The sequence below is a fragment of the Pseudoalteromonas sp. J2K-J031 genome, from assembly GCF_058197095.2.
Window position 1 is genome coordinate 2,498,187 of record NZ_CM200279.1, and the last position, 230,686, is coordinate 2,728,872.

206 protein-coding genes and 1 tRNA gene (1 of these 207 running past the window's edge) are annotated in these 230,686 nt (G+C 39.5%); 64 read left to right on the plus strand and 143 right to left on the minus strand.

The annotated features are described in order from the left end of the window. The 18 genes from tilS to rpsB form a co-directional block, all read right to left on the minus strand. Positions 1–1,016, minus strand: partial view of a tRNA lysidine(34) synthetase TilS gene (gene tilS, locus AC3KZC_RS11280; RefSeq protein WP_490578021.1) — the 5' portion only. 271 nt of this gene lie to the left of the window's left edge; the window shows 1,016 of its 1,287 coding nt (coding positions 1–1,016); it begins with the start codon at positions 1,014–1,016; its stop codon lies beyond the left edge, outside the window. A 32-nt stretch (positions 1,017–1,048) separates the two neighbouring features. After that, on the minus strand, positions 1,049–2,005 hold the full coding sequence (accA, locus tag AC3KZC_RS11285; RefSeq protein ID WP_490578020.1) for an acetyl-CoA carboxylase carboxyl transferase subunit alpha: 957 nt from the start codon (positions 2,003–2,005) through the stop codon (positions 1,049–1,051). 16 nt (positions 2,006–2,021) lie between these two features. Next, complete coding sequence (gene dnaE, locus AC3KZC_RS11290; protein WP_490578019.1) at positions 2,022–5,513, minus strand: DNA polymerase III subunit alpha; 3,492 nt, start codon at positions 5,511–5,513, stop codon at positions 2,022–2,024. 58 nt (positions 5,514–5,571) lie between these two features. Continuing rightward, a complete protein-coding gene (gene rnhB, locus AC3KZC_RS11295; RefSeq protein ID WP_490578018.1) occupies positions 5,572–6,156 on the minus strand; it encodes a ribonuclease HII in 585 nt (194 codons plus the stop codon). Continuing rightward, positions 6,146–7,294 carry a lipid-A-disaccharide synthase gene (gene lpxB / locus AC3KZC_RS11300; RefSeq protein WP_490578017.1) on the minus strand — a complete coding sequence of 383 codons (1,149 nt, stop codon included), beginning with the start codon at positions 7,292–7,294 and terminating at the stop codon, positions 6,146–6,148. The genes rnhB and lpxB overlap by 11 nt, the downstream gene beginning before the upstream one ends. A 2-nt stretch (positions 7,295–7,296) precedes the next feature. Further along, positions 7,297–8,067, minus strand: a complete 771-nt coding sequence (gene lpxA / locus AC3KZC_RS11305; RefSeq protein WP_490578016.1) for an acyl-ACP--UDP-N-acetylglucosamine O-acyltransferase — start codon at positions 8,065–8,067, stop codon at positions 7,297–7,299. Positions 8,068–8,069: 2 nt separating this feature from the next. Then, positions 8,070–8,522, minus strand: coding sequence for a 3-hydroxyacyl-ACP dehydratase FabZ (gene fabZ, locus AC3KZC_RS11310; RefSeq protein WP_490578015.1), 453 nt, complete (start codon positions 8,520–8,522; stop codon positions 8,070–8,072). A gap of 17 nt (positions 8,523–8,539) precedes the next feature. After that, positions 8,540–9,580 (minus strand): UDP-3-O-(3-hydroxymyristoyl)glucosamine N-acyltransferase, encoded by a 1,041-nt coding sequence (gene lpxD, locus AC3KZC_RS11315; RefSeq protein WP_490578014.1) that lies wholly within the window; start codon positions 9,578–9,580, stop codon positions 8,540–8,542. After that, complete coding sequence (locus tag AC3KZC_RS11320; RefSeq protein WP_490578013.1) at positions 9,580–10,101, minus strand: OmpH/Skp family outer membrane protein; 522 nt, start codon at positions 10,099–10,101, stop codon at positions 9,580–9,582. The genes lpxD and AC3KZC_RS11320 overlap by 1 nt, the downstream gene beginning before the upstream one ends. 12 nt (positions 10,102–10,113) lie before the next feature. Continuing rightward, positions 10,114–12,582 (minus strand): outer membrane protein assembly factor BamA, encoded by a 2,469-nt coding sequence (gene bamA, locus AC3KZC_RS11325; protein ID WP_490578012.1) that lies wholly within the window; start codon positions 12,580–12,582, stop codon positions 10,114–10,116. An 18-nt stretch (positions 12,583–12,600) separates the two neighbouring features. Then, positions 12,601–13,953, minus strand: coding sequence for a sigma E protease regulator RseP (gene rseP, locus AC3KZC_RS11330; protein ID WP_490578011.1), 1,353 nt, complete (start codon positions 13,951–13,953; stop codon positions 12,601–12,603). Continuing rightward, on the minus strand, positions 13,953–15,155 hold the full coding sequence (ispC, locus tag AC3KZC_RS11335) for a 1-deoxy-D-xylulose-5-phosphate reductoisomerase (protein ID WP_490578010.1): 1,203 nt from the start codon (positions 15,153–15,155) through the stop codon (positions 13,953–13,955). The genes rseP and ispC overlap by 1 nt, the downstream gene beginning before the upstream one ends. Beyond that, entirely contained in the window at positions 15,152–16,018 is an 867-nt protein-coding gene (locus tag AC3KZC_RS11340) for a phosphatidate cytidylyltransferase (protein ID WP_490578009.1), read from the minus strand. The genes ispC and AC3KZC_RS11340 overlap by 4 nt, the downstream gene beginning before the upstream one ends. A 20-nt stretch (positions 16,019–16,038) precedes the next feature. After that, positions 16,039–16,803 (minus strand): undecaprenyl pyrophosphate synthase, encoded by a 765-nt coding sequence (gene uppS / locus AC3KZC_RS11345; RefSeq protein ID WP_490578042.1) that lies wholly within the window; start codon positions 16,801–16,803, stop codon positions 16,039–16,041. A 77-nt stretch (positions 16,804–16,880) separates the two neighbouring features. Beyond that, positions 16,881–17,438 (minus strand): ribosome recycling factor, encoded by a 558-nt coding sequence (frr, locus tag AC3KZC_RS11350; RefSeq protein ID WP_490578008.1) that lies wholly within the window; start codon positions 17,436–17,438, stop codon positions 16,881–16,883. Between the two features lie 32 nt (positions 17,439–17,470). Then, positions 17,471–18,208 carry a UMP kinase gene (gene pyrH / locus AC3KZC_RS11355; RefSeq protein ID WP_009837279.1) on the minus strand — a complete coding sequence of 246 codons (738 nt, stop codon included), beginning with the start codon at positions 18,206–18,208 and terminating at the stop codon, positions 17,471–17,473. 145 nt (positions 18,209–18,353) lie between these two features. Beyond that, positions 18,354–19,205, minus strand: coding sequence for a translation elongation factor Ts (gene tsf, locus AC3KZC_RS11360; protein WP_490578007.1), 852 nt, complete (start codon positions 19,203–19,205; stop codon positions 18,354–18,356). 108 nt (positions 19,206–19,313) lie between these two features. Continuing rightward, complete coding sequence (rpsB, locus tag AC3KZC_RS11365) at positions 19,314–20,042, minus strand: 30S ribosomal protein S2 (RefSeq protein WP_490578006.1); 729 nt, start codon at positions 20,040–20,042, stop codon at positions 19,314–19,316. 281 nt (positions 20,043–20,323) lie between these two features. Between rpsB and map the strand changes: the two genes are divergently transcribed. The 3 genes from map to dapD are packed head-to-tail and all read left to right on the plus strand — an operon-like array spanning position 20,324 to position 24,609. After that, positions 20,324–21,112 carry a type I methionyl aminopeptidase gene (gene map / locus AC3KZC_RS11370; protein WP_490578005.1) on the plus strand — a complete coding sequence of 263 codons (789 nt, stop codon included), beginning with the start codon at positions 20,324–20,326 and terminating at the stop codon, positions 21,110–21,112. Between the two features lie 20 nt (positions 21,113–21,132). Then, on the plus strand, positions 21,133–23,754 hold the full coding sequence (glnD, locus tag AC3KZC_RS11375; RefSeq protein ID WP_490578004.1) for a [protein-PII] uridylyltransferase: 2,622 nt from the start codon (positions 21,133–21,135) through the stop codon (positions 23,752–23,754). Positions 23,755–23,781: 27 nt separating this feature from the next. Beyond that, positions 23,782–24,609, plus strand: coding sequence for a 2,3,4,5-tetrahydropyridine-2,6-dicarboxylate N-succinyltransferase (gene dapD / locus AC3KZC_RS11380; RefSeq protein WP_490578003.1), 828 nt, complete (start codon positions 23,782–23,784; stop codon positions 24,607–24,609). 75 nt (positions 24,610–24,684) lie between these two features. Here dapD and AC3KZC_RS11385 read toward each other — a convergent pair whose 3' ends face one another. From AC3KZC_RS11385 to AC3KZC_RS11395, 3 genes are all read right to left on the minus strand, one after another. Continuing rightward, on the minus strand, positions 24,685–25,293 hold the full coding sequence (locus AC3KZC_RS11385) for a transglycosylase SLT domain-containing protein (protein WP_490578002.1): 609 nt from the start codon (positions 25,291–25,293) through the stop codon (positions 24,685–24,687). A 107-nt stretch (positions 25,294–25,400) separates the two neighbouring features. Then, the gene (gene gshA, locus AC3KZC_RS11390; RefSeq protein WP_490578001.1) at positions 25,401–26,972 is read right to left on the minus strand and encodes a glutamate--cysteine ligase; all 1,572 of its coding nucleotides are present in this window, start codon (positions 26,970–26,972) and stop codon (positions 25,401–25,403) included. Positions 26,973–27,038: 66 nt separating this feature from the next. Continuing rightward, on the minus strand, positions 27,039–28,007 hold the full coding sequence (locus tag AC3KZC_RS11395) for an NADP-dependent oxidoreductase (protein ID WP_490578000.1): 969 nt from the start codon (positions 28,005–28,007) through the stop codon (positions 27,039–27,041). Positions 28,008–28,214: 207 nt separating this feature from the next. Between AC3KZC_RS11395 and AC3KZC_RS11400 the strand changes: the two genes are divergently transcribed. Then, positions 28,215–28,643, plus strand: coding sequence for a DUF4124 domain-containing protein (locus tag AC3KZC_RS11400; protein WP_490577999.1), 429 nt, complete (start codon positions 28,215–28,217; stop codon positions 28,641–28,643). 54 nt (positions 28,644–28,697) lie between these two features. On the opposite strand, the gene clpB is transcribed toward AC3KZC_RS11400, so the two are convergent. The 3 genes from clpB to rluD form a co-directional block, all read right to left on the minus strand. Further along, the gene (clpB, locus tag AC3KZC_RS11405) at positions 28,698–31,277 is read right to left on the minus strand and encodes an ATP-dependent chaperone ClpB (RefSeq protein WP_490577998.1); all 2,580 of its coding nucleotides are present in this window, start codon (positions 31,275–31,277) and stop codon (positions 28,698–28,700) included. Between the two features lie 99 nt (positions 31,278–31,376). Beyond that, complete coding sequence (gene pgeF, locus AC3KZC_RS11410) at positions 31,377–32,105, minus strand: peptidoglycan editing factor PgeF (RefSeq protein WP_490577997.1); 729 nt, start codon at positions 32,103–32,105, stop codon at positions 31,377–31,379. Beyond that, entirely contained in the window at positions 32,105–33,082 is a 978-nt protein-coding gene (gene rluD / locus AC3KZC_RS11415) for a 23S rRNA pseudouridine(1911/1915/1917) synthase RluD (protein ID WP_490577996.1), read from the minus strand. Before rluD ends, pgeF begins: the two co-directional genes overlap by 1 nt. A gap of 124 nt (positions 33,083–33,206) precedes the next feature. Here rluD and AC3KZC_RS11420 point away from each other — a divergent pair, with 124 nt between their 5' ends. Then, positions 33,207–33,959, plus strand: a complete 753-nt coding sequence (locus AC3KZC_RS11420) for an outer membrane protein assembly factor BamD (RefSeq protein WP_490577995.1) — start codon at positions 33,207–33,209, stop codon at positions 33,957–33,959. Positions 33,960–34,003: 44 nt separating this feature from the next. Here AC3KZC_RS11420 and glnB read toward each other — a convergent pair whose 3' ends face one another. Then, a complete protein-coding gene (gene glnB / locus AC3KZC_RS11425) occupies positions 34,004–34,342 on the minus strand; it encodes a nitrogen regulatory protein P-II (protein ID WP_009837293.1) in 339 nt (112 codons plus the stop codon). A 173-nt stretch (positions 34,343–34,515) separates the two neighbouring features. On the opposite strand from glnB, the gene AC3KZC_RS11430 reads away from it, so the two are divergent. Both AC3KZC_RS11430 and AC3KZC_RS11435 read left to right on the plus strand, forming a co-directional pair. After that, complete coding sequence (locus AC3KZC_RS11430) at positions 34,516–35,037, plus strand: GspH/FimT family pseudopilin (protein WP_490577994.1); 522 nt, start codon at positions 34,516–34,518, stop codon at positions 35,035–35,037. 47 nt (positions 35,038–35,084) lie between these two features. Then, entirely contained in the window at positions 35,085–35,600 is a 516-nt protein-coding gene (locus tag AC3KZC_RS11435) for a GspH/FimT family pseudopilin (protein WP_490577993.1), read from the plus strand. Between the two features lie 21 nt (positions 35,601–35,621). Here AC3KZC_RS11435 and AC3KZC_RS11440 read toward each other — a convergent pair whose 3' ends face one another. The 13 genes from AC3KZC_RS11440 to murJ form a co-directional block, all read right to left on the minus strand. Then, positions 35,622–36,017 (minus strand): type IV pilin protein, encoded by a 396-nt coding sequence (locus tag AC3KZC_RS11440; protein ID WP_490577992.1) that lies wholly within the window; start codon positions 36,015–36,017, stop codon positions 35,622–35,624. Positions 36,018–36,027: 10 nt separating this feature from the next. After that, the gene (locus AC3KZC_RS11445; protein WP_490577991.1) at positions 36,028–39,114 is read right to left on the minus strand and encodes a pilus assembly protein; all 3,087 of its coding nucleotides are present in this window, start codon (positions 39,112–39,114) and stop codon (positions 36,028–36,030) included. Continuing rightward, positions 39,114–39,608 carry a pilus assembly protein PilX gene (locus AC3KZC_RS11450; protein WP_490577990.1) on the minus strand — a complete coding sequence of 165 codons (495 nt, stop codon included), beginning with the start codon at positions 39,606–39,608 and terminating at the stop codon, positions 39,114–39,116. The genes AC3KZC_RS11445 and AC3KZC_RS11450 overlap by 1 nt, the downstream gene beginning before the upstream one ends. Then, entirely contained in the window at positions 39,596–40,579 is a 984-nt protein-coding gene (locus AC3KZC_RS11455) for a PilW family protein (protein WP_490577989.1), read from the minus strand. Before AC3KZC_RS11455 ends, AC3KZC_RS11450 begins: the two co-directional genes overlap by 13 nt. Next, on the minus strand, positions 40,579–41,124 hold the full coding sequence (gene pilV / locus AC3KZC_RS11460) for a type IV pilus modification protein PilV (protein ID WP_490577988.1): 546 nt from the start codon (positions 41,122–41,124) through the stop codon (positions 40,579–40,581). The genes AC3KZC_RS11455 and pilV overlap by 1 nt, the downstream gene beginning before the upstream one ends. Before the next feature lie 112 nt (positions 41,125–41,236). Then, the gene (locus AC3KZC_RS11465) at positions 41,237–41,947 is read right to left on the minus strand and encodes a LytR/AlgR family response regulator transcription factor (protein WP_490577987.1); all 711 of its coding nucleotides are present in this window, start codon (positions 41,945–41,947) and stop codon (positions 41,237–41,239) included. A 1-nt stretch (position 41,948) separates the two neighbouring features. Next, positions 41,949–42,965, minus strand: coding sequence for a sensor histidine kinase (locus tag AC3KZC_RS11470; RefSeq protein WP_490577986.1), 1,017 nt, complete (start codon positions 42,963–42,965; stop codon positions 41,949–41,951). A 26-nt stretch (positions 42,966–42,991) separates the two neighbouring features. Continuing rightward, positions 42,992–43,921, minus strand: coding sequence for a 4-hydroxy-3-methylbut-2-enyl diphosphate reductase (gene ispH, locus AC3KZC_RS11475; RefSeq protein ID WP_490577985.1), 930 nt, complete (start codon positions 43,919–43,921; stop codon positions 42,992–42,994). Beyond that, positions 43,921–44,361, minus strand: coding sequence for an FKBP-type peptidyl-prolyl cis-trans isomerase (gene fkpB, locus AC3KZC_RS11480; protein ID WP_490577984.1), 441 nt, complete (start codon positions 44,359–44,361; stop codon positions 43,921–43,923). Before fkpB ends, ispH begins: the two co-directional genes overlap by 1 nt. Continuing rightward, positions 44,354–44,851, minus strand: coding sequence for a signal peptidase II (gene lspA / locus AC3KZC_RS11485; RefSeq protein ID WP_490577983.1), 498 nt, complete (start codon positions 44,849–44,851; stop codon positions 44,354–44,356). The genes fkpB and lspA overlap by 8 nt, the downstream gene beginning before the upstream one ends. 9 nt (positions 44,852–44,860) lie before the next feature. Further along, the gene (gene ileS / locus AC3KZC_RS11490; RefSeq protein WP_490577982.1) at positions 44,861–47,689 is read right to left on the minus strand and encodes an isoleucine--tRNA ligase; all 2,829 of its coding nucleotides are present in this window, start codon (positions 47,687–47,689) and stop codon (positions 44,861–44,863) included. A gap of 30 nt (positions 47,690–47,719) precedes the next feature. Further along, positions 47,720–48,640 carry a bifunctional riboflavin kinase/FAD synthetase gene (ribF, locus tag AC3KZC_RS11495; protein ID WP_490577981.1) on the minus strand — a complete coding sequence of 307 codons (921 nt, stop codon included), beginning with the start codon at positions 48,638–48,640 and terminating at the stop codon, positions 47,720–47,722. A gap of 66 nt (positions 48,641–48,706) precedes the next feature. Next, positions 48,707–50,242: a murein biosynthesis integral membrane protein MurJ gene (murJ, locus tag AC3KZC_RS11500; RefSeq protein WP_490577980.1), complete on the minus strand. Its 1,536-nt coding sequence runs from the start codon at positions 50,240–50,242 to the stop codon at positions 48,707–48,709. 335 nt (positions 50,243–50,577) lie between these two features. On the opposite strand from murJ, the gene rpsT reads away from it, so the two are divergent. Next, positions 50,578–50,838 (plus strand): 30S ribosomal protein S20, encoded by a 261-nt coding sequence (gene rpsT, locus AC3KZC_RS11505; protein WP_009837310.1) that lies wholly within the window; start codon positions 50,578–50,580, stop codon positions 50,836–50,838. A 134-nt stretch (positions 50,839–50,972) separates the two neighbouring features. Here rpsT and AC3KZC_RS11510 read toward each other — a convergent pair whose 3' ends face one another. Continuing rightward, positions 50,973–51,356 (minus strand): response regulator, encoded by a 384-nt coding sequence (locus AC3KZC_RS11510; protein ID WP_490577979.1) that lies wholly within the window; start codon positions 51,354–51,356, stop codon positions 50,973–50,975. A 141-nt stretch (positions 51,357–51,497) separates the two neighbouring features. Here AC3KZC_RS11510 and AC3KZC_RS11515 point away from each other — a divergent pair, with 141 nt between their 5' ends. From AC3KZC_RS11515 to smrA, 3 genes are all read left to right on the plus strand, one after another. Next, the gene (locus AC3KZC_RS11515) at positions 51,498–51,938 is read left to right on the plus strand and encodes a hypothetical protein (protein WP_490577978.1); all 441 of its coding nucleotides are present in this window, start codon (positions 51,498–51,500) and stop codon (positions 51,936–51,938) included. Positions 51,939–52,032: 94 nt separating this feature from the next. Next, the gene (locus AC3KZC_RS11520) at positions 52,033–52,272 is read left to right on the plus strand and encodes a hypothetical protein (protein ID WP_490577977.1); all 240 of its coding nucleotides are present in this window, start codon (positions 52,033–52,035) and stop codon (positions 52,270–52,272) included. Between the two features lie 103 nt (positions 52,273–52,375). Further along, complete coding sequence (smrA, locus tag AC3KZC_RS11525) at positions 52,376–52,957, plus strand: DNA endonuclease SmrA (protein WP_490577976.1); 582 nt, start codon at positions 52,376–52,378, stop codon at positions 52,955–52,957. A 14-nt stretch (positions 52,958–52,971) separates the two neighbouring features. Here the strand turns inward: smrA and AC3KZC_RS11530 are convergent, their stop codons facing one another. Together AC3KZC_RS11530 and AC3KZC_RS11535 are read right to left on the minus strand one after the other, a co-directional pair. Continuing rightward, positions 52,972–53,109, minus strand: coding sequence for a hypothetical protein (locus tag AC3KZC_RS11530; RefSeq protein ID WP_490577975.1), 138 nt, complete (start codon positions 53,107–53,109; stop codon positions 52,972–52,974). A 122-nt stretch (positions 53,110–53,231) separates the two neighbouring features. Next, on the minus strand, positions 53,232–54,149 hold the full coding sequence (locus AC3KZC_RS11535) for a 2-hydroxyacid dehydrogenase (protein WP_490577974.1): 918 nt from the start codon (positions 54,147–54,149) through the stop codon (positions 53,232–53,234). A 103-nt stretch (positions 54,150–54,252) separates the two neighbouring features. On the opposite strand from AC3KZC_RS11535, the gene AC3KZC_RS11540 reads away from it, so the two are divergent. Beyond that, entirely contained in the window at positions 54,253–55,041 is a 789-nt protein-coding gene (locus tag AC3KZC_RS11540) for a UDP-2,3-diacylglucosamine diphosphatase (RefSeq protein ID WP_490577973.1), read from the plus strand. Positions 55,042–55,145: 104 nt separating this feature from the next. Then, positions 55,146–56,870, plus strand: a complete 1,725-nt coding sequence (gene olsF, locus AC3KZC_RS11545; RefSeq protein ID WP_490577972.1) for a bifunctional ornithine lipid synthase OlsF — start codon at positions 55,146–55,148, stop codon at positions 56,868–56,870. A 55-nt stretch (positions 56,871–56,925) separates the two neighbouring features. Here the strand turns inward: olsF and dapE are convergent, their stop codons facing one another. Further along, a complete protein-coding gene (gene dapE, locus AC3KZC_RS11550; RefSeq protein ID WP_490577971.1) occupies positions 56,926–58,098 on the minus strand; it encodes a succinyl-diaminopimelate desuccinylase in 1,173 nt (390 codons plus the stop codon). Positions 58,099–58,372: 274 nt separating this feature from the next. Here dapE and AC3KZC_RS11555 point away from each other — a divergent pair, with 274 nt between their 5' ends. Further along, the gene (locus AC3KZC_RS11555; protein ID WP_490577970.1) at positions 58,373–59,026 is read left to right on the plus strand and encodes an OmpW/AlkL family protein; all 654 of its coding nucleotides are present in this window, start codon (positions 58,373–58,375) and stop codon (positions 59,024–59,026) included. A gap of 33 nt (positions 59,027–59,059) precedes the next feature. Here AC3KZC_RS11555 and AC3KZC_RS11560 read toward each other — a convergent pair whose 3' ends face one another. Next, the gene (locus AC3KZC_RS11560) at positions 59,060–59,596 is read right to left on the minus strand and encodes a thioesterase family protein (RefSeq protein ID WP_490577969.1); all 537 of its coding nucleotides are present in this window, start codon (positions 59,594–59,596) and stop codon (positions 59,060–59,062) included. 141 nt (positions 59,597–59,737) lie between these two features. Here AC3KZC_RS11560 and AC3KZC_RS11565 point away from each other — a divergent pair, with 141 nt between their 5' ends. Continuing rightward, positions 59,738–60,226 (plus strand): hypothetical protein, encoded by a 489-nt coding sequence (locus AC3KZC_RS11565; protein WP_490577968.1) that lies wholly within the window; start codon positions 59,738–59,740, stop codon positions 60,224–60,226. A gap of 51 nt (positions 60,227–60,277) precedes the next feature. Here the strand turns inward: AC3KZC_RS11565 and tyrR are convergent, their stop codons facing one another. The 3 genes from tyrR to bcsE form a co-directional block, all read right to left on the minus strand. After that, a complete protein-coding gene (gene tyrR, locus AC3KZC_RS11570; RefSeq protein ID WP_490577967.1) occupies positions 60,278–61,834 on the minus strand; it encodes a transcriptional regulator TyrR in 1,557 nt (518 codons plus the stop codon). A gap of 151 nt (positions 61,835–61,985) precedes the next feature. Next, positions 61,986–63,647, minus strand: coding sequence for a cellulose biosynthesis protein BcsG (bcsG, locus tag AC3KZC_RS11575; RefSeq protein WP_490577966.1), 1,662 nt, complete (start codon positions 63,645–63,647; stop codon positions 61,986–61,988). Between the two features lie 184 nt (positions 63,648–63,831). Beyond that, the gene (gene bcsE / locus AC3KZC_RS11580) at positions 63,832–65,466 is read right to left on the minus strand and encodes a cellulose biosynthesis protein BcsE (protein ID WP_490577965.1); all 1,635 of its coding nucleotides are present in this window, start codon (positions 65,464–65,466) and stop codon (positions 63,832–63,834) included. Positions 65,467–65,603: 137 nt separating this feature from the next. On the opposite strand from bcsE, the gene AC3KZC_RS11585 reads away from it, so the two are divergent. From AC3KZC_RS11585 to AC3KZC_RS11610, 6 genes are read left to right on the plus strand one after another with little or no spacing between them, the layout of a single operon-like run. Continuing rightward, a complete protein-coding gene (locus tag AC3KZC_RS11585; protein ID WP_490577964.1) occupies positions 65,604–65,834 on the plus strand; it encodes a hypothetical protein in 231 nt (76 codons plus the stop codon). Next, complete coding sequence (gene bcsQ, locus AC3KZC_RS11590; RefSeq protein WP_490577963.1) at positions 65,831–66,532, plus strand: cellulose biosynthesis protein BcsQ; 702 nt, start codon at positions 65,831–65,833, stop codon at positions 66,530–66,532. The genes AC3KZC_RS11585 and bcsQ overlap by 4 nt, the downstream gene beginning before the upstream one ends. 44 nt (positions 66,533–66,576) lie before the next feature. Next, positions 66,577–69,195: a UDP-forming cellulose synthase catalytic subunit gene (bcsA, locus tag AC3KZC_RS11595; RefSeq protein ID WP_490577962.1), complete on the plus strand. Its 2,619-nt coding sequence runs from the start codon at positions 66,577–66,579 to the stop codon at positions 69,193–69,195. 55 nt (positions 69,196–69,250) lie between these two features. Then, on the plus strand, positions 69,251–71,464 hold the full coding sequence (gene bcsB / locus AC3KZC_RS11600) for a cellulose biosynthesis cyclic di-GMP-binding regulatory protein BcsB (protein ID WP_518525891.1): 2,214 nt from the start codon (positions 69,251–69,253) through the stop codon (positions 71,462–71,464). A 2-nt stretch (positions 71,465–71,466) separates the two neighbouring features. Then, complete coding sequence (gene bcsZ, locus AC3KZC_RS11605) at positions 71,467–72,600, plus strand: cellulose synthase complex periplasmic endoglucanase BcsZ (RefSeq protein WP_490577960.1); 1,134 nt, start codon at positions 71,467–71,469, stop codon at positions 72,598–72,600. Continuing rightward, the gene (locus AC3KZC_RS11610; RefSeq protein WP_490577959.1) at positions 72,591–76,406 is read left to right on the plus strand and encodes a cellulose synthase subunit BcsC-related outer membrane protein; all 3,816 of its coding nucleotides are present in this window, start codon (positions 72,591–72,593) and stop codon (positions 76,404–76,406) included. The genes bcsZ and AC3KZC_RS11610 overlap by 10 nt, the downstream gene beginning before the upstream one ends. Here AC3KZC_RS11610 and AC3KZC_RS11615 read toward each other — a convergent pair. Beyond that, the gene (locus tag AC3KZC_RS11615; RefSeq protein ID WP_490577958.1) at positions 76,391–78,184 is read right to left on the minus strand and encodes an ABCB family ABC transporter ATP-binding protein/permease; all 1,794 of its coding nucleotides are present in this window, start codon (positions 78,182–78,184) and stop codon (positions 76,391–76,393) included. The two genes, AC3KZC_RS11610 and AC3KZC_RS11615, sit on opposite strands and share 16 nt — an antisense overlap. A 205-nt stretch (positions 78,185–78,389) precedes the next feature. On the opposite strand from AC3KZC_RS11615, the gene AC3KZC_RS11620 reads away from it, so the two are divergent. The 12 genes from AC3KZC_RS11620 to AC3KZC_RS11675 all read left to right on the plus strand — a co-directional run bounded on the left by AC3KZC_RS11620 (position 78,390) and on the right by AC3KZC_RS11675 (position 93,863). After that, positions 78,390–79,178 carry a DUF4922 domain-containing protein gene (locus AC3KZC_RS11620; RefSeq protein ID WP_490577957.1) on the plus strand — a complete coding sequence of 263 codons (789 nt, stop codon included), beginning with the start codon at positions 78,390–78,392 and terminating at the stop codon, positions 79,176–79,178. Positions 79,179–79,445: 267 nt separating this feature from the next. Beyond that, positions 79,446–80,873: a peptide MFS transporter gene (locus AC3KZC_RS11625; protein WP_490577956.1), complete on the plus strand. Its 1,428-nt coding sequence runs from the start codon at positions 79,446–79,448 to the stop codon at positions 80,871–80,873. A gap of 150 nt (positions 80,874–81,023) precedes the next feature. Next, on the plus strand, positions 81,024–83,783 hold the full coding sequence (locus AC3KZC_RS11630) for a metallophosphoesterase (RefSeq protein ID WP_490577955.1): 2,760 nt from the start codon (positions 81,024–81,026) through the stop codon (positions 83,781–83,783). A gap of 310 nt (positions 83,784–84,093) precedes the next feature. Next, a complete protein-coding gene (gene hppD, locus AC3KZC_RS11635) occupies positions 84,094–85,140 on the plus strand; it encodes a 4-hydroxyphenylpyruvate dioxygenase (RefSeq protein ID WP_490577954.1) in 1,047 nt (348 codons plus the stop codon). A 139-nt stretch (positions 85,141–85,279) separates the two neighbouring features. After that, positions 85,280–86,590, plus strand: a complete 1,311-nt coding sequence (gene fahA / locus AC3KZC_RS11640) for a fumarylacetoacetase (protein ID WP_490577953.1) — start codon at positions 85,280–85,282, stop codon at positions 86,588–86,590. A 117-nt stretch (positions 86,591–86,707) separates the two neighbouring features. Continuing rightward, on the plus strand, positions 86,708–87,979 hold the full coding sequence (locus AC3KZC_RS11645; protein WP_490577952.1) for a peptidoglycan DD-metalloendopeptidase family protein: 1,272 nt from the start codon (positions 86,708–86,710) through the stop codon (positions 87,977–87,979). Further along, a complete protein-coding gene (locus tag AC3KZC_RS11650) occupies positions 87,969–88,355 on the plus strand; it encodes a bactofilin family protein (RefSeq protein WP_490577951.1) in 387 nt (128 codons plus the stop codon). The genes AC3KZC_RS11645 and AC3KZC_RS11650 overlap by 11 nt, the downstream gene beginning before the upstream one ends. 83 nt (positions 88,356–88,438) lie before the next feature. After that, a complete protein-coding gene (locus tag AC3KZC_RS11655) occupies positions 88,439–89,089 on the plus strand; it encodes a peptidylprolyl isomerase (RefSeq protein ID WP_490577950.1) in 651 nt (216 codons plus the stop codon). Positions 89,090–89,234: 145 nt separating this feature from the next. Continuing rightward, on the plus strand, positions 89,235–90,419 hold the full coding sequence (locus tag AC3KZC_RS11660; RefSeq protein ID WP_490577949.1) for a multidrug effflux MFS transporter: 1,185 nt from the start codon (positions 89,235–89,237) through the stop codon (positions 90,417–90,419). Between the two features lie 331 nt (positions 90,420–90,750). Next, the gene (locus tag AC3KZC_RS11665; protein ID WP_490577948.1) at positions 90,751–92,586 is read left to right on the plus strand and encodes a S8 family serine peptidase; all 1,836 of its coding nucleotides are present in this window, start codon (positions 90,751–90,753) and stop codon (positions 92,584–92,586) included. 125 nt (positions 92,587–92,711) lie between these two features. After that, positions 92,712–93,341, plus strand: a complete 630-nt coding sequence (locus tag AC3KZC_RS11670; protein WP_490577947.1) for a LysE family translocator — start codon at positions 92,712–92,714, stop codon at positions 93,339–93,341. A 60-nt stretch (positions 93,342–93,401) separates the two neighbouring features. Further along, positions 93,402–93,863, plus strand: coding sequence for a methylglyoxal synthase (locus AC3KZC_RS11675; RefSeq protein WP_490577946.1), 462 nt, complete (start codon positions 93,402–93,404; stop codon positions 93,861–93,863). A gap of 89 nt (positions 93,864–93,952) precedes the next feature. Here AC3KZC_RS11675 and AC3KZC_RS11680 read toward each other — a convergent pair whose 3' ends face one another. Continuing rightward, positions 93,953–96,730 (minus strand): insulinase family protein, encoded by a 2,778-nt coding sequence (locus AC3KZC_RS11680; protein ID WP_490577945.1) that lies wholly within the window; start codon positions 96,728–96,730, stop codon positions 93,953–93,955. 428 nt (positions 96,731–97,158) lie between these two features. Beyond that, positions 97,159–97,641, minus strand: a complete 483-nt coding sequence (gene sixA, locus AC3KZC_RS11685) for a phosphohistidine phosphatase SixA (RefSeq protein WP_490577944.1) — start codon at positions 97,639–97,641, stop codon at positions 97,159–97,161. A 189-nt stretch (positions 97,642–97,830) separates the two neighbouring features. Between sixA and AC3KZC_RS11690 the strand changes: the two genes are divergently transcribed. Together AC3KZC_RS11690 and AC3KZC_RS11695 are read left to right on the plus strand one after the other, a co-directional pair. Continuing rightward, on the plus strand, positions 97,831–100,536 hold the full coding sequence (locus AC3KZC_RS11690; RefSeq protein ID WP_490577943.1) for an insulinase family protein: 2,706 nt from the start codon (positions 97,831–97,833) through the stop codon (positions 100,534–100,536). A 72-nt stretch (positions 100,537–100,608) separates the two neighbouring features. Continuing rightward, entirely contained in the window at positions 100,609–102,846 is a 2,238-nt protein-coding gene (locus AC3KZC_RS11695; protein WP_490577942.1) for a sensor domain-containing protein, read from the plus strand. Between the two features lie 12 nt (positions 102,847–102,858). Here the strand turns inward: AC3KZC_RS11695 and AC3KZC_RS11700 are convergent, their stop codons facing one another. The 3 genes from AC3KZC_RS11700 to fadI form a co-directional block, all read right to left on the minus strand. Next, positions 102,859–103,053, minus strand: coding sequence for a hypothetical protein (locus AC3KZC_RS11700; RefSeq protein ID WP_490577941.1), 195 nt, complete (start codon positions 103,051–103,053; stop codon positions 102,859–102,861). A 118-nt stretch (positions 103,054–103,171) separates the two neighbouring features. Next, a complete protein-coding gene (gene fadJ, locus AC3KZC_RS11705) occupies positions 103,172–105,274 on the minus strand; it encodes a fatty acid oxidation complex subunit alpha FadJ (protein ID WP_490577940.1) in 2,103 nt (700 codons plus the stop codon). After that, entirely contained in the window at positions 105,274–106,581 is a 1,308-nt protein-coding gene (gene fadI, locus AC3KZC_RS11710) for an acetyl-CoA C-acyltransferase FadI (protein ID WP_490577939.1), read from the minus strand. The genes fadJ and fadI overlap by 1 nt, the downstream gene beginning before the upstream one ends. A 788-nt stretch (positions 106,582–107,369) precedes the next feature. Between fadI and AC3KZC_RS11715 the strand changes: the two genes are divergently transcribed. The 9 genes from AC3KZC_RS11715 to AC3KZC_RS11755 all read left to right on the plus strand — a co-directional run bounded on the left by AC3KZC_RS11715 (position 107,370) and on the right by AC3KZC_RS11755 (position 116,640). After that, entirely contained in the window at positions 107,370–108,326 is a 957-nt protein-coding gene (locus tag AC3KZC_RS11715; RefSeq protein ID WP_490577938.1) for an AAA family ATPase, read from the plus strand. 3 nt (positions 108,327–108,329) lie between these two features. Further along, positions 108,330–109,277: a DUF58 domain-containing protein gene (locus AC3KZC_RS11720; RefSeq protein ID WP_490577937.1), complete on the plus strand. Its 948-nt coding sequence runs from the start codon at positions 108,330–108,332 to the stop codon at positions 109,275–109,277. A gap of 2 nt (positions 109,278–109,279) precedes the next feature. Continuing rightward, positions 109,280–109,738, plus strand: coding sequence for a DUF4381 domain-containing protein (locus AC3KZC_RS11725; protein ID WP_490577936.1), 459 nt, complete (start codon positions 109,280–109,282; stop codon positions 109,736–109,738). Continuing rightward, complete coding sequence (locus AC3KZC_RS11730; RefSeq protein WP_490577935.1) at positions 109,731–110,717, plus strand: vWA domain-containing protein; 987 nt, start codon at positions 109,731–109,733, stop codon at positions 110,715–110,717. Before AC3KZC_RS11725 ends, AC3KZC_RS11730 begins: the two co-directional genes overlap by 8 nt. Further along, positions 110,714–112,630, plus strand: coding sequence for a vWA domain-containing protein (locus AC3KZC_RS11735; protein WP_490577934.1), 1,917 nt, complete (start codon positions 110,714–110,716; stop codon positions 112,628–112,630). Before AC3KZC_RS11730 ends, AC3KZC_RS11735 begins: the two co-directional genes overlap by 4 nt. Further along, positions 112,624–114,240, plus strand: coding sequence for a BatD family protein (locus AC3KZC_RS11740; protein ID WP_490577933.1), 1,617 nt, complete (start codon positions 112,624–112,626; stop codon positions 114,238–114,240). The genes AC3KZC_RS11735 and AC3KZC_RS11740 overlap by 7 nt, the downstream gene beginning before the upstream one ends. A 140-nt stretch (positions 114,241–114,380) precedes the next feature. Then, a complete protein-coding gene (locus AC3KZC_RS11745) occupies positions 114,381–114,893 on the plus strand; it encodes a sigma-70 family RNA polymerase sigma factor (RefSeq protein ID WP_490577932.1) in 513 nt (170 codons plus the stop codon). 1 nt (position 114,894) lies between these two features. Then, complete coding sequence (locus tag AC3KZC_RS11750; protein WP_490577931.1) at positions 114,895–115,602, plus strand: DUF3379 family protein; 708 nt, start codon at positions 114,895–114,897, stop codon at positions 115,600–115,602. Between the two features lie 189 nt (positions 115,603–115,791). Then, positions 115,792–116,640, plus strand: coding sequence for a Tim44 domain-containing protein (locus AC3KZC_RS11755; RefSeq protein ID WP_490577930.1), 849 nt, complete (start codon positions 115,792–115,794; stop codon positions 116,638–116,640). 447 nt (positions 116,641–117,087) lie between these two features. Here AC3KZC_RS11755 and putP read toward each other — a convergent pair whose 3' ends face one another. Beyond that, entirely contained in the window at positions 117,088–118,578 is a 1,491-nt protein-coding gene (gene putP / locus AC3KZC_RS11760; RefSeq protein ID WP_490577929.1) for a sodium/proline symporter PutP, read from the minus strand. A 287-nt stretch (positions 118,579–118,865) separates the two neighbouring features. Between putP and AC3KZC_RS11765 the strand changes: the two genes are divergently transcribed. Beyond that, on the plus strand, positions 118,866–120,095 hold the full coding sequence (locus tag AC3KZC_RS11765; RefSeq protein WP_490577928.1) for an EAL and HDOD domain-containing protein: 1,230 nt from the start codon (positions 118,866–118,868) through the stop codon (positions 120,093–120,095). Positions 120,096–120,144: 49 nt separating this feature from the next. On the opposite strand, the gene AC3KZC_RS11770 is transcribed toward AC3KZC_RS11765, so the two are convergent. The 10 genes from AC3KZC_RS11770 to ccmA are packed head-to-tail and all read right to left on the minus strand — an operon-like array spanning position 120,145 to position 127,878. After that, entirely contained in the window at positions 120,145–120,876 is a 732-nt protein-coding gene (locus AC3KZC_RS11770; protein WP_490577927.1) for an MlaA family lipoprotein, read from the minus strand. A gap of 7 nt (positions 120,877–120,883) precedes the next feature. Then, positions 120,884–122,143 carry a c-type cytochrome biogenesis protein CcmI gene (ccmI, locus tag AC3KZC_RS11775; RefSeq protein WP_490577926.1) on the minus strand — a complete coding sequence of 420 codons (1,260 nt, stop codon included), beginning with the start codon at positions 122,141–122,143 and terminating at the stop codon, positions 120,884–120,886. Then, the gene (locus AC3KZC_RS11780) at positions 122,143–122,604 is read right to left on the minus strand and encodes a cytochrome c-type biogenesis protein (protein ID WP_490577925.1); all 462 of its coding nucleotides are present in this window, start codon (positions 122,602–122,604) and stop codon (positions 122,143–122,145) included. The genes ccmI and AC3KZC_RS11780 overlap by 1 nt, the downstream gene beginning before the upstream one ends. Further along, positions 122,601–123,173 (minus strand): redoxin family protein, encoded by a 573-nt coding sequence (locus AC3KZC_RS11785; RefSeq protein ID WP_490577924.1) that lies wholly within the window; start codon positions 123,171–123,173, stop codon positions 122,601–122,603. Before AC3KZC_RS11785 ends, AC3KZC_RS11780 begins: the two co-directional genes overlap by 4 nt. Next, positions 123,163–125,148, minus strand: coding sequence for a heme lyase CcmF/NrfE family subunit (locus AC3KZC_RS11790; protein WP_490577923.1), 1,986 nt, complete (start codon positions 125,146–125,148; stop codon positions 123,163–123,165). The genes AC3KZC_RS11785 and AC3KZC_RS11790 overlap by 11 nt, the downstream gene beginning before the upstream one ends. A gap of 2 nt (positions 125,149–125,150) precedes the next feature. Then, positions 125,151–125,630 (minus strand): cytochrome c maturation protein CcmE, encoded by a 480-nt coding sequence (ccmE, locus tag AC3KZC_RS11795; protein ID WP_490577922.1) that lies wholly within the window; start codon positions 125,628–125,630, stop codon positions 125,151–125,153. Further along, positions 125,627–125,830, minus strand: a complete 204-nt coding sequence (gene ccmD, locus AC3KZC_RS11800) for a heme exporter protein CcmD (RefSeq protein ID WP_490577921.1) — start codon at positions 125,828–125,830, stop codon at positions 125,627–125,629. The genes ccmE and ccmD overlap by 4 nt, the downstream gene beginning before the upstream one ends. Next, on the minus strand, positions 125,820–126,569 hold the full coding sequence (locus AC3KZC_RS11805; RefSeq protein ID WP_490577920.1) for a heme ABC transporter permease: 750 nt from the start codon (positions 126,567–126,569) through the stop codon (positions 125,820–125,822). Before AC3KZC_RS11805 ends, ccmD begins: the two co-directional genes overlap by 11 nt. 2 nt (positions 126,570–126,571) lie before the next feature. Then, positions 126,572–127,258 carry a heme exporter protein CcmB gene (gene ccmB, locus AC3KZC_RS11810; protein WP_490577919.1) on the minus strand — a complete coding sequence of 229 codons (687 nt, stop codon included), beginning with the start codon at positions 127,256–127,258 and terminating at the stop codon, positions 126,572–126,574. Beyond that, positions 127,258–127,878: a cytochrome c biogenesis heme-transporting ATPase CcmA gene (gene ccmA, locus AC3KZC_RS11815; RefSeq protein ID WP_490577918.1), complete on the minus strand. Its 621-nt coding sequence runs from the start codon at positions 127,876–127,878 to the stop codon at positions 127,258–127,260. Before ccmA ends, ccmB begins: the two co-directional genes overlap by 1 nt. A gap of 109 nt (positions 127,879–127,987) precedes the next feature. Between ccmA and AC3KZC_RS11820 the strand changes: the two genes are divergently transcribed. Both AC3KZC_RS11820 and AC3KZC_RS11825 read left to right on the plus strand, forming a co-directional pair. Beyond that, on the plus strand, positions 127,988–129,841 hold the full coding sequence (locus tag AC3KZC_RS11820; RefSeq protein ID WP_490577917.1) for a hypothetical protein: 1,854 nt from the start codon (positions 127,988–127,990) through the stop codon (positions 129,839–129,841). A 4-nt stretch (positions 129,842–129,845) separates the two neighbouring features. Next, positions 129,846–130,142, plus strand: a complete 297-nt coding sequence (locus AC3KZC_RS11825; protein WP_490577916.1) for an EscU/YscU/HrcU family type III secretion system export apparatus switch protein — start codon at positions 129,846–129,848, stop codon at positions 130,140–130,142. On the opposite strand, the gene AC3KZC_RS11830 is transcribed toward AC3KZC_RS11825, so the two are convergent. From AC3KZC_RS11830 to AC3KZC_RS11995, 34 genes are all read right to left on the minus strand, one after another. Beyond that, entirely contained in the window at positions 130,139–130,537 is a 399-nt protein-coding gene (locus tag AC3KZC_RS11830) for a DUF2802 domain-containing protein (RefSeq protein ID WP_490577915.1), read from the minus strand. The two genes, AC3KZC_RS11825 and AC3KZC_RS11830, sit on opposite strands and share 4 nt — an antisense overlap. 30 nt (positions 130,538–130,567) lie before the next feature. Beyond that, positions 130,568–131,059: a chemotaxis protein CheW gene (locus tag AC3KZC_RS11835; RefSeq protein ID WP_490577914.1), complete on the minus strand. Its 492-nt coding sequence runs from the start codon at positions 131,057–131,059 to the stop codon at positions 130,568–130,570. A gap of 29 nt (positions 131,060–131,088) precedes the next feature. Next, complete coding sequence (locus AC3KZC_RS11840) at positions 131,089–131,820, minus strand: chemotaxis protein CheW (RefSeq protein WP_490577913.1); 732 nt, start codon at positions 131,818–131,820, stop codon at positions 131,089–131,091. After that, positions 131,817–132,602 carry a ParA family protein gene (locus tag AC3KZC_RS11845; RefSeq protein ID WP_490577912.1) on the minus strand — a complete coding sequence of 262 codons (786 nt, stop codon included), beginning with the start codon at positions 132,600–132,602 and terminating at the stop codon, positions 131,817–131,819. The genes AC3KZC_RS11840 and AC3KZC_RS11845 overlap by 4 nt, the downstream gene beginning before the upstream one ends. A gap of 12 nt (positions 132,603–132,614) precedes the next feature. After that, a complete protein-coding gene (locus AC3KZC_RS11850) occupies positions 132,615–133,580 on the minus strand; it encodes a flagellar motor protein MotB (RefSeq protein WP_490577911.1) in 966 nt (321 codons plus the stop codon). A gap of 6 nt (positions 133,581–133,586) precedes the next feature. Further along, positions 133,587–134,354: a flagellar motor protein gene (locus AC3KZC_RS11855; RefSeq protein ID WP_490577910.1), complete on the minus strand. Its 768-nt coding sequence runs from the start codon at positions 134,352–134,354 to the stop codon at positions 133,587–133,589. After that, positions 134,347–135,474, minus strand: coding sequence for a protein-glutamate methylesterase/protein-glutamine glutaminase (locus tag AC3KZC_RS11860; RefSeq protein WP_490577909.1), 1,128 nt, complete (start codon positions 135,472–135,474; stop codon positions 134,347–134,349). Before AC3KZC_RS11860 ends, AC3KZC_RS11855 begins: the two co-directional genes overlap by 8 nt. Before the next feature lie 20 nt (positions 135,475–135,494). Then, positions 135,495–137,690: a chemotaxis protein CheA gene (locus AC3KZC_RS11865; protein WP_490577908.1), complete on the minus strand. Its 2,196-nt coding sequence runs from the start codon at positions 137,688–137,690 to the stop codon at positions 135,495–135,497. 16 nt (positions 137,691–137,706) lie between these two features. After that, on the minus strand, positions 137,707–138,477 hold the full coding sequence (locus AC3KZC_RS11870; protein ID WP_490577907.1) for a protein phosphatase CheZ: 771 nt from the start codon (positions 138,475–138,477) through the stop codon (positions 137,707–137,709). A gap of 17 nt (positions 138,478–138,494) precedes the next feature. Next, the gene (cheY, locus tag AC3KZC_RS11875) at positions 138,495–138,878 is read right to left on the minus strand and encodes a chemotaxis response regulator CheY (protein WP_040643650.1); all 384 of its coding nucleotides are present in this window, start codon (positions 138,876–138,878) and stop codon (positions 138,495–138,497) included. A 45-nt stretch (positions 138,879–138,923) separates the two neighbouring features. Beyond that, complete coding sequence (locus tag AC3KZC_RS11880; protein WP_490578041.1) at positions 138,924–139,607, minus strand: RNA polymerase sigma factor FliA; 684 nt, start codon at positions 139,605–139,607, stop codon at positions 138,924–138,926. Between the two features lie 46 nt (positions 139,608–139,653). Beyond that, on the minus strand, positions 139,654–140,511 hold the full coding sequence (locus tag AC3KZC_RS11885; RefSeq protein ID WP_009837396.1) for a MinD/ParA family ATP-binding protein: 858 nt from the start codon (positions 140,509–140,511) through the stop codon (positions 139,654–139,656). Next, on the minus strand, positions 140,504–141,919 hold the full coding sequence (gene flhF, locus AC3KZC_RS11890; RefSeq protein WP_490577906.1) for a flagellar biosynthesis GTPase FlhF: 1,416 nt from the start codon (positions 141,917–141,919) through the stop codon (positions 140,504–140,506). The genes AC3KZC_RS11885 and flhF overlap by 8 nt, the downstream gene beginning before the upstream one ends. Before the next feature lie 19 nt (positions 141,920–141,938). Then, entirely contained in the window at positions 141,939–144,050 is a 2,112-nt protein-coding gene (gene flhA, locus AC3KZC_RS11895) for a flagellar biosynthesis protein FlhA (protein WP_490577905.1), read from the minus strand. 90 nt (positions 144,051–144,140) lie between these two features. Then, positions 144,141–145,271, minus strand: a complete 1,131-nt coding sequence (gene flhB / locus AC3KZC_RS11900; RefSeq protein WP_490577904.1) for a flagellar biosynthesis protein FlhB — start codon at positions 145,269–145,271, stop codon at positions 144,141–144,143. A 16-nt stretch (positions 145,272–145,287) separates the two neighbouring features. Continuing rightward, entirely contained in the window at positions 145,288–146,067 is a 780-nt protein-coding gene (fliR, locus tag AC3KZC_RS11905) for a flagellar biosynthetic protein FliR (RefSeq protein WP_490577903.1), read from the minus strand. 2 nt (positions 146,068–146,069) lie between these two features. Continuing rightward, on the minus strand, positions 146,070–146,339 hold the full coding sequence (gene fliQ, locus AC3KZC_RS11910) for a flagellar biosynthesis protein FliQ (protein ID WP_490577902.1): 270 nt from the start codon (positions 146,337–146,339) through the stop codon (positions 146,070–146,072). A 2-nt stretch (positions 146,340–146,341) separates the two neighbouring features. Beyond that, entirely contained in the window at positions 146,342–147,085 is a 744-nt protein-coding gene (gene fliP / locus AC3KZC_RS11915) for a flagellar type III secretion system pore protein FliP (RefSeq protein WP_490577901.1), read from the minus strand. A 1-nt stretch (position 147,086) separates the two neighbouring features. After that, positions 147,087–147,467 (minus strand): flagellar biosynthetic protein FliO, encoded by a 381-nt coding sequence (fliO, locus tag AC3KZC_RS11920; RefSeq protein ID WP_490577900.1) that lies wholly within the window; start codon positions 147,465–147,467, stop codon positions 147,087–147,089. Then, positions 147,464–147,853, minus strand: coding sequence for a flagellar motor switch protein FliN (gene fliN / locus AC3KZC_RS11925; RefSeq protein WP_490577899.1), 390 nt, complete (start codon positions 147,851–147,853; stop codon positions 147,464–147,466). The genes fliO and fliN overlap by 4 nt, the downstream gene beginning before the upstream one ends. A 39-nt stretch (positions 147,854–147,892) precedes the next feature. Then, positions 147,893–148,987 (minus strand): flagellar motor switch protein FliM, encoded by a 1,095-nt coding sequence (fliM, locus tag AC3KZC_RS11930; protein WP_490577898.1) that lies wholly within the window; start codon positions 148,985–148,987, stop codon positions 147,893–147,895. A gap of 12 nt (positions 148,988–148,999) precedes the next feature. Continuing rightward, positions 149,000–149,536, minus strand: coding sequence for a flagellar basal body-associated protein FliL (gene fliL, locus AC3KZC_RS11935; RefSeq protein WP_490577897.1), 537 nt, complete (start codon positions 149,534–149,536; stop codon positions 149,000–149,002). A gap of 65 nt (positions 149,537–149,601) precedes the next feature. After that, the gene (locus AC3KZC_RS11940; protein ID WP_490577896.1) at positions 149,602–152,052 is read right to left on the minus strand and encodes a flagellar hook-length control protein FliK; all 2,451 of its coding nucleotides are present in this window, start codon (positions 152,050–152,052) and stop codon (positions 149,602–149,604) included. A gap of 82 nt (positions 152,053–152,134) precedes the next feature. Beyond that, positions 152,135–152,587: a flagellar export protein FliJ gene (gene fliJ / locus AC3KZC_RS11945; RefSeq protein ID WP_490577895.1), complete on the minus strand. Its 453-nt coding sequence runs from the start codon at positions 152,585–152,587 to the stop codon at positions 152,135–152,137. Between the two features lie 12 nt (positions 152,588–152,599). Next, positions 152,600–153,928 carry a flagellar protein export ATPase FliI gene (fliI, locus tag AC3KZC_RS11950; RefSeq protein ID WP_490577894.1) on the minus strand — a complete coding sequence of 443 codons (1,329 nt, stop codon included), beginning with the start codon at positions 153,926–153,928 and terminating at the stop codon, positions 152,600–152,602. A 2-nt stretch (positions 153,929–153,930) separates the two neighbouring features. Continuing rightward, positions 153,931–154,767, minus strand: a complete 837-nt coding sequence (fliH, locus tag AC3KZC_RS11955; RefSeq protein ID WP_490577893.1) for a flagellar assembly protein FliH — start codon at positions 154,765–154,767, stop codon at positions 153,931–153,933. A 40-nt stretch (positions 154,768–154,807) separates the two neighbouring features. Further along, complete coding sequence (fliG, locus tag AC3KZC_RS11960; protein ID WP_490577892.1) at positions 154,808–155,839, minus strand: flagellar motor switch protein FliG; 1,032 nt, start codon at positions 155,837–155,839, stop codon at positions 154,808–154,810. After that, positions 155,832–157,556, minus strand: a complete 1,725-nt coding sequence (fliF, locus tag AC3KZC_RS11965; protein WP_490577891.1) for a flagellar basal-body MS-ring/collar protein FliF — start codon at positions 157,554–157,556, stop codon at positions 155,832–155,834. The genes fliG and fliF overlap by 8 nt, the downstream gene beginning before the upstream one ends. An 18-nt stretch (positions 157,557–157,574) precedes the next feature. Then, positions 157,575–157,898, minus strand: coding sequence for a flagellar hook-basal body complex protein FliE (fliE, locus tag AC3KZC_RS11970; protein ID WP_490577890.1), 324 nt, complete (start codon positions 157,896–157,898; stop codon positions 157,575–157,577). 188 nt (positions 157,899–158,086) lie between these two features. Then, complete coding sequence (locus tag AC3KZC_RS11975; protein WP_490577889.1) at positions 158,087–159,439, minus strand: sigma-54-dependent transcriptional regulator; 1,353 nt, start codon at positions 159,437–159,439, stop codon at positions 158,087–158,089. Continuing rightward, the gene (locus AC3KZC_RS11980; protein WP_490577888.1) at positions 159,436–160,545 is read right to left on the minus strand and encodes a sensor histidine kinase; all 1,110 of its coding nucleotides are present in this window, start codon (positions 160,543–160,545) and stop codon (positions 159,436–159,438) included. The genes AC3KZC_RS11975 and AC3KZC_RS11980 overlap by 4 nt, the downstream gene beginning before the upstream one ends. A 181-nt stretch (positions 160,546–160,726) precedes the next feature. Beyond that, positions 160,727–162,184, minus strand: coding sequence for a sigma-54 dependent transcriptional regulator (locus AC3KZC_RS11985; protein WP_490577887.1), 1,458 nt, complete (start codon positions 162,182–162,184; stop codon positions 160,727–160,729). Between the two features lie 197 nt (positions 162,185–162,381). Beyond that, entirely contained in the window at positions 162,382–163,137 is a 756-nt protein-coding gene (locus tag AC3KZC_RS11990) for a flagellin (protein WP_490577886.1), read from the minus strand. Between the two features lie 51 nt (positions 163,138–163,188). Next, on the minus strand, positions 163,189–165,006 hold the full coding sequence (locus AC3KZC_RS11995; protein WP_490577885.1) for a flagellinolysin: 1,818 nt from the start codon (positions 165,004–165,006) through the stop codon (positions 163,189–163,191). A gap of 205 nt (positions 165,007–165,211) precedes the next feature. On the opposite strand from AC3KZC_RS11995, the gene fliS reads away from it, so the two are divergent. Continuing rightward, positions 165,212–165,631, plus strand: coding sequence for a flagellar export chaperone FliS (fliS, locus tag AC3KZC_RS12000; RefSeq protein ID WP_490577884.1), 420 nt, complete (start codon positions 165,212–165,214; stop codon positions 165,629–165,631). Beyond that, positions 165,631–165,939: a hypothetical protein gene (locus AC3KZC_RS12005; protein WP_490577883.1), complete on the plus strand. Its 309-nt coding sequence runs from the start codon at positions 165,631–165,633 to the stop codon at positions 165,937–165,939. Before fliS ends, AC3KZC_RS12005 begins: the two co-directional genes overlap by 1 nt. An 8-nt stretch (positions 165,940–165,947) precedes the next feature. On the opposite strand, the gene AC3KZC_RS12010 is transcribed toward AC3KZC_RS12005, so the two are convergent. The 30 genes from AC3KZC_RS12010 to AC3KZC_RS12155 all read right to left on the minus strand — a co-directional run bounded on the left by AC3KZC_RS12010 (position 165,948) and on the right by AC3KZC_RS12155 (position 199,461). Beyond that, positions 165,948–166,889 carry a hypothetical protein gene (locus AC3KZC_RS12010; RefSeq protein WP_490577882.1) on the minus strand — a complete coding sequence of 314 codons (942 nt, stop codon included), beginning with the start codon at positions 166,887–166,889 and terminating at the stop codon, positions 165,948–165,950. A 17-nt stretch (positions 166,890–166,906) separates the two neighbouring features. Further along, complete coding sequence (locus AC3KZC_RS12015) at positions 166,907–167,719, minus strand: SDR family oxidoreductase (RefSeq protein ID WP_490577881.1); 813 nt, start codon at positions 167,717–167,719, stop codon at positions 166,907–166,909. Next, a complete protein-coding gene (locus AC3KZC_RS12020) occupies positions 167,706–168,422 on the minus strand; it encodes an acylneuraminate cytidylyltransferase family protein (protein ID WP_490577880.1) in 717 nt (238 codons plus the stop codon). Before AC3KZC_RS12020 ends, AC3KZC_RS12015 begins: the two co-directional genes overlap by 14 nt. Further along, positions 168,419–169,426, minus strand: coding sequence for a Gfo/Idh/MocA family protein (locus tag AC3KZC_RS12025; RefSeq protein ID WP_490577879.1), 1,008 nt, complete (start codon positions 169,424–169,426; stop codon positions 168,419–168,421). Before AC3KZC_RS12025 ends, AC3KZC_RS12020 begins: the two co-directional genes overlap by 4 nt. An 8-nt stretch (positions 169,427–169,434) precedes the next feature. After that, on the minus strand, positions 169,435–170,481 hold the full coding sequence (locus AC3KZC_RS12030; RefSeq protein ID WP_490577878.1) for a nucleotidyltransferase family protein: 1,047 nt from the start codon (positions 170,479–170,481) through the stop codon (positions 169,435–169,437). A gap of 9 nt (positions 170,482–170,490) precedes the next feature. After that, the gene (locus AC3KZC_RS12035) at positions 170,491–171,150 is read right to left on the minus strand and encodes a class I SAM-dependent methyltransferase (RefSeq protein WP_490577877.1); all 660 of its coding nucleotides are present in this window, start codon (positions 171,148–171,150) and stop codon (positions 170,491–170,493) included. A gap of 61 nt (positions 171,151–171,211) precedes the next feature. Further along, positions 171,212–172,174: a GNAT family N-acetyltransferase gene (locus AC3KZC_RS12040; protein ID WP_490577876.1), complete on the minus strand. Its 963-nt coding sequence runs from the start codon at positions 172,172–172,174 to the stop codon at positions 171,212–171,214. Positions 172,175–172,189: 15 nt separating this feature from the next. Then, the gene (neuB, locus tag AC3KZC_RS12045) at positions 172,190–173,212 is read right to left on the minus strand and encodes an N-acetylneuraminate synthase (RefSeq protein WP_490577875.1); all 1,023 of its coding nucleotides are present in this window, start codon (positions 173,210–173,212) and stop codon (positions 172,190–172,192) included. A 1-nt stretch (position 173,213) separates the two neighbouring features. Then, positions 173,214–174,368, minus strand: coding sequence for a UDP-N-acetylglucosamine 2-epimerase (neuC, locus tag AC3KZC_RS12050; protein WP_490577874.1), 1,155 nt, complete (start codon positions 174,366–174,368; stop codon positions 173,214–173,216). Next, a complete protein-coding gene (locus AC3KZC_RS12055) occupies positions 174,362–175,525 on the minus strand; it encodes a LegC family aminotransferase (protein ID WP_518525892.1) in 1,164 nt (387 codons plus the stop codon). The genes neuC and AC3KZC_RS12055 overlap by 7 nt, the downstream gene beginning before the upstream one ends. After that, a complete protein-coding gene (locus AC3KZC_RS12060) occupies positions 175,522–176,499 on the minus strand; it encodes an NAD-dependent 4,6-dehydratase LegB (RefSeq protein ID WP_490578536.1) in 978 nt (325 codons plus the stop codon). The genes AC3KZC_RS12055 and AC3KZC_RS12060 overlap by 4 nt, the downstream gene beginning before the upstream one ends. Positions 176,500–176,511: 12 nt before the next feature. Next, on the minus strand, positions 176,512–177,861 hold the full coding sequence (locus tag AC3KZC_RS12065) for an NAD(P)-binding protein (protein WP_490578535.1): 1,350 nt from the start codon (positions 177,859–177,861) through the stop codon (positions 176,512–176,514). Between the two features lie 95 nt (positions 177,862–177,956). Then, complete coding sequence (locus AC3KZC_RS12070; protein ID WP_490578534.1) at positions 177,957–179,990, minus strand: motility associated factor glycosyltransferase family protein; 2,034 nt, start codon at positions 179,988–179,990, stop codon at positions 177,957–177,959. Between the two features lie 73 nt (positions 179,991–180,063). Then, positions 180,064–181,749: a flagellar filament capping protein FliD gene (fliD, locus tag AC3KZC_RS12075; RefSeq protein ID WP_490578533.1), complete on the minus strand. Its 1,686-nt coding sequence runs from the start codon at positions 181,747–181,749 to the stop codon at positions 180,064–180,066. A 15-nt stretch (positions 181,750–181,764) separates the two neighbouring features. After that, the gene (locus AC3KZC_RS12080) at positions 181,765–182,166 is read right to left on the minus strand and encodes a flagellar protein FlaG (RefSeq protein ID WP_490578532.1); all 402 of its coding nucleotides are present in this window, start codon (positions 182,164–182,166) and stop codon (positions 181,765–181,767) included. An 82-nt stretch (positions 182,167–182,248) separates the two neighbouring features. After that, entirely contained in the window at positions 182,249–184,009 is a 1,761-nt protein-coding gene (locus AC3KZC_RS12085; protein WP_490578531.1) for a flagellin N-terminal helical domain-containing protein, read from the minus strand. Between the two features lie 325 nt (positions 184,010–184,334). After that, entirely contained in the window at positions 184,335–186,098 is a 1,764-nt protein-coding gene (locus tag AC3KZC_RS12090) for a flagellin (protein ID WP_490578530.1), read from the minus strand. Between the two features lie 61 nt (positions 186,099–186,159). After that, a complete protein-coding gene (flgL, locus tag AC3KZC_RS12095) occupies positions 186,160–187,719 on the minus strand; it encodes a flagellar hook-associated protein FlgL (RefSeq protein ID WP_490578529.1) in 1,560 nt (519 codons plus the stop codon). A gap of 9 nt (positions 187,720–187,728) precedes the next feature. After that, positions 187,729–189,774, minus strand: a complete 2,046-nt coding sequence (gene flgK, locus AC3KZC_RS12100; RefSeq protein WP_490578528.1) for a flagellar hook-associated protein FlgK — start codon at positions 189,772–189,774, stop codon at positions 187,729–187,731. A 6-nt stretch (positions 189,775–189,780) separates the two neighbouring features. Further along, positions 189,781–190,824 (minus strand): flagellar assembly peptidoglycan hydrolase FlgJ, encoded by a 1,044-nt coding sequence (gene flgJ, locus AC3KZC_RS12105; protein WP_490578527.1) that lies wholly within the window; start codon positions 190,822–190,824, stop codon positions 189,781–189,783. Between the two features lie 218 nt (positions 190,825–191,042). Beyond that, positions 191,043–192,137: a flagellar basal body P-ring protein FlgI gene (locus AC3KZC_RS12110; protein WP_490578526.1), complete on the minus strand. Its 1,095-nt coding sequence runs from the start codon at positions 192,135–192,137 to the stop codon at positions 191,043–191,045. 11 nt (positions 192,138–192,148) lie between these two features. Further along, entirely contained in the window at positions 192,149–192,832 is a 684-nt protein-coding gene (gene flgH, locus AC3KZC_RS12115) for a flagellar basal body L-ring protein FlgH (RefSeq protein WP_490578525.1), read from the minus strand. A 16-nt stretch (positions 192,833–192,848) separates the two neighbouring features. Next, the gene (gene flgG, locus AC3KZC_RS12120) at positions 192,849–193,637 is read right to left on the minus strand and encodes a flagellar basal-body rod protein FlgG (protein WP_490578524.1); all 789 of its coding nucleotides are present in this window, start codon (positions 193,635–193,637) and stop codon (positions 192,849–192,851) included. 20 nt (positions 193,638–193,657) lie between these two features. Further along, positions 193,658–194,425, minus strand: a complete 768-nt coding sequence (locus tag AC3KZC_RS12125) for a flagellar basal-body rod protein FlgF (RefSeq protein ID WP_490578523.1) — start codon at positions 194,423–194,425, stop codon at positions 193,658–193,660. Between the two features lie 99 nt (positions 194,426–194,524). Continuing rightward, positions 194,525–196,003: a flagellar hook protein FlgE gene (gene flgE, locus AC3KZC_RS12130; RefSeq protein ID WP_490578522.1), complete on the minus strand. Its 1,479-nt coding sequence runs from the start codon at positions 196,001–196,003 to the stop codon at positions 194,525–194,527. Positions 196,004–196,018: 15 nt separating this feature from the next. Beyond that, positions 196,019–196,741: a flagellar hook assembly protein FlgD gene (locus AC3KZC_RS12135; protein ID WP_490578521.1), complete on the minus strand. Its 723-nt coding sequence runs from the start codon at positions 196,739–196,741 to the stop codon at positions 196,019–196,021. Between the two features lie 12 nt (positions 196,742–196,753). Continuing rightward, the gene (flgC, locus tag AC3KZC_RS12140) at positions 196,754–197,176 is read right to left on the minus strand and encodes a flagellar basal body rod protein FlgC (protein WP_490578520.1); all 423 of its coding nucleotides are present in this window, start codon (positions 197,174–197,176) and stop codon (positions 196,754–196,756) included. A 2-nt stretch (positions 197,177–197,178) separates the two neighbouring features. Next, positions 197,179–197,583 carry a flagellar basal body rod protein FlgB gene (gene flgB / locus AC3KZC_RS12145; protein WP_490578519.1) on the minus strand — a complete coding sequence of 135 codons (405 nt, stop codon included), beginning with the start codon at positions 197,581–197,583 and terminating at the stop codon, positions 197,179–197,181. 92 nt (positions 197,584–197,675) lie between these two features. Next, complete coding sequence (locus AC3KZC_RS12150) at positions 197,676–198,509, minus strand: CheR family methyltransferase (protein WP_490578518.1); 834 nt, start codon at positions 198,507–198,509, stop codon at positions 197,676–197,678. A 19-nt stretch (positions 198,510–198,528) separates the two neighbouring features. Continuing rightward, positions 198,529–199,461, minus strand: coding sequence for a chemotaxis protein CheV (locus AC3KZC_RS12155; RefSeq protein WP_490578517.1), 933 nt, complete (start codon positions 199,459–199,461; stop codon positions 198,529–198,531). A gap of 133 nt (positions 199,462–199,594) precedes the next feature. On the opposite strand from AC3KZC_RS12155, the gene flgA reads away from it, so the two are divergent. From flgA to flgN, 3 genes are all read left to right on the plus strand, one after another. Continuing rightward, the gene (flgA, locus tag AC3KZC_RS12160) at positions 199,595–200,302 is read left to right on the plus strand and encodes a flagellar basal body P-ring formation chaperone FlgA (protein WP_490578516.1); all 708 of its coding nucleotides are present in this window, start codon (positions 199,595–199,597) and stop codon (positions 200,300–200,302) included. Between the two features lie 167 nt (positions 200,303–200,469). Continuing rightward, on the plus strand, positions 200,470–200,790 hold the full coding sequence (gene flgM, locus AC3KZC_RS12165; RefSeq protein WP_490578515.1) for a flagellar biosynthesis anti-sigma factor FlgM: 321 nt from the start codon (positions 200,470–200,472) through the stop codon (positions 200,788–200,790). Next, a complete protein-coding gene (gene flgN / locus AC3KZC_RS12170; RefSeq protein ID WP_490578514.1) occupies positions 200,783–201,223 on the plus strand; it encodes a flagellar export chaperone FlgN in 441 nt (146 codons plus the stop codon). The genes flgM and flgN overlap by 8 nt, the downstream gene beginning before the upstream one ends. A 56-nt stretch (positions 201,224–201,279) precedes the next feature. On the opposite strand, the gene AC3KZC_RS12175 is transcribed toward flgN, so the two are convergent. Further along, positions 201,280–201,735 (minus strand): LPP20 family lipoprotein, encoded by a 456-nt coding sequence (locus AC3KZC_RS12175; protein ID WP_490578540.1) that lies wholly within the window; start codon positions 201,733–201,735, stop codon positions 201,280–201,282. Positions 201,736–201,860: 125 nt separating this feature from the next. Between AC3KZC_RS12175 and AC3KZC_RS12180 the strand changes: the two genes are divergently transcribed. From AC3KZC_RS12180 to AC3KZC_RS12220, 9 genes are all read left to right on the plus strand, one after another. Continuing rightward, the gene (locus tag AC3KZC_RS12180; protein WP_490578513.1) at positions 201,861–203,039 is read left to right on the plus strand and encodes a flagella assembly protein FlgT; all 1,179 of its coding nucleotides are present in this window, start codon (positions 201,861–201,863) and stop codon (positions 203,037–203,039) included. Positions 203,040–203,223: 184 nt separating this feature from the next. Next, entirely contained in the window at positions 203,224–203,955 is a 732-nt protein-coding gene (locus tag AC3KZC_RS12185) for a glutathione peroxidase (RefSeq protein ID WP_490578512.1), read from the plus strand. A gap of 308 nt (positions 203,956–204,263) precedes the next feature. Continuing rightward, entirely contained in the window at positions 204,264–205,409 is a 1,146-nt protein-coding gene (locus AC3KZC_RS12190; protein WP_490578511.1) for a site-specific integrase, read from the plus strand. A gap of 84 nt (positions 205,410–205,493) precedes the next feature. Beyond that, the gene (locus AC3KZC_RS12195; RefSeq protein ID WP_490578510.1) at positions 205,494–206,390 is read left to right on the plus strand and encodes a hypothetical protein; all 897 of its coding nucleotides are present in this window, start codon (positions 205,494–205,496) and stop codon (positions 206,388–206,390) included. 84 nt (positions 206,391–206,474) lie between these two features. Next, the gene (locus AC3KZC_RS12200; RefSeq protein WP_490578509.1) at positions 206,475–206,720 is read left to right on the plus strand and encodes a helix-turn-helix transcriptional regulator; all 246 of its coding nucleotides are present in this window, start codon (positions 206,475–206,477) and stop codon (positions 206,718–206,720) included. Next, positions 206,713–207,006 carry a hypothetical protein gene (locus AC3KZC_RS12205; RefSeq protein ID WP_490578508.1) on the plus strand — a complete coding sequence of 98 codons (294 nt, stop codon included), beginning with the start codon at positions 206,713–206,715 and terminating at the stop codon, positions 207,004–207,006. Before AC3KZC_RS12200 ends, AC3KZC_RS12205 begins: the two co-directional genes overlap by 8 nt. Positions 207,007–207,010: 4 nt before the next feature. Then, on the plus strand, positions 207,011–208,732 hold the full coding sequence (locus AC3KZC_RS12210) for a replication endonuclease (protein WP_490578507.1): 1,722 nt from the start codon (positions 207,011–207,013) through the stop codon (positions 208,730–208,732). Between the two features lie 442 nt (positions 208,733–209,174). Further along, positions 209,175–211,166, plus strand: coding sequence for an STM2767 family DEAD/DEAH box helicase (locus tag AC3KZC_RS12215; RefSeq protein WP_490578506.1), 1,992 nt, complete (start codon positions 209,175–209,177; stop codon positions 211,164–211,166). Further along, a complete protein-coding gene (locus AC3KZC_RS12220) occupies positions 211,163–211,795 on the plus strand; it encodes an STM2766 family helicase-associated protein (protein WP_490578505.1) in 633 nt (210 codons plus the stop codon). The genes AC3KZC_RS12215 and AC3KZC_RS12220 overlap by 4 nt, the downstream gene beginning before the upstream one ends. Positions 211,796–211,942: 147 nt before the next feature. Here AC3KZC_RS12220 and AC3KZC_RS12225 read toward each other — a convergent pair. Further along, positions 211,943–212,017: transfer RNA gene (locus AC3KZC_RS12225), tRNA-Arg, on the minus strand. 268 nt (positions 212,018–212,285) lie between these two features. Between AC3KZC_RS12225 and AC3KZC_RS12230 the strand changes: the two genes are divergently transcribed. Both AC3KZC_RS12230 and AC3KZC_RS12235 read left to right on the plus strand, forming a co-directional pair. After that, positions 212,286–212,834 (plus strand): hypothetical protein, encoded by a 549-nt coding sequence (locus AC3KZC_RS12230; protein ID WP_490578504.1) that lies wholly within the window; start codon positions 212,286–212,288, stop codon positions 212,832–212,834. Between the two features lie 97 nt (positions 212,835–212,931). Continuing rightward, on the plus strand, positions 212,932–213,612 hold the full coding sequence (locus tag AC3KZC_RS12235) for a FlgO family outer membrane protein (RefSeq protein WP_490578503.1): 681 nt from the start codon (positions 212,932–212,934) through the stop codon (positions 213,610–213,612). A gap of 94 nt (positions 213,613–213,706) precedes the next feature. On the opposite strand, the gene AC3KZC_RS12240 is transcribed toward AC3KZC_RS12235, so the two are convergent. The 5 genes from AC3KZC_RS12240 to AC3KZC_RS12260 all read right to left on the minus strand — a co-directional run bounded on the left by AC3KZC_RS12240 (position 213,707) and on the right by AC3KZC_RS12260 (position 220,310). After that, entirely contained in the window at positions 213,707–214,207 is a 501-nt protein-coding gene (locus AC3KZC_RS12240) for a hypothetical protein (protein ID WP_490578502.1), read from the minus strand. A gap of 16 nt (positions 214,208–214,223) precedes the next feature. Continuing rightward, positions 214,224–217,820 (minus strand): SPOR domain-containing protein, encoded by a 3,597-nt coding sequence (locus AC3KZC_RS12245; RefSeq protein ID WP_490578501.1) that lies wholly within the window; start codon positions 217,818–217,820, stop codon positions 214,224–214,226. A gap of 181 nt (positions 217,821–218,001) precedes the next feature. Beyond that, positions 218,002–218,784, minus strand: a complete 783-nt coding sequence (locus AC3KZC_RS12250) for a hypothetical protein (protein ID WP_490578500.1) — start codon at positions 218,782–218,784, stop codon at positions 218,002–218,004. Positions 218,785–218,955: 171 nt separating this feature from the next. Further along, the gene (locus tag AC3KZC_RS12255) at positions 218,956–219,633 is read right to left on the minus strand and encodes a hypothetical protein (protein WP_490578499.1); all 678 of its coding nucleotides are present in this window, start codon (positions 219,631–219,633) and stop codon (positions 218,956–218,958) included. A 14-nt stretch (positions 219,634–219,647) separates the two neighbouring features. Continuing rightward, positions 219,648–220,310, minus strand: coding sequence for a hypothetical protein (locus AC3KZC_RS12260; RefSeq protein ID WP_490578498.1), 663 nt, complete (start codon positions 220,308–220,310; stop codon positions 219,648–219,650). 292 nt (positions 220,311–220,602) lie between these two features. Between AC3KZC_RS12260 and AC3KZC_RS12265 the strand changes: the two genes are divergently transcribed. Then, positions 220,603–221,568, plus strand: coding sequence for a hypothetical protein (locus AC3KZC_RS12265; RefSeq protein ID WP_490578497.1), 966 nt, complete (start codon positions 220,603–220,605; stop codon positions 221,566–221,568). Between the two features lie 231 nt (positions 221,569–221,799). Here the strand turns inward: AC3KZC_RS12265 and AC3KZC_RS12270 are convergent, their stop codons facing one another. From AC3KZC_RS12270 to rppH, 9 genes are all read right to left on the minus strand, one after another. Beyond that, positions 221,800–222,507 (minus strand): FlgO family outer membrane protein, encoded by a 708-nt coding sequence (locus AC3KZC_RS12270; protein WP_490578496.1) that lies wholly within the window; start codon positions 222,505–222,507, stop codon positions 221,800–221,802. A 9-nt stretch (positions 222,508–222,516) separates the two neighbouring features. Continuing rightward, a complete protein-coding gene (locus tag AC3KZC_RS12275) occupies positions 222,517–223,125 on the minus strand; it encodes a FlgO family outer membrane protein (RefSeq protein WP_490578495.1) in 609 nt (202 codons plus the stop codon). A gap of 84 nt (positions 223,126–223,209) precedes the next feature. Then, on the minus strand, positions 223,210–223,884 hold the full coding sequence (locus tag AC3KZC_RS12280) for a FlgO family outer membrane protein (protein WP_490578494.1): 675 nt from the start codon (positions 223,882–223,884) through the stop codon (positions 223,210–223,212). 234 nt (positions 223,885–224,118) lie between these two features. Continuing rightward, positions 224,119–225,009, minus strand: coding sequence for a UTP--glucose-1-phosphate uridylyltransferase GalU (gene galU / locus AC3KZC_RS12285; RefSeq protein WP_490578539.1), 891 nt, complete (start codon positions 225,007–225,009; stop codon positions 224,119–224,121). A 28-nt stretch (positions 225,010–225,037) separates the two neighbouring features. Further along, on the minus strand, positions 225,038–225,871 hold the full coding sequence (locus AC3KZC_RS12290; protein WP_490578493.1) for a thymidylate synthase: 834 nt from the start codon (positions 225,869–225,871) through the stop codon (positions 225,038–225,040). 19 nt (positions 225,872–225,890) lie between these two features. After that, a complete protein-coding gene (gene lgt, locus AC3KZC_RS12295) occupies positions 225,891–226,688 on the minus strand; it encodes a prolipoprotein diacylglyceryl transferase (RefSeq protein ID WP_490578492.1) in 798 nt (265 codons plus the stop codon). Between the two features lie 12 nt (positions 226,689–226,700). Then, entirely contained in the window at positions 226,701–227,504 is an 804-nt protein-coding gene (locus AC3KZC_RS12300; protein WP_490578491.1) for a sulfite exporter TauE/SafE family protein, read from the minus strand. 73 nt (positions 227,505–227,577) lie between these two features. Then, positions 227,578–229,866, minus strand: a complete 2,289-nt coding sequence (ptsP, locus tag AC3KZC_RS12305) for a phosphoenolpyruvate--protein phosphotransferase (RefSeq protein ID WP_490578490.1) — start codon at positions 229,864–229,866, stop codon at positions 227,578–227,580. Positions 229,867–229,928: 62 nt separating this feature from the next. Further along, positions 229,929–230,447 carry an RNA pyrophosphohydrolase gene (gene rppH, locus AC3KZC_RS12310; protein WP_490578489.1) on the minus strand — a complete coding sequence of 173 codons (519 nt, stop codon included), beginning with the start codon at positions 230,445–230,447 and terminating at the stop codon, positions 229,929–229,931. Positions 230,448–230,686 lie beyond the last annotated feature (239 nt).

A 230,686-nucleotide genomic window follows, 5' to 3' on the forward strand; every position in this document is an offset into this window, starting at 1 on the left:
GTTCGGCCATCTGTTAGTAAGACCGATGTACTCAAAAGTAAACTGTCTTCTGGCATACTTTGATCTTTAACAACATAAAGTAACTGGTTGTACTGACGCAAGGTGCCAGCACTGAGGGGAATGACCAAGTTGGCATCGGCCTTTTGGCTTTGTAATTGATTAACCAACTCAGTTAGCACGGCATAAGAAGGCATTAAACAACCATGTAAATCAAGCCAATAACGCAGCACATTACGCCTGCGAATATCGCTTAACGCTAATAGTTTGGGGATCTGTAATTGTTCATCCAACGCAACAGACTGATGATCTAACTCTGCAATTTCATTAATTAATGTTTGTTGCTCTCGCAGTAATGAAGCACTTCTAGCAACACATTGGTTAAAACCAATAAAACGTTGATTAAGTTCAGGTAAAATCTGATGACGCAAATAATTACGATCGTATTTCACATCAGCATTCGATTCATCTTCAATATGAGTCAGATGAAATTGCTGGCAAAATTTTTCGATAGCTACACGCGCTATATCAAGCAATGGTCGCACCAAGATGCGCCCTTTAAACTCGCTCGAGTGTGACATTGCACTTAAGCCACTCAACCCCGAACCACGCTTTAATTGTAAAAAGAAAGTTTCAACTTGATCGTCTTGGTGCTGGCCTAACAAAATCACATCTTGCGGTTGAGTTGCATTAACAAGGGCTTGATAACGAAATTCGCGAGCAACCGCCTCTAACGATTGCCGATTTTTTTTATCAATCGTCACGTTGATAGCATTAAAAGGGATAGCTAACTCTACGCACAATTGCTGACAGAAATCTTGCCATTCCTTTGCATTTGGGCTTATGCCATGATTAACATGCACCGCCTGCACTTCCACATCAGGATTGAGTGTTTTGTAAGCTGCGACAAGATAAAGCAATACAACCGAGTCAACCCCGCCCGACAGCGCCACTGTCAATGATTTTGCATTAGGCGGGAGGTGTTTGGCAAACTGATGATAAAGCGGATGCTGATGCATACAAAAAAGCCGCTTAACGCGGCCCTTTTAACTTAACAGTAGCCAAAGGACATTAACCTTTGGTAACGTTGGTCTAGCATTTCCTCTACTGATAACTCTTGCAGTTCTGCTAAATCGCGCTTGATTTGCGCTTTTAACGATTTAGCAATCGCATCGTAGTTACGGTGTGCACCACCTAATGGCTCTTGTACAATCGAATTAATTAAATCTAATTCTTTAACGCGATCGGCTGTTACACCCATAGCTTCTGCAGCAAGCGGTGCTTTATCAGCACTTTTCCATAGAATAGAGGCACAGCCTTCCGGTGAAATAACCGAATACGTACTGTATTGCAGCATGTTTACACGGTCGCCCACACCAATAGCTAATGCACCACCTGAACCACCTTCACCGATAACGGTACAGATAGTCGGTACTTTTAACGCAGCCATTACTTTTAAGTTACGTGCAATAGCTTCACTTTGACCGCGCTCTTCGGCGCCAACACCTGGGTATGCACCCGGTGTATCAATAAATGTAATGATTGGCATTTTAAAACGCTCTGCCATTTCCATTAAACGTAATGCTTTGCGGTAACCTTCTGGTTTTGGCATACCAAAGTTGCGCTTAATTTTTTCAGCGGTATCACGGCCTTTTTGTTGACCAATGACCATTACTGGTTGGCCATCTAAACGCGCTATACCACCTAAAATTGCAGGATCATTTGCATATGCTCGATCACCACACAACTCATCAAATTCAGTGAAAATACGTTCGATATAATCACGCGTATAAGGACGTAGTGGGTGACGGGCTAATTTGGAAATTTGCCAAGCACCTAAGCCAGAAAAAATCTTTTCAGTCAGTTCAACGCTTTTTTCTTTTAAGCGATTCACTTCTTCTTCAAGACCAAGATCTAACGAACCACTACGGCCCACATTTTTCAGTTCTTCAATTTTTGCTTCTAGTTCTGCAACTGGAAGCTCAAAGTCCAGATAATTGAGACTCATGCTCTAAACTACCTAATTAGTTAAATTCTAAATCGATACTCTGCGCCACCAAGCGAGATAGATTTGCAAGCAAATCATCACTAGGCGTAACACACCATTCTGTTCCTAACGATAACTCTGCCACAATGTCAGGTCGTTCGTATTTTACTTTTATTGGACAAGTACCATATTTATATGGTTCTAGAACGTTTTGCAACTTATCAAAGAAGTTTACATTCACATCCTGCATCTTCACTTTCATTATTATGCTGCGAATACGCTTTTCGCGTACAGCTTCGATGGTCGATACGTCCCTGGCGGTCATTGTAATGCCACCAGAGAAGTTATCAAAGCTGACCTGTCCTGATATTACCAATATATTGTTGTTTTGCAGCAATTCTTGGTAAATTTCGAACTGTTCGGGGAAGAATCGTACATCCATTCGTGCACTTTTATCATCCAAGGTGATCAATCCCCAACGCTTGCCTTTTTTATTCACCAATACTCGCGTACTAATGACTAAACCAGCAACCGTTGCAGAGACATCACGTTCGGTTGGCTGTACATCAACGAGTCGACCTGCAGTGTAATGCTTTAATTCTTTACGATACTGATTAATCGGATGACCTGTCAGATACAACCCTAAGGTTTCTCTTTCACCATCAAGCCATTCATTATCAGTAAAATAAGGGGCAGATACAAATACATGTTCAACATCATTTGATTCTTCGGCCAATAAACCAAACAAATCACTTTGACCTAATGCCTCAGCTTTATGATGCTGTTCAGCTGATTTCATTGCATCTTTTAGAGTCGCAATTAAAATCGAGCGCGCACCTTGTACTTTTTTAGGCCCTAAATTATCAAGCGCTCCGGCCATAATCAGCTTTTCAGCTACTCTGCGGTTTACTCGCTTAAGGTCTACTCGAGCACAAAAATCGAATAAATCTCTAAAAGCACCACCGCTTTGCCTTGCCTCTAAAATAGCATCAACAGGCGCTTCCCCCACACCTTTAATGGCACCAATCCCATAAACAATCGCACCATCTAGGTTTACGGTAAACTTATACTCGCCAAAATTAACATCGGGTGGCAATAAAGTGAGTTTCATATTCTCACATTCATCGACCAAAGTAACAATTTTGTCGGTATTATCCATATCCGCAGACATTACCGCTGCCATAAACTCAGCTGGGAAATGGGTTTTCATCCACAACGTTTGATACGATACCAGGGCATAGGCAGCAGAGTGAGATTTGTTAAAACCATAACCAGCAAACTTCTCTACCAAGTCGAAGATTTTCATCGACAACTCGCCATCAACATTATTACCTATGGCACCAGACTCAAAGGTAGAGCGTTGTTTTGCCATTTCTTCAGGTTTTTTCTTACCCATAGCACGGCGCAATAAATCAGCGCCACCTAAGCTATAACCTGCAAGGACCTGCGCAATTTGCATAACCTGCTCTTGGTATAAAATAATACCGTAAGTTGGTTCCAATATTGGTGCAAGGCTCTCGTGCTGGTATTGAGCATCTGGATACGATACTTCTTCTCGGCCATGTTTTCGGTCAATAAAGTTATCAACCATGCCCGATTGCAATGGACCCGGGCGGAACAAGGCAACCAAAGCAATCATATCTTCAAAGCAGTCTGGTTTGAGGCGACGAACGAGGTCTTTCATACCGCGAGATTCAAGCTGAAATACCGCAGTAGTTTCAGCACGAAGCAGTAACTCAAAACTTTTAGGATCATCAAGCGGTATAAGCGTAATATCAATCGACTCTTTACCCTCGCGCGCCAAACGCGTATTTGCCATTTGCACAGCCCACTGCAAAATCGTCAGTGTTCTTAAACCTAAAAAATCAAATTTTACTAAACCGGCGGTTTCTACGTCATTTTTGTCAAACTGAGTAACCGGAAACTTACCCTCATCATCACAATAAATTGCAGCAAAATCGGTAATTGTGGAGGGCGAAATAACCACACCACCGGCATGTTTACCAGCATTTCGTGTACACCCTTCTAAAATACGACACTTATCAATCAGCTCTTTAACTTCATCATCAGTCTCGTAGATTTCAGGTAAACGAGGTTCCACTTCAAACGCTTTAGCCAAGGTCATACCTGGATCACCCGGAATGAGCTTTGAAATTTTATCAACAAAACCATAAGGATGACCCAATACACGACCGACATCTCGAATTACCGCTTTGGCCGCCATAGTACCAAAAGTAATGATCTGCGATACTGCATCACGGCCATAAAGAGCCGATACGTGGTCGATTACCTCATCACGACGATCCATACAAAAGTCGATATCAAAGTCAGGCATGGAAACCCGCTCTGGATTTAAGAATCGCTCGAAAAGTAAGTCAAACTGTAACGGATCTAAGTCTGTGATTTTAAGTGCATACGCAACCAACGAACCTGCACCCGAACCACGTCCTGGCCCGACCGGAATATCGTTATCTTTACTCCACTGAATAAACTCCATTACGATGAGGAAGTAACCTGGGAATCCCATTTGGTTGATTACATCGAGTTCAATCTTTAAACGCTCGTCGTATTCTTTACGCTGCTCGACCCGCTTAAGCGGATCGGGAAAGAGAATTTGTAATCGCTCTTCAAGGCCATCTTCCGATACTTTAACCAAGAAATCTTCTATCGTAAGCTTACCGGTTGGGTAATCGGGTAAAAAATAGGTTCCTAACTGAATGGTAACATTACAGCGCTTAGCGATTTCAACTGAGTTGGCCAAAGCTTCTGGAATATCACTAAATACTTCGCACATTTGTGCTTCGGTTTTAAAATACTGCTGCTCTGAATAGCGTTTTGGTCGGCGATTATCGTCAAGGGTATAGCCATCGTGAATAGCAACGCGAATTTCGTGTGGTTCAAAGTCTTCTTTATGTAAAAACACCACTTCATTGGTGGCAACCACGGGAATACCGGTTTGATACGAATGTGCCACCGCTAAATGAAGGTACTCTTCTTCTTGTGGGCGTTCAGTACGGACTAATTCAAGAAAATAATGATCAGCAAACTCACGTTGATAAAACCCAGATACACTGTCGATTAGGCTCTGATTGCCTTTTAATAAAGCCTTACCTAAATCACCATCTTTTGCGCCTGACAGTAAAATTAGACCTTCTTTGAGCTCAACCAACCAGTCACGATCAACCATTGGACGATGCATCACATGACCACGTAAATATGCTTTTGAAATAAGTAACGTTAAATTTTTATAACCTTGATTATTTTTTGCAATAACCGTCAAGCGGCACATTTCATCTGGAAAATCAGGGCTTAATAACCAAATATCAGCAGCAACAATCGGCTTGATCCCAGCATAATGACAGCCTTCATAAAAACGCACTAAACCACATAGATTCATTTGATCTGAAATGGCTAAGGCTGGCATCGCATAGTCGGCTGCCTTGGCAACGATTTTTTTAGTCTTTGCAAGCCCATCGACCATCGAAAAATCACTGTGTACGCGCAGATGAACAAAACTCGGTTGTGGCATTCTATCCTCATTGTTTGCACCCAGTTTTAAGCTGGATGCAAAGTATCACTACAATAAATTAAGTCAGTAGAATCTTAACAGGCTTAAAACTTTTGCGATGGTGCTTTGTCACACCATGTTGTTGAAGTGCTTCAAGATGCGTTTTAGTTGGATACCCTTTATGACCAGCAAAACCATATTCAGGAAACTGAGCATCGAGGGCTATCATTTCATCATCACGCGCAACTTTCGCTAAAATTGAAGCCGCACTGATCTCAGCCACTAAACTATCACCTTTAACCACAGCTTGGGCGGGAATGGTCAGTTTAGGCAAACGATTACCATCCACAAAAACAAACTCCGCTGGAATAGATAACCCTTCAACCGCACGGGTCATAGCAAGCATGGTTGCCTGCAAAATATTGAGCTCATCGATTTCAGCAACACTTGCGCGTGCAATGCAATAACAGAGTGCTTTTTCTTTAATTTCAATTGCTAAGGCTTGGCGCTTTTTATCAGTAAGTTTTTTAGAGTCAGCAAGCCCAACAATTGGCTTGGCGGGATCTAAAATAACAGCAGCAGTCACCACATCACCGACAAGAGGGCCACGGCCTACTTCATCAACTCCAGCAATAAACTGATAGTCTGGATACTTAATTTGCATGTAATAACTCCAATACTGCCTTTGCCGCGTTATCGCTGGCATCACATCGAATGTGTTGATGAATGTCAGTAAATTTTGCAATTAACTGGCTGTTGTCACCCGTTAACAAAGGATAAAGTGCTTGTGTAATCGCATCAGGCGTACATTGTTGTTGCAAAAGCTCAGGCACCAGAGGCGCATCCGCTAATAAATTCGGCAACGAAAAATACTTGATGGTAAATTTGAAGAAAGTGTTATACACCCAATAAGACATTGCTTTTAGTTTATAACCGACCACCATTGGTTTTTTATATAACATGGTTTCAAGTGTCGCCGTACCTGATGCCAATAACACCGCTGTCGCACTTTTTATCGCCAAATCGGCTTGAGCATCAAGTAAGGTGAGCTTTAAATCAGGCGCCACTTTAGCTGCAATGGCTTGAAACTGTTCTTTGCGCGCGTCATTCACTAACGGCACAACCACTTTAAGATTTGGTATTTTGGCTGCCAATAAATTTGCAGCTTCTAAATAACACTCACTCAGTAAACCAACTTCTGAGCTGCGACTTCCGGGCAATAATGCTAAAACAATATCACTTTCGCTAAAACCAAGCTTATCACGAGCTTCTTGCTGATTATGTTGCACCGCAATGTCATCAGCCAAAGTGTGGCCGACAAACGTACAAGGCACATTATGTTGATCATAAAACGCTTTTTCAAAAGGCAATAAAGAGAGCACTAAATTAGTGGCTGCGGCAATTTTGAAAATACGCTTTGGTCGCCAAGCCCACACTGAAGGGCTGACATATTGAACCGTGATAATGCCCGCATTTTTAAGCGCCAATTCAACGCGTAAATTAAAATCTGGCGCATCAATGCCAATAAATACATCTGGAGGGTTAGCAATAAAATGAGCAATAATGTGTTTTTTTATCTGCAATAAACGCGGTAAACGGCCAAGGACTTCAAACAACCCCATCACCGCCAGCTCTTCCATGTCGAAAATACTGCGACAACCAAGGGCTTTCATTTTTGGGCCCGCAATACCTTCAAAAATCACATTTGGATGGCGTTTTTGCAATGCAGTCATCAAACCTGCACCTAAAATATCGCCGGAGTGTTCCCCGGCGATAATTCCTACTCGTAGCGGTCTATCCATACTTAACGCAGGATCCCACGCTCTGAACGACCCACAAAGTCAATCATAGTTTGTACGGCAGGAAAAACGGCGGCATCTTCAGCCATCGCTGCAAGCGCATCTTCTAATGATAATGATTTACGGTATAAGGTTTTATAAGCACGGCGCACAGCCATAATTTCTTCAGAAGAAAATCCCCGACGTTTCATACCTTCGGTATTAATTGCCACAGGGCCTGCTGGCGTACCAATGGTTGTTACAAATGGCGGCACATCTTTATTTACACCTGAATACATGCCAACAAATGCATGATCACCAATTTTACAAAATTGATGTACACCTGAATTACCCGCTAAAATAACCCAGTCGCCAACATGTACATGACCTGCAACCGAAGCACTATTAGCAAAAATAACATTACTACCAATCATGGCATCGTGTGCAACATGGGTATAAGCCATAAACAAATTGTTACTACCAATTTGTGTCAGTCCTTGATCTTGAATGGTTCCACGATGAATTGTGGCACATTCACGAATCACATTGTTATCCCCAATCACTAAGCGTGTTGGTTCATTTTTGTATTTTTTGTCTTGGCAACCTTCACCCACAGAGGCAAATTGGAAAATATGGTTACCAGAGCCAATCACCGAGGGGCCTTTAATCACCACATGAGATTCGATGATATTGTTATCACCAATTACCACATCATTACCAATGTAAGTCCAAGGACCAATTGATACATTTTCACCAATTTGAGCACCTGGCTCGATAATCGCAGATGGATGGATCACTATTAAAACTCTCTTCTAGCACACATTAATTCAGCAGAACACACCACTTTGCCGTCTACTTTTGCTTCGCCATAAAACTTCCAAATATTACTACGCTCTTTAATAAACTCAACATGCAGGTGCATAGTATCGCCAGGATATACCGGCTTTTTAAAGCGCGCATTATCGATAGCAGCAAATAAGTATAGTTCATTTTCGCTGGTGTTTTTGGCTGTTTTAAACCCAAGCAAACCTGTTGCTTGCGCAAGTGCTTCTAAAATTAAAACCCCAGGAAAAATAGGCTGGTTTGGAAAGTGACCAGTAAAAATCGGCTCATTAATCGTGACATTTTTGATTGCATGCAACGATTTTCCGGCCTCGTAATCCACCACTTTATCAACCAATAGCATAGGATAGCGATGGGGTAATAACTTCATAATCTCGAGAATATCAAAGCTGTTTAATTCATTAGCCAAAACGCAGTTCCTTAACGTTATTTATCATCAGCATGCATCGAAGCATTAAATGCTTCAAGCTGCTTAATTTTTTGATTCATGTCACCTAAGTGACGAAATTGAGCGATTTGTTTACGCCACTCTTTATTGCTGCTGTGTGGTAAACCAGATGAGTAAACGCCAGGCTCAGTCACTGATTTTGTGACCATAGTCATTCCTGTGAAAATAACCCCATCACACACATCAATATGGCCGTTAATACCACATAAACCAGCAATTTGGCAGTATTTACCAATTGTAGTACTTCCCGCAATCACACTGCATGCAGCAATTGCAGTGCCTTCACCAATAATTACGTTATGTGCCAAGTGCACCATATTATCAATAATGACATTAGAATGTATTTCAGTGTTTTCAATCGCACCGCGGTCTATAGCCGTATTAGCGCCAATCTCGACCTGATCACCAATAATTACAGAGCCAACCTGTGGAATTTTAACCCACTGACCACGCTCATTCGCAAAGCCAAACCCATCCGAACCAATCACTGCGCCTGAATGAAATACACAGTTTTGACCTATCACAACATCGTGATAAATCGAGACATTAGCCCAAATTTTTGTGCCTGATCCAATGTGTGCGCCACGGCCAATAAAACTACCCGCACCAATTTGTACATGCTCGCCCACGATAACGCCCGCCTCAATCACCACATTGGCACCAATATGAGCAAGAGGACTGATACTAGCGCTTGGCTCTATCACTGCTGAAGGATGAATGCCTGAGCATGCTGAAGCTGGTGTGGTATCCATATGCTGAGCTAATTTAGCATAAGCCACATAAGGATTAGCGACCACAAGTTTGGTACCTTGGAAGTAGTCGCAATCTTCTTGGGTTAAAATAACAGCAGCAGCCTGAGTTGTCTCAAGTTGTTTGCGGTATTTTTTTTGCGAAAGGAAGCTAATTTCATTCGATTGCGCTTTATCTAAACTAGCGATGCGGGTGATAGTCACCGTCGCATCGCCAATCAGTTGCGCGCCCAAATGTTCAGCTATTTGTGCTAACGAAAAACTTTGCATTATTTTATTTTACTAACTCTTTCAATCACTTTTTCAGATAAGTCAGGTACTTTATCCGCATCGATATAAATAACGGTGTCTTTACGTTTTACTTCATCAAACTTTCCAGCCTTCGCTTCTTGCTCAATTGCTTGCATTACAAGCGCTTGCACTTTGGCTAACTCTTGGTTTTGACGCAATTTCATTTCTTGCTCAAGTGGACGAGCTTGATCAGCAAAATCTTGCTGCATTTTTTGAATTTTTTCTTTTAATGTATCTTGTTGAGCTTTGCTCATTGTTGCGCTTTCGCGCTTGAACTTCTCAGCTTCAAAACGAATGTCGCCTTGTAATTTTTCAACCGCTTGGCGACGCTCTTCAAACTCATTTTGTAAGGTTTGCTCAAGCACTGCCATTTGTGGCAATTGGGTAAAGATTTGCTGCATGTCTACGATGGCAATCTTATGGGCAAAAGCCATCGACGAAGCACCCATTAATAAGGTTGCTAAAATAGACATCGCGGTTGTTTTAATTGTTTTAGTCACAAATATACTCCTTTAGAAAGTGTTTGCTATGTTGAAGCTAATGGTTTTAGTTTTATCGTCTTCTTCTTTTTTCAACGGATAAGCAAAACTAATTAACATTGGCCCCATAGGTGAAATCCACTGGATTGATAAACCTGATGATACTCGGAAACGACCTGCATCTGAGTAATCATCAAGTTTTGCTTTTTCATCTGGTGATAAATTCGAAAATTTACTCACATCAAATTCGGTATCCCATACGTTTGCGGCATCGACAAACAAACTCGTACGTACAGAACCACTATTGTCGTCATCTAAAAATGGCGTTGGCACAATCATTTCCATACCCGCAGTAATTTTAGCATTACCACCAATACGTCCAGCGGCCTGAATTTGGTCAAACGCTGCACTGCCACCTACACCGCTTGATGAGCCATCACTACCTGGCGTACCTGGTAATAATTGCGGGCTACGAAGAATCGCACGAGGCAAAATAGTGTTTCGGTCAAATCCACGTAGCTCTTGTTCTGTTATACGAGAGTATTCTTGTACCGGTAACACTTGGTCATAACCATTGGTTTTGCCATAGCCATTACCATAACCAAATGCTGCTCGTGATAAAAACGCCCATTTATGATCGTTGCTGATAGGCCAATAGAACTTGGTATCAAAATCAACTTTAAAATACGTGAGATCCGAGTTAGGTGTTGTGACTTTTAAACTCAACAATTGGCTTGAACCATCGGTTGGGAATAAACCACGGTTACGAGTATCTCGCTGCCACGCGGCACTTAGTTCAAACTTTGTAAAATCAAAGCCTGCATCTGGGTCTTCTGGATCTAAGAACGTTTCACGCATAATACGGGTTTGTTCATATTCAGCTAATTCAGAAAGCTCTTCGTTGCTCCAAGTAATGCCAAAATTTAAACGGTTATTGGCAATAATTGGGAAACCAATATTGGTACCAATACCGTAAGACTTACTTTTATAATCAATTAACGAGAACTTACTAGCATCGTAGTTACGATAAAAAATGCTACTACCATGACTGACACCATCAGGCGTAAAGTACGGATCAGTAAACGATAAATTGATTTGTTCAGAGCCCGTAGAAGTATTAACGTTAAATGCTACTTGGTTACCACTACCTAAAAAGTTAGATTCACTGATACCAAAGTTAAACTGCACACCGTAATAAGAACCGTACGCAAGGCCCGCGTTGAAGCTACCGGCCGATTGTTCCTTAACGTTAAAATCAACATCAACTTGGTCTTCAACACCCGGAACAGGCACGATGTTAAAATCAACCTTCTCCATGTACATCAAACGCTGAATCTGTAATTTTGAACGCTCAAGTGACTGATTTGATAACCAAGCACCTTCAAGCTGCGCCATTTCACGACGTACAACATGATCAGCCGTATTTTCGTTGCCAGATACATTAATACGACGTACATAAATACGCTTACCCGGGTCAACCGACAGTGTGAGCTTTACTTCTTTGGTCGCTTCATCAACTTCTGGAATAGTTCGCACTACGGCATTGGCATAACCAAAACGCGCTAAGTAATTTTTAATAAACTCTTCAGATGATGTCACGACAGAGCCGTTATAAAGCTCCCCCGTTCTAAGTGGGATAACCGCACGAATAAGGTCTTCACGGTCCAGCAAATCACCGATGAAATCAAACTCTTTAACCGTATATTGCTCACCCTCCGTCATGTTTACTGTGACATAAACAGATTCTTTTTCTGGGCTTACTGATACTTGTGTTGAATCGATATTGAATTTTAAATAACCACGGTCAAGGTAATAACTGCGGATTTTTTCCAAGTCACCTTGAATGGTTTGTTTTTGATAACGATCATTGGCCATGAAGTCCCACCAAGGTAAATCTTGTTGAGATTCAACTTGCAGCATTAACTCTTCATCAGAGAAAAGCTCGTTACCCACTAAGTTAATTTGTCGAATCGAAGCGGCTTCGCCTTCTTTGAATTCTAATTTTAACTTAACTCGGTTACGTGGCAATTTGGTGATCGTGATATCGATATCGGCATTGTATTTACCAATACCGTGGAAAAACTCGATAAGGCCCTTTTCAACACCATCCACTATGGTGCGGTCAAGTGGCTCACCTACAACAATGTTCTGGCGCTCTAAACTTTCGTTTAGCTGCTCATCTTTAATATCTTTATTACCTTCAAACTCAATGGCGCTGATGGTAGGACGTTCTTTTACTTTAAAGATGATTTTTTCACCATCACGGTACGCGCTGATAGTGTCAAAATGACCAGACTTATATAGAGCTTTGATCGTTTTAGAAATCGTGTAGTTATCGACGTTATCGCCAATATTAATTGGTATATGAGTTAAAGCGGCACCGAGTGCTACACGTTGAAGGCCTTCAACTTTTAAATCTTGTACGATAAAGGATTCTTGGCCACAGGCAAAAAAGCTTGCCCCTAATAAACCCGTTACAGCCAAATGTTTTTTTATAGCCATGTTATTATCTTATGTCCTTTACAACCGCATAAAATCATTAAACAGCGCGATGCTGGTCAACAATAATAGGATCAGCGCGCCGATCCTAAAACCTAATTCTTGTGTCTTTTCAGAGACTGGTTTTTTTGTGATAAGTTCAATTAGGTAATACATTAAATGCCCGCCATCTAAAATTGGCAAGGGTAATAAGTTAAAAACACCTAAATTGACACTGATCAGAGCTAAAAAGCTCAAAAATGCAACTAAGCCATAGCTAACGCTTGTTCCAGCGCCAACAGCAATCCCAATTGGGCCACTTAAGTTCTGAACTGATACCTGTCCTGTCACCAGATTTGCGATCATTTCAAAGCTTAACGCTATCATTTGCCATGTTTTGGTTATTCCTTGCTCAACAGCAGCAATAGGACCAAATTGTCTGGAGCTAATATACCCTTGCGGCCACGCTTCGACCAGCGGTAAAACACCTAAATGTCCTTGGCTAAAACCATCTGCTGTGGGTTTATTTTGTGGAATAACGTTTATATTTTGCGGTACACCATTTCTCATTATGGTAAAAAGCAAACTTTTATCTGCAGAGTTCTTAATTATCTCAACCAATTGCTGCCAAGTTTCTATTTTCTGTCCATCAACTAAATGCACGGTGTCGCCAACAATTAAACCCGCTGTATCAGCTGCAGAATTTTTAACTATTTGTGCTAATTGAAGGGTCACCTTAGGAGTAAATGGTGTTACACCAATAGAATGAAGCGGAGAAACAGCATTTGCCTCAAGTGTCCAACCCGATAAATTAAGGTTTTTTACACTCATTTCACCTTGTTGATCAGTGACAGTCACCGCAACATTGCTTTCGCCCATATTTTGCATCAATGCAAATGTGGCTTCACGCCAATCAAAAATAGCTTCGTCACCAATTTTAATGATGGTCTGCTGTGCATTGAGTCCAGCCTGATACGCACGACTGCCTTGTTCAATAGATCCAATCACAGGGGTGATACTTTTAACCCCAATCATGAACATCACGGCAAGTACTGCAATCGCAAAAATGAAGTTTGCCATTGGCCCTGCTGCAACAATCGCAATTTTGGCGTAAATTGATTTAGCATTAAATGACAAATGACGCTGCGCCTCTGGCACGTCTTCAATGCGTTCATCAAGCATTTTAACGTAGCCACCCAATGGGATCGCAGCTATCACAAATTCAGTGCCACGTTTATCATGCCACCGCACAAGCACCTTGCCAAAACCAATCGAAAAACGCTGCACAAACACGCCATTTCGACGTGCTACCCAAAAATGCCCATATTCATGAACCGTGACTAGAATTCCCAGCGCAACAATAAATGAGCCCAAATTCCACAAGATTTCAAGCATCAGTTAAACCCTTTAGCAATCAATTGTTGGGCACTTTGACGCGCTTTAGCATCAATAGTCATGATTTCCTCAAAACTTTCAGGCTCACTGCACTGCAACTCAGATAGTACGGCTGCATTAATTGTATAAATATCCGTGAAACGAATTTGTTTCGCTAAAAATGCTGCGACCGCAATTTCATTAGCCGCATTCAGACTCGTTGTAGCAGCTTGACCTTGAGCACACGCATCAATAGCCAGTTTTAAATTAGGGTAACGGGAAAAATCGGGCTTACAAAAGCTAAATTGTGCCAGTTTACTAAAATCAAGAGGTGCAACGCCTGCATCCATTCGATATGGATAGGCAAGCGCATGAGCTATGGGGGTACGCATGTCAGGATTGCCCATTTGGGCTATTACTGAACCATCTTGATATTGCACCATCGAATGAATAATACTTTGTGGGTGAATGATGACTTCAATATCGTCAGCCTCACAATTAAACATCCACTTAGCCTCTATAAATTCTAAGCCCTTGTTCATCATGGTCGCAGAATCAACTGATATTTTTTGCCCCATCGACCAATTAGGGTGTGAAACGGCCTCTTCTACCGTTACATCAACTAACGTATCGAGTGCTCGAGTCAAAAATGGACCACCCGAACCTGTAAGTAATATTTTACTGACACCTTGCTCAGCTAGCGTTTTTGTATAACATGGAGTCTGTGCATCAAGGGGTAATGCCTGAAAAATCGCGTTATGTTCAGAATCGATAGGAAGTAAAACTGCATTGTGCTGTTTCACTTTATCAATAAATAAGCGACCCGACATAACGAGCGCCTCTTTATTGGCTAGCAGTATTTTTTTACCTTGCTCGACCGCAGCAAGTGTCGGAGCAAGGCCTGCGGCACCGACAATCGCAGCCATTACCACATCCACTTCCAAAGCTGAAGCAACGTCACATAACGCTTGTGGGCCAAATAGAACCTGAGTTTGACTGCCATGAGCATTTAATAGTTCTTGTAACTGCCCGGCTGTTTGCTCATCGGCCATTACAGCATAATTAGGCTTAAAAGTGACACATTGCTGATACATCAACTGATAGTTATGGTGTGCCGTTAATGCAAAAACATCAATTGTCGAATTACGACTTACTACATCTAGGGTACTTATACCAATTGAACCCGTTGAACCTAATACACACAGACGCTGCGTTGGGGTCATAAATGGAAAGCCCATGCATAACAAGCAACAAAAATTGGGGCTGCTGCAGTTAAGCTGTCAATACGATCTAAAATACCACCGTGACCTGGTAAACAAGAGCCTGAATCTTTAAGTCCAGCTTCACGCTTAAACATACTCTCTAGTAAGTCACCAATTGCAGAAAATAAGGCAATAAAAACCGTTAGAAAACCATATACCAACCACTTGCCAGCGGGTACATCGGCAAAATAACAAAAACACATGGTAAATAAAACACTTGCAACTAAACCACCCGCTAAGCCTTCAATTGTTTTATTTGGGCTAACGTGAGGCATAAGCTTGTGCTTACCGAAATTTTTACCTGTAAAAAACGCCCCAATATCGGCACTCCAAACAATACCCAACACGGCCATGATTAGCATTGAGCCATGCAAAGTGGACTCTTGATATTCAGCACTGCGTAATGTATTGAGTGCAAGCCACAACGGCACTAACGTCAAGACACCAGCAATAGCACGCATCACAATGCCTTTATTCCATGCTTTAGCTGCGCGAGGATAGCTCCACACTAAGCAGGTAGCCACTAACCACCAAGCAACTGAAATTGTAAAAACATAATTTACATCACTGGCTAGATGATGATTTTGCCACAGCTGTTCAATAGGCCAGACAAAATTTAAACCACTTAATAACACAGCCATAAAAGCAACATAGGCTAAACGCAGCGCGTTTTTTTTCAGGCCCATAAAAGCGGACCATTCCCATGCACCAAGTAATACAATACCGGCAGCAATATAACTAAATAAAGCCAATGGTGTGTAAAACACGAGAGCCAAAGCGGCAGGAGCTAACACCAATGAGGTGAGAATACGTTGTTTTAGCAAACTTTATACCTTTAACTGTGTCACTTTACTTGCGATAATAATTGTTTTATTTGTTCGCCAGTACACCCAAAGCGACGTTCACGACTGACATAACATGCAATTGCATCGGCAAATGCTTCATCATCAAAATCAGGCCACAGTGTCTCAGTAAAATACAATTCAGCATAAGCAGCTTGCCATAATAAGAAATTACTAATTCGTAAATCACCACCAGTGCGAATTAATAAATCAAGTGGGGCTTGTTCTGCCATAGAAATATTTGCCGATAGCATATCCTCGGTGATATCACTACTTTGTAAGTTACCTTGTTCGACTTCTGCAGCTAATTTTTTTGCAGCTTGCATGATGTCCCAACGGCCACCATAATTGGCGGCAATGTTTAAACATAATCCCTGATTATCTTTTGTTAACGCTTGGGCTTCAACCACTCTTTGCTGTAACTTGGTAGAAAAACGAGCAAGATCACCAATTATTTGTAATTTTACATTATTCTTGTGGAGTTTTTTTACTTCTTTGGTTAAAACCAATAAAAATAACTCCATCAATGTACTTACTTCTTCTTCTGGCCGACGCCAGTTTTCACTGCTAAAAGCAAACAAAGTAAGCGAACTGATCCCGAGCCGACTACAAAATTGGACTGAACGACGAACCGCATCAACCCCTCTTTTATGTCCAAATACGCGAGGTTTACCTCTTTGTTGAGCCCAACGCCCATTACCATCCATAATTATAGCAATGTGTTTAGGTAATGATTGTTGACCAACCGTGTCAGAACTTAAAATCATTGAGCTTTGTACTTCCTCATAAAAAAACGCCATCTAGTATATCCTAGACGGCGTTTCTTGACTAACAGTTTAGCTGTTTAGATTTCCATCAATTCAGCTTCTTTAACGGCTAGTTTAGCATCTAAATCTTTAATGAACTTGTCTGTAAGCTTCTGAATTTCATCATCACTTTTACGTTGTTCATCTTCAGAAATCGCTTTATCTTTTAATAATGCTTTAACATCAGCATTCGCATCACGACGGATATTACGAATAGCCACACGGCCTGCTTCTGCTTCTGAGCGTACAACCTTGATTAGGTCTTTACGACGCTCTTCCGTTAACGGAGGAAGTGGTACACGAATTATCATACCTGCTGACATTGGGTTTAAGCCCAAGTCTGACGCTAAAATAGCTTTTTCTACCGCTTGACCTAATGATTTGTCAAACACAGAAATAGATAATGTACGTGCATCTTCAACACTCACGTTTGCCACTTGGTTTAATGGTGTTTCGGCTCCGTAATACATTACTTTTAAGCCATCTAATAAACTTGGGTGAGCACGACCAGTACGAACTTTTGATAATTGGCTAACTAGTGCTTCAACACTTTTTTGCATGCGTGTTGCAGCATTTTTTTGAATATCGTTAATCACAATGAATCTTCCTAATCTATTTTTATACTGATTTATTCTGGCGAATTTGAAGTAATAAGAGTACCTTCATCTTCACCCATAATGACACGTTTTAACGCGCCTGGTTTATTCATATTAAATACGCTGATTGGCATATTATGATCGCGAGCTAAAGTAAAAGCAGCTAAGTCCATTACTTTTAACTCTTTTTCAATAATTTCACTGTGCGTAAGGGTGCGGTATAACGTTGCATCTGGGTTTTTCACCGGATCATCGCTATACACACCATCGACTTTAGTGGCCTTAATAACAGTATCCGCTTCAATCTCAATACCGCGTAAACACGCAGCAGAATCGGTAGTAAAGAAAGGATTACCTGTACCCGCAGCAAAAATCACCACACGACCTGATTTTAACAAGCTAATTGCTTCAGCCCAGTTATATGCATCACACACGCCATTAAGTGGGATAGCTGACATTAAACGCGCGTTGACAAAAGCACGGTGCAACGCATCACGCATTGCCAAACCATTCATTACAGTTGCCAGCATGCCCATGTGATCACCGACCACTCGATTCATACCCGCTTCAGCCAAAGAACCACCACGCAAAAAGTTACCGCCACCGATAACCAAACCCACTTCTATGTCTAATTCTACTAGCTCTTTAATTTCTTGAGCCATGCGATCAAGTACTTTTGGATCAATTCCAAAACCCTCATCGCCCATTAAGGCTTCACCACTTAATTTAAGCAGAACACGTCTAAAAATAGGCTTACGATTTGTATTCATAGTCTTCCTGGCCAGATTGAAAATTGAATTTACAGATAAAAAATAACCGCGCTAACTTCTAGCGAAATTACTGCGCGGTTATTCTAAATAATTTTGTGCAGTGAAGCAAAAAAAACTAAGTTTGCTTTGCTTCTAAGCAAGGTGATTAAGCACCTTTTGCAGCTGCGATTTGTGCAGCAACTTCAGCAGCAAAATCTTCTGCTTTTTTCTCGATGCCTTCACCAACTTCTAAACGTACGAAGCCAGAAAGTGTCGCGCTTTTCTCTTTAAGGAAATCGCCAACAGATTTTTTAGGATCCATGATGAATGCTTGACCAGTAAGAGAAACCTCACCAGTAAACTTCTTCATGCGGCCTTCAACCATTTTTTCTGCGATTTCAGCTGGTTTGCCTTCGTTAATTGCGATGTCGATTTGAACTAAACGCTCTTTTTCAACAACATCAGCAGGTACGTCAGCAGGATTTAAGAACTCTGGACGTGAAGCAGCAACGTGCATTGCAACGTGCTTAAGCGTTTCTTCATCCGCTTCGCCGGCAACAACAACACCGATACGCTCACCGTGACGATATTCTGATAAATTAACACCAGTAATATATTGAACGCGACGTACGTTGATGTTTTCACCAATTTTTGTCACTAAAGTAACACGGTCTTCTTCGAATTGAGCTTGTAACTCTTCGATTGTTGTTACAGCAGCGATTGCAGCATCAGCCACTTTGTTAGCAAATGCTAAGAAGCTTGCATCTTTTGCTACGAAGTCAGTTTGACAGTTAACTTCAACTAACGCAGCAACACCGTCAGCTTGCTTGATGATGATTGTACCTTCAGCAGCAATGTTGCCTGCTTTTTTAGCCGCTTTAGCAGCTCCGCTCTTACGCATGTTTTCAATCGCTAGCTCGATATCACCATTCGTTTCAGTTAGCGCTTTTTTACAATCCATCATGCCAGCGCCAGTGCGCTCACGTAATTCTTTAACTAGGGCAGCAGTTACAGCCATTAGTAAATCCTCAAATTCGAGTCTGTTTGAAATAAGCGGGAGCATTGCTCCCGCTAGGTAAAAATATCAAGCCTTCTTGAACATTACATGAAGACTTAATGACAGCTATTATTCAGCTTCTACGAAATCGTCTTTTTCAGCTTGAACAACTAGGTTGCTTTCGCGACCTTCGATGATGTTTTGAGCAACAGCACCTGTGTATAACTGAATAGCACGGATCGCATCGTCATTACCTGGAACGATGAAATCAACACCGTCTGGGTTTGAGTTAGTATCAACGATAGATACTACTGGGATACCTAGATTGTTTGCTTCACGGATAGCGATGTGCTCATGGTCAGCATCGATAACGAAAAGTGCGTCTGGTAAACCGCCCATATCTTTGATACCACCAAGGCTTTTCTCAAGCTTGTCCATTTCACGAGAAAGCATTAATGCTTCTTTTTTGGTTAGCTTTTCGAAAGTACCGTCTTGGCTTTGAATTTCAAGCTCTTTTAAACGCTTGATTGACTGACGAACTGTTTTCCAGTTAGTAAGCATACCACCTAACCAACGGTGATTTACGTAATACTGGTCAGAACGCTGTGCGGCTTCTTTAACTGCTTCGCTAGCTGCGCGCTTAGTACCTACGAAAAGGATTTTACCTTTGTTTGATGCAACGTTACGTAAAAACGTAAGTGCTTCGTTGAACATAGGAACTGTGTGCTCAAGGTTGATGATGTGTACACGGTTACGAGCGCCGAAAATGAAAGGCTTCATTTTTGGATTCCAGTAACGTGCTTGGTGACCAAAGTGAACACCAGCTTGAAGCATGTCGCGCATTGAAACGTTTGCCATTTTAAATTTCCTTTAAAAGTTTAGGGTTAGGCCTCCACACATCCCATAACACCAACATTTAAATCATTTTTGTGATATAAACGCACCCAAGTGTATGTGTCGATGTGTGTGTGTGTTAATAAAATTAATTAAGTGTCGTCTAAATTACAGTAAAATCAAAAAATGAGATTTTATTTGTAAAAAGACGGCGCGCTTTATACCATATCCAGAGAAATAACTCAAATGTTACGAACAAATTTCGGGCATTTTTTATACCTGACTAAGATCAGATTGGAGTCTAAATGAGTGCAGTGATCAAAACCGCAGCCGAAATTGAAAAAATGCGTATTGCAGGCCGCTTAGCAGCAGAAGTCCTTGAAATGATAGAGCCTTTCGTTAAAGCAGGCGTCACAACTGAAGAGCTAGACAAAATTTGTCATGACTACATTGTTGGGCAGCAAGAGGCAATCCCTGCCCCACTTAATTATCATGGTTTTCCTAAATCAATTTGTACTTCGGTCAATCACGTTATTTGTCATGGTATTCCAAATGACAAGCCTTTAAATGATGGTGATATTATTAATATTGATATTACTGTAATTAAAGATGGTTATCATGGCGATACCTCTAAAATGTTTTTTGTTGGTGAGCCCAATATCCAAGGAAAACAGTTAGCCGAAGTCACACAACAAAGCTTATATTTAGCCATCAAAATGGTAAAACCCGGTGTGCGCTTAGGTGACATTGGCGCGGCAATTCAACAATATGCTGAAAGTTTTAACTACTCGATTGTTCGTGAGTACTGCGGCCATGGCATTGGTGCAGAATTTCACGAAGAGCCACAAGTGATGCACTACGGAAGACCGGGTACTGGCGAAGTGCTAAAAGCGGGTATGTGCTTAACCATCGAGCCAATGGTTAATGCGGGAAAACAACAATGTAAATTACTCAACGATGGCTGGACTGTCGTCACTAAAGATCGTAGTTTATCTGCTCAATGGGAGCACACCCTGTTGGTTACAGACACTGGCGTCGAAATTCTGACCCATCGTACCGAAGAGACGATTGATAAAATCATCGTTCACAGCTAACTAGAGGAAGTCTTTGTTTAATGCCAGTCCCTGAGTCAATCATAACGCAGCTCAATAACGCCAGAGAGCTTGATGAATTTAAACAATGTACTGGCGTTTTTTACGACTGGCTTAATCAAGAGTTTGCCCACCAACCTGTTGAGCGGCTTGTGAAAGCGCGCTCAAGCTTTATAGATCAATTACTTTGTTTGGTCTTAAAGCGGTTCTCCCTCGATAAACAAGCCGGTTTATTACTGATAGCGATTGGTGGCTATGGTCGAGGCGAGCTTCACCCCTTTTCTGATATTGATTTTTTACTCTTAGTTGAAACAGAACCTAGCGCAGAATTGTGTGAAAAAATCGGTCAGTTTGTTACTTTTTTATGGGATCTTAACTTAGACATCGGTCACAGTGTTCGCACTCTTGCGCAAACATTAGAGCAAACTAAAACAGATGTAACCTTTGCCACTAGTTTACTCGAGTGTCGCCTTCTTTTCGGGGCACCGGCACAATTTGATGCCATGCAAGATGCCTTGATCACATCTGCTCAATGGCGATCGGATGAATTTTTTATCGCAAAAACCAATGAACAAGCATTACGTCACAATAAATGTAATGGTACAGCGTACAATCTCGAGCCTAACTTAAAAGAAAACCCCGGTGGCCTCAGAGACATTCAGACCATTATTTGGGTCGCTAAAAAACACTTTCATGCGCATACCTTACAAGAATTGGTTAATCACGGTTACCTCACACATGAAGAGCACCAAGAGCTACTCGAGTGTTTGCAAAACCTGTGGAATATTCGATTTGCGCTGCATCTTGCTGCGGGTCGCAAAGAAAATCGCTTATTGTTTGACCACCAGCCTCTTGCGGCCGAATTATTAGGTTTTGGCTCTGATGGCCGCGCGTCGGTCGAGCGTATGATGAAGCGTTTATTTCGCATCATGAGCCGAGTACGCGAGCTCAACCAAATGCTGCTCAGCTATTTTGAGCAATCTATTTTACCCGATACGATTTCACAAACACCTGAAGCGCTCACTGAGGATTTTAACCAAATTGGCAATCAAATCATGGTAAAAGATCCTTCGGTTTTCTTTCGTCGTGAAAAAATATTTGAATTGTTTGAGCTCATTGCTGAACACACGCATCTGACCCACATTCACCCAAGTACCATTCGTACCATACGCCAAGTAAGGCGACGTTTACTCGGTGATTTACAAGATTATGCCGCCTGCAGAAAAGCCTTTTTAGCCATTATTCGCCACCCAAAAGGAATGGGCCGTGCATTCACATTAATGCACAAACACGGCATTTTAGCGGCCTATTTACCGCAATGGCGTAACATATTTGGCCAAATGCAATTTGATTTATTTCATGCGTATACCGTCGATGAGCATACGCATAAACTAGTGCAAAATATTTTTGATTTTTTCCAACCGGATTGCGCTGCACGCTTTCCACTTTGTCGCGACATTGTTACACGCATGGAAAAACCAGAATTACTCTATTTAGCAGGAATTTTCCATGATATTGCCAAAGGCCGTGGCGGTGATCATTCTGAACTTGGTGCTGTTGACGCCATTGCGTTTGCTAAATTACATGAGTTTTCAAATTTCGATGCCCGCTTAATTGCTTGGTTAGTCGAAAATCATTTATTGATGTCTGTCACTGCACAGCGCAAAGATATTAACGATCCTAATGTGATCAGTGAATTTGCCACACGTATCAAAAATGAAAAACAACTCGATTACCTTTATTGTTTAACCGTTGCGGATATTCGTGCAACTAATGACAACCTTTGGAATGATTGGAAAAATACTTTATTACGCGAACTCTATTTATCAACTCAGCGAGCACTTCGCTTAGGCCTTGAAAACCCAATGGATTTGCGCGATCAAATTCGCGATAAAAAAATCCAAGTTAAGCAAAAACTCATTGCTTCAGGCTTTACAGAACCTCAAATTGATTTGTTATGGAGCCGGTTTAAAGCAGATTATTTTACTCGTTTTAGCTCCCAACAAATTACTTGGCACAGTGAACATTTGCTCAATGCCAAAGATGCCACTCAGCCACTTATTATGGTGTCTGAAGAGCCTATGCATGGCGGTACACAAGTCTTTGTTTATAGCCAAGATGAAGTGAATTTATTTGCCCGCTTAGTCAATGCTTTAGGTTCAAAAAAAGCCCATATTCACTTTGCCCAAGTGATGTCGACCAAAGATGGCTATGCGATTGATAACTTTGTCGTTTTAGAAAAAGATGGTGAGGCTATTAGCAGTTCTGGACGGATTAATTCAATCCGCCGAAGCATCGAGCAAGCGATTAAAGAAAGTGGTAAAAAAATCCGCTTCAAAAAGAATCGCACTCGCCGTTTTAAAGGCTTTAATATTAAACCGCAGGTTATTGTCCGCCCTCATGGCCGAAAAGACCGAACGCTCATTGAAATACAGGCCGTCGACATTCCTGGTTTACTCACTAAAATTGCCGAAGTGTTTCACTCAATGGCGCTCAATATTCATGCCGCACGGATCACCACCGTTGGCGAACGTGCTGAAGATTTTTTTGTTGTTTCTAATAGTCAATTTTTAGCATTAACAGACAAAGAGCAGATTAATATTCAAAATGCATTGATCAAACGGCTTAATTCCGACAGTGATTAAGCGAACACACTAATTTAAGGATCCTAGATGTCTAATTTAAAACTTCTTATCGAACAAGCGTGGGAAAATCGTGATCAGATCACGCCAGCCACAGTTGCCCCTCAAGTAAAAGATGCCATTATCGAAGCTCTTGATTTACTTGATAGCGGTGCTGCACGTGTAGCCGAGAAAATCTCAGATGAATGGGTTGTGCATCAATGGCTCAAAAAAGCAGTATTACTTTCTTTTAGGATCCGTGATAACCAAGCCATGCACGATGGTGTAAATCAATTTTACGATAAAGTACCGCTTAAGTTTAATGACTATACCCCTGAGCAGTTCAAAGAAGGTGGCATGCGCGTTGTACCAAATGCTGTTGCGCGTAAGGGCAGTTTTATAGGCAAGAATGTGGTTTTGATGCCTTCGTATGTCAATATCGGTGCCTATGTTGATGACGGTACCATGGTCGATACCTGGGCCACTGTAGGCTCGTGCGCACAGATTGGTAAGAATGTTCATCTTTCAGGCGGTGTTGGCATTGGGGGCGTTTTAGAGCCATTACAAGCCAATCCAACGATTATTGAAGACAACTGTTTTATTGGGGCACGTTCAGAAATCGTTGAAGGTGTGATTGTTGAACAAGGTGCCGTCATTTCAATGGGTGTCTATATCAGCCAAAGCACTCGTATTTATGACCGTGAAACGGGGGAAACTCATTACGGCCGAGTCCCTGCGGGAGCCGTTGTTGTGCCTGGCTCTATCCCTTCATCAGATGGCACTCACAGTTTATATGCGGCAATTATTGTAAAAAAAGTTGACCAACAAACTCGCGAAAAAGTAGGCATTAATGCATTACTACGTTCAATAGAGATTTAAACCATATACAAAAAGGCTAACTTAATGTGTTTAAAGTTAGCCTTGTTATTAAGAGCATTTTAAATTGCATTGCGTTCATGTAAACAGCCGCATCAACCAGCCTTTATCTAATTCAGCTTCACATTTTTTTAACTGCACTGAATAATTACTCGCACGGTGTTTTACCTTTGTCGCGGTATTCATTAACCATTTCTTTTTTTTATAAGTACCCCGTTTGTACCCACCCCAACCTTCATGATAATTAAGATATTGGGCATACGCATCCCATTTACTTACCTGATTAACTTTATGGGTTTTGTAAACAAACCACCCCATAAAATCAATTGCATCTGCGAAGTCATCTCGATCTGCACCTGAATTATCAGACTCTTTTATATAATCTTGCCATGTCGGGGTTTTCGCTTGAGAGTAACCATAAGCAGAACTTTTACGGCCAAGGGGGATAAAACCAAGAAAATAATCCATCGGAGGTTGCGCATCGTGTTTGAATGAACTTTCTTGAAACATCATGCTCATCAACACTTGTTTAGGAGCTCCCCACTTTTGCTGTGAATCTTTGGCAGCAAAATACCAATCGCGTTTTTCAGTAAAAATATCGCAAATATCATGAGGATTTTCAGGCGGTGCCGACGCACATCCACCTAAAAGCAAAATAGACGAAAATAATAAAATATTTTTCTTCATAATTTGAACTTTTATTTTCTCTACGAGTCTGATTACTTGAATGCAGTAGTTAGCATTGTTTTCATCCCTGAAGAATCCCTTTACGCAGCTCAATGAGCTGCGTTTTTTTATGCAAAATAATTTGCTAAAAAGGTATCGAAATTAACCGTATCAGCTTGCTCGATTGCATGCTGTTGTTGCAATGACTGTTTTGCTTGCTCAATAAACTCTTCTTCCGAAAACGTATTATATGCTTGCGCTGCAAACTGAGCTTTATAAGTTTGAGCTAATGAAAAAGCATACACACCATTATCTAAACCCGACGCTTTTAGCTTTTGCATGTACTGACCAGAAAAAGTCAGTTCAGGCTGGGAGATCCATTCACTAAACGTGGCTATTGTGCGTGAATATTCGTTAGTCTGGTAGGCTGTATCAAGGTAATTTGCCACTAAAGCAAGGTCACCAAACAAATTTTCTCCCCAAGTTTGTAACTTAATGGCCCGCCCCTTGTGAGATAACGAAAGCTCAGGATCTCGCCCATTATTAACTACCGCACTTAAGTTAGCAGATACTTCCGCTTGCTCTGCAAGTTGCATCTCAGCCGACGGTTCAAGCGCACAATACGTTAAAAACACATCAAGAAAACGCATTTGTTCAATGCTAATACCCACTGGTGAAAATGGGTTGACGTCTAATGCGCGCACTTCAATATATTCAATACCACCACGGGCAAGTGCTTGACTTGGTTTTTCACCAGGTAAGGTATTTCGCTTTGGTCGAATTGGAGAGTAAAACTCGTTCTCTATCTGTAAAATATTGTGGTTTAGCTGCTTGCGTCGACCATCAGGATACGTACCGATTGAATGGTACAAATTAGATGGCGTGGTAATTGCGTTTTTAATGCCAGCAATATAGTCATCTAAATTATTATAAGTAACATTTAAGGCTGATTGAGCACTATTGGTGTAACCCAAATCGCCTAAACGCAATGCAGTGCCATAGGGTAAATACAGGCTGCCTTTTCCAAACGCCTCAAAAGGAAGCTTTGTTTCACGGCCTTGCAAAAATGAATTACACAGTGCTGGTGATGCGCCAAACAAATAACTAATAAGCCATAAATTACGCTTAAAGTTACGAATAACCCCTAAGTAACTGGCTGAAATAAAATCTTGTAGATCGTCTGAGTTATGGTGTATTTCTTGTAATTTCAACCAAAACGTTTCAGGGAACGAGATATTAAAGTGAACACCCGCTATAGCTTGCATCATGCTGCCGTAACGATTTTTCAAACCTTCTCGATATAAAGTTTTCATTTGACCCGTATTTGAAGAACCATACTGCGCTAATGCAATATCATCTTGATGCTTAATAAAGCAAGGCATACTAATTGGCCATAAAATTTCATCATCAAGTTTAGATAACGTAAATTTGTGAATATCCTCCAACTGCTTGAGTGTCAATGACGCATCAGCCTGTGCTGGTGTTATAAACTCTAATAATGCTTCCGAAAAATCAGTAGTAATATATTTATGGGTAAGTGCACTGCCTAATTCGGTTGAGTGCGGTTTTGAGGACAAACGCCCTTGCTCTGTGATCCTGAGCGTCTCACGTTCAATGCCTCGGATTATGCCCACGACAGCGGACAAGTTTTGAGGCAAACTAAGAGCTTGCAAAGTTGAAGTTAATTGCTGATTTGTCAAAATATATCCTCAAAGCGAAACCGCTTTTATAGCCATCAAGATACTATGGGGGCTAGATTAAAATACTCAAGCTGCGAACTCAGCTAATAAAATAACTTTTCCAACTGTTTGCCCTGTTGCGACACGCTGATGAGCGGCTGAAACCTCACTCATAGGGAACACACTGTCAATGACGAGTTCAAGTTGATTGTTTTGATACCATTGAACTAACTGCTTTAAATCATCTAAGTTATTCTCTACCAACATGCCTGAGCAGTGAAGCCCTAATTGGGATGCAGTTGTAACAATTTGTGGCGCAGTTAGAGTGGGCACTGTCACCATTTTAGCTCCTTCTTTTAGCGCTGTTAATGCAGCTAAACCACGTTCGCCACCCGCAATATCAAAAAAAGCATCTGCTTGGTTTGATGCGTAAAAGACGTCATAACTTACGGCATTAATCGCTAAATGGCCAAATAATGCCTCAGTAGGATCACCCGTTACGGCTGTGACTTTAAACCCTAAGTTTCGTGCAATTTGTATCGCTAAATGACCAACACCACCACGCGCAGCATTAATATAAACATGATGTTCGTGCGTTAAGTGCTTAGTTAATAAGCGGATCCCTTGCAGCGCAGTTAGGCCTGCCAAACAAAGACCTGATAACATTGAAACTTCTTTCGTTTGCGTCACTTTAATTATGTCAGCTGTATTAACTAAACAATATTCTTGGTAACACCCAGGGTTGAGGGCAAAACCCACCATGCCAATGACTTTATCACCTTGACTAAATTCAATAACATCAGGTCCACAGGCTATAACTTCTCCGCATAAGTCGTAACCTAATACCAAGGGGAAGTTATCTTTATTTTGTGCTGCGGCAAAACCGATACCATTACGGGTCTTCACATCAATTGGATTAACTGCTGCGCTAATAGTTCTAATTAAAACCTGTTGAGATGTGGGAGCGACTATCTCGTGTTCAACTTGCGTGAATTCATTTTCAGAACCAAATTGGTTGATGACAAATGCATGATTGATCTGTTTTTTTGGGTGCATAGCGTGTTCTCGAACAGTTAAAACCCACTGATTTTATACTGATATTTAGATCAAAAGATTGCGTATTATTATGCGTCTGAAGGTTTTTTTTGTCGATGATGTTTGTATTATTTTTCAATTTTGCCAACAATTCTCAACAAATAACGCTGTTAAATCATTCAGCTTGATTTAAACTAATTTGATATCGAAAGAAAAGGGAAATGTTAAATGGTGAATCATTTTTCAATAAAATACCTAGCGATGGCTATTTTATTGAGTGCAAGCTTACATGTTAGTGCCAAAACGCTACGTGTTTATACTTGGACTGATGACAAAGGAATTGTGCATTATTCACAAATGATGCCCGAGCAGGTTGGCTATCAAGAGTTTGAAATGAAGGAACCCGCACATAACACGGTGCCGACAAATGACATCTTGTTTGATGAAGCTAAGCCGACTTTAACCGAAGAACTAGATAAGCGCTCAGAAGATTACTGCAAAAAAGCCCGTCATAATCTAAACGTATTAGACAACTTTGAAAAAATTACCGCTATAGACGAGAATGGCCAAGAAAAAGCCCTATCAAACGAAGATAAACTTGAACACATCGAACTGGCAAAAAAACGCATTAAAATGTTTTGTGAAGCCACATTGTAAAAAAGGGTTTGAATACCAGCATTCAACCCCTTCTACATTTATATTTTTAAATTATTAAGCATCAACCGAAATTTTAAATACCCCATCCACCAGCGAGATAACAAAACAGCTTCCAGCTGCATACTCACCTTCTAGTAATGTTTGAGCTAATGGGTTCTCAATATAATGTTGAATTGCCCGCTTGAGTGGCCGCGCACCAAATACAGGGTCAAATCCAGCCAAAGCCAACTGGCTCAGTGCTTCATCGGTTAATCGCATACTATAACCATTATCAACTAAACGCTGTTTTAGTTTAGCCAGCTGAATATCAGCAATGTATTTAATGTGCTCGGTCGAAAGTGGGTGAAAGACCACAGTATCATCAATTCGGTTGATAAACTCAGGCCTAAATTGCGTGGTGAGCACGTCCATTAGCATGGCTTTTAAACGTTCATAATCGCTGTTAACTGCATGCTCTTGAATGACATCAGAACCTAAATTAGATGTCATAATGATCACCGTATTTTTGAAATCAACCGTCCGCCCTTGCCCATCCGTTAAACGGCCATCATCAAGTACTTGCAATAAGATATTAAATACATCTGGATGTGCTTTTTCGACTTCATCGAGCAAAATAACACTGTAGGGTTTACGACGCACAGCTTCGGTTAAATAGCCCCCTTCTTCATAACCAACATAACCCGGTGGTGCACCCACCAACCGCGCCACAGAATGCTTTTCCATAAATTCAGACATATCGATACGTACCATTGCATCTTCAGTATCAAATAAGAAAGTGGCTAAAGCTTTGGTTAATTCGGTTTTTCCAACCCCTGTCGGGCCTAAAAATAAAAAAGAGCCAATTGGTCGATTTGGATCTGAAAGCCCTGCCCGTGAGCGGCGAATTGCATTGGCCACAGCGGTGACAGCTTCATCTTGACCAATCACTTGGGTGTGAAGGTTCTCTTCCATTTTCAGTAACTTACTGCGCTCACCTTGCAGCATTTTGGTAACGGGGATACCAGTCCAACGCGATAAAATTTCTGCAATTTCATTTTCGCCAACTTTATTTCGCAACAAGCGCATATCTTGCATTTCAACTTGCGAGGCTAAATCAAGTTTACGTTCTAACGCAGGAATGCGCCCATATTGTAGCTCTGACATACGTTGTAAATCGCTCGCTCGGCGCGCTATTTCTAAATCTAACCGTGCTTGTTCTAATTCAGTTTTAATGACTTGAGTACCTTGAAGTGAAGCTTTTTCAGCACTCCACACCTCATCGAGCTCATTGTATTGTTTATCTAATATTAATATTTGCTGTTTAATATCTTGCTGGCGCTGCACACTCGCTTCATCTTTTTCTTTGGCAAGTGCATTATCTTCAAGTTTTAATTGAATGATTTTACGTTCTAGTTTATCGAGTACTTCCGGTTTTGAATCGATTTGCATCCGCAAAGACGAACCCGCTTCATCAATTAAATCAATTGCTTTATCTGGAAGCTGGCGATCACTAATATAACGATGCGATAAGGTTGCCGCTGCAACTATGGCAGGATCGGTAATTTCAACACTGTGATGTAATTCGTAACGCTCTTTTAAACCACGTAAAATTGCAATTGTGTCTTCAACGGTTGGTTCTTCAACCAACACTTTTTGAAAGCGACGCTCAAGTGCCGCATCTTTTTCGATGTATTGACGATATTCGTCAAGGGTGGTTGCCCCCACGCAATGGAGCTCACCGCGCGATAACGCAGGTTTAAGCATATTTCCCGCATCCATGGCACCATCACTTTTTCCTGCGCCAACAATAGTGTGTATTTCATCAATAAATAAAATAACGCGGCCTTCCTCTTTGGCCAGTTCATTTAGTACTGCTTTGAGTCGCTCTTCAAATTCACCGCGATATTTAGCACCTGCAACTAAAGCCCCTAAATCGAGTGATAGAACACGTTTATCTTTTAGGCCTTCTGGTACTTCACCATTAATAATTCGTTGTGCTAATCCTTCGGCAATAGCAGTTTTACCTACACCAGGTTCACCAATTAGTACTGGATTGTTTTTAGTGCGACGTTGTAGTACTTGAATGGTGCGACGAATTTCATCATCGCGACCTATCACCGGATCAAGCTTACCGAGCTCTGCACGTTCAGTTAAATCAACCGTATATTTTTCAAGTGATTGACGCGAATCTTCAGCATTTGCATCTTCCACTTTTTGGCCACCACGGATGGCCTGAATAGCCGTTTCAACTTTAGAGGCATTTAATGCAAAGGCTTTAAAAATGTCGCCCAATGGGCCTTTATCTTCACACGCAGCTAAAATAAAAATCTCACTAGAGATAAATTTATCTTTACGCTTTTGCGCATATTTATCGCATAAATTCAAAAGGTTAACCATATTTGGTGACAACTGAACATCACCACCAATACCCTCTACCTTAAATAGTTTTTCCATGGCTTGCGACACTTTGCCATTCATCTCTGAGGAGTTCACACCCGCTTGAGCTAACAATGCTCGTACACTAGAACCTGTTTGCTGCAACAGGGCATACATCAAATGTACAGGCTCGATGAATTGATGATCTCGCCCTAATGCTAAAGATTGTGCATCGGATAATGCAGCTTGGAATTTACTTGTGAGTCTATCTAATCGCATCGCATTTAACCTTGAAAAACTAATTGACTACTTACTAAATGGGTGCGCTGCGGGCAATGTTCAAGGTGCAGAATAAAAGATTATTGATTTAGATCAGCTTTAGCTTAACCAAATAATATGGGCCATTCGCCCTGTGTGAGGAGTGCGGCGATATGAAAAAAATAAATCTGGATTTTGGTATGTACACAATTGCTCAGAAAACACTGCGTTAATACCTAATTGATTAAGCTGACTCGTGGCAATGGCAAAAATATCGGCCCAATATTGTCCGTTAGTTTTTACTTTAAATAATGATGCTGTTCCTAAAGATGCAAAGGCATCAACTACATCGCTTCCAACTTCAAACGCATCAGGTCCTATTGCGGGACCTAAATACGCTAAAATATCCGTAGTGGCGCAATCAAATTGTGCAACCGTATTAGCAATAATACCACTTGCTAAACCACGCCATCCTCCATGCACTACCGCAATTTGGCTGCCTTGCTTATCACATAAAAAAATAGGTAAGCAATCGGCTGTCATAATGGCCATCGGCTGATTTTTGCATTTGGTATAAAATGCATCCGCATCTGGTGTGCGCCCTTGTATTGGATAATCAGAATCGACCACAACAACGGTATTACTGTGTGTTTGATTCAGCCAAAGAGCTGGAGCTGGTAGGTGTCGATTTAAGAGTTGGCGATTATATTGAACGTGACTAACATCGTCGCCGACATGAAAACCCAGATTGAGCGCATCAAATGGAGGCTGAGAAATGCCTCCATCTCGTGTTGTTGAAAACCCATTGACCTGCGAAGGCGCAGACCAATTAGGGTAAACAAGTTCCATTAATAATCTTCGCGACCATGAAGCGCTGTATCAGCACGTAATACTTCGGTCAGATATTGCATATCATCCGGAATAGGCGCGTGCCAAGTCATCATCTCACCCGTAATTGGGTGTTCAATGGTTAACATCACTGCGTGTAATGCTTGACGGCGAAATTTTTGCAAACACTCAAATAACTCTGGTGTTGCTTTTTTCGGAGGTCTTGGACGGCCATTATACGATTGATCACCAACCAGTGGATGCGAGAGATATGACATATGCACACGAATTTGGTGAGTACGGCCAGTTTCTAAACGTAATCTTAAACGTGTGTGACTTCTGAACTTTTCAGCTACACGAAAATGCGTTACCGCAGGTTTACCTGTAATTGTTACATCCATATGAGTTCGCTTTGTTGCATGACGCCCAATAGGCTTATCTATCATGCCACCCGCTGTCATAGTTCCAGTACAAATTGCTTCATATTCACGAGTAAAATTGTAGCGGGCTTGTAAATTCGCAACTAAACGTGTTTGTGCCGGAATTGTTTTCGCAACCACCATCAAACCTGTTGTGTCTTTATCAAGACGATGCACGATACCTGCGCGAGGCACGTTGGCTATTTCAGGACTATGGTGCAATAGCGCATTCAAAACTGTGCCATCAGCATTACCTGCACCTGGGTGCACTACTAACCCAGCGGGTTTGTTAATTACTAAAATATCGTCATCTTCATAGACAATATTTAAAGCAATATTTTGGGCTTCATATTCACGTTGTGGCTCAATCGTTGCACTTATTACAACTTGCTCCTCACCAAACAACTTTTCTTTCGGAATATTTTTAACTTCCCCGTTAATTTGCACCATATCATCTAAAATCCAAGTTTTTATCCTAGATCGAGAATATTCAGGGAACAATTCAGCGAGAATTTGGTCTAGACGTTTGCCACCAAGTTCTAAAGGAACTTCAGCGGATAAAGATATTTGCTCAGCCATTTAACATGTTTACCTAATTTACCAGTGCAAGCTCGTGCTGACTGGGGTAGAATCGCTTAATTAGGTATAGTTTACTCGGTTTTACCGACTTGGCCTAGCTCAAGACAACAAAGGTAGTTAATAAATGATAAATATAAAAGGGAAACGTGTTTTTAGCGCAGCTTTAATTCTTCTAATGCTAAGTGCATGTTCATCAAAACCTGAACAAGAACAAATTGAACGAGTGCCAAACAAGTCAGCCCAAGCTTTATATGACGATGCAAAACAAACTTTGGATTCTGGTTTATATATTCGCGCAATTGAATTACTCAGTGCAATCGATTCACGCTATCCGTTTGGTCCAATGTCAAAACAAGTTCAAATGGACTTAGTTTATGCACATTACCAGTCAAACAATACTGACAAATCAATTGCAACGATTGACCGTTTTATTCGTTTAAATCCAAACCATAAAGATCTTGATTACATGTATTACATGCGCGGTTTGAATAACATAAAAGCCGATGAAAATGCATTCCAAGAATATTTTGGTGTCGATAGATCCGATCGCGACCCAATTAAAACACGCCAAGCTTACAAAGACTTAGACACATTAATCAAAAAATATCCGACGAGTAGTTACGCTGATGAAGCCAAAAAACGTCAAGTTTGGTTATTGAACAAAATGGCTCGTTACGAAGTAAAAGTAGCGAATTATTATTATGATCGTCAGGCTTATTTAGCCGCTGCAAACCGAGGTAAATATGTGGTTGAGCACTTTGGCCAAAGCAGTTATGTCAAAGAAGCCTTAGAACTCATGGTAAAGAGCTATGATAAGTTAGGCCTGACTGATCTTCGAGATCATTCAAAACAAATTTTACAAGTAAACAAAAACTAAAAAAGGCGCATTAAGCGCCTTTTTTAATGTTTCAGTAATACAAATTAAATTGCAGCTTCATCTTCTTCACCGGTACGAATGCGCACTACACGCTCGATATCAGTGACAAATATCTTGCCGTCACCAATTTTTCCTGTTTGCGCTGTTTTAATGATGACATCAATTGCACGGTCGACATCTTCATCAGCCAGTACGATGTCTAATTTCACTTTTGGCAAAAAATCCACCATATATTCAGCACCACGATAAAGCTCTGTATGCCCTTTTTGACGGCCAAACCCTTTTACTTCACAAACTGTCATTCCTGTAATATCAATTTCAGATAACGCTTCACGGACATCATCTAATTTAAAAGGTTTGATTATGGCTTCGATTTTTTTCATTGTTGCGCCCAAATTAGAACTTAATTGCTTCGATTTTAGACAATCAAGCTACTTGGCGCAATTACTGATTTTTAAGCCTTCAATTCAAATGTAAAAAATCAGTAAAAATACTGATAAAATAAGGCTTAGCAGGACAAAAAATAAACGTTATACTTAGAAAAAAGGAGACTCACATGTTGTATAAAAATCGAGGTTTTACTCTTTTAGAGCTAATGGTGGGCATTGCAATTCTTGGTATTATTTCTGCCATTGCGATGTTTAATGCAAGCTCCATGCTTGCCAGTGACAGGGCCAGTAGTTTTGTTGATGAGTTTACCCGAAACCTTAAATTTGCAAGGGCAAAAGCTTCTTCTGTCGACCAAGTTGTGACTATGTGCCCACTAAATAATAATGTTTGTAGTTCAAACTGGCAGTTAGATAAAGTTACTGTTTTTGTTGACGTAAATAATAACCAAAAGCTCGACCTGCCTGATGACACGATTTTACGAACTATGAGCACAGTCAAATCGCAAGATAAATTCAGCCAGATTTTAGGGACTGGGGCTATAAGCTACAATGGCCAAGGGCGCACATCAGGTGCACACCGTTTTGTTTACTGCCCTAAGGATCAAGTCGATAGTAATAGTGCTTTTGAAGTTACCGCAACAGGAAAAACCTACAACTTAGGTAAAACTAGTTATACTTGCGGAACATAAATATTGAGCTAAATTAGAAATAAAAGGATCATTAAAAGGCTTCAAGGATGAAGTTCATACAATCGGGATTTACCTTACTAGAATTAATGGTGAGCATCACTATTTTATCAATTCTTACTTCTATTGCGAACGCATCTTATGGACCAATGCTCGCAAAAAACCGCCAAGACAACAAACTATCCATCCTTAAAACAAACTTAGCGTACGCTCGAAACTCTGCGGTTAGCTACAATCAAGCAATGACTCTTTGTCCAATGAAAGGAGCACAATGCACCAATAGCTGGCATGACAAAATTTATTTATTCACCGATGCAAATGCTAACCAATTTTTAGATGATACCGACACCATTATATTCATGATAGAGGCAGTTCCAGATTCAGACTCTCTTACATACCCTCGCCATGCAATTACCTATCGCCCTGATGGCAGTATTGCAGGTTTTCAATCCGGTAGTTTTATTTATTGCCTTAAAGAATATCCAGAAATTATGGGCAAGAGGCTAACGATAAGCCAAGCTGGGCGCTATAGAATTAGGGATGTGAAATGCCAAAATGATCGATAAACATCACTTTGGCTTTTATTATTACCAGCATGGTCCTGCGCCAGTAAAGGTTTTTTCAGATGTATCAGCGATGGTAAAACTAGTGCATGTAGTATCTTGTAAAGCAATCCCCGAAATTGGGGTTGCCTTTACAGTAAACTTCGAGTTCGAATTGGTAGTCTTTATTTCTAAGCTATACAACCCTGTTTCTGTCGTTGTCGATTGAACACCAATATCAGCCAAAATAGCTGTATATTGATGATTATCCACATAGTATTGCTCAAGTTTATTGGCTATATCGAGTAACGCTGTTATTGCCTCTGTGCGTGCAGAGCGCTTCACATGCTCACTATAATTAGGTATTGCTATTGCTAGTAATATACCCACTATTGTGACAGCAATCATCACCTCGATTAATGTAAATCCTTTGTGTTTCATATTAATTGCCTTAAAAGTCTGCTTCTCGATAAATATAAGTTCTGTGGGTTTTTAAACCAACAAAATCACCACTTAAATCAATTCTACCATCACCATTCTCGTCTATAGGTACTAGGTTATTTGAGATAGCCTTAGCTTTAATAACACCACTACCTTCTTGACCACTCCCCACACCAATTAACAAAAATTGGCTGCTATCATCCTTACCTTTGTCAAAAATAAGCTGAGGTGTTGATGGCACTTTATTACCAACATTAAATTTTAAATTATCATAAATTTTAGCACCATAATGTAAATGAAATGCATAAAGTGCACCTGAACCACCATTGATGTCGCATTGCATTACATTAGTATCCCTTGCAGGTGTAAAGGACGTATAATAAGCAACTCCGCCAATTACCGCAGGTTTAGCTAAGGCTTTCTCAGCTGTTCCAAGTGCATAGCGCCAACCAACAAAGTTCTTCGCATACTCCGCTTCTAAGGTTCTAAAATCGTCAACTGTTTTATTTTCAAATGATTTGGCTTTAATGTCCATAAGTTGGTCAACAGTCACTATCTTGGGCTTAGAGCTTGAAGTAAATGATTGTGTTAAAACCTTTTCATCTCGGATCATAAAAAGCTGATCATCAACACTGGTATTTTTTGGGTTTGTACGATTACCGCTACCAATTAAGATGGCTTCATAAGGTGTTTGCCTGCGTGATAGTTGTTTTGATATTGAGTCGTTATTATCGATAGTAGTTTCTGTTACTTTGCTAAAGTAAGTTCGCGCAACTTCAGGTTGATAAAAGAATTTTCGGTCTGATGCACCTGAACCACCTAAAGCAGCAATCTGAATGACAGTCCAAGGTTCTGCGCCATTTGGTGAGTCACTAGGCATATCGATACGCCAAACATTACCGCCTGTATCTGCTGTGTACATTCTATCTACCATACCGTCGTAATCAGAATCGAGTAATGCTATATCTGAAGGTATGCTATTTTTTAATCCATTAAAGTTCACAGTGCCTGCACTTGGAGTAAAACTCGCAACTAATTCTCCAGTTTGCGCATCCGCAATATAAACACCTAAGCCTTTGCTGTCATTTGCATTTGGATCTGTGTCTTTTGTAACATCATAACCGGCACCAAATACTAATAACGGCTTGTTTTTATAACCCGCCACATTAATAAAGGTCACTTTAGGCTGTGACCATGTTTGCCCAAGCAAACTATAACCTGATTTTGATGGGTTTATAGGAGATGACCAAAGTAACTTTGGTTTATCAGCAACACTAATATCTAAAGCATAATAGGATGAGCCTCCGCGGCGCATGCCGACAAAAGCCCACACTTTATCACCCGATTCGATAATGCCGTTATCATTCGCATCATCAATATAAATCGTTGGCGTTAAATCCATGCCATATACTTTACCCTCACCAACATTCGGAATAACGTTGTCTTTCAAAACGGGTAAAATTGAAAAAAGTTCAGATGGAATAAACGCCCACTCTTCACTAATAGCATCCGATGTACCACTATCTTTAAACATATGGACAAAGCCAGCATTGGTGCCAACTAATAATCGAATATCGCCATCACCATAATTTATCGCAACAGGGCGTGAATGCAGTGGATCACCAAAAATCGCGGGCCTTAAGTCAGTTTTGCTGTTATCTAAATCTTCATCATTAATATCGATACCTGCACTCCAATTGACTAAATCTGCCAACTTTTGGTCGGTGTACCCACTAAATACAGGGCTCGCTTTTAAAGATGCTTTCACATTATCAAAATTAAATGTCGGCATACTGTTACCCGTACTTGCAGTACCAACATCTGTATATACTTTTCGTGACCTCATTGCAGAAAGCTGTGCAGATACGCCTCCTTTTCCAACCACATTACCATCAGCAGCTTCATTTTCTTTTAACCAAAATGTCGAGGCCGTTTTTTTAATATTCCCATCTTCATCAATAGCGGCATCATTATTTTTATCAACCAACTTTTCACCGGACATTTTCAATTTTTTGATATTGCCATCCCAGCGTGGGCCAGTATTGGGGTAAAACATCGCAAAATATACTGAATCAAGCGTTTGGGTACGGTCACTTTGACTGCTAGCAACCGAAGGTGAGGTAAAGGTATCGTTAATTTGACGGATTTTAGTAATGGTCTTTTTTAACGCTTCTGTTAATTGCGCGGCAGTACTGGCCAGAAGGTATTCACCACCACCATCTGATGCTGTTTGTTTTAATAATGCTTTACCATTAGAACTCATACCTGTACCAAAACCAATGGTAAAAGTACGGGCTATATCAGTGACGCCTGAAGTTGCAGGGTACAAATCCACATTGAGCATATATTTCGCTAAAGAGTTTAAATAACTGCCTGATTTTTCAGCTGGATTGCTACCATATTTGCTTTTATATAAATACGTTATCGCATCATCTGCCCCCTCATCATTCGTAGGATCACCATCGGTCATAATAATCATATTGATACTGTTATCACAGCGAAGAACATCTACACCATTTTCTTTTTTTGGTTTAAAAGGAGAGTCATAATTATCACCATTATCTATCGATTTATCGCGGGCATTTACGACTTTTGCATAGGCAAGGTCCTGTCCTGTTAAATAAAGATAAGACTCGTAAAACGTTTCCGTCACAGGTGTTGAGCCTGATGCAGATATTTGGTCTATTTTACTTTGAATTGTGGAATGCGATGTACCCATACCGGATAAAACATACCCACCACGACTGCCATTGAAGCGCATTAAACCGTATTCAATATCAGGATTACTTTGGATTAGTCCTTTGATTGCGGCTTTAGCTACACTTAAGCGACTGTCGGAACATTCAATTTCATTACCATCATTCGTGCATCGTGCACCATTAACAACTGACCAATTCATACTACCTGAGGTATCAAATACAATCATCACCCTGGGCTTTTCGGTGGTTTGCACATTATGATTCACATAAAGTTCAATATCCGTCGCAACTACTTTAGGTGCTTGCAATGACAAGTATGAGAATGCTAAAAGTTTTAACGATAAATTGAAGTACTTCACGGTATTTCTCTCAAACATACTATTTACTAAATTTTTCATTACTGTCCCTGCCCTGCACCACCAAGTTCTTGCAAAATACCTGAGTGAACCACTACAAGGTGCTTCTTCTGGGCACCATATTTCATTTGTGCTTGGATCCTAAGTGCATTGCATTTAATGCCATTAGTAACCGCATATTGTGGTGGGCAATCAAGCTCCGTAGGGCCTGTGTTTTCATTAAATAAAACCACTTTAGATTCAGGATTCGCATTTTCATCGGTAATATCTTGTGATACACCAATCCCGCCAAACTGCCCGTTTAGCCATAATAATTTACTTGCGCCTTTTTCATTCATCGCACCGCGTAGTGATAAGTCAGAATCACCTTTTATAATCATTTCCGCAGTTTCACTTTCTTGCGCCGCATTAACCATTTTTAAGTCTAATGAACTGGAACTCATTAAACTCACAGCAATCCCCGTCATTGCAATAATCATGACTAATGCCGCCACCAGCACGACACCTTCTTGTTTATGTTGGGTTACCATTGCCATCTGTCATTGCCTCCATTATCCAAACGTACTGTTGAAACAAACAACATGCGACGATATTGATCATTAAAAGTAAGTGTTCGCGCATTTTGCCCGGTACCGCCTAAGGTATAAGCTCGACTCTCAACTTTCATGTCTCTGTCTATATCCATCGACCGCACTAAAATGAACATTTGCACCGTTAAAATAACACCACTTTGTTGCTCCCAATCTGAAGCACCCATCTGTGTTACCGTTTTGTAAGTATCAACGCGATTGTCGCCATTAAAATCCATACCATATAAAAAGCGAATATTTTCAACTCCTTCCATAATAGTTTCGGTCGTTATTCCATTGGCTGTTAAACGTTTCCTCATTAAGGTAGGTACCGTTAATGTACGACCATTAACGATATAACTATCATCGGCAACATAATAAGCATGGTGGTTATAAGCCCAAAGCGACGACCCTGAGGGAGTGGCAACAATGGCGCCAGTGCCACTTATGACAGAAATAGCGTTAGGGTTTACAACAAAATAATATTGATTTGAACCGGTAGGTTGGCCTGTTGAATCATTACCAGCCACCCCTTTTAATTGGATCACATCACTGTTACTAACACTGTTTGATATACAACCAAGAACAGCGGCCCCATTCGTTTGCTCACCATAAACAAACCGAAAATTGGATGATGAGGCAACAGGAAAGCTCGCATTATTTTCACCTGCACTGCAATCTGGAGAGGGTAAAGCGGGCGCTAATACGTTCGCTTCATTCGGGGACTGTGAAAATGTCCCCCAAAAGCCAGCCAACTCGATATCACGACGCAAAATATCCATCGCTAATCGGCCAGACTCCTGTAAATCACCTATTTCTAAAGTATCTTTAGTGGTTGTTTTCATCGCCACATAGGTAACCATGACACCCGCGAGAATAAACGCCCCAACAAAGAGCGAAATCATTAATTCAACTATGGTAAATCCTCGTTGTTTCATTACCCATTCCTCACATTTATATAGGTATCAATGACCACCATACGACGATTTTCTGAGCTACCGCAACTAATCGCTTTATTAGCATCAGACTGAGTCATTTGTTGCCGGCCTTGCCAGCTGACGACAACTTGTAAATTTATTTCATTTGCGCCAGGAGATGAGGGGTCAATGCAAACACTTGCATTAGCCAGTGCACCGGTACGCTCTTTAGCTTTAATTGCCTTTTTCCACTCTTCAATATCATAAAGAGCAAGCTGCGTGGCATTGCATAAATTACTTAAACAAGAAGCAATAGAACCAGGCTTACTTTCACTACTAAAATTAACTTTATAGTCATTAACCAGGGTGGGGCTATCATTGGAGCGAATACGCTGCACAATGTCATTGGCAAGTGCGAGTGCCGCTGCGCGTTGCACTGAGTCATAACTCGCTTGTTTTGCTTTTGCTTGCAGTGCAACAGTGCCGAGCAAGCCAACAGTTAACACAATAAACGCGATTAAAACTTCTAGAAGAGTAAAACCAGTTTGACGTTGAGGATAAATCATAATCTGTACACAATTAGAATAATCTAACGATAAGAATATTCTGATTGAGGATCAACACAACCAAGGAAGGAGTAAGCGGTCAAAAATTCCCGATAAAAGGTCGTTAATGAATTTATTGGCTTTGAAAGAGTAGCTTTATCTTTTTACTTTCGCGGCGGCTGACTTCTAAACGCTTTTCAAGTCCCGCCAATACCACAAACACGCCATGTTCGCTCTGAAATAAACTTTCTAGCTTATGGATGTTAATTAACACCTTGCGATGAATTCGCACCAGTTGTTGAGGATATTTAAGCTCTAATTGCTTTAACGACGTATCGAGCAAAACTTCACCACCAGCATGATATGCTTTTGAAAACTTGTCGTCGGCCTCAATATACAATACCTCTGAAACGAGTAACTGGCGGGTATTTGAGCCCAGTTGATATTGAATACACGCCTCTTTTTGGCTCTCAATTTGTGCTCGATTTACTTTGCCTAATGAAGCAATGACTTTAGCCAAAGCTTCGGCTTCTAAAGGTTTAACTAAATAACCCGTAGGCACTGTTTGGATTGCAGCAAGCGCATGATTAGTATGAGCGGTTATAAATACCAATGCTGGTGGGATTGTAAATAAATTCAGTTGCTCGGCCAATTCGAGACCGTTCATCAAAGGCATTTCTATGTCTAAAAACACCACTTGCGGTAAATGTATTTTTGCCTGTGAGAGTGCTTCTACGCCATTTTGAGCTTCTGCAACCACGATAAAATTTGGATGATTTTCGTGTAATAAACGCTTTAATCTCAACCGAGCTAGCGGCTCATCATCAACAATTAATACCCTCACTTTATGCTCCTAGCGGTAAGACTAATTTCACTCGATACACACCACCGCGCTGATGAAACGTAAGCGATGCTTTATTTGCAAACGCCAAACTTAAGCGCTTTTGAATATTGGCAACCGCAACACCATTATTTTCACGAACACACTCTGCATATTCAGCAATCGGATTAATAATCATGATTGTGACAGACTGTGAGGTAACATACATTTCAATGCGGATCACACCAGTACTTGAGAGTGGTTCAATCCCATGATTAACCGCATTTTCAAGCAATGGTTGAATGGTTAAGCTTGGTAGCTGTATTTCTGGAATGTCATTGGGTATTTGCCACTCAAGTGATAAACGCTCACCTAGCCGCCATTGTTCTATTTGTAGATACTGCTGTGCTAATACAATTTCTTGCGCTAGGCTCACAGACTTACCTGCATGCATAGCCGCTCGAGCAAGCGCAGCGAGTGCTAGAATGGTTTTCTCAGCCTCTTTGGCATCATGGTGCACTAACTCAGCAGCTGTATTTAAACTATTGAACAAAAAATGCGGTCTAATTCGCGCTTGTAGGGCATCAAGCTCAGCTCGATCAAAAGCAGAAACCGCTTGGTGATGCTCTAAATGCATAACACTAAATTGTACAAACAATAATGCCAAAATAGTCGCTATTAATAGGTTTTTACTTAAAACTTCATAAAAAGAAACTGCTTGCAACATATCAAGCTGTAGTAGAAATAAAGTTGCCAATAAAGTCACCCCATTAACGACAACTAAGATAATAATAACTTGTGGGATCAGCGTACTTTTTTTTATGAAAGGTTTAATAATTGACAGTAGAAAAAGGCTCAAAAGAGCAACAACATGAACAAAAAGACTCACCAAACCAAATCGAAGCCAAGGATCTCCCGCTGATAATGGTGAAAATGATAAAATGATTGCTAAAAATTGACCAACCACTAAGGTGGCCAGTGTAATACGATCGTTAATGAGGCTTGGTAACAAGTAGCCTTGAAACTGAGCATAATAAGTCATGTTCACGCCTCATTACGATAATATCGTTATCTTAGTTCAACAGGCACGGCAAATACGACGTTTTCTATTTCACCTGGGTTTTCAACCACATGATCTGCACCCCATTCTTTTAGTTGAGCAACAACTTGCTTAACTAAAATCTCAGGCGCTGATGCCCCTGCAGTCACACCAATGGTATCACTTGGTTTAAACCATGCTTGATCCATTGAACTGGCATCATCGATTAAATAAGCCGTTGTGCCCATTTTATCAGCAAGCTCACGTAAACGATTTGAATTTGAACTATTTTTTGCGCCAACAACAAGCAATACATCAGCTTTTTCAGCCAATTCACGCACTGCATCCTGACGATTTTGAGTGGCGTAGCAAATATCATCTTTGCGAGGACCATCAATTTGAGGAAACTTAGCACGAAGCGCATCAATGACATCTGCAGTATCATCAACCGACAATGTCGTTTGGCTACAGTAAAAAAGATTAGCAGGGTCTTTAACAGCTAAATTAGCGACATCTTCAACTGTTTCAACTAAATAAATCCCCCCTTTTTTACTGTCGTATTGGCCCATAGTGCCTTCAACTTCAGGATGGCCTTGATGACCAATTAAAATACATTCAGTGCCACGACGACTTGCGCGTGTCACTTCCATATGTACTTTGGTCACTAACGGGCATGTCGCATCAAAGACTCGAAGCGCTCGGCGTTTTGCTTCAGCCCTAACCGCCTGAGACACTCCATGCGCACTGAAAATAACAATGTTGTCATCAGGAACTTGATCTAGCTCATCAACAAATACAGCGCCGCGTTTTTTCAAACTATCCACAACGTATTTGTTATGTACCACTTCATGGCGAACATAAATCGGTGCAGTAAAAATATCTAATGCACGTTCAACAATGCTAATAGCGCGGTCTACACCAGCACAAAAACCACGAGGATTGGCCAATAAAACTTTCATTAATTGGCCACCGAAATAATTTCAACATCAAACGTTAAATGCTGACCTGCTAAAGGGTGATTAAAATCAACCGTTACAGAATCACCAGCAACCTCACGAATAAGTCCAGGAAGCTCAGTACCATCTTGTTGTGTGAAAGCAATAATAGCGCCCACTTGAGCAGGTACATCAACACCAAATTTACTACGATCTAGATGATAAATATTATCAGGGTTAGGCTGACCAAAGGCATCTTCAGGTGCAAGTTCAAACGATTTATTGTCACCTGCTTTCAAACCTAACAAACATTTTTCAAAATTAGCAGTAAGACTACCATCGCCCATCACTAGTTTTGCTGGCTTGTTATGAACCTTACTTGAATCAGCAGCAGAGCCATCAGACAACTTAATTGAAAAGTGAAATACAACTTCTGATTGTGAACCAATTACTGCATCAACCATGCTTTAACTCCTCTGACTTTTGATCTCGAAAAGCATCTAAAAGTAATAACCCGGCCCCGATACAAATCGCACTATCGGCAATGTTAAATGCAGGGAAGTGCCAGTCACCATAGTAAAAGTGAATAAAATCAACTACATAACCATAAGCCAAACGGTCATATAAATTACCTAAAGCACCAGCAAGCACTAAAGAATAAGCACCACATAACACTAAATTTTTAGCCGGTAATTTTTTTAGCCACCAAGTTAATAAAATACTAATACTGATAGCGATAATACTGAAAAACCAACGCTGCCAACCACCCGCCTCACTTAAAAAGCTAAATGCGGCACCATAATTATGTACATATGTCAGATTAAACACAGGCAAAAGCTCTATCGACTGATAGAGCTCCATTTGTGTGCTAACGACATATTTCGATACTTGGTCAACAAGCAATAATACAACTGTTAACCACAACCAAACTAAACCACTTTTGTTATTTAGCACACCTTGCTCCTAAGCAAATTGACGTTGTTCACCATCGCCATCTACGTTAGTAACACAGCGACCACAAATGTCTGGGTGTTGCGCATTGCTGCCAACATCGTCGGTATAATGCCAACAACGCTCACATTTTTTGCCTGCGGTTGCACACACACTAATCGCTAAGCCATCAATTTCAGTTGCTTGTGTATCTGCACCTGCTAATGCACTCGATGAAATTGACACTTTTGAGCACAATAAAACAAAACGAAGTTCAGAAGCGACTCTATTTAAATGCGCAGCCAGTTCACCATCAGCATAAAGTGTCACTTCTGCTTGCAACGCAGCACCGATTAATTCAGCTTTACGAGCGCTCTCAAGCTCTTTGTTAACTTGGTCACGTACCGTTAAAATTAATTGCCAGAATGTATTGGTTGCTTCAGCATTTTCAGCTTTAACTAGACCTTGATACCACTCACCCGTGAAAACAAACTGCTCGCGCTCACCTGGCAATACTTGCCAAATTTCTTGGGCAGTAAAGCTCATAATTGGTGCCATCCAACGCGTCATAGCTTCAGCAATATGAAATAACGCCGTTTGACATGAACGGCGAGCTAAACCATCCGCTTTAGCTGTATATTGACGGTCTTTAATGACATCTAGATAGAACGAGCCAAGCTCAACGGTACAGAAGTTCATTAGCTTTTGCGTTACAACCAACATTTGGTAGTCATCGTACGCGGCAATGATTTCATCTTGAATAACCGCTGCACGGTCTAAAATCCAACGATCAAGTTCAACCATGTCTTCAACTGCTACTAAATCAGTCGCAGGATTAAAGCCATTTAAGTTCGATAACAAATAACGACTGGTATTACGGATACGGCGGTAACGGTCTGCTGCACGGTTAAAGATTTCATCAGAAACTGTCATCTCAGCCGTATAATCTGTAGAAGCCACCCATAAACGTAAAATATCAGCACCCAATTTATTCATCACATCTTGTGGTGAAATTACATTGCCTAATGATTTAGACATTTTGCGGCCGTTTTCATCAACCGTAAAACCATGGGTAAGCACTTGACGATAAGGTGCATGACCATTAATCGCTACAGAAGTCATCATCGATGACATAAACCATCCACGATGTTGATCTGACCCTTCAAGGTATAAATCAGCAGGTCCGACTAAATCTTCACGTGCATCAACGACACACGCATGAGTCACGCCTGAGTCAAACCATACATCTAAAGTATCTTGAACTTTGACGTATGTTTGTGAATCTTGTTCGCTTAGCAACTCTGTAATTTCAAGGTCATACCAAGCTTGAATACCTTTTTCCTCGATACGAGATGCAACTTGCTCAATTAGGTTGGCCGTATCAGGGTGTAAATCACCAGTATCTTTATCTACAAACAACGCAATTGGTACACCCCAGGTACGTTGGCGTGAAATACACCAATCTGGACGGGCTGCAACCATGTTTTCAATACGGCTTTCACCCCACTCAGGTAACCATTGGGTCTTTTTAATTTCACGCAATGAATCTTCACGCAAATTAGCTTGATCCATGCTGACAAACCATTGTGGCGTAGCCCGGAAAATAATCGGTGTTTTATGACGCCAACAATGCGGATAGCTATGAGTTAATGCTTGATGATGCATGAGAGTACCCTTTTCTTTAAGTACTTCAATAACACTTGCATTCGCTTTAAACACATGTTGACCAGCAAAAAGTGGCGTGTCTGGTAGATAAACACCATTTGCACCCACAGGGTTGGCGACCTCTAAATCATATAGTTTACCAACCACGAAATCTTCTTGACCGTGACCTGGCGCAGTATGAACAGCACCCGTACCTGAGTCGATAGTAACGTGTTCAGCCAAAATAACTGGCACAGTAAAATCATAAAAAGGATGTTGAACTTGAAGATGTTCAAGTTGAGCACCTTGGCAATAACCAAGTGCATGATATTGAGTAAAGCCATAGCGATCCATTGCATCTTTTACTAAATCAGAAGCAATGACTAAACGTTGCTTACCTGCGTCAGTTTCAACTTGAACTAAGCTGTATTCAACATTTGCATGAAGCGCAACTGCGCGGTTTGCAGGTAATGTCCATGGTGTCGTTGTCCAAATAACGACTTTAGCATCGCCTTCACCTTGGTGATCAGCAAGTAAAGAAAACTTTTCAGCAAGTAATGCTTGGTCAATAAAGCTAAAGCTCACATCAATAGCTGGCGATTGTTTATCTTGATATTCCACTTCCGCTTCAGCAAGTGCTGAACCACAATCTGTACACCAATGTACAGGTTTAGAACCTTTGTGAAAATGGCCATTTTTGATGATACGACCTAAAGCACGCACTGCATTTGCTTCAAAATCAAAATTCATTGTTAGGTATGGGCGATCCCAATCACCAAGCACACCTAAACGGATAAAGTCCGTTTTTTGGCCATCGACTTGTTGATTAGCATATTCACGACATTTTTCACGAAACTCAGCTGCCGTTACTTTTTGTCCTGGCTTACCAATTTTCTTTTCAACTTGTAATTCAATCGGTAAACCATGGCAATCCCAACCAGGTACAAATGGTGCATCAAAGTCAGAAAGGGTTTTAGCCTTGATAATAATATCTTTTAAAATTTTATTAACTGAGTGACCTAAATGAATATTACCATTAGCGTATGGCGGGCCATCGTGCAGAATAAACGTTTTTTTACCTTTTTTCGCTTTACGAATTTGGCCATATAAATCCTGTTCATACCATGTTTTGAGCATGCTTGGTTCGCGATTGGCAAGATTGCCGCGCATTGGAAACTCGGTTTCCGGTAGATTCAAAGTATGTTTGTAGTCGCTCATTAATCCTACTTTCCGTATCGGCTACTAAAATTAAATAAAACACTGCTTAGCTATTTTCACATCTGCTTGAATTTGTGAAATAAGGTCAGCTAAGGTGTCAAATTTTTGCTCATCGCGTAGTTTTTTTACTATTTCTACGCTAATAAATTTTCCGTACAAATCATCTGAAAAATCAAATAAATGTACTTCTAACAATGTGGTTTTTCCATTGAGTGTCGGTTTACAGCCGATATTAGCTACGCCCCGTAGTATTCCGTTGGTGGTTGCAACACTCACTGCAAACACCCCATGTAATGGACTTACTTGTCTTTTTAACGCGATGTTGGCTGTCGGAAAACCAAGCTCTCTGCCTTTTTTCCAACCATGGATCACTCGCCCTGAAATAGTATAAGGATGACCCAACATCTGTTGTGCCGCCGTAAAATCAGCATTTACAAGCGATTTTCGAATGGCTGTGCTGCTGACGCGACAATTTTCTTGACGATAACTTGCTGTATTTTGTACAGATATTGCAAGCTTTTCGCCCAATTGCTGCAACAAGCTAAAATCACCACTGCGATTATTACCAAACTTAAAGTCATCACCAACTGTCAGTGCTTTAACCCCAAGTTTTTGATGCAAGATAACGTCAACAAAATATTCTGGCGCTAATTTAGCAAAAGCTGCATTAAATTGAATACAAATAACGCGCTCAATACCAATTTTTTTTAATAAAGTCAGTTTATCTCGTAAACGAGTCAAACGAGCTGGAGCATGATTTTTGGCAAAAAACTCTTGGGGCTGAGGTTCAAATAACATGACGGTACTTGGTAAACCAAGGCGCTTTGCGTCCGAAATTAAGCCGTTGAGTACTGCAACATGCCCCAAATGTACGCCATCAAAATTACCAATTGTGAGTACACAACCTCGATGTCGGTCTCTAATGTTATGAACGCCTCTCACTAGCTCCATCGAGTTAATAACCTTTCTATTTTTAAGCCAAATGCACACTAAGTGGCGATTATAATCTTTTTTTTGTTAGGATTCAGCACCCATGACATTTTTTATCATATGAGGCCTCAGACCCAGTAACAGTAGCATTAAAAAATAACTCGTTGCTGCCAATATCAAAAGCCCAGTCAAAACCAAAATTTGATCTACCAAAGTGCTTTGCTGCCATGCAAATAAACCTTCAACATAATAAACAATACCCGCCATTACACATGCCGATACCAAGCACTTTAAGCTAAAAATAATGCTAAAACGAGAAATATGATAAACACCTTGTTTAGAAAGAAAGTAATATAATAACAATGCATTACACGTTGCTGAAAGAGAGGTTGCCAAGGCCAAACCAATATATCCCATAAAAGGCGCAAGCATTAAATTAAAAACCATATTCAATACCAGAGCAATAATACCTACCTTCACCGGTGTTTTTGTATTTTGCTGTGCATAAAAACCTGGAGCTAATACTTTTATCAACATAAAACTCACCAGACCAACAGCATAAGCAGTTACGCCATGTGATACTTTTTCTATATTATCAACACCTTCAGCCATAAACGCACCATGACCAAATAAAACAGTAATAATAATTGGGCTAATGACAATCAAACCAAATAAAGCAGGTAATCCAAGCCAAATAACAAACCGCACCCCCCAATCCAGAGTCGCTTGAAAACGATGACCTTGTTGTTCAACATGCAGTTTAGATAAAGCTGGTAGGATCACAGTCGCAATACCAATTCCAAACAATCCGAGTGGAAACTCGATTAACCGATCAGAATAATATAACCAAGCGATAGAGCCTGTCGTCAACAAGGAAGCTATAACCGTATCGAGTAATAAATTAATTTGACTGACTGACACCCCAAATATCGCAGGTAACATTAGTTTTCTGACTTTTTTAACATTCTCATCTTGCCAAGCCCACTGAGGCTTTGCTAATAATCGCGCCTTATACAAAAATGGAATTTGAAATAATAACTGCACTATTCCACCAATAAATACACCTATGGCAAGCGCAAAGCCTGGTGAACTAAATTGGTCATGAAGTAATAGTGCACAGGCAATCAAGCTAATATTGAGTAAAACAGGGGTAAAAGCAGCAACAGCAAAACGATTATAAACATTAAGTACCGCACCAGAGAGTGCCACTAAGCTGATAAAAAACAAATAAGGAAAGGTTAATTTAAGCATCACTGCCGCAAGTTCGAATTTTTCACCACCGGGACCATCATCAAGCCACTCAATAAACCAACCAGTGCCAAAAACAGCAACCACAACCGGCGAGCCAATCACCCCTAAGGCAGTAATAATAAGCAAGATAACACCTAAGGTACCACTCGCTTTGCCAATAAACTCTCTGACACTATCATCGCCATGTTGAGATTTTATTTCGCTTAATACAGGCACAAACGCTTGTGCGAACGCACCTTCCGCAAATAGGCGACGCAAAAAATTAGGAATACGATTGGCAAATAAAAAGACATCCGCAGCGGCACTTGCCCCGAGTAAATTCGCAACAACAGAATCTCTTACTAAACCAAGGACTCTTGATATCATAGTCATCGCACTGACTATCATTCCTGACCTAAATAACCCTTTACCCACGCCCCACCTTCAGATTACCGAAAAACAACATGCCATTATGCCACAAAACCTACAACTGCCAACGACACAACATTATCAGCAAGCAGTTTATTTTTTTCTGATAATAACAGACAATTAAGACTAGTACTGATACTGACTACTTTGTTACAATAGCGACATTAACTGCTAGAGCGGCCAAAAGGATGTTCGTTAAGAAGTGGTTTTTATGAAAAGATAATTGACATTATCACGAAATAAAGGCATATTCCTCGGCCTTTAAATTAAGCTTTATTTAAGATTGTTAGGAGCAAACCTTGGCTAACATCAAGTCTGCAAAGAAACGCGCTTTAACTAGCGAAAAACGCCGTCAACACAACGCAAGTCGTCGTTCAATGATGCGTACTTTTTTCAAAAAAGTAATTGCCGCTATTGAAGCTGGCAACAAAGAAGCTGCACAAGCAGCTTTTACAGTGGCTGTACCTGTATTAGATCGTTACGCAACTAAAGGTCTAATTCACAAAAACAAAGCTGCTCGTCACAAGAGCCGTTTAGCTGCAAAAATCAAAGCACTTTAATTTGTTTTGATTACAAAAAAACCGGCATTTGCCGGTTTTTTTATAACTAAAATTCAATAATACTTTTTTAACGGCTACTTCCCTATTAGGCATCATATTCACTCACTTAAAAAGTATGCTTAACACCTAAAAAATTATGATAGCTTTAAATCAGGTGCAAATTTTTTCAAAATAGCAGCTATTTTTTTCGGTGAAAAAGGCTTAACGACAAACCCTTTTGCCCCCTTGTCGATTGCGTCTTTAACATTCTCAACGGTCGAGTGAGCAGAAACCATCACCACATTACTACTTGGTGATATATCATTTAGCTTTTCAATAATTTCTTTACCATTTCCATCAGGTAGCTCGATATCTAAAAAAATAATCGAATATTTATTATCCTGAGTTAATTGCAAACACTGCCCTGCAGTTGATGCTTGATCTATGTTATCAATCCCTAAATGCACTAATGTTTGCTGGAGAAAGTTTCGTACCGTACCAACATCATCAACAATTAATACAGAGAAATCTGCATCCATAATTCATCCTATTAATTTAATTCTTATAATTACGCTGCGGTTGCTGCTTAAGCTATATGAGCTATTATAGACGCTAACCAATAGCTTGTGTGCTAAATTATCAGTTTACATGCCATTCATAGTCTAATTAAAAAAACCATTATGTCCATAAAGATTAAACAACAAAAAATATTATCTGCGGATGAACTAAAAAAACGACAGCGTGCAAAAAAAGCAAAAGCGCACACAATGCACGCTAAAGCAGCACCATTAAAAGACACCGACAGCCCTGTACAAAAAAAGCCTATATCACTGATACGTTTAGCAACATTCGCAATCATAACTGGTATCATTTTAATTTCTCCCAAGCCCAGCTTAATTACTTACGAGAAGTCAGGCCTTGTTGCTCAAAGCATATATTGGCCTGATTTTTATTTCATTGAAGAGCGAATACTTGATAGCCATATAAATGTATCGATAGATAATGAAGAAGAAAATATCTTTTTTTGTCACACTAATACTGATATTTCGGGTTGCCAAAAATACAGAATTATCGAAAAAAGAGGAATGTTAGCCGTATTCATTCATGTGATTAATGATTAGAAAAACTAATGAGTAAATTTTAATTATTCTCATTTGTCTACTGCATAATTTATCACCATAATAGCGCTCAAAATATCATACCGGAAAAGGAATAATGGAGCTTCTAGCTACACAATCAATCAACTTAATAGGTTTAGCACTTTGCATTGGCGCTTTTTTTATTAATAACGTCATATGGCTACGCATAGCTGCATTAGGTGGTTGCATTATCCTTTTCATATGTCATCGATTTGAAGCATTACCCACAGGCAATATTTCTAATATCACCCTAGTACTGATCAATGCTTTTTATTTATTTAAAGTATATACACATGGTCAACTAGACCTAGACTAAACACAATAAGTTACTTCTATGAGGTTTTCCTAGTAATCACAGTAAAAACCTCGTCTCACCTTCGCATAATGGTTATACTGAGCAAAAAGTTTAGAGGTGCGTTATGACCATTTCTGATGACGCTTTATTTAACGAATTCTTGCAAGATGTAGTACCTATTAGTAATAGCCCTTTCATCAGAGCAAAAAAATTACTCACACCATCGGATGCGCAACTTGAGAAACAAAAAGCTGCATTAGCCGACAATGATTTACATCAAAATTCTTTAACGCAAGAACCGATCGTATTTGTCGATCCCTACGATGTTTTATCTTACAAAAAAACAGGTGTACAAGCTGGGGTCTTTAAAAATCTTCGCTTGGGGAAATATCAACTTGATGCCAGTTTAGAACTTCAAACCGTCAAACTTAATCGTGCAAAAGATACTTTAATCAGTTTCTTACATGAATGCCAACAACGTAATATTCGCACCATTTTAATTCGACATGGTATAGGACTTTACAATAAACCTCATGCTGCTGTACTTAAAAGTTACTGTGCAAAATGGTTAACTGACATGCCAATAGTTCTTGCCTATTACAGCGCGCAAAAACAGCATGGTGGGGTTAGCGCAACTTATGTATTACTGACAAAAAATGATGAAAAGAAGCAAGAAAATCGAGAAGCGCACTTTAAAAAGAGATAAAGCCCTGTAGGGCTTTATTTTGTTTGAATGGTGTCTACACAAGAATCAACACTTTGTGCAGACGCTTGGTTAAACCAAGCAGAAATAGCTAACACCGCAACAACCAAAGCAACAGAACTTAGTTTAACTCCACGGTTTGCAGAACGCTGCATAACTCCCCCAATTAAATTTATTATTAGTTATTATTGGAATCTTTATTATTGTTATTCGCACATTTATTGTACGAACAGTAGTCTATCTAACTTTCTAATTTTTAACAATACATTTACAGCAATTAGTAACCATTTCTTCGATTAATACAATTAATGAGTGTTTTTCCAGATTGACTGCGTCGGTAATTATCTGCAATTTGCGCAACCACAGTATTGATATCAGTCAAAGCCGAAGCATGCGGAGTGATTGTTATTTGCTTGCAACCCCAAAATGAATGATCTTCTGGTAAAGGCTCAACAGTAAAAACATCCAATACTGCATGGGCTAACTGTTCGGTTTCAAGTGCCTTGAGCAAATCGTCCTCCACTAAATGCTTTCCTCGACCGACATTAATTAACACACTGTTTTTAGGCATCACATCAAACAAAGTATGATTTAAAATTCCATGTGTTTCCGCAGTTAAAGGCAATAAGCAAATTAAATAATCCGATTGGCTTGCCATCTTTATTAAACCGTCTTCACCATAATAATTCGCTATATCAGTGTATTTTTTTTCACTTTTACTCCATGCACTCACATTAAAATTATTTTGTAGCAAAACGTCTGCAACTTTACGCCCTAATTGACCAAAGCCTAAAATACCGACGTTTCGCCCCTGATGAGCGCGCTTTGGATACCAATGTACAGCTTGTTGCTGCTGCAAATACTGAGACACGCGTAATTTATGGGATAAAATATGACCGAGTACATATTCCGCCATATCCTGTGCGAGCATCGAATCGACAATACGAGCAATTGGGACATCGGGTACTGCATCACTCAAAAGGCCATCAACTCCAGCACCAAAAGATGATATTGCTTTAAGGTTGGGCAGCTGTTGCCAAATATCCTCTGGTGGTAACCAAGCTAGCACAAATGTTACTGCGTCAAAATCTCGCACATGAGGCCATACCTCAATGATTTCATTAGGTAATAAATCAGATAACTTCTGCTCCAGTTTAGCTGTATCGCGATTAGGGATCACAATTAATAAGCTCATATTTGGTTCCTGTCATTAAAGCATCATGGATTGATCATTGCTTTGTCACCAATATTTTTTACTGTTACATCATACTGAGTTTGACTAACAAGGTACCCGTGTCATGGATAAAACACTCAAAGTAAAAAGTCTTTTTATCTCTGATTTACACTTAGGCTATAAAGATTGCAAAGCAAATTATTTGTTAGACATGTTAAAACATATCCAACCTGAAGTCCTCTATCTGGTCGGTGATATTATTGATTTTCAATCCCTTAAAAACAAACTCTATTGGCCAAGCGCGCACTATGAGGTGTTACAACAATTTATCGTAATGCAACAGCAAGGCTGCAAAGTGATTTACATCCCAGGTAATCATGATGCCTTGGTACGACGTTATGCCAATCATTTTTTTGCTGGGGTCGAAATAAAACAGCAGGTAATTTTTCAAAGCCTTTCGGGTAAACAATTTTTAGTTTGTCACGGCGATATCTTTGATGCCGATGTGTGCCTTGGAAAATGGCAAGCCCGCCTTGGGGATATGCTGTACGATTTGTTGTTATTCTTAAATCGTTGGTATAACAAAGCTCGCCGAATATTAGGGCTAGAATATTTTTCGCTTGCAGCGTATATCAAATCAAAAATTAGTGGCGCGACTTTAGCTATTAGTCGCTACCAAGATGCAGCATTAAAATACGCCAAAAAACACAACCTCGACGGGGTCATTTGCGGCCATATTCACAGCGCCGAAATCGTTTATAAACATCAAATGATTTACATCAACGATGGCGACTGGATAGAGAGTTGCACTGCTTTTGTTGAACACCACGATGCAAGCATGGAATTGATTTTTTGGACTGAACAACAAAAAAGCATTGAGAAAATCAGCTCTATCGCAATTCACGCCGCTTAAATTAAATCTGACAAATTAGCGTCTTAAAACTGTCATTATTTTAACGCCAATTTGTCACAGCCTCTTTCTAATCTTGCTACAACTAGATTGTTTTTGAGGTTGCTATGATTAATGTCGAAACTGTCGTGGAAAATAATCTTCCACAATTAAACAACTCCCCAAAATTAAAAAGTATTGTTACCAAAGGCCTAACTTACCTTTTACACGAACAAGAATTCGTCAACTTCGCTGCACAATATCCCCACCTTAAAGGCATAGAATTTGTTGAGCAGGTATTAGAGGAGCTAGAGTTTAAAACGCGTTTTAATCCACAGCAAATCGATAATATTCCAACCGAAGGAAAAGTGGTCATCGTCTCGAACCACCCTATTGGTTCCTTAGATGCTTTAGCACTCATCAATCTACTGCATCAAGTTCGCAAAGACATCAAAGTGGTTGCAAATCGTATGTTGATGGCAATTGAACCGATGCATAATCTATTATTACCTGTTGATAATTTATCGGGAAACAGCAAAAAGCGTGAACTTGCCAATATTAGCCAACACCTTAAAAATGAAGGTGCATTGCTTATTTTTCCTGCAGGAGAAGTATCACGTCTCAGTGCAAGCGGCATAAAAGATGGTACTTGGAATAGCGGTTTTTTACGTTTTGCCAGTAAATGTCACGCCCCTATTTTACCCATTCAAATTATTGCCAAAAACAGCCCGCTTTTTTATGGCACATCAATGATTTACAAGCCTCTTGCAAGTTTATTGTTGGTGCAAGAAATGTTTAAACAACGACATAAATCTTTGGAATTTGAGATAGGATCCCCCATCGCACCAGAAGCATATACTCTTGATAATGTGAGCGACAAAGTAGTTGCTGAGCTCATAAAAAAACAACTGTATCGTCTTAACAGTAAAAAAGAACTCCCATTTAAAACCCAAAATCCTATTGCACAGCCTGAGTGCCGTAAAAGTTTAAAGCAAGCGATTGAAGCCACTGAATTATTAGGTATGACTCAAGATAAAATGCAAATTCGCCTCTATCGCTACGATGGAAGCTCCCCAATATTTAGAGAGCTGGGTCGTTTGCGTGAAATTGCCTTTCGGGCTGTCGGTGAAGGCACGGGTAAACGTCGGGATATCGATAAATATGATATGACATATCAACACCTTGTTTTATGGGATAACGATCAGCTCGAAATTGTTGGTGCATACCGCTTAGCTGATGCCGATACGATCACTGAAAAAGAAGGAACTAATGGTCTTTACACTGCAAGCTTGTTTAACTATCAGCCAACCATGCAGCCTTATTTTGCTCAAGGTTTAGAGCTTGGTCGCAGTTTTGTGCAACCAAAATATTGGGGAAAGCGCAGCCTAGACTATTTATGGTATGGTATTGGTGCTTTTGTGACTCGCTATCCAAAATATCGCTATCTGTTTGGCCCGGTGAGTATTTCAAACAGCCTACCGATGACGGCAAAAGCACTGTTAGTTTATTACTATCAACATTATTTTCCAGCCGCTCAAGCTCTCGCTCAACCTCTGTGCCCTTTTATTTCTGATGCAAATCAACATGCCGAGTTTGAAAGTATTTTTGTTGGTAATGATGCCAAGGCTGATTTTATCACACTGAAACATTTGCTCGCTAACATGGGCGCACAGGTACCAACGCTATTGAAACAATACTCAGATTTATGTCACGACCAAGGTGTTAAGTTTTTAAGTTTTAGCGTCGATCCTGAGTTTAACTACTGCGTCGACGGTCTAGTGTTGGTTGATCTTGATGCACTTAAAGAGCAAAAAATTAAACGCTATTTAGCAGTACACCAAACAGCCCATTAATCTCCTAACTACAACATAGAAACCAGCCACTAAAAAGTGGCTGGTTTAATAAAAATTAAGCACTTAAAACCCGATGTAAAAAATCGCAATAAATTGCGGTTAACTCTTCAAGCTCATGTATAGCAACTCGCTCATTTACTTGATGTATCGAAAAATTTCTTAAACCAAACTCAAAGACTTGCGTATTACTGCCTGCAAAAAAACGGCCATCTGAAGTGCCGCCTGACGTACTCAAGATTGGGTATATTTGGCAGCACTTGATAATACTCGTTTCAAGTATCTGCATATAATCAACCCTATTTATCAGCGATCCACCGTTATAGTAAGGTTCGCATGGCCGTTGCCACGTCAGTTGATAATTAATCGCACATTTCCCAACAGCTTGATTAATTATCCAATGAATATCCTTACTCTGATAACTATGGCTATAACGAATATTAAAACGCAATTCAGCCGTAGCGGGTACTAAGTTATCAAATGAGTTTGGCACGGTTAAATCGGTGATCTGCAGTGAGGTCTTAGAACCTTCATGATCGTTTTGCCAATCAATCCCTAGCAACTGCTGCATCACAGCACTTATTTGATGCGCAGCATTAACCGCAAACTCTGGATAAGCTACATGCCCTGCTTTGCCATAAATTGCTAAGTGACCCGATAGCGCGCCTCGACGACCATTTTTAATGGTATCGCCTATCTTGTTTTCACAACTAGGCTCGCCCACTAAACATGCATCTAACTCAATACCATGCTCTGCTAAATATGCCAACATCAATTTAGTACCAAACTCCGCTTCGCCTTCTTCATCACTGGTTATAAGCCAATAAAAACTGCCATGTTCAGGTGTAGTGTCAGCTAACCATAATTGGCATGCACTGAGCATCGCAGCAATGGCTCCTTTCATATCAGCAGCGCCTCTGCCATAGATGTGTTGATCAATGATTTGACCTTTAAAAGGTTCACTATACCAACCTTTATTATTGGCAGGCACAACATCAACATGACCACAAAAACCAATGTTTGGCCCTGCACCAAACGTACGTTTAGCAATCAAGTTTCGCACTCCAGATTGCTCAAGCCATGTTATTTCAAATTCTAGTAAAGCCAATTTTTCAGCCAACCAAGCTAATGCACCAGCATCATTAGGAGTAATTGATTTGAATTGGATCAGTTGCTGCAAATAAAGTGCAACGTCGCTAGAGGGTCGCTGAGATTGTATTGACCGCGTCATTGAGTCACTCACATCGATAATCAAGGAACTCTATTTAACCGAGCAAAGATGTCATTAACATGTCAATGATTAAAAATAAACGAAAGTTTTAGACTGAAAAAAAATAATAAAGTCCCCGTCAGTGCTTAAAAACTTAATCTAAATCAAATTTTAAATTAATGATTAATAAACCCAACAAATAAATTGATCTAGAACAGGTTTTGATTTTTTTTGCTCGCCATAATAACCCCATACAAACGAATACAGACACAGATTAAAACCTCGGAGAATCAATATGAGCACATTATTAAAAAGCGCACTATTAACAGCAGGCCTTCTTTCAGCACCTTTTGCTAACGCCAATTTGAGTGTCAATATCGGGGCAATTCATGTTAATCCGAACAGCAGCTCTTCTTCAATTAATGAAGCGCCAGCGCTTGGTTTAGGTGTTGATTCAAACACACAACTAGGTATTACCATCGATTATGCTTTAGATAGTAACTGGGTAATTGAATTAGTAGCAGCCACTCCATTTAGCCACGACATTACTGGTGAAGATGGCTTAGCCGGTGCAGGCATTGGTAAAACCAAGCATTTACCGCCAACACTTCTTGCACAATACCACTTTGGTGATGCAAGTGCGGCATTTCGTCCATTCGTAGGTGCAGGCTTAAACTATACAATCTTCTTTGATGAGCAAGCAGGTGCCGATTTAAAAGCGACATTACAAACAGATGATGTTGAAATTAAATTAGATAATTCGTTTGGTCTTGCTGCACAAGCAGGTTTTAACTACAGCTTAAACCAACAATGGGGTATTCATGCCATGGTGTCGTTAATTGATATTGATACTGACGCAACGGTGTACGCCAATGGTGCAAAGGCCCTCACTTCAACTGTAAATATTGACCCAGTTGTATTTATGTTAGGTGCTAAATTCAAGTTCTAATTAATCCGTACTCTCTTAAATAACAAGCCTCAATTATTGAGGCTTGTTATTGTTTTTTTTCTGCTCTAACATTTCTTTCCAATGAATTATTTCAGCCGGTAAAATTGGCGCAACATCATCAAAATCAGCGACATCTAACATTTCTTCAATCGAAATAATACCACTACGCTTTTTGAAAACGCCTCGCACATAAGCAATTGCATGCAAACCACGATCTGACTCAAACCGTTGCTCAATATAAAAATATTTATGATCCCAACCAACTAAACGAGTTTTAATCTCAAACTTTTGCCACGGTTTAATATCTCGAATATAAGTAATTGCGGTCGCATTCACAATTGGAAACCAACGACGCTTTAACATTTTACCAAGCAAGCCAAAGCGCTCTGTCATCCAAGTTCGGGCAATATCCATTAACGCTAAATAACGCGAATTGGTAAGATGAAAATTAATATCGCAATCTGTCGGTAACGCTGTAAATGAAATACTGACTTCATCTAACAAAGGTTGATACGTTTTATTACGTTTTATCTTAAAAAAGAGGAGCAGCAAGCGAAAATATAAATTCATCTTTAATACCAGAGGTCATACCAGGGAGGTGTATTTTCGCTGATAATCAAAATATTACAAGCGACAATTATCCATGTACTTTTTGCAGCTTACTAAATACTTTCTATAATTAATGCCAATACTTCTTCTGGTTTTATATTTATGACCCACACTCTTTATGCTCTTACATTCTTATTCAGTGTTTGCACTTTTAACTGTTTTGCCGATTTTGATTTTGCAGGTAAAGGCACACTCACTTATCCCACTGGATTAAAAAAGGAATTTGAATTTGGCTTTGCTTGGCAGGCTTCTGAAGGGCAAATGCGCATAGGTAAAAAAAGTTATGCCATGAAAGAGCTTCCTGAATCTTATTCCGTTGCCATTGCGTTAAGTCAAGATGAGAGAAATGTGTGGATCCAAGAGTTTGCCAAAGGCTATTTCGAACAATTTGAATGGATACTTGGCAAGCACGCTATTACACTTAAAAAGCAAGTTTTTAGCCACCCCGTCAAAGGCGACTATGTATTAAATATTGATGGCACCGATTATTTTTTTACTGGACGTGCAAGTAGTCTCAATATTGAATTTGATGAAGAAGGAGTTAAACAAATTACTGCCGATGGCGTTACTAAAGATATGGGCAATAAATAAGCGTTTACAATATTGAAAGAAGCGTTACTCAGCAAAGTAACGCTTGTTAAGTTACACCTTTATTGATTTACGGTTAATACCATATTCACGCAGCTTATTCGCAACCGCGGTATGGCTTAACCCCAAACGCTTAGCTAACTGCCTTGAACTTGGATAAGCCGGATACAATTTACGCAATAAAGTCGATTCAAATCGCTTCACCGCCTGCTCTAATGACCCTTCAAAATCAGACTCTAAATAACCTAAATCGTTGGTAAAACTAGGCAACTGTAAATGCTCTGCGCTAAGTACATCATCGTCAAGCAACGACACAGCTCGGTAAATTGCATTTTCTAATTGACGTACATTGCCCGGCCAAGGGTATTGCTGTAAAAACTCCAAGCAACCCGATTCTAAAGTCGGTGCTGCACGGCCAACCTGATGTGCATATTTTTGTAAAAAGTGCTCAGTTAAAGGGCCAATATCCGCATTACGATCACGCAATGGTGCAATATCTAAGTTCAATACATTAATTCGATAATACAAATCTTCTCGAAACGTACCCTCTTGCACCATGCCTGGTAAATCTTTTTGAGTCGATGCAATAATACGCACATTAACTTTAATTTCATTTTCACTGCCAACACGACGAAACGTACCATCTTGCAAAAATCGCAGTAATTTAGTTTGTAAGCGAGCAGACATTTCGCCTACTTCGTCAAAAAAGACAGTACCACCATCGGCTTGCTCTAAAATACCGCGACTTGGTTTTGCGCCATCTTCATAGCCAGCGTAACCAAATAATTCAGTTTCAGCGACATCGTCAGGCAAAGAAGCGCACGATAAAGCTAAAAACGATTTCATGGAGCGGTGTGATGCGTAATGACATGCCCGAGCTAATAATTCTTTACCCGTTCCGGTTTCGCCAGTGATTAAAATAGGTGCTTCAAGCTGTGCCATTTTTCGAGCTTCACGCACGACACGGCGCATGGCTGTGCTGCTGGTTTGGATCGTTGAAAAGCTTTCTTGACCATAACGGCGAAACGCACTGACCTGCTGCCCTAAACGACTTTGCGATTTAATATTAATAACCGCACCGGCTAAAATTTTATCAACTTGGTTCTCAGGCACTGAAATTGGCAAAATATCAGCGATAAAATCTTCACCATCGACTTCAACACGAGTGGTTTGGCCTAAAACCTCTTTACCTTCTAACCAACGGTTAAAATTAAACCCTTTAAGTAAGGTATTAATATTACAACCAATTATTTCAGACTGCGTGACATTTAAGTCTCGACACGCCGCATCATTACACAAACGAACCATGCCTTTGGCATCAATTGAAATAATGCCATCGGGTAAAGCGCTCAGTAAGGTATTAAGTTCGTTATGTTCGCGCTCAGAAGGCATGAATGCAGTAGTGCGGACATCTTCAACACCATCAATCAAACGGATCGATGGCATAATTTTTTGAAACTGTTCAAATTCAATCGGAGGAAAAGACACATACATACGGCAATGTTTCGAATCAACCTCAATGCCTTTGAGATCAACGCGATAACTTACCAAAATATTCAGAATCTCCTGTGCAATACCGATACGATCAGCACAATGGATCTCTAAGCGCATTCACACCTCAAGTTACGCAAAATTAGATAGCAGAATCATACTCGAAAAAAAGGTATTGAGAAGATACTTTTGTAAAGAATATTGAACAAAAATGGCTGAAAATAAACATTTTCAGGGTCCTGATATAGCCAAGACCCTGCAATTACATGAATTAGTAGCCGGGGTATAACATCCATTCACCGTCATCTAATTTTATGTAGGGCTTACCATTATGCATTAACATAATAGTTCCACTGTTTTCAGCAACCATTTGTGTTTGAGGTAAATCAGCGGTCAAACTTGGCAAATTCAATTGCCCTGTAGTGAATGGATTGAGTTGAATGACATTTGACAATAGTTGAGAAATGGCAAGGTAGCTAGAGGGTTGATTTATTTGCAACTGGTTAGGCTTAGTAATGTTTTTACCAATAAACTTCACTAGAACAGGTATGTTTGCGATGTCAGGACTTGGTATTTCGCGCATTCCTGAAACTTGCATTTTATCACCAGAAAGTGAAGCGCCATGCTCAGGTGCCATAATTAAAACAACATTACGCCCTGAAGATTCTAATTTTTTAATAAACTGTTCTATATCCGTAAATAATTTTTCTGCTCTTGGTTGATAACTATTAATGCTGTTAGAAAACCTGCGACCACCCACTATTTTGTTGCCATCATGAAGGCTAATCGAATTATAGTATAATGCGTGTCTTTGGCTTTTTGATTGTGATGTAGTCGATAACCAACGGTTAAGCACCTCAAAATCACTATAAATTGGTGTACCGTCAAACGAATTCTGAATGACATCCACACCATTTAAACTTAACTGCTCTGGATTTAAATGACCTGACTCACGAACAATCCCGATAAAATCATCAAAAAGGCCATTATGGTACATAGCAAAATTAGTTTCAAAACCCAAATTTGCTAAGTTATCAAACAGGTAACATTGTTTTGGCGAGGATTCGTATAAATTTGTGTGCGATGGCTGACCACAACTCGCTTTAAACAAACGTATCGCTGCTGGTCCACTGTAAGATGTAGCAGAGCTAAAGTTTTTGAAGACAATGTCAAATTTATCCAACAAAGGGTGCGCCATTAAATTTGCCGTTCTCATATCAGCCCAACTTAAAGAGCACACATTAAGAATCACTACATCAAATAATTCGCCTTTTACAGTGGCAGGAAACTTAGTTGTCAGGCTACTTTGTTGTTGATAAAAAAGCTTAAGTGCAGATTCAGGGCTATCAGTAAGCTGAGTTGAATTTTGAATTACTGGAGATTCTTCTGAGTATTGCGAATTAATGGTACTAAAAACCTTATTATTCCTAACAATGACATGTTCTGCGTCCCCACCAGGTAAGTTATTTTGATTAACTTGCGAAACAGTGCCAAAAATACCAAAGTAAAAAATACCTAACATTACAAAAGAGCTAAAACGAATCCAACTTTTTAAAAATAAGTACCCCACAGAAACGATGAGTAATATCGCAAAAAACTCCCAATGAATAAAACGAGATGATATTTCCACAAGATAAGCAAAAGAGAAGTCTTGCATAACACCACCACTAGATAATAAGCGTGCTATGGGTGGCAACCACGAATCATAGTGAAGTAATAATACAGCCAAGATAACAGCTATAATATTTTTTAGCTTTCTAAGTATAATACCCTTTATCGGAATAAGTAAAAATGCAGCAAAAGCCAGATTAGGCAACAAATTGAAATCAATAACAACCTGATAAAAAAGGATAAATTTAATTATAAAGTAGATATTCCAATACCCTAAACCAGAGAGTATTAAATTGTTAGAAACGGTTGGTGGAGTTGACATTGTATAAATTACTCATCTTTCTTATTTTGTTTATGATGATATGGAATCAAGATTTTATGCCTAAAAGTCCAATGATGTAGAATAGATTTGATAATACTTTTAACCTTAATAAACATACTTTTTGCAAAAATTCCTAAGGAAAATGCAATCAGGCATGTTAATAAAAATTGAGTGACACTCATCGTTAGTCATCCCCTCTTTCTTGCTTGAAATTTTGTGGGCTTATAATGGCAGAGAGTTGAAATTTGGGCATATAGTAACTCGGTTTTGAGTCATGATTTTGATGCTCAATCTCTTGGCTTTTTTCACCAACACTCGCATTATTTAATTTTTGGGTATAGTCCTCAATATCAGCATCACTGATCAAGCTATTTAAAAATTTTAACTGTTCTTCGATATACAAGTCTTGTGAATAGACATGATGTGAAAGAAAAAACTCTGAGATACTAAGCCTAAAAAGACGACTGAGTGCTGTTGTCACATCATTTTCTCGGCAAGCATGAAGATATAAATAGACTGAAGTAGAATCCGATGTGAAAAAATCACCATTACGCTTCATTTTAAATAGCTTCAAGGTATGTATGGGATCTAAATCATTTAAAATCTTTAATATCACCAAAACACCAGTAACCCCAAGATTATGTGATGACTTGCGGTGCTTGGAAACCTCAGAAATGAAGTCTGCAATATTTAGATAACCTTTACTGATAGCACCTTTGGAAAAGTTGAGTACTTCATTATAAGAATTAGGCAGCTCTCGAGAAAATTTAAACCCCTGAATAGCCTGCACCTGTGACATTACTCGTGAGATATCAGTAGATGAATGTAAAATCAAATTCACCCCAACAGTAATAAACAAGCACTCATCCTGATGCCTGATGATACCATCTATATTCTTTATAATTATTTTTAACCATGGTCCACATTTACGTCTAAGTTCAAGGCATTGTTCACCGAGTCTTACTTGATCTGTATGACGAGTCACTGTAAAGATGAGTGTGCATGACTCACGTTTTAAGCCTGCAAAATAAATAGCATCATTATCTGGTAACACATAATACAAGGGTGGTAGTTGGGCACCCGAGGGCACAGCGTCTTTACTGATGTAAACATCATCATTATCAATTAAGTTAAACCGATTCACGTTATCATTTGAAGCTATTTCTGATGATTGCTTCGCAGTTAAAAGTCCTTCACTCCTTCTAATTTCAAATTCTTTATTGGTTGTAACACCGTTTTCATGATGCCAAAAGTCAAAATAAGCTGAAAATATACCTGCGTTAGTATTTATTTCTACTACACCATTTAAAATTTGACTAAATGTCTTCACATTTAAACGATTTTTATTAGAAAGAGAAGCATCTATAATGCAAAAAACTTTCATTTCAAATTTTATCGCATACTGTTTAATATGATGAAGAAAAGTTTTGATATCATCAAAGCTCATTTTAGAAAAAACCACTTCTTCAATATGTAAAATAACAACTGCCCCGAATAAATCCTGAGTAAAGCCTAGCTCATCAAAGAACTCACGAATAAATACTTTCGGGTCGTTATATTCCAATTTAGGCTCAAAAGAATAAGAAGAGAGTTGGTCATTTTTTAATAATGAAAAAATATCTGTTTGTGACTTAAAGTAGGATTTATAAAAGCTTTCTATATGATTTGAGGCTATGAATACATGCCCATCTACATCAGAAGGGATGCAATGCAGACTAAGAATGATCCCCAACTCTTCTTGAGATGAAAGAATCACATAGCAAGAACCATCATTGATTTGGCCGCAATCACCTAAGCCATCAATCATAATTTTTGTCATACTCCTCCAGAAAATGCTCGATGTTAATCATTACCAAATCTCGAGCAAATAATTAAAAATAATAGTAATACTTTTTGATTGGTTTAGCGCTTCATTGTATATATACTTAGGCGCTAAAGTCTATAAATTAATACTCTATGAAAAATGTAAATACATCTTTAACGGTTGATGATAAGCTTTCAATAACAAATGGTTACCGTAAACATGATATTACAAACTTAACGGCCAAAATAGGTGGAAAGGCGGGTGAATACATCGAAATTATTGATCAGCATGCTCAAAATGAAACTTTGAAAAAATATAGATTATTTAAAGAAATCGATGAATCGATGAATTCAATAACAAAAACCAGCTGTGAAACACGATGACCAAACGCATTTTTATACAAGGCATAAAAGGAGGTGTTGGCGCAACATCGATTGCCGCCAATCTTGCTTCGGTACTAGCAAAAAGACAAGAGCTTGTTTACATCATAGATTTATGCCCTAAAAATGAACTAAGGCTCCATCTAGGTGGAAGATGGGATGATGATTTTGGCTGGGCTAAGTGTACGGTTAAAACGTGGCCCACTGCTTTTTATAAAAATTCAGATGATGTATATTTTTTACCCTATGGCGCTGTTGTAAATGCTAACTTATCTTACAGCGATATTGTTAATTCATCTAAAAATTTAGATATTCCGACAGATGCTTGGATACTTTTCGATTGCCCGCATCATATTGATATTACTTCAATGCCAAAAAGTCATAATGAACTGGTAATTAAAATTATTAATTGTGATGCTTCATGCCATAGTTTGATCTTTACAGATTTGATGAAGAATCAGTCAAAAGCCAATGAATTCCTATTAATAAATAGATTTAATTCTTTGTCACAATTAGAAGTTGACTTATATCAATTATGGCGAACAAAACTTAAAAAGATAACTCCATTTTTTATTCATCAAGATGAAATTATCAAAGAAGCGCTCGCCTATAAAGATGTAGCGATTAATTGTGCTCCAGATAGTGTTGCCATAGATGATGTGCAAGCTTTAGCGAGTTGGGTGGTTCATAAATTAAAATGATAACAGCTTCACCTAACAATTCCGCTATTAGTAAAAGCAATATAGTGATTCGATTATTATCATGTTTTTTAACACCTTCACTGTTAAATATATATCTCAATAATTATGATTTATATTTTAATCGTTTTCGTTTAAATGTTGCCTTATCGTTCCTGTTATCTATTGTCACTTTGTTAGCAAATTTATTTTTTTATACTAACAAATTTAATACTAAAAATACGTTTCTTAACTATTACCCTCAACTTAAAAAAAATAAATTAAGAATTGGCGATCCTCTTCGATTTTTAATTCAAAGTTGCTACCTAATATTATTTACACATAAACGTAAGAGCTCCACCGATTCAAAGTTTGACGCTAAAAGCTATCTATTTTCAATATTACCTCAAGCTATTTCTTACTTACGTAAATTTGATAGTTTCATAAGTATTAAAGTTAGAAAAGTAATGGGCAAAGAGACCAATGCCCCAAGTGCATTAGAAACGCTGCTCTCAGCTCATTTTTGGGAGAAGCCTTTAATTCGAAATACCATTTTAATTAGTATTTTTTTATTAATGGCACTTTTAATAACGGTTCCTTTCTCTCTTGAAGCCCAAGCCGTTTTTGCTACATTAATCTTATTTATTGCTTATTCATTAAGAGGCGTAGAAGGACAAATACCGACCTTAATAATGATTACACTATCAATATCCACCTCAACGAGGTATCTGTGGTGGCGTTTCAATGAGACACTAAATTGGAATGATCCTGTAGCCCTATTTTTAGGAGCAGGCCTTCTTGCTGCAGAAACGTATGCATGGCTAGTATTAATACTTGGTTTTTTTCAAACCATTAGACCTCTCAAAAGAAAGCCAGCAAAATTGACTTCTGACACATCTCTTTGGCCAACAGTTGATATCTACATACCGACTTATAATGAGCCATTAAGTGTCGTAAAACCGACAACCATTGCCGCTTTAGCTTTGGATTGGCCTGAAGATAAACTCAATGTATATATTCTTGATGATGGTAAGAGGGAAGAGTTTAGACTCTTTGCTGAAACCATAGGTGCAGGATATATCACTAGAACCAACAATACACACGCAAAAGCTGGCAATTTAAATCAAGCAATGAAAGTCACCCAAGGTGAGTATATTGCTATTTTTGACTGCGACCACGTACCTGTAAGGTCTTTTTTACAAATGACAATGGGCACAATGCTCAATGACGATAAAATGTGTTTGGTGCAAACACCGCATCATTTTTTCTCTGCAGACCCATTTGAAAGAAACCTTGACAACTTTTCTCAAATCCCAAGCGAAAACATGCTTTTCTACGGTCTTATTCAAGATGGAAATGATATGTGGGATGCTACTTTTTTCTGTGGTTCATGTGCAGTTTTAAGACGAAAGGCCGTGGATGATATTGGTGGGTTTGCATTTGAAACTGTAACAGAGGATGCCCATACAGCTCTTCGAATGCAGCGTAAGGGATATAAAACAGCTTATATCAATATCCCGCAGGCTGCGGGCTTAGCCACTGATAGTTTATCTGCTCATGTTGGGCAAAGGATCCGTTGGGCTCGAGGCATGGCGCAAATTTTTAGACTCGACAACCCTCTTTTAGGCAAAGGCCTTGGTTTTGCCCAGCGAATTTGTTATCTCAATGCGATGCTTCATTTCCTTTCAGGTATTCCTAGGATCGTGTTTCTAACAGCACCTTTGGCGCTAATTTATTTTGATGCTTTTATTATATACGCTCCATTTATCGCGATTTTCTTATATGTAGTACCAACATTACTTCAAGTAAAAATTACAAACTCCAGAATTCAAGGAAAATATAGATATTCATTTTGGGGCGAAGTATATGAGTCTGTATTAGCTTGGTATATTTTAAAACCAACGACTGTCGCACTTTTTAATCCTAACAAAGGAAAGTTTAACGTTACAGAAAAAGGTGGTTTAAATGACAAAGAACATTACGATTGGGATATTTCTAAGCCCTATTTAGTGCTAGTGGCTTTAAACTGTTTAGGCCTCTTAATTGGATTCATAAGATTAATTATTGGTGACCCTGGGCAAATTGGCGTACTTCTGATCAGTATGACATGGGCCGGCTACAATCTAATGATCTTAGGAGCAGCCGTTGCAGTTGCAACTGAGTCTAAACAAGTGAGAAAATCCCACAGAATAGCATGTAACTTCCCTGCAGTTATTCGTTTAAAAAACGGGCATACTTTAAAAGTCGATGTTTATGATTTCAGCGATAATGGGGTTGGGATATCTTTAGAACAAACTCAATTACTTAAAGTTAATGACGAAATAGAGCTTATAATGACTCGAGGGTATAAACAATTCTCTTTTCCAACAAAAGTATGTAACTCTAGAACAAAACATGTTGGTCTGAGTTTCACATCTCTTACGCTTGAACAAGAAAAAGCGTTTGTTGAGTGCACATTCTCTCGAGCTGATGCTTGGCTTAACTGGGAAGATAACTTTAAACACGATAGGCCTTCCCATAGTTTTTCAGAAGTCAGAAAAGCAAGTTTAAGAGGCTTTAAAAGCTTGATTGTTCATGCACCACAAAAGGCTAAGCCTTTTGTAAATAACATGATAAATATTATAGAAATAATCGGTTCTTTTTTACCAAGAGCGCCTAAGTTAGAAGAGCGTAATCACAATGAATAAACTTTGCTTCAAATTTACATTACTTTATATACTTACTTGTTTGATAAGTAGCCCAGTGTTTGCAGCTGTTCAACCATTAGTCGATAAATCTATTTTTGACCAAGGCTATCCAGAAGCAGCACCAACACAAGAAAAAAGTCTTACTTTTGAGGATTTAAATCGCCCTAACATGCGTTTGAGAGGGGTGCAATCAAGCGCCAGTATCGATTTTACTAATAGACTCGATCACATCATTACAGATGTTAGTTTAGATCTCGCATATTCTCATTCTCCTTCTCTAATACCTGGTTTATCTCATATAAAAGTATATTTAAATGAAGAGATAATGACGATTATACCAGTACAAGAGCTGGACAAAGTTAATCCAACTAACGGTTTTTTTAAACACAAAATTCCTTTAAATCCAAAATTAATCTCCGACTTCAATACTATCAGATTAGAATTAATCGGCCATTATACAATGGAATGTGAAGACCCGTTCCATTCTAGTATTTGGGCTGAAATCAGCAAAAATAGTCGTATCACTTATTCAAGAAAACAATTACCGATTGAAAGCCAATTAGGTAAATTTCCAGTTCCGTTCTTCGACCCTCGAGATTATGACCAATTAAACTTACCATTTTTATTTAAAGAAGTGCCCGATATTAAAACAACTCAGGCAGCATCTATTTTAGCTTCTTGGTTTGGCTCTCAGGCCCATTGGCGCGGAAGTAAATACCCTATTTTAATTAATGAGCTTTCAGCAGAACACTCTGTTGTTTTTGCTACTAATGATAATAAACCTGATTTCCTTAAAGATTATCCTGATGTTAAAGCGCCTACGGTAGAAATTATTTCTAACCCGATTCATCGATATCAAAAAATGCTCTTAATACTTGGCAGAGACACTGATGATCTAAAAGTAGCGGTTGAAGGCCTTGTTGCAGGCCAAGCTATGATGACTGGTCGAACAGCTCAAATTGATAAAGTAGAGTATTTACAACCACGCAAAGCGTATGATGCACCTAGATGGTTACGATCTGACAGAGAAGTCACATTTGGCGAGCTAATCGACTATCCAACCCAACTGCAAGTAAAAGGATATAATGCAGCGCCGGTAAAATTAGATATAAATTTACCGCCTGATTTATTTACTTGGCGCAAAGGCGGTATTCCGATTGATCTTAAATACAGATATACACCACCAACACACCGCGGTGAATCACGTTTAAATATGAGTATAAATGATGAATATGTTCAAGGGTATAAGTTAAGCTCGAAGCAATTTAAAGGCATTGCTGAAGAAGATATTAAAATACCGTTATTATCGACAGATGATACTGATAAAGACCGTTATTTTACGGTTCCAGGATTTAAAGTCGATATAAAAAATGAACTCGCTTTTCAATTTATTTTTTCGACTGAAAAAGAAGGGGCTTGTACAACCGCAACTCCAGAGGGCACCATTGCAGTCATTGACGATGGCTCAACGATTGATATTTCAGATTACGAACATTATATCGCGATGCCTGATCTTCATGCATTTTCACAATCAGGATTTCCATTTAGTAAGTTTGCTGACTTAAGTGAAACTTTAGTCTTAATGCCTGCTAATTATTCTAAAATGGAGCTCGAAACTCTGTTTAGTTTAATGGGCCATATGGGTTCTTCAACGGGTTACCCTGCTATCAATGCACAAATCACAACTTCGGATGAGAAATTTAAATCAAAAGACAAAGATATAATAATCATTGGTGACAATCATAAATTGATAAAAGAAAACACCATAGAGAATTCTCAATTAACTGCTTTAGTCGAAGAAAGCGAACGCATAATCAGACAAGCAATTTATGAAACTGAACCGTTGAAATACGCAAAATCAAATCACGATGCTAGCTCAAGAGTTACTTTAAATAGCTACGGCACACTGGCTGTAATAGCAGGTTTCCAATCTCCTTTAACCGATGAAAGAAGTGTTGTGGCTTTTATGGCTGCAAATGAAGATAGTTACTCCCTTTTGATTGATTCGTTCGCATCGGGAAGTAAACTGGCAGAGATAGCAGGAACTGCCGCAATTATTACTGAGCATAATACGCATAAATCGTATGTCGGTGAGCGCTATTATGTAGGGCAACTACCTGTATTTCAGCTGATTTGGTTTCATTTATCAGAGCACCCCATTTTGCTCGCTCTTCTCTCGATTTTAACACTTGTTTTATTGTCTTTTATTTTATGGCGCGTATTAAACTCCCTTGCATATAACCGCCTAGCCAAACAAGAAGGAAGATAAAAATGCAGAAGTACTTGTTAACTATATTATTTTTATTAGGTGTTTCAGTTTCATCGCACGCTTTCGAAAATGAACAATGTGGCTATTGGCCTCAATGGGAAGATTTTAAGAAAACATTCGTCAATAAAGATGGACGAGTCATCGATCTTGGTTCTAAAGAAAACATCACCACGTCTGAGGGGCAATCTTATGGCTTGTTTTTTGCCCTTGTTGCCAACGACAAGCAAGCTTTTGACAAAATGCTAGATTGGACTGAAAGGTATCTTTCTGAGGGTGACTTAAGCGCTCGATTACCCGCATGGCTTTGGGGGAAAAAAAGTGATGGTACTTATGGCATTTTAGATTCAAACCCAGCGTCTGATTCAGACTTATGGATAGCCTATGCATTAACCGAAGCCAGTCGCTTATGGGATGACAGACGCTATGCTGTACTTGCTAGCGTTATGAATTTAAGAATCATTCGTGAAGAAACTGTCGATATTCCAAATTTAGGTTTAACCCTTTTACCCGGCCCTTATGGATTTGAGTTAGCAAACCAAACCTGGAAATTAAATCCAAGTTACCTTCCTCTGCAAATATTTAAACGTTTTGTGTCTGTTTATCCGAACTCTCCTTGGCAGGATTTATATAATTCGTCTTATCGTATTTTATTGGAAAGCTCTCAAAAAGGCTTTTCTCCAGATTGGGTTCTTTATAATCCCAACAAAGGTTTTCATTTCGATAAAGAAACCACTGATTTAGGCAGTTATAATGCTATTAGAACTTATTTATGGATTGGACTTATGAACGAAAAGTCAGAATATAAAGAGGTCTTAGTAAGACGCTATGCGCCAATCACAGAAAAGTTTAGTCAAAATGGTTACCCTCCTGAAAATACTTATGCTTTAAGCGGTAAATCATCTGGCAAAGGGCCTGCCGGATTTAGTGCAGCCCTACTCCCGCTGCTCAAAGAAAGTTATCAAAATGTGAATATAGGTATACAAAGTCAGTTAATGCTACTAAATATGGGGCAAAAGCACAGTAAGCGTTATTATGATAGTGTCCTTTCTTTATTTGGCACTGGAGCACTAGAAGGCCGCTACATGTTTGATCCAGAGGGGATGCTTTATACAAAGTGGACGAATAAATGTCTATAAGACCCTTAATTTTAGCTTCATTTGTTTTAAGCTCACAATTTAGTTTTGCCAACTCAGAGCAAAGTTTAGACAGTGAGCCTGTTTCTTGGTTACTTGAACAGATCCGCATTGGTGAAGCACAATTAAAAGATCAATTAATTATTGATTCACTCGAAAGGCTAAAGCAAGTACAACCAAATAATCCTGATGGTTTAGCTGCTTTGGCTCGGTTTCAATTTGAGAAAAACCTAAGAGCCGATGCGTTATCAACCATCTTTAAACTTTCAACTGAGTACCCAAATCACCCTAGTTTGCAATTACTCGAAAGTTTAAAGTTAGTTACCGGCACAGGAAAATCTGATTTGCAACAAGCCAGATTACTTGCAAGAGCAGGTCAATATACTGAATCCCTTAAAGTATATGATTCATTATTTCCGCATGGCTTACCCACCCCACAATTAAAGTTCGAATATGTAAAAGTCTTAAGCCAAGACGATAAAAACTGGTTAAAAACCTTAAAAGCACTAGAAAAATTAAAAAAAGAATACCCAAACACTCCAGAATTTGAGGTCGCGTACGCAAGTCATATTCTTGATAAACAGCCGAATGATAAAAATGCTTTGGCAATACTTAAAAAATTCTCAAATTATCCATCTGTTGAGCGCGAAGTTGAACGGTCATGGCTAAACGCATTAGATGCGATGGAACTAAATAGTAAAACGCTTGAGAAATACGATGATTTTGTTTTCAGATTTCCAGCTAACGAAATTGGAAAATCGCAAAGAGAATCGTTTCTAATAAAACTAAGGCAATTACAAAAACTTCAAAGAGATCCCTATTACCGCGCTTGGATATCAGGCAAAGAGTACATGGCTCAAGAGAAATACACCTTAGCAAAAAACCTATTTCTTAAAGCGCTAAGTGGCCGCCCTAAAGATGCCGAAGTATTAGGTTCATTTGGATTGTTGCATTTAAAAATGGGTCAGCATGACACGGCTATCGAGTATTTTAAAAAAGCTGAAATAAACGCTTTAGCTCCTGAAGATCAGCTGGTATGGCAACAATTAGCGAACACCAGTCAGTTTTGGCAATACATCGCGCGCGTTAAATTAGCGATTGCAGAAAAAGACTTTTCATCTGCACAAAAACAATTAGAACTTGCCGATAAACTCAATGAAAGCAAAGTAACGGTACTTATTTATACGGCTCAATTGCATTTTGCCAAAGGTTCAGTCAATGATGCTCAAAAGATATATCAAAAGATAATTTCAGAAGATGAACTAAACTCTGAGGCCTTGAATGGCTTACTCGACATCATTGTGCTAAATCAGAGTTTAGATAGCTTAACGTCATTTACACGTAGCCTGTCAAAAAGTCAGTACCAGCTAATAGAACAAAGAGTTATCGATGAAACAAGTACTTTACTTAGAAGTAAAGCGGATGACTTAAGCTACAGGGGCGAGCTAGCAGAGGCGATTGATACGCTTGAAAAGGCAATTTTACTCAGCCCAGATGAACCTTGGTTACATTACGACTTAGCAAAAATATACCTAAAAATGGGAAATACCCCACAAGCCAAAACAATATTTAAAAAAGCGTTATGGCGTTTTCCTATGAGTGGCGACGTTCGTTATGCTCATGCGATATTTTTAAATTCTCTTGGCGACTATAAAGAAGCGGTTGATACTTTAAATCATATTCCAAGAAATCAAATCACCGAAAAAATCACTGAGTTAAAAAAAGAATTAATCTTCAGAAACCAGATCAATCAGCTTGCAGAATCGAACTCATTTGAGCTTATAGCCGATGAACTATATGCACTGACTAAGCAACCAAATATCACACCAGGAATGCGCTCAGATATCGCGGTCATTTACTATAAAAATAACCAAAGAAACGACGCCCTTTCTCAATTATCTTTGGCGATTGAGCAAGCTCCAGACGTCGCCCCCTATTGGAATTTACTAAAACTAGAATGGTTGCTGAACGATAACCAATTAGATTCCGCGACCGTGTTAGTTAACAAATTAAAAAATATAAATTTAACCACGACGGATGACCAATTAAAATTTCAAGAGTTAAAAACAAGGTATCTTTTAGCGACTACTCCAAACGACAAACAAATGGAAAAACTATTAGATTCACTCAGTCTTGAACCATCTAATAAATCCTTGATTGCTGCCATCATTGAAAAATCTTTAGAGACTGGTAACTTACAAGTTGCTCGCCAATATATGCAATCTTCTGATGATTTGAGCTTTTCAGTGAAAATAAAACTCGCTAACCAATTATTGTTAAATAATTATCACACTGATGGAGAGCAACTCATTAATAGCCTAATTAATGAAGCTAAAGTAGATGATGGCTATCAACTGATCCAGTTAATGGAAAGTTTAGTCGATTTTGAAGATCGTAATTTGGCAATGCAGCAGGTAGCAAGGATTACTTCCATTGACCCTTCAAATTCTGAGCTCCTCAATGTTGCTGGTAGAGTCGCTCAAAGTCATAATCGCCCAACCCTTGCGATAAATTATTTTCAACAAGCGATTTTAAAATCTAAAAACAACACGCCAGTGTCAGTTCAAAGCCAAGTGCAAAATATCGCCAGTACCAACAACACAAATAACAATGAACCTTGGTATGTAAACTCAGCACGCTCAAATTTAAAAAATTTAAAAGAGAAGTTCAATGGCCATGTCGCGGTAGCGCTCGATTTTAGTGGTCAAACAAGCACTCAAACTGAATCAACCATTGGTTTAGGCACTGTATTAACTGAAGCTTATTTTCCTTTGTTTAACGGCAAAGGATTTGTAAAACTTGACCCTTTACAAATATCTGCTCCCATCACTGATTTTACATCGCAGTACAATGCCAGTATTTATGGTACCGGTTTATTATGTTACCCAACGTGTTCATTAATTAGTATTAAACCTCAAGATCGTGCCTTAGGTGTCGGCTTAGGATGGCAAAATGAAAATTGGCGCTTTGATATAGGAACAACCCCGCTTGGATTTTTAATTGAAGACACCGTTTGGGGTGTTTATTATCAAGATTCTTTTAGTAATTTTGGTTGGGATATCGAGATAGAGAAACGGCCAATTACAAGTACAGTGCTCTCTTACAGCGGACTTGAAGATGTCAACAATGGCAAAATTTGGGGAGGTGTAAGAAGCACAGGCGTAACAGTGGGCTTATATCATGATCTGGGTTTAGATTGGGGATTTTGGGCGACTGCAGATTACCAGCAATATAAAGGGGTGAATGTTTTAAATAACAATCGCTATCGCTTGATGTCTGGTGCTTATAACAGGATTATTCAAAAAACAGATCTTGAGTTTTCTGTTGGCATCAACTTGATGCATTGGTCTTATAAACATAATTTGATAGAGCAAACTTTCGGTCATGGTGGCTATTACAGCCCGCAAAATTACTTAGGGGCGTCTATTCCACTTACTTTAGATGGTCGCTATGAAGATTTTGTTTACCGCATCAAAGCAGGTGTTGGCTATTCCTCAACTGAAACAGAGACCATTGCTTATTATCCTAATGATCCTCTACTTCAGCAAAAAGCGATAGAGATGAGCACTGAAAATGGCGTTTCTCCATACTTTTTAGGAAGTAAAACCAATGGAGTTTCATATAACTTCTCTGGGAGCTTAGAATACAAATTGACCCCACATTGGTTGCTTGGTGGTAGTTTTAATATTGATAGAGCCGATTTTTATGAGCCTAATTTTGGTCAAATTTATGTTAAATATGTTTTCAACTCTATTTATGGCCCATTACCTTTCCCGCCAGATAATATTATTCCTTATGCTTCATTCTGATTTGATTGTGAATTCCAAAGTGAATAGTAGTACTCATTTTTTAAGAGTAATTCGGTATGAGTTCCCACTTCAACAACCTCACCGTCTTTGATATAAATAATTTTATCGGCATCAACAACGGTTGATAAACGATGGGCTATGACTAATGTTGTATGCCCTTTCGATACCGTTTTAAGGGTATTCATGATTTGTGCTTCATTGTGGCTATCTAATGAAGATGTGGCCTCATCAAAAATAAAAATAGCGCTGTTTTTTAACAAGGTACGTGCAATTGCAACCCGTTGTTTTTCACCACCTGATAACTTAAGCCCTCGTTCGCCCACTTCAGTTTGAACACCTTCTGGCAAGGTGGCAATAAAGTCGCCAAGTTGTGCATCATTAATTGCTTGCATCACCTGCTCATCACTTGCCGTCAAATCACCATAGCGTACGTTTTCTAAAATACTATTATTAAACAATACGGTATCTTGCGGAACGACCCCTACCTGTTGCCTTAAAGAATCAATAGTGAGCGTCGCGATATCTTGCCCATCAATTTGAATACTGCCACTGCTTAAGTCATAAAAACGATAGAGTAATTTCGTTAACGTCGATTTTCCGGCACCACTTGGTCCGACAATGGCTACTTTTTTTCCACCTTCAATCGTAAAACTAAGATTTTTAAGAATGTCTCGCCCTTTACCGTAAGAAAAACAAACATTATCAAAGCGCACTGCACCTTTGCTTAATACGAGGGCTTGGGAGTTTGCTTGCTCTTTAATTACCGTTGGCTGAGCAAGTAAATTAAACATATTTTCAATATTGGTGAGTGAACCTTTGATCTCTCGATAAACAAATCCTAAAAAGTTTAACGGCATAAATATTTGCATCATAAAGGCATTGACTAAGACAAAATCTCCTATGGTCATGTTGCCTTGCTCAACATCGAGGGCTGCAAGAACTAACATAGCGGTCATCGCAAGGGCAATAATCAACGCTTGCCCTGCATTTAAGTTAAATAACGATAAACGATTACTACGACGAGCAGTTTCCCAGTCGGCTAAGGCTTTATCGTAGCTGCGTTCTTCATGAGGTTCGTTATTAAAATATTTAACGGTTTCAAAGTTAAGTAAACTATCAAGCGCTCGTGAGTTTGACTGGTTATCAGCAAGGTTTGCCTCACGAATATACTTTAAACGCCAATTGGTTACCTTGATGGTAAACATTACATAAGCCACAACCGCAAAGGCGATCACCACGGCGTATTTAAGCCCATAATTGACAGATAAAATACCAATCACAAATGCCAACTCAAGAATTGTAGGGCCAATATTAAAAACAAAAAATCGCATCACAAAGCTGATCCCCGACACACCACGCTCAATATCACGCGCAAGCCCGCCTGTTTTGCGAGAAAGGTGAAAATCTAAGTCTAATTGATGTAAATGAGAAAACACCTGTAAACCAATACGACGCATCGCCCGCTCAGTGACCCGACCAAATAGCATATCGCGCAGCTCACCAAAGATCACATTTGCAAATCGCACTAAGCCATACGCTGCAACTAAACCCAAAGGAGCGGCAAGTAACGCCCATTGACTATGAGATTGACCATTTAAGGTATCAACCGCGTATTTTAAAATAAAAGGTAACGCGACACTGGCCAACTTAGCAAAAACCAAACATAAAAAGGCAAACAAAATTCGATGCTTAAACTCCAGCAAATACGGCCATACTTTTTTAAATACAGCTAGATTAAAGCTATCTTTTTCATTGGGAGTGCTAAAACCGTGACGCATTAAATACCCTATTCATAGTAAAGTGATAACGTAATGTTGATGAGAACCAATGTCAGATGCTGATACGATACAATTAAATAAAGTTGTCTATCGTGACTATTTAAAACAGCCGCAGGCTTTTAGCCTTATATCTCATCGAACGATTGAGTAATTGATTGTAAGTATATACCTAAGTAAATAATAATATTAAGAAAGTGAAATCATTATGATTTGGCACATAGCAGACAAGATCAAAAATAACGCTTTAAAAAATGGTGCACTACACCCTATCACCTCGCATCAAGTGACGCATCATTTTGAAGGTGTAGAGTTTACTTACCATTTGAGAAATGAGTTAGCACACACAAAACCGCACCAAACGACTCAATTAAACAATCCTTTTTTACCTCATGAACAGGAAATGTTCGTTGCACACTGTGGATTGCAACATAAAGTGCTTTTGAATAAATATCCGATTATCCAACCACACTTATTGATTTGCACCAATCAGTTTGTGCCGCAAAATACAGCGTTAACCCTTGATGACTTTAACGCTTGGTTGTCCGTGATCAACGATAAAAGTGCAGCACATTCCCCACTCGGATTTTATAATTCAGAGCCAACAGCAGGTGCAAGCCAACCACATAGGCACATGCAAGTGGTGCAGTTAGCACTCCCTTTGCAAGATGGACAACCATTTTTACATACTGCATTAAAAGGGTCTGATTTTTGGGCGCATCACAATAGCGATTCAAACACAGCCTACCAACTTTATTTGAAGGGCCTAGTAACGCTTGAACTACTAAAAGAGGATCGATTGACACATCCTTACAACCTTTTAATTACACCAACGTCACTTTGGCTACTCCCTCGAAGCCAACCTCAAATCGATGGTATATACGCCAATGGATTAAATTTTACAGGGCATTTTCTTCTCAAAGATCAACAACAGCTCAACTGGCTACTTCAGCACAACCCCTTTAATCTATTAAAGAAGTTAGTCGGTACCGTTTAATGCCAATCGTCTGACCACTTAGATTTTATGGTTTTTCATTATCTAAAGCTTTTCCTCTGTAGGTGGTCTATGTATACTGGCTCGATGCATTTTGTCCAACCAATCCACTTTTTATGCATATTTATCGAATAATATATGTATAAAAAATGCATTGATAGCAGATTGCATAATACTGGCCACCCGTTCACTGAGCATCAACCCTGACTGCGCAGAAACACATAAAATATTAATAAGGCCGCAACAATAGTTTTTATTAGGAAGTTAACAATGAGTTCAATTCCAAAGACAGGCGACTTTTTAGGTCACCCTAAGGGTTTATTCCTGTTATTCGGTACCGAAATGTGGGAGCGTTTTGGTTACTACGGTATGCGTGCAATCTTAGTTTTGTATCTTGTAGCTATGGTACAAGATGGTGGATTTGGTTGGAGCAATGCCGATGCTTTAAGTTTATACGGTACCTTCACTATGGCAGTGTATATCACACCATTATTTGGTGGCTGGTTAGCTGACAACATTTTAGGCCAACGTAAAGCCATCATTATCGGTGGTTTATTAATGGCCGCTGGTCATTTTACTATGGGTATTCCACATAGTGTACTTGCAGGACAAGAAGAGAACGTTTTTTATCTTGGTTTAGCACTACTATGTTTGGGTAATGGCTTATTTAAACCAAACATCTCCACCATGGTTGGCGACTTATATCAAGAAGGTGATCAACGTCGTGATGGCGCATTTACCATTTTTTATATGGGTATTAACCTTGGTGGTGCATTAGGCCCACTTGTTGCGGGTGCTGTAGCAGCTTCATTTGGATGGCAATATGGTTTTGTTGCAGCCGGTGTTGGTATGGTACTTTCAGTATTACTTCAACTTGCCCTTAGCAATAAATACTTAGGTGATATCGGTATTGTTCCTGCGGCAAAATTAGCTCAACAACAATCAACTACAGGCACTAAAGAGCCACTTACAAAAGTTGAGATGGATCGCATCAAAGTTATCTTTACTATGAGCGTCTTTAGTATCATCTTCTGGATGGGCTTTGAACAAGCTGGCGGTTTAATGAACTTGTTTGCTAACGATTATACAAATCGTATGTTAATGGGTTTTGAAATTCCAGCGTCGTGGTTCCAGTCACTAAATTCATTATTCATCATTATTTTTGCGCCTATGGTAGCGATTGTTTGGTTAAAACTAGATAAGCGCGAGCCAAACTCACCGGTTAAATTCGCTATAGCACTTGTATTCTTAGCACTTGGTTTTTTAACTATGGTGCTTGCACTGGCGACTCAAGGCCAAGGCGAACACTTACAAATTAGTATGATGTGGTTAGTGCTTTTCTACTTATTCCATACTTTAGGTGAACTTTGTTTATCACCTATCGGTTTATCAATGGTAAGTAAACTTGCTCCACTGCGCTTAGCATCACTATTAATGGGGATCTGGTTCCTATGTACCGCGATTGCCAATAAAATCGCAGGTTTTGTAGGTTCTTACTTAGGAGAAGGTGAAGAAGCCCTTGGTAATGCAATGGGTATTTTCATTGGTTTAGGTGCAACAGCCCTCATCTCTGCGGTAGCAATGTACTTATTGAGCGATCGCTTAGTTATATGGATGCATGGCGCAGAAGGCCAAGCACCAATTAAAACTGAAGAGCAAATACTTAATGAAGAATTAAAAGTAACTGCTTCAAGATAAAAACACTTCTATAAGCTATACCCCCTTACAATAAAAGTATTGGGGTATAGCTCATCTCTTGATTTTTAATTTAAAACAGATTTTTATTTATAATATTAACGAATATTGCTAACATCTTTCTATCAAAACCCAAAAGAACGTAAACTTTAAATGATTGATTTATTTCGCATTAAAGCTTGTATCACTCTGACTTTATGTATTTTTTTGGTAGCGTGTGGGGGTGGTTCATCAGAAAAAGTTGTCGCCCCTGACCCTGTTACAGACGGTCTAAAAATCACCGTACAAGATGGTTTGAATGCCACGCTCGATAATAGTAATTTAATTCTTGATATCCCAACACAAGCTATTGATGTTGACACGACATTATATTATTCAAAAGCATCGGTTAATTCTGAACTTATTTCGCAAGGAATAATTACCGATTTACATACCTTATCTCCCCCATCAACCGCTTTAATAAAATACGCCGATATAAAAATTAAAATTCCCACTGATTACACAAAAGACACCAAACTCTCTATTTCACGCCTCGAAAATAATATTTGGTACGACAACTTAAGTTCTGTAAAAGATGAAGGGTATATTTCGGCAAAAATAAATCAATTAGGCACCTATGCAATTCGTGAAGTGACGAGTACCGAAATAACAAAAAATATAGGGCCAGCCTGTGTTTCATCAAATGCCCAACAAAGCATTAAGTTTGTTCATGTCGCTGATTTACACTCTCGTTTTGGTTACAACCAACATTTATTCAGCAAAATAAAACACTACCATAAAGAATCCCTTAAAAAGTTTCCTTTCACTGTATTTACAAATGGTGGTGACGATTATGAAAAAGGCACCGTTGCAGAGCAAATATCTCAAGGCCAAGCTACCGTTGATGCAATCAAGGCGATGGAATTTGATGTCAGGGTAATTGGTAATCATGACTACGCTTGGGGGCCTGAGCAAGTTATAGACTATGCCAATGATGAAAAAGCAATCGTCTTAGCAAGTAATACTCAGTACACAGGCGGTGCTCCCGAAGATTTTAAAGCAGCTAAATTTTCAACTATCCAAATAGGATGCATTAAAGTTGGCTTCTTTGGAATGACCTCTGTGCCTTGGAATGAGCTAGATGAGCCTGTTCAATCAGATCCGATTCCTGATTTTATTAGCAACTTTAAAATGAATTGGGAATGGCAACAAGTTGCCCAAAGCATCATCGATGATCATCGCCAAGATGTCGACTTTATGGTTATGGTGAGCCACCTTGGTGCCGGTGGTGATAATCGCATTGCTTCGCGTGTGCCAGGAGTAGATTTAGTCCTTGGAGGCCATACCCACGGTGGCGAAAGTATAGAGCAACTTACTAACGGCGCGATATTAATCCAACCTAACTTTTTTGCTCAAGGTTTAACAGATCTAACCCTTAACTTTGATACACAATCCAAAAAATTAATTGATTACCAATATCAAACGGTATTAACAGAACAGATCGAAAATGTTGATCCAGAGACCAAAAACAAAATTGATTTTATCATGGGAAAATATGCTCCTGATGCACTAACCGAAATCGGTGTATCTGAAAACTACCCAACAAAACAACAAGTATTAGAAATAACCTCTCACGCCTCTGCGTATTTATTTAATACCAATGCGGCACTACTTGACCCTTTTCAAGTACAAGACATTTGGACTCCAGGAGGTGTTTCCCAAGAAGATTTTCACGCCACGTTTTATGTAGAAAGACAACCTTCAAATACGCCAGGATTTAATTCAATTTATCAAGTGACTGTTACGGGCGAAAATTTAAAAATAATGGCAAATAGCCAACCTGATTGGTTTTTCTTTGCCCCTACACTTATCGATAACACCAAAATATACCGTGTTGCGCTACAAAAAGGGCCAGCTTTAAATCCTGAATTATTTTTTAATAATGTGAATTTCTTAGAGGTCAGTGCATTATCAGAGTCGTGGTGGGCACTTGATCAGTATGCCCGTTATAGAACGAGTCAATGCTTGCATATCGATACATTTAAAACCTTAAATTCTTGCTTACCAGAGACTTCCGTCACTATTTGGAATTTTAATGACTCTACTAATCCGTTTACGCCTGATATGGGCTCAGCGGTATTAAGCTTTTATGACCCTCAAAATAGACAATGGGGCTTTAGAGATACTATTTTTGCAAAAACCGATGAATTATCGCTCCCAGCTCTTCCTGATGGACCATCAGGTGTGATGGCATTTACCCGACATAACCCGCAAGAAGGTTTAAAAGTAAAGCATAATAGCCCTCCAAATGGAGACTTTATCAATCAATCTCGTGTATCTGATTACACTTTGGTGATGGACATTTTATGGCCTAGTGAAAGTCAATCAAGCTGGCGGGCACTCCTTCAAACTGATCCTAACAATATTGATGACGCTGAACTGTATGTCGATAAAAAGGGAGGCATTGGTATTGCTACGCGTGACAGTGGATTTTTTGGTGAATTAAAACAAGATACTTGGTACAGAATAGCCTTTGTGTTTTATTCAGCACCTAAAGGCGGTGTGTTAAAAGTCTATATCGATGGTGAGCTCGTCGGCGTCAAAGATGAAGGCGAGATTGATCAACGTTGGGCATTAGATAGCTACTTTTTACTCCTAACCGATAACGACTATGAAACAAAATCAGGTTATCTCAACTCACTTTTGTATGCAGGCCGAGCAATGACCAGTAAAGAAATTAAGTCTATCGGTGGCCCAAGTTCCAACTTAATATTTAATCCGTCTATCCAACAACTAAATAGTAAAGTAGAAAGACACTATCAAACGGTGCCTTTCATCAAAAAAAATGAATGGATGGAACAAAGAAACAAATTTTTCAACTCAAAAAGAAGCAAACGTACAGATAATGATACAGATGAAGATCCAATAAATTAATTTAAACTGTTTTTTTTTAAATATTAAGCGCCTCTGATACCTTTATAATACTCATTTTATTCAAAAGCTTATGAAAAAACAGTTTTGTTAATTTAGCCATTAACATATCCCGCTGCGTAAAAGTCTGAGCCTTTAATCTGCTAAATTATTTAGCCATTCAATTTTTTTAACTCATGTCTCATTAAATTTACAAAACCTCCTTTTACTAAATGAAGCTGCCCTCTTCCACTTATGCATAGAATCAGGAATCATCAGCACAACAGCAAGTAACAGCAACGGCTTAATCGGCCCAGTATTCGGAGTCTTGAACATGAGTGAAGTATTAAATCCTTTAGGGTTAGTGGGTATCGAATTTACAGAGTATGCCACTCCAGATGCAGATTATATGGAAAAAGTTTTTACCGATTTTGGCTTTTCAAAATTAAAAACATTTAAAGGTAAAGACATCGTTTATTTCAATCAGAACGACATTCACTTTTTACTCAATAATGAGCGCGGTGGTTTTTCGGCTGAGTTTGCAAAAAGCCACGGTCCTGCAATTTGCTCTATGGGGTGGCGTGTAGAAAATGCACAAAAAGCATTTGATGTCGCTGTCGAGCGTGGTGCAAAACCTGCCACCGATTCTGCCAACAAAGATTTACCTTACCCGGCAATTTACGGCATTGGCGATAGCCTTATTTACTTCATTGATGTATTTGGTGATAAAGGGTCAATTTTCGAAAACGATTTTGAAGATTTAAGCGAGCAAAACATTGTTGCTGATAAAGGCTTTATTCGTATCGACCATTTAACAAACAACGTTTATAAAGGCACTATGGAAACATGGGCTAACTTCTACAAAAACGTGTTTGGTTTTACAGAAGTGCGTTACTTCGATATCAAAGGAGCTAAAACAGCGCTTCTTTCTTATGCACTTAAATCACCATGTGGCACGTTCTCGATTCCGATCAATGAAGGTAAAGACAACAACAATAACCAAATTGATGAATACTTAAACGAATACAATGGCCCAGGCGTTCAACATTTAGCATTTTTAACTAATGACTTAGTAAGCTCATTAGACAAACTTGATAAATCAACGATTGCCACACTTGATATTATTCCTGAGTACTACGATACAATTTTTGACCGTGTACCTTGGGTTAAAGAAGATAAAGAGAAAATTAAGCAACACCAAATCTTAGTTGATAGCCAAAGTGAAGATTGTTATCTACTTCAAATTTTCTCTAAAAACTTATTTGGTCCAATCTTTATTGAGATGATCCAACGTGTTGATGATGGTGGTTTTGGTGAAGGTAACTTCCAAGCACTGTTTGAATCAATTGAACGTGATCAAGAACGCCGTGGCGTACTTTAATTAACGACCCAGTTAATTAATTCAAAATAAGCAGTGGCATAAACGCCCTGCTTTTTCTGTATTGGACTTTAAAAAATTTTAATCGCCACCATTTGTACTACAATACTGGCCGATTGTGCATCGCACCCAAGGAAATAACATGAATTTAATCAATGAAACACACGACATTAATCTAACCAGCTGGGTAGAATCAGCCAACTCGACAACTGACTTTCCAATTCAAAATTTACCTTTTGCCGTTTTTCGCCGCAAAGGCAGCAACGAAGCATTTCGTGGCGGTGTCGCAATTGGTGATCACGTTGTTGATTTAGCCGCTGTCGATGCAGCACACATTTTTACTGGTTTGGCACAAGAAGCTGTGCATGCAGCCAATGCACCTAGCCTTAATGAATTTATGGGCATGGGTCAAGCTCATTGGTCGGCACTTCGTTTAGCGTTATCACAAGCATTACGCACGGGTTCTGCACACCAAGCAGCCCTTGAGGGTGCCTTAGTTGCTCAAGCAGAGATTGAATTTAGCCTGCCATGTCGTATTGGTGATTACACCGACTTTTATACGTCAATTTATCATGCCACAGCGGTTGGTCGTTTATTTCGCCCAGATAACCCATTATTGCCCAACTACAAATGGGTGCCGATTGGTTACCACGGTCGCTCATCATCGATTGATGTTTCTGGTCAAACATTCCATCGCCCAAATGGTCAAACAAAAGCACCTGATGCTGAAGTGCCATCATTTGGCCCATGTAAACGCCTCGATTACGAACTTGAACTGGGTATTTATTTAGGTAAAGGAAACAAATTAGGTGATGCAATTGCGATTGAAGATGCAGAAAGCCATGTCTTTGGTTTGTGTGTATTTAATGATTGGTCGGCCCGTGACTTACAAGCTTGGGAATACCAACCACTTGGTCCATTTTTAGCCAAAAACTTTGCTTCAACTGTTTCACCTTGGATTGTGACGACTGAAGCACTTGCACCATTTAAAACCAATTGGCATCGTGATGAAAACGATCCTCAGCCATTGTCTTATTTAGATTCAACAGCGAACCGTGAAGCGGGTGCGTTTGATATCCAAATGGACGTATTACTTGAATCTGAAAAAATGCGTGCTGAAAAAACAGCGCCGAGCAAACTTTCACAATCGAGCTTTAAACATTCTTACTGGACTGTGGCACAAATGGTGACTCACCATACCGTGAATGGTTGTAACTTTTTACCGGGTGATATGCTTGGATCGGGTACACAATCAGGCCCAGAGCATGAGGAAGCAGGTTCAATGCTTGAACTGTCTCGTGGTGGTAAAGAGTCTATTACTCTTAACAATGGCGAAACACGTACATTTTTAAACGATGGCGACAAAGTTATTATGCGTGGTTGGTGTGAAAAAGACGGCTTTAAACGTATTGGTTTTGGCTCTGTCGAAGGCACTATTTTGCCAGCAAAGTAATAATCGATAGCTAGAGTCAGTGTGGCTCTAGCTGTTTCCGCTGTGATACAAAATAACAAAAGCTAGATTTTTTAATAAATCTTGGTATCTTTGAAGAAAAAATAATACTCGGCTTCCATGATAAAAATAATAACAAACTGTTTTTTATGGTTATTTCAAGAGAAACAACTTTTTATCCGCCAAAATGGGGCGGTTAAATTTGTTACTTTTTCAAGCTTTTTACAATTTTTATTGTTTTTAATGCTTGGTGGTGCCATTGCATGGACAGCATTTACCAGCAGTCAATTCCTTACTTTGCATCAAACCGTTGCTGAAAAAGACAGAACAATTGCCCAAGTTAAAGCTGAGCTTGCTGCACTTAATGAAGCCTACGCTGATAAACAAGCTAATTTACAAACTAAATTAGAAAAACTAAATCAACAGCAAACCCTAGTTCATGATTTAATTGAATCGATGCCAGGTACAATCGAGCCTGATACAACCTTAAAGCAGATACTCAATAGCGAACTCGATCAACGCGGTACTCCCCCAGAAAACCCGACAGAAACCGCCTTTACCGAGCACTTACCTGAAGACGACTCAGAGTTTGTACCCGAAGTATCACAAGACCTTGAACACACAGCACTACCCGAACAGACTCCTGCTACAAAAGTAGAGTCAGAACAAGAAAATACAAACGCGTCACTGACTCAATCATCGTATCTGCTTCAGTTGATGGATGAGCAACAAAATCAACTCGCTTTGGTTGACCAGCACTTAGAAAGCAACTTTGTGACTATCTTAAACAAAGTATTACAACGCAAAAGCACCTTGCAAGCCGCTATCGATAAATCAGGTGTTAAAATAGCCTTAACATCTACACAAAACAGTCAAGCAAAAGGTGGTCCATTAGATCATGTTTCGCTGATGCCACTGTCTGATATTCAAGCTCTTTTAATTGAAAATTTAATTCAACTAAAAGAGCTTGAGGAAAAAATCAGCTTATTACCAAATCAATTACCAGCAAAAAACTACTACATATCAAGCTCTTATGGAATAAGGAAAGATCCAATCACAGGTAAGGCGGCTATGCATAAAGGTATTGATATGGCCGGTTGGCAAAATACCAAAATATTTAGCCCTGCTAGCGGTATCGTTAAAAGAGCTGGCAATTACGGTGGTTATGGTCGCTTTATTGAAATTGAGCATGAAAATGGATTTGTGACACGTTTTGGCCATTTAGCCAAAATAAAGGTTAAAACCGGACAAAAGATAAATAAAAATGAGCTGATCGGATTAATGGGAAGCACAGGTCGCAGTACCAGCACCCATTTACACTACGAAGTGCTCCATAATAATAAACATATCAATCCACTAAAATTAGCCAAGGCATTTGCCCATGTTCTCTAAAAAACAAACCCCTTCATTGATTTCAGCAGATGTCACGATTGAAGGTGAAATCAAAAGCACTGGAATGATCCAATTTGATGGCACCATTATTGGTCAAATTTCTGTTACTCATTTAACCATTGGTGAATGCGGCACTATCAATGGCAGCATTAAAGCCGATGAAGTCATTATTAAAGGAAAAGTAACCGGCTCCGTACATGCCAATAAAGTGGTCTTAGAAAAAACGGCCAAAGTTGAAGGTGATATTTTTCATCAAACAATTAGCATTGCAACAGGAGCTTCGGTTGCAGGCACTATCAAGCAACTCAGCGAAGCTGAAAATGTGACCGATATTGCAGCATCCAAACACCCAAAAACCGCTAAAACTGCATCTTAATATCAACCACGCTTTACTATTAATGACGCACCGCCAGTAAGGAGGTGTGTTACAAATAACGCTTATTTTAAGGCCTACTTTGCATGAAAACGCTGTTAAAAGTTTTTTTACCCTTAACTCTGACCCTTTCTTTGACTGGCTGCTTTGGCCCTGACCAAGCAATTAAAGAAACAAAACAATTTATTAGTAGCGAACAGGTCGATAAAGAAAGTAAAGATTGGAAAACAAGCCTGAAACAACCCCCACTACTTACCTTTACAGAAGGTAAAAAATACTATTGGGATTTATCAACCAATCACGGCGAGCTTAGCATTGAGCTATTTCACCTTAATGCTCCAATGCATGTTAGTAGCACTATTTATCTAACTGAGCTTGGTTTTTATGATGGGTTGATTTTTCACCGCATTATCCCTGAGTTTATAGCACAAGGGGGGGATCCTTTAGGTTCTGGGCGCGGCAATCCAGGATACAAATATGCGGGTGAATTTGATGGCACATTATCGCATGACAAACCTGGGATCTTAAGTATGGCCAATGCTGGCCCTAATACCGATGGCAGCCAATTTTTTATTACCTTTGGGCCAACCCCGTTTTTAGATGGTCGCCATACTATTTTTGGTCAAGTTGTGAAAGGCCTTGATGACACGTTAACCACACTTGAAACCTTAGGTAGCCAATCTGGTAAAACCTCGACCGAGGTAGTGATTAACAAGGCAACCATCCGCATAGAATAATCTACGTTGCATACGTTTGGAGACGTTTAACGGTTTCAATTGTATATAAGACCTCATACAATGCGCAGCTCACTTAACGATGAGCTGCGCATTATGTTATTAAGTGCGCCATGCCTTCCTTCCTTACTTACTTACAAGAAGCACCATGTTTAAAACCAGTACCGTACCTACATCGACTATTTTAATCTTAATTTTACTGGTTGTATTTTGCCCTCTTGCCATTGATATTTATCTACCTGCATTTCCGATCATGGCAGAGCAATTAAACGTACCAGAGCAGCACATTCAACAAACTATTAGCCTATTTCTAATGACCGTAGGCCTTGGTCAACTAATTGCAGGACCGCTAGCCGATAAGTATGGCCGTAAACCCTTAGCGATTAGCGGCATGGTCATTTACGGCATAAGCGCCCTTAGTGCTACTTTTGCACAAAGTTACGAGCAGCTTTTAATGGCTCGAGTAATACAAGGATTTGGCGCTTGTGCTACGTTTGTTTGCGCTTTTGCGATGGTTAGAGACAGTTTTAATGCTAATGTTGGCGCGCAAGTGATGTCATATCTCAATGGTGTCATTTGTTTTATTCCTGCCCTAGCGCCAATTTTAGGCGCTTGGTTAACACTTGAGTTTGGTTGGCGGGCTAACTTTGCAGTTTTAAGTGTTTTTGCACTAGTTTCATTAACCCTGATGATATTTTTTGCCAAAGAAACCAGACCGACTGACACTCTTTATCAAGGTAAACTGCTCAACTTTAAGCGCTTCGCACCGATTATTCGCCACCGCGTTTTTGCGTATCATGCTGTGATCTGTTTATTAGCCATGGCGATTATTATCGCATTTGTGAGCTCTGCTCCAGGTTGGTTGATGACTCAGTTAGGCTTAAGCAGCCAAGAATTTACTATTTGGTTTACCATTAATGCTGTGTTATCAATTATTGCCAGTTTTACAGCACCGTATTTCATCAAACGTTCAACCAAAAAAGCACTTTATCAAGGGCTTTGTGTGCTTGTTTTTAGTGGCGTGATGATGGCCGCTATGCTTGGTTTTACAACCCCATGGGCGTTTATGCTGCCTATTTTTGTAGCGTCGATTGGTTTTTCGTTAACATTGGGTTCGGCTGTTGGTAAAGCATTAGAACCCTTTTCAAAACAAGCAGGCACCGCTTCTGCGTTAATTGGCGTGATGCAAATGAGTGGCGCTGGATTATTAGTGACACTAACATTGCAACTTGGCTTAACCGCGCCACAATTAGTGCTATTACATATTTGTCTTATCCTGCCAATGTTGTTGTTACTTCACAAAGATAAACACGCCACACTGCACCCGCTTTAGGCATAAAAGCGTTTTATTGGATCATTCACATAAAAACTACGCACTACTTATAATGCAACAAAGTTTATGATCCTTTTGTCGCAAAAAATAACTTTCAGACTAAAATTGCATAATACACAACAATCAAAGTGTATCTGTCGCAAGCCTTATGTATCTCTAGCCTTCTAATAATAACGATTTGTTCCATAGATAAATTAATTTGTACTAACTAAAAGGGACTAAAATCAGCATATAAGCTTGCAATTACATCTTAGATTGATATTTTATTTACAACATATTTACAAAAGTAAATGTCTGTAAATGAAATAACAATAATAGGTAGGGTCAAAAAATGAAGTTAACTTCAATTACCACTGCAATGATCATTGCATTAGGTGCATCAAACTCAGCTTTTGCAGATGAAGGGCGCTTTATTATTCAAGTCGATAACAGTAAAAAAGGCATTGTTAAAGCGCTGACAAAAAAACTTGGCGGGGAGATCAAGGTTGATTCTGAAGGATTTATTGCCGCGCAATTTACAGGACACGATTTAAATAGTATCAAAGGATTGTTAAACAACCCACACATCACACTCATTGAAGAAGATTACAAGCGCACCCCACTCGCTGTTTATAGCGATGACATGGGTGATGCAATGCAGCAGCAACTTACACCCTATGCGGTCTATCAATCACAAGCTGATCAAGTCACCTTTGATGCTAATGCTGGCATGAAAGTTTGCGTTATCGATTCTGGCTTAGATCAATCAAACCCTGATTTTGTTTGGGGTAATATTACGGGTGATAACGATTCAGGCACGGGTAACTGGTATGAGAACGGCGGCCCACACGGTACCCATGTAGCTGGTACTATTGGCGCTGCGGATAACAACATTGGTGTAGTTGGTATGGCACCGGGTGTTGATATGCACATTATCAAAGTATTTAACGCTGAAGGCTGGGGGTATTCTTCTGATTTAGCCCACGCAGCTAACTTATGCGGCCAAGCTGGTGCAAATATTATTAGCATGAGTTTAGGTGGCGGTGGTTCAAATTCAACGGAATCAAATGCATTTGCAAACTTTACTGCTGCAGGTGGTTTAGTTGTAGCGGCTGCAGGTAATGATGGTAATAACGTACGCTCTTATCCTGCTGGTTACCCTTCTGTAATGATGATTGGTGCTAATGATGCTGATAATAACATTGCTGATTTCTCCCAGTACCCAAGTTGTTCCTCAGGTAAAGGACGTCGCGTAACGACTGACGAAACAATCTGTGTTGAAGTAACCGCAGGCGGTGTCGATACGCTTTCTACCTATCCAGCAGGCATGGCCACCAGCGCGTCAATGTCTGTCAATAATACACCTTTTGCATCTTCGGCAATGGAAAACTCAGGCACAGTAACCGCAAGTACTTTTAACATGGGTACAGCTGAAAGCATCAATTCAGCCGCAGCTGGAAAAGTCTGTGTGATTGACCGTGGCGTAATTTCATTTCATGACAAAGTACTGAACTGCGAAAACTCTGGCGGTATTGGCGCGGTTCTTATCAACAATGAGCCGGGTATGCTTTACGGTACTTTGGGTGATACAAATGCAACAACAATTCCAGCAGTCGGTGCTGCGTTTGAAGATAGTGCAGCGATTAAAGCAGGCACAAGTATTACCATTAATATCGGCACCAGCAATTATGGCTTCATGAGCGGTACTTCAATGGCAACGCCTGCTGTGTCAGGTATTGCGGCATTGGTCTGGTCAAATCATCCTAGCTGTACCGGCACTGAAATACGTGACGCACTCAAAGCGACAGCACAAGATGCAGGTGCTGTAGGTAAAGATGATAAATTTGGCTATGGTATTGTAAAAGCTAAAGCGGCTTCAGATTACCTAACTCAAAACGGCTGCGCTGGTGATAACGGTGGCGGCAACGGCGGTGGTACGCCAAGCGGGTTTGAGTTATCCGTAAACGGTTATAAATCAAAAGGAGTAAGCTACGCTAATTTAAGCTGGAATGGCGCTAACACCTCGACTGTTGACATCTACCGCGACGGAAAAAAAGTCAATACAGTTGCTAACTCGGGTAACTACACCGATAGCATTAATGTAAAAGGCGGCGGCTCATATACTTACCAAGTATGTGACTTAGGTAGCACCACCTCTTGCTCGGTAAATGCCACAGTCACATTCTAAATCCAATAACTCATTCCCAAAGCGGCTTATATTGTTAAGCCGCTTTTTTTGTTTTTAGATTGGACCTTCTAAGGAGGAAAACAACCTGATAAGCTTACGCTTTTAAAACAACGTATAAAATATCCATGATCAGCATTGAATCCCTTATTTCCTTTTTAAGTATTAGCTTTTTACTGGCAATATCACCGGGGCCATCAAATGCGTTTTTAATGGCGCAAACTTTTACCAAAGGTAAAACAGCCGGCATGCAAACAGCCTTTGGTTTTGCTATTGCAGGGGTGATCCATACCATTTTTGCAGTGCTTGGATTATCAGCCATTTTAAAAACATCACCAATAGCTTACCAAGCGGTACAATGGTGTGGTGCTGCGTATCTGATTTATTTAGGCATCAACTCACTGCGTGATAGTTTTAAACCAGCTCAATGCAGCGATAAACCGCACGTTTCAACAAAAAAAGAAAAAAACGTGATGTTTCAAGCCATGATGACTGAAGTATTAAACCCCAAAGTCGCACTCTTTTTTATTGCTTTTTTACCGCAGTTTGTAGATACCAGTTTAAGCCTGTCACCCACTTGGCAGCTGGCTATTTTTGGTTTGCTTTATCCTCTTTTTGCTTTCCCGATTGACACGCTTTATGTCCATTTTGGCGATAAAATCGCAGGTTATTTCCGCCATCACCCCAGCGCGCAACAGTGGTTAGATAGGATCACAGGCCTAGTGTTTATTACCTTAGCAATCAATCTTATTCTATAAAATCTGTTTACAGACTGGTGTTATTTCCTCATATTACGGATGTTGGAATGAGGAGTAAAAATGAAGACAATACAACACGCTTTACCGGCAAAAAAAACCATTGCATTGGTTGCCCACGATGGCAAAAAACATGCGCTCGAATTATGGTGTACCAAGCACTTAAACGTCCTTAGCCAACATACACTCTATGGCACCGGCACTACAGGGCATTTAATTGAAAAAAGTACGGGGCTGCCCGTCCATAAACTGCTAAGTGGTCCATTAGGTGGCGATCAACAACTCGGTGCCTTAATTGCTGAGCATGAGATCCATTTATTAATCTTTTTTTGGGATCCGCTCGCCTCGCAACCCCATGATCCTGATGTAAAAGCGTTATTACGATTAGCTGCTGTATGGAATATTCCGGTCGCGTGTAATGAATCAAGTGCCGACATGCTGCTGTCGTCGCCTTTGATGAATACGCCAATGCCAAGAGAAATGCCCGATTATGAGGGCTATTTAGCCTCTCGCCTTGCCCTTTAATACTAAAAAAACCTAGAACCGAGGTTAATTTTAAAAACAAAAAAAGCCTACATAAATGTAGGCTTTATCGTTTTTATAAACCAAAGTGCTTAATTAGCAGGTAAATAAGTGATTTCACCTAAATTGAGCGATTCAATTTCAGCTTTAATTTTTGCCACATCACCAACAATAACCCACGTTAGTTGCTCTTCTTTAATCAACTCTTTCGCTTGTTGTTGTACTTGCGCCAAACTGACTTGCTGTACTTTCGTTGAATATTGTTCAAGATACTTTTCATCACGGCCTTTTTCATAAGCATTGGCCAGCGCGCTTAGTAAAGCCCATTTTTTCTCATAACTACCTGGAATTTTAGCCACTTTATTACTTACAACTTTTTCAAGCTCTTGTGAATTGGCTGGATTAGCACCAGTATAATCTTTAAGTTCTCGAACAATTTCAGCAATCGACTCTTTTGTTTTGTCTGTTTGAACAGGTGCATAAACAAAAAATGGTGCCTGACCTTGTGCGTCACTCATTGATGAACGCGCGCCATAAGACCAGCCTTTATCTTCACGTAAATTCATATTAATACGCGAAGTAAAGCTACCACCAATAATAGTGTTCATTAAATCAAGCTTAATATCTTGGCCTTGCGCTAAATCTTTACGTGCTGGGCCTAACAAACCGGCAATAATTAATGACTGAGGTGATTCTGGTTTATCAATCACAAAGACTCGTGGTTTTGTTGCAAGGGCAACGTCACTTAATTGTTTTTGTGGTTTGGCTGTATTTGGAGCTTGCCAAGTCGCAAGTTCTTTATTCAACGTGGCTGTTAGTTCAGCCATAGTGATATCACCTACCACCACTAAACGTGCATTATCAGGACGTAACCAAGTACGAGTGTATTGGATTAAATCATCACGGCTAAAGTTTTTAACGGTTTCTTCTGAACCTGAGCCAGTTAAAGGCTGCGCATAAGCATGATTATCACCGTACAACAAAGGTGGCAATATACGAAGTGCGTTCGTCATTGGACGCGCTTTTTCTTTATTGATGCCATCAAGCGTTAATGTACGTAAACGTTCCATCTCGGTTTCATTAAACGCTGGGTTTATTAATACATCTGCAAACAGCTGCGCGCTGCGTTGCCAGTTCACTTTCATTGCTGACAAACTCAGGCTTGAACCATCAAGGTCTGAACCTGAATAAATGCCAGCCCCTAAATTTTCAAGCTCTGCAGCAAGCTCAAGACTTGAAAGCGACGTAGTGCCTTCTTTTAACATACTCATTGCAAAATTAGATAAACCGGCTTTTGCGCCTACAGTTGATGCAAAACCAGCATCAAAACTAAGCTGTAAATTAACCGTAGGTGTATCGGTACGACGTGCAAGTACGACTTCAAGGCCATTCGTTAATGTTGCTTTTTCAACTGTTGGTAAAACCAATTTAGGCAATGACTCAACGGCTGGTACTTTTGAGCGATCTGCGCCCACATCTTGATTTGTTAATTGAGCAAAAGGCTCAATTGTTAAAACGAAATCACCATCAGTTAACCAGCGCTGACCTGCGGCTTTCACATCTTCAACTGTGGCTGCATTTTGAATGGCTTGTTGCTTTTTATAAAATACCGGATCGTTGTGATACACAGCGCCAGAAGCAAGCACATCTGATTTACCACCAAAACCACCTACCCCTTCAACACTTTTAACCCAGCTAGCAGCATTTGAAAACTTAATACGATTAAGCTCTGCAACCGTTGGGCCTTCTTTAATTAAACGTGCAAGTTCTTCATTAATGATGGCTTCAATTTCACCTAAATCAGCATCCTTAAACGCATCTGCGCCAATCAAAATTTGCCCCGCCATCACACGAGAATAGTTAAATGCAAACACGCTTGATGCTTTTTGTTCTTGATACACTAGACGTTGATATAAACGTGAATTTTTTCCACCGGCTAATACATCCGCTAATAATGATAAATACTCACCATCTTTAGTGCCAAGCTCTGCCGTATTCCACACTTTTACTAAACGAGGATTTGGCACGCGATCTTGCATCGACATACGTTTTGTACCCGAACGTTTAGCAACCCATGCATCGATTTGATCAACTGGTTTACCTGGTTTTATATCACCAAAATATTGCTGCGCTTTTTGCTTTGCTGTTGCTAAATCAATATCACCCGCCAAAACTAAAACAGCATTGTTCGGGCCATAATAATCTTTAAACCATTGGTGAACATCGTCTAAAGAAGCGGCATTTAAGTCTTCCATTGATCCAATGACAGACCAAGAATAGGGATGACCTTGAGGGAACGTATTTTCAGAAATAGCAGTCCACATTCTGCCATATGGCTGACTTTCACCTTGGCGCTTTTCATTTTGCACAACGCCACGTTGCTCATCCAATTTCTCTTGCGTAATCGCTCCCAATAAATGGCCCATGCGATCCGATTCCATCCAAAGTGCCATATCAACCGCAGAGGTTGGCACATTTTGGAAGTAGTTGGTACGGTCACTATTGGTTGTACCGTTTTGCTCCGTTGCGCCAGCACGTTCGAACGGACCAAAATACTCATCGTTATAATTTTCACTTCCATTAAACATTAAGTGTTCAAATAAATGCGCGAAGCCCGTTTTACCTAGCTTCTCATGCTTAGAGCCAACTTTGTACCAAATATTAACGGCAACAATTGGTGCTTTTTTATCCGTATGAACCACAACCGTCAAGCCATTATCCAATGTAAATGTCTCATATGGAATATCGACACTTGGGATTGCCACAGCTGCAACATTGGTTTTTGCTGCACTTGTGCCAGCAGTGGTATTACACCCAGTTAAAGCGATTGATACCGCTATCGCTAAGGCGCTTAGCATGTTCTTTTTCATTTATTTCCCTTAATTTTCAGACAACGAAGTGTGTTCTAAACGTTTTTTAGCTCACTTTTCGTCTTCAAGTAGTGTGCATTTTACCCTTAATCACAACCATAATAACAAAGCAAACACCAAGGCTTGGCCCTTCGTATTTTCAATTTATGACTGCTGACCTGTGACTTGGAATTTAATGGGCAAACGTGCGCTGTTATTCTTAACTTATTGATTCAATTCTGGCGAGATAAAAATATTCGCAATTTTAAATCTCAACTTGGCTATAAAACAGGAAATGGGTAAAGATTTCAATGGTCAATATAAACTAATGTAAACAACACCGTAAAAACAGCCATTGAAATTGTTTCTAAATGTAAATTGGCTACAAAATAGAGCCAGAATACCAATGAAATGGGTTAATTTAACGATGCTTTCACTGCACTAGGCAGTTAAAGCATGTATCGCTGTGGCGAGTTTATGGCAACTAAACGCCCTGACAATGCTTGTAAATCAAATTCAATTTCAGCAATCGCTGCTGTATTAAAAATCGGCATTTGGCCTTTGCAAAGTTGATCGACAAGATAACTAACCATCGGCATATGAGACACAACCAGCCAATTTTTTAGTAAAGGGTTAAGAGACATTAATGCGAGTAAATACTCGGCTGCTGCTGCTGGCGATTCATCGGGAGTAAAATCAGCGCAGGTCTGTTCAAATTCAATTTTAGGATGGCGACGCTTAATTTGAGCCGCGGTTTGCTGCGCGCGAATGTAGGGGCTGACTAAAACAGCATCAAGCTTGGGGATCCATAAACTTAGATTTACCGCCATTTCATCTGCTTCTTTTTTGCCTAGCAGGGTTAATTCACGACTAAAATCATCTGCCTTCATCGGCTCTGCTTCACCATGTCGCATGATAAATATTCTATTCATTTATTACTTAACCACTTAAGAACAAAAAGAAATCGTAAACACTATAGCCATAATAGGTATAACTCGGCTATATTTAATTTTCGCTTATGATTTTAATATTCAGGCAAGCTTGTTTTTTAATTTAAGTTGTCTTCTTCCCTGAGCCTATCAACTTACAATAATAACTGTAGTGACATTCAGGAGCCGCTTTTGAATATCAGCAGCAATGATAGCAGAGTTTATCACCCACTCAAACTGGACAATGGTCTTAAAGTTCTCTTTGTTCAAGACCTTCAAAGTGACAAATCCGCAGCCTCCTTGACTGTCAACGCTGGGCATTTTGACGATCCATGGCAACGCCAAGGCTTAGCGCATTTTCTTGAGCATATGTTATTTTTAGGCACTGACCGCCACCCAGAACCAGGAACATTATCTCATTTTACGAGTCAACATGGTGGAAGCTGCAATGCATGGACAGGAACCGAGCACTCAAGTTACTTTTTTGATATCAATAACGAGTTTTTTTATCAAGGGTTAGAGATTTTCAGCCGGTTTTTTATCGCACCACTGATCAGTGAAGCCGCGACCGACAATGAACGCAACGCGATTGATGCTGAGTTTAAACTAAAATTAAAAGACGATAGCCGCAGGATTTATCAAGTCCACAAAGAAACAGTTAATCCGCAGCATCCCTTTGCTAAATTTTCGGTGGGTAATAAAGAAACTCTGGCTAATCATGGCGGCTGTATTAATCATGAAATAAAAGATTTTTTTAATCAACATTATCTGGCTAACCACATGACATTAGCCATTTGTAGCCCTGTCGATATTGCTGAGCAAATTATCTGGGTTAAATCGTTATTTAACGAAATCAAATCAAGCCATAGCGCTAAACCTGCGATTGCGACACCTTTGTATTTAAAAGAACATTTAGCTAAACAAATTTATATAACGCCCCATAAGCACATGCAAAAACTCATTGTTAGCTTTGCAATGCCGAATATAGACCGCTTTTATCGCCATAAATCGGTCAGTTTTTTGGCCCATATTTTAGGGTATGAAGGCAAAGGTTCACTGTACGCGATTTTAAAGCAAAGAGGCTGGATTAACGGTTTGTCAGCTGGAGGTGGCATTAATGGCAGTAATTTTAAAGATTTTAATGTAAGCCTTAATTTAACCGACGAGGGCGTGGCGCATTATCGCGATATTGTTGAAAGTATCTTTGCTTATTTACCACTGCTAAAAAATCAGCATGCCGATTTTGATGCGCTTTATGAAGATAAAAAAACACTACTCGATGTCGCCTTTGATAATCAGGAAAAGTCTCGTTTACTCGACTGGATAAGTGGTTTAAGTGCCAATATGCACCACTACCCTGAACACGAATACATCAGTGGTGATTTTATAATGCTGAGCTTTGAGAAAAGTCACTGGCAGGAGCTACTCGCTTGGCTGACTCCTGAAAATATGCGAATTGTGCTCATCGACCCACAAGTAACAACAGATACCACGACGGCTTGGTATCACACCCCTTATGCGATTGAAAATTTAAGTCACACATGGTTAAAACAGCTCAATAAAATAAACAGCCCACAAGCGAATATGACGTTACCGGCTATCAATCCTTATCTAAGTCAAAAAATTACGCTACTTGAACTTGAGCCATCAGGTGTTATCCCTGAATGCTTGATTAACAAAACTGGGGTTGAATTTTGGTTTAAACAAGATCATCAATATCGCGTTGCTAAAGGGCATTTTTATCTCGCTATTGATAGTTTAGTCGCCGTAAAAGATATTCATCACATGGCAATGACGCGTTTACTTGCAGACTTATTTATGGATAAGGTAGCTGAAGAGTTTTACCCTGCAGAATTAGCCGGCTTAAGTTATCAACTGACAACACACCAGGGTGGTTTAACACTGCATACATCGGGTTTATCAACGAATCAATTAGAATTAGCCGATAAACTATTAACCCATTTATATGAGGGCCATTACAGCCCACAACGCTTTGCTGAATATAAAAAGCAACTTTGCCGACATTGGCAAAGCGGTAATCAAAACAAACCAGTGAGCCAATTATTTAGCCAACTTAGCGCCACTTTACTCCCCTGGAATCCAACCCCTGAAGACTTAGCACACGCACTTGAGCAATGTTGTTTTGCCCAGTTTGAAGTGTTTTGCACTGAAATACTCAGCGAGATTCGTATCCAAGCTTTACTGCATGGTAACTGGCAACGTCAAGATGCTAAAAAGTTCATCTCCATGCTCACGCTTCGTACCGAGGCAAGCACAAAAAATAACGAGTTTTCAAAACCTAATTGTTTTTTAACACAACAATGCCAACAGCATGTAACCCTTGAGCATGCCGATCACGCCTTAGTTGTTTACTTTCAAGCAGCAACCGATGACCCCACTGAAAAAGTTTCCTTGATGTGTTTAAATCATGTTGTTAGCCAAGATTACTTTCAGTATATGCGTACCGAAAAACAACTGGGCTATCTGGTTGGCACTGGTTATGCGCCGCTTAATAGCCGCGCGGGTATGGCTATGTATGTGCAATCTCCTCACACATGTGCTGAAGATTTATTAACATTCCACAATACATTTACCCAAACCTATGCAGACAAAATTGCGCAATTGAGCGATCTTGATTGGCATCAAATTAAAATGGGGCTACTAACCCAAATTCAAGAAGAAGATAAAAACTTACGTGTACGCTCACAGCGTTATTGGTTGAGTTTAAATAACAATGACCATACCTTTGATATGCAAACACGATTAGTTGAATGCTTAACGACATTAACAAAACAGCAACTTGCTGATTATTGTCGGCATGCATTCGACAAAAACAGTATAAAAATGATACTAATTTCAGAGCAAAGTAAAAAAAATATACAAACAACCCAGCCATAGGCAAAGTCTCTTTGACAGCGCCTGAGCATTCTATTAGTGTAACCGGGCTAAAGTTAACATTTTGTAAAGTGAATGCAGTCAAATACAAAAAAAGCAGTCTTAGTTACACTGTGTATTCAACTGGCTTCTAATTCTTTTTCGGTTAAGAGTCATGAAGTTGGTGTTACAGATTCAGTCTATTTTATACCAGCATTGCTCATCGCAATACTGCTGCTTTTTTCGCTGCTTACAATTTTTAAATTGATCCGCTCACAAAAAAAACTACAAATCTCCGAAGATCGACTTAAAAGCAGCTTCCTTGGTAGTGGTGACACTCTTTGGGACTGGAATATCATCACCGGAGAACTTACGCGAATTAACGACGGCCAATTCTTTGAACAAGACAAAAATGCCACTACCCCACCCAACCGAAAAAATATTCACCCTCAAGATTTACCCAATGTTGAATTGTTGTTAAAACAGCACTTTTCTGGTCACACCGCCTTTTTTGAAGCAAGCTATCGCACTAAAGACAACTTAGGCCGTTGGCGCTGGGTGCTCGATCGTGGCAAAGTCATTGCAACCGACCCTCAACTTAAACCAACTCGCATGACGGGCACAGTTAAAGATATTAGTCGTATTAAATCGACCGAAGAGCGATTAAATCTTTTTGCCAAATGCGTTGAAAACTTAAGTGATGCCATTGCTATTTGCGATCGTAATTTTAATGTTATTGATATCAATCCAAGTTTTTTGCGCTTTTTTGGTAAAAAACGAGATCACTACATCAATAAACCTTTCAAGCTACACGGCTATAAAGACAACTACATTGAAAAGTTAAAAACATTCCTGCTCGATAAAGGCCACTGGCAAGAAGAACTTAAGCTGCCAAATGAAAGTAAAGAGTTGATGCCTATCGATTTATCGATTGATGTGGTAAAAAATAGCATAGGTAAAGTCACCCATTTTGTTGTGCTCTACTCTGATATCAGCGAAAGAAAAAAAGCAGAGTCTGAATTACAGCGTCTTTCTAATCGTGACCGCCTCACAGGCTTACCCAATCGAAATTTATTTTTTACCAATTTAAAAAAGCTTGGCGCGCAAAAATGCCACCATGCTCTTTTAGTCTTTGATTTAGATAACTTTAAAAAAATTAATGACTCACTAGGCCACCAGCTTGGTGACATGCTGCTCTGCCGTTTAGCTAATCGCTTAATTAAATTAACTCGCCAGCAAGATAGTTTTTATCGTTTGGGCGGCGATGAGTTTGCTTTGGTGATTGTTGGCACTAACGACATCCATAAAATCACCTCAACCGCCAAAGAGTTTTTACATGAAATCACCCAACCCTTTCATATGGCGGGTCATGAATTAGTGATTACTTCAAGTGTTGGTGTGGTCTTGTTTCCAGAAGATGGAAATACCCCTGAGATATTGCTAAAAAATGCCGATACCGCGATGTATCACGCTAAGCAACAAGGCAACCGCTATTTATTCTTTAACGACACCATGAATCGCCAAGCGGTTAAAAGACTGCAAATAGAGAACTTGATGCGTTATGGTTTAAAAGAAGATCACTTTTGTGTTTATTATCAACCAAAAATGAATACGGAAACCAATGAGTTAGTGGGAATGGAAGCACTAGTACGTTTTATTACCCCAAATAAAGGCTTGATAAGCCCAGCACAATTTATTCCGATTGCTGAAGAAACCGGCCAAATAATTGAGATTGGTGAAGTCGTTCTCGATAAAGCCTGCGCCGATGTGAAACGCTGGTTAAACAAAGGGTTGTTTAGTGGCCGAGTAGCAGTCAACCTCTCTGCTAAACAGTTTGGTTTGCCGGATTTAACTGCTCGCATTGATGCTATTTTACAAAAACACAGCTTACCGTCGTATTTTTTAGAGCTTGAAATTACAGAAGGTACCGTAATGGATGACCCTAAAGAAGCGATTGCGATTATGAAGTCACTCAGTGCCCGAGGCATTCATTTAGCCATGGACGACTTTGGTACGGGTTATTCTTCTTTAGCCTATTTAAAGCAATTTCCGCTTAACACCTTAAAAGTAGATAAAGCATTTATTGATGATATGTCGACTGAGCGCGGCCGTAATATGGTCGATTCAATCGTGACCATAGCCCATAACTTAGATTTATCTGTGGTTGCCGAAGGGGTTGAATACGCAGAACAAGTCCAAATCCTCAGTGAACTCAACTGTGAGACCATTCAAGGCTATTATTATTCTAAACCACTTTCTGCTGAACATTTTGAGCAGTTCTTAGAAAAGCAACAAGGCCGTCATACAAACAAACTAACTTTAGTTAAAAGCTAAACACTTCAACAATTAAGCCCTTAATACCGTGCGGTTTTCGCCAAGCGATCGCAATAAAGCACGCCGATAATGAACATTAAATAAATACACTGCAATTGGCCCAACAAGTGCGCCAAGGATCAACCAACGTTTAACGGGCATGCCTTTTTTAAACGCCAACGCCCCCAACAAAGTTGCAAAAATAATGCTTAACACAACAATTAACATAACAGCCTAAATACAGAAATAACCAAAGGGGAATAAAAATTAAGGCGGCAGTATATAGATAAAAAGTGGTTAAATATACAGCAAGTATAAATAACCACTTTTCAGCTTTTAGCGAGAGTTAACGATAGCGCGTTTTATTTTCGGCCATAGTGATTAATGCTGGCGCAGGTGTAAAAGCAGCATTTTGCTCAGCAAAGGTGGCCAAACGCGATGCTAAATGCCCAGCTCCCAGTGTATCAATATAGCTAAATGGACCGCCTAAAAATGGTGGAAAACCAATACCAAAAATAGCGCCGATATCGCCATCTCGGGCACTAGCAACAATCCCTTCATCTAAACAACGGGCCGCTTCGTTGAGCATTTGGCTTACGCAGCGCTCTGCGATTTCCTCAAGATTAAGTTTTGGTGATTTCTGCACACCCAGTAACTCATAAATTGACTCATCGACTTTTTTATCTTTTTTACCGTAGATGTAAAAACCTTGCCCCGTTTTTCGACCTAAACGCTTTGCAGCGATTAAGCGTGAAAAAGCATCAGGCGCTTTAAAGCGCTCACCTAATTCAACTTCAAGAATTGGCGCTATTTTTGAGCCAATATCAATCCCAACTTCGTCTAATAACGCAAGCGGTCCAACTGGAAAGCCAAATTCGACTAAGGCTTGATCTATCTTTTCAATCGGCTCACCTGATAACAGTAAGTTAGCCGCTTCATTGATGTAGGGCGCCAAAATTCGATTAACATAAAAACCCGCTTTATCTTTAACAACAATCGGTGTTTTACCTTGCTTACGTGCAAAGCTCACCACTTTTGCAACCACAGCTTCACTGGTGCCTTCATGTGGAATGATCTCAACAAGTGGCATTTTTTCAACCGGTGAAAAATAATGTAACCCAATCACATTTTCAGGTCGACTCGCATTTGCGGCAATTTGATGAATAGGCAACGAAGAGGTATTGCTTGCAAAAATTGTATGCTCATTAGTATGAGTTTCAATATCAGCCACCATAGCTTGTTTTAGCGCTAAATCTTCAAATACCGCTTCAATGGCAATTTGAGTATGTTTAAAACCAACATAATCAGTCCCGCCTGTAATGCGGTTCATTTGCAGCTGTAATTCGGCTTGGGTTAAAATACGGCGCTGTTGTTTTTTCGATAAAATTTTATAGCTGTAATTCATCGCCTTAGTAATGCCTTCAGGTGCAACATCTTTAATGCGCACTCGCGCATTGGCTTTACAGGCACTGACATGAGCAATACCAGCACCCATTAAGCCTCCGCCTAATACAGCAACATGAGTGATAGGTGTTTTATCTAACGCTTGCCATTCTTTTTTCATCTCTGTGGTGGCAAAGAAAATACCACGCAGCGCCTTAGATTGACTGCTCATGCATAAATCAGCAAAACCATCAGCTTCCACTTGGTAGGCACCAGCCGTATCCATTTCGACACCGGCACGAATTGCTTTGATAATCGCATAAGGCGCAGGGTAATGGCCGCCTGTTTTTTTAGTAACATTTTCGGCCGCTTTTTTGAAAATAATATTTCGACCAAATGGATTACTTTCAAGCAACTGGCTGATTGTATCAAGCTTAGGTTTCGCCGCTTTTGCTTTACCTTTGGTAGCTTGCACAATAGCGGTTGTTAGTAAAATACTGTGTGGTACACATTGGTTTACTAAACCGGCTTTAAGTGCCTGCTTCGCCCGTACTTGCTTGCCTGTCAGTGTCCACTCTAATGCTTTTTGAATGCCCACTAGTTTTGGTAATCTTTGAGTACCGCCACCGCCAGGCAATAGGCCAAGTTGAACTTCAGGCAAACCTAATTTAGTAATGTCGGCATCAGAACAAACACGGTAATCACAAGCAAGTGCAAACTCTAAACCACCCCCGAGTGTTGCGCCGTGTAATGCAGCAACGGTAGTGAATGGCATTTTTGCCATTTCTGCAAATACGTTATGGCACGTTTTTGATAAATACAGTGCGTCATCACGGGTTTTTGCATCATCTAGCATTTTTATGTCAGCACCAGCAATAAAGTTATCTTTTTTACCACTAATAAAGACTAACCCTTTAACTCGCTCTGATAAGGCATGCTGTAATATAGCGTTAAGCTCATCGATAAAGCTTGCACGCAAAGTATTCATTTTTTCGCCTGGTACATCGATAGTAACTACACCAATCGCGTTATCATGTAACTCAAAACTAAAAACCGAATCCGTCATTATTCTACCTCCAATACAAAGGCAGCTCCTAAGCCACCAGCAGCACATGCCGTTGTGAGCGCTAAACCACCGCCTCTACGTTTTAATTCATGTAAACTTTGCGTAATCAAACGTGCGCCTGTTGCAGCAAATGGATGACCATATGCAAGCGAGCCACCATTAACATTAAACTTAGCCATATCAATTGAACCAATCGCTTTGCTTAAGCCTATTTCTTTGGCGAATTTTTCTGATTCAAACATTTTCATATTGGCCAGAGTTTGGGCGGCAAATGCTTCATGCATTTCAATTAAATCTAAATCGGCAAGCTCAATACCTGCACGGCGAAGTGCAATCGGTGTTGAGTGAGCAGGCCCCATCAACATATCATCGTGCACACCTATGGCGCTAAATGCAAAGCTGCGAATATAACCTAAGATTGGGTAACCCAGCGCTTTTGCTTTTGATTCACTCATCATCAGTACTGCTGCAGCGCCATCGGTTAATGGTGTTGCATTAGCGGCTGTGACAGAGCCATGTTGGCGATCAAACACCGGACGTAACTTGGCATACCCCTCAAGTGTTGAATTGTGACGAATGTTATTATCTTGGTCTAAAAAAGTTTTATATGGGGCCACATGAGCCGTCATCACTTCTTCTTTAAAATAACCCTCTTGCCATGCTTTGCTCGCAAGTGTGTGAGAGCGATGCGCTAACGCATCTTGATCCGCGCGGCTAATACTATGAGTTTTAGCCATTTGCTCGGCAGTTTGCCCCATCGAAAGCCCTGTAGAGTATTCAGCAACAGCCGGAGGTACTGGCAGTAAGTCTTTTAAACGCAACTTTGAAAAAATCTTAAGCTTGTCACCAAATGTGCGTGCTTTCGTTAAATCAACCAACGAGCCAGCTAGTTTTTTACTGACACCTATCGGTAAAACTGACGATGAATCCGCGCCACCAGCAACCGCAACATTTACCGAACCGGCCATGATTGATTCAGTTACATTGGCAATTGCTTGAAAACTTGTTGCACAAGCGCGAGACACAGAATACGCATCAACACCCACAGGCATCCCTGTGCCTAATACAATTTCACGGGCAATATTCGGTGCCTCTGGCATTTGCACTACTTGACCAAAAACAAGCTGGTCGATTTCATTGCGGTCAAAGTTCAAACGCTCTAGCATCTCATTGACAACCAGCTTACCTAAATCAAGCGCTGATATATGATGAAAATACGTTGCTTGTTTTGCAAACGGAGTACGCAAACCACTTACGATTGCAATACGGTCGCCTTGGGCTGTTCTTAGTTTTATTTGCTCAGACATAATAATTCCTCTTGATACAGGTCTGACCTGTTAAAGTTGCTTTGATTCTAAACAACCCTGTTTTTTTTGCCAACCATTGTTTTCATTTAATCAGTCAAATTTAGCAGTAAAACCAAACAATAGTGCGATAAGAGCTTATATTTTGAATTAAAACAGCAAACAACAGCTTTCGATTAAATAAGCAAGCACTACGGTAGGTATCCATAAATCTAAATGCATAATTATAAAACTGAGTAATTTTATACCTTTGTCATTAAAACGCTTCGGTAATACTTAAAATAATCATCAAAAGCAGGGCGCTATCGACCTAAAACTCAGTCAAACGATCAAACAGCAACTTAAAAAAGAATAAACATAAGGAAGGTTAAAGCTAAAGCTTGTAGATATTGAATATTCAACAAGTACAAAGCCAACTGCTGGCATCATACCTATAAAAGATGGCTGCTAAAGTTATTAATAGAAGGAATAAAACAGCAATAATTAGCATCATTACACCGTGAAAAAGCACAAACATCTTCACTCATACTTCACAATTAACGCGATGTTTCACCCTCCACTCCATGGAGAATATGCAGGCTCGCTTTAGGATTAAGTAAACGCTTAAAAATAGTAAAAGATGAACAAAAGTGCAGACCACTTGAGTAATGAACGTTATTTTCACGCCTTTCATCCATTTATTTTTCAATACAACTTGTTTTAAATAATAATGAACCTTATATCTGTCTTAGTGTCTCAATGGGGCAAAATGTTCCTAAATAGCAATATTAGACAAAGGATTTATTTTAGTTATGGCAGTTAACGCATTTCAACAATTACAAACGTATCTTAATTCTCAAATTATCGGCCAACCTGCACTGACACAATCGTTGCTTCTCGCTATTTTAGCCGATGGCCATTTATTAGTTGAAGGCCCACCAGGGCTTGCCAAAACACGCGCTGTGAACTCGTTAGCCAAAGGGGTCGAAGGTAGCTTTCAACGAGTGCAGTTTACACCTGACTTACTCCCTGCGGACATTACTGGCACCGATATTTATCGTCAACAAACCAGCGAATTTGTTTTTGAAAAAGGCCCTTTATTTCACAACCTAATTTTAGCTGATGAAATTAACCGTGCACCGGCAAAAGTACAATCAGCGTTACTTGAAGCCATGGCTGAGCGCCAAATTACTGTCGGTAAAAATACTTACCCATTGCCGCAGCTTTTTTTAGTAATGGCTACCCAAAACCCTTTAGAGCAAGAAGGGACGTATCCCTTACCTGAAGCACAGTTAGACCGTTTTTTATTGCACCTCAATATTGATTACCCAAATGCTCAAAGTGAGCTTGAAATTTTACGCTTAACCCGTGGCGAAGCGCTCGAACAACATAAAGTTGAAGCGCCAGAAATTTCACAGCAAACCCTATTTGAAGCACGAAAATCGGTCTTGCAACTGCACTTAGCCGAACCTTTAGAGCATTATTTAGTCCAGCTTATTATGGCAACACGTAATGCCGAAAAACTCGACAAAGAACTTGCTAGTTGGATTGATTATGGCGCAAGCCCTCGTGCCACGATTGCACTTGATAAATGTGCCCGTGCTCATGCTTGGTTAAATGGCCGAGATTTTGTTGCACCTGATGATATTCAAGCGGTCTTTTTAAACGTATTACGTCATCGCATCATTTTAAGTTATGAAGCACAAGCCGATGGCATCACCAAAGACCAAGCATTAAATCGAATTTTAGAATTAGTTGCAGTGCCATAAACTATGAATACACACAACAATCAGGCGTTGTGGTTAGAAAGTTGTCATAGTAATGGTGTCCAGCTCAATCTGAAAGAGCTGATGTACTACCGTGCGAAAGCAAAACTATTAGATTTAAAGCCCAACGCCCATATTAAACATAAATTAGCAGGCCAATACCTTGCGCCACATAAAGGCCGAGGTATGGAGTTTGCCGAAGTGCGTCATTATCAACAAGGCGATGATATTCGCTCGATTGATTGGCGGGTGACGGCTCGCACCGGTCAAACCCACACTAAGTTGTATCAAGAAGAAAAAGAGCGCCCTGTCTTCATTTTTAGCGACTTTAGTGAATCGATGCTGTTTGGTTCTCAGTTTTTACTCAAGTCCATACAAACAGCTCACTTAAGTGCATTAATTGCCTGGTCTGCGGTACTACGAGGCGATCGTGTGGGCGGATTAGTCTTTAACCAACAACAGCACTTTGAGCTCAAACCAGGCAGTCGCCAATCAGCTGTGATGGCGTTATTCCATAATTTGCTCAGCTGTCATAAACAAGCACTTGCCCTTCCCTCGCAACCAGCAAACCATGGTTTCGCTGAGAATTTAAAGCGCCTAACCCAATTAGCAAAGCCTGGCTCGTTAATTTATTTAATCTCAGATTTTACTCAGCTCGATGACGAAGTAATTAAACAATTACAGTTATTAGCGCGCCACTGTGAAATTATCGCCTGCCAAGTAAACGACCCGTTTGAGCTGCAACTGGCGGACTATTCGGACAATATTAAAGTGCAAACCGGCGACCAAGTGTTTGAATTACCTCTGGCAAACAAGCAATTTCGCACTCGCTTTTGTGAGCATGCAACTCAGCAAAAAACAAAGCGCCAAAATGCATTTAAAAAGTCAGGTATTGCAACCTTACATTTCAGTGCCGCAAGTCCATTAGAACAACAAATATTAGGAAAAGCATAACCATGAATGCCTCTCCTTTGGATAATTTAAACGATATCATCGCCCCTGCGACTGTGCCTTTTTGGCCATTAAGTCCTGCTTGGTGGTTAATCATAGCCGCGAGCCTTATATTCATACTCGGTGTATTTTTTTATTGGCGTATTATTTTTCGCCATAACAGCGCCAAACGTGAAGCGATCGTCCTAAGCAAAACCTTAACTAATAACCAAATGAATGATCTACAACAGTTAAGCATTATTTTAAAACGACTGACTCAACATTATTACGGCGCACATATTGCCTCGTTAACTGGTCAAGCTTGGTGCCGTTTTTTACAAACACGTTGTGGGTGCACATTAAACCCAACCCAGCTGCAAAGTATCTATCAAGCACAGTTAGATAAAACGACAATAAGTGAGCTCAATACTGCGTACCTAGCTGCAATCAAACAATTTAAAACCCGAGGGCAATACCATGTTTGAAATGAGTTGGCCTTGGATGCTGTTACTTGTACCACTGCCGTGGTTAGTTAAACGTTTTAGTCACAACAAATCTCAACAACTGACCCTTAGAATTGCCAGTTTTAGTGCCAATCCGTTGTTGTCACAATCGGAAAGCCACTCTGTTAAACAACGCAGCTCAATTTTAATGTGGCTATTTTGGCTGTGTTTATGTCTTGGAGCAAGTAATCCACGCTGGTTAGGTGAGCCAATAAGTTTACCTAACGAAGGGCGTGACATTATGCTTGCAGTGGATTTATCAGGCTCCATGGTTGAACAAGATATGGCTTATCAAGGCCGCTATGTTGACCGTTTATCCATGGTAAAAGCAGTGTTAAAAAACTTTATTGAGCAACGCCAAGGCGACCGCTTAGGATTAATTTTGTTTGGCGATACCGCTTTTTTACAAACGCCCCTCACCCGAGATTTAAATACAGTCAGTAAAATGCTTGATGAAGCGCAAATTGGCTTAGTGGGTAGAGCAACAGCCATTGGTGATGCACTTGGTTTGGCCGTAAAACGCTTTTCGCAAAAACAAGACAGCAACCGCATTTTGGTTTTACTCACGGATGGTGAAAATACCGCAGGTAACTTAGCCCCTGAAGAGGCGCTATTACTTGCTCGTGAAGAAGGGATAAAGGTATATACCGTAGGCGTCGGCTCGCAAGGCGGCAATCGTTTTAACCTCTTTAGTATGTCAGGTTCAAGTTCGCTAGATGAAAGCTTGCTACAAAAAATAGCCACTGAAACCGGCGGTTTATATTTCAAAGCAACAGATGTCGCAAGCTTGCAACAAATTTATCAAGAGCTTGATAAGCTTGAGCCGATTTCATCTGATACACAAACGTTTCGCCCTCAAACAGCTTTGTTTTTCTATCCCTTACTAATCGCCTTACTTATTTTGACCTTAGCTTTATTAAAACCCTACTTTGTTATGGTTAAAAAGGAGATAAATGAATGATATTTGAATTTATCCGTCCAGACTTTTTATGGCTCTTAGTTGCTGTATTGCCCTTAGCATTAGCGCTTTATTTTCAAACCCAGCATAACAGCCGTAAACAACCGCTGATAGCGCCTCATTTAGCGCAGTTTATTTTAACAGAGCAACCGCAAGCACAGCGGCAATCTCCTTGGTTGCTCATAGTGTTTATAAGCCTTGCTGTCGTCGCCCTTGCAGGCCCGAGTTGGCAGCAACAGAAAATTCCAATTTACCAAGCAAAACAAGCACGTGTCATTGTAATGGACATGTCGCTATCGATGTATAGTACCGACATCAAACCCAATCGTTTAAGTCAAGCCCGCTTTAAATCACTCGACATGATTGAGCTATTTAAAGAAGGTGAAACCGCATTAGTTGCTTACGCTGCCGATGCGTATGTAATATCGCCGTTAACCAGCGATGCCAAGACCCTTAGTAATTTAATTCCAAGCTTAAGCCCTGAAATAATGCCCACAAAGGGGTCAAATGTCATGGCGGGTTTAACCGCTGCAACCGAGCTCCTAAGTCAAGCCGGTTATTTAAGTGGTGATATTATTTTAGTTACCGATGGTATCGAGAGTGATGAGCTTTCAAGTGTGCAAGATTTTGCGCTGCAATCGGGCCATCATTTACATATCTATGCGGTTGCAACTGAGCAAGGTGCACCGATTGAGTTACCAGAAGGTGGGTTTTTAAAAGATAACTATGGCCAAATTGTGGTACCCAAAGCACAGTTTACGACATTGCAACAGTTAGCTAAACGGGGCTCCGGCCAATTTGCCAGCTACAGCGCCTCCAACGCCGATATTAATCAGCTTAATCAAAGTAATAAAGAAGAGCTCAGCCAATCTGAACAAAACCATACATTGGCTCGTTTAGATGGTGGAATTTATTTAATGCTGTTTCTGCTACCACTTGCACTGCTGCTGTTAAAGCGCAATCAAGTACTTAGCCTTTGTTTTGTGATGCTATTGCTACCAACAGAAAAATCGTTTGCGCTCGATTGGCAAAACCTATGGCAAAACGACGAGCAAAAAGCATTAGCCGCTTATCAACAAGGCGATTTTAAACAAGCAAGCCAAGCCCAAACCCCACAGCTAAAAGGCGCAGCGCTGTATAAACAAGGCGAATACGAACAAGCACTGACTGAATTTAGCCAAGATAATTCCGCACAAGGGTTATATAACCAAGCTAATGCATTAGCGCAGCTTGGAAAATTACCTCAAGCAATTGAAAAATACCAAGCGGCTCTTGACTTAGATGCTAGTTTTAATGCCGCTAAAGAAAATAAAGAGTTACTCGAAAAGCTGTTAAAAAATCAACAGCAGCAACAAAACCCAGATCAATCCGAGCAAAATAACTCAGATCAAAACCAGCGAGATAAACAAGACTCAGAGCAATCTGAGCAATCTGAGCAACAAAACTCGGATCAAAAAAACTCAGAGCAGCGAAATTCTGAGCAACAGTCTGAGAGTTCAAAACAGTCTGAGCAGCAATCTGACGATCAATCGCAAGAGGGACAACAAAGCGGTCAGCAAAAAAATTCGGATGAAAAAAACAAACCCGAAATGCAAGCTCAAACACAGCAAGATCAAGCCAAACAGCAAGCACTAGAGCAATCTGATGCAAAGTCCGACGAATCAGACAAACAGCACATGCAAGCTCAACAAAACGATGAACAAAAAGACGCCTCAAATGAAGATAAACAAGGCCATAAAATGGAAGTCACCCCGACTCCTCTTTCTGCAGAAGAACGTGAAAAAGCACAACAACTGAGCCAATTGCTGCGCAAAGTGCCTGACGACCCATCAATTTTATTAAGAAACAAAATGCAGTTGGAATATCAAAACCGTGGCCGCAACCAAAGCCCTCAAGGAGTTAAAAAATCATGGTAATTCGTTGTATTTTATTACTATTATTAATCTGCTCACACAATGTATTTTCCCTCTCTCGACTCGATTCATCGGTGAGCCAAAACCCGGTATTACAAGGTGAATTTTTTGTATTAACCTTACAAGCCGATGACAGTGTGCAAGGTGAACAGCCCGATACGAGTGCGTTATTAAAAGATTTCGTGGTTGGCCCGACGAGTGTTAGCAATCATACCAGCATCATCAATGGCAGTATTTCTAAAAAAACCACGTGGCAAATTGAATTAATGTCGCGTAAAAGCGGCCAATTTACCATCCCTGCTTTTACGCTCAAAGGTGTGAAATCTGAACCTTATACTCTCACCGTTGTTGCACAAGATTCAACCAAACAAGGCGACGATATTTATATTGAAACAAGCTTAACCCCTGAATCATTATATGTGCAGCAAGCAGGTGTTTATAACGTCAAACTCTATTTAGCCAAAGAACTGCGTGATGGCCAGCTTTCAAGCCCTGTGATGGATAATGCGCAAATTTCGCAACTAGGTAAACAAGTTGAAAGTAATGAAATTATTAACGGTAAACGCTACTTAGTCGTCAGTCGAGACTACTTAGTTCAACCACAAAAAAGTGGTGAATTTACCATTACCGCTCCTGCTTTTAATGGTCGTATCCAAGAAAACTATCGTGCGATTGCGGCTTCTGCAATTGCCGAGGACACGACACTTACGGTCAAACCTATTCCCGTCAATTACCAAGGCGATTGGCTACCAAGTGAAATGGTTTCATTACATGAACAATGGCAACCAGAAGAAAGTACTGTTGAAGTGGGCACCCCAATCACACGTACGATTACTTTAACAGCACTTGGCATTACGAAAGAGCAATTACCAAAAATTGTAACACCGGAGATAGCTGGGATCCGCTCATACCCAGATCAAGCCGACAATAACCACAGTGTCCGTGATGGAAGAGTGATCTCCCAACGTGTCGAATCATTTGCACTCTTACCACAAAAACCAGGCACTTATACGTTACCGGAAGTAAAAATTCCTTGGTTTAATACCGTAGTCAATCGGATTGAATACGCCACCTTACCGACTCGAATAATCACAGTAACAGGCACAGGCCAAGAAGCTATTTCAGGGGCGGCAAACATCACAACTCAACCGGCCATCACCAACACTGCGGTAGCCCCTTTAATGGTGAGCCCATCAACTACAAATTGGCTACTTGTTAGCAGTGGCTATGTATTGTGGATCATCACATTAGTGGTTGTTTGGCTTAAAAGACGTAAAACCCCACACGCCAATACAGAACAACAAAGCGAAAAAAATAGTGAGCACACGTTATTAAAACTGCTGAATCAGGCTGCGCGTGATAATAATGCTTCGATGTTTTATCAGCATCTACTTCAGTTGAGTAAAGTACGTTTGGCTACCAAGCACACTGACTTAAGTGCATTTGTTGAATCATACCAATCTCCTGAATTAGCAGCGTTGGTAAGCCAACTACAAGCAAGTTTATACAGTAACGATAAAGGTTCTGTTGATTTAACCGCCTTACTTAAGTCACTTAAACATACTCCCGCTGTACATACTCACGCTGCTGTAAAACTCAAACCGCTTTACTAATCATTGCTTAAGGGTTAACCCTTAAGCAGCACCAAGCTTGGCTTGTGCCCTGCTTGGTGCAATACTAATGTCATATCAGATAGATAAGAAAAAAACGTATGTTTGGAAAGAAAAATTCTGATCGTCAGGTCTTAATAGATATGACAAATAAACAAAAACGATACGAAGCCCTTGTGCAGGTGTATCACAAAGAATTATATCGCTTTGCCTATTGGTTATGCCAAGATCACAGCGTAGCCGATGACTTAGTGCAAGAAACGTTTTTAAGAGCATGGAAATCACTGGATTCATTACTTGATCAGCATGCAGCCAAGGCGTGGCTAATTACGATTTTACGCCGCGAAAATGCACGGCGCTTTGAGCGAAAACAATTTGATTACTCCGATGTTGAACAAGAGCATCTGGTGGATGACCATAGTTTTACACTCGAACAAACGATGGAGCAAACCATGGTACAGCGCCAAATTCAGGCATTGCCTGAAGAATATCGCGAGCCGTTATTATTACAAGTGGTAATGGGGTGCTCTGGTGATGAAATAGCTACTATTTTGGATTTAAATAAAAATACCGTCATGACTCGACTTTTTCGCGCGCGTTCACAATTAAAAGACGCGCTATCATCGCAAACAGAGCAACATAGGGGAGTTAAATAATATGGATGAATTAGAATTTCGCCGCCGCCTTTATGCTGATCCAAATGAGCTTGATGAAGAGTTAAGCCAGTTTGCAGCCCAGGATGCTGAGCGAGAAAAGTTAGTTACTGATCTACAAGCGCTAGATAAACGTTTAGATCAAGCGCTTAATATTGAAGTGCCTGATAATCTAGCAGAACGCATAATATTGAATCAGTCATTTAGTGAGCATAGAGTGCAAAAACGCCGTGCACGAGCTCATTTAGCGATTGCAGCCTCGGTGGCGTTTGCTTTTGGTATTATTTTTAATTTATATAATGCTTCGGCTCCGCTGAATCTTGAACAGCATGCACTTGAGCATCTTTATCATGAAATTGCATCAATGCAAGTGCAAGATAGTCGATTTAACTTAAATCAAGTGAATACAAAGCTCGCATCATTTGGCGGCCAACTTACTGATTTACCTGGCGAGATTAGTTTTTTAACTATTTGTAATTTTAAAGGCCAAAAAGGGTTGCACTTGGTGTTTAATTCCGACACAGGCCCTGTCACTTTATTTATTGTGCCGCAAAACAATGCGCGAGAATCAGTATCTGAGTTTTCAGATCAACAATTTAATGGCACTATTTTACAAACCCAATTTGCAAATGTCATAATGCTGGCCGAAAAAGCTGACAATCTAAAACAGTACCAACAACAGGTTAAACAAAACTTAATGTGGGAGATTTAGAGTTCATTTCACGCGAGTAAAACAAATGTTTTACTCTGCGCGCCCCTCAAATTTAGATTAAATTTACCTCAGAGTTAATCTATTTTAATTGTTTTAAAACAATAAGATAAATATCACACCAAGCATTGACTTCACCCCCCGACTCCCTACAATCTGTGCTTAGTTAATTGTTTTAAACAAGGCAGAGCAATGAAAAAATTATTTTTAATTTTCACCTTATTTGCAGTGTTATTTTCGACATCATTCAATGTCGATGCACGTAAAAAATTTGGTAGTAAATCAACTGGTAAAACCCAACAAACCACTCAACAAAAACAACAAGCTGATCAACCAAACAATACCGCAGCACCAGCTGCAACAGCAGCTAAAACCTCAAGTAAAAAAGGCCTAATGGGCGGTATTTTAGGTGGCTTGCTGGTTGGTGGTTTAATTGCGGCTATGTTAGGTGGCGATTTTGAAGGTTTACAAATCATGGACATGCTATTAATGGCATTACTTGCTTTTGTTATTTTCAAAGTTGTAAAAATGGTAATGGCGAAAAATCGTCAGGCTCAGCCAATGCCAGCGGGTGGACCGGCAAACAACCCTATCGAACAAACACCTCAATATCGTGAAAACACCACAGGAAGCTTTGCTACGAGCCAAAACCATGTGCCGTTTAATTTACCGTCTGGTTTTGACACCACCGCATTTTTGCAAGGCGCACGCGATCATTACCACACTTTACAAAAAGCATGGAATAATAACGACCTAACAACAATTGAAGAATACGTTAGCCCAGCGTTATTTAATGAATTAAAAGCTGAACGTGCTGATGTGACGGATGTCGCAACTGAAGTACTATTCTTAGATACTGAACTAGCACGTGCTGACAGCTCACCACTTCTTTGGGAAGTAAGCGTACGCTTTAAAGGTAAGTACCGTGATTTAGGTGATACTCAAGAAGAAATGATCAACGAAGTATGGCATTTAGAGCGCGACATGCGTCAAAGTAATGCGCCATGGTTAATTGTTGGTATTGAAGATCAAGCCGCATAAAAATAATTAAGCACTTAAGGCCAATGCCTTAAGTGCTTTTTCCGCAATACTAAAACCTATAATTTCACTAACTCCCTTCTTAGCTACACTCACTTCATCGACATACTTAGCTAAAGCATAATTTAAGTAAATAACTTGCGCTGTGCTAACACTTACGTTTATGTTCAACCACATTTACATCTGAATATTCGATTATTAAGTACAGCGTAAAACCAAGCAACAGCAAGCCTTAGGATCACAAACCAAAACTCATCTCATTAGATAATTTTGTTAATGCTTTAATCAATAGTTGCCCGCCACAAAAAAGCACTTAACAAGTTTGGATTAACATCACAGTACAAAACAAGTATAAGAAAAGACATTATATTTTAGATTGTTATAAAATAAAAAAGCCAGCAATGACTGCTGGCTTATCTAACTACTTATTCTTGATTGAACTCATACTATTTACTTATCATGCTTTTCCAGCATTTGATCAAACTGCTGTTCAACTACAGGGTCATGAATATTCGTAAGCTTACTTACCACAACGATAGCAATTGTCGATAAAATAAAGCCCGGCACAATTTCGTATAACCAAGCACTTAAAGACTGACCATCAACCAATAGCGGTGCATAAATCCAAAATAAAACCGTTGCAGCACCCACTAGCATGCCCGATAAGGCCCCCCAGGCAGTCATATTACGCCAATACAAGCTTAAAATAACGAGCGGCCCAAATGCAGCACCAAATCCAGCCCATGCGTTACTCACTAAACTCAAAATGGAGCTATCGCGATCATAAGCCAAAAATATTGCCACTAAAGCGACTAATAAGACAGAAACTCGCCCGACAAATACTTGCTCTTTATCTGATGCGTTGGCGTTAAGAAATATCTTGTAAAAATCTTCAGTGAGCGAGCTTGAAGTCACTAATAATTGGGACGAAATCGTACTCATTATGGCGGCTAAAATGGCAGCTAATAAGAAACCAGCAATTAAAGGGTGAAACAATAATTGAGACAATACAATAAAAATGGTTTCAGGATCATTAAATGGCATTCCTGTTTTGGCAACATAAGCGATACCCACAAAACCAGTTGCAACAGCACCAATAATCGACACTATCATCCAACCCATACCAATATTACGTGCTGTTGGAATATCTTCAACAGAGCGAATAGCCATAAATCGTACAATAATATGTGGCTGACCAAAATAACCTAAACCCCAAGCCATCGCAGAAATTATTCCAACGAGCGTAGTTCCACTCACTAAATTAAGCATTTCAGGATTAATCGTCGCGACGGTATTATTAAGCTCCTCAATTCCTCCGACTTCAAATAATGCCACCACAGGCACCAAGATTAACGCTAAAAACATAATACAGCCTTGAACAAAGTCAGTGAGGCTTACCGCTAAAAAACCACCAAACAAGGTATAAACAACTACAACGCCCGCTGTGATGTACAAGCCAAGTTCATAGTTTAAGCCAAAGGATGATTCAAATAGCTTGCCTCCCGCGACCACACCCGACGAGGTATAAAGGGTAAAAAAGACAATGATAACCACAGATGAAACCAATCGCAGCATATGAGATTTATCTGCAAAACGGTTTTCAAAAAAATCAGGTAAGGTAATTGAATCGTTAGCCACTTCAGTAAAGGTTCTTAGCCTTGGTGCAACAATTAAATAATTCAATAACGCACCAATGACCAACCCAATCGCAATCCAAGTGCTGCTTAGTCCCGAGATATACATTGCACCTGGCAAACCCATCAACATCCAACCACTCATGTCTGATGCACCGGCTGAAAGCGCTGTTACACTTGGACTTAAGCTTCGACCACCCAGCATATAACCAGAAACATCACTGGTTGATTTTCGATAAGCGTAAAAGCCTATTCCCAACATTACGATAAAATAAATCGCTAAAGAAATTATCGTGCCAATCGCCACATTTGCCTCCTAAGCATTGTTATTATTTTCATTACAACCTTCTTTTTAGAACTTTGAGTAGAAGGTAGTCTAAACTCTACTAAGTTATAGCAAGTAGTTTAATTTACGGTACAAAACATAGACCTTGCTTACAATATACCATGATCAAAGCTAAAATTGAGTTAATGTGAACAATTACCCACCTAAAGAATGGGTTTTGAATAAATAATTAATGAAAAATAATTACATATCTTTTATATTGATGCCCTATCAATAAGAATAAAGATTAGGAAAAAGGTCCGCAGCTTATGTATTTTTATGCAGCCAGACAGCCAATACTCGATAAAGACAAAAATTTGTTTGCTTATGAATTATTGTTCCGAGATGGTTTGGATAATGTTTTCCCAAATATAGATGGCCATGAAGCAACTACTAAACTCATTGCTGGAAGCCAATTTGAATTTAATTTAGAAGACATCACAGGTGCAAAACCCGCCTTCATCAATTTCACGTTAGAAACCTTACAAAAAGGCTATGTTAGCTTATTAGCACCTGAACAAGTCGTAGTTGAAATATTAGAGACTGTACAACCGGGTAAACGCCTTTTATCGTTAGTGAAAGAACTTAAAGAATCAGGTTATACCTTAGCACTAGATGATTACATTCATAACCCTGTTTGGCGTCATTTCTACCCGTTTATAGATATTATTAAAATTGATTTTCAAGCGCTTAGCGTTGAAGAAATCTCTAACATTCTTAATGATATAAAAGACTTTCCTGATATTAAATTTTTAGCAGAGAAAGTCGAAACCTACGAGCAATTTGAAATTGCACAACAACTTGGGTTTACGTATTTTCAGGGCTATTTCTTTTCAAAACCAGAAGTAATTCAAAGTAAATCACTTGCACCGTCAGAGATAACGCTCGCTGAACTGCTCTATGAAACATCAAGTGCAGAAATCAACCTACGCAAAGTTACCGAAGTATTTGCACGTGACGTAAATTTATCATATAAGTTATTACGCTATTCAAACTCCGCTGCATTTCGACGTCGCGCTGAAATAAACACAATTAAACAAGCATTAGTCATGCTTGGTGCTCAAGAGTTAAAAAAATTCCTCTCAGTGTTATTCACTGCGCAAATTTCAAGTAACAAACCTATCGAACTTATGAGTCTTTCATTAACACGAGCTCGTTTTGCTGAATTGTTAGCGCAAAGCCATGGTCAGATGCAAGATACTGCCATGGCCTTTTTAGCTGGTATGTTGTCATTAATTGATGCGATTTTAGATGAAACCATGGAAAATGCGTTATCAAAACTGCCGTTATCGAATGAAATAAAAAATGCTTTACTTAATAATGAAGGGGTACTAGCACAATATTTGACCTTGATTAAACTTTACGAGAAAGCTAATTGGGCAGAGGCGACAACATTAATTGAGCAACTAAAACTAGACCCCAAAAAAGTACCTAATGCCTACCACGATGCTGTCCAATGGTCTAACTTACAATTACAAGCCGTCTCTAGCGCTTCATAAACAAACTAAAGCAATAAAAAAGCCGCTTCATTGAGCGGCTTTTTTATTATTACAAATTCTCTAGGAAATCTTCATCGTAATTGCCTACGTCTTGCTTTAATGGTGGATTACCATCATATAACTCAAAGAGTTGACGTTGAAAATAGATATCTTTCATAAAAATATATGGGTCGAGCGATTCATTCAATAAAGCTTCTTGTGGGATCAAAGAAGCCCTCGCCTCAAGTGCTTTCAAAGCAAATACAATCAAGCTCTGAGGGGTACTTAATACTACTTGTGGGATCACCAAGTTATCAACTATGTCACCGGTAAAATTACGCGTAGTGCTTGGTCCCATGGCTGGTAGCATTAAATAGGCACCGTCACCAATTCCCCATACACCTAACGTTTGGCCAAAGTCTTCTTCTACTAGTTCTAAACCAATTTCCGAAGCGACATCAAAAATACCAAAAACACCTACTGTTGAATTAATTAAAAATCGAGCTAATCCAACACCTGCATTACTTGGTTTGCCTTGAAAGACAGCGTTAACGCTGTCTACAGGCGTTTGAATATTTTCGATAAAGTTAACAATCCCTGTTCTTACCGGTTGTGGCGTGACGGCAGCATAACCGACCGCAGCAGGGCGAAGTAAATATGCGTCAAGTACTTGCATATTAAAATCATACACCGGACGGTTGAGTGCTTGTAGCGGATCTCGAGCGTCCCTTTTTTCTTCTGGCACTTGGGCGCAACCGAATAAAAATAAGAGCATCCCTAGCATTGCTGCGGTTTTGAACATGCGACCTCTATTGAATCACTTGGTTAATAGTTAAATCGAGTGAAGTAGTTTGTGATAAATCAACCGTATCACTCACACCTTGTAACTCGCCTGATGCGACATCTACTTTATCATCGACAGAGATACGGGCGGTGATAATAACATGTTGAAAATTAGCTAATGTTAACGAAGGCATCATGGCATTCTTCTCGCTCAGCTCAATCACTTGTGGTAAATCAAACGACTGTAATTTCACTACAGCTAAAGGCATCTGTGGGCCATTTAACGCTTTAGCAAACACAAACAAGGTAGCATTAGCTGGCACTTGCCCCACCAAACTCTTATCAAGCTCAATTTTGACGTTTAGGCTTGGTGCTTGTAAAGAACTAGATTGTGAGTTTTTGTTAGCTGCACCTTGGATCTGACTTTCAATCTCAGTGATACGGCTTTGCATCATGGCATAGCGCGGATCATCAGAGGTCATCGAAGCTAAGAGCAATTCAAAAGCGGCTTTCGCTTCTAACCAGTCTTCTTTTTCATATGCAATTAATGCCAACAATGAAATCGCATCTACATTGGTCGGCTCTTTTTGCAACACTTGAGCTAACAGTTTTGCCGCTCTATTCATCGAATTTTCAGATCCTTCGACCAATAACGCTTGGCTAAAACTGAGCATGACTGTATGGTTATCAGGTTGTAGACTCAGTGATTTTTCAAACGCTTGAAACCCCATCGTGAAGTCATTTAAAGACATAGCCACTCGCCCTAGTAACATCCATGCAATTGGGTCATCACCGTTACTCGCAAGCTTTGTACGAAGCCCTAATGCAAATTGTTGCAGTTCGTTTGGAGTCAGTGGCTCACCAGTTTGCATGACGGCACGTTGGCCTAATTCAGGTAAACGTTCAATCGCTTGATGCCAACTTTGCACTTGCTGATGACTCCCAGTGAAGTAATAAAAAATCCCACTAAAACTGAACATAAACAAAATACCAACCAAACTTAACACGCGGTTGTTACCTTTAAGGTTAAACTGCTTTTCTGGTGCAAGTTCGTTTAATAAGCGTTTTTTTAACTCAACAATTGCTTGCTCATACGCTTGGGGTGTTAAGTTATTGAATTGCTGTTCTTGAGTCAGCTCAGCCAAACGTTGTTGATAGATATCTATGCGTTCGGCATTATTACCAGGATCGACTGACGCTAATTTATCTTCACGAATAAAAGGTAAAATAACAAAACCACACCCTAAGATGACCAAAATAACGGCGTAAACATAAAACTCAGTCATTATTTTTGTCCCTTACGCTGATAGCGAGCCATTAATTGGACGAGCGTTGCTTCATCTTGCTCAGTCCAAGCTTGGTTTTTTGACGCTTTTTTCTGACGTAATACAATCGAAATAAAACCAAACACCACAAACAACACAGGCAGTACCCATAAAACTAAAGTAGCCGTAGTCACTGGCGGCTTGTAATGAACAAAATAGCCATAACGGTCAATCATAAAATCGATAATCTCTTGTTTACCCTTACCTTCTTCAACCAATGCCAGTACTTTATCGCGTAAATCTTTAGCAACAATTGCATCAGAATCAGCGATGTTTTGATTTTGACATTTAGGGCAGCGAAGCTCATGAGTAAGCTCAGAAAATATAGAGGCTTGTTCTTTGGTTTCGAATTGATATTTATCTTCTGCTGCAAATATCAATGTTGAACTGATACAAAGTAAAATTGCGATTAAATATTTCATGGAGTTAACTCTGCAATAATCGGAGCAAATGTAGCTCGCCAAACACGCTCATTTATATCACCAGTGTGATGCAATAAAATTGTCCCTTTACTGTCGACCAAAAATGTTTCGGGTGCACCTGACACACCTAAATCAAGCAATAAAGTACGATTTAAATCGAGGATGTTAAATTGATATGGATCGCCTGCGCGCGCCAACATTTGGCTCACTTCTTTTTGCAACGCAGGGAGACTGAATTGATCATCAAAGTCAGGATCGTAGGCTTGCTCATAATACAAACCCACAATTTTTATGCCTTGTTCGCGCAGTTGCGTTAAATAACCAAGCTCTGCAATACAAGTAGGGCACCATGTTCCCCACACATTGAGCAGATATACCTCACCCAATAAATCGGTATTACGCCACTGTTTATCGGCTTGCATTAAATCGGGTAAAACAAATTCAGGCATTCGTTGACCTAACCGACCCGTTTGCAATACGCGAGGATCTGAAAACAAACCTTTAAATAAGAAAATACTCAGCAACAAAAATATAATCAGCGGAGTAGCTAATAAAAGTTTACGCTGCATGATTAGCTTCTCCTTGTTTTGATTCTTGCGCGCTTGCCGCTATCACTTTGCGACGATAACGTTTATCAAACAAAATTAAGAAACCACCTAATGCGATAATAATACCGCCAAGCCAAACCCAGCGAACAAACGGTTTATGATAAATACGCAATGACCAAGCGCCGTTATTAAACTGCTCACCCAACGCTAAATATAAATCACGTGTGAAACCTGCATCGATAGCCGCTTCTGTCATAAACTGATTACCAATAGTATAAAGACGCTTTTCAGCATGCAAAATTTCAACAAACTTTTTATCTTTTAATACCGTAACTTCCCCGGCATGCCCGGTATAATTAGGACCATTTAATGCGTAAACACCATTGAACCGATATTCATATTGATTGAGGTAAACACTATCACCCGGCTCCATTTTTACTGAGCGCTCAACAGAATAAGCTGAAGTTAATGCCACACCTGCAATTAAAAATGCGAATCCAACATGGCCAGCTATCATCGCCCAGTAACTTAAGGTTAATTTTTTTAAGCCTACTGAAAAACTTTCTGAGTCTTTGAATTTTATTGCAATATCAAATAATGACGTCAAAACAATCCAAAGTGCCGATGCAACAGCCACAAAAGTCATCACTGCAACGGTTTCATAGCTTGAAAATAACCAAGCAGCACTCACAATCACACTGATTAATAAAGCAAAAGCATATTTATTAAATACCAGTTTTAATTGATTTTGTTTCCAGCGCAGCATAGGGCCAATTGCCAATAAAGCCACAAATGGCACCAATAAAATAGAGAACATTTGGTTAAAAAACGGCGTTCCGATAGAAATAGACCCTAAACCCAGCTCTTTATGAACTAAAGGTAATAAAGTACCCAGTAATACGATTAACGTCGCAACCACCAGTAAAATATTATTGAGCCAAAGGGCAACTTCACGCGAAAAGAACTGGTATCGCCCCTCACTTTTTACATCAGATACTTTGAGCACATACAGCAGTAAACTCCCGCCAACAACGGTGAGTAAAAAGCCTAAAATAAAGACTCCACGCGCTGGATCGGTAGCAAAGGCATGCACAGAAACAATGATCCCTGAGCGAACAATAAAGGTGCCAAGAAGGCTCAATGAAAATGCAGCAATGGCGAGCAATACAGTCCAAGATTTAAACACGCCACGTTTTTCTGTCGCTGAAAGTGAATGGATCAGTGCAGTTGCCACAAGCCAAGGCATTAATGATGCGTTTTCGACTGGATCCCAAAACCACCAACCACCCCAACCTAGCTCAGAATAGGCCCACCAACTACCAATGGTTATACCTAACGTTAAGAATGCCCAAGCAGCCATAGTCCAAGGGCGAGACCATTTAGCCCAAGTGTTATCAAGTTTGCCAGTCATCAAAGCTGCAATTGCAAAAGCAAATGATACTGATAAGCCCACGTAGCCCATATAAAGCAATGGAGGATGAATAATCATACCTGGGTCTTGCAGTAATGGATTTAGATCTCGGCCTTCAACAGGATAATATGGCAGTAATAACTCAAACGGGCTTGAAAGCAATAAGGTGTAAGACATAAATCCAACACCTAAAAAGCCTAATATTCCCAATACCCGAGCACGCAATAACCAAGGAAGTGATTTAGATAACACAGCTACTAATGCAGTCCATATTGATTGCATTAATACCCAAACCAGCATAGCTCCTTCATGGTTGCCCCATGTTGAAGTGACTTTGTAATACCAAGGTAATGAAGAGCTTGAGTTATTAGCTACATACGCGACTCTGAAATCATCATGTAAGCTAAGATAAACTAACGCCAAATAAGATATAAGTACAAAAACAAACTGACCAACCGCTAAAGCAGGCGCCGCACGCATTAGCCTTAAGTTCCCGCTATGTGCACCCCAAAGAGGATAAATACACAACAGTAAGCACAATGCCATCGCAATTGTTAACGATAAAAAACCTAACTCAGGGATCATAATTAATACTCTTTTGGTATCGTGTAAGCGGGTTTTTCGTGTCTAATTCCTTTTACAGCTTCAGCAACTTCAGCTGGCATGTATTCCTCATCATGTTTTGCTAACACTTCGAAGGCTTCAATTGTATCTGGAGCCGTTAAATGTCCCTGTGCAACAATCCCCTGACCCTCTCGAAATAAGTCAGGTAAGATGCCTTGGTAACGAATTGTGACTAAAGGGCCTGTATCTATTAGCTTGAACTCAACAAATAAGGAGCTTTGATCACGTACCACACTACCAGGGACAACCATGCCACCTATTCGTAACTTTTGCCCAACATGCGGCTTTTGTTTATCAGGCCCTTTACCATCAATTAACTCACTTGGGGTATAAAACAAGTTGATGTTTTCTTGTAATGCATACAGAACTAGGCCAATAGCGCTTCCAATACCAAATAATGAAGCAATTAAAACAAATAATCTTTTTTTGCGTCTAGGGTTCATAACATTTCCCCTTCTTGTGCTTGCTTAATGCGTTTCTCGCGCCCTAATTGATCGGCAATCGACTTTAATGTTTGTTGATGACCACGAACACTCACCACCACTAAAGCCAATAAAATAAGCAAACAACTACCATAAGATAGCCACACAAAAAAACCATAACCACCCATCGCTATAAACTCTGAGAAGGAACTAAACTGCATTGTGATCTCCACTTACAAGCGCTCTCACCCAGGGGCGGTGTTTTTCACGCAACAAAATTTCATTTTTTAATCGAATTAAAGTCAACGTACCAACAAATGCGGCAAACGCAGCAATGTTGACCATTAATGGCCAAAACATTGATTTATCTATGGCTGATGAATCAAATTTGGTGATAGTCGCACCTTGATGCAGCGTATTCCACCACTCCACTGAGAAGTGGATAATCGGTAGATTCACCACCCCAACTAACGCCAAAATACAAGCTGCACGGCCCGCAGCGGCTTTATCTTCAAATGCGTGATAAAGTGAAATAACACCCAAATATAAAAATAGCAGGATAAGCTCAGACGTTAAACGCGCATCCCAAACCCACCAAGCACCCCACATAGGTTTACCCCATGCAGCGCCTGTAATTAAGGCAATCGCAGTTACAGCTGCGCCTACAGGAGCAATAGCGATGACTGCCAATTCAGCATTACGAATTTGCCAAACAAGGGCAATAAACGCAGCAATTGCCATCGATGAATATGCGCCCATCGACAAAATAGCTGAAGGAACATGAATGAAAATAATGCGATAACTATCTTTTTGTTGATAATCAGCGGGTGCATAGGCAAGCCCCCAAACCCAACCCACTACGAGTAAAACAACGGTTAAGGCCGCAAAATAAGGCAAAAATAAATTGCACAATCGATAGGCTGTCTGCGCTTTCGCGTAAGGATGTAACCACTTCCACATAATTAACTTACACTCACTTTCAATGCTGATGAAACGGCAATAGGAGCAAGCACAGTTGCAGCTGCAACCATTGCCCCTAAGATTGCTAACTGCCCACCATACGCAAGCGACATAGCCGCGGTATCAATGGCTGAAGTTGCAAAAATCAATACGGGGATATACAAAGGTAAGACCAATAAACTTAGCAAAATTCCTCCTTTTTGTAATCCCACGGTCAAACCTGCACCAATGGCACCGATTAAACTCAATAACGGCGTACCTATCAATAACGTCACAATCGTTGCTTGCCATGCTTCACTTTCTAAATTAAGAAGCAGTGCGAACAAAGGTGAAAATAAGACTAGTGGCAATCCAGTCGTTGTCCAATGAGCTGCTATTTTGGCTGAAACAATCAACGACATCGGATATGGGCTAACTAAAAGTTGCTCAAGCGAACCATCGACAAAATCGTCTCGAAATAATTTATCTAAACTCAACATTGTGGCTAACAAAGCAGCCACCCAAATGATACCCGGAGCCATCCGCGACAGTAAGGCCGGCTCAGGGCCAACACCAAGAGGAAAAAGGCTAATGACAATAGTCAAAAATAAAAGCGGGTTAATAATTTCTGAGCGCTGGCGAAATGCTAATCGCAAATCTTTTTTATACACAGCACAGAATAATTGACGATATGAATAGTGGCGGAGCATTAAAATCGATACTCCAATACAAGGGTTTTTAAGTCTAAAAAGTGCTCGGTTAAATCTTGGTGACTAGTTAAAATAATGCAGCCACCGCGTGCTAGTTGCTGTTTAAATTGCTGCTGTAATAACGTTACACCTTTCTTATCAACAGCTGTAAAAGGCTCATCGAGCATCCATAGTTTTGCGTCACTAATCCATAATCGAGCCAAAGCAACACGTCGCTGTTGCCCAGCTGATAGCATTCTAACAGGGACATCTTCAAGGCCAACTAATCCCAAGGTGGCAAGTAATCCATAATAGTCAATCGTTTGACGATAACCATGACTTTGCTGCCAAAACTGAACATTCTCAATGGCCGTTAAATGTGGATTAACTCCTGTTTTATGACCAATAAATAATAACTCAGCTAAAAAATCCTCTTCATTTTTTGCGATATCTTCACCCATCCACAACCGACGACCTGTCTCTGGTCTCGAAAAACCAGCAAGGATACGCAATAATGATGTTTTACCAGCCCCATTAGGACCTTCTAATTGCATAATCTCCCCAGCTTTTAATTCAAAAGAGAGATCTTCAAACAAACAGCGTTCTTGTTTGATGCAAGTGATTGATTCTACATTTAACAAAAAGTAATTTTCTCTATACCCCAAAGAGGGCTGTAGTCTATCATAATGATATTGCAAAGCGTAAGTTAGCTTTATCTCAGAATTGGTTAAAGATTGATTTAAGACACAAATGCAAAAAATAAATGAGGTTTCGCTAACAAGTTCGCAACAGATAAAGCCCGCAAATGGCTCATCGACTCTGTTGCAAACCTTAAAAACAGATCAACCCTACCCGGTTCGTAACATCAATTACCTTGCTCCAGCGATAAGCGCAGAGATCAAAATAAACGAGTCATGGCGACCTTTGAATTTGTCTGTTACTAATACCGCTTCAATTCCTACCAGCCCGATAGCTGAAGGGACCTTAGTCTTAAAAGGCAATTTACAACAAATTGTGATCACCCCTGCTCTTGCTGCAAACTTAAAAATAAACACCACCGCAGACTTGCTAAAACTAATCAGCCTATTACCTCAAGCAGAGCTATCTAACCAAGACAACAAAGTGAGTTTTAATGCTGAATTCAATTTACATTCTCAACAGCTACAGTTGCCTCAACTGAAGGCCCACTTATCGTTATCACCGCAACAACTTGCTGTTTTGACAGCCCAAGGTGATACAAAGCTGCAACTGGAAGTTAAAAGTGCTCATGGACAACTCAATACAGAATTAAATAATCGTCTTAATGGCCAACTGTTACTCAATCAACCCATTTCAGCTCAAAAGCTAATAGACTTACTCGCCAAAGCTCTTAACCAAGCACAAATCAATATCACTAGCGGCGGAAAAACCTCGCTAAAACTCAATAACAATCAAATTGAATTAACTATAAAATCGAGCACAGCGAGCAACAATGACTGGCAACCAATCCAAGCGAGCATAAAACAACAGCAACTTTTTATATCAATCACGCCGACACCCATTACGCTCAGCTTAAATAAAGCGATTGCGTTACACAAAGAACCAAATACAGGCAGCTCAAGCCAATACATAAATCAAATGTTAAGCACCACGCCCGCAGCACTAAGCGAAAGCGACACCGATGAAGGCTGGCTTCAACAGCCTAAAAAGCAAGTAGAGCAACAACTTCCCCCTACTCAAAAAGACAACAAACATTCTTCTGAGGTAATAAGTAACAGCAAAGGTGATGAAATAACTTTTGAAAACGCAGCTGAAAAAATATCCCAATTAAGTAAAGCAGGTTTACCTGAAGCGCAAGAACTCAACAAGCTCATTAATCAAGCGTTTAGCCGCCTTATATCACCAACTAACTTATCACCTTATAAAATCCAAGCTGAGTTGCTCAAACTATTACAGCCAAGTACTTTGAGCCTTCAACAAGCTCCCCTGATATTTGAAAATGCCTTAAGTGAATTATTAATCCATTTGCTGACCTTACAAACACATGCAGAGCTAAAACAATCGCTGATGTCATCAAATCAAGACGCCATTAATCAATTAATTGGAGGTTTATTTACAAAAGATCACATAGACTTCAACAAGGCGCAGCAACAGCTTATGCAGATGCCGGGTTTGTTCACTGATTTAGCTATGATACAAAGCAGCTTACAACAAAACCATCAGCAATTAATTCAACAACTGCGAGATGATAATCCCTTACTACACTTTTTTTTGCCAATGCATTTGATAGGTGAACTTAAGCAAACTCAGCTTAAAATTGGCCATTATCAGCAAAAAGAACAAAATCAAAACTTCACAAAAACCATTTGGTTCATTCGGCTAAACTTTGATTTTGGATCTGAAGGACAACTGCAAGCTCATGCACAATTACTCGATAAAACAGCAAATTTTGATATTATTGCCTCTACAGAATCCTTGAGCCAAAAAGCAGAACCACATTTGCTGAGTTTAAGGCAGCGCTTAACCGAGCATGGTCTAAAAATAGAGAAAATGGCCATAAAATATAGCCCAACTGATGAGCAAAATTTTTATAATGAACACAGCATTATCAACATAAAGGTATGAGGATATGACGCAAAAAGCAGCGATAGGATTGTTATATGATGGGAAAAATGCACCGAGCGTCTCAGTTAAAGGTTTTGGCGTGCTTGCAGAAGAGATACTCGCTTTAGCAAAAGAAAAAAACATACTGATCCATCAAGATGAAGGGCTCAGTGATGCAATCAAGCAACTGGAGCTAGGTGAAGAAATCCCAAGAGAGTTGTATTTAATCATCGCTGAGTTAATTGCTTTTTCATATGTACTGCAAGGAAAATTCCCCCCAGGTTGGCAACAACTCAGCAATAAATTAAATATAAAGGCTTAATTTTTCTGTTGATGCAACGAAATCAACAGCTCGGCTTCTGCACGAGGTAATTCACATTCTTTAATGATTTCATCTAAATCTGCACCTAGCTCAACCATTTTTACCGCACGTGAATACATTTTTGAATCAGGATCAACAAATTTAAGCTCTTGCTGATTTTCGATAAGCTCTTTTGTCGTATGCTCTAACTGCAAAATACGCTTACCTATACTTAACAACCCGCCACGAACCTCTTCTATTTCACTACGTAAAATAGTTATTTGTTGGGCAACAGTAGCAACTTCCTGACTCTTTTTTTCATCTAATAACTGATAGTTTTTTTTCTCTTTTAAAATCAGATAAAAAGCAAAAAAACAAACTAAAAAATTAAGTAATACTAATACTTCAAATATCATAAGAACTGAGCGCAAGGCCCCTATTAACAACTAAAAATTACTTAACTCATCCCACTCTTCATCATTCAAGAGCTTGTTTAAATCCACAAGAATTAATAACTCTCCATCGCGATTAGAAACACCTTGAATAAATTTAGCGCTTTCTTCTGTACCAATATTTGGTGTACTGTCTATTTCAGAGCTACGCAGATAGACAACCTCAGCGACGCTATCAACTAAAATACCAATGACTTGTTTATCGGCTTCAATAATTACAATTCTAGAATTATCAGTTACATCATTGCCTGATAATCCAAAACGAGCTCGCGTATCAATAACTGTTACAACGTTACCCCGTAGATTAATTATTCCAAGCACATAAACAGGCGCACCAGGCACAGGAGCAATTTCGGTATAACGCAATACTTCTTGTACTTGCATTACATTTATACCATATGTTTCATCTTCTAGATGGAATGTCACCCATTGTAAAACTTCATCATTATCAACTGATTTTGTTGACAGTATTCTATCTTTACTCATTTGAATGCTCCTATTAGCAAAGCCCAGAATTATTCTTGGCTGTCTAAACCTTTTTCTAGTAATTCGATTAATGATGTGACATCAACTAAAGCGCACATTTTTTCTTTTATCAAGCCTGCTAACCAAGGACGCTTACCTGAATTTTCACGCCACTTAATATCATCACTCTTAAGAGTAATATTATTAACAAGCCCTTCAGCCAGTAACCCCCAATGACTGTCACCTAACATAATAAGATATTGATAGTTTAGTGCTTCTTCTAACGTTTTGTCATATTTTTCTGGCATTACCCATCGAGCCGTATCAATTACATTTAATTTTTCTTCTCGATGTAACATTACGCCTTTAAACCAGCTTGGTTTACCAAAAATAGAGTTTACTTCACCAAGTTGGTGAATACCGCCTAAAGACTTAAGTGGGACGGCTAAGGTTAAACCCGCTACATTAAAAAACAATGCTTGAAACTCACCTTGTCTATATTCATCATCAATACGCTTTATTGGTGGCTCAGACGATTGAGTGCGTAACTCAGGTGCTGCTATTTCCTGATGCTCTTTTTCATCAACAACAACGATTTCTTTCTCTTTAACAGCTACTTTTTTAGTGTTTTTTTTCACTTCAGGCTGCAAAGGTTGAACTTGTTGCAGTAACTTCGCCACCGGATCTAAATTAGCAGAAAGTGCGGATGCCTCATCGTCACTCAAAAGAGCCGTTAGGTATTGCTTCATTACTTTTTCATTAGCAAACAATTGTCTGCTCATACAGAAGCCCCACCATTGATTTTAATTAAATATTTTAAAAGCGCTTCATAGGCAAATACACCTCTGGCTTTAGGACTGAATAAATTTGGTACTTTCATTGCCAAACTTGCATCACGAAATTTTGTATCCACCGGTATTACGCCAGGCCACACCTTCTCACCATAAGTGCTACGCAATGTTTTATATGCCTCTAACGAAGCTTTTGTTCTTTTATCATACATGGTTGGAACAATAGTATATTGGTAAGTTTTAGCTTGAGAACTTTGCATTAACTCCATAGTACGCATCATACGATCAAGCCCTTTAAGTGCCAAAAATTCCGTTTGCACTGGAATTAAGATTCGCTCACTTGCAGCTAATGCATTAACCATTAACACCCCCAAAACGGGTGGGCAATCCAAAATAGCGTAATCATACTCATTATCTAATTTAGCGAGCGCTTTTTTAAGTAATAAGCCCATTCCATTTTTATTCCCCATGCTTCTATCAAGAGTGGCTATAGCCATTGTGGCAGGTAATATATCTAAGTTTTCCATAGATGAAGGGCAAAGAGATTGTAATATCTCTTCTTTTTTCATATTTTTACCGCGAGAAAAAATATCATAAACACTTATTTCTAGCTGCTCAGAGTCAATACCAAAATAATACGTTAATGAAGCATGAGGATCGGTATCAATCAGCAATACTTTCTTGCCCTGCGAGGCAAGAATCCCACCCAAGGTCACTGTTGTGGTGGTTTTTCCTACCCCACCCTTTTGATTAGCCACAGTCCAAATTTTCAAAAACAATCCTTACTACTTGTTTAATTCTTCTTCTCGGGTTGTGATTCGAATTCCACCATGGGGCAACTCTATCACTTTAATTTCAGGGTTGGCTTTTTGTACTTTAGTATCTTCAATTATAACCGTTTCTTGATTTGTTGCCTGTGGACTTTCTTTCTTTTCTTTAGGTGGTAATGCATATTTAGACAACGCTATTACAACTTTTCTATTTGCTGCTCGCCCTTCTTCTGTTTCATTAGAATTAGTTGGCGAATGCTCTCCGTAACCTTCAATAGCCATCTGCGCAGAAGTCATACCTAATCGCTCCAACTCAAGTAACATTGCAGTAGCTCTTACTACTGAAAGTTGCCAGTTTGATGAAAATTGCTCATTGTTAATCGGCCTATCATCTGTAAAACCTCTGATACGTATATAGTTATCGACATTTTTAACTATTTCATAAATATCTTTTACAATTTTTTTAGCATTTTGAGTCGCAACGGCACTACCACTGCCAAACAATAAACCTGAACTCAACTCTATCGTTAGCCAATCGTGATCAAGTTCAACTTTTGCCTCACCTGCTTCAATATGATCAAATAACGCAGTCATTAAATCATGATTTAATGACTCTAATGGACTACCAAGTTTCTTTTTCTTCAGATTGACCAAATCGCCAAATCCATCAACCAACTCAGGCCCTTGCTCTTCATTCGTAATCGAATTACCAAAGAGATTAAATTCACTTTCAATTGAGTTTTTTAATAACAGCCCATCCCCTGTTACACCACTATTATCTTGAAGTTGAGGTTCAAGCTTTACAAAGATACTTTCAAGTGAATCAGACAAAACTGAAAACTCTTGCTCTTTAGTAATTGCAAAAGAATATAGAACAACAAAAAGTGCGAACATTAAAGTCATATAGTCTGCATAAGAAACTAACCAGCGTTCTGTATGGTTAACATCTTCAGATTGAATGGTTTGGCGATAACGGCGCATAAAAAGTTAAATCTGTGGATCGATGTAATGGCGATCCATTTTAAAAGCGGAAAGCTTTAATTCGATACTATGAGGGCTATCACCTTGTAAAATTGCGAGCATGCCTTCGGTTAATAATTCGTTATAAAGCATTTTTTGCTCAATTAAAAAGCGTAACTTATTTGCTATAGGCAAAAAAAGTAGATTGGCAAAACCCACGCCATAAATAGTTGCTATAAAAGCAGTAGCGATACCACCGCCCAACATTTCTGGCTGCTTAATAAAGCTCATAGCCTGAATTAATCCAAGTACTGCACCTAAAATCCCAATAGTTGGACTGTAACCTCCCATCGCTTCATAGATTCTTGCAGACTTTAATAAGCTCTCACGCTGAAACAGTAGCTCAATTTCCATTGCTGAGCGAAATTGCTCTGGCTCAACGCCGTCGATAAGCATATTTAAGCCCTTATTAACAAAATGTTCTTTACTTGAAAGTGCCTCTTTTTCTAAAGAAAGATAACCATCTTGGCGAGCTTTTTGAGACCATACTTTTATTTTATCAATCCCTTCATCAACTCTGTGTTTAGGTGGCACAAAAACCCACTTAAACATTTTTAAACCACATAAGAATTGTGCAGAAGGTGATTGCAACATCACAGCACCAAGAGTGCCACCAAGAACGATTAATAAAGCAGGAAAGTTAACTAGGCTAGATACAAGACCGCCTTCTATTTTATAACCAATACCAATTGCTAGCAGAGCAATTAAAATACCAAAAAATGAAAGCTTATCCACAACCTACTTCTCGATTGATCCGTGATGCAACATCCGCAAGCGCAATACTCGCCTCCGATAGCCCAGCATTTGCGACAGCTTGGGGCATACCATAAACAACGCAAGACTTTTCATCCTGAGCCCAAATTTTAGAACCCGCTTGTTTTAACATACGAGCTCCCTCACGCCCATCAGCTCCCATACCGGTTAACACAATAGCTAATACACTATCGCCATAACTTTTAGCTGCACTGGCAAAAGTAATATCTACACTTGGTTTATACGTTACTCGTGCATTGTCATCTTCATAAATACGTAACTTCTGACCTGAACCACGCCCCTCTACAAGCATTTGTTTTCCACCTGGGGCAAGATAGGCAACACCGGGTCTTAATAAATCACCATTTTGGGCTTCTTTGACTTCAATTTTACATAACGAATTTAATCTTGAAGCAAATGCAGGCGTAAATGCTGCTGGCATATGCTGAATTAATAAAATAGGATGCGGAAAACTTTGTGGTAATTGCGTCAGAATACTTTGTAATGCCACTGGGCCACCAGTTGAAGTTCCTATAGCAACTAATTGATATTTTTTCCCTGATGCTCTGACATCATAATCAACTTTTTTAGTTTCTAATGGGCGCGCAGGCGCAAAAGTTCTGTCTGGTTGGCGTAAAGCGGTTGTGGATGAAGATCCTCCAGCTATTGCTGAATGTGCTGTTGGTCTGACATAACGTGATATTCGTCTACGGCCAATTTCTTTTACTTTTTGCTGTAAAAGTTTCGTAGCTTCCTCTTTATCTCTAGCTATATCTTCAAATTTTTTCGGTAAAAAATCTAATGCACCTGCATCTAACGCATCTAATGTTGCAGATGCACCCGCATGAGTTAAAGAAGAAAACATAAGTATAGGGGTTGGAGTAGCTTGCATTATCAATTTGACAGCACTAATACCATCAAGAACTGGCATTTCGATATCCATAGTGATGACATCTGGCTTTAATAAAGCTGCTTGATCAACAGCTTCTTTACCATTATTGGCTGTCCCGATCACTTCAAGATCAGGATCATCATTTATAATTTCACTGACTCGACGGCGAAAAAAGCTCGAATCATCAACAACCAATACTTTTATCGCCATATTATGCTCTCTTTTTGTAATTATTTAGTTTTACCAGCATAATGTTTGAGCATGCTAGGTACGTCTAAAATTAGTGCAATACCACCATCAGAGGTAATTGTTGCCCCAGCCATTCCAGGTGTACCTTGCAAGAGTGCGTCAAGAGGCTTAATAACAACTTCTTCTTGTCCGATTAATGAATCAACCACAAAGCCAACTTGCTGAGTCCCTAACTGAACAATTACAACATGACCTTGAGAACGTTTACGTTCATCATGCACATAATTGCGAATAAGCCAACGCTCTAAGTAAAATAATGGAATTGCCTTTTTTCGAACTATGATAGTTAATTGACCATCGACCAAGTTGGTTTTAGTCAAATCAAGGTGGAATATTTCACTCACACCAGCTAATGGTAATGCAAACGTTTGTTTCCCAACCATCACCATTAATGTTGGTAAAATTGCAAGTGTAAGTGGCACCTTAATTTCAAGTGTAGTTCCAACGCCTTTTTGAGATTCAATTTTAATTGAGCCGTTCAATTGGGTAATTTTGGTTTTAACTACATCCATGCCGACGCCGCGACCTGAAATATCTGATATTTGCTCTTTGGTTGAAAACCCTGGCGCAAATATCAAGTTATATGCTTCAGTATCAGATAAGCGAGCAGCAACATCAGCATCTATTACACCTTTGCCAACAGCAATGCTCTTAAGCCTTTCAGGGTCCATACCTGCACCATCATCTACTATTTTAAGTAGGATATGGTCACCTTCTTGAGAAGCCGATAATGTAACTGTTCCAGTACGAGCTTTACCTGATGCTTCTCGTACATCGGGCATTTCAATACCATGATCAACAGAGTTTCTAACCAAATGCACCAAAGGATCAGCAAGTGCTTCTACTAAGTTTTTATCTAAATCAGTTTCTTCACCAACTAACAGCAAATCAATGTCTTTACGAAGACTCCGAGCTAAATCACGCACAACACGAGGAAAACGACCAAATACTTTTTTAATTGGTTGCATCCGTGTTTTCATCACTGCGCCTTGTAAATCAGCAGTAACAACATCCAAATTAGATATCGCTTTATTCATGCTCTCGCTACTAACTGTAGTACCAAGACTGACTAAACGATTACGTACCAACACCAATTCACCAACCATATTCATTATTTGATCTAGCCGTTTGGTATCAACACGCACTGTTGTTTCTGCTTGAGGTGCAGCAGGTTTAGGTGTAGGAGCTTTGGCAGCCACCAAAGGGGCCTTTGTTGGTTCAGGTGCTTTATTTAAGGGAGCCGGATCTTTACTTGCAGGAACTGAGGCTGGTTTTGCAACAACTGGCGGTTTTGCCTCAACTTTAGGCTGATTACTAGTAGTGCTTGCAACTGCTTTTGGTGCTCCACCTGCGCCATGAAGTTCATCTAATAAAGATTCAAATTCATCTTCCGTGATCTCTTCATCAGATTGTGAATTAACAACTGATGATTTTTTTTCTGCTAACGGGGATGCTTTATGGGATTCATTTACCACAGAGCCAAAAGAACCAGAACCATGCAATTCATCTAATAAAGACTCAAACTCATCATCAGTAATATCATCATTTGATATATCTTGTTTTTGAGCTGTTGTAGCGCTTTTACCAGATCCATGAAGTTCATCTAGCAAACTTTCAAATTCATCTTCTGTAATATCATCAATATTAGCAGTTGAGTTTTCAGCATCATCGACTGGATCAGCACCAAAAAATATATCGTCAAACTCATCTTGAGGCGGTTCATTGCCTGAAGGCTCTTGTACAATAGGTGCACTTGGCGCAGCAGCTACGACAAAATCATCATCAGAAGCTGGTTTACTTAACTTGTGTAATGTTTCAAGTAATTCAGGTGAGGCTGGTTCTGGTTGTTCACGATTCTGAATTTTAGCAAACATTTCATTTATCGTATCAAGTGCTTGAAGAATTACATCCATTAACTCAGATGTAACTTTTCTTTTTCCTTGACGCAATACGTCAAAAATATTTTCAGCTCCATGACATGCATCTACCAACTCTGTCATTGAGAGAAAACCTGCACCACCTTTAACAGTATGAAAGCCTCGGAAAATAGCATTCAATAAGTCAGTATTTTCTGGATTATTCTCTAATTCAACCAATTGCTCAGACAGGAGCTCTAAAATCTCTCCAGCCTCAACCAAAAAATCCTGCAGAATATCTTCATCAACTTCAAAGCTCATGCAGCTGTTCTCCCATTTAGAAGCCTAAGCTTGACAATAAGTCATCAACTTCATCTTGACCCGAAACCACATCATCTCGCTCTGCAGCATCAATAATTGGTCCTTCCGCAACTTGATCAAGTTCTTTATCATGAACTTTAGTTGCCTCTATTTTTTTCTCATGTACAACTTTATGACCATCTACTGGCGATCCGAACACCGTTAGCATCGAGATTAAACTATCTTCAACTTCTCTAACGAGCTCAATCACTCTACGAATTACCTGGCCGGTTAAATCTTGGTAATCTTGAGCCATCAGCACTTGTGTCATTAACCCATGCAACTGATCGGTATTGGATTGAGTGTTTTGGATAAAATGATCCAAATTTTTACAAAGTAACTTAAATTCGCCTAATTGAAGATCTCTTGACATCAAACGATCCCATGAAGGCTTTAATTTGGTTATATCTTCACTTAACTTATCAGCAAGAGGTAAGCTAGCCTCTATTGCGTCCATCGTTTTATTTGCAGCTTGCTCTGTCATTTCCATGACATAGTTTAGTCGCTGCTTAGCGTCTGGAATTGATTCTTTGGTAAGCTCAGAAATTTTATCATCAAACTGAAAATTCTTTAGAGAATCATGTAATTGACGAGTTAGTTTACCTACTTCAGCAAAGAGTTCTGATTGTCCTTCAGCTGTCAATTCCATTAAAAAATCATTAGCTTGTTCTTGCTCTCCTTGCTCAAGCAATGCAACCAAATGCCTTGCTTGGTCAAGGTTAATATGAAGCGCAGCGCTGGCTGACATGAAGCTCTCCTTCCTGTTTAACCTAAACGCTCAAACACTTTATCCAGTTTTGTTTTCAACGTAGCTGCTGTAAATGGCTTAACAATATAACCGTTTACTCCTGCTTGCGCTGCTGCAATAATTTGTTCTTTTTTAGCTTCTGCAGTAACCATTAAAACTGGTAAATGCTTTAATTTATCATCAGCACGAATAGCTCTTAATAAATCAATTCCTTGCATACCAGGCATATTCCAATCAGTTACAACAAAATCAAACTCTTGATTTTGCAACATTGGTAATGCGGTGCTCCCATCATCTGCTTCTTGAACATTGGTAAATCCCAAGTCTCTTAACAGATTTTTAATGATTCTTCTCATAGTTGAAAAATCATCTACCACAAGAATTTTCATGTTTTTATCCAAAACATCCTCCAGTGAGGTTTAAAACCAAATTCACAAAATACTTAATTAAATCCAGCCAGTGATTTTAGCTTTGAGCTTAACCATTGCCTGACCATGTATCTGACTAACCCTTGATTCACTTACATCAAGAATAAGTCCTATTTCTTTTAAATTCATTTCATCGTTGTAATAAAGTGATAAAACGAGTGCGTCTCTCTCAGGTAGACTCTTTATTGCTTCAACCAGTGAAAGGTTGAATTTTTCTGTTTGAGTATGATTAAAAGGTGAATCAAAAGCATGAACTTGATCGTCACTATGTAACACATCTTCATCTACACCTAAGTCTTCAATCCCAATAATCCTGCCACTGTTTACATCATTAAGAATATCATGGTATTCATTGAGCGTAATATCAAGTTTTTCAGCAACTTCTATGTCTTTTACTTCTCTTCCTAACTCTGCTTCTAGCTCTGATGTAGCTTGAGCGACCATTCTGGCGTTTTTATGTACTGAACGGGGCACCCAATCGCCTTTACGAATCTCATCAAGCATCGCTCCTCGGATACGGATCCCAGCGTAAGTTTCAAAACTTGCACCTTTTGTACCGTCAAAGTTTTTTGCAGCCTCAATAAGACCAATCATGCCTGATTGAGTTAGATCATCAAGTTGCACGCTCGAAGGTAGGCGGGCAAGTAAGTGATAAGCTATTCTTTTGACCAAAGAAACATGTCGTTCAATCAGGTTGGTCATTTGCTCAGTATTGCAGTAGCCGGAAACTTTACTCACTCACTAGGCCTCAGCGATTTACTAATTTTTCGATGAAAAACTCCAAATGCCCTGAAGGTTGATTTGGAATAGGCCATTTAGCAGCTTTGGCTGCAAGAGTTTTAAATGCGATGGCTGCCGGTGATTTTGGAAATAAATCAACGATTGTTTTTTGCTTGCGAATAGATTTTCGCATATTTTCGTCAAATGGCACCGTTGCCACTAACTCCAAAGCAACATCCAAAAAGCGATCTGTTACTTTTGATAACTTAGCAAACAGCTCTTGCCCTTCGCGTAAACTACGCACCATATTTGCTACAATTTTAAATTTATAGACGCCATGCTCGCGACTTAAAATTTTAATTAAAGCGTAAGCATCAGTAATCGACGTAGGTTCATCACAGACCACTACAAGTACATCTTGCGCTGCTCGCGAAAAGCTCAATACCATATCTGAAATACCCGCTGCAGTATCAACAATTAGTACGTCGTAGTCAGCATTAAGTTCACCAAAAGCACGGATTAGCCCCGCATGTTCTGCAGGTGACAACTCCACCATATTCTGTGAACCAGATGACGCAGGTACTATGCGAATGCCATGAGGCCCTTCAACTAAAATATCTTCAAGCTCACATTCACCAGACAATACATGAGATAAATTGCGCTCTACTCGCAATCCGAGCATAACATCACAATTGGCAAGCCCTAAATCCGCATCAAGAACAAGAACTCGCTGGCCTTGTTGCCCCATTGCGATTGCCATATTAAGCGAGACATTAGTTTTACCTACGCCTCCTTTTCCGCCCGTCACTGCAATTACTTTCACAGCTTGATTTGTTTGATTCATTCTCCGCAGGCCACTTGCTTGATCTAAAACTGTATTAATCATACATCCCTACTGCATGAGACTCCAAGTTTGGATGTCTTTTAAATTGCGTGTTTGCACGTTTTGCGAACAGTTGTTCAGCCTTTTTTACTAGTTTTTCTGCATTTGCCACTCGAATATCCTCAGGAACCCGTTGACCATTAGTAAGATACCCTATTGGGAGGCGATTTTGAATCGCTATACTAATAATCTCTCCTAAACTAAGACATTCATCAAGTTTTGTGAATATACAACCACTTAGATGTACCTTTTTGAAGTGTTTTACTGTTTCTTGCAATACTTCATGTTGCGCTGTGGCGCTCAGTACTAAATAGCTGCGAATGTCCACTCTGGCATTTTTCATTAAGGTATTCAACTGCTCTGTTAAACGTAAGTCTCGTTGACTCATACCTGCTGTGTCAATTAATACTAGACGCTTATTTCTTAAATGATAAAGCATTTCTGCTAATTCATTTGCATCTTTGACCTGCTTAACTGGACAACCAATAATTCGACCATAAGTTGCAAGCTGCTCATATGCACCAATACGGTAAGTATCTGTTGTGATTAGCGCTATTTTATCAGCGCCAAATTTTTGAGCACCTAAAGCCGCTAACTTTGCAACTGTGGTCGTTTTGCCAACACCTGTTGGGCCCACCAATGCAAAAACACCACCATTACGCAAAATTTCATTGTTACTGGTATAAAGTTGGCTTTGTACCATTTCAAGTAAAGCTTGCCATGCTTTTTTCTCTGACACATCATCAGGAATAAAACACGCCATTTGCTCTGCCACTTCACTGCCGATCCCCATGCCTTTTAATCTATCAACCATGTAAGCTTTTGTCGGGTCTTTACGAGCTAAGTCTTGTGACATTAAACCAGATACTTGGTGCTCCAATAGTTGACGAATTGCAAACATTTCATCGCGCATTGCTTTAATTTCAGCATCGTTTCGAGGGTGAACATTTAACAAAGGTTCAACGGTCTTTTCTGGTACTTTTTTAGTATCAGGTATCAAATCATCTTCTTCAGGGCCTTTATACCAATGCGATGTTGAAACTTTTTGTTGTTTTTCTAACATACTTGATAAAGTTGAAGATTGTGGCTTAGTTGCTTGACGATTCAATAATGCTTCAAGGCTGTCTGCCACCTTTGCTTCTGGCTCTGGCTTTACTTGCATTGCACGAGGGCGAACAAATTGACCCTGCATGCTATCTGTCTGTGTTGTTTGGCGCTCTGAGATTGGGGCTCTTGAAGCTTGGCTAACATTGCTTTTGGTAGGCGCTCTGTCGTAATCAACCGCAGCTACAATCTCAACGCCGTTAGCCATTTTTTTATTCGACATAATTACCGCATCAGCCCCTAGCTCTTCTTTTACTTCATTGAGAGCTGTGCGCATATCTTTGGCAAAAAACCGTTTAATTTTCATAAAAACCCCTTAATCCTGTCTATTGTTGACCTACAGAGCTGACTATCTTGATTTGCTTTTCATCCGGCACTTCTTGATAAGACATCACACGCAGTCCTGGTAATGTGTGCTTAACAAATCGTGACAAGACTGTTCTTAGCATTCCTGATGTCAACAATATTGAAGGCTCGCCTGCCATTTCTTGATTCTGATGCGCTACGGTTAATGAGTTTTGTAAGCGCTCAGCCAGCCCTGGCTCAATACCGGCACCTTCGTCACCTGCATTTTGAAGTGAACGATGCAACATCTGTTCCAACTCAGGTGCCAATGTAATGACAGGAATTTCAACCGTCGCTCCAACGATGTCCTGAACGATTAGTCTTCTTAGCGAAATTCGCACTGCAGCCGTTAATACATCGGGGTCTTGGCTTCTTGGGCCATACTCAACAAGGGTCTGAACAATAGATCGCATATCGCGAATTGGTACACCTTCATTTAATAAATTTTGAAGGACTTTAACTATGGTTGTTAAATGTAAAATATCAGGAACCAAGCCTTCAACAAGGCGAGGGTGGCTCTTCGTTAGCATATCTAGAAGGTTTTGAACTTCTTCATGGCCCAGTAATAATGAAGCATTATTATGCAATAGCTGGCTAATATGAGTCGCCACAACAGTAGCCGCATCAACAACGGTATAACCTAATGATTGCGCTTCATCTTTTTGATTTGGAGTGATCCACACAGCTTCTAGACCAAAGGCTGGGTCTTTAGTTGCAATACCAGAAATCGGACCAAATACCTGACCAGGATTAATCGCAAGTTCATTGCCGTGTTTAAGCTCGCCCTCACCTACAGCGACCCCCATTAAAGTGATTCGATATACATTTGGGTCGAGCTCTAAGTTATCGCGAATATGGACAGGAGGAACTAAAAAACCGAGTTCTTGAGAAAGCTTTTTTCGTACCCCTTTAATACGACTTAATAACTCACCACCTTGAGCTTGATCAACCAATGGAATTAAACGATATCCAACTTCTAAGCCAATCACATCAACCTGAGACACATCGTCCCAGCTCAATTCTTTTTGTTCTTGTGCAGAGTTACCACGTTCAGCTTGAGCTGCTGGCACTAACTCTCCTTTCGCTATCGCCTCTTTTTCTTTAATCGATTTTTGCTGAGCTAAGTAAGCGCCATAACCCATTAATGCACCCAAAGATAAAAATGCTAAATGAGGCATACCGGGCACTAACCCCATCATGATTAAAATACCTGATGTAATAAATAGCGGTTTTTCATTTCCTAGTTGGCGCTTTACTTGATCGCCCATGTTTTGCGACTCATTTTGACGAGTTACAATAATTGCAGTGCCAATTGATAACAATAACGAAGGGATTTGCGCAACAAGGCCATCACCTATCGTTAAAAGGGTATATACCTCCATGGCGACTTTAAATGGCAAATCATGTTGCATCATGCCTATAAATAAACCACCAACGATATTAATTAACAAAATGACGATACCGGCTATCGCATCGCCTTTTACAAATTTACTCGCACCATCCATAGAACCGTAAAAGTCGGCTTCACGAGTTACTTCGTTGCGTCGCTCACGCGCTTGCTCTGCCGTAATAAAACCCGCATTTAAATCGGCATCTATCGCCATTTGTTTACCGGGCATTGCATCTAAAGTGAAACGTGCGGTTACTTCTGAAATACGACCAGCACCTTTGGTAATTACCACAAAGTTAATAATGATCAGGATTAAAAACACAACAAAACCAACGACATAATTACCACCCATAACCACTGAGCCAAATGCCTCAATGACTTGCCCAGCAGCATCGCCCCCGTTGTGCCCTTCAAGCAATACTACTCGGGTACTTGCCACATTGAGCGCTAATCGTAAAATGGTCGCAATGAGCAAAATTGCAGGAAAGGCACCAAAATCAAGTGGCTTCATGGTGTACACCGTCACTAATAAAACAACCAGTGCAAGCGCAATATTGAATGAAAATAAGGTATCGAGCAGAATAGGAGGAATAGGCAAAACAACCATCGCCAAGGCAGCAAGCACCAAAATTGGCGTACCAACCCCTCGAAGGTAATCCATTTTATCTTTATTAATTTGGGCTAAGACGGCTTGAAAATTCATACACCACTAATTTCAAAAATTTGACACTAGTGGTGAAAAGCAATAATCATTCCAAGTATATTAATTAAATTTCTAATTTAAAACAGTACGTTAGAACTTAAGTTCATCGGGTATCGGTGGTTGTGCTGATGGTTTTTTAGGCCGCTTACCGCGTCCTTTGCTAAATTGCTTAAGCTGATAAACATACGCAAGTACTTGGGCGACTGCGATAAATAGTTGGTCTGGGATTTGTTGACCAATCTCAGTGGTATGAAATAAAGATCGCGTTAACATTGGAGATTCCAATATTGGAACATCGTGTTCCTTGGCTATTTTTCGAATTTGCAGTGCGATTTCATCAATCCCTTTGGCTACCAAAATGGGTGCTCCAGCGCGATCGGTATCATATTTGAGCGCTACAGAATAATGAGTCGGGTTGGTTACAATAACATCGGCATCCGGAACATCTTGCATCATCCGGCGCTGAGACATTTCACGCTGTGTACGACGAATTCGCGCTTTAATTTGAGGATCACCCTCAGAGTTTTTATATTCGTCTTTCACTTCTTGCAACGTCATTTTAAGCTGTTTATTGTGATTCCAAAGCTGAAAAGGGGCATCAACAACAGCGACTAAAATAAGCGTGCATGACAACCCTAAAAACATCCAAGCCAGCATGGTGAGTGCATGCTGAATATTACTTGGCGCTGTTTCGAGGCTCAAATGTAAAATTTCATAGAAATAAAACTTAATAAGAAGAATAGCGGTCACTGCAACCAATAAAAACTTCAGTAACCCTTTAAACAATTCAATAGCCGCTTGCGGGCCGAACATTCGTACTAGCCCTTTAGCGGGTGATAATTTATTGGCTTGAGGGGCTGCAGCAGCCCAACTGAAATTAAAGCCACCTAGAAAGGTGTTTCCGATAAATGCCGCCACCAATATAACCAATACAAACATGGTCATGCCAAACCATAGCTCTTTTCCTATGTCGCCCCAAACAGCAAACATTTTAGTAATATCAAACGCCTCAGTACGATTTAAATCAAGCAAACGTGCCATGACACGCTTCAAACCAAAACCAATTTCAGGGCCGTAAATAATAAGCGAAATAGCTGACATGATAAGTACCACAACCGTGCCAGTTTCTTTTGAACGTGCAATTTGCCCTTTTTTACGGGCATCCTCGAGCTTTTTGGACGTGGGTTCCTCTGTTTTTTCTTGATCTGAGCCTTCAGCCATCTAAATCACCCTATTCTTAAGGAGAGCACTCTGTGAGTTTACACATTAATTCCAACATTTTGTTCCATTGAAAATCAAACTGCACTACAAAGTTCCCCATGGTGGCCCAAATAATGACTAAACCCATCATCAAGGTAAATGGAAAACCAATTGAGAAGATATTCAATTGTGGTGCGGCACGCGTCATCACACCGAATGAAATACTAGTAATTAGCATAGCTGTTAACGGTGCCAAAGATAAAACCAGCGCAGTAGCAAATAACCAGCCCCCCCACACAGCAACCTCTCTAAAGTTTGCAACATGCCACCAACTTCCATCAATAGGAATGGTCGTAAAACTTAATACAAGCATCTTAATCATAATTAAATGCCCATCGTAAGCCCAAAACAAAAGGGTGGCTAAAATAAGATAAAACTGCCCCACTGCAGGTACGTTTTGTCCGTTAGTTGGATCTATCATAGTGGCGAAACCTAGGCCACTTTGCATTGCAAGCAACTGACCTGCCATCACAAAAGTATTAAGCATCAATACAGACGCAAATCCCATCGCAACACCAATAAGTGTTTGTTGCAATACAACAAGTACCATTTCAAATGAAAAAAGATTTGTAAATTCAGCAGGGGGAAGTACAGGTACCACAACCAACGTAATCATGACCGCAAGTGCTGTTTTAATTCGTGTTGGCACAGTGCGCACACCAATCCCAACCATAACCATGATCATGGCTGAAATTCGGGCAAGTGGCAGTAAAAAATCAGCCATCCACTGCATGATTATGGCAAGTGGAAACTCCATATTTAGCCTATCACCTCAGGAATGCTCATCACTAAACTCGTGAAAAAATCCATGAGTTCTTGCGTTAACCAATGGGCACCTATGATAAGTGCAAATAATGTAACTATTAAACGCGGCAAAAAGCTCAGTGTTTGTTCATTAATTGATGTTGCAGCTTGGAATACAGAAACTATTAAACCAACTATTAAACTCGGCACAATAATCGCAGCAACTATTTTTATAACTAAGAATAATGAATTGCTCAATATTCCTACAAACACTTCTGGTTGCATAATCAGCCCCCTAAGCCAAAACTCTTCGCTAAAGTGCCCATCACAAGGCTCCAACCATCAACTAGTACAAAGAGCATTATTTTAAATGGCAACGAAACGATCATCGGCGAGAGCATCATCATACCCATAGCCATCAAGACGCTGGCGACCACTAAATCAACTATCAAAAATGGGATAAAAAACATAAACCCGATAATAAAAGCGGTTTGTAACTCACTGGTTATAAAGGCAGGAATCACGACAATAAATGGTGCATCTTCTGGTTTGTCTAATTTATCTAACCCCGCTATTTGAGCAAATGTTTCTAGATCCGAGATGCGTGTTTGACCCAACATAAACGTTTTTAATGGATCTTTTGCCTTTTCAAGCGCTTGAATTGACGTAAGTTCCTCTTTTAAATAAGGGTCTATCGCAGCCTCATGAATTTGCTGATAAATCGGAGCCATAATAAAAATACTCATAAAAACCGACATGCCAACCAAGACTTGATTTGATGGCGTTGACTGCAGGCCGATAGCTTGGCGCAAAATGGCCAAGACGACAATAATGCGAGTAAACGAGGTCATCATAATCACAGCGGCAGGAATAAAACTGAGCGCGGTCATTATTGCCAGTACTTGCAAAGACACCGAATAATCTTGCGTACCATCCGGATTGCTGGTCACAGTAACCGCTTGTAATCCTTGCTCTGCATTCAAATTGGGGGAAAGGGCAAACAACGCAATTAAGATGATCCACTTGAGCATGTTATATTTTCTTATTATTTGGATTTAATAGCTGACTAAATGATTTGGCTAAAGCAGGCATTTCTTTTGCCGCTAACGGTTCTTCCAGCTCATAAAGATAGTTTATATTTTGGGGCGTAACCCCTAAAAGGTGTTGTTTATTATCAATTTCAATTACCAGCAAACGCTCTCGCGTTCCTAAAGCAATAGTTCTGACGACTTTGAATTCATCCTGACTGGCAACATGAGGATTTAAGCGTTTTACTAATATCGCCAATATCACGATAATAATAATCACTAACCCCAAAGACAGCACAACCGACATCAAATTTTGCACCTGTGTGGTTTCACCAAACACAGGTGTACTGAATAACGAAATTAAAAGTGCTGCTTTTAATTTCATCGTAGTTTTTTGATCCGCTCAATTTGGCTAATTACATCCGTTAAACGAATCCCAAATTTATCGTTGACCACCACCACTTCGCCATGCGCTATTAAAGTACCATTTACTAATACATCAAGTGGCTCACCAGCAACACGATCTAATTCAACTACAGAACCCTGATTTAACTGCAATAAGTTACGGATACTAATTTTAGAGCGCCCTACTTCCATCGAAATAGTAACGGGGATATCCAAAATGGTATCAAGCTTTCTCTTTTCTTCTTGTGTTATTTCTGCAGGTTGATTAGAGAGCTCTTCAAGTTCTGCAACTTCAACGTTTTCATTTTCATCGGCTTCAGCAAGGGCTGCTGCCCATTCGTCCATTGTATCTTGGTCATCACTCATACTATTACACCTTAACAATTCACTATTTGATAAGTTTACTTACCAATCTAAATTAACACCTGTAGACAGATGCAAATCTTCTTCTAGCTGCTCAAGTTCAGCATCAGAGTCGAGTTTTTTACCGCCTTTGGTAAAGACATGCATCTCTGACTTAACTGAATCAGGTCGTTTAATTTTCTCGCTGATTTGAATCGCCACATTGTCTCGTGAACGACCCATTTTAGCCCGGTACGAGGGTAAATCTTCAATAAAGACCGTTATATGTTCTGGCATTTCAACAGGAATTACATCACCCGCTTTTAAATTCATAATTTGCTCAAGCGAGAGCTTCACTTCAAGCATACGGGTCGATAAACCAACCTCAACATCCATAATTTCATCACGCAGTGCTTTACTCCAGCGTAAATCTGTATCTTCTGTATCAGATTGTACACCCGCATCAAGCAGCTCTCGAATAGGCTCAAGCATTGAATACGGTAATGCGATATGGAAATCGCCCCCGCCGCCATCAAGTTCAATATGAAAAGAGCTTATAACGACCACTTCTGTTGGGCTGACAATATTAGCCATTGCAGGATTTACTTCAGAATCTAAATATTCAAAAGAAACATCCATCACGGGTGCCCATGCTTCTTTGTAATCTTCAAAAATGATTTTTAACAGCATTTGAACGATACGACGCTCGGTCGGTGTAAATTCTCGGCCTTCTATTTTGGCGTGATAACGACCATCACCACCAAAAAAATTATCAACCAAAATAAACACCAAACGTGCTTCCATGGTAATTAAACCGGTCCCTTTTAACGGACGAAAACGCACCATGTTTAAGCTTGTTGGTACAAATAAAGTATGGATGTATTCTCCAAACTTTGTCATCTGAACACCATTAATGGATACTTCGGCCGTGCGACGCATCATATTAAATAAGCTGATCCGCATGTGGCGAGCAAATCGCTCATTCACGATTTCCAAGGTAGGCATACGCCCACGAACGATACGATCTTGTGAAGAAAAGTCATACTGGGACGCGGAGCCACCGCTCCCACCTTCACCGTCATCTACCTCATCTTCATCAACATCATCAACGCCATGTAATAAGGCATCAATTTCGTCTTGGGATAATAAATCGCTCACCTTATCTCCTCACTACTGCATGACAAAGCCAGTAAATAATATGCGCTCAACGACTTTATTCCCTTCAATCTCGGTTAAAGTATCTTGAACATCTTTTAACGCTTTAGTGCGCAATGTTTCTTTACCCGCACTGGTGCTTAATTCATCGGCAGTGGCAGTGGCAAATACACCTAAGAGCGTACCTTCAATCAGCGGGATATGTTTTTTCGCAGCTTCTTCATTCACATCTCCACGAACTAATAATTGCACTTTAATTTGCACTAGCCGGTCACGGCTGGCACCAGGGACATTAAATACGAACGGACGAGGCATCCCAACATACAATGCCGAACCCATTTCTGCCGATGTTTTATCATCTGCTGTTTTTGCGCCAGCTGTACCTGCATTTTCAGCTAAGGTTTCTTCTTGAGCGGGTGCGTCACCGCCAGACATCATAAAATACGCACCAGCACCACCAGCTATTAAAACGACTACAGCGATGATAATAAACAGCATTTTTTTACTTTTTCCGCCGCCTTCTTCTATTTGTAGATCTTTTTCGTCTGCCATGATGTTCTCTCGTTAATTAGACTTTCTATATTATTGCTTTGAATTCAGCCTAATAGCAATTATTGTTATGCGTAAAAATCAACGCCACCGGGTCGATTGCTTGCAATTCGAGCGGGAGTGAGTGAAGTTTGTGCTATTTCATCACCGACTTCCTGTTCGGAATGACCTTCACCTTGCTGTTTATGACCCTGCCCGCCCCCTTGATGATTTTGCTGCTCAATGTTGCTTTCACCTAATTGAATGCCTTGCTCAGCCAACATTTCTTTTAATCGTGGCAAAGATTGTTCGAGCGCTTCTTTTGCCTGCTGATTTTGAACAACAAAATTTATCTGCGCCTGCTCTGCGTCACTTCTGACTCTAATTTGCATACTACCAAGCTCTGGTGGATCTAATCGAATGTCTGCTTCATGCTTATTTAAGCTCAGCATCACACTTACTCTGTCATGCAGCTCTTTAGCTGCTTCACTGCGAAACATATTCAATACTTGTGAAGGTACCGCCTCTGAAGGAGTAGGTGTATTGACTTGAGTACGCTGCGTCACAAGTTGATTTAAATTACCAATACTATTGATATTACTAATGCTCTCTCTTTCACTATTCACTTCACTAACTTGTGCTGCGTAATAAACTTGAGGTGCAATACGCTCAATCATGCTATGAACAAGCTTTTCTGCCGCGAGCTGTAATTTATCTGGATTGCTAATATCCGCTTTGCCACTTTTTGGTAAGTCACTTCCAAGCTGTTCATCTAAATTTTTTGCCAGTTTTTGGTTTCCTTGCGCAGCATTGCTAATCTCATCTTTTAATGGCTCACCTTTTGGTAAAGAAGATGAATAAGCAGACAATGAAGTGGCTTGTGTCTCAGTAACTTCAGGCAATGGTGTAGTTACAAGACCTTGAGTTGAGGGTTCTAACATTAATGCACTAAGCGGAGCGGCCAAAGAACGAGCACGTTCAACCTGCTGTAATGGTTGTTCGATTGATTTTATCAACGTTGCTGCTATCGGATTACTCAACGACTTTGGATCGCGAACGATTGCTTCTTTAGTAATTAAAGCGGTATCCAACATTTCATCATCTGATATCGCATTTATAGGACTATCTTCTACTGGCGCAACTAGGTTTGCTATCTTAGAGAACAACTCATGTAATACTTTTTTATCAAGCCCAAGCTCTGGTGCAAGTTTATCAACTTGCTGACTCAACTGAGTAACTAATTCTGACATACTCGTCAACTGCGCTGTCGATAAACCAAGTTTCGCGATTGCTGTTTCGCCAGTACCTTGAGCTGTTAATGGCAAAAATCCTTGATCACTTGATTTAAGCACAGCTGCAACTTGTGGTAGTACTTCACTTAATACACGTTGTAATTTGGCCGAGTCACTGACTGACACGCCCACCGCATCAAGTGTTGCAAATTGCTTAGTGGCTATATTTGACTCAAATAATGACTCTTTAATCCCAGCATTATTAACTGGTGCAACTACAGCATTCAAAACTGATTCCATCCCAGCATTGATAGCTGGTGACGCCGTCATATTATCACTGCTTATCTGTTCCATTAATTGTAAAATACGTTGCTGTATATCTAGAGGAGACGCTACTTGTTTAGGTATAGATTGCACCACTGTCCTCATTTGATTATTTTTTTCTTTTAAATCGACATTTACTGAAGCGATTGCTGTTGGATTTTTAATAAGGTCGACTGAAGTGAGCTTTTGATCGATAGCACTAAGCACTGCAACAGCCGGTTTTAATGTGTCCACCTCTTCAGTATCACTCGCTGTTTGCACTTTAATTAATGGTATCAATTTTTCAGATTTTAACGTTTTATCATCACTCGTTTCTCCCATAGCATCCAACTCTAATGGCAACGGTAACTCTGAGGTCTCAGCATCTTTTTCACTGGTAACTTGGCCAAACCAGTTTGCTAATAAACTCGATGATGATGCAGATTCTTGTGGTAAAACAAACGGTGTTTGCGATGCAGTAAATTGGCTTAAAGGGGTTAGTGTAAAGCTACTTTTGATGGGTATTAACGCTTCAGGCTGCGTACTTGAAGTTTCAACCTCAACATTTTTCTCAACTCCCCCTCCTTGATCGGGGTCCATACCAAAATTAGCTTTGAATACTTTAACATTTATTATGGCAGTGGCTGCATTTTGCAGCTGGGCAAATAATGTAGTTACTTCAAGATTATCTGATGTTTCTAGCGGTATTTGAGCTGTTTTTTCAGCAGATCCTTTCTCATCTAGCCCCATTGAATCATCATCTACTTTAGTGCCAGCTGTTAAATTGGATACAGCCTCTTGGGTGACTACCTGTGATTTGCCTTTGTTTTGAATAGCATCCGTTATTACAAACTCAGCTCTTTTAGCGTGGGGTTTAACTGCCTTACTGTCGAGCGTGTTTGAAAAAAGAGATGAAAATTCACTTTCGACACCATCACTTTGTTCTGTAGGCTGCTTTTTATCAAAACTGATTGCTAAATTTAAGCTGTTTTCAACACTCGCCATATTCCACCCCAAACATTCCTAGTCAACACACCGAACTTAATGCTGTTTTTAGTCAGCGGCTATTGGAATTTATTAGCAATTTTCAGACCAGAGTTGCTTTTTTAAGGCGCATAAATGCATTAGAGCTGTATTCATCCAACATTTTTTGCTCATCTTTTTGTAATTTTTGTTGAGTTTTCACATCTTGTTTTTCAATTAATTTAGCTATCGCAGATGTTTTTGTTTGCTGTGTTAACCACAAGGACTTTCGCTGCTCAACAACTTGTTTGGCGGTATTAATTACTTGGTTTTGCTGCACCATTGCCGATTCAATTTTAGCAATAAAAAGTTGAAACTGATTAAATTTATCGCTCCCTAGCCCCTGCTTTCCTCGCTCATGCAATTGCTTCATATAATCGAGGCGAAAATCCGATAGACCTGTCAGTTTATTTTGGCTATCAAGTAAATATTGCTGTGCTTTTAAGTATTCAGATCGACGCGCATCTTCTTGATCTTTATTTATTTTAAGGACTAAGTCTAATTGTCTGCTAGCCATTTATCACCCCCCCTACGCTTGCCCTAATAACCACGCCAAACCGCTTAATGACTCATCATATGGGATCACTTCTTTCATGGTTTGCTGTAAAAAGCCATTCACCATCGGCATCATTGAAATCGATTTATCTAAAATAGGATCGCCCCCCTTTTGGTAAGCACCTAAGGTAATTAAATCTTTATTTTGCTGATACAAAGAGTAAACCTGTTTTAATACACGAGCTTGTTGCATGTGCGCTTCTGACACCACTTGCGGCATTACCCGTGAAATTGATTTTTCGATGTCAATAGCAGGGTAATGACCACTGTCGGCAAGCTCACGAGAAAGGACAATATGGCCATCTAAAATAGCACGGGCTGCATCTGCAATGGGGTCTTGCATATCGTCACCTTCAGACAAAACGGTAAAAAAGGCGGTGATAGAACCTTGTCCTTTGCCACCATTGCCGGCACGCTCAACCAAAGCAGGTAACTTAGCAAAAACCGAAGGGGGATAGCCTTTAGTTGCTGGAGGCTCCCCCACAGCAAGGGCTATTTCACGCTGCGCCATGGCATAACGGGTTACCGAATCTAACAACAATAAAACATTTAAACCTTGATCGCGAAAATACTCAGCAATGGTGACCGCGGTTTCACAACCTTTTAAACGCATTAACGGAGATGAATCCGCAGGTGCGGCCACGACGACTGAGCGTTTACGTCCTTCATCTCCTAAAATTTCTTCAATAAATTCTTTTACTTCTCGACCACGCTCGCCAACCAACCCCACGACAATAACATCAGCTGAAGTCCCCCGAGTCATCATGCCAAGTAAAACAGATTTACCGACACCACTGCCCGCAAAAAGCCCCATTCGCTGACCTTGACCTACAGTAATCACCGCATTAATTGCTCGCACACCCACATCCATTGGTTGTGTGATAGAACGTCGGGCTAATGGATTAATCGCATTTTGTGCAAATTTAAGTTTCTTTTCAGCTTTAATAGCACCTAAACCATCAATGGGTCGACCAAGACCATCAACCACTCGACCAAGCAAGCTCATGCCAACGGGTAATCCGGCCTCTTTTACTTGAGGAATTACACGTGCTCCTGGCAATACGCCAGATAACGCATCGTTGGGCATAAGGTAAAGAATGTCACCATTAAACCCGACCACTTCAGCATCAATAAATCCATTTAAGGTTTCGATTTGGCATTGGCTACCAACCGGCGCTTTCACACCTTTGGCTTCTAAAGTAAGACCTACAACGCGGGTTAAACTCCCTGCAACAGCGGGAGGCACTTTACGAATGTGTTTATGATATTGCGAAATGTTGTCTAGTAAAGCCGATTTTTGCATGCTTATTCGTCGTGTTTTTGACGGTCGATTCCTGAATTATGCAAAAAACTATCCAAGGTTTCACTCATGCGATATTTAACCGTGTAATCAACCGATGAGTTAGGCGTTTTAACAATGCAGCCACCTTGGGCAATGCTTGGCTCGGCTTTTAAATACCAGCCTCGCTTTGCTATTTCTTCACTACCGTAGCTTTGTTCCACTAATGCAATATCTTCAGGGTGAAGCTGTAATTGTATCTCGGGTGTATTATGCGGCAGTGCATCCATACACTGCTTTAAGGTTGCTAAAATTGCTTGCGGGTTGGTTTTTATTTCAGTAAATACGATTGCCTCTGCAAGTGCTACAGCAAGCTGCACCAACTGTTGCTCAACCGTTTCATCATAATCACGCAGCGGTTTATGCAATGAATCTACCAGCGATTGTAATGCTTGTAGTTTTTCATCAACCAATGGCTTTGCAAGCTCAAGCCCTTGCTCTTTGCCTTGCTCTAGCCCTTCATCAAATCCTAATTTCAAACCATCAGACTTGCCTTCATTTAAGCCAATAGCGTACCCTTCAGCATGACCTTGAGTCATGCCTTCATCAAAGGCATCTTGCCTGATCTGTTCGATTTCTTGCAAGGTTAATGGTGCGACTTCTTGCTCAACTTCAGGTTCAGGTTGAGCAACAGCCTTAGGTTTATTTTGATACTGTAATTCTAGCGGGGTGCCAAAAGCAGTCGAGCGCCCTTTTGCCGTGTGACGCTCATCTTGCACTTCAGGAATAGGCCAGTTTTTTAAAAGCTCACGAACCGCTTCTTCTGATTGAATTTGCTGACCATTTAAAAAGCGGGGGCTCATGCAATTTGTCCAAAGTAAATATTGTTGTTAAACAATGTCATTATAAGAACTCCTCGCCACCGCCGCCACCAAGCATAATTTCGCCTGAATCAGCTAATCTGCGTGCAACGGATAAAATTTCTTTTTGTGCAGCTTCTACTTCGCTGATGCGAACCGGACCCATAGCTTCAAGGTCATCGGCCAGCATTTCGGCTGCACGTTTAGACATATTTTTAAGAATTTTTTCTTTCAGGTTCTCATCAGCACCTTTAATAGCTTTCATTAAAATATCTTGCTGCACATCGCGTAAAATGGCCTGAATACCGCGATCATCCACATCGAGTAAGTTTTCAAATACAAACATTAAATCTTGGATTTGCTGCGACATTTCTTCATCATGCTCTCGAATTGAATCCATTAACTGGCCTTCAATATTCGTTTCTAAGTAGTTCATGATGTCAGCAGCTGCTTTTAAGCCGCCCATTTTAGCCGCTTGCGCACCTGCTTGGCCTGCAAATTGTTTTTCCATAATTTCGTTTAATTCTTGCAATGCGGCTGGCTGTACTTCTTCTAAATTGGCAATTCGCATCGTTAAGTCTAAACGCACTTTCTCAGGAAATTGCGAAATAATCTCGGCCGATTGTTCAGGATCTAAATAGGCCAATACAATTGTTTGAATTTGTGGATGCTCATTACGTATGATATTCGCTACTTGTTTTGAGTCCATCCATTTTAATGAGTCTAGACCTTTAGCACCTGACCCCATAATAATTTGATCAATTAGGTTCGCCGCTTTTTCTTCACCTAAAGCCGCTGTAAGCGCTTTACGTATAAACTCTTCCGATTGGAAACCAATTGTACTAAAGCTTTGTATTTGCTCAATAAACAAACGGTGTACCGCACTGATTTTGTCTTGACTTAAGTCAGACAAACTCGCCATCGCCATCCCCACTTTTTGCACTTGCTTGGGTTCTAAGTGTTTTAGAATTTGCGCTGCATCTTCTTCAGAGAGACTCAATAACAAGATCGATGCTTTTTCTACCCCATCGAGCTTATCGACATCAAACCCTTTTTTTTCTTCTTTATCAGTCATCTTCAGTCAACCACGCTTTTACTACTTGAGAGGATAGTTCCGGTTCATTTGCTACTAAAGCACGTACAGCTTTAAGTAAATCTTCATCGCCATGTAAATCTGGTAACTGTAAGGTACCATCAGCTGAGAAACCAATCGCTGATTCATCAAATGTTTGGTTTAGCATATCCAACGTACTATCACCAATATCAACACCAGAGCTCATCGCATCATCATCATAACCTTCCAATGTATCATCTGGGTAGATGAGTTTCTTAAGCATCGGTCTAACAACAGCAATAATTAAAACGATAATGACCAAGGCACCCATCACTAAGCGTGCAATTTTGAAAAACCAGGGCTGCTCCCACATAGGTACTTCGGCAACATCTTCAATATAAGGTTGAACAAACGGTACGGTGACCACTTCTAATGCATCGCCGCGCTGCATATCAAAACCGATACCACCTTGTAACAAGCGACGAATATTCGATAGTTCTTGCTGGCTACGAGGTTCTCGAGTCGCTTGCTCCCCTTCAGCACCTGGGGTACTGTTGTAATTAATTGCCACAGAGACACTAATGCGTCTGATCACGCCAGTTTGTTGGCGCTTGTGAGAAATAGTCGTGTCGAGCTCATAATTTCGAGTCGCTTCTTTTTGATTACGACTTGGCGCGCTGTTTGATGCGCTGCCTTGCCCGGCTTTTTCAGGAATAGATGAATTAACGGGTGGCTGATTAGATAATGCACCTGGAATACCCACAGCTAAGCCGCCAATGTTATTTTCTTCACGGGTCATTTCACTGCGAACAGCGGGTAAGTCTGGATTAAAACGTTTTTGTGTTTCTTCAAGCGAGCTAAAATCCATCACTAAATCGACTTGCGCGGTGTAATTACCCAAACCGACAACGGGGATCATAATTGAATCTATTTTTTCGATGTATTCTTGTTCGCGCTTACGCTCAACCTCGTATTCTTTACGAGAACGTGCCGCTAATGAGTTTTGTGATCCTGAATTAAGTAACCGACCATTTTGATCCGTCACTGTGACACGTGAAGGCTCTAAACCTTGTACTGCAGAGGCAATAATATCAACTATAGAATCCACTTCTTCGCCATTTAAAATGCGGCCACGTTTAAGGGTTAAGACCACAGTGGCTGATGGGGATTTTTCTTGGCGCGCGAAGACGTTTTCTTTAGGTAATGCTAATAATACTTTTGCCCGTGCTACATTTTGTAATTCTTCAATGGTACGTGCAAGTTGTTGCTCACGACTATGTTTTAACCGTTCACGTTCAAGACGTTGACTGACACCAAAACCCATATCTTGCATTAAAATATCAGTGCCCGAGTTAGGCGCTTGATCAATCCCTTCACGTGCCATCATCAATTTGATATTTTGATACCCAGTTTCAGGTACGTAAATCGTATTGCCTTCAAGCTTGTAATCGACTTTTTGTGCATCTAAAAAATCAAGGGTTTGGATAAGTTCATCGGTTGGCATTGTACCAAGTGGGCGCATGTCAGGCTGGCGCGCCCAAATAATGATGAATACAGCAATGGCCACACAAATGGTCAAAGCAATAATGAGCGTCATTTGACGTAGAACATCAACCCCACTTAGCGCACCAAGAAAGCCTGATTTTTGCTCTTGTTCTGAATCGCTTGGGCCATCACTGGAGATCATGCCACCTGAATTGGCCAGTGCGAGATCAGTTGATTGATTATCTTGCGTCACAATTTTACTCCATCACACCTAAACAGGCATATTCATAATATCTTTATAGGCTTCAACAAGTTTGTTACGTACTTGTACTGTCGCCTCAAATGCAACTGATGACTTTTCTGATGCGATCATCGCTTCTGCTAATGAAACACGGCGGTCGCCCATTTCAACTGCAGTTACTTTAGTTTTAGCATCTTGTTGCAGCCCACTGACGGTATCGATTGCATTGCGTAGCAAACTACTAAAATCAGCGCTTGATGAGGGTTCGGTAGGTAAACGATTAGAAACATTTTTACCTGCTTCCATCGCAATTGATTGCATTTCTTGTAGGAGTGAATTGCCTGATATGTTCATTGTTGTCTCGTGAGAATATCTAACTATACTCTTCAAAAGCAAACATCATACCAACTTAATTAATCATTTAATTACAGCAACTTAACGTTAATAAAAGGCACTCTTAGTTAAGCTGACAGTATTTTGACAAGAAAGAAGCCAGCAACAGCTGGCTTCTTTCTTTGACTCTAAACACGTTATTGACGATCTTAACTTGGCACCGCGATTCCTGCATCACGCATTTTAGCCAGCTTGTAACGTAACGTGCGAGGGCTTATCCCAAGCTTATCTGCCACATCTTTACGGCTGCCCTGACACGCTTCAAGTGTTTCTAAAATAATCTTATTTTCTTGATCTTTTAGCTCGTCTTTAAAACTACCATTGCTATTGCTCTCAACAACCATAGGCGTTGCAGTTGCGCTGACTAATTTAGGCCTTAAGCATTCAAGGTAAATCGCATCTTCATCAATAATACCGTGGTGCTGTAAAATTAACGCTCGTTGGATGACATTATCGAGCTCACGCACATTACCCGGCCATTCATGCAGATATAATTTATCTTCTGCAGCTTCGGTTAACGTTGGTGCACTCGTTTTTGCTTTTTGACAATGGCGTTCAATTAAATGTTTTGCTAAAGGCAAAATATCTTCTGGTCGGTCTTTAAGCGGTAGCCACTCTAACGGAAAGACATTTAAGCGGTAATATAAATCTTCGCGAAATAGCCCATCGGCGACTGCTTGTTTTAAATCACGATTACTCGTTGCAAGCACCCGAACATCGAGCTCAATAATTTTTCGACTTCCTAAACGCTCAACTTCACGCTCTTGTAGTACACGAAGTAATTTTGCTTGAAGGCTTAAATCCATTTCGGTGATTTCGTCGAGTAAAATAGTGCCTTTTTGTGCTTGCTCAAATTTACCAGGACACGCTTGAATTGCGCCGGTAAATGCCCCTTTTTCATAGCCAAACAAGGTTGATTCAAGCATATTTTCAGGAATTGCTGCACAATTTATCGCAACAAAAGCCTCGTCAGCGCGAGCTGAATGGTCATGAATAAAGCGCGCTAAAACCTCTTTACCAGAACCACTTGGTCCCATCACCATTACGCTTGCATCAGAGCGTGCCACTTTTTGTGCTAACTCAAGTAACGCTAAACTACTTGGATCAGCAACCACAGGGCCATCCGTTTCTTTCTCTTTTTCAGGAAGATAACGGCTGACCATATTGAGTAATACTTCTGGTGCAAAAGGTTTCGCCATATAGTTAATCGCGCCTAAACGCATGGCTTCTACCGCATCGTTAATGGTGGCATAGGCCGTCATCATCAATACTGGTAGGTCTGGATAATTAAGCTTGATACTTTTAAGTAAATCAATGCCCGACATCCCTCCCATCTGCACATCGCTAACCACTAAAGACACTTTGTGCTTTTTAAGCGTCATCAAGGCATTTTCAGCGCAATCGGCTGCAATACAATGAATGCCAGCCAGCTCAAGTGTATCGATGAGTGCTTCTTGTAAACCTGCATCATCCTCGACCACTAAAATTGTATTTTCGTTCATGACTCCTCCGATCCAACTGTGGTTGGAAATACGGGTATATGGATATTAAACGTGGCACCTTGGTGAGGATTATTAACTAAACTGACCCGACCTTGATGACTTGTTGCAATTGAATTGACTACCGCTAATCCAAGGCCAGTACCTTGGCTGCGAGTAGTAAAAAAAGGCTCAAATATTTTTTGTTGTAAATCCAGTGGCACACCAGGACCATTATCGCTAACTGAAATAACGACGCCATTCTCAACGCTCGGATCCCTCGAAGCTGATAAAACAACGTGCGCGCCTTTACCAATAATTTGCACGCTATTGTGAATTAAATTACCTATAGCCCCTGCCAGCGCAGTTTTATTTCCCGTAATCTCAATATCTGGTTCTGGTAGCTCAATAATCAAAACAGCGTGGTTAAGATTCATCATCGCTTCAGATCCTAGCTTTACTTCGCTTAATAACTGCTGCAAAGACAATTTTTCAACCACTTGCTGTTCACCACTTTTGGCAAATAACAGCATGTCATTTACTTGGGCTTCTAAATCTTTTAAACGCGACATTAATTTGCCATGAAAACTGGTTTTTGCATCGCCCGTAAGCGCTTTGTTGCCTAAATTAGCGGCGTAAAGCATGGCAGCTGAAAGCGGTGTACGCACTTGGTGCGCAAGCGTTGCGACCATTTTGCCAAGCGCACTTAATCGCTGCATATGGGCAAGACGCTCTTGCAAACGTCGCGTTTCAGTTAAATCGGTCATTAAAATCAGTTGGCCAGGCTCTGGTGACAATGCTGAGATCTCAAGCTTAACGCGACGACCATCACGTAAAGACACCTCATGACCATCATCTTGTCTTGGATTAAACGAGCGCTGGATCACAGTAAGCCACTTTTCACCTTCTAAAGGTTCGCCAAGCATACTAATAGCAATTTGATTCGCTTTAGCAATCATACCGCGACCATCAAGTACTATGACACCCGCAGGCAAAGTATCAACTAGATGACTTAACCAACTCGCTTGCTGGCGCAGTTCACTGAGCTCACCAATGTAGGCTTCTTGCAACAAACACGGATTGTATTGGTTGGGACTAAAATCATTTCGATAAACATGTGCTAAGGCCATAATATCTTTAACTCAACTGACTAAGACTAGTTAGTAAAAGCAAAGATCGAGCCAAAATATTTAATGTTTAATTTCAATTATTTAGGTTTTATTTTGTACTTTTTGATGGCGTCAAATTAATGACTTACAAGAAAAACTGTAAAACGCTGTTAGAAACAGCGTTTTACAGAAAATGCGTAAATTAATCACGATTGAGGTTATATTTTTTCATCTTTTCAACTAACGTTGTGCGCCTGACTCCAAGTACTTCAGCTGCTCGCGCCACGACATAATCATATCGTTCGAGTGCTTGGCTAATTAAGCTAATCTCAAGTTCAGCTAAAAACTCTTTTAAATCGAGCCCATCGTCAGGTAATAATCCCAAAGCCTGTTCTGTAGGAGCAAGCTGATTGCCCGACTCATCATCGGAAAAATCATCAAAGCCAGCACTAAAAATATCATTGAACGCTTGACGCTCTAAGATCTCTTCAGGGTACTGCGGAATATACGCATCTAAATCAACATGTTGATATTTTTTAGGTAAATCAGCAGCATCGACAACTTTTTCAGGAAACATGATTGCCATACGCTCCACTAAATTAGCTAATTCTCGGACATTGCCCGGCCAATCATGTTCTTGCAAAGAAGCCATGGCTCGTTCAGTAAACTTAGTGCTCGCACCACCTTGATTTACATTGCGCTTCATCACTTCTTTGAGTAACAGTGGAATATCGGCTTTACGCTCACGTAATGATGGATTATCGATTGGGAATACATTTAAACGGTAGTATAAATCTTCACGAAAACGGCCTTCTTCAATCATATGTTCTAGATTGCGATGAGTTGCGGCAATAATGCGGACATCAGCTTTAATCGCTTTAGCACCACCGACACGTTCATACGAGCGCTCTTGCAAAACACGTAATAATTTCACTTGCATTTGCAGAGGCATATCACCAATTTCATCTAAAAATAAAGTGCCGCCTTGAGCTAATTCAAAACGCCCTTTTCGAGTTGAGATTGCTCCCGTAAAGGCGCCTTTTTCATGACCGAAGAGTTCACTTTCGAGTAACTCTCCAGGAATAGCACCGCAGTTTACGGGCACAAACGGCCCTTCATTACGCAGGGACAATAAATGTACATTGCGTGCAACCACTTCTTTACCCGTACCAGATTCACCTAAAATAAGTACATTCGCTTCGGTTTTCGCAACTTGGCTAATGAGAAAACGAACATCTTGTACCACAGACGTTTCACCCACTAAACCATCAAAGCGCTGTTTTTCATCATCTTGACGACGCTTTCCGGGTATTAAACGCTGGTATTCTTGGCAATCATGGATCAATTGCGTGGTTAAAGCATGATTAAATGGCTCATTAATTAACCCAACAACATTGGCAAGGCATAACAATGGCTTGAGGGTATCGCCAATTAATAAAAATGGTACCGCGGGGTGAGTGCGGATCAGCGTTTCATGATCGATACTGGTCGATGCACCTAAAATAAAGGCAGTCACTGACTCGGGATATTTCACGAAATTAAGATAGTTTTCACTATCAACGATACTGTTCGTTTCATTGATAAAACTTAACGATGCAGATAACCCATAAGCGCGCTGCTGGTTTTCATCTAAAATTAAAATCGTGTTATTTTCGGTCATGCTAATTGCACTACTTTTTTGTTATTGTTTTAGATTGTAAAGTTAATACTCACAGATGCAAGTACAAGTGGCAAATTTTTGACGTTCCATACGATTTTTTGACATTCAGTTCCGATTATTGCAAGGCGTTGTTTCTGCTGTAATAAATAATTACCCCAAAGCATACGAAAATAGCATTAGTACAAAATTATTAAAATTTACACCAGTTGCTTCACACTATCTGATTTTAAATTCGCTTGCGCTTTTAAACTTATCATAGCGTCGGCCTGCATTTTATTTTTTAAATATTCGCTTATTTGTGCAGCAAAATCGGTATCTTTAATCGATGATACAGAAGCTGAATTTGCTAATTTTTGTGACGATTGCACAGCAAAATCAGAGAGCTGTTGCTGTTGCATTGCACCGATAGCTGCCGAGGCACTATTGAGATTTACTAAGTATTGCTCACTTTGCATTAATACATTTTGCACGCCATCAGCAGTTGCTAAATCACTCTTTGCAAACGATTGTACGTTAGGATCAAACCCTAAATCAGAGATAAGCGCGCTACCTGATGCAAAAATAGCCTGACCTGCAAAGGTCGTTTGCGATGAAATAGCAGACATCTGCTCACCTAGCGCGCTAATTTTCTGAGAAATTGCCGCTCGACCATCTGCATCTAAGGTACCGTTACCTGCGGCAATGCTCAGCTCATTTATTTGTCCTGCCACATCAATCAAGCCTGCAAAGCCGCTTTGTGCAACCTGATAATACGACACGGCATCACTCGTATTGCGTGCTTGACTATCTAAACTATTAAGCTGGCTCAGTAAACGATTTGAAAGCTGTAGTCCTGCTACGTCATCTTTAGCTGCGTTTATTTTAAAACCAGAGCTAATTTTTTGCTGGCTGTGAGTCACTTTATCTAGTTGATTTACAAGATGGGTAGTACTTGAATGAGAAATAGTTGTCATGGCATATCCTCCAAACTCTATAAAGGATAGCTCATTTAACGAGCAATGAAATTACTGTAATAACGCAAGCGCTACTTGGGGTAACTGATTGGCTTGCGCTAACAATGTGGTGGCTGCCTGTTGTGTAATTTGCATTTTTGTCAGTTCTGCGGTTTGAATGGCAAAGTCGGTATCTCGTATACGAGATCGGCTTGCTGATGCATTTTCAATAATATTTGTTAAATTATTAATGGTTTTATCAAGTCGATTCATACTTGCGCCCATTAAGGCGCGCTGTTTATCAACGATGGTAAGCGCATCATCAATTGCAAAAATAGCAAACTGTGGTTGGTCAACTAATTCGGTATATTCCAAGCCTAGATTTTCTGTACTAAAACTTCCCAAAGTAAAGCCAATAACTTGTTGCGACCGAGCACCTACTTGTAAATTAATGTACTCACCACCAGCACCGTGCACTTGGGTTTCGTAGTCTTGCAACCGGATTTGACCACCCCCTGGCTTATCGTAAGTAGCGCCCGTATCAAAATCAGATGTTGAATTATCATTATCATCCAATACTAAAAACTCTTGGAAGCCCTTTGAACCATCTAAGCGCCCACTGCCAGTGCCTTGCATCGTGTTTTCACGTTCTTCTCCTGCCGAAGCATCTTTACCACCTAAAGCGCCATTGTCGAGGTTGGTTAAATCCATTTTATTTTCAACAAAGGTTTGTAATCGAGTTTTGGTTGCATCAAGTGGATCTTCACCGGTAGTCATCATATCGGTAAAAAAATCAGCTTCATTGCTCCAAATTGAGCCACTGGCTGTATTTAGAGATGCATCAAAGCTTTGCCCTGTCGTCAGTTCACTCATTAAAGATTTCAGACCGTTTTGACCAATCTCTTCATACATATAGCGCATTGCCAAATATCCACCCGAGTAAACAGCTGCCACTTCGGCATTTGTTGAAGGGCTAAAAGGCATAACGCCTTGTAAATCTTTGAGACTATTATTGCCACCCGCAGCCCCATCATCAATAATATTTTTTAGCCCAAGCCCAGCGCTGTCTTGTGCAACTCGGTTATCAGCGCCTCGAATTGCTTCTGCGGTTCCTTCAATAAACCAAAGTGGTAAATTGGTTAATTCAAAATTGGAGGCCATAGTGGCATGCACCATTTCATGCAATAGGGTTTCATTTAATGCTAAGTTTGAATCATCATGTATATCAGCTGAGGTCGCAAAGTCACCTTTATCAATGACCATAATCATTTGCACCGCTTTTCCATCTAAATAAGCAGGTTTCACATATGCGGCACTACCGCCTTTACCATCGACATATTCTAAGTCTATTTTTAAAGTGCCTTGGCCAATTATACCTAGCTGATTTTGAATAATATCTTCCGATTCTGATAACCAAGTACGCTGCAGCGCTTTGACCATATCACGCTCTACAGTATCCACTAAAGAGCCACTAGCTTTTTGAAATAATTTCTTTGAGCCAAAACTCGTCGCGTCACTAATGCGGTTAATTTCACGTTTTAACTCAATAAATTCTTCGTTAATTGCTTTGCGGTCAGTTTGTGAATAAGTGCCATTAGCAGCTTGAATTGCTAAATCTCGCATTCTTTGTAGGGTATTGGTGATTTCTTGTTGAGCACCTTCTGCAACTTGTAGCATCGAAATACCATCGTTTGCATTGCGCGTTGCGACTGTCATGCCATTTATTTGTGACGTGAGCTTATTGGAGATTTGTAACCCTGCAGCATCATCTTTGGCAGAATTAATGCGAAGACCTGATGATAGCTTTTCCATTGCTGAATGTAAGCCAGCCGTCGCTTTGCTCAAACTTCGTTGACCATATAAAGCTGCAGTGTTGGTTGCAATTTTCATATACCGCCTGCACAAAAAACAATCTAATATGTTAGTAACGGCTCAATTAAAAATTACTGAAGTATTTTTTATATTTTTTTCTAAATTATTTTTTATCTAAGCCGATAAGTTTACATGGATGGATGAAAAACTTACTTTTTGGCACAAAAAGTGCTTAAGTTTATGCATTAGATCTAGGGATATTTAAAAAAAATACAGGTGAACCATGTCAAGATTATCAATCCAAAAATATAAAGATATGAAAATTAATGGGGCAGCAAATGCAAACCCGTATGAGCTTATTAATATTGTATTTACCAGCATTATTGGAAAGTTAACGGCAGCAAAAGCCTATATAGATCGAAATGATTACGAGCATAAAGGCATTATGATTGGCGAAAGCATTTCATTGTTTGGGGCATTACAAGACAGTTTAGATATGGAAAAAGGCGGCGAGATATCTAACAATCTTTATAGTTTATATGAGTTTTCACAAACTCATTTAGTACAAGCAAACGTGAATAATTCAAAAGAAATGATTGATGAAATTTTAGAAATCGTTAAAACCATTAAAGAAGGCTGGAACAGTATTCCACTTGATATTCGTAACCAATATTTAGAGCAACAATCTGCTGTAGGTGCGTAATGTCTTCAATTATTATCCAATTGATTAATGAGTTACAAAAAATTCAACTCGACATTCAAACAGCAATAAAACACAGCGATCTTGACGTCATACAAGCGCTCGATACTCGGCGCTTATCAACCTTACAAGTTCTTTTTTCTCAGCCAAGTGATGACTTAGCCACTTTTTTACCTCAATTAAAACTATTAGCAAACAATGCCACAGGCATAAATCAAAACGCACAGCTTGCTTTAAATGAATTAAAACAAGCTGTGGTTAATCATAAAAACTCGTTAAAAGCGGTCAAAAAATATCAAGTTAATAAATAAACCCAGAGTTAATACACACCTATAATTTCATTGGTTTTTATAGTAATTGACTCATCTTTAAAGTGTTGCTTCAAATTATTTAAAAGCATGTGCACTTCTTGTGTTTTACCGGTTAACCCCTTCGCTTTTGAGCCTTCATCTTTATCTTCGGTGGCAATCACTGTAGTTAAATTTGAAATAGAATTCGCTGGGAGTGAGGAAAGATCTGGCAACTTAGGTGACTGACATACCAAGCTATATAACATATTATCAGCTTGATTGAGTGCCATTACATCTTCTATAAACGCGCTGGCATCAAATGAATATGCTGGCGATGTTTCATTCATTCTTGGCATAAGCACATTTGAAAGCTTCAATTTTGATAAATAATATTCGATAAAAAGTGAAATATGCTCAGTAGTGCCAAAAAAAGTGAAGTGCTGCTGTAGATGATCAAATACCCGTCGGCCAAATTCAGTGTGGTTACATTGTTCAGGCACCTCACCCATCAGTTGTTTAGTCATCACATTTTGATTGGCTTCATCGTTATAAAAAGCGATGAAATCCTCAGTATTAGGGGTGATTTGATGGCGCATACAATAATAAGTAAAACTTGAGACTATCCGTTTAAGTGGCTCTCGCACTAACGTCATGATATTCATATTTGAATCAAATTTTTGGTGCTCTGGATAACTGAAATGGCTGGCATAGAAAGTTTTATTATCACAAGGTAATGATTTTGCGTACTCAAAAAACTGTTCCTCATCATATTTAATCACTTCGGTATGCGCTAAATTTAATTTATTTTGACCTAGGGCCGATAAATGAAGTGCGTAATAAAAACTGATCCCACCTGTTTTAGGGATATGATAAAAAAAAGTAGCCTTATCATCTTGCTCGTTTAAGTCGGCGTAACTGCGATAAAAATCAGCATCAACCATAGTAACTAAGTCATTTAATGTGTGATTCATAATATGTACCTTAAGAATTAATGGGCTGTCCAGCCACCATCTAAAATCAACGATTGCCCTGTCATGTAATTTGATAACTGGCTACTTAAATACGCGATTGCTCCTTTGACATCTTCTTCGGTTGCCATACGACCAAGAGGGACACGTTGATGATATTTTTCTAAAAATGCAGGATCTTGGCCTCTAAAGATACCACCTAGCACAATATTGTTAACACGAATATCAGGAGCAACAGTGCATGCCATCCATTTTGTCAGCTGCATTAAACCCGCTTTACTTGCTGCATAAGCTGCGGGGTTGCCCATATTAGTTCCCTCATACATTTGCATTTGAGGGCCTACAAGCGCATAAATCGACGAAATATTAATAATCGATTTAACGTTATGATCATGTGCTTTTAAAAGCGGTAGACACAATTGAGAAATTAAAAATGGCGCGGATAAATTCACATCAATACAGGCATTAAAGGTTTCAAACGATTGCTGCTCAAAAGGCACACACCAGCCGGTTAATTTGTCTGTGCCAACAAAAGCTGCGTTATTGATAACAACATGTAATTGACCAGATGTGATTGTCGCAACTTCAGAGATTGCTTTTCGAATAGCGTCTTCTTTTGCTAAGTCGCAATCAATCACTTCAACTTTTTGATTGCCTGATAAAATAAAACTGTTTTTAGCTTCAATTAACATATCATGGTGGCGGTCGAGCAATATGACGTTAGCACCTTGTTCAAGCAACGTTTGACAAGCCATTTTACCAACATGTCCCGCCCCACCGGTAATTAAAGCCCAGCAATCGGTCAAATCTTGTAGCTGATTAAGCGTTCTCATTTTTTACCTTTTTACTCATTAAAAACTCAGCGATATCAAAGTCATATTGTGTATCAATATCAATAGCACGCTCTTTTGGCACAAAAATCCCCAACGTTTTACCTGATAAAACGCCAGCATTTTCTAAAATAAAACGAGCCGTTGATACATAAAAAACAGTGGTAATATCCCAAACAACTGGCACATCCTGCCTTCTAATATACTGATGTTCATTGATCACTAATTGAACTAACCCCGACTCATTTTGCACCACCATATTAAAGTAAGGGCTGCGATCTGCCGTTGTGATCCCAAGCGCTAAATCAGCATCACTTGCGATAAATTGCGTCAGTGCATTGGTGACGTCTTCTACCTCACGAAGTGGTGAGGTCGCAGGCAAGCTAATAAAAACATCATCAAGTGCCATGGTATTATTTTGTACCAATTGCTCGACAGCGTGTTGCCACGCAAGCCATTCACTCGATGTATCAGCTGCTAAATGTGCCGGACGATCAATGACTTTTGCTCCAGATTCAATTGCAGTCGCCGCAATATCTTTTCCATCAGTAGAGACATAGATGTCATCAATTAAAGGGTGCGCTGCGCCTAATTTGATTGCGTAATCAATCAATGGCCGCCCGCATAAAGGCTTAATATTTTTATTGAGAATGCCTTTAGAGCCAGCTCTTGCAAACGTAAACGCTATTACTTTTTTAGGGTTCAATTTGTTAACTCCAGATACTCTGTATGGCATTGCTCAGCACTTTGCCTAATAGCATCAATCCATCGCATTGTTTGATAGGCACTAGTCAATGACTTAATATTGGCTTGGCTTTTTATTGTTAAAAAGTGCTGTAGTTGATTGATATATTGCTGATTTGGATCCTCTTTAATATCAATCATCTGCTCTTGCCCATCTCGTTTACAAAGCACGAGTTCCTGTGTAATTAAGTCCCAACGCAATACAGCTTGCTCACCATATACATGCAAATAACGGTTAGGTTGATATTGCAACATATCAAGCTTAACAATAATTGCCGCTTGCAAACCATCTGCAAAAGTAAAACAACCCGAGATAACAGCTTGGTTTTCACAATCCATAGTTAAAATCGAATGGTTTAATAATGTAGCCTGCACCGCTATTTTTTCGGGCGAAAAAAGTGCCAGTAAATAATCAAGTTCATGGCTTAATTCAAGTAATACACCCCCACCTAAGGCTGAATTGGCCGACACCGCAACTTGATAATTCTTTTGCGGTCGCCAATTTGGCAAATATTGGCCGACTGCGGCATCAATTCGCCAGATAGCCCCAAGCTCTTTACGCTGTAATATTGCTAGAACATGTTCAAACCCTTTAGTAAAAGGCAAGTTATAACCGACTTGTACAGTGGTGCTTTGCTGTTGCGCGGTGTTTAACAACTCAAAACCTTGAGCTGCATTCATAGCCAAAGGTTTTTCAATCAAACAAGGAATATTTGCTGCAAGTAACTGCTGGGCATAGTCAACATGGCTATTAGTGGGTGAGCAAATAAGACAAAAATCGAAACGCCCTTTTAAAAGGTCGCTGGATGGTAAGGTCGATATTTGCTGATATTCAATGGGATAATCATCAATCGCAGCACTAGAGCTGCGCAATACTGTCAGTTGCACAATTGCATCTAATGCAATCAGGTTATTAATATGACGCTTAGCAATATTGCCATATCCAATTACAAGTACGTTATACATAGGCGACATTAAAAAAAGTTAATCGCATCACTTTGCGCTCGCTCAAAATCAGACATTCTACCAATATCAAGCCAATATTCATGAATTGGAAACATCGAGATACGCTCTTCATTGGCTAAACATGCATTTATTAAATCAGGCATATCAAGGTATTCGTTCATTTTTAACTTTTGAATAACCTCTGGCGAAATAACGTAAATCCCCGCATTCACAAAATATTTTTCGACTGGTTTTTCAACAATATTCGTCACACGGTTATTTTCAGATTGAATAACGCCATACGGTACTTGAAACTCATATTCGCGCACGCACATGGTGATCGCTGCTTTTTCTTCTTGGTGATAAGCGAGTAACTCAGAAAAATCGACTTTTGTTAATAAATCACCATTCATTAAAATAACAGGCTCAAATACATCGGGTAATAAACTAAGCGCGCCCCCAGTACCAAGTGGTGTGCTTTCTTCAATGTATTCAATTGCAACACCAAGCGCTGCGCCATCACCAAAATAATCTTTAATCATGTCAGCTTTATAATGCACAGAGATATAAAACTGCTCAAAACCAAAACTAGAAAAACTCTCAATGATATTTTCTAAAATTGGCTTTCGGCCAACTTTTAACAAAGGTTTAGGGCAACTTGATGTTAACGGTCGTAAACGCGTACCAAAACCACCGGCCATAATAAATACCGGATTAGTCAGCTTACCGACACCAAATAAATGGTCTCGGGTTTCAATCCCTAAAATGCGTTGTTCTTGAGTTAAAATCGGGATGTGTAGTAATTTATTCACTTCTAGCAAGTGCTTGATTTTGCTTGCACTATCGCCTTTATACGCGGTAACCGGTTTATGAGACATAATCAAATCAACCGCCGAACTCAAACCATGATGGGCTAAAATTGCACGGCGAATATCACCATCGGTGATCACCCCTACAAGCTGTTGCTGGTCATTGATAATTAACACTATTTTTAACGTTGAAATGTTTAATGCATTTATTGCATCTTGCATTGTGCTGTTTAATGGCAAAATAGCCTGCTCAAGAGATGTAATCATATCAATCACCTATTTAGTTGCGGTTACTGTCCACTCTTTGGTGAAAATACCATCGCGGTCACCATTTTGTTGGTAGCCATATTTAAAACTTGAAAAATCAGCAAATAAAATGGGTAAATCATCTTCAGCAGTAAAACGCGTACAACCAGTATCTGACATAGGCCCAACGGCAGGCAGGTAACAGTTGTAACTGATCTTCTCGCCGGTTTCATCACCTAGCGTACCTTTAGCAAAGGTACGTGAATACAATAAACCATCTTTTTTTAATACTCGGGCGATTTCTGCATACGCTTTTTTTGAATCATCAAATTCATTGCAACTAATTGCTTCAATATCGATTACAGCATCAAAGCTCTCATCGGCAAAAGGTAAGTTTAAAAAATCACCGACTTTAAGTTCACCTTGCCAATTGGGTACTTCAAGGGCTAAACGATTGTGTGCTTTTGTGATTGCAGACGAAGATCCTTCTACGGCATAAACCGAAAACCCTTCACGGGCTAAATACCAAATATTAGCGCCCGGACCACAGCCAACCTCTAGCACTTTTATGGCACTACGATCTTCAACCGCATAAAAATTACGTGCTATAAAGCGAATAATGTCTTCGCCAGGGTATTGTCCCCAGTTTCGCGAGCTAAAAATATGTTCCCACGTTTCATCCCAAGCCATATTCACTCCAAAATGTTCAAATTTGATACTTCTAATCAAGTCTAATTAGGGAAAGCAAATTTTAAGCCAACTGCCTATATTGAAGAAAAAAACGCTGTGTTGTCGAGGGTGCGTTTAAACACAAATAATCATAGTGTTTTTGATCGAAAATAAGGCCTGAAATAATAAAAGGTAATGAAACAGAAGAAAATTTTTGTTTAAATTTCAACAATGAGTTTTCTGGTTCTGGTGAATTACCTCCCCCTAGATAAAATAATAAATAGCCTTCTTTACAATAAAAATCGAACAAAAAATCAAATATCATTGGATTTGAATTTAAAAAATAATAATCAGGATCGGTCGCACCCAAATGATAATAAACATGGTTTTCATCTAACAATACAATAACCATGTTAATAATTTCGTTTTGATATAAAACAGCAAAACACGCTACATGTTGATTTTTCGCTAAGTGTTCAAAATAGGCCTCACTAAAAAAATAAAAGTCTGCCGCATCATTTTTAACCATTGTTTTTGTATATAAAGTAAAAAATTGATGCGCATACTCATTTAAGTCAACCTGAATAACCGACAAGTCATGGCTTTTGGCTTTTTTGATATTTCGCTTTAACGAACTTGTATAATGAGATTTAAAATCAGTTTGCAATTCAACAATGATTGTCTCTCTTTCTACACAATAAAAATCAAATAAAGCGCGATTATTTAAAGCAAAACTATTAAGTGGGTTATTGCGAAAAAATTCAGCCACAATGTTTTCGTTTAAACACGCTTTTTTATAGCGGTCTAAAAACGAAATGAGCATTGTTTTATCAGTGATATTGGTTTCAAACCCGCCATAACCATAAGGGCTTTCTAAATCGTAATAGGCTTTTTTTTGAGTCGCATCGGGTATGACTCTTTTAATTGATGCATTTAAAAGGTAAAAGCCATCAAGTTCATCGTAATAGCTAAAAAGAGCGCCCTCATTCCTTAAAATAAGGTCTGCCTCTAAGTAGTTTTGGCTTTTATAAATAGATTTATGCACAAATAAACTCTTTTATTATTCGATTACAATAACGTCATCTGGATAAAAATCTTTTATTGCCGTTAAACCTACGATATGAGGCAGTTGCATAGCCGAAATACCACCAACGCCTGTGCGTTTAGCACTAAAATCATCGAAGGTAAATCGGTGCCCTTTTTTTATTATTTTGTTAGCAACTAAAAACTTTCTGGCAATCAAAATATTGCCACGCTCACTTTGCGTCACAGATTTTTCTGTATTACCAAGTGCTTGTTCTATATTACGAATTTGTTGAACCATTAGCGCTAATTCTTTAGGCTCTATTGATGCAAAATGATCGGGTCCACTGAGGTTATTATCTAACGTAAAATGTTTTTCTATCATTACCGCACCTAACGCCACAGCAGCAATTGGCACCTCAATCCCTTTAGTATGATCTGAATAACCAATTTCTAACCCTAAAACATCTTTTAATGTATTCATTACATTTAAGTTTACATCTGACATTGGCGTTGGATATTGGGTATTACAATGAAGCACTTTTATATTTTTTACTTTGTTTTTAGAGTTTAATAATTTAATAGCCTCTTTTATTTCAACTAACGTTGACATGCCAGTTGATAAAATCACATTTATTTCATGAGATGCAATTTCATTTAATAAAAAGAAATTGGTTATTTCACCCGATGGAACTTTAATTGTTTCAAGGCCCATATTGAGTAAAAAATGTAAGCTATCTAAATCAAAAGGAGTGTTTAAATAAGCTATTTTTTTCTGATCACAATATTTTTTAAGCTCTAAATGCTCATCAAAACTAAGCTCTAATTTCTTCAACATTTCAGACTGAGTTTCATTTTTACCGGTTGTAGACTCTTGATACTCAGCCTTTTTTGCTGTTTTACAAATGATATTATCTGTTTTGAAAATTTGGAATTTCACATAATCGACTTGCGCTTCAACGGCTTTATCAACCAATTTTTTTGCTAAATTAATATCGCCATTATGGTTAACACCAGCTTCAGCAATAATGATGGTACGGTGGTTTTTGTTGGTATTCATATTATAGATCCGTGAATTTTTTTACTAAATTTACCGGTGGAGTTATACACTGTAATATCTCCATCACTCTAGAAACTGTTTTGCCATCGCCATAAGGGTTTAAAGCAGTCAAGCATAATTGTTGATGCTCTGCGGATTTGGCTTTCTTAACTGATTGTATAATATCGACAGTATTGACCTTCGCATTAATACAACTGGCGGCTCTGACCCTTCCTTTTTGTCTATCACCTATATTAATGGTTGGTTTTTGAAACATAGGCGCTTCTATTAATCCGCTAGAAGAATTGCCCACAACCATTTCACTGTATTTCAGGGCGCTTAAATACCGTTTAAAACCAAGGGATGCGATTAGTTTAATCCGGGTGGGATTGTTGGCTTGCAAGCGTTTGAGTTCAGTCACAATCACATCATTACCTTCATCAGCATTAGGGTATGTGATAATAAATTGATAGTCAGTCAGCGCCTCAATGGCAGCTGTTACCTGCTTGATTTCATTTAATGCGTCATTTTGTGCGTGAGTCACAGGGTGATAAGTACATAAAATAAAAGGCGCGGTTAATGCAAAATCGATACTGTGCGCTAAATCAGCAAGGCTTAATAACTCAGTATGATAAAAATGATCGAGCCCAGGCTCACCAACATTAAAGACGCGCTCAGGTTCTTCGCCTAGTTGCAAAACTCGCTCGCGGTGCGCCTCATTTGAAACAAAATGCCAATAACTCAATTTTGTTACGCAGTGACGTACTTGATCGTCAATAATACCTTCGGTAATTTCACCACCTGAAAAGTGCGCAATAGGAATATTCAAAATACACGCTGCATTAGCAATGCCAAGCAATTCAAACCTATCACCCATCATAATCAACACATCAGGGCGATTATCACTAAAAGACTTAGCAAAAAGCTCGGTTGCACGGCCACAACTTATGGCGTTATCAAGGGCGCTGCTACCTGTCATGCCGATATCAATTTTATCAGCAATAGCAATACCTTGCGCTTCAATTTCTTGATAGGTACAACCAAATTTTTCGGATAAATGCATGCCCGTAACTAATAAGCGAAAATCAACCCATGGGCTTTGCTCTAGCGCTTTTATTAGCCAATAAAACAGGCCAAACTCCGCCCGAGTGGTCGTAACTAAAGCCACTTTTAGCATGTTGAACGATCCAACTGAGCACTACTTGGTAAATTAACCAAATGATCAATTAGGTATTCGGTATTGGTCATGCTTGATTGATAGACACCTTGGTACATTGGCAAGCGATACATAGGTTGCCATGCAGGCCGCATCATTACGTTATGCTGCTTTGCAAACTCAAGTAATGCTTGTTTTGCCTCTTTTGATGGTGCAAGTACCGCATTGAGCCAATTATTGGCCACAGTATTGGCAGGTACACTGATGAATTTAAACTCAGAATCCTTAAAAAAATGCTGATATTGCTCGGCAATCAACTGCTTAGCAGCCAAAATGTCATCAAGTTTAGCCAATTGCGCCACGCCCAGTGCAGCATTTAAATTAGGCATACGGTAGTTGTAACCTAATTCTGGATGATAATACTCAAACGCATCGGCTTGTTTGGCGGTAGTGGTTAAAAACTTGGCTCTTTTTGCGTCTTCTGCCGTGCGGCAAATAATTGCCCCGCCAGCCCCTGTGGTAATGGTTTTATTGCCATTGAAGCTCAAAACACCAAAACGGCCGAACGTGCCAAGTGGTTTCTGTCCAAAGCTAGAGCCGAGCGCTTCTGCTGCATCTTCAACTAATTCAATATGATATTGCTCGCACAATGCGGCAATTTTTACAATATCGCAGCTCAAACCAAAGGTATGCATCGGCACACAAGCACGGATCACTTTATGATCAACCTTATCACGGCAAACACCTTGGTCATCTTGATAAGTATGATTTGTTAGGTAATCAGCCAATACCTCTGCGCTTAATCCTAACGTACTTAAATCAACATCGAGTAAAACTGGTTCTGCGCCACAATAAGCGATGGCATTACAAGTCGCTACAAACGTCAATGCTTGGGTGATCACTTTATCGCCGCGGCCAACACCACTTAATAACAGCGCCATATGAAGTGCTGACGTGCCAGAATTAACCACAATGACTGGCGCAGCTAATCGCTCTGATAATTGATGTTCAAATTCATCTACATACTCGCCCACACTTGAAACAAACGTCGACTCAATAGTGCGTAGTACCAGGTCTTTTTCAAGTTGTGAAAAGCTTGGCTCATGCAAAGCTATAAAATCTTTATGTGGATAAAGACCCCGAATAAAATCGATAATTGACGACAGCTCAGTATTCATACGTTGTAAATATCCGCTTTGTATTTTTGCAAATTCTCTAAAAACCACTCAACGGTCTGGCTTAGACCTTGCTCTATCGAAACCTCTGGAGCAAACCCTGTCACAGTCGCTATTTTGCTGTTATCGCACCATAAACGCTGCACTTCGGAGTCTTTGGGTCTAAGCCTTTGTTCATCAATAATAAATTCAACGTCACTGGCCATTACTTTTTTAATTAAATTAAGCGTGTCCTGAATCGAAATCTCAAAGTTAGAGCCAATATTAAAGGTATCACCAACGGTTGCATCACTTTGTGCTAGGGCTAAAAATCCCCTACAAGTATCGGTAACATAATTAAAATCGCGCGTTGGGCTGACATCTCCGAGTTTAATTTGCTTTTGACCACTTGCGATTTGCGTAATGATCGTTGGGATCACCGCGCGAGCAGATTGACGCGGCCCATAGGTATTAAAAGGACGAGCAATCGTTAGCGGCAACCCAAAAGCATTATAAAAACTCATCGCCATCATATCGGCACCAATTTTTGATGCACTATAAGGTGATTGTGGCTGCAGCGGGTGCTTTTCATCAATTGGCACATATTGCGCTGTACCATACACTTCGCTGGTTGAGGTATGAATGACTCGAGATACGTTATTTTCTTTTGCAGCTTGGCAAATATTGAGCGTACCTGTGACATTAGTAGCAACATAACTATCGGGCGCAGTATACGAATACGGGATTGCAATGAGCGCGGCTAAGTGAAAAACAATTTCAATATCTTTAGTAATAAGCTTACAAAAATGCGGGTCACGAATGTCCCCTGTCACCACTTCCATTTCTTTTGTTAACAAAGAGTTATCGAGCCAACCCCAATGATTAAATGAGTTATATTGCACAAGCGCTCTGACTTTATAGCCTTGCTGCACCAACAGTTCACATAAATGTGAGCCAATGAAACCATCAGCCCCAGTCACCAAGACGCTTTTTTTCAAGTGAGTCCCCTATTATTTGAGCGAATGATACACATCTAAAATAACATCATTCATAAAAAAAATATCACCGCGGGCTTTGCCAAACAGCTGAATATTATTTACTTTTTCTAATATCGCATTTTTTTGGCTTTGTTGCATGGCGGTAAATTCAAGCGTTGGTATTGGAAAGCTATTAGCTAAAAAATGACTTTCAACTTCAAACTGACTATGCTTTGCCAAAACCTTACACTCAATGAGCTCGTCAAACACAAGCTGTTCAAGGTCACGCACAGCTTGATTCTCTAATTTATCAGTGACAAAAACCTCGACCGTCACCCGATGACCTTTGGTGCTGCCATGGGCCTGTATATTCGAGTATAATGTTGCGCGAAAATGCTGATGAGCCGGATTATAATTGTTGTAATAATACAAATCCGTAATCGGTGCGGTATCAATAATATAATGCAATAAATAGGTATTTAAAAAACGCAGTGGCTGTGCAGGTTTTTCAAGTTCAATTGTTGCACTTTTAAAAAAACTAAATAATGGCACTGTCCAAATCAACTCATCACAAGTGAGTATTTCATTATTAATTTTGACGTGTGTCACTTTTTTATCATTCACAATAATATTGGATAATTGAGCTGAAAAAATCGTCTCGCCACCCATTTTTTCATATTTTGAAAACAATAAATCGACCCACTGCCCAATACTGCCATGTTTAGGATAATAATATTTAGCGTTGGGATTACCTTGGGCATAACTGTGATAAGCAAATCGTGCATCCAATACAGGTAGGGTTTTTAATTCTTGTGTGACTATTGGATTAAAACCAATTATCCGAGTCATACCAAATAAACGATTGGTATTTGGAGCAAGCTGCTCAAGTGGTGTTTTAAAGAGTTTTTCAAGGGATGGCTTAAAAACGGTTTGACAAAGAGTTTGGCCAAACTCTGACCTCAATTGCTCAGCCAAATTTTTAAATTCGGCTCTTGAATTATGCGCGCTTTCAATTAGTTCAACCATTGATTGTTGATAGAGTGAGCTTGGTAATGCTCGACTATCAACTATTGGGCTATAATCATTGAGTTTTTCAAAACTATAATTTCCCGACTTTAAACATCCTAAATGGAGCCAATCATCGTTATTTAAATCAGAAAAAAGAAGATCATCAAGCTCATCAACATTAAGGCGGCTTAATAAATGAGTACCATAATCGAATACTTCGCCATTTTTTGCTGGAAAGGCCCGCATTAAACCACCAGGCTCTTTAGCTGAATCAACTAATAAAACCCGCTTACCTTTTTTCTTTAATAATAATGCTGCAAGTAAACCAGCAATGCCCGCGCCCACTATAATAAATTGATAAGATGAGTTATTCATTATTAGCCTGCCTTTAAAACGTTTAATAGATAATCAATAATCTTATCTATTAAACAGTAAAATCAATTGATACAAGTCAAAATAACTCAACAGAATTAAAGCTCAAAATTAAGTACTTTAGTTTTCAACTCTGTTTTTAAATCAATAAAATACTCAGACATCAGTGGCAACACTTCTTTTAAATACTGCCTTCTTGATCTTTCGTTACCTATTGCATACATATGACCCAAAATGGTTGATGCTATATAGGTAAAGGAGCCTTCTAACATTCTGGCTGTAAATATTTCTTTTGTGCCATCACATTCACGAATAATTTTAAAAATACGATTAAATAATAGCGATACATCTTTGGAAGATATATCGGTGATGCGATATTTTTCATCCACTATTTTATCTATCGTACTAAACAAATGTTCGCTTGCTTGTGTCAGTTTAGTAACCCACTCTTGGGTATTAAAAAACTCATCTGTAGTGTTGCTTAATAACATTTGACGGATTAGCTCTTTATCAACATCATTTTCTAAATTAATATTTTCCATTTTTAGAGGGATTGTCCCCTCAACCAGGGCACCATCTGAACAATTAAACACTTGTTTGTGCTCTGCTGCACTAATATTGTTTCGTATGCTGTATTCTACAGAGCGTCTTGCCCAGCTAAAAATAGTGGTAGTGAACACTTCATCACAAAAGTTACCTTTTACTTTTAGCTTGTCTGTTTTTTCAACAAGATTTTTAATTTCATCGCTGTATTCGGCATAATAACCAGAGCTTTTTGAATGATGATTTTCTTTATCTTTATAGCCATAATCACATCCGAACATGTAAATATCGCCACTTTGAAGCTGATTAAAAATCCCCATAGCACCATTGGTTACTGTAGGGTTAGTGCTATAAATAACAGCTAAATCATCTGCATAATATCCGCGAATAAAATCGGTTGAGCCATCATTAGGTTTTAAATATAAAATAGAATCATCAAACTGAGATGGTACTTTTTTATATAACGTATTCATCCCAAGTAAAATAGGTTTACGCTTTAACTCAATAAAAGGGTTGGCATCTAATACATCATAAATACCTTTAGTTCGCTCAACTTCAATATGAAAATCAGACTGAATTCCATTACGATTAAGCGCTAACATCGAGGTACCACAAGAGACTATAATCGCTTTACCGTGGTATTTTCTAATTGTCTCAATTGCATTATCTAGCGAAGGGCCAGAACCACAAATAAATATCGGATATTTATGTTCCTGTTCAAAATAGCGATTCGCTAATAAAAACTTTTGTTTGTTATTAATATGAGAGTACATATGATTTAACGAAAGAATTTCATCTTCGAAAAAACCAAAGCCACTGTACATAGTACTAACATTATCGATGTATTCTTTTAACGCTTTATCTGCCGTATCGCTGGTATAGTGTTTATAAATGGTTAAACAACTTAAATTATACTGCCCAAACTTTTGTGCTAGCACCGCTAACCCATCTATAAATTCTGTAATTTTTGAACCAACCGTTAAAGTGACTGTTTTTCCGTCATATTTAAAACGGTCAAACACCTCAACCCAATTGATTGTAAACAGTGAGGCATAAAATAAATCAGAACTTGGTTCATAAATATAAAGATGGTCGATTTCTTCTTTTAAAATTCGCTTAAAGTGATAACCAAGCCCAGTCCCTATTAAGATAAAAAATGGGTGTTTACCAACGGGTTCATGAGGCAGCTCATTAAACCTATTTTGAAAGTTAGATAAATGGCGATATTTAAGCGCAGTATCTGATACTTTTTTTAAATAATCGAGGTGAATATAATTAAAATGATTGAGTTCATCCTCGCTAGGCACGAGTAAATACATGCTTTGCACTGGACGCTTGAAAAAAAGATCTGATTGCGCTTCACATATTTTCTGAGGATCGTCTGCAAAAATAAACTGGCCATTCGAGGCTATGTTTAAATGACCATTGTTATCAAAATCTAATCCGTAGTCTTTAGGATCATAGTGAATAAACTGCTTAAAAATATGGGGCATATTTTTTTGGAAAAAAACCATATTCCTATCAAATTGTTTATTGAGCTCTAATCGAAGGGCATCAATATTTTGACGTGAATTTTGTTCAATACTCATAAGACTCTCGATTTATTAAAACTATTTTGACAGTATCAAAAGTATCGGAGCAGCTGAAGTAAAATAACGCAGACTATTTCTTTTTGTTAATCCCGCTCAGTGCGTCTAATTGCGCAGTCAAATAATCACCTGTAGCTTGTAATTGCGATACCAACAAATCCATGGTGGTAAATTGCGAAAACAAGCGAGCTTCATAGCGACTCATCCGCTCATCAAAATTAGTGCGCTCTTCATTAATACGACTAATCGATGATGTGGCCGATTTAATTTTTGACTCTACAATCCCGCCAATACCCTTGTACTCTGATACTACATTCGATAATGCTTTACCAATACCTTTTTCGCCTGCAAATAGCGCACCAAATTGCTCGAAATTAGTGTTTAATTCTTTTTTCAGCGTATTTTCATTGAGGGAAAGAGTGCCATCACGCTCTGTTTTAACACCAATTGACGCCAAAGACATCGTATTGAATTGATCTACATTAACAATTCCCCCTAATGCACCACGTAACTGGTTCATCATTGTACGAATGGTAGCATCACCAACAAGTTGACCTGCTGTGCCATCTTCACTTACTTTGGTTAATTCAGTGACAACGGCATACATTTCGTTATACGACTCAACAAATTTTTTAACCGCTTCTTCTGTCGAGCCTTTATCAAGGTTGATTTTAATATTATCGCTTGCTGTCGCTTCATGTGCCTTTTTAACTTGCAACGACAAACCGGCTACCGCATTTTCAAAAGTATTTGTTTCACTTGTGACAACAATAGAGCCGTTGAGGGTGATTTGAGCTTTCGATGCTGCTGTATTTTCAGTGTAATTTGCATATTCATGGCTTTTCAAGAGCTTTGACATCGAGGGATCTGCTGAGGTAATAACAACATTATGATTACCATAATCATTTGTAGATTGATAAACCAGCTTAAAACCTCCTGCATTATCATCTTCCAAAGAGGCAGTTACATTAATACCGGCAGCATTAATTTTATCAATTACTTGCTCAATAGTTTCACCTGCTAAGACCGCAATATTAGCGGTATCTGTACCATTACTGATATCAAAAGAACCAACAGCAAACGTTTCGCCGCTATTGAAGGTTTGACTTGAACGCGTTTGAGCGTATGAGAAACCAAGTTGTGATAAACCTGAGTTATCATGCAAAAAACCATCACTGTCAGTCACGTTAAGCGATAACACACTGTTATCACCGGTTTGATTTGAGCTTAAGGTTAAGTAAGAGCCACTATCACCTTTTACTATCGACGCTGTTACACCAAAATTTGATGATGCACTGTTAATTTTTGCAGCAATGTCATTGATTGTTTGCCCTGCTTCTACATCAATCGAAAAGCCTTTATCGAGCCCAAGCGATCGAATTTCAAGAGTACCACTGCCAATAGCTGCGGTTGCGTCAATAGGACCAGTGGTAATTTTTTGTGCCGAGGCGACTTTATTGACTTGGACGTCGTAACTTGATACTGATGCGGCAGAACCGGCTTCAGCAGTAAAGAAATCAGAAGAATAATCGACTTGTCGTTTTGAGAAAGTAGTGGGGAGTTTTAAATCAAAAATTGTGTCATCTAAATCAGAAAGGGCTGATTTTAATTTACCTAAACCAGAAATTTGTTCAGTAAATTTAGTTTCAGCGGCTAGTTTTTTTTCATCAAAGGGTTTGCGCTCTGCTGCAACTAAACTTTTTACTGTTCCGTTAACATCAAAACCCGTACCGATACCTGGGGATGATAATGTAGCCATAACCTTTCTCCAACATTAGACTTTTGTTTCCATAAAAATACCCGTTGCTTGGGATAAATTTGAAACAACATTTAAAATTTCTTCTGATGGGATTTGACGGATAGTTTCACCGGTAATACCATCGATTACTTTAATTACGTCTCTTCCTGAATCTTTATGAATACTAAACTGCAAAGATTTATCAAGTGAGCTGACAAAGTCTTGCAATTGTTGCGCCACACCTTGCAGATGTTCTGTAGAAATTTCAACTGCTTCGGGTTTATTTTCAGCTTTTGCTTGAGCTGCTTCAGCTGTAGCCTGATTTTGTTTAGCGGCCGTTAACGAGGCCTGTTGAGTTGCGTTTATTTCAGCTTCTTTTCGATTACTTTTAGTTAATGATGTTAATTGACTAACATCTTTTCCTATCTCGATGTTCATAAGGTCCACCTCAATCATTATGATTTAAAAATGAATAAAAGGAATCTAAAAATTAGATTCCTTTTTTGAGCTAAAAATCTAATTAACCTAATAAGCTAAGCGCTGTTTGAGGTAACTGATTTGCTTGAGCTAGGATTGATGTGCCTGCTTGTTGCAATATTTGGTTTTTAGTCAATTCTGCTGTTTCAGTTGCAAAGTCTGTATCTCTAATACGGCTTCTTGATGCTGACGCATTCTCAACAACGTTTGTTAAGTTGTTTACCGTAGTAGATAAACGGTTTTGCACCGCACCCATATTTGCTCTTTGGGTATCAATGTACGAAAGCGCACCGTCGATAACCTCAATTGCTTTTTGTGCGCCTAATGCAGTACCGATATTGATATCGTCAACTGTTTCAGTGCCTGAAATTGAAGAGTCAGCTGCAGTGTTACCGTGTAATACGCCTGCAGTGCCCGCAGTATCAGTTAGTTTAAAGTCATCTTTACCAACCAAACGAACCGTACCAACAAAGCTTGCATAAGCAGCTGTTGCATCAGAAGCACCAACCCCTGCCGCGCCACCTGTTGCTGTGCCATATAAACGCCCTGCAGCAATGGCTGTTGTAGTATCTGATGTATTGCCATCAAAGTCATACGTTGCCGCTTGAATTGTCACACGTGAACCAACACCGTTATATTCAACTTGCATGTTCTCAAACGTAATGTTGTCACCACGTTCACTTACAAGTTGAACACGACCGTCGCCCGTTAAGCTTGCAGAAACACCTGTTTCGCCCGCCGCTTCATTAAATGCATTCACTACCGATGACAAGTTTTCAGTATTCGATACTGAGAACTTAATACGAGTACCTTCTTTTGAGTAATCTGTATTTTCACCACGTAACTCGAGTGTGAAAATTGCATCCCCAGTCATTACAGCGGTATCAGCAGTTGCTGTTGTACCCACTGAACCATAGAAGTCAAGCGTTACAACGGTTCTTGCATCGGCTTCTACACCGGTTTTAGCTGAAATTTGATCAAGTGCACGTTCTGCATCATATGCTGAACCATTTGTTCCCTTGATAGTTGCAGTTGCACTACCTAATGAGCCTTTCACGCCAATACTGATAGTCGCGCTACTTGCGATAGTCGAAATGCTGCCACGGTTTGCCGCGTAAGTCGATTGTGCGGCACCCGCTGTGCCTGATGAGATAAAGTTACCAAAACCAACTAACGCTGTTGTTGCCGTTAACAAACCACCCGTTAAACCTGTTGACGTAACACCTGCATTTACAGCACCCGCTAACACAGCAGCGTTTGCGTCGGTGTAATTTTTAAGCTCATAGGTTTCTGCACCCATGTCTTCACCGAAGAATGAACCCACACTTACGTTAATGGTTTCAAATGATTTAGCACCTACTTGGAATTGCTCAGTACCAAATGAACCATCAAGTAATTTACGATCACCAAATGATGTTGAGCTGGCGATACGGTCAAGTTCACGTTTTAACTGTGTTACTTCTTCCTGTAATGCACCACGGTCAGCGTCTGAATACGTACCATTTGATGCTTGAACAGAAAGGTCACGCATACGTTGCAGGATGTTTGAACTTTCTTGCAGAGCGCCCTCTGCAGTTTGCGCCATTGAAATACCATCGTTGGCATTTCGAGTCGCTACATTTAGACCATTAATTTGAGACGTTAATTTGTTTGAAATCTGCATACCAGCAGCATCATCTTTTGCACTGTTTATTCTTAAACCAGAGGACAAACGTTGCATCGAAGTTTCCATGCCGGAACTTGCTTTACTTAAGTTGCGTTGAGCGTTCAACGACGTAGGATTTGTTTGTACTGTTAGAGCCATTTGAACTCTCCTTAGAGGAATGTTACTAGTTTCGTATCATGTTATTTATGATAACGGCAGCGTTTGTCCTAACTTTAATAAAAATTGAAAATTATTTAAAAAATGTACAATGTTTTTGAAGGGTGTTTAAAGAAAATACAATAAGGGCAGCTATTTAGCCAACTTTTGAAGATATTAACAAATATAAAGTTGTTGGCAAATAAATCATCGCGGCAGAACAATCAGAATAAAAAACAGAGCAAACACAATAGATAAAGACAGGGACATCCTCCAAACTGCCCCTTGTAACCAAGGGGCATGAGGAGATATTTGTGAAAAGAAGTAATTAACCGCCAAGCAGTGATAGCGCGCTTTGAGGCAATTGGTTTGCTTGCGCTAATATTGAGGTTCCTGCTTGTTGTAATATTTGGTTCTTTGTCATTTGCGCTGTTTCAAGAGCAAAGTCTGTATCACGAATACGACTTCTTGAAGCTGAGGCATTTTCAACCACGTTCTCAAGATTCGAAATCGTGCTTGATAATCGGTTTTGCACCGCACCCATGTTCGCCCGCTGACTATCGATATACGACAACGCACCATCAATGACATCTATCGCTTTTTGAGCGCCAAGCGCGGTACCAATGTTGATATCATCAACAGTTTCTTTACCAGAAATCGCTGACTCACCAATGGTATTACCGTGAAGCATACTGCCAGCACCTGTCGAGTCTTGCAGTTTAAAATCGTCACTGCCGGTAATGCGCACAGTGCCAACAAACGTTGAAGTCGATGCATTTGCATCCCCATTACCCACACCACCTGCGCCATTGGTTGCAGTACCAAAAATACGACCAGCAGCAATAGCAGTTGCGGTATCTGACGCATTACCATCAAAATCATAGCTTGCTGCTTGAATGGTCATACGAGAGCCTACGCCGTTGTAATCAACTTGCATATTCTCAAATACAATGTTGTCACCACGCTCACTAACAAGCTTAATACGGCCATCGCCGGTTAAACTGGCAGAAATACCCGTTTCACCTGAAGCTTCATTAAACGCATTGACTACGCCACTGAGTTCTTCGGTATTGCTAATCGTGAATTTAATACGTGCACCTTCTTTAGTTGCATCAGTATTTTCACCGCGAAGCTCTAAAGTGAAAGTCGCATCACCGGTTAATAAAGCGGTATCTTGCCCACCAGCAACGGAGCCAACACTGCCATAAAAATCAAGTGTTACCACCGTACGAGCATCGGCTTCTGCACCTGTTTTTGAAGTAATTTGGTCAATCGCACGCTCTGCGTCATAAGCTGAACCACCTAACCCCGTAATGGTTGCACTCGCACTGCCTAACGAGCCTTTTATACCAAGCGACACGGTTGTTGTTGTGGCGACGGTTGAAAGCTTGTTACGGTTTGCCGAATAGGTAGATTGTGCTGCACCTAAGCTGCCTGTGGTAATAAAATTACCCATACCAACTAATGCCGTACTAGAATTTGCGGCAATTAAGCCTGTCATGGCTGTAGCTGTAGCAACATTATTTTGCAAGCCTGACGCCGCATTTGCAGCAGTTTGATTTTTCAGCTCATAGGTTTCTGCACCCATGTCTTCACCGAAGAAAGAGCCTACGCTTACGCTGATTGTTTCAAACGATTTAGAACCCACTTGAAACTGTTCAGTACCAAATGAGCCGTCCATTAACTTACGACCACCAAAAGTAGTGGTTGAAGCAATACGGTCTAACTCACGTTGTAACTGTACAACCTCTTCTTGAAGGGACGCACGATCACCGTCCGAGTAGGTACCATTTGCCGCTTGGATGGCAAGATCTCGCATCCGTTGTAGAATATTGGTACTTTCTTGCAGCGCACCCTCAGCAACTTGTGCCATCGAAATGCCATCATTCGCGTTACGGGTCGCAACGTTAAGACCGTTAATTTGCGATGTCAACTTATTGGATATTTGCATACCAGCAGCGTCATCTTTGGCTGAGTTAATTCTCAAACCCGATGATAAGCGCTGCATCGAGGTAGTCAGACCCTCGGTAGACTTGTTTAGATTTCGCTGGCCGTTAATAGAGGCAACGTTTGTGTTTATATACATACCCATCTTAGTATCTCCTCAATGATGGAATTTGTTTTCATCTATACCAAAGCATTAACTGTGCCAACTAGATATAATCAAACAATGATAAATTTTGCACACGTGCAAAAGCTTGCTGTGCTGCTTGCAATCCCACCCGAGAGTTTTCAAGGTTTGTAACAGCTTCGTATACATCTATTTCTTCTAAATCTGCGAGTGTTATTTTTGTCGTTTCTTTAAACAACAACTGAGCATCACCTTCATTACTAATCGAATTCATCCGCGCACCAATTTGCGAACGCGTATTGTCGATGTTGGTTTGCGCATTAGTAACTTCTTCAAGCAAAGCACCTAAGACATCCGCACGACGGTTGTTTTCAGGGCGATCTAACCTAACTGTTTCAGGAAAGTTCGGCGCAGGAGCAGCAGGAACCGTGGTTTGATTGCCAGAGGCGCCAGCCACTGTGATTTCAATACCATTAAAGTTAAGCTGCGTGCCTGCAGGGTTATACGCTTGAGCAGGAACTGGGGTAGCCAATACAGTTGGCGGAGTGGTACTTCGGTCAACTTCGCGCACCTCAACTTGGCCTGCTGATGGAAAAACCACTTCAAAATCAGCAAATTTATGCTCATCAGGAAACTTAATATTTCCTCCGGCAATACTTACCGTTGAGGCGGCAAGTGGTTTTGCCGTGTAACCCGTACCAGTAATCGACATGGCATCAATGGCTTGCTGAAACATCCAAAGTACACTTGTTTCATCGGCTTTTGCATCCGGTTGCATATCAAATACATCACCCGCTTGTGGTGGATTATTGACATCCGTTTTTACCGAAATTCCTTGGAATTCAATTTTATCACCAGGACTATAACCATAAGGACCATTCACAACATTCGGGACTGGCATTGAAACATCTATCACTTGCCATGTATCGGCTTGTGGCGGTACTGCACCTGAAAATTGAATTTGAAAAGAGTTAGCCGGCGCAGTTGGCGCACGATATTCAGCAGCGTCCGTGACAAAGCCTAATGACACTTGTGCACCGCTTGCGGCTGGGCCTGCAGGTCGGTAATGACTAAATTTTGACGCAACATTGGATGCAAATGAACTACCAGGTTCGGTCACAGCAACATCAAAGCTCGGTGCAATTAACACTTGGCGCTGACCGCTGTCACCTTTGTAATCAAAATAGCCAAAAGAATCTTCTTGATAAGGCTTGGTTCGCGTTTGAAAACCCGAAAACATAAAGTCGCCGTTGGCATTTTTCTGATTCACAATACCTTCATACTCTTCGTAACGAGAGGCGATTTGTTCGCGATACGCAATAAGCCCATCATCATCAAGCGCACCATTAATTGCGCCACTTAAACTTTCTTGCAGACGTAATAAAATATTATTCATCGACGTTAACGATGTTTCTGATTCGCGGTTGTAGCGGTTTGCTGTTGATTGCGCATCAAGGTAACGACTTGATACATCAAGCTCTTTTTTCAGCTTAATGATGCTATTGGCCGCTACCGGATCATCAGAGGGGCGAATGACTTTTTTGCCTGATGACAGCTCTTCTTGCGCACGATCAAGACTAACTTGTCGAGACTGCAAACTTGCTAAAGAGCGTTGATAAAAATTCGCTGTACCTATTCTCATATCAGACTCCTATCGTACTGCTTGCATTAAACTGTCAAAGGTTTCATTGGCAATCGAGATAATGCGTGCCGCTGCGGAATACGCTTGTTGGTATCGGATCAAATTTGCCGCCTCTTCATCAAGGTTTACCCCTGAAATCGCCGCCATACGCTGCTCAGCACCTGCAAGCAATACGGCAAAAGAATCGGCATTTATTTTCCCACTTTGAGTTTTAACCCCAACAAACGTCACCAGTTCTGCATAAGATTCTGAGAAGGTATTCGTGCCGCCATCTAAGGTTTTTTTATTCTGATATTCGAGCATTTGTAATGCGTTGGAGTTATCACCTGGACCAAATCTTTTCTCATCAAAAGGCGCGGAGCCACCTTGATTGGTGATACTAAAGACTTCATTACCAGCAAGTTGACCTTTAATTTCTAAACGCATGCCTGGTAAATCAATAATTTGGTCGGCAGGGATATTAAAAGGTCCTCCGGCAGGCGCAGCTAGCGCAGTGCCAGCGGAATCTTGAATACTGTATTGCGTACCTGCGCCATTCACTACGACTTGAATTTTAGGGTCAAGTGGCGGTGGAAAATTGGCTTGATTTGGATAATTTGCATTGGTTGCATCAGTTAATTCATATAACGACACTTCAACATTATTTGGGTTGCTTGGGGCACTGACATCCAGCGCATTGCCCGCTGCAGCCACTAAATTTGGGTCTTCTAATGTCCGTTCAATATCCCGCGAGCCCGAGTAAGTTGCTCGAATTAAAAAACGATCCCCTACCGCAAGGTTGTTTTTGGCAATATTAATATTCAGCCCAGTACCTGGAATTTCTAACCGATCATTAGTGGGGGGCGACATGGCGGTAATATCGGCAGGCGAAAAAGTCACTAATACATTTTTATCCTGATCAGACACCACCAAGTTACCTGCCGGATCAACTTCCATCGAATATTCATCACCACTAAGTAGTGATGCGTTATTAATGTTGACCGAAAAATCACTTGAGATTGGGTTTTGCTTTGAATTCAAAGTACGCGTTAATGCAATCTGAGGGTCGTTAATATCTTTAAATAAGTTAGTCCCAATATCACCATTTAAATCTCGACCTAACGATTGCTGACGATTAAAAGCATCGGCATACGCGATGGCGATTTTTCCCATATCTCGAATAGCAGGCAAGAGCAACTCTTCGCGAATTTTAAATAACCCACCTAACGAGCCACCGTCGAGTTGATTTGTAACAATCGCTTTGTTGGGCGCCCCGGGAGTCGGTGCAATGCCTATTTCCAGCTTATTGGCATCAAATTCATTTCGTTCAACCGACAAAGGTACAGCAAACGTGCCTGCCACTAACGTTAAGCCTGTTCCTACGGTTAAGTTAATGGTGCCATCAGGTAAATCAATAATATTAACTTGCACTTTTTCACTGAGTTGACTGACAAGCAAATCACGCTTATCAAGCAAGTCATTGGCAGGAAAACCATTTTCAGCAACGGAGTTTGCAACGGCAATTTCACCATTTAACTGACCAATGCGCGATGTAATCTCATTAATAGCAGCAACGGTGGTTTTTATTTCTTGATTGATATTACCTAAATGTTGTTGCTCAACCTCACTAAACATGTTGTTAAAGCGTTTAGCTGTTGATTCGGCTGAGCTTAAAAATACGTTTCGTGCAGAGACAATAGTTGGATCTTCGGTTATCCCATTAATAGCATTGAATGACTCTTCAATGCTTTTAGTAATACCGGTATCAGTATTGGCTAAAAAGTTATCAAGGCGGCCTGCATTAATAGTTTGCGTATTGTTGTAGTTAAACTGGCTTTTGTTATAAATAACTTCGGTATACGAAAACTCATTAAAAGCGCGAGAAATGGAAGAAACTTGCGTACCATTACCAAGAAATACGCCACCAAAGGGAATACCCACGGTTGAAATCTGCTCAACGGTTTGACGGTTGTAACCTGTGGTATTCACATTGGCAATATTATGGCCTGTGGTATCGAGCCCTTTTTGTGCGGCCGCTAAGCCAGAAACACCCGTTCCAAGAATCCCAAAACTCATCTAAATTTACTCCGTAAACTTTGCAACTTCGTTACTTAACATCCGCTTCACCCCCTGCTGTAAACCATCACTATTTAAGATCCCGATGATTTTTTTCGCGTAATTTGGGTCTGTGGCGTAACCTGCTTCTTGTAACTTATGCAAAAAACGCTCCATGTTATTAGATTCTTTTAATGCATCTTGATAACGACTGCCTGATGATAAAAAATTCACAAAGTCATCAAAGCTTTCCTCAATGCTTTGATACGAGCGAAAAGCGGCATTTTTCTTCACGGCAATACCGTCTTCATACTCTAGCGTCACTTTTTTAACCGACTCGCCTTGCCAATTACTACCTGCTTTAATGTTAAAAAGGTTATTACTCGACTCACCATTTGGCGCATTGATAATGTGCTTACCCCAACCGGTTTCAAGCGCCGCTTGGGCAATCATGATCGCTGGGTTGATATTTAACTTTTCAGCAGCCGATTTTGCCTTGTGCCAGAGTGATTCAATAAACGACTCTTGAGACTCAAAATCTGGAGTTTTAGATGGACTGATGGCCTCGGCAGGAGTGTGCTCATCACGCTTTGCTTGAGCCCTTTGGGCCGCGATAAATTGCTGACTGACCCAAGTCGGTAACGCCGTGTTGACCGCTCGAGTGTTTGACAATGCCATATCTGTCGGTTGCGCTTCATTACCTAAAGTAGCGTCGGCGCGCAAGGTTGACGCAGGACGATAATTTTTATAATCAGGGCTAAGCTGCTCAACGATTAAGTCAGCAAGTCCTAATGAACCATTGGAAGAAAGCTCCATCGTCAGTTGCTGATCATGCATATCTTGATAAAACTTGGTCGATTCACTATTAAAAGGGCTATCGGATTCAAAGGCTTCATTCGCTTTACGCATACTTTTGAGCAGCATATTCATAAAAATTGATTCAAAATGCTGCGCAGCTTTTCGTAGCGCTTCCTTTTCATTTCCTTGACCACTTTTAGCATCATTTCTTAGGTCATTGAGGCTATTAAAGTCAAAGTAACTACTCGGTGAGCCGTGATTGATTTCATTCATAACAGTTTGTTGACACAAGAAAACATAACTAGATGAATGCAATTGAAATGCCAAGTTAAAATAAACTTTAATTATTGATTTAATTAAATAAATAAATAAATAAATAAATAAAAATTACATTACGAGCGCAGGAGTAAAGCTTGTCTTGTTTAAGGTTGTAAAATAAAAAAACGAGCTAGGTGCGCTCGCTTTTTTCGTTTTAAATCTACTTATTGCCGCTAAATGACGATCAACTGGCCACTTATTGCCCCAGCCTCTTTAAGTGCTTCTAAAATAGCCATTAAATCACCTGGAGCCGCTCCAACTTCATTAATAGCTCGTACTAAATCATCCAGACTCACGCCAGGATTGAAGACAAAGGCCCGCGAATCATCTCGTGATACATCAATAATGCTTTGATTGGTCACTGTGGTATTACCTGCAGCAAGTGCATTAGGCTGCGACACGTCTTGATTTTCTGCAATCGTAACCGTCAAGCCACCATGAGTAATGGCAGCCGCTTGCAGTTTGACATCTTTGCCAATCACTATGGTGCCGGTGCGTGAGTTAACCAAAATTTTGGCTGAGGTATCGGCGGGTTTAAACTCTAAATTCTCAAGGGTTGATAAATAGGCTACCCGTTGTGACACATCTCTGGGTGCAATCACACGCACTGACGCGGCATCTTGCGCGCTGGCAGAATTAGGCCCGACAAGATTATTAATTGTTTCGGCCAAGCGTTTTGCAGTGGTAAAGTCTGGGCGATGTAAATTAAAGGTAATAAAATCACCTTGCGAAAAAGGATTGGGTACCGCACGTTCAACGGTTGCCCCGTTGGGGATCCTACCTACAGTCGGCGTATTAACCAAAATTCGGCTACCATCAGCGCCTTCGGCACCTAAACCACTGACAATCAAACTACCTTGACTAATCGCATAAACATTACCATCAATCCCTTTTAAGAATGTTTGTAATAATGTTCCACCTCGTAGGCTACTGGCGCTTCCAATAGAAGAAACAGTGACGTCAATTGTTTGCCCAGGCTTGATAAAAGGCGGTAGTTTTGCATGCACAGCAACCGCGGCGACGTTTTTAATTTTTGGCTTCAGATTATCAGGTAATGCAATACCAAAGCCACTTAACATGGCTTTAAAGGTTTGTTCGGTAAAACGGCTTTGTTCACCTGTACCAGGCAAGCCGACTACCAAACCATAACCGACGAGCTGATTGTCTCGCACGCCTTCAACCATTGACACATCTTTGATCCGCTCAGCAACACTGCTGGTACTGATCAGAAATAAAACCAATGCGATTGAGAATAGAAAATGTTTCATTTAGTTTCCCCTTAAAAAGGAAATAACGCACTCATAAAAAAGCGCGATAACCAACCACTGCTTTGGGCATCTTGTAGATCCCCTTTACCAGAATACTGAATACGTGCATTAGCAATACGATTAGATTCAACTGTATTGTTGGATGAAACATCAGAACCCCGTACCACACCTTCTAAACGAATAAACTCTTCACCCGTATTTAAAGTCAGCCACTTTTCGCCACGGATCATTAAATTACCATTAGGTAACACCCGCATGACATTAACGGAAATATTACCGTTTAAGCTATTGGATTGATTAGACTTTGCATCCCCTTTGTAAGAGGAATCGGACTGCAGACCTAATTCGATACTTTCACCGCCAATATTGATGCTTTTACCACCTAGGCCCACTAACGGATTGAGGCCAATATCAGTCGCTTTGCCACTTTCGGTTTTGGCACTTTTAGATGCTTGAGTCGATTCATTGAGCATGACCGTAATAATATCACCCACACGTAATGCTTTTTTATCACTGTACAAATCATTGGAATTGTAGGCATCAAACAAAGAGCCGGTTTGGATTATAGACTCTGTTTCGACCTGCGCCGGAATAGGAGTGAAATAAGGATCATCGGCAACAACATTCCGGTTGCCATTTGAGACACAGCCTGCCGTTAGAAAAATAGCACACAGACTAATTAGAGTATTTTTCATGACCCTCTCCTACTGCTTAAAGTTGTTGATTAATAAAATTCAACATTTGATCAACCGATGAAATTACTTTTGAATTCATTTCATAAATACGTTGCGTCTCAATCAGATTTACTAATTCTTCAGTGGTATTTACATTCGATGTTTCAAGTGCACCTTGCACAATCACCCCAAGGCCATCAGCTCCAGGATTACCTTGAATGGGCGCACCACTCACTGCGGTTTCCGTAAATAAATTTTGCCCCATAGGTTCAAGACCCGATGGATTAATAAAGTCTGTAATGGTTAACTGACCAATCACCACATTATCGGCCTGACCTCGAACAGTCACCGAGACTTCACCATCTTGCGAAATAGTGAGCGACTGCGCATCATTTGGCACATTCATCTCAGGCTGCACCGGAAAACCCGCCCCCGATGTCACCACACGGCCATTACCATCTGTAGTAAACTGGCCAGCCCTTGAATACGCTAAGCTGCCATCAGGTAACAGTACCTCAAAAAAACCCTGACCTTGAATCATCCAATCCATTGAATTATCGGTGGTGATCATATTACCCTGAGAAAAGTTTTTCTGGGTAGCGACTACTTTAGTACCTGCACCGAGCATTAAACCAGAAGGCATTTCGGTATCTTGAGAGGAGCGACCTCCCGGTTGATTAATATTTTGAAAGAGCAAATCTTCAAAAACCGCACGACTCTTTTTGTAGCCGACAGTACTTGCATTTGCTAAGTTATTTGAAATAACTGAAATATCAGTTTGTTGGGCATCAAGCCCCGTTTTACTAATCCACAATGCCGGATGCATAATTTATTCTCCGTCAACTACTAAATAATTCGTAATAAAGAAGCCTGACTTTCGTCCATCTTCTCTGCTGTTTTCATCATTTTCACTTGTAATTCAAACTCGCGTTGATGCGCAATCATGCCCACCATTTCATCAACCGGATTAACATTTGACATCTCCAATGCACCGCTGATGACTTGTACTTCTAAATTAGCATCACAAGAATCACACTCTTCTTGAAAAGTGTCTTTATCTTTGGGCCGAAAAAGCCCATCGAGACCTTTTACCAGTGAATTTTGATTTTGTGGAACAATCACCTTAAGACGTTCAACATCCTCAAGAAAGTTGGCCGGAGCACCTTGTGGTCGCACTTGAATGGTGCCATCAATACTGATCTGAACTTTCTCAAGTGGAATAGGTAGAATAATGGGGCCGCCTTCACCAACAACCTGCTCACCTTTCGCAGTTAAAAGCTGCCCAGTATTAGTTACTTGCAGGTTGCCGCCGCGAGTATACGCTTCTTCACCATTTTGATCTTGAACAGTCAACCAACCGCCACCTGAAACAACCACGTCGAGATTTCGCCCTGTGGTCGACAACGCCCCCATAGACATTTTAGAGCCTGGGCTTTCTTGCATCGCGAAAACACGAGAGGGCAATCCATCACCAAAGGCTTGCATTGACCGTGCTTGTTCAAAATCAGACTTAAACCCAACAGTTTTTGCGTTAGCCAAATTATTGGCATTAATCGCGACGCCGAGTAAATTTTGTTTTGCGCCACTCATGGAGATATAAAGCAATTTATCCATTTCAATACGCCAAAAATTTGATACTTACTCTATTAAAGCAATATTAATGCCAAAAAAAATGGCCATCGAATGATGGCCATTTTTAATGATCGCGTTAAATTATCGGATCTGTAGAATGTTCTGTGATATCTGGTTATTCACTTCAAGAGCACGTGAGTTTGCTTGGAAATTACGCTGTGCTGCAATTAAATCAACCAACTCACCGGTTAAGTTAACGTTTGCTTGCTCAAGGGTACCTGAACGAATTGAACCAAACGTGCCTGAATCTGGTTCACCCGCTAACGCTTCGCCTGATTCACGACTTGGTGTCCAAGAAGTATTTCCGATTTGTGTTAAACCTTGCTCATTTGGAAAACGCGCCAACGCTACTTTACTGATTGCTTGCGCATCACCATTTGAGTATTTCGCTTCAATCAAACCATCACCACCAATCGAAATACCGGTTAAGCGCCCTACCGTTTGGCCATCTTGGCTAAGTGCGGTAATTTCAAATGCGGATGAGAACTGAGTTAAACTTGTCATGTTGATATTAAAGCGCTGATCAGGATCAGCACCATTGGTCACGACGCTGGCACCATCATAAGGGGCGGTAGGCGCAGGAATAATTGAAACATTTAATGGCGTTCCAAGAGGCTCTGTTTTTGGTACTGGAAATGTCGATGATACAGGCGAACCTGATGAGTCAAATTGTAACAACATCCCAGTGTGCGACGTTGGATCGCCTATCGGATCTCCCGTTGAAAATGTGCGAGCATCAGGTGCACCACCAGCTAATAAGTCATTACCTAAATCAACTTTCTTTTGTACACCGGCATCATCGGTTACTGTGGCAAACATCACCCACGAATTGGCATTGGTTGCATCACTTGGGTTTGCCGGTAACGCATCAAAACCTGAACCTGGTACTGTGGCAGCAGCATTGGTCGTTGTAGGATCGGCTACTTTGACATAATAGAAAGAAGAAATGCGACTATTACCTAATGAGTCATAAATAACTGTTGAGGTCGATGCGGTATAAGTTGAGGTATCTAATGGGTTAAATTTATACGGATCTAACGACTTTGCATTGGAGTCTAAATTAAAACTCATTTCAACAGCACCTGTTGCCGATGGCGAACCAGCACTATCTGGAATTTGAATTGGGGCAGTTGTACTTAAACTAACCGACTTAACCGAACCATCTTCATTAACCGGTAAGCCTTGTAAAAAATCACCTCCAGCAGTCACTAAACGGTTATCCGCATCTAGCTTAAAAGCACCGCTTCGAGTGAAGGTAAAATCACGACTAAGTGGGCTGTCAGTTGTGACAAAAAAACCATTGCCATTAATCGCCATATCTAATGCGTTGGAAGTAAATAACAAACTACCTTGATGAAATTGCTGTGCAACAACTTGCGTTAATACACCTTCACCATTTTGCGTTTTAGCATTTGAAAATAAGGAGGTTGAGAATACATCCGCAAACTCCGCCCTTGATTCCTTAAAACCATACGTGTTGACGTTTGCAATATTATTTGCGGTAACATCAAGGTCTTTTTGTGCAGCTTTTAAGCCACTTAATGCGATATTGAATGACATAATTAACCTACCCTATTAACTTACTTCTAAAACGTCTTGGAATTTCACGCTGCCAAGGCCATTGAAATTGAGAACTAAACCTGTACCATTTTGCCCCATACTCACACTGTCCACTCGAGAGCGCGCTTGTACCGATAGCTCAACATGCCTGGCCTTTAACACACCATTTTCGTCCGGTACATTTTGCATAAGACCCACCGCACGAATTTTATACATTCCTTCAGGAACAACATTTCCCTGAGAGTCTTTACCATCCCAAGCAAATTCAATGTTGCCACCACTTGATGCAGGTAAAGGAATTTCCCCCACCACAATGCCTCGTTCATCTTCAATACGAATTTTGATATCCGAAGCAGGACCTTCAAGAGGAATACGGCCCGTGATTGGCTCACCTGGTGTGTTTTGCACAAAATGTGTATCAATTAAGACATTTCGACCAACAAGACTTGAAGCCTGCAAAGCTTGATTTGAAGTCATTGATACGGCAAATTGATCAAACTTAGTCGCCATATTGCTCACACCCTCAGCAATAGACATGTTCGTCATTTGGGCCATCATGGCTTCATTGTCTGTCGGGTTCATCGGATCTTGCATTGATAGCTGTTTTGTCATCAGTTTAAAGAAGTCAGATTGAGTTAATTCATTGGCTTCTTCAGCCGTTTGAATTTTGTCTTCTTTAGTACTTCTTAAGCTATCGACAAAACTACTACTTTGTGACCCATTGATAGGATTAAACATTGCAAACTCCTATTAGCGTTGACCAAGCATTATTGTTTTACTTAACATACTTTTTGCCGCATCAGCTAATTGTACGTTCGTTTGATATGCTCGTGATGCCGAAATCATATTCGCCATTTCCTCAACCACATTGACATTAGATCTATAAATAAAACCGTCTTTATCTGCCATTGGATGAGTGGGATTGAATTCAATTTGAAGTGGTTTATCGCTTTCAACAATGCCCAGCACTTTCACTCCCACGGACTCTCCCTGTTGAGAGGCGGCAGCTTTTGTCAACTCAGCGGCAAAAACTGGATGTCTTGCACGATAGGTTTGATCAACACTGGAGCTCACACTATTAGCATTAGACATATTACTTGCTGTGGTATTTAAGCGCACAGACTGCGCACTCATTCCCGTTGCTGAAATATCAAATACGTTAAATAAACTCATAATTAAGCTCCTTGACTACCTAAGGCTTTTTTCAAGCCCTGAATTTTACCAGTCATGAATCTGAGACTTGCCTGATACTCTATTGAGTTTTGTACATACAAGTTTCGTTCCACTTGTACATCAACAGAGTTACCATCACCTGTATCTGGTTGATTTGGATTACGAAATTGACTAATTGAATCGATTGAAGAAGTATTGACATTAAAATGCTTTTCATGCGTACGGCTCAACTGACTGCCTTGGGCTGACTTTGCGCTTTTGAGAGCCTGTGCAAAATCGACATCTTTTGCCTTGTACCCCGGAGTGTCCGCATTAGCAATATTGCTCGCTAATATTTCAGCGCGCTGCACTCTGGCTAACATCGCATGAGGATGAACCCCAAATGCTTTATCAAAACTGATAGCCATAACTTTCTCCAATAAATTGACTTAGAAAAAGCAATGCAAATGATAGGCCAACTCAAATGAGTCGACCTAAATAAAGAAGGTATTAGAAGAGGTTATGTACGTTTTTGGTAGATAATACCGGGGTTACAACGGATCATTTCAAACTCATTGCTAAGGCCCGTCATAGATTCAGAGGCACCTAAAAATAAATAACCTTTAGGATTTAGTGATTGAGCAAATTGTGCGATTATTTTAGCTTTTACATCAGGTGCAAAATAAATCAAAACGTTTCGACAAAAGATAATATCGAATTTCCCAAGTAGCGCATACGAATCAAGTAGATTTAAATGACGAAAACTCACATTTTTCCGAACAGAATCATTTACCTTTGCCATGCCTCGTTCACTATTTTGAAAAAACTTAGTACGACGCTCTGTCGACAAACCTCGCGCTAAAGCAAGAGAATCATATTCTGCATTTTTGCATAAATCGAGCATAGTATTTGAAATATCAGTCCCGATTATTTGGGCGCCTTGAGATAACGCGCCAGGTTTTTGAGATTGGTATTCAGCGACTGTCATCGCGATTGAGTAAGGCTCTTGCCCAGAAGAACTTGCCGCTGACCAAATTTTAATTGGCCGACGTAAGTCTTTCAGCTCAGGAAATAATTTTGTTTTTAATAATTCAAAAGGATACTGATCACGAAACCACAATGTTTCATTTGTAGTCATTGCGTCCACTACAGCGGCACGCAGTTGCCGTTCATGAGGACTTAATGTTTTATTAACCAGTTGAGACAAAGAGTCAACTTCAAAGCGAGTCATTAAAGGCCCTAAACGACTTTTAACTAAATACAGCTTATTGTCGCCAAGTACAATACCACATTGCTGCTCTAAAAAAGTGCGAAACTTGTCATATTCACTTTGTTCTAAATGTTTATTACTCAAATGAATTCACCCGTAATAATTAATCGAAATGGACCCACTTTTTGACCGCTGTTGCTAATTCATCAGGATTAAACTTAGCAATAAAGTCATCAGCGCCCACTTTTTCAATCATAGCTTGATTAAACACCCCGCTAAGCGATGTATGTAAAATCACATGTAGAGGCGCAAGTTTTGGATCCGCTTTTATCTCAGCCGTAAGGGTATAACCATCCATTTCAGGCATTTCAACATCTGAAATCAATAAAGCAACTCGCTCTGTGACATCATTTTTACAATCCTGAGCAGCTATTTCACGTAAACGAATTAACGCTTCTTTACCATTTTTTGCCAGCTCAGTTTGGACACCTAAAGGCTCTAATGCACGCTTAACTTGGTTACGAGCAACAGCAGAGTCGTCGGCAATAAACACGATACGCTCGCCCAAATCACGTTTCATCTCGCCATCATCTAAAATCGAAGTGTTAACTTCGGTATTAACAGGGCAAATCTCGTTTAATATTTTTTCAACATCGAGTATTTCAACCAGCTCTTTTTCAATTTCAGTTACAGCGGTCAAATACGAGTACCGGCCTGAACCAGAAGGAGGTGGCATAATCGCCTCCCAGTTCATGTTAACAATACGCTCAACAGAACCAACTAAAAAACCTTGAACAGAACGATTATATTCAGCAATGATAACGAAACTATTCTTAACATCTTCAATTTTAGGACCTCCGACAGCTAACGATAAATCAATAACTGATATAGTTTGGCCTCGAATATGTGCAACACCACGAATAAAATGATTCGACTTGGGTAAAGCAGTTAAGTTTGGGCATTGAAGAACTTCGCGTACTTTAAAAACATTAATACCAAAACGCTGGCGACCTCTTAATCTAAATAACAATAGTTCTAATCTATTTTGTCCAACCAGCTGGGTGCGCTGGTTAACCGAGTCTAAAACTCCCGCCATTTTAATCTCCTCGACAAAAACAAAACTTACGGAATGGTTTTTGCTTAATGTTAATTATAAGTACAGCAAGCGCCTGAAAATTGACGCAAAATATTTATACCCTGTTTTCAACCTAAAGCATAGTCGAAACCATATGAGTTTGTTTAAAAATAACCGTTCGAAAATAATTTTAATTGCATTAACGTTACTATTGTCTACAAAAGCAACAAATGCAAAAACTTATAGCAACACTGAATTGCAAAACCTTGCCATCGAGTTTATCTCAAATCAGCTAGAACCTTTAGCCAATGGCGAGCGTAATTTTAGTACTTCGAAACTAGACGATCACATCGATGGTCGAGACTGTGAATCATCGCTAGAGATTAGTAGCGCACACGCAACATATAGTAATCGGCAAACAACGGTACAAATTAAGTGTTCTGATGAAATAAAGTGGTTGCAGTATGTACAAGTACGTACAACAGAACTTATGGAAATCATTATTACCCAAAATCCGATTGCTAAGGGGCAGTTAATCACAGAGCAAGATATCATTACAGAAATGCGCCCTGCTCACTTAGTGCGCAATCAAAATATTGATGACATCAAGATGCTTATAGGCAGCAGAGCGACTCGCTCAATCAGAGCAGGAAATCCAATCAACTTGAATCAAATTTGTATGATTTGCAAAGGCGATAAAGTGACCATTTATGCCAAGCAACCTAATTTAGTGATAAAAACCAACGGGGAAGCGCTCGAGGATGGCTTATTAGGCGAAAACATCAGTGTTCAAAATAGTAAATCAGGCAAAAAAATTCAGGCACAAGTAATCAATACCAACGACGTAATAGTGAACCTATAGTATTGAAATAAAATAACTTTATTGATACTTTTCAGATTTAATTAGTATTTCTATAAAGACCAATATCCGCTATGATGTAAAAGTGCTTAATAAAGTAAATTTATGCTAAAGTAATTGAGCATATGGCCGATACTAAAGTACTAGCTTTAATAGGTTTGGGAAAGATCATGGTAAATCAAGTAAATAGCAGAAACTCGCATAACGTCAACTATGCAGACAACAAGCAACAGGTAGTCAATAGTGACAAAAGTAATGCGGCAACATTGCAGCAATCACCTAGCACTGTAAAAACGCCCGCAGACTCAGTTGTTATCACAGCTCATGCTCAGCAAATTAAAAACTTGCAAGTCAAAGCTGAAAGCACTCCTGGTTTTGATACTAAAAAAATTAATGAACTGAAAAAAGCGATTAGTGAAGGCAGTTACCAAATCGATGCTGAGAAATTAGCTAAAAATATCGCCAACTTCGAGTTTAATTTATATGGTTGATCGTTATGCCGATAAAAGTGTCGTCACCGCAATTCTTGTGCAACAAAAAGAGAATATGCGCGCGCTTCATAACGAGCTTTCTGCCGAAATAGCAGCCATTAGTACGCGTGATGCAGATAAGCTAACCGCAAGCGCTAGTGCAAAATTAACGCTGCTAGAAAAAATTCAGAAAAAAGACAAACAATTGCAATCGTGCTCTTTGGCTCAGTTAGTTACTGAATCAGCCGATATTGCAGCCTTAGTAGACGAAATAAAAACCCTACTGGGTGAGTGCCAGCAGCAAAACGAAATCAATGCCCATGCAGCGCACCAAACCAGCATTGCGGTCGGTAAAGTTAAAGATATTTTACTCGGTGCAAATCAAGTGCTCACCTACGGTAAAAAAGGCGGGGCGCAAGGCAGTTCATTACTCGGTAAAGGCATTAAAGCTTAGCTTTCTAAACACAAAACCTGCCAAAGCTAAGCTCAAACACATCAAACAAAACACGCCTAATAATAAGTTACTTTTTTAACACTGCGTGGTTTCACCTCACCAATATACAAATCGTACACTAGCTTCATATCGAGCTCTAACTCGGTGGCATAAGTATCACCTACCGCGTACGACTTAACAACTTTAGCACCTCTCACCACACCGTTTACCTGTGCATTTAAAGAGTCATTACTTGCGATCATGGCACGTACAGAAGTATTAGCTGTAATTTTTTGGCCGTAAACCTGCTCAGCAAGCTCTCTATAAGCCTCAAGTTTTGACGCCTTAATCGCTAAAATTGACTTTTGCTGCTCGCTTTTACCAGGTTGCAAACTAATTGGCGCATAACCAACCGCTTTAAGTACCGGAAAAGAATCAGGTTGTTGATAAGTGTATTCAATATGTTTATCAAAGAGTTGTGCACAGCCAGAAAGACCAACTATCACACTTGTTAAAATAGCAATTCGTTTCATCATGATTCACTTAATAAAAGTTCTTACTGAACTTTATGCACAATGCATGCCCAAAATAACAAAACAAAATTCATGGTACATAACTTGCTTTTACCTGCATAAGCACATTATTTAAGGGCTGTTCAATGACCAAATATCTTTTCGCACTGCTATTTTTATCGTGCACAAGCCTACACGCACAGTGGTACGAATCAACAGGCCAAGCACAAATACGCGATGGTGATACCAAGAGTGCCAAATCACGCGCCACTGAAGATGCCATAAAACAGGCGCTAGTCTATGCCGGGGCATCAGTTTCAAGCATACAAAGCGTTGCAGACGGCGTAATCATGCAAGATCAGCTAAAAGTGCGCTCTCACGGCGAAATAAACAATATTGAAATCATTGATGAAACCTATTCTGCCGACTTTGTGTCAGTCACGTTAAGGCTCGATATTTTTGCCCAAGACAAACAATGTTTTGCATCAGAATTTAAAAAGTCTGTCGCAATTACCCAAACACAATTCACCAATCGAGAACAGGCCGTAGAAGGCCAAATTTTTGACATCAACAAAGCATTTAGTGAACGTCTATACCAAACCATTAAAAATAATGAACAAGCAATTGCACCACGGCCCTACTTTAAAAAAGCGGTGAGAGTTAATAATTACTTCACCGAACAATTACAGCTCGACCCACGAATGATTGAGCAGATAGCCGACACAACCAATAGCCAATATGTACTACTTTCGCAAATTTCAGACACCTCGATGGGCGATCAACAAAATTCAGATCTTCTCTTTTGGCAAGACAGACAATTCGAACGGTTTTTTTCTATCGAATTTATTTTAATGAACGCACTCACGCACGAATTAGTCTGGCAACAAGATTATCAAACTAGTGGTATTTGGCGCTTTGAAAAAACCGCACGGCCTGATGTCTTTAGCAGTAAATTTTGGCGCTCAGAGTTTGGTACAGCCATAGACCAACTCACTCGCCAAATAGGCCTTGAACTCAAAGACACCCTAAGCTGCTTGCCATTACAAGGGCAGATAAGAAATATTACCGACAATACCATTGTTATTAACTTAGGTTCAGAACAAGGGGTCAAAAAAGGTCAAAGTTTCGCAATCGCATATAAATCAAATATTCTTGATACCAACGGGCAATCAAGGCCTTATATCATCGAAAGTAATAACAAAGTCAGAATCGAACAAGTATTTCAGCACTCAGCAGTCGCAAGCAGCATCTCAGATGAATTACTTGCCAATATTCAGCGAAGTGACTTAGTACTATTAATTGAATGGCAAGAACCAGAATTATAAAAGGTGTGTTTACACAATATAAAACAGCTAAATAAAGGGCTAAATAGCGAAAATTAGCACCTAACTGATTGCAAAAATAATTATCAATCGAATAAATCGATTTAAAAAATCAATACAATCAATTATGCAAAAGTAAACATTTAGGGCACACTAGCTACCATCAACGCATTTAGGAGACAAACACATGTTACAAGACAAAACAGGCCAACAGATCCCAACAGTCACTTTTCCATTTCGTAAAAACGATCAATGGCACGCAATTACCACAGAAGAAATCTTTAAAGGTAAAAATGTAATTGTTTTCTCATTACCAGGTGCGTTTACACCAACCTGTTCTTCAACCCATTTACCACGTTACAATGAGCTAGCACCCATTTTTAAAGAAAATGGCATCGATAGCATTATCTGCATGTCAGTCAACGATACCTTTGTCATGAATGCATGGGTAAAAGATCAAGAAGCCGACAACATCGACGTTATTCCAGATGGCGCAGGATTATTTACTGATGCAATGGGCATGCTAGTTGATAAAAGTGATATTGGTTTTGGCAAACGCAGCTGGCGTTATTCGATGTTAGTCAAAGATGGCGTTATCGATAAAATGTTCATCGAACCAGATTTACCAGGCGATCCGTTTGAAGTGTCTGATGCCGATACCATGCTCAATTACATCAACCCAAACCAAGAGCCATGTAAAGCAATCACATTAATCACCAAGCCAACATGTCCTTATTGCCATAAAGCTAAGTTATTGTTAACTGAAAACAATATGCCATTTGAAGAGATTATTTTAGGAAAAGATGCCTCACTAACCAGTTTAAAAGCGCTATCGGGGCGTCAAACTGTGCCACAAGTATTTATCGATGGCGTGCACATTGGTGGTTCAGACGATTTAGCCGTATTTTTAGCCCGCTAACAATTCGTTAATTTCATAAAGCGGTATTTGATAAGCAAAACCTTCGGGTTTTGCTTTTTTTATGGCTTTTAAAAAGTAAGCGTCAAAAAACTGGTAGCCCCTACAGGAATCGAACCTGTAATTGCCCCTTAGGAGTGTGTTTTAAACTTGAATTTATATAAACAACAATGAACAACAAAATACACAAATAAAATATAAACAACTGTTTTATAACAACTAAAAAACAAACAACACTCTCACCATTGTTCTTACTTGTTCTTTGTAGCACAATACAGCTGCTACATATGTGCTACACAGGGAAGCAGTTCATGCCAATCAAAGCAAAAATAACATTGTCGAGTATTAAGAATTTAACGCCAGCAGATAAACGACTTAATGATACTGAAATATCAGGTTTTCATGCTCGTATTTCACTTACAGGTTCAATCTCCTATTACTTGTTTTATCGACACAAAGGTAAACAGGTTAACTACCGCTTAGGACTGGATGGCCAAATTACCCCCGCCCAAGCAAGAGACTTAGCAAAAAACAAAATAGCTGAAGTCACACAAGGTATCGATGTTCAAGAAGTCAAAAAACAAGAACGCATTAAAGCAAAACAAGAAAAGCTATCAACTCTAGAACATTTTTTAGAAGAGAAATATTACCCATGGCTTAAATCCCGTAACCCTAAAACAGTACAAAAAACTATTAAAGCATTTCAATCTGCATTTCATAATTTTATGAACTATCAGCTAACAGATATTACAGCGTGGGAAATAGAGAAATGGCGCAATAAACGGTTAGCCGATGGCATTAAACCAGCAACCACCAACCGCCAAATTAATACTATAAAAGGTTGTTTAAGTCGCGCTGTCGAATGGGACATTATTGACAACCATGATTTACAAAAAGTAAAAGCTCAACCCGTTGATAATGCAAAGGTTCGCTATTTATCAAAAGATGAAGAATCCCGCTTACGTGAAAGCCTTACTAAAATTGGTTTAAAGCATCTGACCACTATCGTGATCCTTGCTATAAATACAGGTATGCGTAAGGGCGAAATTCTTTCGCTTAAATGGAGTGATATAAACTTAGAAAATAAAGTTCTCACTGTTGACTTTCAAAATGCAAAATCAGGCAATACCCGCCACATCCCTTTAAATACACAAGCATTTAATGCAATAAGCGAATGGAAAAAAATCTCAGGCTCAGCTGGATATGTGTTTAAAGATAAAAATCAACAACGATTAATCGATTTTAGATACGACTGGATTGCATTGTTAGAGGCCGCAAAAATCAATAATTTTAGGTTTCATGATTTACGTCATCACTTTGCAAGTAAGCTTGTCATGGCAAGTGTCGACTTAAATACAGTGAGGGAATTGCTAGGCCACAGTGATTTAAAAATGACGCTAAGGTATGCACACCTAGCGCCAGAACATAAGGCAGCTGCGGTTAATTTGATTGGTTAATGATTACTGGTCATTTTTCTGATATTTTCACGATAGCTTTTCGGCTAAAAGCCGAGTTTACCTGTAATAGCATGGAATAAATTGATGATAGAAAAAGAGTATTACCGCTTAGATGAATTAGAAAAGCGGCTTAATTTGTCTTTTAGTGATTTACGGTATTTAGTTGAAAATAAGAAAGTTGAATTAGCTTTTCGATTAGACAAAAATAAATTTGTTATTGGTGGCTGGTTAGAAGGCCAAGGCTTTGTTGGTTATGGTTCAATTTATTACAGCGGGTTTGTAAAAGTTAATCAGGATAAACAGCTAGAGCTATTACAGCAGCATAAAATCAACTGCAAATATTTTAGACTCGTAAATAAAGCCCAAATAATAGAGCAAAATGACGATTACCCTTTTAAAACACCAACTCCACATAGCTTTTTATATGGTTGGAAACCAACACCAATTCAAGCAATTGATTGGACTGAAATCCCAGCAAAGCTTTTTCCGCAAGAGCGAGAGCACACACTTTTAGCTCTAGGTAATACTTTTTATGATGTGATGAAAAGCATTAATAATAAACTACCTGAAAAGAATGAATCAGAGGCTGCAAAAACACTAAAAGCAAAGATCCCAAAAGTTGAATTTTACTCAGAAGGAATAGAGTTCTGTTTAAATGATGTTTGCTTAATAGCAACCGAAATAAATACTGCCATTGAGTCACCATCTGAAAAATCTACAACCCAAGGGTCTACTAATTATCATCGGCCTATCGATATTTTAATTTCAAAAATGCTCGAGCAATTCCCTGATGATAAACCAAGCCACACATGGCAGCGCTTAAAAAATGATTTGAGCCAAGAGCCGAGAAAGTTTGACACCGATGAAATAATTGATGAAATCGGTGAAGAAATACTTTATTGGTTTGATACTCAAGCAGAAGTTAAACAAATGAAAAAGAAGAGTTTTTATAACTTAATTAAAAAATTGAAAATAAATTAAAAGTCACCACTCCTCGAAGGAGTCCTAGGACTTAACACCGCAATTAAAGTCCTCCATGTACTTAAACAGTTAATGGAGGCACACATGCCAACTACCACAAACAAACGCGCACTATCAGAAATAGAAACAGCCGAATATATCGGTATGAGCCGCTCTTTTTTACGTCAATCACGTATGGAAGGCAATCGTATAAACCGAACCCCTGCCCCACCATTTATAAAAATTGGTCGCGCTGTTCGCTACTTAAAAGATGATTTAGATAATTGGCTCAATAGCTTTTGTCGTTTAGAGCATTTAGGCCAACACCCTACAGGGGGTGAGCATGCCTAAATTAACAAAAGAGCAAATTCGCCTGTTAATCTGGCTTTCAGAACCAACTACTCATTTAGAGGTCTGTCGTGAAATTGGTTATTCATACCGAAAAGTGAATGGTCTTGAGAGTTACGTAAACAAACAAGGCGAACCCTTTAAATTCGATACGCGAACATTAAACAAACTCGTAGATGAAAACTTAGTAACTAGCGAAATCATTTATCCCTTTGGTGTTAAATATGAACACTATAAAGTGACCGAATTAGGACGAGCTTACTTATCCGCGTTATCAATTTCACGTTAACTTTATGAGCGCTTTTAAAGAAAAAGTACTCACTAAGGTACTCAATGATCACGACCATATTTTAGCTCCTTTTTTAGCTAAGGTTGATCGATATGATGCGGCGTTTATTGTAAAAAAATTAACGCCCTTTTCTAATTTGATTAAAAGCACCATTCTAAATGAAGCATTTAATAAACCGAGCGACTATGAGCGAAATAAGCACATATTAAATACCTCAAACACACTCTATCAACTATTGCCCAAACAACTAGCAAGTATGTTTTTTTGCTCAGATGATGACATCAATACCAAAGCCAAAGAGTGTGCGACTTATTGTCGCCAAATCTCGACCAGTCCGGAAAAAATCAATTTTCTGTTGATTAATGATCATAAAAGTGCGAATCCCTTACGAACGACAAGCGAAATTAATGGAAGTACATTCGCTATGTTTCGCTATTCAAAGAGTGAAAATGAAAGCGAATTCGCTCTAATAAAGCAAAATACTGTTTATCAGTATTTATCTAGCTATGTTCGTAAATTTTCGATTGAGCCTATTGAACCAAACAAGCATATTCAAATATCTGGTTGCATCAAGCGTTACATAGATAACCGTTGGTGGTTAAGAAAGTTTCGAAAAATGATTACCCAAGCAAACGAGAAGGCCGCTTTACATTTAAATTTCGTTAATAGTAAACGACAAATTTATGCTAGTAATATCACCACCAAAAATCGTATCTCTCAACGCTTACGTAATGAAGCGCTATTAAGCTCCACGTTTATCATGAATGACCAAGGTCAACGCTACTCATTAAAAGATGTGTCCGACCTCAATGTATCAAACCCAAAAATACGAAAAGATGAACTACTTTGCCGCGCTCGCGGTTTCGAAAATTTAGCGAAAGATTTAGCCCATGAAGCCCTTTTTATTACAATTACCTGCCCATCAAAATATCACCGCGCATTTTCAAAATCGGGTGCACCTAATCCTAAATGGCAAGGGCTTATGCCTGATGAAGCAAATCAGTATTTAAATCATCAATGGCAAAAAGCGCGAGCCGAGTTCAAACGACAAGATATTTCACCCTATGGCTTTCGGGTTGTAGAACCACAACACGACGGTACTCCGCATTGGCATATGCTATTGTTTATTGAAGGTGAAAAAATTTCAGCACTACAAAAAATTATTCGCCATTATGCGCTAGAAATTGATGGTGACGAAAAAGGCGCAGCCGAAAACCGTTGTGACTTTAAAAAAATTGACCCAAACAAAGGCTCTGCAACCGGCTATATTCTAAAATACATAGCGAAAAATATAGACGGTGAAGGTGTTGGCGAGGATAAATTCGGTAACGATTCATTACTTGTAGCACAGCGAATTGATGCGTGGGCATCATGTTGGTGTATTCGCCAATTTCAACAAATCGGTGGTGCAAGTGTTTCGGTTTGGCGAGAGTTAAGACGATTACGTAATAAATTTAGCAACAAACAAGATTTGATATTAGAACAAGCGCGTAATGCAGCCGATAACAGTGATTGGCAAGGTTACACCCTTGCGATGGGTGGCCTAAATACAAAACTAAAATATAGACCTATAAAACTTCATTACAATTTTAACGTAAGTGAAGAAACAGGCGAATGCTCACAAAGTTATTATGATGGCGAAATCATACTCAAAGTAAAAGGGATATGGTTCGCTAGTAAGGTCATTATTACCCGCCACTTTAAATGGCAATTAGAAAAGGCATGACGCACAACCTAGCATAAAATTGCGAAAGCACTTTTGCAACCTTGAAACCTTGAAACCTTGAAACCTTAAAGTCTTGAAGTCTTGAAGTCTTGAAGTCTTGAAGTCTTGAAGTCTTGAAGTCTTGAAGTCTTTAGCTCTGACTTATTAGCAATAACTAAAATTCGAGATAAAAATACCATACAACTAAAGCCCTTTTTTGGCCTCCGCTCATACCATTCCCAACAAAAAAACAAAAATCCCGCTTAATAAGTCCTTTGCCAGAATGGCAAAAAAGATCTTACTTGGAGTTCTGTAAATAACTGTACTTAATATTCATACCTATAGGGAGTACTCTGCTCTATTTTCTTTTTGGTAAGTAGGGTAGCATATTGAATATTATGAATATTACTTTTTCCTAGCATTTTCATCTAGGAGTTCGAGCAATGAAAAATGGAAGTTTAAGATGAAAAATAGCTTGTTTTACAATCACATATCTAGAACTGATGTGAACAATGATTTGATCGAAGAGATCGAAAATTACGCGAATGATAACCCCTCTGCACAGCTGTATTTAGTTAGAACATTATTAGGAGAAGGTAAAAATCAATACGAATATGAAGATAATGTTGTAGTTGTTCTATCACCAAAACATAAAATATTATTTATAAATTTAGGGCAAGATCCTGATTTATTTAAAGAGTATTGTGATGACTTTATTCTAGATTTAAATTCAATATCAAATAGGTATAAATATCAAGAACACCTTGGCAGGCCTCGTAAATGGAGGAGTGACTTAACTTATGAAATTGAGCGCTATATTGGTCTAAATTTTTCTATGTTATTAAAAAATAACGAATTACCTATAGAACTACATAGAAAAAATGAACTTTTAATATCATTAATAACAGGGAGTATTAATGATATTGAAAAAGTAGGTGTAGAAACACCTGTAACTTTATTAGATAAAGTTAAACATAGCATAATGCTATTTGATGGGGAACAAACACGATTTATATACAAAAATCTTGAACAAAAAAAAGTCTCAATTCAGGGATTATCTGGCACTGGTAAAACAGAATTGTTAATGCACAAGCTCAAAGAAATATATTCATCAGAGAAAGAAACTAAAATATTTTTCACTTGCCATAACAATGTACTTGCTGATCATTTAAAGCAAAGAATACCAAACTTTTTTGATTTCATGAAGGTTGATAAGCAGATTCAATGGAATAGTCAGTTATGGGTAGAGAGAGCTTGGGGTTCTCAACAGGAGAAGAATTCTGGTCTATATAGTTATATTTGTGACTTTTATGGGCTTACTTTTTATCGTTGGTCACACCAGACTACTTATGAAATGATATTTACAAAAGCTTTAGATGAAATAAATAAAATAGAAAATTTTGAGTATGCATTTGATTATATTTTAATTGATGAAAAGCAAGACTTCCCTAACGTATTCTTTAATTTATGTGAAAAAATTGCAAGAAAAAAAGTTTATGTTGCGGGTGATATATTTCAGGATATTTTTGAGAATAATATTAAACAAGAAGTTGAAAATGTAGATTATGTTCTAAACAAATGCTACAGAACAGCACCTAACATTTTAATGTTTGCTCATGCTATTGGGATGGGGTTATTTGAAAAAACAAAATTAAACTGGCTTGAAGATACTGAATGGAAAGCTAGTGGCTATTATATAGAGAGGGACGGTAATAACGTTATTTTATCACGAGATGCAGTAAGACGTTTTGAAGACTTTGAAGAAAAACAACTAATGAATATGAACCTTATCCAGCATAAGGGTCAAGATCAAGTTGTAGAACTGATCAGGGATATAGTAAAAAACAACCCTACAGTTAAGCCTGATGATATAGCTGTAATTATGCTTGATAAAGATAATTATATTTATGATTATGTAGATTCTTTACAATTTAAAATTAAATCCCAACTAGGATGGAGTGTAAATAAATCTTATGAAAACAAGAAAAAAATCCCAAACGAATTATTTGTAAGTAATATCAATAATGTTAAGGGGCTCGAGTTTCCATTTGTAATTTGCATAACATCAAATATAAAAAATAGTTACTCATATAGAAATAGCCTTTATACAATGTTAACCAGATCCTTACTACAATCTTTTTTATTAGTGAACAACTTTGATAACCTAGAATGTCAACTTCAAGGCTTAAAGAATATAAATCAAAATAATAGTATATTATCAACAGAACCGACTGCTGCAGAAAAGGCTGTAATTAGAAGAAAGATTGTGAAAATTAAGGATGAGAAAAACATCTCGTTTTATGATTTCATGAAGAAAATATTTAATGAGCTATCTATTGAACAACCATTCAGAAAGAAGTTTATCCAAGCAATGCCTGAGGATTATAAAGTAGACTTTGATGAAGAAAATATCAAAGAGTTCATTGAAGATAATAGAAAGTACTATTGCAAATGATAAAGTACCAGTTTGAAATTGATGAATCCTATATGGATAGATTTTTTTCTCCAATAAAAAATAAAGTTCAGATTATTGAGCTACTTATGAATGCTTTAAAGTACATGACTATTAACCCCAGCGTGAAAAAAGAAAGAGTTCAAGGTAAGATAGTTTTAATTATTGATAAGATGAGTCGTTTATTTTTTATCACAGAGAATAAGTGCTTTTCAGTAACGTTTCCCTTTTCTGTTAAATATGAAGATGCATTCTTTTTTAATTTTAAAAATAAAATAAATATTGATTCGAGGCTAACCTCAGAAATTATTTCTTTAATTAATAATAGAGACTTTGGAAGCAATTGCTGCATTGAGTTTGCTTCTCCTATATCCGACTACCAAGAAATAAATAATGACGGTTATTGGGAACTGCTCAGAAGCTTGTTATTAATGGAAAGTGGTTATCTTAGATATGATTACGATAAAGCTAATTATGAAAAGCATGGAGAATCTGATATTCACCCATTAAACCATTACGACTTATTTTACTCCAGTAATGCCACCTTTAAAATCGGACTAAAAAAAAGAATAAAGCCAGAAGAATTTATAGACTTACTTAATATTAAAACTACTTGTAAATTCATCGTATAAAAATACAGCCTGTCTTAGCGGGCTATTTTCTCACGAAGTTTACTAAATCTAGGAATACAAATAAGAATATTTACATCTACGATGCTACATATACGCTACACAAAAACGTCAAAAAAACGCCATTGAAATTTAAGTTGTTGATTTTATTGGTAGCCCCTACAGGAATCGAACCTGTAATTGCCCCTTAGGAGGGGGCCGTTATATCCATTTAACTAAGAGGCCTTAGTAACTCTGTGTAATCTAACAAATTTTTTAATTAGCGCCTAGCGATAATTCACTCTTTTAACCCACTTATATTTCATGGTTTTTTTAAATAAAAAACAGTCAATTTATTGTCATTACAGCGACTCACAATTTAATTTTAAACCTTTAAAATCAAGAACTTACAATTAAAAATAAATTCAACATTAACGTCACATCGGAACACCATTTGCAATATCAAGATATCGAATGAAAAAGATCTTTTAGATCATAATGTTAATGGTGAATTATGAAAGTTTCAGCCTTTACACTTACAACTGCACTCACGGTCATGCCATCAATGATTGGCGCGCAAACCATCACAAGTACATTACGGGTAAGAACCATCACCCCCATGTATACCCAACAAATTCAAGAGCTTAGTTTTAGTGATGCGATTTTAAATAGCAAAGGGCAATGCGATATGGAGCTATCACTTAAAAATCGCTACTTAAAAATGAATAGCATTGATGACATAGATATAAAACCATCTTTAAATTCAAACATTTGCAAACCAGATGCCGCGCTTACGCCCGCAATTTTTAAATTACATGGCTTATCACAAGCTAATATAAATATTCAGCTGTTACCCACTTACCAAAACAAGTGGAAATTTGAACCAAGGGGTATTAGCAGTACCAGCCAGCATTTAAATGCCCAGCCCAATTTAATTACTCAGTTTTCGGTTGATGGTGAAACCACCTTGTATGTGGGTGGCGCGCTAACAATTAACAGCGACGAGCGACTTAAGCCCTCAACCGATAATTATTCTGAATACACAGTAAATATCATTTATTAGTATTTAATTAGCTATGTTTTTACTGGTCTAAAATTTGCATATCTTAAAGAAGCCCATCTTTGTTTGGGTTTCTTTTCTTGGTTGTGAGGCGCACAAAATGAAAAAAACACTGATTGCATTGTCGGTATTACTAACGGGCTGCAGTAATTTACTCTCTCAGTTAAAGTTACCAGACTTACCCGAAACCACCCGGCTGTGTTTAACCCCAAGAGGGGTTTATCACAAATGTGGCAGTGAGCAAGCGCTTAATACCTACACTAATAAACGTCGTAAAATTTACACTGAAGCAACCGATGATGGTTCGGGTAATAACTCAGGTAGTAGCGGCGAAACGTTTAGTGTCAAACACCATGTAAAATTAGAAGAATACATCGAGCAAATGGTAATGGAAATGCAAATGACCATTAACGTACACCAAGTACAATACCCAATTGCAGTTGCCTCGTTTGTCGAACTCGATACCGATTTCAACATTACCAACCAACTTGGCCAAGAATTATCAGAATCCTTTATCACAGAATTAATGAAAGCCAACTTTCCTTTGGCTGAGCACCGTGCAACCGGTGAAATTTTAATGACACAAGACGGTGATTTTGTATTGTCGCGTAATCCCCATCAAGTAAAAGAAGAGCAAAAAATTGGTTATGTATTATCAGGTACTTTAACTAAACGCCGAAATGGTATCTTAGTCAATGCACGTATCGTAGGGTTAAAAAGCAATACTATACTAGCAGCCTCGTCACAGCTTATACCTAAAATAATACTGACTGGTTATTAATTTTATTTTTATTTACTTAAAAATTAATATTAAAAATAAGTAATAAAAAAAGGAACTTCTAAGTTCCTTTTTTTTTATTACGCTGTCATTAACATTATTCAACATATTTATAGCTAATACCATAGTCCACACTATATTCTAAACCATGTTCTAACTGACTTAAAAACTTCAAACTCCCCCCCATGTTAATTTCAACTTCACCAGACTCATCTAGTAATATTTTTACGGGGGAATCAGTATAAAGAGCGAACTCATTAATACCTACTTTGGCTATTCCCTCTGGGCTAAATATTACCTTACCATCAGCACTGGTTTTTGATTTCAACTCTAATTCAATTGTTTTAAATGGTTCTGCTGTTAACTTTATTTTACCCTTTTTACCATCAAAATACGTACAGGTTGACTTTTTCCCACCATGAATCACCTCATTATTTTTAACATCATAATGGCAACTCCCTACTCTCGGTATAAGCATATTAAAATCAAGCTTTGTGATTTCTTGCATAATAATTTCAGTATTTTTAGCATAAGCCGAACCCATTAATGCCGTGTTGAGTAAAACAACAAAAACACCAAATACTTTAGTTTTGTTCATATTATTTACCTTTTAATTATTTAATAACCGAACTGATATTACTAATACCAGTTAATGTTCTTATCCACATATTATTTTGGATACTTTCATCCAATGTTTTAGAAAGCTTTAATGCATCTTGTTTAGTACTAAACATCCCAAGGAGTACCAGCGTTTTATCATCTTTTTTAGCGGTAAAGTAATCATGTCCTTGCGGCATTTTTTTAATGAGTTCAATCGCCAAATTCTCATTTTGAATCGCGGCTAACTGAATACTAAATTTTGCATCAGGTTTTGCCATTCCAATTGAACCTTGCTCACCAGTCGTTGTATTAACTGGTAACGATAATTGTGTAACAAAAGAGTCAATCCCATATTTATCTTTAATCAACTGACCCATTAAAGATGCTTTGTCTGCACTCTTAAAACCGGGTTTTATTACTTTAAACCAACCCTTATCTTCAACCACCGTAAGCTCTTGGTCTGCAAACTTAGTTTGAAACGCGTTTAAATCTAGCAGGGCATTATCTTTACTTTTATACGATGCAAATTGTAATACCCAAGTAGGTGTTACATTTAATACAGAAGGCGTAACACTTACATTTTCAACAACCTTGCGCTCTACCGGTTGCACCACATCTTCAATTAAAGGGCTTTCTGTATTTGGTGCAGTCTCTTCAATTACAAGACTTGGTGGCACAACAACCTCTACAGCATTATTACCCTTGATTGAGTCAACTATTTGTTCTTCAAAACCATTATCTTTAATAACAGTATATGCTGCGTTTGGTTTAACGATACTGGCCGATTTTAATTTAACCGGTTTTAATTTTTGGCTACCTGGTTTAAAGCTGCCTTTTTGCGGTGTAATATAAATACCTTGCCCCGCTTTTTCTTTTGCTACAGCAGGATCATAGTTAGCTTCGTTAAGCTCGACTTCTTTTATTCCTATGAAATCAATCTGGCTATTCATTGGATATAATACTAGCTCCTGTATTTCAACAAATCCTCCTTGAGGAGGTGTTGGAAAGTGATACATACTAGGTTGGCTCCTTAAGCCTCGAGCACTCAAAAAATCAGCATTAACTCTAATATGATAATCGCCAGCATTTACACCAATAAACTCATAATACCCATCATGACTCGTTATACTCATTTTTGATACCACCCCATTAGCATCAATTAATTCAATTGGAGCCTCTTTAATCGCATTTTCACCATTAGATGAAGTAACATAAAGATATCCAACAACGTCTGTTTTAATTGTAAATGGGATATTAGCCTTAATATAACCACCATTATGAGTATATAAGCTATAACTAGACACACTGGGCGACACTCCATTCCCCCACCCCCCTGTAAAGTTAACAGTTCGATTTGCTGGTACCCCTTGGAGAATAACCTGACCGGTATCACCTGTTTTATATTTAGTCCAATTATTATATGGGCCAAATTCAACGCCTTTTAAGGCTAAATCATTTTCATCCAAAATATTGTTGGAGTTCCTGTCTAAATAAGCGGTTAAATCAAGTGTTGCTCCACCAAATAAACCACCATTTGAAATTTTCAACTCATCATTAACATGATCATAACCCAGTGAAAAATTAAGTCCTACACCCACAACCCAACTATTATCTGAGTTATATTGGAAGTTTCCTGATAATCCAAACTGTTCAAATGATTTAATAATTGAGCTTGATATCCCCCAATAAGCACCTCGACCATCAACACCATCGTCTCTAATTTCTTTTGCTGTATAGTCAGCCCTAAAATTAAGGTTATAGCCACTGTCAAACTCACGAAAATAATTTAGCCTAGAGCCAACCAACCTAAACTCATTCTCATTCGAATAAGTACCATCAAAATTAACTCTTCCACCAAAAAACTTACCCGAATAACCCAAAACACCTGATAAATATGCGTCAGTATCAGAGTCTTCAAAATAATACGTAGTATTATTATAAAAATTTTGACTTCCCGAACTTGTAGACAAACGAGCGCTAATACTTGATAGTTGGGCTTCTTTATCATTTTTTATAAAGTTAGCTCTGAAACCATAACTGATAGGAAAATATAGTTTTGTAGCACCATTTATTTTTAAGGATGCTTGATGGGTATCTATATCGACAGGTTGAGTATCTGATTTTCCAAATTTATAATAATTGTAATCTACATTATAATTTAATTTCCTAGATATTTGCCCCTGACCTGAAAAACCGTAATGAAACTTATTATCTTCAAAAGTAAATTCATTATCTATGAGCAATGACTCAAATACAGATTGAACATTCACTTCAAGCTCTTTTTCTAACCCTGACTCAAACTCTTTTATTCCACTTAATGTGATACCAAGCTGATGCCTCTCGGTTAAACCATAATCCAATCCAAAATACATATTATCAGGGTCATAACCATCTTCTAATGCACCATGAAGTAAATATTGATTTGATTCTAACACCCCAGCTTTAAATCTTGTTTTACCCGGTTTTAACCAATTCCCTTTAATTTCTAACGTTTCAACTCTTTCTTCCTCTTCACCAAATGGGCCAAAGAGTTTTACTTTATATGTATTTACACCATATTCAGTTGCAACATTTTCAAACTTATAAATCCCTTGCTCTGACACGGTTTGTTGGGCAATAAAAAAACCATCTAAGTATAATTCGACCTCCCAACCAGGTGTAGCTTGACCTTCAATTACGGTAGTACCAAAATCCCGACTAAAATCTCTTTCACTGCTTCTTAGCGTAAAACCAAGGCCCTGCCCACCTGCCGAACCTCCAGTTGCTGAAGCTGAAACATCACCAAAATCATAGTAACCAATATTCAAAGGCATAATTTCATACGGTGACTTTGGTGTGCCTATAAATTTTAAATTAGATCTAATGGCTCTATCTTTTGTTTTAAACAAAGAAAGTGAAGCTGAATGATAAAGAAAATCAGCACTTAAACTGGTATTAACTCCATAACCAATTTTATTATTATCAGAAGTAAAAAGAGACAGTCCTACCGCCCCTGATGGCGGTGTAATTAAATGATAATGATCGAGCAATACTTCTTGTGAGAAAAAATAACGCGCATCACCTTTATTTAGATCAGTTCTTCGTTCCCTCTTGTCTTCTGCACTTCTATTTAGCCTTTTTTCTATAGGAAACAGGTAATTAGTATTAATCGGAGTTATTTCTAACAAAAGTCTAGAGCTAATATATTCAATTTTTACATTCAGTAATTCTGCAAGTACATTAATATTGATGAACAAATCAAAGCCGTTATTTGACCAATTTAAGTCATTTTTTAGCTGTAAATTACTGGTTTGTTTTCTCAAATCAATCCAATTATTTTTATCCCCTACTCTTACTTGAATATAGCCATCATTGATCCTGGTATTATTTTCAAGCTCTAACGCCTGAACTATAGGAAGATAAGGAATATAAAATTCGTTTTCATATTGATAAATCTCAGTATCAGTTAACAGCGTCAACTCTCTGACTTCAACATCTACTAAGATGTACTCTTCTTCATTAAATGTAATTTCTTTAAATACAGCAGCACTTACAACATTGATGCCAAAAACAAAAAGCAAAAAACACATAAAGATGTTAAGAAGTGAAATATCACGTATTTTGTCAATCATTTGGCATCCAAACTTATAGAAATCGTATTAACTTAACAATACAAAAAACGTGCCAATGGATTTGGCAGTTTGGCAGTTTGGCAGTTTGGCAGTTTGGCAGTTTGGCAGTTTGGGGAGTTTATATTTAAGGTAAAATAGTTGGTAAACCAATTTAGATTTACCAACTTTAAATAATTAGCTTTTAAAACTTATCAGCTGATATTTCAAATGTTTCAGTCACAGGTAAGTAAACATTACTACTTTCACTAAATTCAACTAATACTGTTGAGGTAGGTTTTTTTTCAAATTTCACGACATGCTCAGCATATTCAGCGGGGCGATATAAACTAAAGTTACGAATTAAACTGAGCACATCACCACTTGATTTATCTATAAATTTAATATCACCAACGACTGAGCGATTTCCTTGGCGGGTTTGTTTTAAAACTAATTGCGAGCCTTCACCTGAAGGTGATATTGAGACAACTTCAAATGCACTCGTCGCAGTTGCTTCCCCAATACGTACTTGAACAGGAATATTATAATTTATTTTTGCTGCTACACTTGGTTGGCCTTTAACCAGTACATCAGCCTTATCACTACAACCAATTTGGAAAAAGCTAATGTATTCACCAGGCTCTAAATTAGCGCGATGACGGTAACTGATTTTAACTTTTTGCGAACCAAGTCCAGGTATTGTTACTGTTCTTGGGGAGTATCTTAATAATTTATTAGCAGGCATGTAGGTACTCTCAGCGTCTGGTTGAGCCGCTATAACATTATCAACTCCAAAATTAAAATGAGTTAAATCCAGTAAACACTCTGCATTATTTTGTTCTGTATTTCGTAATGTAAGTTCAGTCGTTTGAATATTTTTATCTAGTAAAACGCGATATTGACTAAATGTAATCGAAGCTGCACCTGCAAATGCATTCTGACTCATACCTAAACCAATTAAAACGGGTAAAAATAATTTAACTTTCATCTTTATCTCCAACAAGACATCTATTTAATTAGTTTTTTTAAGCAATATTTATACCAAAATCAACGTCAAAAAGTTATCGGTTATAAAATACTGGCATGTATAGAAAACAAATATATCAGCAGACAAAAAAAACCAGTTAAAGATTAACTGGTTTTATCTTAAAGGCGAACTTTAATTATAAACAACGTTTACTACGTAATTTACACTGTATGTTTGATCTGGTTCTAGTTCAGAGTCAACTTCTAATGTTCCACCTACTCGTAACATCCCAAGCCCAGCAGCTGATAACGTTACTGTTTTCTGATTAAAAATTTGGGTATATTGTGCAGTTAGTAATGCATCGGCTGCAGCTTGTAAAGCGGCATTATTTGCATATACGGTTCCAGAAGGTACTACTATGTTGGATTTAGTTAAATCAGCACCTTGACTAGCTTCAAAAATACCTTCAGCCCTAAAACTACCAACCGAATTTTCATCAGCAACAGTACCAAAACTAATAGTCACTGATTGACCACCAACGCCATTTAGCCAAAAAATACCGGGCGTGGCGCTTCCACCACATCGTGTCACACCAGAAAATAAATTAACATCTGTAATAGTAAAAGTATTACTTACGCTACCGTCTAACGTTGGACTGCCTGGAATGGTTGCTTCAATTCGCTGTGGCACCGCACACTTATAACCTGCTGTGGCAGGAATCGTACCCAAATCTATTGGAGTTTTTTGTGTTACTTTTACTTGTTCAACTGTTTTTACTTTTAAAACTGTCTCTTTAGCTAACGTAGGGATACTGACACATACCGCAGCACCAGCAACCACTAAAGCTAACTTTTTATTTAACGTATTCATAATATGGCTCCTTCTTATAAATACGTTACATCTAACGTATAAGTTAATGAATATTCTTTGCTTGTTTCAAGACTTTGTTTTGAGCTCAAAGTGCCCCCAACTACCACAGTGCCAATTGCAGATGGGTGTGGTTGTGTTGCAACTAATGAGCGAAGTGCACCTAAAGTAACATCTGTATTTGTAACTGGAGTCATTGAAGGTGCGGCTTCCGTTATCGTATTAAGGCCACCATTCCAATATTCAACTGAAGCTGTAAATGAAAGATATGGATCTGTTGTATCGGATGAAACCTGTAAATTTACCTGCTGACCATTTACACCCGTAATTTCAAAAATACCCATTTGAGCTTTAGTTGATAAATAAGCTGCATTACTTCCTGAGCCACCACTACCACCACATTGGTCACCTTCGAATGTAGTGGTAGTATTGTTAACTTTTAATTGATTTTGCGTACCCGAAACAGGTTCAAGCTTAGCAACCATGATACATGAAGTACCCGATGCTACAGCCATTTGATCACCAAAATATAGCCCTTTTAACTCAGTTACTGTAGCTTCTGGTGCTGTTTTAAAGGTAACCGTTCCGATGTTGTCGCCATCGGCTGCGATAGTTGCGAATGAAGCCGCCAATAGACCTACCATGGCTAGCGGCTTCATGTTAATTGGTTTATGTCCCATGTTAAATTCCTCTGTAGTTAAAATGAATCAATAAACACGCAATGTGTAAAACGTTGCTGCCGCTTAAATTCATTTATTAATGATTTACTCAAGTAATGTATCGGGCCTATCCAAAATATCTTTAGTTTTTTTTCAACAAATAATTAAAAAAAAACTAACCGTTTAAATTTTAAGGAGTTTATTTAGCTATCCCCCTTTAAAATTGAGTTACTCAGCAAGCGCATGCGTCAAAAAAACATCGGCATGTATTTTGCTTTTAACCATCAAGCACAGATACTAAGAATTGCCTGACATGATTAAAAAGCAAAATGCATGCCTACTATTAATTTGTAGCGGATTTTTTTTACAAAGCTGCCAGAGCCCGCAGCAGACCTCACTGCAAAGCGGTATTGCGTATAATTATTCGCTGCAACAATGGCAATCAATGGCGCAAAGTGCGGCAACTCTTTACCGAAATGCCGGGCTCAGCTTAACCGCTGAACTGAAATTTGAAGATGCCCAATGGGGTAAAAGGTATTATTTTGATAAAATCAGCCTTACAGTCGCTGTTGATAACTATCGCGTTGACTTACTTAACCCCGATTTAACCAATAAATTTATTTGCAGTTGGTATTGTGAGCGTATAGATGAGCAGCGCTACGATAAACTAGCGGGCTATTATACTCATTTTATGTTTTTTTATCAGGCGCTTAAGCCCGACTTACTTAACTTGTATTCGAACTTAATTCAAATAGAAGATGATTTATTATCTTTTAATGCAAGCAACCAAGAATTGATGATAAAACTTTATAAGTTACGTGAAGAGGCAAGCACATTTGCAAGCATTCAAGAGTTTGAAAAATACGCGAGTGACTATTTATTTAAGTCTTCGGGTTATTTTGAAGCTTCAACTCCCACTGTAGCGCTTCAAAATAATGATACAAATATTGCGCCCATTAACAATTCAGATGTGGTTGAAGTCTCAACCCTTAACACCCCATTACAAACGGTTACACCGCCCCCTTCAACACTTAACATAAATGACATTGTTTGTACGTATCAAGATAACTTTTTTGGCAAGGTACTCGAAATTCATGCCGATGGCACCAAGGCGTTAATTGGCGTTAAAGGGCAAGCGAAGCGCGAACAAGAAGGTGCTATTTTAGATTTACTACCTGGCTATTTAATTGATCAAGGTGGTCATTTTGAATACGTTGAAAAAGATGAAATGAAAGTATTTGATATTGCCGATATTGCCCATTGTAATGTGGTGAGGTAAATGCGGTGAAATAATTGTAGTGAAATACATATGGCTAAATGCTTATGAAAAACCACTTTTGATTCAATGCTTTTGATGAAATAGATACGGGCTAACCCAAAGTTGCCAATAGTCAAAATACATTTAGCAAACACAATAAAATAAGGTGCAATCAGTGCACCTTTTTTATTTTAAACCTAAACGCCTGCTTTAATTTAAAAAAGCTAAAACACATAAAACCAACGGTCAATGTTATTCTAAGCGAATGCTTGCCACTTTTTGGCTACCCAATAAGGAATCCGCAATGCTTTGCGGTAAAAACCCCTGTGCTGACGCGACAATGGCTTTTGAATCAAGCCCAACAATGCGTGCATTAACTAAATAACCGGCATCGTGCTTCACTAGCGTGCCAAGTAACACGTATTCGATAGGCAGGTTTGGTTTTAACTCTAAATAATCGCGGCTTAATATAAAATCCCCTTCTGGTGTGACCCGAAAAAAATCAGTCGTTTTAAAATCAATCACCGGAATACCAAATTTGTAAATTTCATGCTGAAAGCTTTCGGCAATTTGTTTACCCAGCACCCCTGCACTGTCGAGTGTGCCATCTATTAATACAAAACTGGCAATACCTATAGGGGTTTGCTCATTCACATAGGTTAAGTTTTCAATTAAATCGTGGCTTATACCGCGAATATAATGATTAATATTACGGTTTGTGGCTTCACTATAGGCTTTGCCAATACCAGGGGAGCTAGTATAGCCTGCTGCCGATACACTATTTAAATACGTGCCATATTGATCAAACATTGCTGGTTTTTGAATATGCTCGCCTGATGATTTTTCTTTGTTTTTTATGCTGGCTTGTGTTTTTGGTTGGCTATCAAGCTGGCTCCACTTTTCAATTGATTCGCAACCCGATAAACCAATGCAAAGGCTAATAAACAGTAACTTTTTCATATGACCCCCTTAGTAAGCACTGCGATTAAGCTGACCTGCACGAAGCGACACTTTTTCGTGCCCCCATGCCACATTATTTGGAATGTACGTGGTAGCGGCCGCCACCACACTCTGATCGCTCGTATTAACTAAACGTAAGTTAACTTGTGTTTTTGTTTGCTCTGAATTGAGTGTGCCAACCACTAAATATTGGGCATTCGCATCTTGGTGAAGCTGCGCGGGGTCGCGTGATAAAAACAAATCTGCCTCTGGCGAAATTTTAATATTTTGCCGTAATGTTAGCTCGGTCAATTTAAAACCAGCTTGCGTCATCACAGTGGCTAAACTGTCTTGTAATTGCGCCCCTAATTGAAGCTGCTGTGAAGTAGGACTAGCCAATGACGGCAAAAACGTGCCGACGGCCACGCGGGCGTTGGGCGGAAAATTAAGTGGTTTGGCGAGCAATTGTGATACAAGCTGCGCAGCATAACTTTGAATGACAGGCTGGCTTTCATCAATAAAGTGTTTTGGTGCAGGCACTGGAGTACTTGAAAAGAATAAAGGTGTGCTAATTTTACACCCGCTTAACAGCAGCAGGCATAACACCGCAGGAAGAGAAAAACACGTTAACTTATTCATTTATACACGCCTTATAAAGATGCAATCATCTAAATGTTAAGCAAGTAAAATGCCAAGTAAACTAATATAGCTAAAGACTAATAATTACCGCACCCGCACACCATCTTTAAAGTCAGCACTAACAAGCCCTGCAGTAACATAATTTGGAATTAAACCGTGGGCAGAAGCGACAACTAATTTTGATTTAACACCAACAACACGGGCATTTACTAAATAACCGGTGCGATGTTTAACTAACGTACCGGCTAAAATAAATTGTGAAGCAATATCATTGCCAAGCTCTAAATAATCGCGGCTGAAAATAAAATCACCACTTGGGGCTACACGTAAATAATCGGTCACTTTAAAATCAATTACGGCAATACCGGCTTTATATAATTCGTGAATAAAGTTTTCAGAAAGCTGCTGGCCAAATAAATTGGTTTTCATTAAATCGCCATCAAGCATCACAAAGCTTGCCACTGCAACCGGCGAGCCTTTTACAATACCCGCAAGGTTTGGCAATAATTCGGCACAGAGTTTTTGCACAAAAAACTGTATATCGCGCTGTTCGCTATTAATGGCGCTACCAAGCTGATTATACGCAGCTGGGTGGCCATTGATGTCTTCAGCTGAGGTAAAGTAGGGTTCGGTAGCAAAATAGCTGCCTTGACCAACATTCACACTTTTAACGGTGGTAAAGCCCGACTCATTCCCTTGCGCTAAAACGGGGGGAACGAACAAAGACACAGCCATGCTAATTAATAGTAGTTGCTTCATTAAAAACTCCTAAAACCGCTATGACTGAGAGCAATCTAGCAAGAAAAACCACCTAAATAGGCACAGTAAATTAAGGTGGTCGTTATCTGCTATAGCGGCCGACTTGGGCTTTTCTTTAACGTTTTGTTGAAATATTTTGCAATAATACGAGGGGCAACTGCTTAAAAGTCAACCAATGCAATCTTTATACACTAGCGTAATAATTACATCAGTCAACTTTGAGTGGATTTAAAACTACAGTAAAGTTTTAATATACGCAGCTAATTCGTCTTTTAAATCAGGGCGACGTAAGGCATATGCTACATTGGCTTTCATATAACCCAGTTTACTCCCACAGTCGTGGCTTTTACCTTTCATGTAGTAGGCTTCAACGTCGTCGGTTTCCATTAATAATGCAATGGCATCGGTCAGTTGAATTTCATCGCCCGCACCTGGTGGTGTGCGTTTTAGCATTTGCCAAATTTTTTCATTTAGTACATAGCGCCCTACTACCGCTAAATTTGAAGGGGCTTCGTCAACAGGTGGTTTTTCTACCATGGCAACAATTTTTGCTGATTCACCCGCTTTTAGGGTTGCGCCTTGAATATCAACCACCCCAAACTTATCAACATCTTTATGTGGAATTTCTTCTACCATAATTTGGCTGATGCCATCTTGGCTGTACTTTGTAATCATGTCAGCCAAGTTATCTTCTTTAAGGTTGCAAGTGGCGTCATCTAAAATTACGTCGGGTAATATAACGGCAAACGGATGATCACCAATAATAGGCGCTGCACATGCAATAGCGTGGCCTAACCCTTTGGCTTCACCTTGGCGTACATGAATAATGGTGACATCTTTTGGACAAATGCTTTTTACTTCAGCTAAAAGCTGACGCTTAACCCGTTTTTCAAGTGTCGCTTCTAGCTCAAAACTAGTATCAAAATGGTTTTCAATCGAGTTTTTACTGGCATGAGTCACCAGTACGATTTCTTTGATTCCCGCTGCAATGGCCTCTGCCACAACATATTGAATAAGAGGCTTATCAACCAAAGGGAGCATTTCTTTTGGAATAGCTTTGGTAGCTGGCAACATACGAGTGCCTAAACCGGCTACCGGGATCACTGCTTTTTGAATTTTTTTCATCATCGAACAACCTTGTTTATGAATTTAGTTAAATTGCAACGGGCGCTTTTATATGTGGATGTGCTTGATAGTTCTCAAGCTCAAAATCTTCAAATTTAAACGCAAAAATATCTTTTACTGCTGGGTTTATCTTCATTGTTGGCTTTGGAAATGGCGTGCGTGACAGCTGCTCATTAACTTGCTCTAAATGATTTAAATATAAATGAGCATCACCAAAGGTATGAACAAAATCACCGACTTTTAAATCGCACACTTGTGCAATCATCATGGTGAGCAATGCATAACTGGCGATATTAAATGGCACACCTAACAAAATATCTGCACTGCGCTGATACAGCTGACACGATAATTTACCTTCGAGCACATAAAACTGAAATAACGTATGGCATGGTGGCAAAGCTTGCTTCCCCATCGCCGCATTTTCACTTGGTGAATAAGCTGTATCAGGTAAAACAGCTGGATTCCAAGCACTGACAATTAAACGACGTGAATCGGGGTTGGTTTTTATTTGCTCGATAAGCTCAGCGATTTGGTCAATCACTTGGCCGTCTTGTCCTTGCCAAGAGCGCCACTGCGCACCATAAACAGGGCCAAGTTCGCCCGTTTCAGTTGCCCAGCCATCCCAAATTTTAACGCCATTATCGGTTAAATATTTGATATTGGTATCACCCGCTAAAAACCATAGCAACTCATGAATGATTGATTTTAAATGGCATTTTTTAGTGGTAACCAGCGGGAACCCTTCGCTTAAATCAAATCGCATTTGATAACCAAATACACTGATTGTTCCGGTGCCTGTTCTGTCTTCTTTTTTAACACCATGCTCTTTGACATGGCGCATTAATTCTAAATACTGTTTCATTATGTGATGTGCTTCTACATTAATTTAATACGGTTTTAGTGTTGTTACGGTAAGCCCAAACCAACAAGCCAAGTCCCGCAAAAATCATTGGTGTTGATAATATTTGCCCCATAGAGATGAAGCCTGCAAACAAACCAAGGTGTGCATCGGGCTCTCTAAAATATTCAACAAAAAAGCGGAAACTACCGTACCCTAGTAAAAATATACCCGCAGCACTGCCCGCTGGGCGTGGTTTTTTAATGAACCATTGTAAGATTAAAAACAGCACTAAACCTTCAAGAATGGCTTCGTATAACTGAGACGGATGACGCGCAATTGGGCCAGCCCCCGGAAAAACAAAGCCCCACGACACATCCGTGGTACGGCCCCATAATTCACCATTGATAAAGTTACCAATACGACCCACCAATAAACCCAGCGGCACTAACGGTGCGACAAAATCGCCCACATCTAATAAGGCTTTTTGACGTGTTTTAGCAAACCAGATTACGGCTAATACTACACCAATTAAGCCGCCATGAAACGACATGCCGCCTTGGTCGACACGAAATAAATACCATGGGTTTTCAATAAAATAGCTAAATTGATAAAAAAGTACATAGCCTACACGGCCACCTAATATCACACCGAGCATTCCATAAAACAATAAGTCGCTAACGTGATCTTTAGTCCATACACCTTGGCTTTTTTGTGCTTGGCGGTTAGCCAAAAACATTGCACAGGCAAACGCAATTAAGTACATCATGCCGTACCATCGCACACTTACAGGTCCTACCGAAAAAATTATAGGGTCGATTTCAGGAAACGCTAACGCCATTCATTTATGCCTTTAAGAAAATAACATTCGTATTGCGACTATTACTAATAACAGTGCAAAGATTTTTTTTATCATACCCACAGGTAAAAAGTGAGTTGCTTTTGCCCCTAACTGAGCAAAAATTGCCGAGGTCACTACTATACCAAACAATGCTGGCAAATAAACAAATCCGATAAAACCATCATCCAGATTTGTTGCTTTTAAGCCCGATGAAACGTAGCCAATCGTGCCAAACACCGCAATGACGATGCCACTTGCTGCAGAGCAACCAATTGCTTTTTTCATATTAACTGAAAAAAATGTTAAAAATGGCACCAACAATGCGCCACCGCCAATGCCAATTAAGCCCGAAACGCCCCCTAATACAGCCGTACTTAAACCTAATACCCCAGAATTTGGCAATACTCTTTGTACCTTACTTGGCCGGCTTAGCATCATTCTCAGTGCAATAAATACCACACTGATAGCAAACACACTTTTGAGAAATTGCACCGGAATAAAACTCGCTAAAAAACCACTCAACAGTGCGCCTATCGCAACGCCAATTAATACTGCTGGTGCAATATCCCAAGGAATATTTTGATTTTTATGATGGGCAAATGCCGATGAGCTTGAGGTAAAAATAATAGAGGCTAAAGAGGTTGCGATTGCAACAACAAACACATGATCAGACGATAATACATGAAACTTAACAAGCAAAAAGGTCAGTGCAGGAACAATAATTAACCCGCCACCAATACCTAACAACCCTGCCAAAAAGCCAACAATACACCCAAGCAAAGCACAAAAGGTAATGATTGAGATTAAGTCTGTCATACACGTCCAAATTCAAAATAGCTATATACTTATTCTTTGCGATTATAGTTAATTTTATTTGATAAAACAGTTACTAAATTGGATCGGATATCCCATGGCAGGTGTAAAGCAGTTGGCTAAGACCATTTTCAACAATAAAATTACGCACCAAACGCTGTACTAAAATAGCACTTGGCTGACGTAAACACTCAGCGAGCAAGTCTTCCATATAACGGACTTCAAGGCGACGTAATGCCCATTTCACCTGATTTATTGAGCTTGGATTCATACTTAAACTACGATAACCCATAGCAACCAGCAAAATGGCGCCTTCAGGATCAGCGGCAAGCTCACCACATAAACTAAATGGTAACTCAAATTGTTGGCATTGTGCGGCGATATCATTTAATACCCGCAGCACTGCCGGATGAAATGGATTAAATAGCTCGGCCACTCGGCTGTTTGTTCTATCAACCGCAAGTAAGTATTGGGTTAAATCATTACTACCCACTGAGCAAAAATCGACTTTTTCAGCCCATTCAGGAATAAGCCAAGTGCTTGATGGCACTTCAAGCATCACGCCAACTTCTGGCATTTCAATTTGGTAAAATTGATCAGCCCATTCATCTGCAAGTTCGTAATAAGCTTGCTCTAATAGCTGTTTTGCTTGTGTTACTTCACTCACTTCTGTGACCATAGGAAAGAGTATTTTTAAATTACCTAATCCGGCATTAGCTTTGAGCATGGCTTTGAGTTGATCTAAAAAGAGCTCTGGATGATCTAAACTGACGCGAATACCACGCCAACCTAAAAATGGATTTTCTTCTTTCACATCAAAATAACTGAGTACTTTATCACCGCCAATATCAAGGGTTCGCATCACAACCGGTGAAGGGTAATGCGCACTTAATACTTGACGATACCAGAGTTCTTGCTCAGTTTGAGTAGGAAAGGTGCTGCGCTGCATAAACCACGCTTCGGTACGATATAAACCAACCCCATCGATATAATTTGCATTGGCTAAATCGGCTGACACCTCAAGCCCTGCATTCACCAAAAGGCGAATATGCTCACCGTCTAACGTTTCGGCAGCGAGGTGATGCTCAGAGGCAAACTGGTCATGCAATATCCCTTCTTGTTTTTTAAGTTGGGTATATTCATTAAGCAGCATTTTAGAAGGAGAAATATATAAACGCCCAGCATAAGCATCTAAAATAATTTCTTTGCCTTCTATTTGTAACACAGGTAATTCGCTTACGCCCCAAATTGCAGGGATCCCAAGCGCTCGGGTTAAGATTGAAGCGTGAGAATTAGCCGCCCCACTGACACTAATCACACCGGCAATTTTATCTTTTGGTACATCAGCCAGCATAGTTGGAGTGAGGACATCAGCAACCAGAATGGTGCTTTCTGGATAAGACTTAAACGCTTGTTGCGTATCGTGCATGTGATGCAATACACGCAATCCAATATCTTGAATATCAATTGCACGCTCTTTAATGTATGGGTCTTGCATCGCCATAAATTGGCTTGCCAGCTTTTCAATCACGATTTTTAATGCACTTTTAGCGCACCAGCCTGCTTGTATCTCACTTTCCACGCTGTTACCTAAGCTTTTGGCATCAAGTAGATTTTGATAAACATGAAATACAGCAACCGTTTCTTCAGATAAGCTGCCCGAAAGCTCTTGCGACATTAAATTAAAATCATGCCGAGTGGCACTTACTGCTTGGCGAAACAAGGTAAGTTCGGCTGAAACATCGCTATGTCGGCGGGTTTCAAAACTATTAAAAGTAAGCTCTGGTAATACAACAAATGCATGGCCAATCGCAATGCCGGGTGCACCTGATAAACCTTTTAAACATGATGTTTGATGGCCAAGCTCGTCTTGCTTTAAAATTTCTTTAAGCTCAACCAACGCCAGCTGAGAAGCCAGTTGTGCCGAAAGCGTCACTAACAACGACTCTTCGTCTTGGGTAAATACCCGCGCTATTTTTTGTTGAACAACAATGACGCCCAACACCTTTTTTTGATGCACAATCGGCACGGCTAAAAAAGCATTGTAGTTATCTTCTTTTACTTCTGGGGCATGCATAAAACGAGGGTGAGTTTGCGCAAAAGCCAAATTGATAGGTTCTTCGCGCTGGGCAACTAAACCAACGAGTCCTTCTGTAAAACCAATTCGAAACTTACCCACAGCATCAGGGTTTAAGCCTTCGGTCGCCATCAAAACAAAATCGTCTTGTGAATAATCAGCGAAATACACCGAGCAACACTCGGTATTAATCGCTTCTTTAACAGACAAGACAAAACAACGCAGTGCACTGTGTAAATCAGGCTGCTGAGACACTGTCTCAGCAATTTTACGCAATACCGCTAGCATGCTAAACACTCATTAAGGTGAGTTTCAGCGAAGGTGCATTGATTTGATGTCATGACTTTCCCTTAGTTATGTGAGCGCCAAACCTCACGTGATACTTCTTTTTTGTAAAATGGCATCGCGATTGGCGCAAACTCTTTCATTACTCGGCGATAAACATCGCGTTTAAATGACACGACTTGGCGTACGGGATACCAATAACTCACCCAGCGCCAACCATCAAACTCTGGGTGATGCGTTTTGAGTAAGTTTACATCTTCGTCTTTACACTTGAGCTTGAGTAAAAACCACTTTTGTTTTTGACCAACGCAGACTGGGCTTGAATCTTTACGGATCAGTCTTTTTGGTAATTTATATCGTAGCCAATGTTTAGAGCTTGCCAAAATTTCAACATCTTCTGGTAACAGCCCTACTTCTTCATGTAACTCTCGAAACATAGTTTGTTCAGGGGTTTCACCATCATCAACGCCGCCTTGTGGAAACTGCCACGAATGCTGACCATAACGCTTAGCCCAAAAAACCTGTCCTTGATTATTACAAATCACAATCCCGACATTGGCTCGAAATCCTTCGGCATCAATCACCTATAGAGCCTCGTAATCTGTCGACTTTTGCTGATTGTTCCACAATCCCTGAGTTACGGCAAATATAAATCCAGCTTTTACTCACCTTATTCACACCTTACCCAACACGGTGAGTAAAGATGAACATTTTACAAACAAATCCACAATAACACCCCGCAAAAACGATGTTCTCCACAGTTTCTGTGGATAAGTATGTTCATATTCATGTATTTCAATCACCAAACTTTATATAACTTATA

What these genes read in the sequence shown, in the direction of transcription:
- AC3KZC_RS12175 (WP_490578540.1), bottom strand. Translation starts at nt 201,735, where the DNA reads ATGAAACGAATTGCTATTTTAACAAGTGTGATAGTTGGTCTTTCTGGC.
- AC3KZC_RS12200 (WP_490578509.1), top strand. Translation starts at nt 206,475, where the DNA reads ATGCCAACTACCACAAACAAACGCGCACTATCAGAAATAGAAACAGCC.
- galU (WP_490578539.1), bottom strand. Translation starts at nt 225,009, where the DNA reads ATGAAAAAAATTCAAAAAGCAGTGATCCCGGTAGCCGGTTTAGGCACT.
- AC3KZC_RS11650 (WP_490577951.1), top strand. Translation starts at nt 87,969, where the DNA reads ATGTTCTCTAAAAAACAAACCCCTTCATTGATTTCAGCAGATGTCACG.
- neuB (WP_490577875.1), bottom strand. Translation starts at nt 173,212, where the DNA reads ATGAATACCAACAAAAACCACCGTACCATCATTATTGCTGAAGCTGGT.
- tsf (WP_490578007.1), bottom strand. Translation starts at nt 19,205, where the DNA reads ATGGCTGTAACTGCTGCCCTAGTTAAAGAATTACGTGAGCGCACTGGC.
- flgL (WP_490578529.1), bottom strand. Translation starts at nt 187,719, where the DNA reads ATGAGAATAGGTACAGCGAATTTTTATCAACGCTCTTTAGCAAGTTTG.
- AC3KZC_RS11850 (WP_490577911.1), bottom strand. Translation starts at nt 133,580, where the DNA reads ATGCGCCGTTATCGCCAAACCATTCAATCTGAAGATGTTAACCATACA.
- fliQ (WP_490577902.1), bottom strand. Translation starts at nt 146,339, where the DNA reads ATGCAACCAGAAGTGTTTGTAGGAATATTGAGCAATTCATTATTCTTA.
- AC3KZC_RS11630 (WP_490577955.1), top strand. Translation starts at nt 81,024, where the DNA reads ATGATTGATTTATTTCGCATTAAAGCTTGTATCACTCTGACTTTATGT.
- AC3KZC_RS11620 (WP_490577957.1), top strand. Translation starts at nt 78,390, where the DNA reads ATGATTTGGCACATAGCAGACAAGATCAAAAATAACGCTTTAAAAAAT.
- flhA (WP_490577905.1), bottom strand. Translation starts at nt 144,050, where the DNA reads ATGAATTTTCAAGCCGTCTTAGCCCAAATTAATAAAGATAAAATGGAT.
- AC3KZC_RS12220 (WP_490578505.1), top strand. Translation starts at nt 211,163, where the DNA reads ATGATAAAGTACCAGTTTGAAATTGATGAATCCTATATGGATAGATTT.
- fliS (WP_490577884.1), top strand. Translation starts at nt 165,212, where the DNA reads ATGTCAAGATTATCAATCCAAAAATATAAAGATATGAAAATTAATGGG.
- AC3KZC_RS11750 (WP_490577931.1), top strand. Translation starts at nt 114,895, where the DNA reads ATGGATGAATTAGAATTTCGCCGCCGCCTTTATGCTGATCCAAATGAG.
- AC3KZC_RS11445 (WP_490577991.1), bottom strand. Translation starts at nt 39,114, where the DNA reads ATGAAAAATTTAGTAAATAGTATGTTTGAGAGAAATACCGTGAAGTAC.
- ccmD (WP_490577921.1), bottom strand. Translation starts at nt 125,830, where the DNA reads ATGCAGTTTAGTTCCTTCTCAGAGTTTATAGCGATGGGTGGTTATGGT.
- AC3KZC_RS11555 (WP_490577970.1), top strand. Translation starts at nt 58,373, where the DNA reads ATGAGCACATTATTAAAAAGCGCACTATTAACAGCAGGCCTTCTTTCA.
- AC3KZC_RS11990 (WP_490577886.1), bottom strand. Translation starts at nt 163,137, where the DNA reads ATGACAACTATTTCTCATTCAAGTACTACCCATCTTGTAAATCAACTA.
- map (WP_490578005.1), top strand. Translation starts at nt 20,324, where the DNA reads ATGAGTGCAGTGATCAAAACCGCAGCCGAAATTGAAAAAATGCGTATT.
- AC3KZC_RS11585 (WP_490577964.1), top strand. Translation starts at nt 65,604, where the DNA reads ATGAAAAATGTAAATACATCTTTAACGGTTGATGATAAGCTTTCAATA.
- smrA (WP_490577976.1), top strand. Translation starts at nt 52,376, where the DNA reads ATGACCATTTCTGATGACGCTTTATTTAACGAATTCTTGCAAGATGTA.
- AC3KZC_RS12245 (WP_490578501.1), bottom strand. Translation starts at nt 217,820, where the DNA reads ATGATTGACAAAATACGTGATATTTCACTTCTTAACATCTTTATGTGT.
- ccmB (WP_490577919.1), bottom strand. Translation starts at nt 127,258, where the DNA reads ATGCTCCGCCACTATTCATATCGTCAATTATTCTGTGCTGTGTATAAA.
- AC3KZC_RS11560 (WP_490577969.1), bottom strand. Translation starts at nt 59,596, where the DNA reads ATGAATTTATATTTTCGCTTGCTGCTCCTCTTTTTTAAGATAAAACGT.
- AC3KZC_RS11470 (WP_490577986.1), bottom strand. Translation starts at nt 42,965, where the DNA reads ATGACTTATTATGCTCAGTTTCAAGGCTACTTGTTACCAAGCCTCATT.
- fkpB (WP_490577984.1), bottom strand. Translation starts at nt 44,361, where the DNA reads ATGGTTGATGCAGTAATTGGTTCACAATCAGAAGTTGTATTTCACTTT.
- AC3KZC_RS11520 (WP_490577977.1), top strand. Translation starts at nt 52,033, where the DNA reads ATGGAGCTTCTAGCTACACAATCAATCAACTTAATAGGTTTAGCACTT.
- AC3KZC_RS12015 (WP_490577881.1), bottom strand. Translation starts at nt 167,719, where the DNA reads ATGAGAACGCTTAATCAGCTACAAGATTTGACCGATTGCTGGGCTTTA.
- AC3KZC_RS11730 (WP_490577935.1), top strand. Translation starts at nt 109,731, where the DNA reads ATGTTTGAAATGAGTTGGCCTTGGATGCTGTTACTTGTACCACTGCCG.
- AC3KZC_RS11825 (WP_490577916.1), top strand. Translation starts at nt 129,846, where the DNA reads ATGACGCAAAAAGCAGCGATAGGATTGTTATATGATGGGAAAAATGCA.
- pilV (WP_490577988.1), bottom strand. Translation starts at nt 41,124, where the DNA reads ATGATTTATCCTCAACGTCAAACTGGTTTTACTCTTCTAGAAGTTTTA.
- dnaE (WP_490578019.1), bottom strand. Translation starts at nt 5,513, where the DNA reads ATGCCACAACCGAGTTTTGTTCATCTGCGCGTACACAGTGATTTTTCG.
- AC3KZC_RS11625 (WP_490577956.1), top strand. Translation starts at nt 79,446, where the DNA reads ATGAGTTCAATTCCAAAGACAGGCGACTTTTTAGGTCACCCTAAGGGT.
- AC3KZC_RS11765 (WP_490577928.1), top strand. Translation starts at nt 118,866, where the DNA reads ATGTATTTTTATGCAGCCAGACAGCCAATACTCGATAAAGACAAAAAT.
- bcsZ (WP_490577960.1), top strand. Translation starts at nt 71,467, where the DNA reads ATGCAGAAGTACTTGTTAACTATATTATTTTTATTAGGTGTTTCAGTT.
- AC3KZC_RS11665 (WP_490577948.1), top strand. Translation starts at nt 90,751, where the DNA reads ATGAAGTTAACTTCAATTACCACTGCAATGATCATTGCATTAGGTGCA.
- fliR (WP_490577903.1), bottom strand. Translation starts at nt 146,067, where the DNA reads ATGGAGTTTCCACTTGCCATAATCATGCAGTGGATGGCTGATTTTTTA.
- bcsG (WP_490577966.1), bottom strand. Translation starts at nt 63,647, where the DNA reads ATGTCAACTCCACCAACCGTTTCTAACAATTTAATACTCTCTGGTTTA.
- AC3KZC_RS11680 (WP_490577945.1), bottom strand. Translation starts at nt 96,730, where the DNA reads ATGAAAAAGAACATGCTAAGCGCCTTAGCGATAGCGGTATCAATCGCT.
- AC3KZC_RS11430 (WP_490577994.1), top strand. Translation starts at nt 34,516, where the DNA reads ATGTTGTATAAAAATCGAGGTTTTACTCTTTTAGAGCTAATGGTGGGC.
- AC3KZC_RS12180 (WP_490578513.1), top strand. Translation starts at nt 201,861, where the DNA reads ATGACCAAATATCTTTTCGCACTGCTATTTTTATCGTGCACAAGCCTA.
- AC3KZC_RS12155 (WP_490578517.1), bottom strand. Translation starts at nt 199,461, where the DNA reads ATGGCGGGAGTTTTAGACTCGGTTAACCAGCGCACCCAGCTGGTTGGA.
- AC3KZC_RS12235 (WP_490578503.1), top strand. Translation starts at nt 212,932, where the DNA reads ATGAAAAAAACACTGATTGCATTGTCGGTATTACTAACGGGCTGCAGT.
- AC3KZC_RS11885 (WP_009837396.1), bottom strand. Translation starts at nt 140,511, where the DNA reads ATGATTAATACAGTTTTAGATCAAGCAAGTGGCCTGCGGAGAATGAAT.
- AC3KZC_RS12085 (WP_490578531.1), bottom strand. Translation starts at nt 184,009, where the DNA reads ATGGCTCTAACAGTACAAACAAATCCTACGTCGTTGAACGCTCAACGC.
- AC3KZC_RS11645 (WP_490577952.1), top strand. Translation starts at nt 86,708, where the DNA reads ATGATAAAAATAATAACAAACTGTTTTTTATGGTTATTTCAAGAGAAA.
- AC3KZC_RS11865 (WP_490577908.1), bottom strand. Translation starts at nt 137,690, where the DNA reads ATGAGCTTTGAAGTTGATGAAGATATTCTGCAGGATTTTTTGGTTGAG.
- flhB (WP_490577904.1), bottom strand. Translation starts at nt 145,271, where the DNA reads ATGGCTGAAGGCTCAGATCAAGAAAAAACAGAGGAACCCACGTCCAAA.
- flgA (WP_490578516.1), top strand. Translation starts at nt 199,595, where the DNA reads ATGAGTTTGTTTAAAAATAACCGTTCGAAAATAATTTTAATTGCATTA.
- AC3KZC_RS11565 (WP_490577968.1), top strand. Translation starts at nt 59,738, where the DNA reads ATGACCCACACTCTTTATGCTCTTACATTCTTATTCAGTGTTTGCACT.
- AC3KZC_RS11770 (WP_490577927.1), bottom strand. Translation starts at nt 120,876, where the DNA reads ATGTTCAAAACCGCAGCAATGCTAGGGATGCTCTTATTTTTATTCGGT.
- AC3KZC_RS11940 (WP_490577896.1), bottom strand. Translation starts at nt 152,052, where the DNA reads ATGGCGAGTGTTGAAAACAGCTTAAATTTAGCAATCAGTTTTGATAAA.
- AC3KZC_RS11835 (WP_490577914.1), bottom strand. Translation starts at nt 131,059, where the DNA reads ATGAGTAAAGATAGAATACTGTCAACAAAATCAGTTGATAATGATGAA.
- fahA (WP_490577953.1), top strand. Translation starts at nt 85,280, where the DNA reads ATGAATTTAATCAATGAAACACACGACATTAATCTAACCAGCTGGGTA.
- AC3KZC_RS11880 (WP_490578041.1), bottom strand. Translation starts at nt 139,607, where the DNA reads ATGACCAACCTGATTGAACGACATGTTTCTTTGGTCAAAAGAATAGCT.
- AC3KZC_RS12215 (WP_490578506.1), top strand. Translation starts at nt 209,175, where the DNA reads ATGAAAAATAGCTTGTTTTACAATCACATATCTAGAACTGATGTGAAC.
- AC3KZC_RS11655 (WP_490577950.1), top strand. Translation starts at nt 88,439, where the DNA reads ATGAAAACGCTGTTAAAAGTTTTTTTACCCTTAACTCTGACCCTTTCT.
- clpB (WP_490577998.1), bottom strand. Translation starts at nt 31,277, where the DNA reads ATGCGATTAGATAGACTCACAAGTAAATTCCAAGCTGCATTATCCGAT.
- AC3KZC_RS12070 (WP_490578534.1), bottom strand. Translation starts at nt 179,990, where the DNA reads ATGAGTATTGAACAAAATTCACGTCAAAATATTGATGCCCTTCGATTA.
- AC3KZC_RS12110 (WP_490578526.1), bottom strand. Translation starts at nt 192,137, where the DNA reads ATGAAACATTTTCTATTCTCAATCGCATTGGTTTTATTTCTGATCAGT.
- AC3KZC_RS11535 (WP_490577974.1), bottom strand. Translation starts at nt 54,149, where the DNA reads ATGAGCTTATTAATTGTGATCCCTAATCGCGATACAGCTAAACTGGAG.
- flgB (WP_490578519.1), bottom strand. Translation starts at nt 197,583, where the DNA reads ATGGCTATCAGTTTTGATAAAGCATTTGGGGTTCATCCTCATGCGATG.
- fliI (WP_490577894.1), bottom strand. Translation starts at nt 153,928, where the DNA reads ATGCAAAAATCGGCTTTACTAGACAACATTTCGCAATATCATAAACAC.
- AC3KZC_RS12275 (WP_490578495.1), bottom strand. Translation starts at nt 223,125, where the DNA reads ATGAATAAGTTAACGTGTTTTTCTCTTCCTGCGGTGTTATGCCTGCTG.
- ccmE (WP_490577922.1), bottom strand. Translation starts at nt 125,630, where the DNA reads ATGAACCCTAGACGCAAAAAAAGATTATTTGTTTTAATTGCTTCATTA.
- rluD (WP_490577996.1), bottom strand. Translation starts at nt 33,082, where the DNA reads ATGGCTGAGCAAATATCTTTATCCGCTGAAGTTCCTTTAGAACTTGGT.
- AC3KZC_RS11530 (WP_490577975.1), bottom strand. Translation starts at nt 53,109, where the DNA reads ATGCAGCGTTCTGCAAACCGTGGAGTTAAACTAAGTTCTGTTGCTTTG.
- AC3KZC_RS11725 (WP_490577936.1), top strand. Translation starts at nt 109,280, where the DNA reads ATGAATGCCTCTCCTTTGGATAATTTAAACGATATCATCGCCCCTGCG.
- AC3KZC_RS12065 (WP_490578535.1), bottom strand. Translation starts at nt 177,861, where the DNA reads ATGAATAACTCATCTTATCAATTTATTATAGTGGGCGCGGGCATTGCT.
- fliL (WP_490577897.1), bottom strand. Translation starts at nt 149,536, where the DNA reads ATGGCAGACGAAAAAGATCTACAAATAGAAGAAGGCGGCGGAAAAAGT.
- AC3KZC_RS12240 (WP_490578502.1), bottom strand. Translation starts at nt 214,207, where the DNA reads ATGAACAAAACTAAAGTATTTGGTGTTTTTGTTGTTTTACTCAACACG.
- AC3KZC_RS11720 (WP_490577937.1), top strand. Translation starts at nt 108,330, where the DNA reads ATGAATACACACAACAATCAGGCGTTGTGGTTAGAAAGTTGTCATAGT.
- murJ (WP_490577980.1), bottom strand. Translation starts at nt 50,242, where the DNA reads ATGACTATGATATCAAGAGTCCTTGGTTTAGTAAGAGATTCTGTTGTT.
- AC3KZC_RS11670 (WP_490577947.1), top strand. Translation starts at nt 92,712, where the DNA reads ATGATCAGCATTGAATCCCTTATTTCCTTTTTAAGTATTAGCTTTTTA.
- AC3KZC_RS12195 (WP_490578510.1), top strand. Translation starts at nt 205,494, where the DNA reads ATGATAGAAAAAGAGTATTACCGCTTAGATGAATTAGAAAAGCGGCTT.
- flgC (WP_490578520.1), bottom strand. Translation starts at nt 197,176, where the DNA reads ATGAGTTTATTTAACGTATTTGATATTTCAGCAACGGGAATGAGTGCG.
- glnB (WP_009837293.1), bottom strand. Translation starts at nt 34,342, where the DNA reads ATGAAAAAAATCGAAGCCATAATCAAACCTTTTAAATTAGATGATGTC.
- fliN (WP_490577899.1), bottom strand. Translation starts at nt 147,853, where the DNA reads ATGAGTGATGACCAAGATACAATGGACGAATGGGCAGCAGCCCTTGCT.
- flgN (WP_490578514.1), top strand. Translation starts at nt 200,783, where the DNA reads ATGGTTGATCGTTATGCCGATAAAAGTGTCGTCACCGCAATTCTTGTG.
- AC3KZC_RS12010 (WP_490577882.1), bottom strand. Translation starts at nt 166,889, where the DNA reads ATGAATCACACATTAAATGACTTAGTTACTATGGTTGATGCTGATTTT.
- rnhB (WP_490578018.1), bottom strand. Translation starts at nt 6,156, where the DNA reads ATGCAAATTAAGTATCCAGACTATCAGTTTATTGCTGGAGTTGATGAA.
- AC3KZC_RS11805 (WP_490577920.1), bottom strand. Translation starts at nt 126,569, where the DNA reads ATGTGGAAGTGGTTACATCCTTACGCGAAAGCGCAGACAGCCTATCGA.
- AC3KZC_RS12265 (WP_490578497.1), top strand. Translation starts at nt 220,603, where the DNA reads ATGATTAAAAAGCAAAATGCATGCCTACTATTAATTTGTAGCGGATTT.
- lpxD (WP_490578014.1), bottom strand. Translation starts at nt 9,580, where the DNA reads ATGCAAAGTTTTTCGTTAGCACAAATAGCTGAACATTTGGGCGCGCAA.
- hppD (WP_490577954.1), top strand. Translation starts at nt 84,094, where the DNA reads ATGAGTGAAGTATTAAATCCTTTAGGGTTAGTGGGTATCGAATTTACA.
- AC3KZC_RS12035 (WP_490577877.1), bottom strand. Translation starts at nt 171,150, where the DNA reads ATGGCTTGGGATGAAACGTGGGAACATATTTTTAGCTCGCGAAACTGG.
- flgJ (WP_490578527.1), bottom strand. Translation starts at nt 190,824, where the DNA reads ATGAATGAAATCAATCACGGCTCACCGAGTAGTTACTTTGACTTTAAT.
- AC3KZC_RS11785 (WP_490577924.1), bottom strand. Translation starts at nt 123,173, where the DNA reads ATGCAGCGTAAACTTTTATTAGCTACTCCGCTGATTATATTTTTGTTG.
- AC3KZC_RS11860 (WP_490577909.1), bottom strand. Translation starts at nt 135,474, where the DNA reads ATGGCGATAAAAGTATTGGTTGTTGATGATTCGAGCTTTTTTCGCCGT.
- AC3KZC_RS12210 (WP_490578507.1), top strand. Translation starts at nt 207,011, where the DNA reads ATGAGCGCTTTTAAAGAAAAAGTACTCACTAAGGTACTCAATGATCAC.
- AC3KZC_RS11870 (WP_490577907.1), bottom strand. Translation starts at nt 138,477, where the DNA reads ATGTCAGCCAGCGCTGCGCTTCATATTAACCTTGACCAAGCAAGGCAT.
- AC3KZC_RS12230 (WP_490578504.1), top strand. Translation starts at nt 212,286, where the DNA reads ATGAAAGTTTCAGCCTTTACACTTACAACTGCACTCACGGTCATGCCA.
- flgE (WP_490578522.1), bottom strand. Translation starts at nt 196,003, where the DNA reads ATGTCATTCAATATCGCATTAAGTGGCTTAAAAGCTGCACAAAAAGAC.
- AC3KZC_RS11400 (WP_490577999.1), top strand. Translation starts at nt 28,215, where the DNA reads ATGGTGAATCATTTTTCAATAAAATACCTAGCGATGGCTATTTTATTG.
- sixA (WP_490577944.1), bottom strand. Translation starts at nt 97,641, where the DNA reads ATGAATAGAATATTTATCATGCGACATGGTGAAGCAGAGCCGATGAAG.
- ispH (WP_490577985.1), bottom strand. Translation starts at nt 43,921, where the DNA reads ATGAAAGTTTTATTGGCCAATCCTCGTGGTTTTTGTGCTGGTGTAGAC.
- bcsE (WP_490577965.1), bottom strand. Translation starts at nt 65,466, where the DNA reads ATGACAAAAATTATGATTGATGGCTTAGGTGATTGCGGCCAAATCAAT.
- dapE (WP_490577971.1), bottom strand. Translation starts at nt 58,098, where the DNA reads ATGACGCGGTCAATACAATCTCAGCGACCCTCTAGCGACGTTGCACTT.
- ileS (WP_490577982.1), bottom strand. Translation starts at nt 47,689, where the DNA reads ATGAGCGACTACAAACATACTTTGAATCTACCGGAAACCGAGTTTCCA.
- AC3KZC_RS11440 (WP_490577992.1), bottom strand. Translation starts at nt 36,017, where the DNA reads ATGAAACACAAAGGATTTACATTAATCGAGGTGATGATTGCTGTCACA.
- accA (WP_490578020.1), bottom strand. Translation starts at nt 2,005, where the DNA reads ATGAGTCTCAATTATCTGGACTTTGAGCTTCCAGTTGCAGAACTAGAA.
- AC3KZC_RS11820 (WP_490577917.1), top strand. Translation starts at nt 127,988, where the DNA reads ATGCAAAAAATAAATGAGGTTTCGCTAACAAGTTCGCAACAGATAAAG.
- glnD (WP_490578004.1), top strand. Translation starts at nt 21,133, where the DNA reads ATGCCAGTCCCTGAGTCAATCATAACGCAGCTCAATAACGCCAGAGAG.
- AC3KZC_RS11840 (WP_490577913.1), bottom strand. Translation starts at nt 131,820, where the DNA reads ATGAGCAGACAATTGTTTGCTAATGAAAAAGTAATGAAGCAATACCTA.
- bamA (WP_490578012.1), bottom strand. Translation starts at nt 12,582, where the DNA reads ATGGCTATAAAAAAACATTTGGCTGTAACGGGTTTATTAGGGGCAAGC.
- AC3KZC_RS12090 (WP_490578530.1), bottom strand. Translation starts at nt 186,098, where the DNA reads ATGGGTATGTATATAAACACAAACGTTGCCTCTATTAACGGCCAGCGA.
- AC3KZC_RS11420 (WP_490577995.1), top strand. Translation starts at nt 33,207, where the DNA reads ATGATAAATATAAAAGGGAAACGTGTTTTTAGCGCAGCTTTAATTCTT.
- AC3KZC_RS11435 (WP_490577993.1), top strand. Translation starts at nt 35,085, where the DNA reads ATGAAGTTCATACAATCGGGATTTACCTTACTAGAATTAATGGTGAGC.
- AC3KZC_RS11985 (WP_490577887.1), bottom strand. Translation starts at nt 162,184, where the DNA reads ATGACCGAAAATAACACGATTTTAATTTTAGATGAAAACCAGCAGCGC.
- AC3KZC_RS11615 (WP_490577958.1), bottom strand. Translation starts at nt 78,184, where the DNA reads ATGCGTCACGGTTTTAGCACTCCCAATGAAAAAGATAGCTTTAATCTA.
- ispC (WP_490578010.1), bottom strand. Translation starts at nt 15,155, where the DNA reads ATGACCCCAACGCAGCGTCTGTGTGTATTAGGTTCAACGGGTTCAATT.
- AC3KZC_RS11395 (WP_490578000.1), bottom strand. Translation starts at nt 28,007, where the DNA reads ATGCACCCAAAAAAACAGATCAATCATGCATTTGTCATCAACCAATTT.
- fliE (WP_490577890.1), bottom strand. Translation starts at nt 157,898, where the DNA reads ATGAACATATCAGGCAATTCACTCCTACAAGAAATGCAATCAATTGCG.
- AC3KZC_RS11755 (WP_490577930.1), top strand. Translation starts at nt 115,792, where the DNA reads ATGAAAAAATTATTTTTAATTTTCACCTTATTTGCAGTGTTATTTTCG.
- pyrH (WP_009837279.1), bottom strand. Translation starts at nt 18,208, where the DNA reads ATGAATACAAATCGTAAGCCTATTTTTAGACGTGTTCTGCTTAAATTA.
- AC3KZC_RS12270 (WP_490578496.1), bottom strand. Translation starts at nt 222,507, where the DNA reads ATGAAAAAGTTACTGTTTATTAGCCTTTGCATTGGTTTATCGGGTTGC.
- AC3KZC_RS11780 (WP_490577925.1), bottom strand. Translation starts at nt 122,604, where the DNA reads ATGAAATATTTAATCGCAATTTTACTTTGTATCAGTTCAACATTGATA.
- fliG (WP_490577892.1), bottom strand. Translation starts at nt 155,839, where the DNA reads ATGACTGATAAAGAAGAAAAAAAAGGGTTTGATGTCGATAAGCTCGAT.
- AC3KZC_RS11510 (WP_490577979.1), bottom strand. Translation starts at nt 51,356, where the DNA reads ATGGATGCAGATTTCTCTGTATTAATTGTTGATGATGTTGGTACGGTA.
- AC3KZC_RS11700 (WP_490577941.1), bottom strand. Translation starts at nt 103,053, where the DNA reads ATGTTAATTGTTGTGTTAAGCATTATTTTTGCAACTTTGTTGGGGGCG.
- AC3KZC_RS12055 (WP_518525892.1), bottom strand. Translation starts at nt 175,525, where the DNA reads ATGAATACTGAGCTGTCGTCAATTATCGATTTTATTCGGGGTCTTTAT.
- ccmI (WP_490577926.1), bottom strand. Translation starts at nt 122,143, where the DNA reads ATGACTGAGTTTTATGTTTACGCCGTTATTTTGGTCATCTTAGGGTGT.
- AC3KZC_RS12185 (WP_490578512.1), top strand. Translation starts at nt 203,224, where the DNA reads ATGTTACAAGACAAAACAGGCCAACAGATCCCAACAGTCACTTTTCCA.
- AC3KZC_RS11735 (WP_490577934.1), top strand. Translation starts at nt 110,714, where the DNA reads ATGATATTTGAATTTATCCGTCCAGACTTTTTATGGCTCTTAGTTGCT.
- rpsB (WP_490578006.1), bottom strand. Translation starts at nt 20,042, where the DNA reads ATGGCAAACGTTTCAATGCGCGACATGCTTCAAGCTGGTGTTCACTTT.
- AC3KZC_RS12290 (WP_490578493.1), bottom strand. Translation starts at nt 225,871, where the DNA reads ATGAAACAGTATTTAGAATTAATGCGCCATGTCAAAGAGCATGGTGTT.
- AC3KZC_RS11790 (WP_490577923.1), bottom strand. Translation starts at nt 125,148, where the DNA reads ATGATCCCTGAGTTAGGTTTTTTATCGTTAACAATTGCGATGGCATTG.
- AC3KZC_RS11980 (WP_490577888.1), bottom strand. Translation starts at nt 160,545, where the DNA reads ATGGCCTTAGCACATGTTTATCGAAATGATTTTAGTCCCAACCAATAC.
- AC3KZC_RS12190 (WP_490578511.1), top strand. Translation starts at nt 204,264, where the DNA reads ATGCCAATCAAAGCAAAAATAACATTGTCGAGTATTAAGAATTTAACG.
- AC3KZC_RS11450 (WP_490577990.1), bottom strand. Translation starts at nt 39,608, where the DNA reads ATGGCAATGGTAACCCAACATAAACAAGAAGGTGTCGTGCTGGTGGCG.
- neuC (WP_490577874.1), bottom strand. Translation starts at nt 174,368, where the DNA reads ATGCTAAAAGTGGCTTTAGTTACGACCACTCGGGCGGAGTTTGGCCTG.
- AC3KZC_RS11540 (WP_490577973.1), top strand. Translation starts at nt 54,253, where the DNA reads ATGGATAAAACACTCAAAGTAAAAAGTCTTTTTATCTCTGATTTACAC.
- AC3KZC_RS11660 (WP_490577949.1), top strand. Translation starts at nt 89,235, where the DNA reads ATGTTTAAAACCAGTACCGTACCTACATCGACTATTTTAATCTTAATT.
- AC3KZC_RS11515 (WP_490577978.1), top strand. Translation starts at nt 51,498, where the DNA reads ATGTCCATAAAGATTAAACAACAAAAAATATTATCTGCGGATGAACTA.
- AC3KZC_RS11385 (WP_490578002.1), bottom strand. Translation starts at nt 25,293, where the DNA reads ATGAAGAAAAATATTTTATTATTTTCGTCTATTTTGCTTTTAGGTGGA.
- AC3KZC_RS11610 (WP_490577959.1), top strand. Translation starts at nt 72,591, where the DNA reads ATGTCTATAAGACCCTTAATTTTAGCTTCATTTGTTTTAAGCTCACAA.
- fliP (WP_490577901.1), bottom strand. Translation starts at nt 147,085, where the DNA reads ATGCTCAAGTGGATCATCTTAATTGCGTTGTTTGCCCTTTCCCCCAAT.
- flhF (WP_490577906.1), bottom strand. Translation starts at nt 141,919, where the DNA reads ATGAAAATTAAACGGTTTTTTGCCAAAGATATGCGCACAGCTCTCAAT.
- fadI (WP_490577939.1), bottom strand. Translation starts at nt 106,581, where the DNA reads ATGTCTGAGCAAATAAAACTAAGAACAGCCCAAGGCGACCGTATTGCA.
- AC3KZC_RS11975 (WP_490577889.1), bottom strand. Translation starts at nt 159,439, where the DNA reads ATGAACGAAAATACAATTTTAGTGGTCGAGGATGATGCAGGTTTACAA.
- AC3KZC_RS11745 (WP_490577932.1), top strand. Translation starts at nt 114,381, where the DNA reads ATGACAAATAAACAAAAACGATACGAAGCCCTTGTGCAGGTGTATCAC.
- flgK (WP_490578528.1), bottom strand. Translation starts at nt 189,774, where the DNA reads ATGAGTTTTGGGATTCTTGGAACGGGTGTTTCTGGCTTAGCGGCCGCA.
- AC3KZC_RS12005 (WP_490577883.1), top strand. Translation starts at nt 165,631, where the DNA reads ATGTCTTCAATTATTATCCAATTGATTAATGAGTTACAAAAAATTCAA.
- AC3KZC_RS11830 (WP_490577915.1), bottom strand. Translation starts at nt 130,537, where the DNA reads ATGATATTTGAAGTATTAGTATTACTTAATTTTTTAGTTTGTTTTTTT.
- fliJ (WP_490577895.1), bottom strand. Translation starts at nt 152,587, where the DNA reads ATGGCTAGCAGACAATTAGACTTAGTCCTTAAAATAAATAAAGATCAA.
- ptsP (WP_490578490.1), bottom strand. Translation starts at nt 229,866, where the DNA reads ATGCTAGCGGTATTGCGTAAAATTGCTGAGACAGTGTCTCAGCAGCCT.
- AC3KZC_RS11675 (WP_490577946.1), top strand. Translation starts at nt 93,402, where the DNA reads ATGAAGACAATACAACACGCTTTACCGGCAAAAAAAACCATTGCATTG.
- AC3KZC_RS11740 (WP_490577933.1), top strand. Translation starts at nt 112,624, where the DNA reads ATGGTAATTCGTTGTATTTTATTACTATTATTAATCTGCTCACACAAT.
- fliD (WP_490578533.1), bottom strand. Translation starts at nt 181,749, where the DNA reads ATGGCTACATTATCATCCCCAGGTATCGGTACGGGTTTTGATGTTAAC.
- fliO (WP_490577900.1), bottom strand. Translation starts at nt 147,467, where the DNA reads ATGAAATTAAAAGCAGCACTTTTAATTTCGTTATTCAGTACACCTGTG.
- lpxB (WP_490578017.1), bottom strand. Translation starts at nt 7,294, where the DNA reads ATGGATAGACCGCTACGAGTAGGAATTATCGCCGGGGAACACTCCGGC.
- AC3KZC_RS12205 (WP_490578508.1), top strand. Translation starts at nt 206,713, where the DNA reads ATGCCTAAATTAACAAAAGAGCAAATTCGCCTGTTAATCTGGCTTTCA.
- AC3KZC_RS11715 (WP_490577938.1), top strand. Translation starts at nt 107,370, where the DNA reads ATGGCAGTTAACGCATTTCAACAATTACAAACGTATCTTAATTCTCAA.
- AC3KZC_RS12080 (WP_490578532.1), bottom strand. Translation starts at nt 182,166, where the DNA reads ATGAACATCGAGATAGGAAAAGATGTTAGTCAATTAACATCATTAACT.
- fliH (WP_490577893.1), bottom strand. Translation starts at nt 154,767, where the DNA reads ATGAGCCCCCGCTTTTTAAATGGTCAGCAAATTCAATCAGAAGAAGCG.
- AC3KZC_RS12280 (WP_490578494.1), bottom strand. Translation starts at nt 223,884, where the DNA reads ATGAAGCAACTACTATTAATTAGCATGGCTGTGTCTTTGTTCGTTCCC.
- rseP (WP_490578011.1), bottom strand. Translation starts at nt 13,953, where the DNA reads ATGCTTGAAATCTTGTGGAATTTGGGCTCATTTATTGTTGCGCTGGGA.
- dapD (WP_490578003.1), top strand. Translation starts at nt 23,782, where the DNA reads ATGTCTAATTTAAAACTTCTTATCGAACAAGCGTGGGAAAATCGTGAT.
- pgeF (WP_490577997.1), bottom strand. Translation starts at nt 32,105, where the DNA reads ATGGAACTTGTTTACCCTAATTGGTCTGCGCCTTCGCAGGTCAATGGG.
- flgM (WP_490578515.1), top strand. Translation starts at nt 200,470, where the DNA reads ATGGTAAATCAAGTAAATAGCAGAAACTCGCATAACGTCAACTATGCA.
- AC3KZC_RS12135 (WP_490578521.1), bottom strand. Translation starts at nt 196,741, where the DNA reads ATGTTTAATCCTATCAATGGGTCACAAAGTAGTAGTTTTGTCGATAGC.
- AC3KZC_RS12125 (WP_490578523.1), bottom strand. Translation starts at nt 194,425, where the DNA reads ATGGATAAATTGCTTTATATCTCCATGAGTGGCGCAAAACAAAATTTA.
- AC3KZC_RS12300 (WP_490578491.1), bottom strand. Translation starts at nt 227,504, where the DNA reads ATGACAGACTTAATCTCAATCATTACCTTTTGTGCTTTGCTTGGGTGT.
- AC3KZC_RS12025 (WP_490577879.1), bottom strand. Translation starts at nt 169,426, where the DNA reads ATGTATAACGTACTTGTAATTGGATATGGCAATATTGCTAAGCGTCAT.
- AC3KZC_RS11695 (WP_490577942.1), top strand. Translation starts at nt 100,609, where the DNA reads ATGCAGTCAAATACAAAAAAAGCAGTCTTAGTTACACTGTGTATTCAA.
- lgt (WP_490578492.1), bottom strand. Translation starts at nt 226,688, where the DNA reads ATGGCGTTAGCGTTTCCTGAAATCGACCCTATAATTTTTTCGGTAGGA.
- ribF (WP_490577981.1), bottom strand. Translation starts at nt 48,640, where the DNA reads ATGGAGCTAGTGAGAGGCGTTCATAACATTAGAGACCGACATCGAGGT.
- AC3KZC_RS12255 (WP_490578499.1), bottom strand. Translation starts at nt 219,633, where the DNA reads ATGAATACGTTAAATAAAAAGTTAGCTTTAGTGGTTGCTGGTGCTGCG.
- flgG (WP_490578524.1), bottom strand. Translation starts at nt 193,637, where the DNA reads ATGCATCCGGCATTGTGGATTAGTAAAACGGGGCTTGATGCCCAACAA.
- AC3KZC_RS11995 (WP_490577885.1), bottom strand. Translation starts at nt 165,006, where the DNA reads ATGAAAATTGCAACCAACACTGCAGCTTTATATGGTCAACGAAGTTTG.
- AC3KZC_RS12250 (WP_490578500.1), bottom strand. Translation starts at nt 218,784, where the DNA reads ATGAAAGTTAAATTATTTTTACCCGTTTTAATTGGTTTAGGTATGAGT.
- uppS (WP_490578042.1), bottom strand. Translation starts at nt 16,803, where the DNA reads ATGATTTTAAGTTCTGACACGGTTGGTCAACAATCATTACCTAAACAC.
- AC3KZC_RS12260 (WP_490578498.1), bottom strand. Translation starts at nt 220,310, where the DNA reads ATGGGACATAAACCAATTAACATGAAGCCGCTAGCCATGGTAGGTCTA.
- flgH (WP_490578525.1), bottom strand. Translation starts at nt 192,832, where the DNA reads ATGAAAAATACTCTAATTAGTCTGTGTGCTATTTTTCTAACGGCAGGC.
- bcsQ (WP_490577963.1), top strand. Translation starts at nt 65,831, where the DNA reads ATGACCAAACGCATTTTTATACAAGGCATAAAAGGAGGTGTTGGCGCA.
- tyrR (WP_490577967.1), bottom strand. Translation starts at nt 61,834, where the DNA reads ATGCGCTTAGAGATCCATTGTGCTGATCGTATCGGTATTGCACAGGAG.
- olsF (WP_490577972.1), top strand. Translation starts at nt 55,146, where the DNA reads ATGATTAATGTCGAAACTGTCGTGGAAAATAATCTTCCACAATTAAAC.
- AC3KZC_RS11455 (WP_490577989.1), bottom strand. Translation starts at nt 40,579, where the DNA reads ATGAAACAACGAGGATTTACCATAGTTGAATTAATGATTTCGCTCTTT.
- fadJ (WP_490577940.1), bottom strand. Translation starts at nt 105,274, where the DNA reads ATGACGGATTCGGTTTTTAGTTTTGAGTTACATGATAACGCGATTGGT.
- AC3KZC_RS12030 (WP_490577878.1), bottom strand. Translation starts at nt 170,481, where the DNA reads ATGATTACATCTCTTGAGCAGGCTATTTTGCCATTAAACAGCACAATG.